The 225,517-nt window shown below is 64.0% G+C and carries 201 protein-coding genes, 1 other RNA gene and 10 pseudogenes (2 of these 212 running past the window's edge); 110 read left to right on the top strand and 102 right to left on the bottom strand.

Annotated features, from left to right (window positions below; genetic code table 11):
* Nucleotides 1-1,621: the 3' portion of a cation:proton antiporter gene (locus KI242_RS31285; protein WP_011064331.1), read on the top strand. It extends 143 nt beyond the left edge of the window; 1,621 of the gene's 1,764 nt are visible here — the last part of the coding sequence; its start codon lies off the left edge, out of view; the stop codon is at nt 1,619-1,621.
* Between the two features lie 71 nt (nt 1,622-1,692).
* Here KI242_RS31285 and KI242_RS31280 read toward each other — a convergent pair whose 3' ends face one another.
* The 4 genes from KI242_RS31280 to uvrD form a co-directional block, all read right to left on the bottom strand.
* Nucleotides 1,693-2,100 (bottom strand): SMI1/KNR4 family protein, encoded by a 408-nt coding sequence (locus tag KI242_RS31280; protein WP_011064330.1) that lies wholly within the window; start codon nt 2,098-2,100, stop codon nt 1,693-1,695.
* Nucleotides 2,101-2,236: 136 nt separating this feature from the next.
* Nucleotides 2,237-3,112 carry a Tim44 domain-containing protein gene (locus KI242_RS31275; protein ID WP_011064329.1) on the bottom strand — a complete coding sequence of 292 codons (876 nt, stop codon included), beginning with the start codon at nt 3,110-3,112 and terminating at the stop codon, nt 2,237-2,239.
* Nucleotides 3,113-3,292: 180 nt separating this feature from the next.
* On the bottom strand, nt 3,293-3,733 hold the full coding sequence (locus KI242_RS31270; RefSeq protein WP_011064328.1) for an EamA family transporter: 441 nt from the start codon (nt 3,731-3,733) through the stop codon (nt 3,293-3,295).
* A 106-nt stretch (nt 3,734-3,839) separates the two neighbouring features.
* A complete protein-coding gene (gene uvrD / locus KI242_RS31265) occupies nt 3,840-6,023 on the bottom strand; it encodes a DNA helicase II (protein WP_011064327.1) in 2,184 nt (727 codons plus the stop codon).
* A 247-nt stretch (nt 6,024-6,270) separates the two neighbouring features.
* On the opposite strand from uvrD, the gene KI242_RS31260 reads away from it, so the two are divergent.
* The 3 genes from KI242_RS31260 (at nt 6,271) to KI242_RS31250 (ending at nt 10,567) form a co-directional block, all read left to right on the top strand.
* A complete protein-coding gene (locus tag KI242_RS31260) occupies nt 6,271-9,135 on the top strand; it encodes a GGDEF domain-containing phosphodiesterase (RefSeq protein ID WP_212805802.1) in 2,865 nt (954 codons plus the stop codon).
* A gap of 167 nt (nt 9,136-9,302) precedes the next feature.
* On the top strand, nt 9,303-10,169 hold the full coding sequence (gene hexR / locus KI242_RS31255; protein WP_011064325.1) for a transcriptional regulator HexR: 867 nt from the start codon (nt 9,303-9,305) through the stop codon (nt 10,167-10,169).
* A 185-nt stretch (nt 10,170-10,354) separates the two neighbouring features.
* Nucleotides 10,355-10,567, top strand: coding sequence for a hypothetical protein (locus KI242_RS31250; protein WP_072451902.1), 213 nt, complete (start codon nt 10,355-10,357; stop codon nt 10,565-10,567).
* Here KI242_RS31250 and KI242_RS31245 read toward each other — a convergent pair.
* Nucleotides 10,509-11,471, bottom strand: coding sequence for a LysR family transcriptional regulator (locus KI242_RS31245; protein ID WP_015637535.1), 963 nt, complete (start codon nt 11,469-11,471; stop codon nt 10,509-10,511). The two genes, KI242_RS31250 and KI242_RS31245, sit on opposite strands and share 59 nt — an antisense overlap.
* A gap of 190 nt (nt 11,472-11,661) precedes the next feature.
* Here KI242_RS31245 and KI242_RS31240 point away from each other — a divergent pair, with 190 nt between their 5' ends.
* The 4 genes from KI242_RS31240 to KI242_RS31225 all read left to right on the top strand — a co-directional run bounded on the left by KI242_RS31240 (nt 11,662) and on the right by KI242_RS31225 (nt 16,670).
* Nucleotides 11,662-13,077: an acetyl-CoA carboxylase biotin carboxylase subunit gene (locus tag KI242_RS31240; protein WP_015637534.1), complete on the top strand. Its 1,416-nt coding sequence runs from the start codon at nt 11,662-11,664 to the stop codon at nt 13,075-13,077.
* An 11-nt stretch (nt 13,078-13,088) separates the two neighbouring features.
* Complete coding sequence (oadA, locus tag KI242_RS31235; protein WP_015637533.1) at nt 13,089-14,897, top strand: sodium-extruding oxaloacetate decarboxylase subunit alpha; 1,809 nt, start codon at nt 13,089-13,091, stop codon at nt 14,895-14,897.
* 232 nt (nt 14,898-15,129) lie between these two features.
* Nucleotides 15,130-16,404 (top strand): HipA domain-containing protein, encoded by a 1,275-nt coding sequence (locus tag KI242_RS31230; protein ID WP_041752701.1) that lies wholly within the window; start codon nt 15,130-15,132, stop codon nt 16,402-16,404.
* Nucleotides 16,401-16,670 carry a helix-turn-helix transcriptional regulator gene (locus tag KI242_RS31225; RefSeq protein WP_011064320.1) on the top strand — a complete coding sequence of 90 codons (270 nt, stop codon included), beginning with the start codon at nt 16,401-16,403 and terminating at the stop codon, nt 16,668-16,670. Before KI242_RS31230 ends, KI242_RS31225 begins: the two co-directional genes overlap by 4 nt.
* Nucleotides 16,671-16,673: 3 nt before the next feature.
* Here the strand turns inward: KI242_RS31225 and KI242_RS31220 are convergent, their stop codons facing one another.
* Both KI242_RS31220 and KI242_RS31215 read right to left on the bottom strand, forming a co-directional pair.
* On the bottom strand, nt 16,674-17,510 hold the full coding sequence (locus tag KI242_RS31220; RefSeq protein WP_015637531.1) for an amino acid ABC transporter permease: 837 nt from the start codon (nt 17,508-17,510) through the stop codon (nt 16,674-16,676).
* Nucleotides 17,507-18,328, bottom strand: coding sequence for an ABC transporter substrate-binding protein (locus KI242_RS31215; RefSeq protein WP_015637530.1), 822 nt, complete (start codon nt 18,326-18,328; stop codon nt 17,507-17,509). The genes KI242_RS31220 and KI242_RS31215 overlap by 4 nt, the downstream gene beginning before the upstream one ends.
* A 110-nt stretch (nt 18,329-18,438) precedes the next feature.
* Between KI242_RS31215 and KI242_RS31210 the strand changes: the two genes are divergently transcribed.
* Nucleotides 18,439-19,338: a homocysteine S-methyltransferase family protein gene (locus KI242_RS31210; RefSeq protein ID WP_041752699.1), complete on the top strand. Its 900-nt coding sequence runs from the start codon at nt 18,439-18,441 to the stop codon at nt 19,336-19,338.
* Nucleotides 19,339-19,404: 66 nt separating this feature from the next.
* On the opposite strand, the gene KI242_RS31205 is transcribed toward KI242_RS31210, so the two are convergent.
* From KI242_RS31205 to KI242_RS31195, 3 genes are read right to left on the bottom strand one after another with little or no spacing between them, the layout of a single operon-like run.
* Nucleotides 19,405-20,076, bottom strand: coding sequence for a GNAT family protein (locus KI242_RS31205; protein ID WP_053160498.1), 672 nt, complete (start codon nt 20,074-20,076; stop codon nt 19,405-19,407).
* A 19-nt stretch (nt 20,077-20,095) separates the two neighbouring features.
* The gene (locus KI242_RS31200) at nt 20,096-20,542 is read right to left on the bottom strand and encodes a GNAT family N-acetyltransferase (protein WP_053160496.1); all 447 of its coding nucleotides are present in this window, start codon (nt 20,540-20,542) and stop codon (nt 20,096-20,098) included.
* A gap of 42 nt (nt 20,543-20,584) precedes the next feature.
* The gene (locus KI242_RS31195) at nt 20,585-21,208 is read right to left on the bottom strand and encodes an FMN-binding negative transcriptional regulator (protein ID WP_053154662.1); all 624 of its coding nucleotides are present in this window, start codon (nt 21,206-21,208) and stop codon (nt 20,585-20,587) included.
* Between the two features lie 104 nt (nt 21,209-21,312).
* Between KI242_RS31195 and KI242_RS31190 the strand changes: the two genes are divergently transcribed.
* Nucleotides 21,313-22,863 carry a PLP-dependent aminotransferase family protein gene (locus tag KI242_RS31190; protein ID WP_053160492.1) on the top strand — a complete coding sequence of 517 codons (1,551 nt, stop codon included), beginning with the start codon at nt 21,313-21,315 and terminating at the stop codon, nt 22,861-22,863.
* Between the two features lie 39 nt (nt 22,864-22,902).
* Nucleotides 22,903-24,114 (top strand): YeeE/YedE family protein, encoded by a 1,212-nt coding sequence (locus tag KI242_RS31185; protein ID WP_072443406.1) that lies wholly within the window; start codon nt 22,903-22,905, stop codon nt 24,112-24,114.
* Nucleotides 24,115-24,227: 113 nt separating this feature from the next.
* Here KI242_RS31185 and KI242_RS31180 read toward each other — a convergent pair whose 3' ends face one another.
* The 5 genes from KI242_RS31180 to KI242_RS31160 form a co-directional block, all read right to left on the bottom strand.
* A complete protein-coding gene (locus KI242_RS31180) occupies nt 24,228-25,328 on the bottom strand; it encodes a polyamine ABC transporter substrate-binding protein (protein ID WP_047290070.1) in 1,101 nt (366 codons plus the stop codon).
* A gap of 12 nt (nt 25,329-25,340) precedes the next feature.
* A complete protein-coding gene (locus KI242_RS31175) occupies nt 25,341-26,372 on the bottom strand; it encodes a histone deacetylase family protein (protein ID WP_123472595.1) in 1,032 nt (343 codons plus the stop codon).
* 164 nt (nt 26,373-26,536) lie between these two features.
* Entirely contained in the window at nt 26,537-28,462 is a 1,926-nt protein-coding gene (locus KI242_RS31170) for an ankyrin repeat domain-containing protein (protein ID WP_212805800.1), read from the bottom strand.
* 100 nt (nt 28,463-28,562) lie between these two features.
* On the bottom strand, nt 28,563-30,359 hold the full coding sequence (locus tag KI242_RS31165) for an ankyrin repeat domain-containing protein (RefSeq protein ID WP_212806406.1): 1,797 nt from the start codon (nt 30,357-30,359) through the stop codon (nt 28,563-28,565).
* Nucleotides 30,360-30,543: 184 nt separating this feature from the next.
* On the bottom strand, nt 30,544-31,536 hold the full coding sequence (locus KI242_RS31160; RefSeq protein ID WP_015637519.1) for an AraC family transcriptional regulator: 993 nt from the start codon (nt 31,534-31,536) through the stop codon (nt 30,544-30,546).
* Nucleotides 31,537-31,734: 198 nt separating this feature from the next.
* On the opposite strand from KI242_RS31160, the gene KI242_RS31155 reads away from it, so the two are divergent.
* On the top strand, nt 31,735-32,280 hold the full coding sequence (locus tag KI242_RS31155; protein WP_026020147.1) for a hypothetical protein: 546 nt from the start codon (nt 31,735-31,737) through the stop codon (nt 32,278-32,280).
* A 64-nt stretch (nt 32,281-32,344) separates the two neighbouring features.
* On the opposite strand, the pseudogene KI242_RS31150 reads toward KI242_RS31155, so the two are convergent.
* The 13 genes and pseudogenes from KI242_RS31150 to aspA all read right to left on the bottom strand — a co-directional run bounded on the left by KI242_RS31150 (nt 32,345) and on the right by aspA (nt 47,071).
* A pseudogene (locus tag KI242_RS31150) lies at nt 32,345-33,345 on the bottom strand (asparaginase).
* Between the two features lie 104 nt (nt 33,346-33,449).
* A complete protein-coding gene (locus KI242_RS31145) occupies nt 33,450-34,889 on the bottom strand; it encodes an alanine/glycine:cation symporter family protein (protein WP_011064304.1) in 1,440 nt (479 codons plus the stop codon).
* Between the two features lie 441 nt (nt 34,890-35,330).
* Nucleotides 35,331-36,347, bottom strand: coding sequence for an aromatic ring-hydroxylating dioxygenase subunit alpha (locus KI242_RS31140; protein ID WP_212805799.1), 1,017 nt, complete (start codon nt 36,345-36,347; stop codon nt 35,331-35,333).
* A complete protein-coding gene (locus KI242_RS31135) occupies nt 36,344-37,483 on the bottom strand; it encodes a hypothetical protein (RefSeq protein WP_212805798.1) in 1,140 nt (379 codons plus the stop codon). Before KI242_RS31135 ends, KI242_RS31140 begins: the two co-directional genes overlap by 4 nt.
* Entirely contained in the window at nt 37,480-38,634 is a 1,155-nt protein-coding gene (locus KI242_RS31130; protein ID WP_212805797.1) for an ATP-grasp domain-containing protein, read from the bottom strand. Before KI242_RS31130 ends, KI242_RS31135 begins: the two co-directional genes overlap by 4 nt.
* Nucleotides 38,622-39,980 carry a F390 synthetase-related protein gene (locus KI242_RS31125; RefSeq protein ID WP_212805796.1) on the bottom strand — a complete coding sequence of 453 codons (1,359 nt, stop codon included), beginning with the start codon at nt 39,978-39,980 and terminating at the stop codon, nt 38,622-38,624. Before KI242_RS31125 ends, KI242_RS31130 begins: the two co-directional genes overlap by 13 nt.
* Entirely contained in the window at nt 39,970-40,824 is an 855-nt protein-coding gene (locus KI242_RS31120) for an MBL fold metallo-hydrolase (protein WP_212805795.1), read from the bottom strand. Before KI242_RS31120 ends, KI242_RS31125 begins: the two co-directional genes overlap by 11 nt.
* On the bottom strand, nt 40,821-41,828 hold the full coding sequence (locus KI242_RS31115; RefSeq protein ID WP_072451887.1) for an NAD(P)-dependent oxidoreductase: 1,008 nt from the start codon (nt 41,826-41,828) through the stop codon (nt 40,821-40,823). Before KI242_RS31115 ends, KI242_RS31120 begins: the two co-directional genes overlap by 4 nt.
* The gene (locus KI242_RS31110; protein ID WP_212805794.1) at nt 41,828-42,847 is read right to left on the bottom strand and encodes a beta-ketoacyl-ACP synthase 3; all 1,020 of its coding nucleotides are present in this window, start codon (nt 42,845-42,847) and stop codon (nt 41,828-41,830) included. Before KI242_RS31110 ends, KI242_RS31115 begins: the two co-directional genes overlap by 1 nt.
* A 47-nt stretch (nt 42,848-42,894) precedes the next feature.
* Nucleotides 42,895-43,542, bottom strand: coding sequence for a YcxB family protein (locus KI242_RS31105; protein WP_212805793.1), 648 nt, complete (start codon nt 43,540-43,542; stop codon nt 42,895-42,897).
* A 98-nt stretch (nt 43,543-43,640) separates the two neighbouring features.
* Nucleotides 43,641-44,366, bottom strand: a complete 726-nt coding sequence (locus tag KI242_RS31100) for a hypothetical protein (protein WP_212805792.1) — start codon at nt 44,364-44,366, stop codon at nt 43,641-43,643.
* Nucleotides 44,367-44,592: 226 nt separating this feature from the next.
* Nucleotides 44,593-44,949, bottom strand: coding sequence for a DUF3077 domain-containing protein (locus KI242_RS31095; protein ID WP_053154616.1), 357 nt, complete (start codon nt 44,947-44,949; stop codon nt 44,593-44,595).
* A 697-nt stretch (nt 44,950-45,646) separates the two neighbouring features.
* Nucleotides 45,647-47,071, bottom strand: a complete 1,425-nt coding sequence (gene aspA, locus KI242_RS31090) for an aspartate ammonia-lyase (protein WP_041120431.1) — start codon at nt 47,069-47,071, stop codon at nt 45,647-45,649.
* Nucleotides 47,072-47,252: 181 nt separating this feature from the next.
* On the opposite strand from aspA, the gene KI242_RS31085 reads away from it, so the two are divergent.
* From KI242_RS31085 to KI242_RS31065, 5 genes are all read left to right on the top strand, one after another.
* Nucleotides 47,253-48,167: a LysR substrate-binding domain-containing protein gene (locus KI242_RS31085; protein ID WP_011064292.1), complete on the top strand. Its 915-nt coding sequence runs from the start codon at nt 47,253-47,255 to the stop codon at nt 48,165-48,167.
* Nucleotides 48,168-48,691: 524 nt separating this feature from the next.
* Complete coding sequence (gene purE, locus KI242_RS31080) at nt 48,692-49,183, top strand: 5-(carboxyamino)imidazole ribonucleotide mutase (protein WP_011064291.1); 492 nt, start codon at nt 48,692-48,694, stop codon at nt 49,181-49,183.
* 11 nt (nt 49,184-49,194) lie between these two features.
* On the top strand, nt 49,195-50,277 hold the full coding sequence (locus KI242_RS31075; protein WP_169892387.1) for a 5-(carboxyamino)imidazole ribonucleotide synthase: 1,083 nt from the start codon (nt 49,195-49,197) through the stop codon (nt 50,275-50,277).
* A gap of 107 nt (nt 50,278-50,384) precedes the next feature.
* Entirely contained in the window at nt 50,385-50,630 is a 246-nt protein-coding gene (locus tag KI242_RS31070; protein ID WP_011064289.1) for a GlsB/YeaQ/YmgE family stress response membrane protein, read from the top strand.
* Nucleotides 50,631-50,767: 137 nt separating this feature from the next.
* A complete protein-coding gene (locus tag KI242_RS31065; RefSeq protein WP_011064288.1) occupies nt 50,768-51,304 on the top strand; it encodes a DUF3299 domain-containing protein in 537 nt (178 codons plus the stop codon).
* Nucleotides 51,305-51,479: 175 nt separating this feature from the next.
* Here the strand turns inward: KI242_RS31065 and KI242_RS31060 are convergent, their stop codons facing one another.
* Both KI242_RS31060 and KI242_RS31055 read right to left on the bottom strand, forming a co-directional pair.
* On the bottom strand, nt 51,480-52,379 hold the full coding sequence (locus tag KI242_RS31060; protein ID WP_194237629.1) for a D-hexose-6-phosphate mutarotase: 900 nt from the start codon (nt 52,377-52,379) through the stop codon (nt 51,480-51,482).
* Between the two features lie 58 nt (nt 52,380-52,437).
* A complete protein-coding gene (locus tag KI242_RS31055; protein ID WP_003229628.1) occupies nt 52,438-52,842 on the bottom strand; it encodes an acyl-CoA thioesterase in 405 nt (134 codons plus the stop codon).
* A 403-nt stretch (nt 52,843-53,245) separates the two neighbouring features.
* Here KI242_RS31055 and KI242_RS31050 point away from each other — a divergent pair, with 403 nt between their 5' ends.
* The 10 genes from KI242_RS31050 to KI242_RS31005 all read left to right on the top strand — a co-directional run bounded on the left by KI242_RS31050 (nt 53,246) and on the right by KI242_RS31005 (nt 65,158).
* On the top strand, nt 53,246-54,535 hold the full coding sequence (locus KI242_RS31050) for an MFS transporter (RefSeq protein WP_169892549.1): 1,290 nt from the start codon (nt 53,246-53,248) through the stop codon (nt 54,533-54,535).
* Between the two features lie 241 nt (nt 54,536-54,776).
* Nucleotides 54,777-55,760 (top strand): phosphate ABC transporter substrate-binding protein PstS, encoded by a 984-nt coding sequence (locus tag KI242_RS31045; RefSeq protein WP_011064285.1) that lies wholly within the window; start codon nt 54,777-54,779, stop codon nt 55,758-55,760.
* 488 nt (nt 55,761-56,248) lie between these two features.
* Nucleotides 56,249-58,282, top strand: coding sequence for an ABC transporter permease subunit (locus tag KI242_RS31040; protein ID WP_212806405.1), 2,034 nt, complete (start codon nt 56,249-56,251; stop codon nt 58,280-58,282).
* A gap of 15 nt (nt 58,283-58,297) precedes the next feature.
* Nucleotides 58,298-59,968, top strand: coding sequence for a phosphate ABC transporter permease PstA (gene pstA / locus KI242_RS31035; RefSeq protein WP_011064283.1), 1,671 nt, complete (start codon nt 58,298-58,300; stop codon nt 59,966-59,968).
* A 186-nt stretch (nt 59,969-60,154) separates the two neighbouring features.
* Nucleotides 60,155-60,988 (top strand): phosphate ABC transporter ATP-binding protein PstB, encoded by an 834-nt coding sequence (gene pstB / locus KI242_RS31030; protein ID WP_011064282.1) that lies wholly within the window; start codon nt 60,155-60,157, stop codon nt 60,986-60,988.
* 121 nt (nt 60,989-61,109) lie between these two features.
* Entirely contained in the window at nt 61,110-61,871 is a 762-nt protein-coding gene (phoU, locus tag KI242_RS31025) for a phosphate signaling complex protein PhoU (RefSeq protein ID WP_011064281.1), read from the top strand.
* Between the two features lie 166 nt (nt 61,872-62,037).
* Nucleotides 62,038-62,997, top strand: a complete 960-nt coding sequence (locus KI242_RS31020; protein ID WP_019093932.1) for a response regulator — start codon at nt 62,038-62,040, stop codon at nt 62,995-62,997.
* Nucleotides 62,998-63,557: 560 nt separating this feature from the next.
* Nucleotides 63,558-63,893, top strand: a complete 336-nt coding sequence (locus KI242_RS31015; RefSeq protein WP_011064279.1) for a type II toxin-antitoxin system RelE/ParE family toxin — start codon at nt 63,558-63,560, stop codon at nt 63,891-63,893.
* Nucleotides 63,886-64,200 carry an XRE family transcriptional regulator gene (locus KI242_RS31010; protein WP_011064278.1) on the top strand — a complete coding sequence of 105 codons (315 nt, stop codon included), beginning with the start codon at nt 63,886-63,888 and terminating at the stop codon, nt 64,198-64,200. Before KI242_RS31015 ends, KI242_RS31010 begins: the two co-directional genes overlap by 8 nt.
* A gap of 61 nt (nt 64,201-64,261) precedes the next feature.
* Nucleotides 64,262-65,158, top strand: a complete 897-nt coding sequence (locus KI242_RS31005) for a M23 family metallopeptidase (RefSeq protein WP_212805791.1) — start codon at nt 64,262-64,264, stop codon at nt 65,156-65,158.
* Nucleotides 65,159-65,195: 37 nt separating this feature from the next.
* Here KI242_RS31005 and KI242_RS31000 read toward each other — a convergent pair whose 3' ends face one another.
* From KI242_RS31000 to phoB, 3 genes and pseudogenes are all read right to left on the bottom strand, one after another.
* Complete coding sequence (locus tag KI242_RS31000; protein ID WP_011064276.1) at nt 65,196-66,536, bottom strand: hemolysin family protein; 1,341 nt, start codon at nt 66,534-66,536, stop codon at nt 65,196-65,198.
* 117 nt (nt 66,537-66,653) lie between these two features.
* Entirely contained in the window at nt 66,654-67,946 is a 1,293-nt protein-coding gene (phoR, locus tag KI242_RS30995; protein WP_186355251.1) for a phosphate regulon sensor histidine kinase PhoR, read from the bottom strand.
* Between the two features lie 128 nt (nt 67,947-68,074).
* Nucleotides 68,075-68,763, bottom strand: a pseudogene (gene phoB / locus KI242_RS30990) (phosphate regulon transcriptional regulator PhoB).
* Between the two features lie 151 nt (nt 68,764-68,914).
* On the opposite strand from phoB, the gene KI242_RS30985 reads away from it, so the two are divergent.
* The gene (locus tag KI242_RS30985) at nt 68,915-69,298 is read left to right on the top strand and encodes a hypothetical protein (RefSeq protein ID WP_011064274.1); all 384 of its coding nucleotides are present in this window, start codon (nt 68,915-68,917) and stop codon (nt 69,296-69,298) included.
* Nucleotides 69,299-69,414: 116 nt separating this feature from the next.
* On the opposite strand, the gene ubiA is transcribed toward KI242_RS30985, so the two are convergent.
* Both ubiA and KI242_RS30975 read right to left on the bottom strand, forming a co-directional pair.
* On the bottom strand, nt 69,415-70,305 hold the full coding sequence (gene ubiA, locus KI242_RS30980) for a 4-hydroxybenzoate octaprenyltransferase (RefSeq protein ID WP_011064273.1): 891 nt from the start codon (nt 70,303-70,305) through the stop codon (nt 69,415-69,417).
* A complete protein-coding gene (locus tag KI242_RS30975; protein WP_212805790.1) occupies nt 70,305-70,910 on the bottom strand; it encodes a chorismate lyase in 606 nt (201 codons plus the stop codon). The genes ubiA and KI242_RS30975 overlap by 1 nt, the downstream gene beginning before the upstream one ends.
* Nucleotides 70,911-71,082: 172 nt before the next feature.
* Between KI242_RS30975 and KI242_RS30970 the strand changes: the two genes are divergently transcribed.
* The 7 genes from KI242_RS30970 to KI242_RS30940 all read left to right on the top strand — a co-directional run bounded on the left by KI242_RS30970 (nt 71,083) and on the right by KI242_RS30940 (nt 74,818).
* A complete protein-coding gene (locus KI242_RS30970; RefSeq protein WP_011064271.1) occupies nt 71,083-71,250 on the top strand; it encodes a rubredoxin in 168 nt (55 codons plus the stop codon).
* Between the two features lie 42 nt (nt 71,251-71,292).
* Nucleotides 71,293-72,441 carry an FAD-dependent oxidoreductase gene (locus KI242_RS30965; RefSeq protein WP_011064270.1) on the top strand — a complete coding sequence of 383 codons (1,149 nt, stop codon included), beginning with the start codon at nt 71,293-71,295 and terminating at the stop codon, nt 72,439-72,441.
* Between the two features lie 189 nt (nt 72,442-72,630).
* Nucleotides 72,631-72,906, top strand: a complete 276-nt coding sequence (locus KI242_RS30960; RefSeq protein WP_011064269.1) for an HU family DNA-binding protein — start codon at nt 72,631-72,633, stop codon at nt 72,904-72,906.
* A 164-nt stretch (nt 72,907-73,070) separates the two neighbouring features.
* A complete protein-coding gene (locus KI242_RS30955) occupies nt 73,071-73,595 on the top strand; it encodes a hypothetical protein (RefSeq protein WP_053154599.1) in 525 nt (174 codons plus the stop codon).
* Nucleotides 73,583-73,954, top strand: coding sequence for a hypothetical protein (locus KI242_RS30950; protein WP_041120416.1), 372 nt, complete (start codon nt 73,583-73,585; stop codon nt 73,952-73,954). Before KI242_RS30955 ends, KI242_RS30950 begins: the two co-directional genes overlap by 13 nt.
* A 111-nt stretch (nt 73,955-74,065) precedes the next feature.
* Nucleotides 74,066-74,500, top strand: coding sequence for a DcrB-related protein (locus KI242_RS30945; RefSeq protein ID WP_011064267.1), 435 nt, complete (start codon nt 74,066-74,068; stop codon nt 74,498-74,500).
* A 54-nt stretch (nt 74,501-74,554) separates the two neighbouring features.
* On the top strand, nt 74,555-74,818 hold the full coding sequence (locus KI242_RS30940; protein ID WP_210672387.1) for a hypothetical protein: 264 nt from the start codon (nt 74,555-74,557) through the stop codon (nt 74,816-74,818).
* 19 nt (nt 74,819-74,837) lie between these two features.
* Here KI242_RS30940 and KI242_RS30935 read toward each other — a convergent pair whose 3' ends face one another.
* From KI242_RS30935 to tssA, 13 genes are all read right to left on the bottom strand, one after another.
* Nucleotides 74,838-75,209 carry a hypothetical protein gene (locus KI242_RS30935; RefSeq protein WP_210457867.1) on the bottom strand — a complete coding sequence of 124 codons (372 nt, stop codon included), beginning with the start codon at nt 75,207-75,209 and terminating at the stop codon, nt 74,838-74,840.
* Nucleotides 75,210-75,255: 46 nt separating this feature from the next.
* On the bottom strand, nt 75,256-75,900 hold the full coding sequence (locus KI242_RS30930) for a hypothetical protein (RefSeq protein ID WP_210457868.1): 645 nt from the start codon (nt 75,898-75,900) through the stop codon (nt 75,256-75,258).
* 4 nt (nt 75,901-75,904) lie between these two features.
* On the bottom strand, nt 75,905-80,362 hold the full coding sequence (locus tag KI242_RS30925; RefSeq protein WP_212805789.1) for an RHS repeat-associated core domain-containing protein: 4,458 nt from the start codon (nt 80,360-80,362) through the stop codon (nt 75,905-75,907).
* A 9-nt stretch (nt 80,363-80,371) separates the two neighbouring features.
* Nucleotides 80,372-80,797, bottom strand: a complete 426-nt coding sequence (locus KI242_RS30920; protein WP_210457870.1) for a DcrB-related protein — start codon at nt 80,795-80,797, stop codon at nt 80,372-80,374.
* Nucleotides 80,798-80,815: 18 nt separating this feature from the next.
* Entirely contained in the window at nt 80,816-82,753 is a 1,938-nt protein-coding gene (locus KI242_RS30915) for a type VI secretion system tip protein VgrG (RefSeq protein ID WP_123472613.1), read from the bottom strand.
* Nucleotides 82,754-82,883: 130 nt separating this feature from the next.
* Nucleotides 82,884-85,559: a type VI secretion system ATPase TssH gene (gene tssH, locus KI242_RS30910; RefSeq protein ID WP_011064261.1), complete on the bottom strand. Its 2,676-nt coding sequence runs from the start codon at nt 85,557-85,559 to the stop codon at nt 82,884-82,886.
* Nucleotides 85,552-86,604, bottom strand: a complete 1,053-nt coding sequence (tssG, locus tag KI242_RS30905; protein WP_011064260.1) for a type VI secretion system baseplate subunit TssG — start codon at nt 86,602-86,604, stop codon at nt 85,552-85,554. Before tssG ends, tssH begins: the two co-directional genes overlap by 8 nt.
* Nucleotides 86,568-88,427 carry a type VI secretion system baseplate subunit TssF gene (gene tssF / locus KI242_RS30900; RefSeq protein WP_011064259.1) on the bottom strand — a complete coding sequence of 620 codons (1,860 nt, stop codon included), beginning with the start codon at nt 88,425-88,427 and terminating at the stop codon, nt 86,568-86,570. The genes tssG and tssF overlap by 37 nt, the downstream gene beginning before the upstream one ends.
* A complete protein-coding gene (gene tssE, locus KI242_RS30895) occupies nt 88,424-88,939 on the bottom strand; it encodes a type VI secretion system baseplate subunit TssE (protein WP_011064258.1) in 516 nt (171 codons plus the stop codon). Before tssE ends, tssF begins: the two co-directional genes overlap by 4 nt.
* Before the next feature lie 160 nt (nt 88,940-89,099).
* On the bottom strand, nt 89,100-89,588 hold the full coding sequence (locus KI242_RS30890; RefSeq protein WP_011064257.1) for a type VI secretion system tube protein Hcp: 489 nt from the start codon (nt 89,586-89,588) through the stop codon (nt 89,100-89,102).
* Between the two features lie 118 nt (nt 89,589-89,706).
* Nucleotides 89,707-91,200 (bottom strand): type VI secretion system contractile sheath large subunit, encoded by a 1,494-nt coding sequence (gene tssC, locus KI242_RS30885; protein ID WP_011064256.1) that lies wholly within the window; start codon nt 91,198-91,200, stop codon nt 89,707-89,709.
* A 16-nt stretch (nt 91,201-91,216) separates the two neighbouring features.
* Nucleotides 91,217-91,732, bottom strand: coding sequence for a type VI secretion system contractile sheath small subunit (tssB, locus tag KI242_RS30880; RefSeq protein WP_011064255.1), 516 nt, complete (start codon nt 91,730-91,732; stop codon nt 91,217-91,219).
* An 81-nt stretch (nt 91,733-91,813) separates the two neighbouring features.
* Nucleotides 91,814-92,833: a type VI secretion system protein TssA gene (gene tssA / locus KI242_RS30875; RefSeq protein ID WP_041752688.1), complete on the bottom strand. Its 1,020-nt coding sequence runs from the start codon at nt 92,831-92,833 to the stop codon at nt 91,814-91,816.
* A 392-nt stretch (nt 92,834-93,225) separates the two neighbouring features.
* Between tssA and tagH the strand changes: the two genes are divergently transcribed.
* The 13 genes from tagH to KI242_RS30810 all read left to right on the top strand — a co-directional run bounded on the left by tagH (nt 93,226) and on the right by KI242_RS30810 (nt 111,085).
* Nucleotides 93,226-94,698 carry a type VI secretion system-associated FHA domain protein TagH gene (tagH, locus tag KI242_RS30870; protein ID WP_103290834.1) on the top strand — a complete coding sequence of 491 codons (1,473 nt, stop codon included), beginning with the start codon at nt 93,226-93,228 and terminating at the stop codon, nt 94,696-94,698.
* Between the two features lie 64 nt (nt 94,699-94,762).
* Nucleotides 94,763-95,269, top strand: coding sequence for a type VI secretion system lipoprotein TssJ (gene tssJ, locus KI242_RS30865; protein WP_011064252.1), 507 nt, complete (start codon nt 94,763-94,765; stop codon nt 95,267-95,269).
* 15 nt (nt 95,270-95,284) lie between these two features.
* Nucleotides 95,285-96,619 carry a type VI secretion system baseplate subunit TssK gene (gene tssK / locus KI242_RS30860; protein ID WP_011064251.1) on the top strand — a complete coding sequence of 445 codons (1,335 nt, stop codon included), beginning with the start codon at nt 95,285-95,287 and terminating at the stop codon, nt 96,617-96,619.
* A gap of 6 nt (nt 96,620-96,625) precedes the next feature.
* Complete coding sequence (locus KI242_RS30855; RefSeq protein WP_212805788.1) at nt 96,626-97,951, top strand: DotU family type VI secretion system protein; 1,326 nt, start codon at nt 96,626-96,628, stop codon at nt 97,949-97,951.
* A complete protein-coding gene (gene tssM / locus KI242_RS30850) occupies nt 97,948-101,454 on the top strand; it encodes a type VI secretion system membrane subunit TssM (RefSeq protein WP_053160448.1) in 3,507 nt (1,168 codons plus the stop codon). The genes KI242_RS30855 and tssM overlap by 4 nt, the downstream gene beginning before the upstream one ends.
* Nucleotides 101,451-102,104, top strand: a complete 654-nt coding sequence (gene tagF, locus KI242_RS30845) for a type VI secretion system-associated protein TagF (protein ID WP_053160446.1) — start codon at nt 101,451-101,453, stop codon at nt 102,102-102,104. The genes tssM and tagF overlap by 4 nt, the downstream gene beginning before the upstream one ends.
* Nucleotides 102,105-102,839, top strand: a complete 735-nt coding sequence (locus tag KI242_RS30840) for a protein phosphatase 2C domain-containing protein (protein WP_053160444.1) — start codon at nt 102,105-102,107, stop codon at nt 102,837-102,839.
* Nucleotides 102,840-102,841: 2 nt separating this feature from the next.
* Nucleotides 102,842-105,925 (top strand): serine/threonine-protein kinase, encoded by a 3,084-nt coding sequence (locus KI242_RS30835; protein ID WP_212805787.1) that lies wholly within the window; start codon nt 102,842-102,844, stop codon nt 105,923-105,925.
* Complete coding sequence (locus KI242_RS30830) at nt 105,925-106,641, top strand: ABC transporter ATP-binding protein (RefSeq protein ID WP_011064245.1); 717 nt, start codon at nt 105,925-105,927, stop codon at nt 106,639-106,641. Before KI242_RS30835 ends, KI242_RS30830 begins: the two co-directional genes overlap by 1 nt.
* Nucleotides 106,641-107,843, top strand: coding sequence for an ABC transporter permease (locus KI242_RS30825; RefSeq protein ID WP_015637478.1), 1,203 nt, complete (start codon nt 106,641-106,643; stop codon nt 107,841-107,843). Before KI242_RS30830 ends, KI242_RS30825 begins: the two co-directional genes overlap by 1 nt.
* 22 nt (nt 107,844-107,865) lie before the next feature.
* Nucleotides 107,866-109,548: an SUMF1/EgtB/PvdO family nonheme iron enzyme gene (locus KI242_RS30820; protein WP_230493612.1), complete on the top strand. Its 1,683-nt coding sequence runs from the start codon at nt 107,866-107,868 to the stop codon at nt 109,546-109,548.
* 83 nt (nt 109,549-109,631) lie between these two features.
* Nucleotides 109,632-110,561 (top strand): type VI secretion system-associated lipoprotein TagQ, encoded by a 930-nt coding sequence (tagQ, locus tag KI242_RS30815; protein WP_011064242.1) that lies wholly within the window; start codon nt 109,632-109,634, stop codon nt 110,559-110,561.
* A 140-nt stretch (nt 110,562-110,701) separates the two neighbouring features.
* Complete coding sequence (locus KI242_RS30810; RefSeq protein WP_015637475.1) at nt 110,702-111,085, top strand: hypothetical protein; 384 nt, start codon at nt 110,702-110,704, stop codon at nt 111,083-111,085.
* 58 nt (nt 111,086-111,143) lie between these two features.
* On the opposite strand, the gene KI242_RS30805 is transcribed toward KI242_RS30810, so the two are convergent.
* The 6 genes and pseudogenes from KI242_RS30805 to exbB form a co-directional block, all read right to left on the bottom strand.
* Nucleotides 111,144-112,544: an aminoacyl-tRNA deacylase and HDOD domain-containing protein gene (locus KI242_RS30805; RefSeq protein WP_011064240.1), complete on the bottom strand. Its 1,401-nt coding sequence runs from the start codon at nt 112,542-112,544 to the stop codon at nt 111,144-111,146.
* Nucleotides 112,545-112,623: 79 nt separating this feature from the next.
* On the bottom strand, nt 112,624-114,699 hold the full coding sequence (recG, locus tag KI242_RS30800) for an ATP-dependent DNA helicase RecG (RefSeq protein WP_015637474.1): 2,076 nt from the start codon (nt 114,697-114,699) through the stop codon (nt 112,624-112,626).
* 9 nt (nt 114,700-114,708) lie between these two features.
* Nucleotides 114,709-115,629 carry a hydrogen peroxide-inducible genes activator gene (locus tag KI242_RS30795; RefSeq protein WP_011064238.1) on the bottom strand — a complete coding sequence of 307 codons (921 nt, stop codon included), beginning with the start codon at nt 115,627-115,629 and terminating at the stop codon, nt 114,709-114,711.
* Nucleotides 115,630-115,777: 148 nt separating this feature from the next.
* Nucleotides 115,778-116,529 (bottom strand): annotated as a pseudogene (locus KI242_RS30790) (energy transducer TonB).
* Nucleotides 116,526-116,954, bottom strand: coding sequence for a TonB system transport protein ExbD (gene exbD / locus KI242_RS30785; protein ID WP_011064236.1), 429 nt, complete (start codon nt 116,952-116,954; stop codon nt 116,526-116,528). Before exbD ends, KI242_RS30790 begins: the two are co-directional and overlap by 4 nt.
* 6 nt (nt 116,955-116,960) lie before the next feature.
* Entirely contained in the window at nt 116,961-117,965 is a 1,005-nt protein-coding gene (gene exbB, locus KI242_RS30780) for a tonB-system energizer ExbB (RefSeq protein ID WP_011064235.1), read from the bottom strand.
* Between the two features lie 190 nt (nt 117,966-118,155).
* On the opposite strand from exbB, the gene KI242_RS30775 reads away from it, so the two are divergent.
* Nucleotides 118,156-119,013: an SDR family oxidoreductase gene (locus KI242_RS30775; RefSeq protein WP_212805786.1), complete on the top strand. Its 858-nt coding sequence runs from the start codon at nt 118,156-118,158 to the stop codon at nt 119,011-119,013.
* Between the two features lie 121 nt (nt 119,014-119,134).
* Here KI242_RS30775 and KI242_RS30770 read toward each other — a convergent pair whose 3' ends face one another.
* From KI242_RS30770 to KI242_RS30745, 6 genes are all read right to left on the bottom strand, one after another.
* On the bottom strand, nt 119,135-119,875 hold the full coding sequence (locus KI242_RS30770; protein WP_041120389.1) for a hypothetical protein: 741 nt from the start codon (nt 119,873-119,875) through the stop codon (nt 119,135-119,137).
* Between the two features lie 55 nt (nt 119,876-119,930).
* Nucleotides 119,931-120,311 carry a RidA family protein gene (locus tag KI242_RS30765; RefSeq protein WP_125063455.1) on the bottom strand — a complete coding sequence of 127 codons (381 nt, stop codon included), beginning with the start codon at nt 120,309-120,311 and terminating at the stop codon, nt 119,931-119,933.
* A 24-nt stretch (nt 120,312-120,335) separates the two neighbouring features.
* Nucleotides 120,336-122,441: a bifunctional GTP diphosphokinase/guanosine-3',5'-bis pyrophosphate 3'-pyrophosphohydrolase gene (spoT, locus tag KI242_RS30760; protein WP_011064232.1), complete on the bottom strand. Its 2,106-nt coding sequence runs from the start codon at nt 122,439-122,441 to the stop codon at nt 120,336-120,338.
* Between the two features lie 57 nt (nt 122,442-122,498).
* Nucleotides 122,499-122,762: a DNA-directed RNA polymerase subunit omega gene (gene rpoZ, locus KI242_RS30755; protein WP_007921129.1), complete on the bottom strand. Its 264-nt coding sequence runs from the start codon at nt 122,760-122,762 to the stop codon at nt 122,499-122,501.
* 168 nt (nt 122,763-122,930) lie between these two features.
* Complete coding sequence (gmk, locus tag KI242_RS30750) at nt 122,931-123,551, bottom strand: guanylate kinase (protein ID WP_011064231.1); 621 nt, start codon at nt 123,549-123,551, stop codon at nt 122,931-122,933.
* A gap of 10 nt (nt 123,552-123,561) precedes the next feature.
* Nucleotides 123,562-124,425: a YicC/YloC family endoribonuclease gene (locus KI242_RS30745; protein ID WP_011064230.1), complete on the bottom strand. Its 864-nt coding sequence runs from the start codon at nt 124,423-124,425 to the stop codon at nt 123,562-123,564.
* A 273-nt stretch (nt 124,426-124,698) separates the two neighbouring features.
* Here KI242_RS30745 and rph point away from each other — a divergent pair, with 273 nt between their 5' ends.
* The gene (gene rph, locus KI242_RS30740) at nt 124,699-125,421 is read left to right on the top strand and encodes a ribonuclease PH (RefSeq protein WP_011064229.1); all 723 of its coding nucleotides are present in this window, start codon (nt 124,699-124,701) and stop codon (nt 125,419-125,421) included.
* Between the two features lie 30 nt (nt 125,422-125,451).
* Nucleotides 125,452-125,820 carry a DUF4870 domain-containing protein gene (locus KI242_RS30735; RefSeq protein WP_011064228.1) on the top strand — a complete coding sequence of 123 codons (369 nt, stop codon included), beginning with the start codon at nt 125,452-125,454 and terminating at the stop codon, nt 125,818-125,820.
* A 61-nt stretch (nt 125,821-125,881) separates the two neighbouring features.
* Here KI242_RS30735 and KI242_RS30730 read toward each other — a convergent pair whose 3' ends face one another.
* Nucleotides 125,882-126,661, bottom strand: a complete 780-nt coding sequence (locus tag KI242_RS30730) for an exodeoxyribonuclease III (protein WP_011064227.1) — start codon at nt 126,659-126,661, stop codon at nt 125,882-125,884.
* 81 nt (nt 126,662-126,742) lie between these two features.
* Here KI242_RS30730 and pyrE point away from each other — a divergent pair, with 81 nt between their 5' ends.
* Nucleotides 126,743-127,387 carry an orotate phosphoribosyltransferase gene (pyrE, locus tag KI242_RS30725; protein WP_011064226.1) on the top strand — a complete coding sequence of 215 codons (645 nt, stop codon included), beginning with the start codon at nt 126,743-126,745 and terminating at the stop codon, nt 127,385-127,387.
* Nucleotides 127,388-127,538: 151 nt separating this feature from the next.
* Here pyrE and argB read toward each other — a convergent pair whose 3' ends face one another.
* The 4 genes and pseudogenes from argB to coaBC form a co-directional block, all read right to left on the bottom strand.
* A complete protein-coding gene (gene argB, locus KI242_RS30720; RefSeq protein WP_011064225.1) occupies nt 127,539-128,444 on the bottom strand; it encodes an acetylglutamate kinase in 906 nt (301 codons plus the stop codon).
* 24 nt (nt 128,445-128,468) lie between these two features.
* A pseudogene (locus KI242_RS30715) lies at nt 128,469-129,827 on the bottom strand (phosphomannomutase/phosphoglucomutase); the annotation flags it as partial.
* Between the two features lie 300 nt (nt 129,828-130,127).
* Complete coding sequence (gene dut / locus KI242_RS30710) at nt 130,128-130,583, bottom strand: dUTP diphosphatase (RefSeq protein WP_152686529.1); 456 nt, start codon at nt 130,581-130,583, stop codon at nt 130,128-130,130.
* A gap of 5 nt (nt 130,584-130,588) precedes the next feature.
* The gene (coaBC, locus tag KI242_RS30705; RefSeq protein WP_161466776.1) at nt 130,589-131,797 is read right to left on the bottom strand and encodes a bifunctional phosphopantothenoylcysteine decarboxylase/phosphopantothenate--cysteine ligase CoaBC; all 1,209 of its coding nucleotides are present in this window, start codon (nt 131,795-131,797) and stop codon (nt 130,589-130,591) included.
* Between the two features lie 132 nt (nt 131,798-131,929).
* Here coaBC and radC point away from each other — a divergent pair, with 132 nt between their 5' ends.
* Entirely contained in the window at nt 131,930-132,604 is a 675-nt protein-coding gene (radC, locus tag KI242_RS30700; RefSeq protein ID WP_011064221.1) for a DNA repair protein RadC, read from the top strand.
* Nucleotides 132,605-132,652: 48 nt separating this feature from the next.
* Here the strand turns inward: radC and KI242_RS30695 are convergent, their stop codons facing one another.
* Nucleotides 132,653-134,236: an ABC transporter substrate-binding protein gene (locus KI242_RS30695; protein ID WP_015637469.1), complete on the bottom strand. Its 1,584-nt coding sequence runs from the start codon at nt 134,234-134,236 to the stop codon at nt 132,653-132,655.
* Between the two features lie 475 nt (nt 134,237-134,711).
* On the opposite strand from KI242_RS30695, the gene rpmB reads away from it, so the two are divergent.
* Together rpmB and rpmG are read left to right on the top strand one after the other, a co-directional pair.
* Nucleotides 134,712-134,948: a 50S ribosomal protein L28 gene (rpmB, locus tag KI242_RS30690; RefSeq protein ID WP_011064219.1), complete on the top strand. Its 237-nt coding sequence runs from the start codon at nt 134,712-134,714 to the stop codon at nt 134,946-134,948.
* An 11-nt stretch (nt 134,949-134,959) separates the two neighbouring features.
* Nucleotides 134,960-135,115: a 50S ribosomal protein L33 gene (rpmG, locus tag KI242_RS30685; protein ID WP_003177274.1), complete on the top strand. Its 156-nt coding sequence runs from the start codon at nt 134,960-134,962 to the stop codon at nt 135,113-135,115.
* Between the two features lie 58 nt (nt 135,116-135,173).
* On the opposite strand, the gene KI242_RS30680 is transcribed toward rpmG, so the two are convergent.
* Nucleotides 135,174-135,536 carry a cupin domain-containing protein gene (locus KI242_RS30680; RefSeq protein WP_015637468.1) on the bottom strand — a complete coding sequence of 121 codons (363 nt, stop codon included), beginning with the start codon at nt 135,534-135,536 and terminating at the stop codon, nt 135,174-135,176.
* Between the two features lie 238 nt (nt 135,537-135,774).
* On the opposite strand from KI242_RS30680, the gene KI242_RS30675 reads away from it, so the two are divergent.
* Together KI242_RS30675 and KI242_RS30670 are read left to right on the top strand one after the other, a co-directional pair.
* Nucleotides 135,775-137,268: an aldehyde dehydrogenase gene (locus tag KI242_RS30675; protein WP_011064217.1), complete on the top strand. Its 1,494-nt coding sequence runs from the start codon at nt 135,775-135,777 to the stop codon at nt 137,266-137,268.
* A gap of 127 nt (nt 137,269-137,395) precedes the next feature.
* Nucleotides 137,396-138,541, top strand: coding sequence for an MFS transporter (locus tag KI242_RS30670; RefSeq protein WP_011064216.1), 1,146 nt, complete (start codon nt 137,396-137,398; stop codon nt 138,539-138,541).
* Between the two features lie 4 nt (nt 138,542-138,545).
* On the opposite strand, the gene KI242_RS30665 is transcribed toward KI242_RS30670, so the two are convergent.
* The gene (locus tag KI242_RS30665) at nt 138,546-140,114 is read right to left on the bottom strand and encodes a phospholipase D family protein (RefSeq protein WP_015637466.1); all 1,569 of its coding nucleotides are present in this window, start codon (nt 140,112-140,114) and stop codon (nt 138,546-138,548) included.
* A gap of 66 nt (nt 140,115-140,180) precedes the next feature.
* Complete coding sequence (locus KI242_RS30660) at nt 140,181-141,605, bottom strand: PLP-dependent aminotransferase family protein (RefSeq protein WP_011064214.1); 1,425 nt, start codon at nt 141,603-141,605, stop codon at nt 140,181-140,183.
* Nucleotides 141,606-141,784: 179 nt separating this feature from the next.
* On the opposite strand from KI242_RS30660, the gene KI242_RS30655 reads away from it, so the two are divergent.
* Nucleotides 141,785-142,030 (top strand): DUF1127 domain-containing protein, encoded by a 246-nt coding sequence (locus KI242_RS30655; protein ID WP_011064213.1) that lies wholly within the window; start codon nt 141,785-141,787, stop codon nt 142,028-142,030.
* Between the two features lie 27 nt (nt 142,031-142,057).
* On the opposite strand, the pseudogene KI242_RS30650 reads toward KI242_RS30655, so the two are convergent.
* Nucleotides 142,058-143,349, bottom strand: a pseudogene (locus KI242_RS30650) (FAD-binding oxidoreductase).
* 148 nt (nt 143,350-143,497) lie between these two features.
* Here KI242_RS30650 and KI242_RS30645 point away from each other — a divergent pair.
* Nucleotides 143,498-143,851: a YkgJ family cysteine cluster protein gene (locus KI242_RS30645; RefSeq protein ID WP_011064211.1), complete on the top strand. Its 354-nt coding sequence runs from the start codon at nt 143,498-143,500 to the stop codon at nt 143,849-143,851.
* A gap of 44 nt (nt 143,852-143,895) precedes the next feature.
* On the opposite strand, the gene KI242_RS30640 is transcribed toward KI242_RS30645, so the two are convergent.
* Complete coding sequence (locus KI242_RS30640) at nt 143,896-144,384, bottom strand: Lrp/AsnC ligand binding domain-containing protein (protein ID WP_011064210.1); 489 nt, start codon at nt 144,382-144,384, stop codon at nt 143,896-143,898.
* Nucleotides 144,385-144,539: 155 nt separating this feature from the next.
* Between KI242_RS30640 and dadA the strand changes: the two genes are divergently transcribed.
* The 6 genes and pseudogenes from dadA (at nt 144,540) to KI242_RS30610 (ending at nt 150,676) form a co-directional block, all read left to right on the top strand.
* Nucleotides 144,540-145,841, top strand: coding sequence for a D-amino acid dehydrogenase (gene dadA, locus KI242_RS30635; RefSeq protein ID WP_011064209.1), 1,302 nt, complete (start codon nt 144,540-144,542; stop codon nt 145,839-145,841).
* Nucleotides 145,813-146,166 (top strand): RidA family protein, encoded by a 354-nt coding sequence (locus tag KI242_RS30630; RefSeq protein WP_011064208.1) that lies wholly within the window; start codon nt 145,813-145,815, stop codon nt 146,164-146,166. The genes dadA and KI242_RS30630 overlap by 29 nt, the downstream gene beginning before the upstream one ends.
* A gap of 91 nt (nt 146,167-146,257) precedes the next feature.
* Nucleotides 146,258-147,331 carry an alanine racemase gene (alr, locus tag KI242_RS30625; protein ID WP_212805785.1) on the top strand — a complete coding sequence of 358 codons (1,074 nt, stop codon included), beginning with the start codon at nt 146,258-146,260 and terminating at the stop codon, nt 147,329-147,331.
* Nucleotides 147,332-147,461: 130 nt separating this feature from the next.
* Nucleotides 147,462-148,010 (top strand): cupin domain-containing protein, encoded by a 549-nt coding sequence (locus KI242_RS30620; RefSeq protein WP_015637462.1) that lies wholly within the window; start codon nt 147,462-147,464, stop codon nt 148,008-148,010.
* Between the two features lie 182 nt (nt 148,011-148,192).
* Nucleotides 148,193-148,609 carry a c-type cytochrome gene (locus KI242_RS30615; protein WP_011064205.1) on the top strand — a complete coding sequence of 139 codons (417 nt, stop codon included), beginning with the start codon at nt 148,193-148,195 and terminating at the stop codon, nt 148,607-148,609.
* A 136-nt stretch (nt 148,610-148,745) separates the two neighbouring features.
* Nucleotides 148,746-150,676 (top strand): annotated as a pseudogene (locus tag KI242_RS30610) (acetyl-CoA hydrolase/transferase C-terminal domain-containing protein).
* 105 nt (nt 150,677-150,781) lie between these two features.
* Here KI242_RS30610 and KI242_RS30605 read toward each other — a convergent pair.
* On the bottom strand, nt 150,782-151,354 hold the full coding sequence (locus tag KI242_RS30605; protein WP_011064203.1) for a xanthine phosphoribosyltransferase: 573 nt from the start codon (nt 151,352-151,354) through the stop codon (nt 150,782-150,784).
* Nucleotides 151,355-151,410: 56 nt separating this feature from the next.
* Entirely contained in the window at nt 151,411-153,420 is a 2,010-nt protein-coding gene (gene rep / locus KI242_RS30600; protein WP_011064202.1) for a DNA helicase Rep, read from the bottom strand.
* Nucleotides 153,421-153,688: 268 nt separating this feature from the next.
* Between rep and KI242_RS30595 the strand changes: the two genes are divergently transcribed.
* Nucleotides 153,689-155,362, top strand: coding sequence for a bifunctional diguanylate cyclase/phosphodiesterase (locus KI242_RS30595; protein WP_011064201.1), 1,674 nt, complete (start codon nt 153,689-153,691; stop codon nt 155,360-155,362).
* An 18-nt stretch (nt 155,363-155,380) separates the two neighbouring features.
* Here the strand turns inward: KI242_RS30595 and KI242_RS30590 are convergent, their stop codons facing one another.
* The gene (locus KI242_RS30590; RefSeq protein ID WP_011064200.1) at nt 155,381-156,787 is read right to left on the bottom strand and encodes a NorM family multidrug efflux MATE transporter; all 1,407 of its coding nucleotides are present in this window, start codon (nt 156,785-156,787) and stop codon (nt 155,381-155,383) included.
* 150 nt (nt 156,788-156,937) lie between these two features.
* Here KI242_RS30590 and KI242_RS30585 point away from each other — a divergent pair, with 150 nt between their 5' ends.
* From KI242_RS30585 to KI242_RS30575, 3 genes are all read left to right on the top strand, one after another.
* Nucleotides 156,938-157,858, top strand: coding sequence for a LysR substrate-binding domain-containing protein (locus KI242_RS30585; RefSeq protein WP_011064199.1), 921 nt, complete (start codon nt 156,938-156,940; stop codon nt 157,856-157,858).
* Between the two features lie 192 nt (nt 157,859-158,050).
* Nucleotides 158,051-160,027, top strand: coding sequence for a methyl-accepting chemotaxis protein (locus tag KI242_RS30580; RefSeq protein ID WP_072443471.1), 1,977 nt, complete (start codon nt 158,051-158,053; stop codon nt 160,025-160,027).
* A gap of 119 nt (nt 160,028-160,146) precedes the next feature.
* A complete protein-coding gene (locus KI242_RS30575) occupies nt 160,147-161,115 on the top strand; it encodes a phosphatidylinositol-specific phospholipase C domain-containing protein (RefSeq protein WP_053160431.1) in 969 nt (322 codons plus the stop codon).
* Nucleotides 161,116-161,118: 3 nt separating this feature from the next.
* Here the strand turns inward: KI242_RS30575 and KI242_RS30570 are convergent, their stop codons facing one another.
* Nucleotides 161,119-162,045 (bottom strand): ABC transporter six-transmembrane domain-containing protein, encoded by a 927-nt coding sequence (locus tag KI242_RS30570; RefSeq protein WP_170866332.1) that lies wholly within the window; start codon nt 162,043-162,045, stop codon nt 161,119-161,121.
* A gap of 135 nt (nt 162,046-162,180) precedes the next feature.
* On the opposite strand from KI242_RS30570, the gene KI242_RS30565 reads away from it, so the two are divergent.
* Both KI242_RS30565 and KI242_RS30560 read left to right on the top strand, forming a co-directional pair.
* A complete protein-coding gene (locus KI242_RS30565) occupies nt 162,181-162,759 on the top strand; it encodes a TetR family transcriptional regulator C-terminal domain-containing protein (protein WP_011064195.1) in 579 nt (192 codons plus the stop codon).
* Nucleotides 162,760-162,871: 112 nt separating this feature from the next.
* Nucleotides 162,872-164,086 (top strand): aldose 1-epimerase family protein, encoded by a 1,215-nt coding sequence (locus tag KI242_RS30560; protein WP_161466780.1) that lies wholly within the window; start codon nt 162,872-162,874, stop codon nt 164,084-164,086.
* A 4-nt stretch (nt 164,087-164,090) separates the two neighbouring features.
* Here KI242_RS30560 and KI242_RS30555 read toward each other — a convergent pair whose 3' ends face one another.
* Together KI242_RS30555 and KI242_RS30550 are read right to left on the bottom strand one after the other, a co-directional pair.
* The gene (locus KI242_RS30555) at nt 164,091-165,584 is read right to left on the bottom strand and encodes a YifB family Mg chelatase-like AAA ATPase (RefSeq protein WP_011064193.1); all 1,494 of its coding nucleotides are present in this window, start codon (nt 165,582-165,584) and stop codon (nt 164,091-164,093) included.
* Between the two features lie 186 nt (nt 165,585-165,770).
* Complete coding sequence (locus tag KI242_RS30550) at nt 165,771-166,031, bottom strand: accessory factor UbiK family protein (RefSeq protein ID WP_011064192.1); 261 nt, start codon at nt 166,029-166,031, stop codon at nt 165,771-165,773.
* Between the two features lie 416 nt (nt 166,032-166,447).
* Between KI242_RS30550 and glnK the strand changes: the two genes are divergently transcribed.
* The 4 genes from glnK to sutA all read left to right on the top strand — a co-directional run bounded on the left by glnK (nt 166,448) and on the right by sutA (nt 169,218).
* The gene (gene glnK / locus KI242_RS30545; protein WP_002555808.1) at nt 166,448-166,786 is read left to right on the top strand and encodes a P-II family nitrogen regulator; all 339 of its coding nucleotides are present in this window, start codon (nt 166,448-166,450) and stop codon (nt 166,784-166,786) included.
* 33 nt (nt 166,787-166,819) lie between these two features.
* The gene (locus tag KI242_RS30540) at nt 166,820-168,157 is read left to right on the top strand and encodes an ammonium transporter (protein ID WP_011064191.1); all 1,338 of its coding nucleotides are present in this window, start codon (nt 166,820-166,822) and stop codon (nt 168,155-168,157) included.
* Between the two features lie 209 nt (nt 168,158-168,366).
* Nucleotides 168,367-168,792, top strand: coding sequence for a secondary thiamine-phosphate synthase enzyme YjbQ (locus tag KI242_RS30535; protein ID WP_011064190.1), 426 nt, complete (start codon nt 168,367-168,369; stop codon nt 168,790-168,792).
* Between the two features lie 102 nt (nt 168,793-168,894).
* A complete protein-coding gene (gene sutA, locus KI242_RS30530) occupies nt 168,895-169,218 on the top strand; it encodes a transcriptional regulator SutA (protein WP_007926654.1) in 324 nt (107 codons plus the stop codon).
* 126 nt (nt 169,219-169,344) lie between these two features.
* On the opposite strand, the gene KI242_RS30525 is transcribed toward sutA, so the two are convergent.
* Genes KI242_RS30525 through KI242_RS30500 form a run of 6 tightly spaced genes read right to left on the bottom strand, consistent with a single transcriptional unit; the run spans nt 169,345 to nt 173,937 of the window.
* Nucleotides 169,345-170,049: an HAD family hydrolase gene (locus tag KI242_RS30525; protein WP_015637455.1), complete on the bottom strand. Its 705-nt coding sequence runs from the start codon at nt 170,047-170,049 to the stop codon at nt 169,345-169,347.
* The gene (gene xerC / locus KI242_RS30520; protein ID WP_212805784.1) at nt 170,049-170,945 is read right to left on the bottom strand and encodes a tyrosine recombinase XerC; all 897 of its coding nucleotides are present in this window, start codon (nt 170,943-170,945) and stop codon (nt 170,049-170,051) included. The genes KI242_RS30525 and xerC overlap by 1 nt, the downstream gene beginning before the upstream one ends.
* 2 nt (nt 170,946-170,947) lie before the next feature.
* Nucleotides 170,948-171,673: a DUF484 family protein gene (locus tag KI242_RS30515; protein ID WP_011064187.1), complete on the bottom strand. Its 726-nt coding sequence runs from the start codon at nt 171,671-171,673 to the stop codon at nt 170,948-170,950.
* Between the two features lie 13 nt (nt 171,674-171,686).
* Nucleotides 171,687-172,517 carry a diaminopimelate epimerase gene (gene dapF, locus KI242_RS30510; RefSeq protein WP_011064186.1) on the bottom strand — a complete coding sequence of 277 codons (831 nt, stop codon included), beginning with the start codon at nt 172,515-172,517 and terminating at the stop codon, nt 171,687-171,689.
* A 4-nt stretch (nt 172,518-172,521) separates the two neighbouring features.
* Entirely contained in the window at nt 172,522-173,769 is a 1,248-nt protein-coding gene (gene lysA / locus KI242_RS30505) for a diaminopimelate decarboxylase (protein ID WP_212805783.1), read from the bottom strand.
* A 9-nt stretch (nt 173,770-173,778) separates the two neighbouring features.
* On the bottom strand, nt 173,779-173,937 hold the full coding sequence (locus KI242_RS30500; RefSeq protein ID WP_011064184.1) for a lipoprotein: 159 nt from the start codon (nt 173,935-173,937) through the stop codon (nt 173,779-173,781).
* Between the two features lie 239 nt (nt 173,938-174,176).
* Between KI242_RS30500 and cyaY the strand changes: the two genes are divergently transcribed.
* From cyaY to rnk, 3 genes are all read left to right on the top strand, one after another.
* A complete protein-coding gene (gene cyaY / locus KI242_RS30495) occupies nt 174,177-174,509 on the top strand; it encodes an iron donor protein CyaY (RefSeq protein WP_011064183.1) in 333 nt (110 codons plus the stop codon).
* 4 nt (nt 174,510-174,513) lie between these two features.
* The gene (locus tag KI242_RS30490) at nt 174,514-174,747 is read left to right on the top strand and encodes a DUF1289 domain-containing protein (protein ID WP_015637452.1); all 234 of its coding nucleotides are present in this window, start codon (nt 174,514-174,516) and stop codon (nt 174,745-174,747) included.
* 142 nt (nt 174,748-174,889) lie between these two features.
* Nucleotides 174,890-175,303, top strand: coding sequence for a nucleoside diphosphate kinase regulator (gene rnk, locus KI242_RS30485; RefSeq protein WP_011064182.1), 414 nt, complete (start codon nt 174,890-174,892; stop codon nt 175,301-175,303).
* A 7-nt stretch (nt 175,304-175,310) separates the two neighbouring features.
* Here the strand turns inward: rnk and KI242_RS30480 are convergent, their stop codons facing one another.
* From KI242_RS30480 to KI242_RS30470, 3 genes are all read right to left on the bottom strand, one after another.
* Nucleotides 175,311-178,157, bottom strand: coding sequence for a class I adenylate cyclase (locus tag KI242_RS30480; RefSeq protein WP_212805782.1), 2,847 nt, complete (start codon nt 178,155-178,157; stop codon nt 175,311-175,313).
* Between the two features lie 169 nt (nt 178,158-178,326).
* Nucleotides 178,327-178,572: a TIGR02647 family protein gene (locus KI242_RS30475; protein ID WP_011064180.1), complete on the bottom strand. Its 246-nt coding sequence runs from the start codon at nt 178,570-178,572 to the stop codon at nt 178,327-178,329.
* Between the two features lie 194 nt (nt 178,573-178,766).
* A complete protein-coding gene (locus KI242_RS30470; protein ID WP_011064179.1) occupies nt 178,767-179,051 on the bottom strand; it encodes a hypothetical protein in 285 nt (94 codons plus the stop codon).
* 125 nt (nt 179,052-179,176) lie between these two features.
* Here KI242_RS30470 and KI242_RS30465 point away from each other — a divergent pair, with 125 nt between their 5' ends.
* Entirely contained in the window at nt 179,177-179,824 is a 648-nt protein-coding gene (locus tag KI242_RS30465; RefSeq protein ID WP_011064178.1) for a glutathione S-transferase, read from the top strand.
* 51 nt (nt 179,825-179,875) lie between these two features.
* Here the strand turns inward: KI242_RS30465 and argH are convergent, their stop codons facing one another.
* The gene (gene argH / locus KI242_RS30460; RefSeq protein WP_041120368.1) at nt 179,876-181,270 is read right to left on the bottom strand and encodes an argininosuccinate lyase; all 1,395 of its coding nucleotides are present in this window, start codon (nt 181,268-181,270) and stop codon (nt 179,876-179,878) included.
* Between the two features lie 413 nt (nt 181,271-181,683).
* Between argH and KI242_RS30455 the strand changes: the two are divergent.
* The 8 genes and pseudogenes from KI242_RS30455 to KI242_RS30420 all read left to right on the top strand — a co-directional run.
* Nucleotides 181,684-181,899: pseudogene (locus tag KI242_RS30455) on the top strand (sensor histidine kinase); the annotation flags it as partial.
* Nucleotides 181,896-182,642, top strand: coding sequence for a LytTR family DNA-binding domain-containing protein (locus KI242_RS30450; protein WP_011064176.1), 747 nt, complete (start codon nt 181,896-181,898; stop codon nt 182,640-182,642). The pseudogene KI242_RS30455 and the gene KI242_RS30450, both read left to right, overlap by 4 nt.
* A 126-nt stretch (nt 182,643-182,768) precedes the next feature.
* Nucleotides 182,769-183,709, top strand: a pseudogene (gene hemC / locus KI242_RS30445) (hydroxymethylbilane synthase).
* Complete coding sequence (locus KI242_RS30440; RefSeq protein WP_011064174.1) at nt 183,706-184,473, top strand: uroporphyrinogen-III synthase; 768 nt, start codon at nt 183,706-183,708, stop codon at nt 184,471-184,473. The pseudogene hemC and the gene KI242_RS30440 overlap by 4 nt, the downstream one beginning before the upstream one ends.
* Nucleotides 184,474-184,490: 17 nt before the next feature.
* Nucleotides 184,491-185,630: a uroporphyrinogen-III C-methyltransferase gene (locus KI242_RS30435; RefSeq protein ID WP_011064173.1), complete on the top strand. Its 1,140-nt coding sequence runs from the start codon at nt 184,491-184,493 to the stop codon at nt 185,628-185,630.
* On the top strand, nt 185,627-186,865 hold the full coding sequence (locus KI242_RS30430) for a heme biosynthesis protein HemY (protein ID WP_011064172.1): 1,239 nt from the start codon (nt 185,627-185,629) through the stop codon (nt 186,863-186,865). The genes KI242_RS30435 and KI242_RS30430 overlap by 4 nt, the downstream gene beginning before the upstream one ends.
* 153 nt (nt 186,866-187,018) lie before the next feature.
* A complete protein-coding gene (locus KI242_RS30425; RefSeq protein ID WP_053160388.1) occupies nt 187,019-187,540 on the top strand; it encodes a disulfide bond formation protein B in 522 nt (173 codons plus the stop codon).
* A gap of 207 nt (nt 187,541-187,747) precedes the next feature.
* Complete coding sequence (locus KI242_RS30420) at nt 187,748-188,206, top strand: Rsd/AlgQ family anti-sigma factor (protein WP_011064170.1); 459 nt, start codon at nt 187,748-187,750, stop codon at nt 188,204-188,206.
* Nucleotides 188,207-188,266: 60 nt separating this feature from the next.
* On the opposite strand, the gene KI242_RS30415 is transcribed toward KI242_RS30420, so the two are convergent.
* A complete protein-coding gene (locus tag KI242_RS30415; protein ID WP_015637447.1) occupies nt 188,267-188,932 on the bottom strand; it encodes an FKBP-type peptidyl-prolyl cis-trans isomerase in 666 nt (221 codons plus the stop codon).
* 193 nt (nt 188,933-189,125) lie between these two features.
* Here KI242_RS30415 and KI242_RS30410 point away from each other — a divergent pair, with 193 nt between their 5' ends.
* Nucleotides 189,126-190,238 carry an AlgP family protein gene (locus KI242_RS30410; RefSeq protein WP_081002131.1) on the top strand — a complete coding sequence of 371 codons (1,113 nt, stop codon included), beginning with the start codon at nt 189,126-189,128 and terminating at the stop codon, nt 190,236-190,238.
* On the opposite strand, the gene KI242_RS30405 is transcribed toward KI242_RS30410, so the two are convergent.
* Nucleotides 190,235-190,699: a TIGR02444 family protein gene (locus KI242_RS30405; protein ID WP_011064167.1), complete on the bottom strand. Its 465-nt coding sequence runs from the start codon at nt 190,697-190,699 to the stop codon at nt 190,235-190,237. The genes KI242_RS30410 and KI242_RS30405 overlap by 4 nt on opposite strands.
* A 50-nt stretch (nt 190,700-190,749) precedes the next feature.
* Between KI242_RS30405 and KI242_RS30400 the strand changes: the two genes are divergently transcribed.
* From KI242_RS30400 to KI242_RS30390, 3 genes are all read left to right on the top strand, one after another.
* Complete coding sequence (locus KI242_RS30400; protein ID WP_011064166.1) at nt 190,750-192,660, top strand: ATP-binding cassette domain-containing protein; 1,911 nt, start codon at nt 190,750-190,752, stop codon at nt 192,658-192,660.
* The gene (locus KI242_RS30395; protein WP_011064165.1) at nt 192,660-193,241 is read left to right on the top strand and encodes a mechanosensitive ion channel family protein; all 582 of its coding nucleotides are present in this window, start codon (nt 192,660-192,662) and stop codon (nt 193,239-193,241) included. Before KI242_RS30400 ends, KI242_RS30395 begins: the two co-directional genes overlap by 1 nt.
* Nucleotides 193,242-193,349: 108 nt before the next feature.
* Nucleotides 193,350-193,982: a LysE family transporter gene (locus KI242_RS30390; protein ID WP_011064164.1), complete on the top strand. Its 633-nt coding sequence runs from the start codon at nt 193,350-193,352 to the stop codon at nt 193,980-193,982.
* Nucleotides 193,983-194,039: 57 nt separating this feature from the next.
* On the opposite strand, the pseudogene KI242_RS30385 reads toward KI242_RS30390, so the two are convergent.
* Nucleotides 194,040-194,162, bottom strand: a pseudogene (locus tag KI242_RS30385) (penicillin-binding protein activator LpoB); the annotation flags it as partial.
* A gap of 147 nt (nt 194,163-194,309) precedes the next feature.
* On the opposite strand from KI242_RS30385, the gene KI242_RS30380 reads away from it, so the two are divergent.
* Both KI242_RS30380 and KI242_RS30375 read left to right on the top strand, forming a co-directional pair.
* A complete protein-coding gene (locus tag KI242_RS30380; RefSeq protein ID WP_053154464.1) occupies nt 194,310-196,208 on the top strand; it encodes a cytochrome c/FTR1 family iron permease in 1,899 nt (632 codons plus the stop codon).
* A 79-nt stretch (nt 196,209-196,287) separates the two neighbouring features.
* A complete protein-coding gene (locus tag KI242_RS30375; RefSeq protein WP_015637443.1) occupies nt 196,288-196,743 on the top strand; it encodes a YaiI/YqxD family protein in 456 nt (151 codons plus the stop codon).
* Between the two features lie 18 nt (nt 196,744-196,761).
* Here KI242_RS30375 and elbB read toward each other — a convergent pair whose 3' ends face one another.
* A complete protein-coding gene (gene elbB / locus KI242_RS30370; RefSeq protein WP_015637442.1) occupies nt 196,762-197,430 on the bottom strand; it encodes an isoprenoid biosynthesis glyoxalase ElbB in 669 nt (222 codons plus the stop codon).
* Nucleotides 197,431-197,543: 113 nt separating this feature from the next.
* Here elbB and KI242_RS30365 point away from each other — a divergent pair, with 113 nt between their 5' ends.
* Nucleotides 197,544-198,779, top strand: coding sequence for a sterol desaturase family protein (locus KI242_RS30365; protein ID WP_053160382.1), 1,236 nt, complete (start codon nt 197,544-197,546; stop codon nt 198,777-198,779).
* On the opposite strand, the gene KI242_RS30360 is transcribed toward KI242_RS30365, so the two are convergent.
* Nucleotides 198,760-199,374, bottom strand: coding sequence for a DedA family protein (locus KI242_RS30360; RefSeq protein WP_011064160.1), 615 nt, complete (start codon nt 199,372-199,374; stop codon nt 198,760-198,762). The genes KI242_RS30365 and KI242_RS30360 overlap by 20 nt on opposite strands.
* 207 nt (nt 199,375-199,581) lie before the next feature.
* Between KI242_RS30360 and hemB the strand changes: the two genes are divergently transcribed.
* Nucleotides 199,582-200,595 carry a porphobilinogen synthase gene (hemB, locus tag KI242_RS30355; RefSeq protein WP_011064159.1) on the top strand — a complete coding sequence of 338 codons (1,014 nt, stop codon included), beginning with the start codon at nt 199,582-199,584 and terminating at the stop codon, nt 200,593-200,595.
* 18 nt (nt 200,596-200,613) lie between these two features.
* Complete coding sequence (gene ppk1, locus KI242_RS30350; protein ID WP_015637439.1) at nt 200,614-202,833, top strand: polyphosphate kinase 1; 2,220 nt, start codon at nt 200,614-200,616, stop codon at nt 202,831-202,833.
* A gap of 174 nt (nt 202,834-203,007) precedes the next feature.
* Here ppk1 and ppx read toward each other — a convergent pair whose 3' ends face one another.
* The gene (gene ppx, locus KI242_RS30345; protein WP_011064157.1) at nt 203,008-204,510 is read right to left on the bottom strand and encodes an exopolyphosphatase; all 1,503 of its coding nucleotides are present in this window, start codon (nt 204,508-204,510) and stop codon (nt 203,008-203,010) included.
* A gap of 374 nt (nt 204,511-204,884) precedes the next feature.
* Here ppx and trxA point away from each other — a divergent pair, with 374 nt between their 5' ends.
* The 5 genes from trxA (at nt 204,885) to KI242_RS30320 (ending at nt 210,146) form a co-directional block, all read left to right on the top strand.
* On the top strand, nt 204,885-205,214 hold the full coding sequence (gene trxA, locus KI242_RS30340; protein WP_003206727.1) for a thioredoxin TrxA: 330 nt from the start codon (nt 204,885-204,887) through the stop codon (nt 205,212-205,214).
* A 247-nt stretch (nt 205,215-205,461) separates the two neighbouring features.
* Nucleotides 205,462-206,721 (top strand): transcription termination factor Rho, encoded by a 1,260-nt coding sequence (gene rho / locus KI242_RS30335; RefSeq protein ID WP_011064156.1) that lies wholly within the window; start codon nt 205,462-205,464, stop codon nt 206,719-206,721.
* 125 nt (nt 206,722-206,846) lie between these two features.
* The gene (gene ubiD, locus KI242_RS30330; RefSeq protein ID WP_011064155.1) at nt 206,847-208,313 is read left to right on the top strand and encodes a 4-hydroxy-3-polyprenylbenzoate decarboxylase; all 1,467 of its coding nucleotides are present in this window, start codon (nt 206,847-206,849) and stop codon (nt 208,311-208,313) included.
* Entirely contained in the window at nt 208,313-209,281 is a 969-nt protein-coding gene (locus KI242_RS30325) for a CDP-6-deoxy-delta-3,4-glucoseen reductase (RefSeq protein WP_011064154.1), read from the top strand. The genes ubiD and KI242_RS30325 overlap by 1 nt, the downstream gene beginning before the upstream one ends.
* Before the next feature lie 214 nt (nt 209,282-209,495).
* Nucleotides 209,496-210,146, top strand: coding sequence for a gamma-glutamylcyclotransferase (locus KI242_RS30320; protein ID WP_053160380.1), 651 nt, complete (start codon nt 209,496-209,498; stop codon nt 210,144-210,146).
* Nucleotides 210,147-210,162: 16 nt separating this feature from the next.
* Here KI242_RS30320 and KI242_RS30315 read toward each other — a convergent pair whose 3' ends face one another.
* Complete coding sequence (locus tag KI242_RS30315) at nt 210,163-211,140, bottom strand: NADPH:quinone oxidoreductase family protein (protein WP_053160378.1); 978 nt, start codon at nt 211,138-211,140, stop codon at nt 210,163-210,165.
* A 176-nt stretch (nt 211,141-211,316) separates the two neighbouring features.
* On the opposite strand from KI242_RS30315, the gene KI242_RS30310 reads away from it, so the two are divergent.
* Complete coding sequence (locus tag KI242_RS30310; RefSeq protein ID WP_011064151.1) at nt 211,317-211,724, top strand: flagellar basal body-associated protein FliL; 408 nt, start codon at nt 211,317-211,319, stop codon at nt 211,722-211,724.
* A 91-nt stretch (nt 211,725-211,815) separates the two neighbouring features.
* On the opposite strand, the gene KI242_RS30305 is transcribed toward KI242_RS30310, so the two are convergent.
* From KI242_RS30305 to KI242_RS30290, 4 genes are all read right to left on the bottom strand, one after another.
* Entirely contained in the window at nt 211,816-212,934 is a 1,119-nt protein-coding gene (locus tag KI242_RS30305; protein WP_015637435.1) for an ABC transporter permease, read from the bottom strand.
* Nucleotides 212,934-215,660, bottom strand: coding sequence for a ribosome-associated ATPase/putative transporter RbbA (rbbA, locus tag KI242_RS30300; protein ID WP_041120353.1), 2,727 nt, complete (start codon nt 215,658-215,660; stop codon nt 212,934-212,936). The genes KI242_RS30305 and rbbA overlap by 1 nt, the downstream gene beginning before the upstream one ends.
* Entirely contained in the window at nt 215,657-216,622 is a 966-nt protein-coding gene (locus KI242_RS30295) for an HlyD family efflux transporter periplasmic adaptor subunit (RefSeq protein ID WP_015637433.1), read from the bottom strand. The genes rbbA and KI242_RS30295 overlap by 4 nt, the downstream gene beginning before the upstream one ends.
* Nucleotides 216,623-216,810: 188 nt before the next feature.
* Entirely contained in the window at nt 216,811-217,260 is a 450-nt protein-coding gene (locus tag KI242_RS30290) for an EVE domain-containing protein (RefSeq protein WP_015637432.1), read from the bottom strand.
* A gap of 196 nt (nt 217,261-217,456) precedes the next feature.
* On the opposite strand from KI242_RS30290, the gene KI242_RS30285 reads away from it, so the two are divergent.
* Nucleotides 217,457-217,606 carry a hypothetical protein gene (locus tag KI242_RS30285; RefSeq protein ID WP_015637431.1) on the top strand — a complete coding sequence of 50 codons (150 nt, stop codon included), beginning with the start codon at nt 217,457-217,459 and terminating at the stop codon, nt 217,604-217,606.
* A 33-nt stretch (nt 217,607-217,639) separates the two neighbouring features.
* Here KI242_RS30285 and KI242_RS30280 read toward each other — a convergent pair whose 3' ends face one another.
* From KI242_RS30280 to KI242_RS30265, 4 genes are all read right to left on the bottom strand, one after another.
* Nucleotides 217,640-218,245: a 5-formyltetrahydrofolate cyclo-ligase gene (locus KI242_RS30280; RefSeq protein ID WP_053160376.1), complete on the bottom strand. Its 606-nt coding sequence runs from the start codon at nt 218,243-218,245 to the stop codon at nt 217,640-217,642.
* Nucleotides 218,246-218,335: 90 nt separating this feature from the next.
* Nucleotides 218,336-218,514, bottom strand: a non-coding RNA gene (ssrS, locus tag KI242_RS30275) — 6S RNA.
* Nucleotides 218,515-218,537: 23 nt separating this feature from the next.
* The gene (locus tag KI242_RS30270; RefSeq protein WP_011064145.1) at nt 218,538-218,861 is read right to left on the bottom strand and encodes a cell division protein ZapA; all 324 of its coding nucleotides are present in this window, start codon (nt 218,859-218,861) and stop codon (nt 218,538-218,540) included.
* Nucleotides 218,858-219,067, bottom strand: coding sequence for a TIGR02449 family protein (locus tag KI242_RS30265; RefSeq protein ID WP_011064144.1), 210 nt, complete (start codon nt 219,065-219,067; stop codon nt 218,858-218,860). The genes KI242_RS30270 and KI242_RS30265 overlap by 4 nt, the downstream gene beginning before the upstream one ends.
* A 235-nt stretch (nt 219,068-219,302) precedes the next feature.
* Between KI242_RS30265 and KI242_RS30260 the strand changes: the two genes are divergently transcribed.
* The 7 genes and pseudogenes from KI242_RS30260 to KI242_RS30230 form a co-directional block, all read left to right on the top strand.
* Nucleotides 219,303-219,860: a YecA family protein gene (locus KI242_RS30260; RefSeq protein ID WP_011064143.1), complete on the top strand. Its 558-nt coding sequence runs from the start codon at nt 219,303-219,305 to the stop codon at nt 219,858-219,860.
* 23 nt (nt 219,861-219,883) lie between these two features.
* Nucleotides 219,884-221,218, top strand: a complete 1,335-nt coding sequence (gene pepP / locus KI242_RS30255) for a Xaa-Pro aminopeptidase (RefSeq protein ID WP_015637430.1) — start codon at nt 219,884-219,886, stop codon at nt 221,216-221,218.
* Nucleotides 221,215-222,401 (top strand): annotated as a pseudogene (gene ubiH, locus KI242_RS30250) (2-octaprenyl-6-methoxyphenyl hydroxylase). The gene pepP and the pseudogene ubiH overlap by 4 nt, the downstream one beginning before the upstream one ends.
* Nucleotides 222,394-222,879, top strand: a complete 486-nt coding sequence (locus KI242_RS30245; protein ID WP_011064140.1) for a DUF4442 domain-containing protein — start codon at nt 222,394-222,396, stop codon at nt 222,877-222,879. The pseudogene ubiH and the gene KI242_RS30245 overlap by 8 nt, the downstream one beginning before the upstream one ends.
* Nucleotides 222,880-222,888: 9 nt before the next feature.
* Nucleotides 222,889-224,106, top strand: a complete 1,218-nt coding sequence (locus KI242_RS30240; protein ID WP_019095409.1) for a 2-octaprenyl-3-methyl-6-methoxy-1,4-benzoquinol hydroxylase — start codon at nt 222,889-222,891, stop codon at nt 224,104-224,106.
* A 136-nt stretch (nt 224,107-224,242) separates the two neighbouring features.
* Complete coding sequence (locus KI242_RS30235; protein ID WP_011064138.1) at nt 224,243-225,244, top strand: extracellular solute-binding protein; 1,002 nt, start codon at nt 224,243-224,245, stop codon at nt 225,242-225,244.
* A 240-nt stretch (nt 225,245-225,484) separates the two neighbouring features.
* On the top strand, nt 225,485-225,517 hold the 5' portion of the coding sequence (locus KI242_RS30230; RefSeq protein ID WP_019095408.1) for an iron ABC transporter permease. 1,584 nt of this gene lie beyond the right edge of the window; only the first 33 of its 1,617 coding nucleotides appear in the window; it begins with the start codon at nt 225,485-225,487; its stop codon lies beyond the right edge, outside the window.

The raw sequence follows: 225,517 nt of genomic DNA, 5'->3' as shown, positions 1-225,517 counted from the left end.
TTTCGGGCTGATCCACGACGAACAGACCATCAAGACCCTGGCCGAGCTGGGGGTGATTTTCCTGATGTTCTGCCTGGGGCTGGAATTCAGCCTGCGCAAGCTGTTCAAGGTCGGGGCCACGGCCTTTATCGCGGCGTTCCTGGAAATCGTCCTGATGATCTGGATCGGCTACGAGATCGGCCGCTGGTTCGGCTGGAGCACCATGGATTCGCTGTTCCTCGGGGCGATCCTGGCCATTTCCTCCACCACCATCATCGTCAAGGCGCTCAATGACCTGAAGATGAAGAACGAGCGCTTCGCCCAGCTGATCTTCGGCGTACTGATCGTCGAGGACATCCTCGGCATCGGCATCATCGCCTTGCTGTCGAGCATCGCGGTCAGCGGTACGGTGAGTTCCGGCGAGGTGTTCTCCACCGTCGGCAAGCTTTCGCTGTTCATGATCGTGGCGCTGGTGATCGGCATCCTGCTGGTGCCGCGCCTGCTGGCCTACGTGGCCAGGTTCGACAGCAACGAGATGCTGCTGATCACCGTGCTGGGGCTGTGTTTCGGCTTCTGCCTGCTGGTGGTCAAACTGGAGTACAGCATGGTCCTGGGGGCCTTCCTGATCGGTGCGATCATGGCCGAGTCTCGCCAGCTGCTGAAGATCGAGCGGCTGATCGAACCGGTTCGCGACCTGTTCAGCGCAATCTTCTTCGTCGCCATCGGCCTGATGATCGACCCGCAGATCCTCCTGCAATACGCCTGGCCGATTGCCGTGATCACGGTGGCGGTGGTGCTGGGCAAGATGCTGTCCTGCGGCATGGGGGCCTTTATCGCCGGCAATGATGGACGCACCTCACTGCGGGTAGGCATGGGCCTGTCACAGATTGGCGAATTTTCCTTCATCATCGCCGCACTGGGCATGACCCTGCAGGTCACCAGCGACTTCCTCTACCCGGTAGCGGTGGCGGTGTCCGCCATCACCACCTTGCTCACGCCCTACCTGATCCGTGCCGCGGACCCGCTATCGCTGAAGCTGGCAGGGGTCCTGCCCAAGCGCCTGAGCCGGGTACTGGGCATGTATGGCGAGTGGTTGCGCAGCATCCAGCCCCAGGGCGAGGGTGCGCTGCTGGCGACGATGATCCGCAAGATCCTGCTGCAAGTGGGGGTGAACCTGGCGCTGGTGGTGGCGATCTTCTTTTCCGGTGGCTATTTCGCCAAGCGCATTGGCACCTACCTGGAAGATTGGGTCAGTGAGCCGAGCTGGCAGAAAGCCTTGATCTGGGGCGGGGCGCTGCTGCTTTCGCTGCCGTTCCTGATTGCTGCCTATCGCAAGCTCAAGGCACTGTCGATGTTGCTGGCGGAGATGGGGGTCAAGCCGGAAATGGCCGGGCGCCATACCCAGCGAGTGCGTCGGGTGATCGCCGAGGTGATCCCGATCCTGTCGCTGCTGGTGATTTTCCTGCTGCTGGCGGCGCTCTCGTCGAGCATCCTGCCGACCCTGGAACTGCTGGTGTTGATCGCCGTAGTGGCGGCGGCGGTGGCCGCAGTCCTGTGGCGCTGGTTCATCCGTGTGCATACGCGGATGCAGGTGGCGCTGATCGAAACCTTCGACCACAGCAAGGACAACAGTGGGCATTGACCTTGCCGCTCGCCGGCAGGGTGCCGGCGAGCTGTTTCAGTCGCCGCGGTGCACGCGGCCGCGGCGGCGTCTCAGCTTTCCAGCCAGACGTCCCGCGCCCAGTGCCACACCGATTCCCAGGATTCTTCGGTGATCAGCTCTTCTTCGCCGGACCACAGCACCACGGTGCCGTCTTCCTCGACGCAGTAGTAATCGTCGCCGTCCTGGCAGATCGGGATCAGCTCGCGCGGCACGCCCATGTCCCAGGCGGTCGCAGCCACTTCCGGCAGGTAGGTATGGGATTGCGGATCGGTGACGGTCACAGGTTCCAGGCTGCCGTAAACCACGTCGCTGACCGTCAACAGGAACTCCTTGAAGACGAACGGGATATTGATGAACAGCTGTTCTTCAATTTCCACCAGTTGGTCTTCGTCCGGCAGTTCCAGGGGGACGGGTACCGGTTCGTTGGCTTCCCGGAGTTGTTCGATGACTTCTTCCACGGCCTGGGTCCTCTTAGCTCTATGGCGCGGTTGTTTGACGGCGGTTTATACAGTAGCTCGCTATAAGTGCAATCGTGAAATGCAAAACCCCGACCTGAGTCGGGGTTTTGCCTTACAGCTGTGACAGCAGAATGAATCAGCCGTTCTGGCGGATACCTGCTACCAGCCATGGCTGGTTGTCGCCCTGGGCGCGTTCCATGTTCCAGCTTTCGCTGAACACTTCGCCCTGGTCGAAGCGCGAGGTCTTCGACACACCGCTGAAGGTCAGGGTGGCGATGGTCTTGTCGGCACGGTCATCCACGCCTTCGAGCTGCACTTGCAGGTTGTCGATGTAGGTCGACTGGAAGCCGTCGCCCAGATCGGCACGTTCCTGTTTCAGGAACTGCAGCATCTGTGGGGTCACGAACTCGGCGATCTTGTCCATTTCGTTGGCGTCCCAGTGTTGCTGCAGGGACTGGAAGTGGCTGCGCGCCGCTTCAATGAAGCGCTCTTCATTGAACCAGGCCGGTGCGTTGATTACCGGACGCGCGGCAGGTGCTGGCGAGCCACCGAAGATCGAACCGCCGGCAGGCTGCTGGGGCTCGAAGGCTTCGCGCTGCATCGGCGCGTGGCCGGCTGGAGCGTATTGCTCCTGCTGCTTGCGGCGACGAGCGGCGATGAAGCGGAAGATCACGAAGGCGATGACCGCCATGATCAGGATGTCGAAGATCTGCATGCCCTGGAAGCCGCCGCCCATGAACATGGAGGCCAGCAGGCCACCGGCAGCGATGCCGGCCAGAGGGCCGAGCCAGCGCGAAGCACCACCGGCCTTGGCCGCGGCACCTGCAGCACCGGCTGCGCCAGCGGTGGCTGCAGCGGCAGGAGCGCCCGGAGCGGTTGGCGCCGCCTGGCGGGTTTGGTGGGTCGGGGCAGCGCCGACGCTTTTGCCGCCACCAAAGCGCTTGGCGTTGGCGTCGAGGCTCATCGTCAGGCCGATGCACAGCGCCATGGCGATGCTAAGAAAACGTTTCATAAAGGGGGTTCCCATTTGTGGATGGCACGCGCGCCATATTGCACAGGTGAAGTGTCAGTGGCGAGCGGCATAATGTTTCGGGCTTTTGCCTGACAGCCTCGGTTCAGCTTCGCCAGGCGTCATGCTCGCCGATAGGTTTTTGGTCCCCGCAGACCTGGCTCTGGTTCAACCCGAAAGCCGTTAGCGGCGTAGTGCCAGTAGCACCACACCTGCGGTGATCAAGCCGATTCCGCTCCACTGCCGCAGGTCGAGCTTCTCTCCCAGCAGGCACACGCCGATGATCGCGACGAACACCACGCTGAGCTTGTCCACCGGTGCCACCAATGAAGCGGGGCCGAGTTTCAAGGCGCGGAAATAGCACAGCCAGGATGCGCCCGTGGCCAGCCCGGACAGCAGCAGGAACAGGTAGCTTTTGGGAGAAATCGATCCCAGGGACTGATATTGGCCCGTTGCATACAAAATCAAGGCCAGGCTGACCAGTACCACCACGGTGCGCAGCAGGGTGGCGAAGTCTGAATTGACGTTTTCTATCCCCACTTTGGCGAAGATCGCCGTCAAGGCAGCGAAAATTGCCGACAACAGGGCCCAGAATGTCCACGAGGAAAAAAAGCCTGTGCCCATGTTCACGCTGCCTTTTCTGCACCGACCTGTAGGAGCCGGCTTGCCGGCGAAGCGGTGCTTCGCCAGTGAGATTCGCCGGCACGCCGGCTCCTACGGTCGGGTGGGGTTAGATGGCTTCCAGCTTGGCGTAGCCCAGCATCAGCCACTTGCTGCCTTCGCTGAAGTTGACCTGGACCCGGGCCTGGGCGCCGGCGCCCTCGAAATTGAGGATCACCCCATCGCCGAACACCGAGTGCCGTACCGCCTGGCCGAGGCTCAGGCCGGTGTCCGGGATTTCGCTGCCGCCGAACAGGCTGCTGGTACTTTGTGACTGGCCGCCGCCGAAAGGCCGGCTGACGCTGTTGGACAGCCGCACTTCCTGAATCAGCCCCTTGGGCACCTCGCGCACGAAACGCGACACCTTGTTGTAGGTTTCGCTGCCGTACAGGCGTCGGGTTTCCGCGTAGGTCATCACCAGGTTTTGCATGGCCCGGGTAATGCCCACATACGCCAGCCGGCGTTCTTCCTCAAGGCGGCCGGGTTCTTCCAGGCTCATCTTGTGGGGGAACAGGCCTTCTTCCATGCCCACCAGGAACACGTAGGGGAACTCCAGACCCTTGGCGCTGTGCAGGGTCATCAGTTGCACGCTGTCTTCATGCTCGTCGGCCTGGGTATCGCCGGCTTCCAGGGAAGCGTGGCCGAGGAATGCCGCCAGGGGCGTCAGGTCTTCATCCTCTTCGGTGTTCTCGAAGTTGCGCGCGGCGCTCACCAGTTCCTCGAGGTTTTCCACCCGGGCCTGGCCTTTTTCGCCTTTTTCCGCTTCGTGGTAGGCAATCAGCCCCGACTGCTCGATGACGGTCTGGGTCATCAGGTGCAGGGGCATTTCCAGGGTCTTGGCAGCGAGGTTTTCGATCAGTTCGATAAAGGCCCCCAGCGCACCTGCAGCGCGCCCGGTCAGGCCTTTATTGGCCACCAGCTGGCGCATGGCTTCCCACATCGATACATCGCTGTGGCGCGCATGCTCGCGGATGGCTTCGACGGTCTTCTCGCCGATGCCCCGGGCTGGCACGTTGATCACCCGCTCCAGGGCTGCGTCGTTGCCACGGCCTTCCAGGAGGCGCAGGTAAGCCATGGCGTTCTTGATTTCCGCCCGCTCGAAGAAGCGCTGGCCGCCATAGATGCGGTACGGAATGCGTTCGCGCAGCAAGGCTTCTTCCAGCACCCGGGACTGGGCGTTGGAGCGGTAGAGAATGGCGATATCGCTGCGGGCCAGGCCGGTCTTCAGCGCGCTCTCGATGGTTTCCACTACATAGCGGGCTTCATCGTGCTCGTTGAAGGCGGCATACAGGTTGATGGCTTCACCGTCGCCGCCGTCGGTCCACAGCTCCTTGCCCAGGCGCCCGGTGTTGTTGGCGATCAGGGCGTTGGCAGCCTTGAGGATGCCGGCAGTAGAGCGGTAGTTCTGCTCCAGGCGGATCACTTCGGTGTCCGGGAAGTCGGCGGAGTACTGGTGGATGTTCTCGATTTTCGCGCCGCGCCAGCCATAGATCGACTGGTCGTCGTCGCCCACCACCATCAGGCTGTCGCCACCCTGGGCCAGCAACCGCAGCCAGGCATATTGCACGGCGTTGGTGTCCTGGAACTCGTCCACCAGCACGTGGCGGAAACGCTTCTGGTAGTGCGCCAGCAAACCCGGGTGGTCGCGCCACAGGTCCAGGGCGCGCAGCAGCAGTTCGGAGAAGTCGATGACCCCGGCACGCTGGCAAGCGGCCTCGTAGGCCTCATAGATGCCGCGCATGGTGGCCAGGAACAGGTCGCCGCTGGCCTGGATATGTTGCGGGCGCAGGCCTTCGTCCTTCTGCCCGTTGATGAACCACTGGGCCTGGCGGGCCGGCCAGCGCTGTTCGTCCAGGCCCAGCTCGCGGATTACCCGCTTGACCAGGCGTTGCTGGTCGTCGCTGTCGAGGATCTGGAAGGTCTGGCTCAGCCCCGCTTCCTGCCAGTGGGCCCGCAGCAGGCGGTGGGCCAGGCCGTGGAAGGTGCCGACCCACATGCCTGCCGGGTTGATGCCCAGCAGTTGTTCGATGCGGTGGCGCATCTCGGCTGCGGCCTTGTTGGTGAAGGTCACCGACAGGATCGAGTGGGGTGAGGCGTTCTCGACCTGGATCAACCAGGCGATACGGTGCACCAGCACACGGGTTTTGCCGGAGCCAGCACCGGCCAGGACCAACTGACGACCCACGGAGGCGGCTACGGCCTGGCGTTGGGCGTCGTTGAGGGAGTTCAACAGGAGGGAGAGATCATCGCGCATCGGGGCATTCTAGGGGGCGGCGCCACCCCGGGCAAACCCGGCTTTGCATTAGCCGATAAAACAGCCGCCGATGACGACCGGTTGGTCACAGGCCCCAGCCATTGGCGCTTCTCGCCCGGACGCTTTCAGGGTGCAAGCCGGGCCATCCGGTTTTATCGATTTTATGACCTGGGGCAGTTTGGCTCGGGGCTTTGCTTGTGTATGCTCCGGCGACGTTTCGGGCTCAACCATTATAAGAACACTGCCTATGACACCTAACCCCGACCTGTCCGGGCCCTTTGTGGAGCCCCGGGTCATCCGCCAGCACTACGCCGTGGAGATGGCAGTGGAGCGTACGCGCCTGCTGTACCAGGGCTCGTTGCTGCCTACCTTGTTCATGTTGCTCAACGGCCTGGTGTGCACCTGGCTGCTATGGAGCCCGGCGCGCTATCTGTTGCTCAGTGTGTGGATGGTCTGGCTGCTGGCCCTGGTGGCCTTGCGGGTGATCCAGGTGGCGGCCTTCGATTCGGCGATTCCCAGCCGCCAGGCACAGCCGGTGTGGCAACGCATGTTTCTCCTGGGCTCGGCGGTCAGTGGCCTGACCCTGGCCTGCGCCGGCATCGCCCTGGTGCCCACCGACAATTTCCTGCAGCAGGCCTGGGTCTTCGGCCTCATCGGTGCGGCCATCCTCTCCGCCAGCGTAGCCTACGCGGTGAGCCTGCAGGCCTTCCTTTCATTCACCTTGCCATGTCTGTTGCCGGCCATCGCCTACCTGTTCTGGGGCGGCGACGACCAGCAGCGTGGCTGGGGCTGGCTCGGGCTGATCCTGCTGGTGTCCCTGAGTGTGGTGGCCTGGCAGGTCAACCGCCTGATGCAGCGCGGCCTGCTGCGGCGCTTTCAGAACCAGGCCCTGATCGAGCACCTGCAGAATGCCCAGGGCCGCAGCGATCAGCTCAACCGCGAGCTGGCCCGGGAAGTGGAGCAGCGCCGCCGTGCCGAGGAGCAACTGCGCGAAGCCCAGACCGGGCTGGAACAGCGGGTGGCCCAGCGCAGCCTGGAGCTGGACGCCGCCAACCAGGCCCTGAGCAAGAGCGAGGCGCGCCTGGCCCTGGCCCTGAACGCCAGCGAGCTGGGGCTGTGGGACTGGAACCTGCAGACCGACGAGGTCCATCACACCCAGATCAAGGAGCTGTTCGGCCTGGAGCCGGAAGATGTCACGGCCATGCTCAGCCATCTCAAGCCACGCCTGCATCCGGAAGACCTGCCCCTGCTCAAGCGCGCCCTGGTGGAGCACCTCAAGGGCCGCAGCGACGATTACCAGGTGGAGTACCGGGTACGCCACGGCGCCGGCCACTGGGTGTGGATCGAGGACCGTGGCCGGGCCGTGGAGCGCAGCCCCAGTGGCCGGGTGCTGCGCATGGCCGGCACCCGTCGCGACATCAGTGCCGACAAGGAGCTGGAGGTCCAGCGCAACCTGGCGGCCACGGTGTTCGAGGCGGCCAGCGAAGGCATCGTCATCCTCGACCCCGATTACGCCTTGATCGCCGCCAATCAGGCCTTCAGCCAGGTCACCGGCTACCAGATCGAAGACATGCTCGGGCGCAATGTAGTGGAGCTGTCGTGCAGCCGCGATGCGCGCCGGCACTACCCGTTGATCCACCAGGCCCTGGAACAGTACGGCAGCTGGCAGGGCGAGTTGGTGGAGACACGCAAGAACGGCGAGCTCTACCCGCAATGGCTGCAATTGAATGTAGTGCGTGATAAACGAGGAAAAGTCCGGCATATCGTGGGCTTCTTCGCCGATCTTTCGGCACGGCGCGAATCCGAGGAGCGCATGCGCTACCTCACCCATTACGACGAACTCACGGGGCTGGCCAACCGTTCGCTGTTCCGCGAGCGCCTGCGCGAGGCCCATCAGCGGGTGCGCCAGGGCGGCCGCAGCCTGGCCTTGCTGCACATCAACCTGGACCGTTTCAAGCTGCTCAACGACAGCCTTGGCCATGAAGTGGCCGACCAGCTGCTGCAAAAGATGGCCCGGCGGCTGGTCAATGCCTTGCCGGAAGCCGACACCATCGCCCGGCTTTCCGGGGACGAATTCGCCGTGCTGTTCGACGCTTACGGCAGCCTGTCGAGCCTGACCCGGGTCGCTACCCGGCTGCTGAGCAAGCTGCGCCTGCCGATCACCGTCGAGGGCCATGAACTGGTGGTCAGCGCTTCCATGGGCATCAGCATGCTGCCCGACAGCGCCCGGGAGATCGCAGCCCTGATCAGCCAGGCGAACATGGCCATGGCTCATGCCAAGCACCTGGGCGGCAACAATTTCCAGTTCTATACCGAGAGCCTGCAAGCCAGCACCCTGGAGCGCCTGCAGCTGGAAAACCAGCTGCGCAAGGCCATTGAGGAGGGCCAGTTGACGGTCTTCTACCAACCCAAGCTGTGCCTGGCCAGCGGCCGTCTGAATGCTGCCGAGGCCCTGGTGCGCTGGGATCACCCCGTCATGGGCCGGGTGCCCCCGGGGGATTTCATCGGCCTGGCGGAAGAGACCGGATTGATCGGCCCCATTGGTGAGTTCGTGTTGCGCCAGGCGTGCCGCCAAGCCTGCGAATGGCAACGCCAGGGCCTGGAGCCGATTCGCGTGTCGGTCAACCTGTCGGTGTATCAGTTGCGCCAGGGCAAGCTGGTGAGCCTGGTGCGCCAGGTGCTGGAAGAAACCGGCCTGGAGCCGCATTTTCTCGAACTGGAACTGACCGAAAGCCAACTGCTGGACAGCGTCGAGCACATCATCGCGACCTTCCAGCAACTGCGGGGCCTGGGGGTCAAGCTGGCCATCGACGACTTCGGCACTGGCTATTCGTCCCTGAGTTACCTGAAACGGATCCCGGTGGATTACGTGAAGATCGATCAGGCCTTCATTCGCGGCCTGGCCGAGGGCGGTGAGGACGCGGCGATCACCCGGGCGATCATCGCCATGGCTCATGGGCTGTCGTTGAAAGTGGTGGCCGAAGGGGTGGAAGACCCGGCGCAACTGGCCTTCCTCAAGGCGGAACACTGCGACGAGGTGCAGGGCTACCTGATCAGCCGCCCGGTGGCCGCCGAAGGCCTCGCGCTGCTGTTGCAGGCCCAGAGCCGGTAGCCGCCAGGGCTGCCTGCCACAACGGCTACATAAGTCGTACCCGGCTGAAAATGGGGGGCAGGCAGGCAACTTCGTGATGCATTGGGCGGGCAAAAAGCCGATTCCTGTAGTATAACTACAAGCTTGCTACATCCCCGGCGTCAGCCAATAACAATGAGTCCAGCCCTTTGAACCTGTTGCAGCACATCGCCCAGTCACGTCATTTGTTACGCAAATCGGAACTCAAGGTCGCCGATCACGTGCTCCTTGATCCTGCGGCCGTGATGCACAGTTCCATGGCGGACCTGGCCCACAGCGTGGGCATCAGTGAACCGACCATCGTGCGCTTCTGCCGGGCCATCGGCTGCTCCGGCTTCCAGGACCTCAAGCTCAAGCTGGCGCAGAGCCTTGCCGCCGGGGCCAGCTTCGGCCAGTTCGCGATCCATGAAGACGATTCGGTCGCCGACTACAGCCTGAAGATCTTCGACACCACCCTGCATACCCTGATGGAGGTCCGCGAGAAGCTCGACCCGGTGGCCCTGCAGCAGGCGGTGACCGCCATGTCCCAGGCCCAGCGCGTGGAGTTCTACGGCTTTGGTGCCTCGGGCGCGGTAGCGGCGGATGCCCAGCACAAGTTCTTCCGCTTGCTGCTGACCGCAGCGGCCTATTCCGACCCGCACATGCAGGCGATGTCGGCGGTGACCTTGAAGCCGACCGATGTCGCCATCTGCATTTCCCAGTCCGGTCGTTCCAAGGACCTGCTGATCACCGCCAACCTGGTACGTGAAAGCGGCGCCTCGCTGATCACCCTGTGCCCGAGCCAGACGCCGTTGGCCGAACTGTCCACGGTCAACCTGGCGATCGACGTGCACGAAGACACCGAGATCTACACCCCACTGACCTCGCGTATCGCCCACCTGGTGGTGATCGACGTGCTGGCGATGGGCGTGGCCATGGCTCGCGGGCCGAGCCTGGTGAACCACCTCAAGAGCGTCAAGCGCAGCTTGCGCAGCCTGCGCCTGTCGCCCAAGTCGGTGAAAGCCCTGGACGACTGAGTCTCTCTGGCCGGTGATGAGGCCTCGGGGTTGTGCATCGCGCTGACGGATGCCTTCGCTGGCAAGCCAGCTCCTACAGAAAGGTAGGCGCTGTGAATGTTCATCGTCCTGTAACCGACCCGCCGCCAAACCGTAACCGCCGACGTCCATCGTGAAGCTTCCGTACTCGCATTGGGAGACTCGAAATGGCCCGGCCTTACGAAGAGAGCAACAGCGCAGTCAAGACCCGTCGTCAGCAGGAAGACCAGCGCCGCATGGAATTTCGTCGTGCGATCGAACACCGCTTCGAGCTGCGTCAGTTACAGCAGCAAATCAACGATTACCCCGAGCTGGACGCCGTCAATTACTGGCAGGCGGCGCCCGCAGCTTCCCGTCGAAGCGTTCAACCAAGCCGCTGATCTGCACCCGTTCGCTGCGGATGAATCCCAGGAACGCATGCGCTACCGGTGACAGGCGCTTGGCTTTGGCCTGCACCAGGCACCAGCTGCGCAGCAATGGCAGCTCTTCGACCGGCAACTCGACCAACCCGCCGGTCGCCAACTCAAGGTTCAGGGCGTGGCGCGTCAACAAGGCCACGCCCAGACCTGCCCGCACGCACTCGCGCTGAGCCTCGGCCGACGATACTTCGAGGATCTGGGTGAAGTGCACGCGCTTCTCCTTGAAATACTCCTCGCACGCCAGGCGTGTGCCTGAACCCTGTTCGCGCAGTACCAGCGTGTAGGGCTCCAGGTCCTGCAGGCGCAGCGGGCCCATGTGGCTCAGGGGGTGCTCCGGCGGGGCCACCGCGACGATCGGGTTGTTGAGGAAGGGCAGGAACTCCAGCTCCATGTCCTGGGGCACCATGGACATGATCACCAGGTCGTCGCGATTGTCCGAGAGCCGGCGGATCACCTGGGAGCGGTTGACCACCGTCAGTTGCAGGTGCACTTCCGGGTGCTGGCGCTTGAAGGCGGCGAACAGGTGCGGCACGAAGTACTTGGCGCTGGATTCGATGGCCAGCTTGAGCTGGCCCTGCAGCGAACCCTGCATGTCGGAGAGCTGCATGTCGAGGTTCTCCAGGCGCCCGAAGATGTCCCGGCTGGCCCGTTGCAGCGCTTCGGCGGCTTCGGTCATGTAGAGCTTCTTGCCCACATAGTCGAACAGCGGCTGGCCGATCAGCTCCTCCAACTGGCGAATCTGCAGGCTGACCGCGGGCTGGGTGAGGGACATTTCATCAGCGGCGCGGCTGTAGGAGCGTAGATCGCAGACTTCATTGAAAATCTGCAACTGACGCAATGTCAGTCTCATCAAGGACTTGCGCATTTCTTGAGGCCTCGCGCCAAGGGCTGGTGGCATGACTATAAGTCTTTACTTATGCCCAACCCAATAATTATTGATTTTTGTTAATCCCTCTGCAGAGCTAGTGTGTCGCTGCGACTGACTTGAAACATTTGGTCACGCGCCGACTCGGTCTAGCGGGTCGTCTGTTTCAACGGCTCAAGGGAACCTCCAAGTGATAAAAAAGATCCTGATCGCCAACCGTGGTGAGATTGCCGTACGAATCGTGCGTGCCTGCGCGGAAATGGGCATCCGTTCGGTAGCGATCTTCTCCGACGCCGATCGCCATGCCTTGCATGTAAAGCGCGCGGATGAGGCCCACAGCATTGGCGCCGAGCCGCTGGCCGGCTACCTGAACCCACGCAAACTGGTGAACCTGGCGGTGGAAACCGGCTGTGATGCGCTGCATCCCGGCTATGGGTTTCTCTCGGAAAACGCCGAACTGGCGGACATCTGCGCCGAACGTGGAATCAAGTTCATTGGCCCGTCGGCGGAAGTGATCCGCCGCATGGGCGACAAGACCGAAGCCCGCCGCAGCATGATCAAGGCGGGCGTGCCGGTGACTCCGGGCACCGAAGGCAACGTGGCCGATATCCACGAAGCCCTGTCCGAAGGCGACCGCATCGGCTACCCGGTGATGCTCAAGGCCACCTCCGGTGGTGGCGGGCGCGGCATCCGTCGTTGCAACAGCCGTGAAGAGCTGGAGCAGGCTTTCCCCCGGGTCATTTCCGAAGCCACCAAGGCCTTCGGTTCGGCGGAAGTGTTCCTGGAAAAGTGCATCGTCAATCCCAAGCACATCGAAGCGCAGATCCTCGGTGACAGCTTTGGCAACGTGGTGCACCTGTTCGAGCGCGACTGCTCGATCCAGCGCCGCAACCAGAAGCTCATCGAGATCGCCCCGAGCCCGCAGCTGACCCCGGAACAGCGCGCCTACATCGGCGACCTGTCGGTGCGCGCGGCCAAGGCCGTGGGCTACGAGAACGCCGGCACCGTGGAGTTCCTGCTCGCCGAGGGCGAGGTGTACTTCATGGAGATGAACACCCGGGTGCAGGTGGAACACACCATCACCGAAGAAATCACCGGCATCGATATCGTCCGCGAGCAGATCCGCATTGCTTCCGGCCTGCCGCTCTCGGTGAAACAGGAAGACATCCAGCACCGCGGCTTTGCCCTGCAGTTCCGGATCAATGCCGAGGACCCGAAGAACAACTTCCTGCCCAGCTTCGGCAAGATCACCCGCTACTACGCCCCCGGCGGCCCGGGCGTGCGCACCGACACGGCGATCTACACCGGCTACACCATTCCGCCGTTCTACGACTCCATGTGCCTGAAACTCGTGGTCTGGGCCTTGACCTGGGAAGAAGCGATGGACCGTGGCCTGCGCGCCCTGGACGACATGCGCCTGCAAGGGGTCAAGACCACCGCCGCCTATTACCAGGAAATCCTGCGTAACCCGGAATTCCGCAGCGGTCAGTTCAACACCAGCTTCGTTGAGAGCCACCCGGAACTGACCAACTACTCGATCAAGCGCAAACCCGAAGAGCTGGCCCTGGCCATCGCCGCCGCCATTGCCGCCCACGCAGGCCTGTGAGGAATAAAACAATGTCCAAGAAGATTCATGTAACCGACACCATCCTGCGCGACGCCCACCAATCGCTGCTGGCGACCCGCATGCGCACCGACGACATGCTGCCGATCTGCGACAAGCTCGACAAAGTCGGTTACTGGTCCCTGGAAGTCTGGGGCGGCGCCACCTTCGATGCCTGCGTGCGCTTTCTCAAGGAAGACCCCTGGGAGCGCCTGCGCAAACTGCGCGCCGCGCTGCCCAACACCCGCCTGCAGATGCTCCTGCGCGGCCAGAACCTGCTGGGCTACCGCCATTACAGCGATGACGTGGTCCGGGCCTTCGTGGCCAAGGCGGCGGTCAATGGCATCGACGTGTTCCGCATCTTCGACGCCATGAACGACGTGCGTAACCTGCGGGTCGCCATCGAAGCGGTGAAAGCCGCCGGCAAGCACGCCCAGGGCACCATCGCCTACACCACCAGCCCGGTGCACACCATCGAGGCCTTCGTGGCCCAGGGCAAGCAGATGGAAGCCATGGGCTGCGACTCCATCGCGATCAAGGACATGGCCGGCCTGTTGACCCCTTACGCCACCGGCGAGCTGGTCAAGGCGCTGAAGGCCGAGCTGTCGCTGCCGGTGTTCATCCACTCCCACGACACCGCCGGCCTGGCTGCGATGTGCCAACTCAAGGCCATCGAGAACGGCGCCGACCATATCGACACCGCCATCTCCAGCTTCGCCTGGGGCACCAGCCACCCGGGTACCGAGTCCATGGTCGCAGCCCTCAAAGGCAGCGAGTTCGACACCGGCCTGGACCTGGAACTGCTGCAGGAAATCGGCCTGTACTTCTACGCCGTGCGCAAGAAGTACCACCAGTTCGAAAGCGAATTCACCGCCGTGGACACCCGGGTGCAGGTCAACCAGGTGCCGGGCGGGATGATTTCCAACCTGGCCAACCAGCTCAAAGAGCAGGGCGCCCTGAACCGCATGAACGAAGTGCTGGCCGAGATTCCACGGGTCCGTCACGACCTGGGCTACCCGCCGCTGGTGACCCCGACTTCGCAGATCGTCGGTACCCAGGCGTTCTTCAACGTCCTGGCTGGCGAGCGCTACAAGACCATCACCAACGAAGTGAAGCTCTACCTGCAAGGCGGCTACGGCAAGGCTCCGGGGGAAGTCGACGAGAAACTGCGGCGCCAGGCCATCGGCAGCGAAGACGTGATTGACGTGCGTCCCGCCGACCTGCTGAAGCCGGAAATGACCAAGCTGCGTGGCGAAATCGGCGCCCTGGCGCATTCCGAAGAAGACGTGCTGACCTACGCCATGTTCCCGGACATCGGGCGCAAGTTCCTCGAAGAGCGTGAGGCCGGCACCCTGGTTCCGGAAGTGCTGCTGCCGATTCCTGAAGCGGGCGGCGTGAGCAAGCCGGGCGGTGAAGGCGTGCCCACCGAGTTCGTCATCGACGTCCACGGCGAGACCTACCGCGTCGACATCACCGGCGTCGGGGTCAAGGCCGAAGGCAAGCGCCACTTCTACCTGTCCATCGACGGCATGCCGGAAGAGGTGGTGTTCGAACCTCTCAACGAATTCGTCGGCGGTGGTGGCAGCAAGCGCAAGCAGGCGAGCGCCCCGGGCCATGTCAGCACCACCATGCCGGGCAACATCGTCGATGTGCTGGTCAAGGAAGGCGACACGGTCAAGGCCGGCCAGGCGGTATTGATCACCGAAGCCATGAAGATGGAGACCGAAGTCCAGGCAGCCATCGCCGGCAAGGTCGTGGCGATCCACGTGGCCAAGGGCGACCGGGTCAACCCGGGCGAGATCCTGATCGAGATCGAAGGCTGAGTTCAGGCCTTCATCTGCAACGCTTTACCTCGGGGAGGCTACGGCCTCCCTTTTTTTGTCCACGATTTGCCTGAGTGCATTTTAGTGCACTTATTGTCTGCAAAAATTGGCTGTATCTGCATTACAATGCATTTCGCAGAGGTAATGACGCACCAAAAGTGCATTAAATTGCAGGTAATGAATGCTACAGCTGACTTTACAGGTCCATCGCGCCGGGACGTGGAGCGATGCGATGACCCTGATTTTCGAGCATCCCGAGCAGGGCTTCACCAGCCCTTGCCGTCTGGGTTATGAGCAGTCGTACCTGGCAGGCAATCTGGAAGCCTTTGCCACGCCGCTGGCGGGATCGGTGAGTGTGCGTCTGCCGCTGACCTGGGAACTGCTGCGCAGTCCGGGCGCCCCGGCGTTCCTGTATGACATTGCGCCGACGCTCACCATGCAGCGTTTTTTGGCCGAGCGCTCGGTGGACGCGCGCCCCGCCGGCATTGCCCCCGACTTGTTCCTGCTGGCCCGATCCAGCGCGGCCCCCATGGGCAATCTGCGGATCAAGGAGTCCCTTGCCGCCATGAATGAATGGCCGCTGCTGGGGTTCTCCCGGGCCGAGGTCAGCGCCCGCGACAACCGCTTTCTTGAATACGCCCATGAACAGGGAGCGGCAATGAGCGGTGCCACCGGTGCCGTTGGCGAGGCGACGAAGCTGCTGCTGACCCAGGGGCGAGACGGGTTGCTGTACCCCGATGCGCTGTTGGAAGACAGGTTGGCGGCGTGCCACTGGCTGGTGAAATGCCCGCCAGAGCAGGCGACGCCAAATGACTGCGACATGCTCAGAAGCGAGTTCCACTACTACCGGGCGCTGCAGCAGCTGGGCATCGATACGGTTCCCGCCCAAGGCCTGGCCCTGGAAGAGGAGCGGCAGCCGAGCCTGTGGATGCGACGCTTTGATCGTCGCCTGCACGGGCAGGGTGTGGAACGGCTGGCGCTGGAGTCCATCTATTCCCTGGCGGGGTTGCCCGGCCAGAGCCTGGGCATGCGGCACACCAAGGTCCTGGGGCTGCTGGCCGAACTCTGGCGAACCGCCGGGCAGGCCTCGGCGATCCCGGAGCTGGTGGCCGACTACCTGCGTCGGGACCTGCTCAACAAGATCCTTGGCAACTCGGCCAACCATGGGCGCAATACCTGGATCATCCGTCACGAGGGCCAGGTGCAGTTGGCGCCGATCCACGATCTGGCGCCGCGAGTGATGGATGACAAGGGCATTACCCGCAGCACCAAATGGCCCGGCCGGATGGAAGTGGCGGGTGATATCGACTGGCGCCAGGTGTGTGCCAGCCTCAAGCCGCTGATCGATCCCGATGCTGCGCTGACGCGCCTGCGCGAAGATGCCGAACGGCTACGGGCCCTGCCGGACCTGCTGAGTGCCGGGGGCTTGCCCGAGGCCACCCTGAATCACCCGCGCATTTACCTGCGTGACCTGGATCGACGCCTGCAGGAGTGGGGTTTGCGATGACTACGACCCTGGAACAGCGCGGCCTGCTGATCGATAACATCCGCCAGGAACTGGCCGCTGGGCGTTTGTCGGTTGGTGATGCGGTCAAGCGCCTGCGCACTGAAGTCACCGGGTTGCATCAGAGCCAGTTCGCCAGGATGTGCCGGATTTCCCTGCGTACCCTGATCCATATCGAACACGGCGACGGCAACCCGACCCTCAAGTCGCTCAACGCGGTGTTCAAGCCTTTCGGCCTGCAGATGGGAGTGGTTTCCCTGCGCCCTTGAGCTTCACCCGCGCTGAACGTAACCCTTGCCGTAATGCCTTTCCATCCGCGCCTGGATCAGTTCCAGGCCGATGGACAGCAGCCAGTAGATCAGCGCCGCGGTGCTGAGCATTTCGATATAGCGGTAGCTGGAACGGCCGTAGGACTGGGCCAGGAACATCACTTCCCAGACCCCCATTACCGAGATCAGCGACGAGTCCTTGAGCATCGAGATGAACTGGTTGGTGGCCGGCGGAATGATGGTGCGCATGGCCTGGGGCAGGGTCACCTGCCAGAAGATCGCGCTGTCGCTCATGCCCAGGGCCAGGGCGGCCTGGCGCTGGCCTTGGGGCACGCCGAGGATGCCGGCGCGGAAGATCTCGCTGAGGTAGGCGCCGTAGTTCAGCGACAGGGCGATGATCCCGGCGGTAATGGCGCCCGGCACCACCCCCAGTTGCGGCAGGCCGAGGTAGATCAGCAGGATCTGGATCAGCAGCGGCGTGCCGCGAAAGAACGAGGCGTAGAAGCTGGCAATCCCGAAAGCCACGGCGCTTGAAGACAGGCGTGCCAGGGCGGTGATGAAGCCCAGCAGCGACGAAGCGACGATGGAGCAGGCGCAAAGGAACAGGGTCAGCGCCGCGCCCTGGAGGAAACCACTGGGGGACAGGTGCAGGCCCAGCAGGTTCGGCAGCTTGTCGAGGATGATCGAGAACTTCAGGTCGAAGCTCAGGAAGAAGCTGGCGAACAGCACCAGCAACGCGGCCCAGGTCAGGTACAGGCGGGTGCGAAAGCCCAGCAGGCGCTTGAGCAGCGGTGCAGCCACCGATTGTGGTGGCTGCGGCGGTGGCGTGTAGGCGGTCATTGGCTGATGTCGGCGCCGATCCATTTCTGCGACAGCTTGCTCAGGGTGCCGTCCTGCTTCAGCTGGGCGAAGACTTCACGCACCTTGGCATTCCACTGGGCATCGCCTTTCTCGATGGCCACCGAGTTGGGCTCGGCGTACAGCGGCTCGCCGGCCAGCTTGAAGCGCGAGTCCTGGGTCAGGCGCGGCTGGGCGGTGACCAGGTTGGTGAGGATCGCATCCAGGCGCACGCCCGGGCCCAGGCCGAGGTCCTGGAAGGCCACGTTGTCGGTGTCGTAGGGAGCGATCTGCACATTCTCGAAGGGGTATTGCAGGTGGGTGTCCTCGGCGCCTTCGATCACCAGGTTCTTGTTCAGGTAGCCCTCGTAGCTGGAGGCGGCGGTGAGGCCGACCTTCTTGTCGCTCAGGTCCTGGGCGCCGTGGATCCGTTCATCCTTGGCGTTGACCACGATTACCGCCGGCGAGGCGTAGTACTGCACCGGGAAGTCGAAGACCTCGGCGCGGGCCTTGCTCGGGGTCATGGAGCAGATGCAGATGTCGTAGCGCCCGCTCCAGCGTCCGGCGGCGATCACATCCCAGGACGGGGTTTCCAGGCGCAGCTTGACGCCGAGCTTGTCGGCCACGGCCTTGGCCACGTCGACGTCGAAGCCGTCCAGCTGGTTCTGGTCATTGAGGAACGAGAAGGGCGGATAGCTTTCCATCAGCACTCCGACCAGCTCCTTTTTCTGCTCGATACGTTCCAGGGTGGCGCCGGCGAAGGCTTGGGAAGAGGCGGCGAGAAGGGTCAGGCCGAGGGCCAGCAGCGGTTTGAAATTCATCGGAATCCTGACTGAAAAAGAGTTGTTATTAACCGAATGGTGCGTATTTAATAGTTATAAGAACGACTCCGGTAGTGAGTTATTTTCATAAGCATATGAGTAAAAAGCATATGGGCGCAGGCAATACGGTAATTCTCGATGGCGGTATGGGGCGTGAACTGCAGCGTCGCGGGGCGCCGTTCCGGCAGCCTGAATGGTCGGCCCTGGCGCTGAGCGAGGCGCCCCAGGCGGTTGAGGCGGTGCACGCGGCCTATATCGACAGCGGTGCCAACGTGATCACCAGCAACAGCTACGCGGTGGTGCCGTTTCATATCGGCGAGGAACGTTTTGCCGCTGAAGGCCAAGCCCTGGCGGCTCTGGCCGGTGAGCTGGCGCGCCGCGCAGTAGAGGCCTCCGGCAAGCCGGTGCGGGTCGCGGGTTCGTTGCCGCCGCTGTTCGGTTCCTATCGCCCGGACCTGTTCGATGCGTCCCGGGTCGAGGAAGTGCTGAGCCCGCTGGTCAAGGGCCTGTCGCCTTTCGTGGACCTGTGGCTCGCAGAAACCCAAAGCTCCATCGCCGAGGCGCGGGCTATCCACGCCGGCCTGCCCAAGGACGGCAAGCCGTTCTGGCTGTCCTTCACCCTGAAGGACGAAGAGGTCGACGAAGTGCCGCGCCTGCGTTCCGGCGAACCGGTGGCAGAAGCGGCGGCAGCGGCGGCGCAGTTGGGCGTGCAGACCCTGCTGTTCAACTGCAGCCAGCCGGAAGTGATTGGTGCGGCAGTGGATGCGGCTCGTGAAACCTTCGAGCGCTTGGGGGTGCAGATCCATATCGGCGTGTACGCCAATGCCTTCCCGCCGCAGCCCGAGGATGCCACCGCCAACGATGGCCTGTGCCCGCTGCGTGAAGACCTGGACCCGCCGGGTTATCTGCAATGGGTGGCGGACTGGCACCAGCGCGGTGCCAGCCATGTGGGCGGTTGCTGCGGCATTGGGCCGGAGCATATTGCGGTGTTGGCGCAGAAGCTCGGTTGAGTCCTTCGCCGGCAAGCCGGCTCCTACACAGGCCTGTAGGAGCCGGCTTGCCGGCGAAAATCCCGCTTACCCGCGACACTCCGCCAGCGACTTGAGCTGCCCCGAGCCGCTCTGGTTCTCATCGCTGAGCCATTGCTCGAAACCCTTGGCAATCACCGGCCATTCCCCATCCAGGATCGAGAACCACGCGGTATCGCGGTTCTGCCCCTTGGCCACCATGTGCTGGCGAAACACACCCTCGAAGCTGAAACCCAAACGTTCCGCGGCGTAGCGCGAGCGGGCATTGGCGTTGTTGCACTTCCATTCCAGGCGCCGGTAACCCAGGGCGAAGGCTTCCTTGGCCAGCAGGTACACCGCTTCAGTGCTCTTTGGCGAACGTTGCATCGGTGCACCGAAGGTTACATGGCCGATCTCGATACGCCCCTGGGCCGGGACGATGGACATCAGGCTGATGAGGCCCTGGGCCTGGCCGCTGGCGCGGTCGATCACGGTAAAGAAGTACGGGTCGCTGGCGACGGCGTGGTTAGCGAGCCAGGCATCGAACGCCGCACGCTCGGGGAAGGGGCCATAAGGCAGGTAGTTCCACAGCACGGGGTCGGCGCCAGGGCCTTGCAGCACCTGGAACAGATCGTCGCCATGGCGCGCCGGGTCGAGCCTTTCCAAACGGATGAAGCGCCCTTCAAGCAGGGTGGCCGAAGGGGCGGGAACGCCTTTCCAATCGGCGAGTGAAATCGACATGCAGTGGCTCCTTGGCAACTCAGAGGGGTTTGCGGAACTGGATGAAACCTGGGCGCTCGGCAATACGCTCATACAGCTGGATGGCTGTGGCATTGGTTTCGTGGGTCAGCCAGTGCACCTTGGCGCAGCCGTCCTGTTTCGCCTGGGTGTAGACGAACTCGATCAGTTGGCGGCCGACGCCGGTGCCGCGCTGGTCCGGGGTCACCAGCAGGTCCTGCAGGTAGCAGGAATTCTCGATGCTCCAGTTGGAGCGGTGGTAGATGAAATGCACCAGGCCCACGGCGCGCTCGCCGTCCCAGGCCAGGGCCGCGTGGGTCGGCTCGCCGGCATCGAGAAAACGCTGCCAGGTGCTTTGGGTCACGGCGTCCGGCAGTTCGGTTTCGTAGAAGCTCAGGTAGGCCTGCCATAACGGCAGCCAGGCGGCATGGTCGGCAGCGGTGACGGGGCGGATCTGGATCTGGCTCATGAAGGCTCCTTTGTTGTTCTGTACGAAAAATGTTCTGTACGCCTAACCCATCAGCCGGGACAGTTGTTGGTCGCCCAGGTCGGCGCTGGCCGCCAGCCCTTCGCGTACCCCGGCAATATCTTCGACATTGCGGTTCTGGCTGAGCTTGCGCTTGCCTTCCAGGCGCTGGATCGGCAGGGCAAAACCGACAATCGCCCGCAGCATGCTGTCGAGGTAGTCGGCCGGGGCATCGGCCACCTTCCACGGTTGTGGGCGACCGGCTTCGTGACGCTCGGTCAGGCCCTCCACCACCTTCAGCAGCCGCTGCGGGTCGGTGAATACCTCGGGTTGGCCGTAGGCGTGCACCGCCACGTAGTTCCAGGTCGGCACCACTTTGCCGTGTTCGGCCTTGCTCGGATAGAACGACGGGCTGACGTAGGCGTCTTCGCCGGTGAAAATCACCAGAGCTTCGGCACCACTGGCCAGCTCGGCGCACTGCGGATTGGCCTTGGCCAAGTGCCCGTAGAGGGTGCCATTGGCGCCCTGTTCGGGGCTCAGCAACAGTGGCAGATGACTGGCCTGCAGGCCCAGGGCACCCCAGGTCACCAGGGTCGCCAGACGGCTGTGCTGCATCACCCCGTGCAGGCGGGTGAGGTCTTCATCGACGAAAGCGCGAGGTAGGTACATAGAAAAAATCCTTGGCGAGTGGCTGCATCCTAGGCAGGCTAATGGTTCGTTGTAAGAGCCATCTCTGGTCTATTTTGTAGGTCCAATTGCCCGGGTGAACCTCGATGAACAGTGCCGTACCCCCGTTGTCCTTCAACCCTGCCGGCATCGAGCTGGACCGCCGCCAGGGCCTCAGTCGCCAGCTGTACCAGGCCTTGCGACAGCGGGTACTGGACGGGCGCCTGGCCAGTGGTACGCGCCTGCCTGCCAGCCGCGACCTGGCCGCCGCCCTGGGGATTTCCCGCAACAGCGTGGTGCGGGCCTATGACCAGCTGTACGCCGAGGGTTTTATCGAAGGGCGGGTCGGTGACGGCACCTATGTGGCGCAATTGCCGGAAACCCGATTGCCGATCAAAAAACTATCCACAAAAGTATCCACAGGGTTTTCAACAGGCTTACCCACAGGTTTATCCACAAAACAGGCAGAAATGGCTGGTGATTTATCCAGTAAAGTTATCCACAGCAGTGGCTGGCAGCGCCTGCAAACCCATCATTTGAGTACCCCGCCCAAGGGGCCGCCACGGGCTTTTCGGGTTGGCGTGCCAGCCTTCGATCTGTTCCCGTTCGAGGTCTGGGCCAAGCTGAATGCGGCTTTCTGGCGCAGGCCCGACCTCGGGCAATTGTGCTACGGCGACTCGGCGGGCGATCCGCGGCTGCGCAGCCTGATCGCCGCCTACCTGCGCAGCGCTCGGGGCCTGAACTGCACGGCTGAACAAATTGTGATCACCAGTGGCGCGCAGCAGGGCATCAGCCTTTGTGCACAGCTGCTGGTGGAGCCCGGCGACAAGGTGGCTGTGGAAAACCCCGGCTACCGCGCCGCGGGGCATGCCTTCGCCCTGGCGGGTGCGCAGTTGCAGGGCGTGGCGGTGGACCAGGAGGGCATCGACTGCCGCCAGCTGGAGCAACTGGACAGCTGCCGCCTGGCCTATGTCACGCCGTCCCACCAGTACCCCACCGGGGTGATCATGAGCCTGGCCCGGCGCCTGGAGCTGCTGGCCTGGGCCGAACGCAGCCAGGGCTGGATCATCGAGGACGACTACGACGGCGAGTACCGCTACAGCGGTGCGCCCCTGGCCCCCCTGGCGGCGTTGGACCGCCAGGGCCGGGTGATCTACGTCGGGACCTTCGGCAAGGTCGCCTTTCCGGCCCTGCGCCTGGGCTACCTGGTGCTGCCGCCGACCCTGGTCCAGGCCTTCGCCCAGCGCCGGGCGGTGGACGTGCGCCATTCCGAGGTCAGTACCCAGGCGGTGATGGCCGAGTTCATGGCCGCCGGGCACTTCCAGCGGCATATCCGGCGCATGCGCCGGGCGGCCCTGAGCCGGCGCAACACCTTGCTGGCGGCCTGGCCGCAGGCGATCGGCGGCGTCGGGCCACTGCCCGGCGTGGCGGCGGGGCTGCACCTGACGGTGCGGGTCGACAGCCTGGCGCGGGAACAGGAACTGCTGGCCCAGGCCGCCAGTGTGGAGGTCGAGGTCGCCGGCCTGAGCAGCTACTGGCTGCCGCAAACCACCTTGCCCGAGGACCAGCGGGCCGGGCTGGTGCTGGGCTTCGCGGCTGTGCCGGAAGCCGATATACAGGCTGCGGTAAGCCGTTTGCGCCAGGCCTGGCGGGCCTGACGCGGTATACTCGCGAGCATTTCCCGCGCGAGAACCCCCATGAGCCAGACCCTCTCCCTGGCGCCTGAACGCAAGTTCGGCGCCCCGCTGTTCGCCTTGCTGCTGCTGGTGGCCGGTGCTCTGTTCCTGCAAGCCCAGGTGGGTGCCCGCCAGGTGCTGCTGTTGCTGCTGGGCGCTGCCCTGGGGCTGACTCTGTACCACGCGGCCTTCGGCTTCACCTCGGCCTGGCGGGTGTTCATCCGCGACCGGCGTGGCGCCGGCCTGCGAGCGCAGATGGTCATGCTGGCCCTGGCGGTACTGCTGTTCTTCCCCGCGCTGGGGGCGGGCAGCCTGTTCGGCCAGCCGGTGGTGGGGCTGGTGGCGCCGGCCGGCGTCTCGGTGATCTTCGGTGCCTTCATCTTCGGCATCGGCATGCAGTTGGGCGGCGGTTGCGCCTCGGGCACCCTGTTCACCGTTGGCGGCGGCAATGCGCGGATGCTGGTGACCCTGGCGTTCTTCATTTGCGGTTCGCTGATCGCCACCCATCACGTCGACTGGTGGTTTGCGCTGCCGTCGCTGCCGCCAATCTCTATCGTCCAGAGTTTTGGTGTAGGCCCGGCGCTGGGCCTGAGCCTGTGCCTGTTCGCGCTGATCGCGGTGCTCACCCTGACCCTGGAAAAGCGCCGTCATGGCAGCCTTGAAGCTCCGGTCCCCAGCGAGCACCAGGGCTGGCGCCGGCTGCTGCGCGGCCCCTGGCCGCTGGTCTGGGGCGCGGTAGCCCTGGCTCTGCTGAACTTTGCCACCCTGGCCCTGGCGGGGCGCCCATGGGGCATTACCTCGGCGTTCGCCCTGTGGGGCGCCAAGGTCGCCAGCGGGCTGGGGGTGGACGTAGGCAGCTGGGTGTTCTGGCAGGGCGCGGCGAATGCCAAGGCGCTGGCGGCACCGGTGTGGCAGGACATCACCAGCGTCATGGACATCGGCATCGTCCTGGGTGCGTTGCTGGCGGCAGGATTGGCGGGACGTTTTGCCCCCAACCTGAGAATCCCCACCCGTTCCCTGGTAGCGGCGGTAATCGGCGGCCTGCTGCTGGGCTACGGTTCGCGCCTGGCCTATGGCTGCAACATCGGCGCCTACTTCAGCGGCATCGCCTCCGGCAGCCTGCATGGCTGGCTGTGGCTGGTGGCGGCCTTCATCGGCAACGGCGTGGGCGTGCGCCTGCGGCCCTGGTTCTTCGCCGAAGAGCGCACCCCCCAAGGCCTCACCGGCTGCTAAACGCCACTGTGTAGGAGCCGGCTTGCCGGCGAACAGCGGCGACGCGGTCTATCACCCACCGCGTCCTCGTCGTTCGCCGCCCACCAGAACACCGCCCGTGTGCTTGCGCCGGATCAGGTCCCGGACTTGATCTTGGTCCAGGCCCGGGTCCGCGCCCGCTCTGCATCACGGGGCAACGGCTGCAGCGTGTACAGGGTGCTCATGGCCGCTTCTGTCGGATACAGGTTGGGGTTGTTGCGGATCGAAGGGTCTACCAGTCCGGTCGCGTCCTTGTTCGGGTTGGGATAACCGACAAAGTCGCTGACCGGGGCAATCACCTGGGGTTGCAGCAGGTAGTTGATGAAGGTGTAGGCATCTTCCGGGTTCTTCGCGCCCTTGGGGACCGCCAGCATGTCGAACCAGATCGGCGCGCCTTCCTTGGGCAGGCGCATGTCCACGGTCACGCCGTTCTTGGCTTCTTTGGCGCGGTTGGCGGCCTGGGAGAAGCTCCCCGAATAGCCCACGGCCACGCAGATATCGCCATTGGCGATGTCGGCCATGTACTTGGACGAGTGGAAGTAGGTGATGTACGGCCGGATCTTCATCAGCAGCGCTTCAGCCTTCTCGTAGTCCGCCGGTTTCTTGCTGTTGGGGTCCAGGCCCAGGTGCTGCAAGGCCAGGGGCAGGATTTCCGACGGCGAATCCAGCAGGGCCACGCCGCACTGCTTGAGCTTGCTGATGTTCTCTTCCTTGAAGATCAGGTCCCAGCTGTCCACCGGCGCCTTGTCCCCCAGGGCGGCCTTGATCTTGTCCGGGTTGAAGCCGATCAGGATGGTGCCGTACATGTAGGGCACGGCGAACTTGTTGCCCGGGTCGTTGGCCTCGATCAGCTTCATCAGCTTGGGGTCCAGGTGGTTCCAGTTGGGCAGCTTGCTGCGGTCCAGGGGCTGGAACACCCCGGCCTCGATCTGCTTGGCCAGGAACACGTTGGACGGCACCACCACGTCATACCCGGAGTTGCCGGTCAGCAGCTTGGCCTCCAGGGCTTCGTTGGTGTCGAAGATGTCGTAGACCAGCTTCACCTGGCTGTTCTGGGCCTTGAAGTCTTCCAGGGCCTTGGGGGTGATGTAGTCGAACCAGTTGTACACCCGCAGGGTGCGTTCTTCGGCGTGGGCGGCGGTCCCCAGCAGGCTGGCGCACAGGGCGGGGATCATTAAGCGTTTGAGTCTTTGCATGATGCGAATCCCTCACTGGGCGCTTTGGAAGCCTTCGAGAACGTTGACGGCGTTGATGCCGATTTCCTCTACCGCATAACCGCCTTCCATGACGAACAGCGTCGGCTTGCCGAGGGCGGCGATGCGCTTGCCCATGGCCAGGTAGTCCGGGCTGTCGAGTTTGAATTGCGAGATCGGGTCGTCCTTGAAAGTGTCCACGCCCAGGGACACCACGATGATGTCGGCGCCATAGCGCTGGATTTCGTTGCAGGCCTGCTCCAGGGCTGCGCTCCACGCATCCCAGCCGCTACCGGCGGCCAGCGGGTAGTTGAAGTTGAAGCCTTCCCCGGCGCCTTCGCCGCATTCGTCGGCATAGCCCAGGAAGAACGGGAACTCGGCTTCCGGGTGGCCGTGGATCGAGGTGAAGAGCACGTCGCTGCGCTCATAGAAGATCGACTGGGTGCCGTTGCCGTGGTGGTAGTCGACGTCGAGGATCGCGACCCTCCTGTGGCCCTGATCGAGGAACGCCTGGGCAGCAATGGCGGCGTTGTTCAGGTAGCAGTAGCCGCCCATCAGGTCGCCGGCGGCGTGGTGTCCCGGTGGCCGGCACAGGGCGAAGGCACTGTGGGCGCCATTCTGGATATGGGCCTGGGCGGTCAGCGCCACCTGCGCCGCGCTATAGGCCGCCTGCCAGGTGCCGGCGGTGATCGGCGCGCCGCCGTCGAAGCTGTAGTAGCCGAGCTGGCCGTGGAGGCTGGTGGGAATCACGCTGCGCAAGGTACGCGCCGGCCAGGTGTAGGGCAGCAGGTCGCCGTCGATGCCCTGTGCCGCCCAGCGCGCCCAGGCGCCCTTGAAGAAGTCCAGGTAGGACCGGCTGTGGATGCGCTCGATGGGCTCCAGGCCGAAGTCCTTGGGTGCCTCTACCGGCCCCAGGTTTTGATGTTTCACCCGATCCAGCACGTGGTCGGCCCGGGAAGGCATTTCGAAGCAGGGCATCAGTTGCCCGTCGATGAGTTCGCAACGGCCGTGGTGCAGGTGGTGATCGTCCGAGTAGATCGTCAGCATTTTCTTGTTCTCCGCAGGCTGATTCGGTGGAGCACAGTCTTGCGGGGCGCGGGGTTTGGGAGAACGGCAGGAGCGGCCAAAAGGGGATTGATGTGGCCAAAGTGTTTGACCGAAATTCGCCCCTTAAAGAGGCATGGCGCCCCGTTGCGGGGCGCCATCCGGTTTCAGCTGGCAGGCGGGGTAGGGGCGTAGCGCTGCAGGACCTTGAGCATGTCCTCGCGTTTTTTCCGGGCAATGGCTTCCAGCAATATTGCGTAGCCCTTTTTCTCGCAGTGCTGGCCGACATTCGGGTCGGCGCCTTTCTCCAGCAGCAGGGTGAACATCTCCAGGGTGTCCTGCTGGCTGACGGAGGGCGACTGGGCGTCGGCGGAGGTCTTGTCGGCGACCAGGGTCAGCAGGCTTTCGCCGACGGGCTGGTTGTTGCAAACGGCACGGCCGTAGCTCAGGTTGAGGTTGGCGCCGGCCGCTATCAACTGCTTCATGGCCACGTAGTTGTTGCCCGAGAAGGCCCGGTACAGTGCGGTTTCGCCGTCATTCTTGTTGCGCAGGTCGAGGTTCTGCGGGTACTGCAGCAGCCAGCTGAAGCCTTGCAGGCTGCGCTTGTTCTCGGCCATCTGCATCAGTGGCGTCACGCCCTGGCTGTCGGGTTCGTCGATGGCCACGCCAGCCTCGATGAGGAACTTCAGGCGCCCGCCCTGGCTCAGGTCGGGGCTGTCGCCCAGGTCGCGGCGCATGGCCAGGGTCGCCAGGGTGGTCCAGTTGTACAGGCCGCTGGTGTGGGCGCCGTGCTCCAGCAGCAGCCGGGCGATGTCCAGGTGCGGTGCGTCCAGGGCGTGCAACAAGGCGCTGCGGCCATCGTCGGCCATGACCTCGCCGCTGATGCCACTGGCCAGCAGGCGCTGCACTTCGCTCAGGTCGCCGGCATCCACCGCGTCCACCAGCGGCCAGAAGGCCTGGCAGTCCCGGGGGTTGGCGGCGTTCAGGCCCAAGCGCTGCAGCACCCGGGGCGGGATGCTCATCTGGCGCTTCAGGCGCAGGCCGCAATACACCCGGTAACCCTCGATGGCCCGGCCCTGGTGGATGTTGTCCTGCGTGCGTTGTTGGTAGATCGCCCAGTCCAGGTCCGCCAGGTTGAGGTAGGTCGGCATGCGCCCCGGGTCGCGGCGCAGCACTTCCTTGAGCCAGGGGCGGGCGGTTTGCAGCTGCCCGGCTTCGCTGGTCCAGTAGGCGATGTCGTTGAGCAGGCCGGCGTATTCACGGCGCTCGGTGGCGATGCTGCGAAAGTCATGGGTGACGAAGAAGTCTTCCACTTCGCGGATGCCCGGCAGTTTGTCCTTGGCCGTGCGCAGTTGTTCGTGCAGCGCGCGGAACTCTTTCCACAGGCTGTCCGGGGTCGAGGCTGGCGCAGGCACAAAGGCATTGACGGTGATCGGCCCGCTGCCTTGGGTGAAGGGGCGGAACCACGGCGGGAATGTCTCCAGGGCCTGCAACCACTGCCGCCCGGTTTCCTCGCTGATGGGTTGCAACGGGGTGAATTCCATCTGGCCAAGGTCCTGGCGGTGACTGATGGCCAGCAACGGGTGTTGCGGATCGCGTTGGTCGATCAGCAGGTAGCGCCCGCTAAGTTGCCATTCGGATGGCTCCTTGCACTGGAAGCTCAGGGGCGTCAGGGTGATGCCGGGGACCAGGCTGTTGCTTGTGGGCCAGATGTCGTTGACCTGGATGTCATCGCCCGGGGTCACACAGGCCCGCAGCTCTTCAGGGCTGAACAGGGCCATCGGCGGCGACTTGTAGACCCGCTGCCGGTACTGCAGGTCCTGATAGGCATTGAAGTAGAACAGCCCGCGGTACTGGCTCAGGACAATCCGCAGCGGCATCCGCGCCAGGCCCGGCAGGGGGAACGGCTTGAGCTCCAGGGTGGCGGTTTCCGGGTAGTCGAGGACGAAGTTGCGGCGCATTCCCGACCATTTGAACCAGGCCAGGTCCAGGTCGAAAGCCTGGGCCACGGGGGTGGCAGCCAGCAGTGCCAGCGCCAGGCCAAGCCCGCGAATGCCGATGCGCCGGGCGATGGCGCCTGAGAATAGCTTCAACGTTGCAGTCCCTTGCCGATAGAAAGCTCGGCAATGTAATGCAATCGGCACTGTTGTGCCGGGCTTTGTTTCAGAGGCGCAGCGGGTTCGGCGCCACGCCTCAAAGACGAAACGTCGTCGCCGGCGGTGGCGGCGCAAAGCCTTGCAGCACCTTGAGCATGTCGTCGCGCTTGCGCCGGGCCATGATCTCCAGCAGCCAGGTGTAGCCGTTGTTCTTGCAGTAGCGGCCGACGTTGGGGTCGGCGCCACGTTGTAGCAGCAGGGTGAACATGTCCAGGCTCTCTTGCTGGCTGACCCAGGGATTGATGACTTCGGGCGAGCCCTGTTCGGCGACGATCATCAGCAGGCTTTCGCGAATCGGCTGCTGTGCGCAGAAATCGCGGCCGTAGCTCAGGTTGAGGTTGGCACCGGCCGCCACCAGTTGCCGGGCAGCAGCGTAGTTGCCTCCCTTGAGCGCCAGGAATAGCGCGGTTACGCCGTCTGGCCCGCTGCGTTTGTCGAGGTCCTGGGGGTGCAGCAGCAGCCAGTTGAAGCGCTCGATGTCCTCGCGGTTTTTCGCCATTTCCTGCAGCGCGGTGCCACCCTGGGCGTCCTGCTCATCGATGGCGGCGCCGGCCTGCAACAGGAACCCAAGGCGCTTGGCCCGGTTCAGGTCGGGGTTGTCCTTGAGGTCGCGGCGCATGGCCAGGACCACCTGGGTTCGGCCGTTGTACTGGCCGTCGGGGCGGGCGCCATGGGCCAGCAACAGCCGGGCGATGTCCAGGTCTGGCTTGTCCAGCGCGTGCAACAGCACCGGGCGCCCGTCGGCGGCGATGACGTCGCCGCTCAGGCCGTTCTCCAGCAGGCGCCGGACTTCGCCCGCGTCACCCTGGTCCACCGCCGTCACCAGCGGCCAGGCGCTTTGGCAGGCCGGTTCGCTGGGTGCCTCAAGGCCCAGGCGTTGGGTGACCCTGGCGGGGACCCCAAGTTGGCGTTGCAGGCGCAGCCCGCAATACAGCCGATAGTTCTCCATGGCCCGGCCCCGGTGCCGGGTGTCCGCGGGCTGCTGTTCGTACAGGCGCCAATCCAGGTCCGCCAGATTGAGGTAGGTCGGCATGCGCCCCGGGTCGCGACGCAGCACGTACGCCAGCCAGGGGCGGGCGCTCTGCAACTGGCCGGCCTCGGTGGCCCAATAGGCGATGTCGTTGAGCAGGCCCGGGTAGGTACTGCGCTCGGGGGCGATCGCGCGAAAGTCTTGACGGCTGAAGAACTCTTCCACCCGAGCGATGCCCGGGGCCTTGTCTTTGGCATCGCGCAATTGCGTGTGCAGCTGGCGAAATTCTGTCCAGACCTGCTCCGCGCTGGGCGGCGGCGCATAGGGCTTGACGCTGAGCTGGCCGCTGCTGGCGTCAAAGGGTTCCAGCAGCTTCGGGTACTTCTGCAGGGCTTGCAGCCATTGCTGCTGCAGTTCGGGGCTGGTCGGTTGCTGCGGGGTGAAGTCGATCCGTGCCTCGCCCTGGCGCTGACCGATGGCCAGCAACGGCCGCTGGGGATCGCGGCTGTCCACCAGCAAGTAGCGATTGCTCAACTCCCAGCCTGGGCTCTGGCAGTCGAAACTCAGCTTGGTCAGGCTCAGGGCGGCTTCCAGTTGCTTGCTCGGCGGCCAGTTGTCGGTGGCCTCAACGGGTCGCTGCTCGGGCACGCAGACCTGTAGCGCCTGGGCATCGAACAGCGGCAAGGGCGGCGACTTGTAGACTCGCTGCCGGTACTGCCCATCCGCATAGCCATTGAGATAGAACAACCCTTGGTATTGGCTGAGGATCACTCGGGCCGGCGCCTGGGCCAGCCCGGGCAGGGGAAAGGGTTCGAGTTGCAGCGTGGCGGTTTCCGGGTCGTCCAGGAGGATGTCGCTCTGCATCTCCCACCATTTGATCTTGGACAGGTCGAACGCCTGGGCGACAGGGACGCCAGCCAGCAGCACCAGTGCCAGGCAAAGCCTGCGAATGCCGATGGCGTGTGTGAATAGGTTCAAGCGTGCAGTCCCTTGCCGGTAGAAAGGTCGGCAATGTAATGCAATCGCCAGCGTTGTGCCGGGGTTTTTGTCAGGGCCGGAACTGGCTCGGCGCCACGCCGCTCCAGCGGATGAAAGCATGGCGAAAGCTCGCGGTTTCGCTGAAGCCCAGGGCCTCGGCGATGCGGTAGATGGGCATCTGGTCTTCGCAGAGCATCTGCTTGGCGCGCTCGAAGCGCAGCTCGTCCAGCAGTTCCTGATAGCTGCACCCCAGGTCCCGCAGGTGGCGGCGCAGGGTCCGGGCCGAGCAGTTCATCTGTTCCGCCAGCCCCTCCAGGCCCGGTGCGGCGTCCAGCTGCGCCGCCAGCAACTGGCGGATGCGCCCCAGCCAGGCCTGGCGCCCGGTGAACTCGGTGTTCTGCTTGCGGCAGCGTTCGGCCATGGCCTGGTGGGTGATCACGTCCGCCAGGGGCAGGGGCTGGTCCAGCCAGCGCTGGTCGAAGGCGAAGGCGTTGCTGCTGGCGTTGAATTGCAGCGGGCAGTCGAAAGGTTCGCGGTAGCGTTGCTGATAGTCCGGGGCCGGGTAGTCGAAGCGCGCGCCCAGTAGCGGCAGGGCGTGGCCCAGCAGGTCGTCGCAGATGACCTTCAGCGACACCAGGCAGAACTCGGTATTGAACGCGGCCAGGGCCGGGCTTTCGCGGTAGTCGGCGGCGGTCAGCCAGATGCGCGAACCGTCGGTTTCCAGGCTCAGTTCGAAAAGTGTTCCCATCAGCGCCGGATAGCGCAGCGCCAGGCGCAAAGCGTCACCTAAGGTGGCACTGGTGAGCAGGGCATAGCCGAGCATGCCGTAGGAGGAAACGTGCATGCGCCGGCCCAGTTCCAGGCCGATGTCCCGTTGCAAGGCCACGGCGTTGGCGCACACCAGCATTTCCTGGTTGGTGGTGATGCGAGTGTCGGCGCGGCTCAGGTCGGCGGGGTTTATACCGCTGCCGGCCAACAGCGCGCCGCCGGCCTGGCCCTGGTCCTTGAAGGTGTTGAGGATCAGGGAAACCGCATTGAGGGTGGTGAGGTGCGAGTGCAGCATGCGCAGATTCCAGCCTGGGAAAGACCCTTAACCGGAGCAAGTTGCATGCCGCCCGCGATCAGGCCTGCGGTTTGCCGGCCAGCGACATGCGGCATTCCCGGCGTTGTGTGGCTAGTGACTTGGCGCATTGATTGGTGCAACCTGCCTGCCATTCACCGCCTGAGGTGGCGGTGCAGCAACCCCGATAAAGGACTATGTATGACCCTCATTCCTGCGCGTTCCCTGCTTCTGGTGTCCGGCTTGCTCCTGAGTTCGCTGTGCCTGGCCGAGGCTGAGCCAGGCAGCGAAAGCACCATCAAGGACTCTGCCAAGTCAGCCGTCTCGTCAGCCATCTCGGCAGGCAAGAACCTCTTGGGCGGCGTCAGCGAAGGTGTGCTCGATGGTCGCCAATCGGCGCAAGGCGTCGACGGTGCGTCGATCATTTCCTCCCGTGAGCAAATGAAAGGCCGCGTCGAGGTCCAGGTATTGAAGACCGAAGCCGTCGGCGACAGCTTCAACGTCACCCTGGGTTTCAAGAACAGCAGCGACAGCCAGTTGCGGCTGATCAACCTCAAGCAGACCGGCGCCCTGCTGGCGATCGACCAGGACGGTTACGCCAACAACCTGACTGTCAGCCTCGACAACCCGGACGAAGTCACCATCCCGGCCAAGGCGGCAGTGCGGCAGAAGTTCGTGTTTGAGGGGCCGATCGAGAGTTCGAGTTCGGTGCGGGTCTGGGGCCAGGATTATTCGGTCAAGAAGTAACCTGACAGCCCCCGCTGTTTGTCGTCGAGCCGGCGGCTACTGCATAGCTACCGGCTCCCGAGCTTCAGCCCAACTCGCCACACAGGTCGAGTTCCACCAGGCGCCGCACTTCGGCGGTTTCCAGCCCGGCGCCGAGCAGCGCATTGAGCTTGCCGAACGCCGCTTCGCGGGTCATGCCGCCACCGGACAGCACGCCCACGCCGCGCAGGCGGCTGCCGGCTTCGTAGATGTCCAGCTCGACACCGCCTTCATGGCACTGGGTCACGGCCAGCACCACGATGCCTTGCTGCTGTGCGCGCTTGAGGCTGGCGAGGAACGCCGGGTTGTCGCTGGGGCCGGTGCCGCTGCCGAAGCATTCCAGCACCAGGGCCTGGATGCCGCTGTCGAGCACGCCGTCCAGCAGATCGGCGCCGATGCCGGGGAACAGCGGCAGTACGCCGACCTTGGCCAGTTGCCTGGCTTGGCGGTAATCCAGCCCGGCGGGAATCGCCTCGGCCCTGGCGCCGCCGCCATTGCGCTTCAGGGCGGCGAACGGGTGACGGCCGAAGCTGCGGATTTTCGCGCAGCGGGTCGGTGCCAGCAGCTCGCCGTGGAAGTACAGGTGCACCCCGGGGCCAGGCCCTGGCCCAGGGCCGACAGGGCGCCGCTGAGGTTTTCCCAGGCATCGCTGTCGGGCACACCCGCTGGCAGCATCGAGCCGGTGAACACCACGGGCGCCGGCAGGCCCAGCAACTGGAAGCTCATGGCGGCGGCGCTGTAGGCCAGGGTATCGGTGCCATGGAGGATCAGCACGCTGTCGCAGCCCTGGTCCACGGCTTCGACCACCGCTTCACGCAGGCGCTGCCAGTAGTCGGGGGTCATGTTGGCGCTGTCGATCAGCGGCGCCATCTCGCGAAAGCGCCAGGCCGGCAGCACCAGCCCGGGCTGGCTGTCGAGGTAGGCGCGCATGCGCACGTCGAAACCCGAGGCCGGGGCCAGGCCGTCGGCGCTGGCCTGCATGCCGATGGTGCCGCCGGTGTAGAGCACCATGACGTGCTGGGCGCCAGGGTAGGTCGAAGGGGTCATGGGATTCTCCGAAACGGTGAGTACCTGTGGGAGCGGGCAAGCCCGCTCGCACATTTATCGCACTGTAACCGACGGGTGCAGAGGATGCGCCCGTCGTTCACCCGTCAGCGTTGCGCTGCGGGCACGCCTTGCGGCTCGGCCTCGGCGGTGGCCGAGGGTTCGGCGGGCCAGGCCTTCAGGTCCAGGTCCAGATCGGCGAACTTGCGCGAGTCGAACACCGGCTGGGCGACGCCGGCGCGGCGCTGCTCGTCGTAGTCGCGCATCACCCGCAGGCCGACCTTGAACAGCATGGCCAGGGCCACCAGGTTGACGAAGGCCAGGCAGGTCATGGTGATGTCGGCGAAGGCGAACACGGTCGAAAGGTCCTGCATCGAACCCCATACCACCAGCGCCAGCACCAGGCCGCGGAACAGCATCAGCACGGTGCGGTTGCGGGTGAGGAACTGCAGGCTGTTCTCGCCCAGGTAGTAGTTGTAGAGGATGCAGGTGAAGACGAACAGCGACAGCGCGACGCTGACGAACAGGCGACCCCAGTCACCGACCACGGCGGCCAGCGAGTTCTGGGTCAGGACAATGCCGTCGCCTTCGAAGCCCGGGGTGTAGAAGCCCGACAGCAGGATCAGCAGCGCGGTGCAGGTGCAGATCACGAAGGTGTCGAGGAACACGCTGAAGGCCTGGACCACGCCCTGGGCGCCCGGGTGCTTCACGGCGGCCACGGCAGCGACGTTGGGCGCACTGCCCAGGCCCGCTTCGTTGGCGAACACGCCACGCTTCACGCCCATGACGATGGCGCTGCCGAGCAGGCCGCCGAAGGCCGGGTCGAGGCCGAAGGCGCTCTTGATGATGGTCTCCAGCATGGCCGGCACTTGTTCGATCTGGGTGCCGATCACGTACAGGGTCACGGCGATGTAGGCCAGGGTCTTGATCGGGACCAGCAGGTCGGACACTGCGGCGATGCGCTTGATGCCGCCGATGAAGGTAATGGCCAGCAGCACCGCCAGGACGATGCCGGTGTGGCTTGGGTCGAAGGCAAAGGCGTCCTGCAGCGAGTGCGTCACGGTGTAGGACTGCAGGCCGATGAAGGCGAAGCCGTAGGTGACCAGCAGCAGGATGGAGAACACCACCGCCATGCCTTTGCGCTTCAGGCCGTGCTCGATGTAGTAGGCCGGGCCGCCGCGGTACAGGCCGTCGCCGTCGGCGCGTTTGTAGACCTGGGCCAGGGTGCACTCGAAGAAGCTGCTGGACATGCCGACCAGTGCGGTCACCCACATCCAGAACACCGCGCCAGGGCCGCCCAGGGTCACGGCGATACCGACACCGGCGATGTTGCCTGCGCCCACCCGGCCGGCGAGGCTGAGCATCAGCGCCTGGAACGAGCTGAGCTGGCCGCCGCTGCTTTTCAGGCTGTCGCGGAACACCGCGAACATGTGGAGGAAGTGGCGCAATTGAACGAAACGCGAGCGGATCGTGAAGTAGCTGCCGAGCCCGACAATGAGCACGATCAGCACTTTCCCTGAGAGGAAGTCGTTGATGACTTCGAGCATGGATTATTCCTCGCTGTTTTTTGTGTAGGCAAAAGCAGAGCGGACGGAAACATTCTGTTACACCGCTGATTGCACGCACGGCAAAGCGGTGGGGCGATTGTTCGTCCCGGTTCTCTATTCGCGGGTTGTTATTAGTTCGGGTTTCCCGTGGGTTTGAGCCTCGTTACCGACGGCTGACCACGTGAAGAGGGGGCGCACTATACCGGTGCGCGGGCTCGCCGTCTGCATGTTGCGCGTCGAGCCGAGGAACGGCAGGCTGTACGGGGGGCTGAATCGGTTCTTGTCGCGCCCCTCAAAACCCCGCGAACAGGGGCCTCAAGGGGCCCGCATCATCCCCGCGATACCGTTGCCAACCGTAGGAGCTGGCTTGCCAGCGAAGGGGCCCGTTTGAGCGGCGCCCGTCTTGAAGGCTTGTTCGCCGGCAAGCCGGCTCCTACGGGATTACAGCCAGAATTCCTCTCGGCGTTCTTGGAAGTCCTTCAGTTCACCTTGTTCCAGTAATTGGCGAATCCACGGCCCCAGCAGATCCAGCGAGCTGTCCAGAGGGGTGGGCCGGTGCCAGCGCAGCGGCACCTGGGCAAAGCGCTGCTGGTTGGCGCTGACTTTTTCCAGGATCTGCCGGTCCTGCTTGAGGATCACCTTGAACAAGGGTTGCAACACAGCGCGCTTGAGCCAGCCCGGCAAGCGGCCGCGGGCCGTGGCGATGCGCGCGAACAGGCGCAGTTCGCCCTCGGCGGCCGGGCTGAGCCAGGCGCTGACCAGCAGGTTGAGCCGTCCCTGGCGGTCGCGGTATTCGATTTCCGCCAGCCCCGGCAGGCGAAAGCGCCCCATGCTGAGGCCGCGTTCGCCTTCGAACAGTCGGGAGATCAGTCCGGATTGGGTGCCTTCTTCGCTGTATTGGGCTTCGACCCCGTCTTCCAACTGATGCACCCAGGCACGAATGCGCTGGCGCTGGCGGTCGTGGCGAATCCATCCGGCATGCACGAAGTGGGTGTGGAAGCCGTCGAGGAAGTTCTCCGCGGCGTCCTGCAAGCTGCACTGCACTCGGTCGCTGATCCAGAACACATCCAGGGCCTGGGCCTGCTCGGCGGCGGCCACCGGCGGGGCATTCGGCCGTTCGCTGGCGAGGCTGGCCCAGACCAGCCCCTGGGTTTCGCAGCTGTGCAGCGGCTGCAACAAGGGCTGGCTGCACCGCTGCTGCTCCTGGCCGGGCAGCTGAGTACAACGGCCCTGGGGGTCGAAGCGCCAGCCGTGGTACGGGCACTGGAGCTGCCCGTCGCGCACCCGCCCGGCGCTCAGTGGCGCAAAGCGGTGGGGGCAGCGGTCCGGCAGCACGGCGGCGGCGCCGTCGGCATCGCGAAACAGCACCAGCGGTACGCCGTGCAGGGTGCAGGCCAGGGGCTGCTTGTGCAGCTGCCGGCTCAGGGCGACGGGCCACCAGCCCGCGTGACTGTTCACAGTTTGAGCTTCCTCATCAGCGGTACGCCGATTCGTTGCAGCAGCAGGCTCATCAGTTGCAACACCAGGCGCCGCGGCCAGGGCAGGTGGGCGACGTGGATCAGGCTGTATTCGATCTCTGGCTCACCGCCGCGCAGGCGCTTGAAGGCGGCGGCGCCGGAACTGAAGTTGAGCACCTGACGGCGGTTCACCGCCTCTTGCAGGCACAGCCTAGTCAGCTGCCGGTACAGGCCGGCGCGCTGGGGCAGGGCGGTGTCGTAGCCGACGATGGGGGTGCTGATCAGCGCGCTGTTGGCGAACCAGCCCAGGGCGCCGTCAATGCGCCCTTCGGCGTTGCGCAGGGCGCGCACATCCAGCCAGCCTTCGGCCTGCCCGCGTTGCAGCCAGTGGGCGCTGTAGTGGGGGTTGAGGCGGCTGTATTTGTCCAGGTAGAGCAGGTTGTACAGCTGCTCGATGCGCTGGAAGTCAGCCTCGTTCAACTCGCTGCCGGGCACCACCGTATACGGGCTGCGGCGCAGCAGGGTGGCATCCAGGCGAGTGTTGTGGTGGCGCAGGAAGGCTGAATGTTCGCCCTCGCGGCCGTCGAACAGGTACACCTGACGGCTGGGAATCGCCAGGTAGCCCAGGGCTTGCAGGCGCTTGCGCAGTTCGCGGTTGTTGAAGTCGTTGAGCGAGCGAAAGCCAAAGCCGTGGTCGGGAAACTGCCGGCGCAGCAGTTCGGTGATCGCCGGCAAATCCGAACCATCCCAATCGGCGGGGTAGAGGTTGGTCGACAACAGCCAGTTATTGACCTGCACCAGGCGGTCGACCTTGGCCGCGCTCAGTAGTCGGTCCACGCCCTGGGTCAGCAGCTTCAAGGGCCAGGCCAGCCAGGGCCGTTTCAGGCGCTGCAGTTCTTCCCGGGCGTAGCCGCTGTAGGCGGTTTGCGGCGAGACCACGTAACAGTTATCCACAGGGTCGTGGCCGTGGTTGATGCTCACCGGGAACTGATGATGGCCGGTGTCCAGCAGGGCCAGGGCGGTGCTGACGTTGCCGATCAGCGCGCCGCCGGCGCAGGTGCGCACGTATTGCCGGGCGTGGCTGTCGCCGGTGCTCGGGGGCTCAAGGGCCAGTTGCTCGGGCAGCAACAGTTTCATCGGCGCGGCGCTCCCAGGGGTTGGCCGTTCCACTCGATATCGGCGGTGGAGGCGGCCAGCAGCCCGCAGCGGCGGGTCAGGGCGCGGCCGATGATCTCGCTCAGGCTCAGCAGCTGGGCGGTCAGCGGGCCGCGATCGCCGTCCTGGACGATCACGTCCCGGGCTTGTTGGTAGTCGTGCCAGAACGTGCGGCTCAAGGCCCGTTGCGGCGCCGCCAGAAGCAGCATGGCCAGGGCGATCATCCGCGGTTCCAGGGTCGCCTCCAGTGCTGCGTCGGCTTCGCTGCCCAGCGCCGCTACCAACTGCACGCGCTGGTCGTCGAACAGGTGCACGCCGCTGGTGGCTCTGGGGTTGCACTCCAGGACATGGAAGCGGCCCTGCTGGTCTTCGATGAAGTCGAAACCCACCTGCCCGGTGTAGCCGGTGGCCTGGCCGAACTGCTCAAGAAAGGCGCGGATCGGCGCCGGGGCGCAGCTGTGAAAGTAGATCCCCGAGCCGCGCCCGACCCGGTAGCACGGCTGGTAGCTGCTGTGGGCGCGCAACTGGCCATCCACCAGCACGCTGAAGCTGCAGTACTCCTGGCCGGGGACAAAGCGCTGGGCCACCCAGGGCGCATCGCTACTGGGCCGGACTTTCGCCAGTTGCGCCGGGCTCGGGCGGATCAGGGTCTGGGAGGCGAAGCGCGAATAGGCCGGCTTGAATACCAGGGTGTCGTGCTCCGCCGCCAGCGCTTGCAACGCGGCCGGGTCATGCAGCACCCGGGTCGGCGGCGCGGCCACGTCCCAGCCCTGGGTCATGGCAGCAAAATCGCCCTTGTGATGCAGGCGGTGCAGCAGCTCGAAATCACTGGTGAACACCCGGCACAAAGGCCGCAGGCGCTCCAGGCCGTGGGCCAGGTAGAACACCTCTTCGCAGGTGGGCAGCAGCAGGTCGATGGCCTGTTGGCGGATGACCCCCGCCAGGGCTTCGATCCAGGCCTCGGGGTCGTGGCGGGGTTCCGGCAGGCGCACGAAGTGCTCGGCGGCGCGGCTGAAGCGGCTCAGGGGTTGGGCCAGGGAATCGGCCACGGTCACTGTCCAGCCGGCTTGGCTAAAGGCCCGGGCCCACTCCAGGCAGGCCGGGGCCCGGGCGCCGAGAATCAATACACGCATGGCAGTCCCTCGGGAAGTTGCAGCATCAGCAGGCGGCGTCTTTTCGCTTGTGGCGGTGGTGCCTGCCAGTGGCCGAAGCTCAGCTGCGGCGCCTGCAGCCCTTGTTGCGCGCAGAGTTCGGCCAGGGCTTCGCTCAAGCGCTGGCACAGCCCGTGGTAGTCGCCCGAGGTACGCAGGTTGGCCTGCCAGAGCAGCCCGCGCTGGTGAATCTGGTATTCCTCCAGTTCCGCCCCCAGCATCAGCAGGGCCCGGCGCAATACGTCAGGGTAGAGCGGTGCCAGTTGCTGGCCTTCGAGCCGGGGCAGCCAGAGGATCTCGTCGGCCCGGCCTTCCACGGCGGCAATCGCCCGCTCCGCACGGCCACAGGGGCAGGGCGCGCTGGCCACCCGCAGGATGTCGTTGAGGCGATAACGCGCGATCAGCTGCGTACGCCGGGAAAAGTCGGTGATGATCGGCTGGAAGCGCGTGCGCTCAGGGTCCAGCCATTGCGGCTCGATGTGCAGGTGGCTTTCATTCAGGTGCAGGGTGCCGGCCTCGCAGGTGTAGCCGAGGAAGCCTTCGCTGGCCTGATAGATCTGCTGCGGCTTGCGCCCGAAGGCTTGCTGCACCAGCTCGGCGTCGGTGCTTTCCAGCACTTCGGCTACCGACAGGATGTGCCGTGGGCGGATCGTCAGCTGCCCGGCCAGGGCCGCCTGGGCCAGCCCCCGCAGCACTGTGGCCGGGGCCACCAGCACGTCCGGGTTCTGTTGGTTGAGGCGTTCCAGGGAGGCGGCCAGGCCCAGGGTCAGGTCATGAAAGGCGAAGTCGATGCGGCGGCTGGCCAGGGTGGTGTACAGGCGGCTGTTGGCTCGCAGGAAGAAGGCGATCCGCAGCGGCGCCAGCCAGGGGCACAGCAGCCGGGGCAGCAGGGCCCGGGGCAGAGTGCGCGCCAGCAGGATGCCGGCCCAGCGCTGGCGTTCCACGCTGCTGACCAGGAACACCCCCTGGGCCCCCGAGGTGCCGCTGGACAGGCCCACGGTGATGTCCCCCAGGGTCGGGCTGAAGTCCCGGGAACGTTCCGCCTGCAGGGCCACCGGCAACACCTGTTCCAGGCTCAGGGCGCGGGTGTTGAAGGCGGCGAAGTCGCTCATCAGGGCGGCTTTGTCCATGAGCGGCAAGTTGTGCAGGCCGTCTTGGGTCAGCCCGTTGAAGCGCTGGCCACGGGGCAGGACTTTGGCCATGAAGTGCCGCAGGCGCCGGGCCTGCCAGGCTTCCAGCCGCTCGCGACGGCGAAAGCGCAGGGCGTAGCGGCTGAACACGAAGGCGCCGATGCTGCGCAGGGTGCCCACAAGACGCTCACTGTTCATGGGCGAACGCCTCCCAGGCCTGGGTGCAATGGGACGGCAGCACCGCCACCGCCGGTTCGCGGCGGATCAACTGGCCCAGGCCGTGGTAGGTGCGCACGTACTGCTGACGGTCGGCGCTGGCAAACCACAGCGCCGGGGCGGCGGGCAGGCGTTCGGCGCGGCAGGCCGGCACCGACCAGCAGGCGTCGGCCACCAGGAACACCGGCCGGCCCTGGGCGTCGGGGATGAACAGGCCCAGCTGGCCTTTGCTGTGCCCCGGTAGCGGCACGCCGATCAGGCTGCCATCGCCGAACAGGTCCAGGCCTTGCTCGAAGGGCGCCATCCAGCTTGGCAGCGCACAGCTGGGGCTGGCTTCGGCCAGGCGCAGGCGGGCGCTGAAGTCGTCCGGCAGCAAGCTCGGCAGATGGCCGCCAAGGGTGGCGCGCCAACGCTGGCCGCGCAGGCTGTCGATATGCCGGTAATCGGCTTCCAGGGCGATAAAGCGCGCATTGGCAAAATCCCGCAGCCCGGCGATATGGTCGGCGTGGAAGTGGGAAATGATCACGTAGCGGATATCCCCCGGGCCGATGCCCAGCTCATGCAGCTGCGCCCCCAACTGCTCGACCACCGGCAACTGCACCGGCACTGCGCTGCGGTACAGGCGCTCGGGCAGGGCGCGGGTGGCCTGGAAGAAGTGCTCGGCGTAGCCGGTGTCGTACAAAATCCAGCCGTGCTCCGGGTGCTGGATCAGCCCGCACAGTGCCGGAAATTGCACCGGCGCCAGGCGCCCGCCGCGGTCGGCCATGCATTCCAGGTGCTGGCACCAGCCGGCCCGCAGGATCTTCAAGCTGACGCTGCGGCTCATGGTTTTTGTCTCTGTTGGGCCAGCCACCATTGGGCGTGCTGGGCAATGCCCTGGTCCTGGCTGATCACCGGGCGATAGCCCAGCTCGCGCTGGATGGCGCTGATGTCCAGGGTCTGACTGAAGGCCAGGACGCCTGCGCCGTAGCGGGTGATCAGGGGTTCGGCGCCGTTGCCCAGCCGTGCCTTGAGCTCCAGCAGGCGCGCCACGCCATGCACCAGAGGCCAGGGCAGGCGACGGGTGCGCAGCGGCAGGCGGAAGTGCTCGGCCATCTGTTGCAGCAGGTCCTTGAAGGCCAGGGGCGTGCCGTTGCTCAGGTTGTAGACGCACAGCGGGCGCGGCAGGGGCCGGGTCAGGGCCAGCCACACCGCGTGCACCAGATTGTCGACGCAGGTCAGGTCCAGCTGTGCCTGGCCGCCGCGCATCAGTGGAATCGCCCCCCGTTGCATCACCCGCAGCAGGCGCGGCATCAGGGTTGCGTCCCAGGGGCCGAACACCGCCCGGGGGCGCAGGATCACGCATTCGGGCAGCTTGGCGTCTGCCAGCAGGGTTTCGGCCTGGGCCTTGCTGCGGGCGTAGTCATTCACCGGTGGTGGCAGCGGCTGGTCTTCGCGGATGCCCAGGCGATCACTGAAGTTGAAATACAGGCTGGGGGTGGAGATATGCACCAGCCGCGGGATGCGGTTCTTGCCGCAGGCGTGGATCACCTCGGCGGTGGAGTCGAGGTTGGCCCGGGCAAACGCTTGGGGCGAACCCCAGGGTGAAGACAAGGCGGCGCAATGCACGATGGCGTCATGCTCGCGGCTGGCATCGGCCAGCAGGCGTTTGGCCAACGGGCTGCCGTGCTCCAGGGGCAGCCAGCGCACGGGCGCCGGGCTGTGGGCAATGACTTGCGCCGCCGCCTCGGGGTTGCGCCCGCTGAACTGCACCTCGCAGCCTTCGGCGGCCAGCTTCCAGACCAGATGCCGTCCGATAAAACCGGTGCCGCCGGTGACCAGGATCTTCATCAGTACTCCAGGATCATGCCGCCGAGGGACAGGCCCGCGCCGGTGCCGATCAGCATCAGGGTTTGTCCGCGTTGAATGCGCCCGTCGCGCACCGCGATATCCAGAGCGGTGGGCAGGGACGCCGCCACCTGATTGCCATGCCGGGCAAAGATATCGATGACTTTCTCCGGCCCCAGGCTCAGGCGTTTGGCCGCATGCTGCATGGCCTGTTGGCTGGCTTGATGGGGGATGATCCAGTCGATCTGCGCAAGGGACAGTGCGGCTTGCTGCAGCAAATCGTCCATCAGTTCGGGCAGGTGCTTGGCCGCGAGGCGGAACACGCCTTTGCCCTGCATGGTGAAACTGGTCAGGGGCTCGAACGGCACTTGGATGCGCCGCGGATGAAAGCGCGAACCGCCGGCGGGGATCTGGCACAGCGCGGCGCCTTCGGCGTAGGTCTTGAGGCGCGAGGCGAGGATCTTCGGGCCGCCGTCGCCCGCTTCCAGCACCACCGCTGCCGCGCCGTCGCCGAAGATGCCGCAGACTTCCACCTGCTGCCAGTCCAGGCCGCAGGAGGCGATGTCGGCGCACACCAGCAGCACGCGCCGGTAATGCCCGGCCTGGATCGGCCAGGACAGGGTGTCCAGGGCGGCAATAAAGCCCAGGCAGCTGGCGTTGATGTCCATGGCCGCAATGCCCGACTGACCCAGGCCCAGCTCCCGTTGCAGCAGCGCCGCATTGCAGGGCATGCCCTGATCCATGGTGCCGCTGGCGCAGACGATCAGGTCCAGCTGTTCAAGCGCCAGGCCCGCCGCGTGCAGGGCCTGGAGCGCGGCGCTGGCGCCGAGGCTGGCGGCGGTGTCCGCAGGATCGGCGACGTGGCGCTGCTGCACTCCGCTGATGCGCGCCACGCTGCCGGTTTCCAGGCCGAGCTGGCGGTCCAGCTCGGCACTGGTGACCACCCGCTGCGGCAGGGCGTGGCCGGTGCCGAGGATGGCCAGGGCGCGGGCCGGGCGAGGGGAGGACGCTGATGTGTGCATGCAAATTCCGTGTGTGTGGGCGTCGGGGCTGGCGTTGAGAGAGGCGGTTAGTGCGCTGGCAGTGCCGCCGGGCATTGGCTCAGGAAGGCTTGCAGCCCCTGCTGGTAGGCCTCGGTGGGCATCAGGTCAGTGTGTTTGGCGATGAAGCAGGCCACGCCTTGACGCTCCATATCGGCGTCCGCCACGAGGTAGAAGTCGGGAATTTCCTGCACGCTTGCGATCTGCTTCCAGGCCAGGCTGCTCTGACCTCCGCGGGTGTTGAGCAGGGTGAAGCCCTGGTCGTCGAAGTTCAGGCAATAGGTGCCTTCGACGGCCCGCAACCGGGTTTCGATCAGGCGCTGACTCAACCCGCGCAGCGGCGCTTGGGGCTTGATCGGGGTGGCGGCAATACGGGCTTGCAGGTGCTTGATCCAGCGTCCGGAAAAGCGCCACCACAGGGGGATGAAGATCAAGGCGAACGCCACCATGGCGATGACCTTCTCCGCGGTGAAGTTGCGCTCGGGGAAATAGATCGACAGGCAGCCGCCGATCAGGCACAGGGTGAACATCACGGGACCGATAAAGCGGCTTTGCCACCGGGCAAATGTGCTCATGGCCCGGACATGCTGCTGATCATCCTTGAGCAATTCCTGCTTCAGCGGTTCGGCAATCCAGGCTTCGGTGTGGGCGGGGGTGATGCGGTAGTGCAATTCCATGGGGGCTGAATCCGAGGTCCGTGTTCGGTGAGGGCGGCAGTCTACCGGCTTCTGGGGTGTGTTGAGCAGCGGCGTGTGCGTCAACGCCAAGCGGCTGTTCAGGCTGGAAACTGCTCCAGATGTTGCTCCACCCACTGGTACAGGCGCTCGTCCAGCTGCGGCCGCTGCTGGTTGAAGTGGTCCTGGCAGAGGTTGAAGAACGGGTCCTGGTTGATGCGCATGGCCAGCTCGACGGGGCCTTCGCTCCCGGCGTGGGCGGCTCGTAGCTGCTGCTGGCGCTGATCGGCCTGCTCCAGGGTGTCCGCCAGGGCGTCCAGATGCAGGAGCCTGAACTGAGCGATGGCCTGGGGCAGATGAAAGTGCAGGGCGCTATCGAAGCCTTCCCAGTCCTCGAAGGCCAGCCATTCGTGCAGGACCATGAAGCAGCGCAGTGCCGGGGCCAGCGCCTCCAGTCGTTGCAAATCCAGCCAGTACTGACGCGGCAGCTGCTCGGCGGTTTCGATGGCCTGGGCGATCAGGTCCAGGGCCTGGCCCGGGTCCCGGTGGTGCTTGCGCAGGATGCGCTGGGTCAGGGTGAAGCGCGCTTCTTCTATAGCGTGCAGGGCGCAGTTCAGGTCGTAACCGGCGTTGAGCAAGTGTTCTCGTGCTTGCTCGGGGGGCAGGTCGGATTTGTCTACCAGCACCTGCAACAGCTCGGCTTTGTAGAGCTCGGCGGCTTGCTGCGGATTATTGGCGCAGCGGGCGAGCAGGGTCTGGGCATGGCGCAGGCCGATGGGGATCAGTTTGCGCAGTTGTTGCAGAGCTTGGGTGTGCGTCGGGTCCATCGACTGCGGTGCCTCGGGGATGGCGGATGTTTGAGAGAGGCGATTATCCACTGCGGGCGATGGATTGTGCTGGTTTAAAACAAGGGACCATAACGCTGGCAAGCCAGCTCCTACGGGGGGATACGCGGTGTGTAGGAGCCGACTTGCCGGCGAAGGCGTCGGCCGGGATGCCGCTGAAGGCAGGGCAGGCCTCTTCGCTGGCAAGCCAGCTCCTACGGGGCGGTGTTTAGGCGGGGCCGGGGCGGGCGCCGTCGAGCAGGGCGTCCACCACGGCGCGGGCCATTTCCACGGAATGCACCATGGACCAGATCAGCCCGCGTTCGATGCCGCTGGCCCGTTCGGTGATTTCATCGGACACCTCTTCGGCGCATTTGAGCAGCAAGGAAACGTGCATCAGGGCGTCTTCGGCATTCACCTGGGGCTGTACGGCGAACAGCGGGTGGCCCTGGGCGTCGCGCAGGCCGAAGGGGCGATGGCGGGTGCCGTGCAAGGCGGCCAGCAGGTTGGCGTTGGCGCGGTCCAGCTCCGGGTCGCGGCGCGGATGATCGGTGGGCAAGGGTGGATCGGGGACGAGCTTTTTCATGACGGTCACTCACTCAGTAGTTAACGGACTGCCGAGCTCACTTCCACATGAGGGGTGGCAGTTGTGCGAGGGTGTGGAAGACCGGGACTGAGTAACCCAGCACACCCGAAGGTGTCCCGCGCACAACCGCCATAAAGCGATGCCGACGACAATGCGTCGAGCCATGCTCATGAGCGCTCATGCTTACTCAGGTCCGAACTTCCACATCCGGGCCGCTGATTTGGCAGCGGCACCGGGAGACTGCCTGATCGTTCGAAGGGGTACAAGGCGCTCAAAGGCGTGGGGGATTCTCTCGGATTTGCCCTACAAAACAAAGCGAAACGGCTCCAGCGCTGGGCGGCATTCCCTGATCAATCGGCTAATGGGCAGGGGGTGATAGGGGCTTTGTTGAGTGTACGAGTGGGGTAGGCCAGCCAGAGTGTGCTGGCAGGTTTTGCGGCCCCTGCGGTGCCGTTCGCAGCCTCGCGGGCTTGGCAGCGGCTACAAATGAGGTCGCGGGCGCAGTTCAGGTGGGGTGGTGTAGCCGCTGTCGCAGGCTGCGATCGGCCGCGAAGCGGGCGCGGCGATTTCAACGGCAGGAGAAAAAAACGCAGGCAAAAAAAAGGGCCTGGAGACGAAGCTCCAAGCCCTCAAAAGGTGAGAGGTGTCTAGTCCCTCAACCTGGTGAGCGGTGTTGCATGTTTCGGGGTCGCGGCGGTCAGGCTTTCAGCGGAACCAGACGCGGGGCAATCATGTTTTCCGGACGCAGGATGTCGTCGAGCATGGCGTCGTCCAGCAGGCCTTCTTCGCGCACCAGTTCCAGTACGCCACGGCCACTTTCCAGGGCGATGCGGGCGATACGGGTGGCGTTTTCATAGCCGATGTACGGGTTCAGCGCGGTGACCAGGCCGATGGAGTGCTCCACCAGTTCGCGGCAACGGGTTTCGTTGGCGGTGATGCCGGTGATGCAGTGCTCGCGCAGCATGTCCATGGCGCGTTGCAGCAGGCGGATCGAGTCGAAGATCTTGAAGGCGATCAGCGGCTCCATCACGTTCAGTTGCAGCTGGCCGCCTTCGGCCGCGATGGTCAGGGCCAGGTCGTTGCCGATGATCTGGAACGCCACTTGGTTGACCGCTTCCGGGATGACCGGGTTGACCTTGCCGGGCATGATCGAGCTGCCGGGCTGACGCGCTGGCAGGTTGATTTCGTTGATGCCGGTGCGTGGGCCGCTGGACAGCAGGCGCAGGTCGTTGCAGATCTTCGACAGCTTGACCGCGGTGCGCTTGAGCATGCCGGAGAACAGCACGAAGGCGCCCATGTCGGAGGTGGCTTCGATCAGGTCGGCAGCCGGTACCAGCGGCTGGCCGCTGATGGTGGCCAGGCGTTGTACGGCCAGGTGCTGGTAGCGCGGGTCGGCGTTGATGCCGGTGCCGATGGCGGTGCCGCCCAGGTTGACTTCGGTCAGCACTTCCGGCGCCAGGGTCTTCAGGCGAGCCAGGTCTTCACCCAGGGTGGTGGCGAAGGCGTGGAATTCCTGGCCGAGGGTCATCGGCACGGCGTCTTGCAGCTGGGTACGGCCCATCTTCAGGACGTGGCTGAATTCCTGGCCCTTGGCGGCGAACGCCTGGATCAGGCTGTCGAGGCTGGCCAGCAGCGCGTCGTGACCCAGCAGCAGACCCAGGCGGATCGCGGTCGGGTAGGCGTCGTTGGTGGACTGCGCCATGTTCACGTCGTTGTTCGGGTGCAGGTACTGGTATTCGCCCTTGCTGTGGCCCATGGCCTCCAGCGCGATGTTGGCGATGACTTCGTTGGCATTCATGTTGGTCGAAGTGCCAGCGCCGCCTTGAATCATGTCCACCACGAACTCTTCGTGGAAGTCGCCGCGGATCAGGCGGGCACAGGCCTCGCTGATGGCTGCATGCTTGGCTTCGCTCAGATGACCCAGTTCGCGGTTGGCGTCAGCAGCTGCCTGCTTGACCATTGCCAGGGCCACGACCAGTTTTGGGTAGTGCGAAATCGGAACGCCGGAGAGGCGGAAGTTGTTCACCGCTCGCAGGGTCTGGATGCCGTAATACGCTTGAGCCGGTACTTCGAGTACGCCAAGCAGGTCTTTTTCTGTGCGGAAAGATGCAGCGGAGGACATGACGGAGATCATCTCGGTAGGGACCCGGTCTGTGCCGGGAACGCTGCGAATCCTAGGCCGAAGGGATTTTTTGGGCCAATGCTGTTAAACACTGGGCTATGCATATTCGGCATAATGCCGGTGTGACGCCGGGTTGCCGGCGAGCGTGTGACCTAAAATGGTGCGTGTCCGGGAGGACGTGATGAATCTGGAAAGCAAATGGCTCGAGGACTTCAGTGCCCTGGCCGCCACCCGCAGCTTTTCCCAGGCTGCCGAGCGACGTTTCGTGACCCAGCCGGCCTTCAGCCGGCGGATCCGCAGCCTGGAAGCGGCCCTGGGCCTGACCCTGGTCAACCGCTCGCGTACGCCGGTGGAGCTGACGGCAGCGGGGCAGTTGTTCCTGGTGACCGCGCGCACCGTGGTCGAACAGCTCGGCGAGGTGGTGCGTCACCTGCACCACCTGGAAGGCGGGCAGGGCGAGGTGATGCAGGTGGCGGCGGCCCACTCCCTGGCGCTGGGTTTCTTCCCGCGCTGGATCGCCCAACTGCGCAACGAAGGGCTGAACATCGCCACGCGGCTGGTGGCCACCAACGTCGGTGATGCGGTGCACGCCCTGCGCGAAGGCGGTTGCGACCTGATGCTGGCCTTCTATGACCCGGACGCAGCCTTGCAGATGGACTCGGAAATCTTCCCCTCGCTGCACCTGGGGCACACCGAGATGCTCCCGGTGTGCGCCGCCGATGCCCAGGGCAAGCCGCTGTTCGACCTGGAAGGCGAGGCCAGCGTGCCGTTGCTGGCGTACAGCGCCGGGGCTTTCCTCGGGCGTTCGGTGAACCTGCTGCTGCGCCAGCGCAACCTGCGTTTCACCACCGTCTATGAAACCGCCATGGCCGACAGCCTCAAGAGCATGGCCCTGGAAGGCCTGGGCATTGCCTGGGTGCCGCAACTGAGCGTGCGCGCCGAGCTGGCCCGGGGCGAGCTGGTGGTGTGCGGCGGGGCGCAATGGCATGTGCCGCTGGAGATTCGCCTGTACCGCTGCGCCCTGGTGCGCAAGGCCAACGTACGCTTGCTGTGGCGCAAGCTGGAAGGCGCTGCCGCGCAAGCTGCGGCCACGTAGGAGCCGGCTTGCCGGCGAAAGCGTCGGCCGGGAGGGCGGTGATCGCAGGGCTGGCCTCTTCGCTGGCAAGCCAGCTCCTACGGGAGATAGGCGCAGGTTTTTTTGTAGGAGCCGGCTTGCCGGCGAAAGCGTCGGCCGGGAGGGTGGTGATTGTAGGGTGGGCCTCTTCGCTGGCAAGCCAGCTCCTACGGGAGATAGGCGCAGGTTTTTTTGTAGGAGCCGGCTTGCCGGCGAAGGCGTCGGCCGGGAGGGTGGTGATTGCAGGGTGGGCCTCTTCGCTGGCAAGCCAGCGCCTGCGAGGGGGGGCTGGATTGACCTGGGAGTCAATAAAACCGGGGTTTTGCGCCGGAAATACTTTGTTTTGCAGATGGTCGGCGAAAGTGCGTTTAACGCGCCTTTTTCGGTATACTGCGCGGCCTTCGGCCGGTTCGCCTGGCCATAATTCGTACAATTTAAGCCACGCATTTCGCGTGGCTTGTTGTTTTTGACGCGCCTGCGGGCGCCCAGAGAGAAGAGGCACGACGATGAGTGCACTGGTTGGCGTGATCATGGGCTCCAAGTCCGATTGGTCCACCCTTAGCCACACCGCCGATATGCTGGAAAAGCTCGGCATCCCTTACGAGGTGAAGGTGGTTTCCGCACACCGCACCCCGGACCTGCTGTTCCAGTACGCCGATGAGGCTGAGGCGCGAGGCATCGAGGTGATCATCGCCGGTGCCGGCGGCGCGGCGCACCTGCCGGGCATGTGCGCGGCCAAGACCCACCTGCCGGTGCTGGGCGTGCCGGTGCAGTCGTCGATGCTCTCGGGCGTGGATTCGCTGCTGTCCATCGTGCAGATGCCGGCCGGCATCCCCGTGGCCACCCTGGCCATCGGCAAGGCGGGCGCGATCAACGCGGCGCTGCTCTCGGCGAGCATCCTGGGCGCCAAGCACCCGCAGTTCCACGCGGTGCTGAAAAAATTCCGTGCTGAACAGACAGACAGCGTTCTGGACAATCCAGACCCGCGCGTCGCCTGAGGTTGTTGACGATGAAGATCGGTGTAATCGGTGGCGGCCAGCTGGGCCGCATGTTGGCCCTGGCGGGGACTCCGCTGGGAATGAACTTCGCTTTCCTCGACCCGGCGCCGGATGCCTGTGCCGCCCCTCTGGGCGAACATCTGCGGGCCGACTACGGCGACCAGGACCACCTGCGCCAGCTGGCCGATGAAGTGGACCTGGTGACCTTCGAATTCGAGAGCGTACCGGCGGAAACCGTGGCCTTCCTCTCGCAGTTCGTGCCGGTCTACCCGAGCGCCGAAGCCCTGCGCATCGCCCGCGATCGCTGGTTCGAGAAGAGTATGTTCAAGGACCTGGGGATTCCTACTCCGGAGTTCGCCGACATCCAGTCCCAGGCGGATCTCGACGCCGCCGTGGCGCGCATCGGCCTGCCGGCCGTGCTCAAGACCCGCACCCTGGGTTACGACGGCAAGGGCCAGAAGGTCCTGCGCAGTGCCGCCGACGTCGAAGGCACCTTCGCCGAACTGGGCAGCGTGCCTTGCCTGCTGGAAGGCTTCGTGCCCTTCACCGGTGAAGTCTCGCTGATCGCCGTGCGCGCCCGTGACGGTGAAACCCGTTTCTACCCGCTGGTGCACAACACCCACGACAGCGGCATCCTGCGCCTGTCGGTGGCCAGCAGTGACCACCCGTTGCAGGCCCTGGCCGAGGACTACTCCAGCCGCGTGCTCAAGCAGTTGGATTACGTCGGCGTAATGGCTTTCGAGTTCTTCGAAGTGGACGGCGGCCTCAAGGCCAACGAGATTGCTCCGCGGGTGCACAACTCCGGGCACTGGACCACCGAAGGCGCCGAGTGCAGCCAGTTCGAAAACCACCTGCGGGCGGTGGCCGGCCTGCCCCTGGGCTCCACGGCCAAGGTCGGTGAGAGCGCCATGATCAACTTCATCGGCGAAGTGCCGCCGGTGGACAAGGTCATCGCTATCGACGACTGCCACCTGCATCACTACGGCAAGGCCTTCAAGGTCGGGCGCAAGGTCGGCCACGCCAACCTGCGCTGCACCGATCAGGCGACCCTGCAAGCGCAGATCCTCAAGGTGCAAGCGCTGATCGCCGAGTAACAAATCCTCCGGCTGGCGGGAACCTTCGTTTCCCGCCGTTCTCTGATAGCAGGATGCCAAAGTGCTGGCTAGGCTTTGGCTTGAACCCCCCTTACAGAGGAACAGCCATGGGCATTATTGGAACCATTTTCATCGGCTTGATCGTTGGTCTGCTGGCGCGCTTCCTCAAACCGGGAGACGACAGCATGGGCTGGATCATGACCATCCTGCTGGGTATCGGCGGTTCGCTGGCGGCCACTTATGGCGGCCAGGCGCTGGGTATCTACCAGGCTGGCCAGGGCGCCGGTTTCATCGGTGCGCTGGTGGGCGCGATCGTCCTGCTGGTGATCTACGGCTTCGTCAAGAAGAGCTGAACCACGCTACAAGCCCCCTCTGCCGTCCGCGCGGAGGGGAGCCTTTTTCTTCATCTGAAACTTCAACGCATCTGACGGTCTGGGCACTAGAATGCCCGGGTTTTCCCGTCCTTCCCTTTTGACCGAGCCACCCTCACATGCGCCGTCTTCTATTGACCTTTGTTCTGCTGGGCTGCGGCCTGGCCCAGGCTGGCGAACTGCCGGAAACCGATTGGCTGGAGCTGATGCCCAAGTCGGACCAGAAGGCCCTGGAGCAGATGCCGGAAATCGACCACAACTCCCCGGAAGCCAATGGCACCTTCACCGAAAAGGGCGGCCTGAAGCAGAGCAAGGGGTTGCCGGCGGTGATGTATTCCACCAAGACCGTGCCGGCCATGAATGACAAGCAGATCCGCATCGGCGGTTATCCGGTGCCGCTGGAAGCCGATGCCAAGGGGCGCAGCACGCTGTTCTTCCTGGTGCCGTACCCGGGCGCCTGCATCCACGTGCCGCCACCGCCGCCCAACCAGCTGGTGCTGGTGCGTTTTCCCAAGGGCTTGAAGCTGGACGACATCTACACGCCGCTGTGGGTGACCGGCACCCTGAAGATCGAGAAAGTCAGCAACGACCTGGCCGATGCCGCCTACGCCCTGGATGCGGCGAAGGTGCGGGTGGTCAAGGAATCGGATCTCTGAAGCCGCAGCTCTGAATGTGCTTCTGAACGGTACTTCCAAACGGCTCTGTTGAACTAGACCGCTGAAGGTATTTCTGAACGGTAGGAGCCGGCTTGCCGGCGAAAGCGGCCGCAAGAACGCTGACGGTCCTGAGGGCCTCTTCGCTGGCAAGCCAGCTCCTACGGGGCAGGTGGGGTCAGAGCGGGGTGCCGCTGATGCTGACGCTCAGGGTGTGGCGGGCGCCGGGGGCCAGGGTGATGATGTCGTCCATCACGTTGGCGGTCTCGATGCACAGCATGCGCTGCCAGCCGTCGTCGGCCATGTCGCTGAATTGGGCGGCGCGGTCGATCCAGGGGTTCCAGATCACCGCGGTGCGCGAGCCTTCGCTGCGCAGGCGGATCCGCCGTTGCCAGTCCGGGTCGACGATCTCCAGCTGCGTCGGGGCGTTCAGGTAGATGCGGTCGGTCTCGCCGGTAAAGTGCAGGCTGCCGCTCTGGACCTTGGTCTTCCAGTCTTCCAGGGTCTCGATGTAGCTCAGCCCGTCCACGCCTTCGACCTGCACCTGGCGCACATCGCTGACCGCGAAGTAGCTGTGCAGCGCCTGGCTGATGCTCACGCTTTCAGTGCCCAGGTTGTGGCTGCTGAGGCTGATGTGCAGTTGCTGGTCGAGGCGGATGCTCAGGCGTGGTTCCACTTGATGGGGCCAGCCGGGAAAACCACCCGCGGGGCAGGGCAGGTGCAGCTCAACCAGCAGGCTGTCGCCCTGGCTTTCGATGCCCAGCAGTTCCCAGTCGGTGGCCCGCACCAGGCCGTGGGCCGGCGCCGGGTCAGTGCCTTGGCGCATGGCCTGCACCGCCTGCGGGTTGCGGGCAAAGTTGCCGAACCAGGGCCAGCACACCGGCACCCCGGCGCGGATGCTCTTGCCGCGCTTGAACACGGCCTCGTCGTTGAGCCAGATCAGCGGCTGTTGCCCGGCCACTTGATAACTGAGGATGTGCGCGCCCTGCTGGGCCACCAGCAGTTCGGCGTCACCGTGGCGGATGCGCCAGCAGTTCAGTTCATCCAGTTTTACCGTTTCGACCTGGGGCGTAGGCATGCTGCTGTTCTCGTTCGCAAGGTGTGGGCTGCTATGGACCGCAGAACGGTCATCAGGTTTAGCGCGCGCGCGGCGGAACCGAGCGGGTGCGGCCACTGCCATCGATGGCGACGAATACGAACACCGCCTCGGTGACCTTGCGCCATTCGCTGGACAGCGGGTCGTCGCTCCACACTTCCACCATCATCTGGATCGAGCTGCGGCCGATCTCCAGGGTCTGGGTGTAGAAGGACAGCTGCGCGCCCACCGCCACCGGCACCAGGAACGCCATGCGGTCGATGGCCACCGTGGCCACCCGGCCGCCGGCCACGCGGCTGGCCATGGCGGTGCCCGCCAGGTCCATCTGCGCGACCAGCCAGCCGCCGAAAATATCGCCAAAGCCGTTGGTTTCACGGGGCAGTGCGGTGATTTGCAAGGCCAGGTCGCCTTGCGGGATTGGATCTTCTTGTTCGAGTTCTATCATGCCGGGGGGCCTCTGACCCGTGACGCTTCATGGGTACTTCAGGTGAATAGCCGTCTTCAGGAAAAACGATTCAGCCCGAACATACTACGTTCGTCACGTTCTTTCTAAGGCGTGCTAAAGGGAAACTCTGCGAAATCGACTGGCGCTGGCCAGGGCCAGGGGCGCGCAGCAGCGTTTTCGCACAGCAACCCTTGCCAGAAGCGGCTTTGCGCTTCGAGGTCTGCGAGTATATCGGTCGATAGACTCCGCGACGACCCGTCCAGTTCGCAAATTTGTGAGTCATTTGTGCGCCGCTGTGTACGCATTCGAACAATTTGCTATCGTGCCGAACCTGCCAGGCCCCAACCAGCGCTGTTGCGGCTTCCAGAACCGACTAATAAGAGAAGCCCTTGCCATGACCACTGTGCCCTCGAGCGCCGCGCAGCCTGCGCAACCCGCCCGTCCGCTGACCCGTAGTGACTACAAGACATTGTCCCTGTCTGCCCTGGGCGGGGCGCTGGAGTTCTACGACTTCATCATCTTCGTGTTCTTTGCCACCGTGGTCGGCAAGCTGTTCTTCCCGGCGGACATGCCCGAGTGGCTGCGCCTGATGCAGACCTTCGGGATCTTCGCGGCCGGTTACCTGGCGCGGCCCCTGGGCGGGATCGTCATGGCTCACTTTGGCGACCTGCTGGGGCGCAAGAAGATGTTCACCCTGAGCATCTTCATGATGGCGGTGCCCACCCTGATCATGGGCCTGTTGCCGACCTACGCGCAGATCGGCATGTGGGCGCCGATCCTGCTGTTGCTGATGCGGGTGATCCAGGGGGCGGCCATCGGTGGTGAGGTGCCCGGGGCCTGGGTGTTCGTTTCCGAACACGTGCCCCAGCGGCATATCGGCTATGCCTGCGGCACCCTGACCTCGGGTCTGACTGCCGGGATTCTCCTGGGGTCGCTGGTGGCCACTGCGATCAACAGCATCTATACCCCGGTGGAAGTGGCGGATTACGCCTGGCGGATCCCGTTCCTGCTGGGTGGGGTGTTCGGCCTGTTCTCGGTGTACCTGCGCCGCCTGCTCCACGAAACCCCGGTGTTCGCCGAACTGCAACTGCGCAAGGCCCTGGCCGAGGAACTGCCGCTGCGCACGGTGCTGCGTGATCACCGCGGGGCGATCGTGATTTCCATGCTGCTGACCTGGCTGCTGTCCGCCGGGATCATCGTGGTGATCCTGATGACCCCCACCGTGCTGCAGACCGTCTATAAATTCCCGGCCATCACCGCCCTGGAAGCCAACAGCCTGGCCATTATCTTCCTGAGCCTGGGCTGCGTGGCCTCGGGTGCCCTGGCGGACCGATTCGGTGCGGGCAAGGTATTCGTGTTCGGCAGCGCCTTGTTGCTGGTCACTTCCTGGACCTTTTATCACGGCCTGCTGGACAACCCGCAGTGGCTGTTTCCGCTGTATGCCCTGACCGGCCTGTTCGTCGGCACCATCGGTGCGGTGCCTTATGTGATGGTCAAGGCGTTCCCGGCAGTGGTGCGCTTCAGCGGCCTGTCGTTTTCCTACAACCTGGCGTACGCGATCTTCGGTGGCCTGACGCCGATGGTGGTGACCTGGCTGCTCAAGGAAAGCCCCATGGGCCCGGCCTATTATGTTGCAATTATTTGCGGCATCGGCCTGCTGGTGGGGTTGTACCTGTGGGCCAAGGGCCGCTGACCACCACCCTGTAGCCGCTGCGCAGGCCCTGCTGATGAGCTGAAGGGCGCCGCGACCCTGCGGGTCGATCGCAGCCTGTGGCAGCGGCTACAGAGGTTTTTATCGCCGAACAAAGAAAGGCCAGCTTCCGTTCAGGAATGCTGGCCTTTCATCTAATTGTCATATTCCGGACATAGAGTGTTCACACGGCCTACAGATACTTGGCCCCGACTTAACACACCCTATCTGCTAGGAGTAAGGCATGAAACTGAAGCGTTTGATGGCGGCAATGACCTTTGTCGCCGCTGGCGTTGCGACTGCCCACGCGGTTGCCGCTGTTGACCCTGCTATCCCGAGCTACACCAAGACCACTGGTGTGTCGGGCAACCTGTCCAGCGTCGGTTCCGATACCTTGGCGAACCTGATGACCCTGTGGGCCGAGAACTACAAAAAGGAATACCCGAACGTCAACATTCAGATTCAGGCCGCCGGCTCCGCCACCGCGCCACCCGCGCTGACCGAAGGCACCTCCAACCTGGGCCCGATGAGCCGCAAGATGAAGGACACCGAACTGGCGGCCTTCGAGCAGAAGTACGGCTACAAGCCAACCGCTATCCCGGTGGCCGTGGACGCCCTGGCGGTGTTCGTGCACAAGGACAACCCGATCCAGCACCTGACCATGGAACAGGTCGACGCGATCTTCTCCTCGACTCGTCTGTGCGGCGCCAAGGAAGAAGTGAAGACCTGGGGCGACCTGGGCGTGAAGGGCGACCTGGCCAACAAGCCGGTTCAGCTGTTCGGTCGCAACTCGGTATCCGGCACCTACGGCTACTTCAAGGAAGAAGCCCTGTGCAAAGGCGACTACAAGCCTAACGTCAACGAACAGCCTGGTTCGGCGTCGGTGGTGCAATCCATCAGCTCCTCGCTGAACGGCATCGGCTACTCGGGCATCGGCTACAAGACCGCCAGCGTGAAGACCGTGGCCCTGGCCAAGAAAGGCAGCACCGACTTCATCGAAGACACCGAAGAAAACGCCCTGAACGGCAAGTACCCGCTGTCGCGCTTCCTCTACGTCTACGTCAACAAGGCCCCGAACAAGCCTCTGGCCCCGCTGGAAGCCGAGTTCGTGAAACTGGTCCTGTCCAAACAAGGCCAGGAAGTGGTCGTCAAAGACGGCTACATCCCACTGCCAGCCAAGGTGGCCGCCAAGGCACTGGCTGACCTGGGCCTGAAAGAAGGCGCATAAGCCGCCTCCGAAGGTCCGGGCTCCCCGGACCCTCTCGTTTTCGTAGGAGCTGGCCGGGCGGCGTTCCGCTTGCCAGGGAAAGCGCCTGAAATGGCGACCCAGGCTCAAGGCTGGTTCGTCGGCCTGCCGGCTCCTGCAACCTCATTTTCTGTCCGCTGCCGGCCCTGCCATGCGGCGGATTTGTTGCGTCACTGCATTGTCATCTTTCTGTCATACAGGATCGCTAGGGTGTGCGCATGAATGATCTGGCCAACTCCACCATGACTACGACTTCTCCCCCCAAGCGCATTGACTTCAATACGCCTGAACTGCAACGCAAGCGTCGCATCCGCGCGCTCAAAGACCGCCTGACCCGCTGGTACGTCCTTGTCGGCGGCCTCGCGGTACTGGGTGCTATCACCCTGATCTTCTTCTTCCTCGCCTATGTCGTCGCGCCGCTGTTCCAGGGTGCCGAACTGACCGCCAAGGACCCTCTGACTCCCGCCTGGATGCAGGACGCCGGCAAGCCGCTGATGTTCTCCCTGGAAGAGCAGAACCAGGTTGGCATGCGTGTCTCCGACAAGGGCCAGGCGCTGTTCTTCGACATCGACAGTGGCGCCGAGCTGCGCAAGGTCGACCTGCCGATCCCGGCGGGCGCCAGCGTCACCTCCATCGGCAAGGACCAGCCCGGCAACCCGCTGGTGGTGGTCGGCCTGTCCAACGGCCAGGCCCTGGTGTTCCGTCATACCTACAAGGTCAGCTACCCGGACGGCAAGAAGACTATCTCGCCGGCCATCGAGTACCCCTACGGCGAAACCCCCATCACCCTGAACGAGCAGGGCGGTGCGCTGGAGCACGTCAACCTCAATGCCACCGATTCGTCGCTGATCGTTGCCGGTTCTACCGCTTCGCAGTTGCAAGTGCTGAAGCTGACCCGCGAAGAAAACATGATGACCGGCGAGGTCACCAGCGAGCAGAGCCGCATCGAGCTGCCGCAGATGACCGAGCCGGTCAAGGCCATGTACATCGACCCGCGCCAGCAGTGGCTGTACGTGATCAACGGGCGCGCCCAGGCCGACGTCTTCAGCCTGCGGGACAAGAGCCTCAACGGTCGCTACAAACTGCTGGAAGACGCCGATACCGAAGTCACCGCCAGCACCCAGCTGGTGGGCGGCATCTCGCTGATCATCGGGACCTCCAAGGGCGGCCTGGCCCAGTGGTTCATGGCCCGCGACCCGGACGGCGAGCTGCGCCTGAAGCAGATCCGCACCTTCCAGATGGGCTCTGCGCCCATTGTTGAAATCACCGCCGAAGAGCGTCGCAAGGGCTTCGTGGCCCTAGACGCCGCCGGCAAGCTCGGGGTGTTCCACAGCACCGCCCACCGCACCCTGCTGGTGGACCAGGTGGTAGACGGCCAGGGCCTGTTCGGCCTGTCGCCACGGGCCAACCGGGTAATCGTCGAGGCCGGCGACAAGCTGCAGCCCCTGGTGCTCGACAACCCGCACCCGGAAGTGTCCTGGAGTGCGCTGTGGAGCAAGGTCTGGTACGAGAACTACGACGAGCCTAAATACGTCTGGCAATCCACCGCGGCCAACACCGATTTCGAACCCAAGCTGAGCCTCTCGCCCCTGACCTTCGGCACCCTGAAGGCGGCGTTCTACGCCATGCTGCTGGCGGCGCCATTGGCGGTGGCGGCGGCGATCTACACCGCCTACTTCATGGCCCCGGGCATGCGCCGCAAGGTCAAGCCGGTGATCGAGCTGATGGAGGCGATGCCGACGGTGATCCTCGGTTTCTTCGCCGGCCTGTTCCTCGCGCCCTATGTCGAAGGCCACTTGCCGGGCATCTTCAGCCTGCTGCTCCTGCTGCCGATCGGCATCCTGGTGGCCGGTTTCGCCTGGAGTCGTTTGCCCGAGTCGCTGCGCCTGAAAGTGCCGGACGGCTGGGAGAGCGCGATCCTGATCCCGGTGATCATCTTCGTCGGCTTCCTCTCGCTGTACATGAGCCCGTTCATGGAAAACTGGTTCTTCGGTGGTGACATGCGCATGTGGATCTCCCACGACCTGGGGATCACCTACGACCAGCGCAACGCCTTGGTAGTGGGCCTGGCCATGGGCTTTGCGGTGATCCCGAATATCTACTCGATCGCCGAAGACGCCGTGTTCAGCGTGCCGCGGGGCCTGACCCTGGGCTCCCTGGCCCTGGGCGCCACGCCGTGGCAGACCATGACGCGGGTGGTGATCCTCACCGCCAGCCCGGGGATCTTCTCGGCGCTGATGATCGGCATGGGCCGCGCCGTGGGCGAGACCATGATCGTGCTGATGGCCACCGGCAACACCCCGGTCATGGAAATGAACCTGTTCGAAGGCCTGCGCACCCTGGCCGCCAACGTCGCGGTGGAAATGCCCGAATCGGAAGTCGGCGGCAGCCACTACCGCGTGCTGTTCCTCTCGGCGCTGGTGCTGCTGCTGTTCACCTTCGTCATGAACACCCTCGCCGAGCTGATCCGTCAGCGTCTGCGCAAGAAATACTCGTCGCTTTAAGAAAGGTAGAAGTCTGTGAAACAGAACTCCCTAAAAGACTGGTTCAAGAGCGGCGCCCCCGGCGTCTGGATCAGCGGTGGCGCGGTGTCCATCGCGGTCATCATGACCATCGGCCTGCTGGCGGTGATCGCCGTGCGTGGCCTCGGCCACTTCTGGCCAGCCGACCTGGTGCACGCCAACTACGACGTTCCGGGCCAGGCCAACCACCTGGTTATCGGTGAAGTGGTGCAGAAGGAAGAAGTGCCCCGGGCGCGTCTGAAGAGTGCCGGCCTGCCGGTGCCCGACCAGGGCCCGGAGTTCATGACCCGCGAGCTGATCAAGGTCGGCAACCGTGACCTGAACGGCAACGACTTCACCTGGATCGTCGGCGAGTGGCTGACCAACCAGAGCTACCCCAAAGAGCTGATGGCCATCGAGCGCCGTGAGTGGGGCAACTTCTACGGCTACCTGGTCAACGTCAAGGAAAGCGGCAAGGTGATCGCCGAAGGCGAAGCCGCCTGGCCCGAGCTGCAAGCGCGGATCGACCGGGTGAACAAGCTGGCCGCCCAGCTCAAGACCCTGGAGAAATCCGACATCGGCGCCATCAACGCCGGCCTGGAACGCATCCGCCTGCACGGCCGCAAGCTGGAGCTGGACGGCAAGCTGGATGCCGCGGCCCAGGCCGACATGGATGCCGAGCGCGCCGAACTCAATGCCCGCTACCAGGACATCGAGGCGCGCCTGAGCGACCTGCACGCCCAGTTCAACCGCGACAGCCTGACCGCCCGTGATGCCAACGGCAAGGAAGTGGAGATCGGCCTGGGCAAGGTGGTACACGCCTACCAGCCGAACGCCATGGGCACTTTTACCAAGATCGGTTTCTACTTCAGCAAGGTCTGGGAGTTCCTCAGCGATGACCCGCGCGAAGCCAACACCGAGGGCGGTATTTTCCCGGCCATTTTCGGCACCGTGATGATGACCCTGATCATGGCCATGATCGTCACCCCGTTCGGCGTGCTGGCAGCGGTCTACCTGCGTGAATATGCCAAGCAGAACACCCTGACCCGGGTGATCCGCATTGCGGTGAACAACCTGGCGGGGGTTCCGGCCATCGTCTACGGTGTGTTCGGCCTGGGCTTCTTCGTCTACGTGCTGGGCGGCTCCGTGGACCGTCTGTTCTTCCCCGAAGCGCTGCCGGCGCCGACCTTCGGCACCCCGGGCCTGCTCTGGGCTTCCCTGACCCTGGCGCTGCTGGCGGTGCCGGTGGTGATCGTGGCCACCGAAGAAGGCCTGGCGCGGATTCCCCGCACCGTGCGCGAAGGTTCCCTGGCGCTGGGTGCGACCAAGGCCGAGACCCTGTGGAAGATCGTTCTGCCCATGGCCAGCCCGGCGATGATGACCGGGATGATCCTCGCGGTCGCCCGCGCTGCCGGTGAAGTGGCGCCGCTGATGCTGGTGGGTGTGGTGAAGCTGGCGCCGTCGCTGCCGCTGGACGGCAACTACCCGTACCTGCACCTGGACCAGAAGATCATGCACCTGGGCTTCCACATCTACGACGTCGGCTTCCAGAGCCCCAACGTCGAGGCGGCGCGGCCGCTGGTGTACGCCACCGCGCTGCTGCTGGTGCTGGTGATCGCCACCCTGAACCTGTCGGCGGTGTGGATCCGTAACCACCTGCGTGAAAAATACAAGGCACTGGACAGCTGATCGGCTGGCTTGTGTGGACGCTGGCTTGCGTAGGAGCTGGCTTGCCAGCGAAGGCGCCCACAAGGGCGACGCAGGGCTTCAAGGCCTCTTCGCCGGCAAGCCGGCTCCTACGGAACAGAATGATGTCGCCGCTGGCCTGATGCCTGCGGTTCACGACAAACGAATTGGTAGCACAGGGAGCATCCCATGCAACACGAAGCACACACTCATGGCATCAACATGTCCGCCCTGGGCCGCGACAAGCAGAGCCTGAGCCTGGAACAGGAAACCGTGGCCATCGAAGTGCCCGGCCTGAGCCTGTACTACGGCGAGAAACAGGCGTTGTTCGACGTCAGCATGAACATCCCCAAGCAGCGCGTGACCGCCTTTATCGGCCCGTCCGGTTGCGGCAAGTCGACCCTGCTGCGGACCTTCAACCGCATGAACGACCTGGTGGACGGCTGCCGCGTAGAGGGTGCGATCAACCTCTACGGCAACAACATCTACCGCAAGGGCGAAGACGTGGCCGAGCTGCGTCGCCGGGTCGGCATGGTGTTCCAGAAGCCCAACCCGTTCCCCAAGACCATCTATGAAAACGTGGTCTACGGCCTGCGCATCCAGGGCATCAACAAGAAGCGCGTGCTCGACGAAGCCGTGGAATGGGCGCTCAAGGGCGCGGCGCTGTGGGACGAGGTCAAGGACCGCCTGCATGATTCGGCCCTGGGCCTGTCCGGCGGCCAGCAGCAACGTCTGGTGATCGCCCGGACCATCGCCGTGGAGCCGGAAGTGCTGCTGCTGGACGAACCCTGCTCGGCCCTGGACCCGATCTCGACCCTGAAGGTCGAGGAGCTGATCTATGAGCTCAAGTCCAAGTTCACCATCGTCATCGTGACCCACAACATGCAGCAGGCGGCGCGGGTTTCCGACTACACCGCCTTCATGTACATGGGCAAACTGGTGGAGTTCGGCGATACCGACACGCTGTTCACCAACCCGGCGAAGAAGCAGACCGAAGACTACATTACCGGGCGCTATGGCTAGAAAGCAGCTGCCAGCCGCAGGTTTCACGCGGCGCAACAGAGGCGGTGCGCGACATCCGGATCACTATTTAACTGCTTGAAGCTTGCGGCTTGAAGCTTGCAACTTTCGCGGAGCGAACACGATGATTTCGAAGGAAGGCTTAACCCATCACATCTCCCAGCAGTTCAATGCCGAGCTGGAAGAAGTACGCAGCCACCTCCTGGCCATGGGCGGGCTGGTGGAGAAGCAAGTCAATGACGCGGTCACAGCGCTGATCGAGGCCGACTCCGGCCTGGCCCAGCAGGTGCGCGAGATCGACGACCAGATCAACCAGATGGAGCGCAATATCGACGAGGAATGCCTGCGCATTCTCGCCCGTCGCCAGCCGGCGGCCTCCGACTTGCGTTTGATCATCAGCATCTCCAAGTCGGTGATCGACCTGGAGCGCATCGGCGACGAAGCCACCAAGATCGCCCGCCGGGCCATCCAGCTCTGCGAAGAGGGCGAGGCCCCGCGTGGCTACGTGGAAGTGCGGCATATCGGCGACCAGGTGCGCAACATGGTGCGCGATGCCCTGGACGCCTTTGCCCGCTTCGATGCCGACCTGGCACTTTCGGTGGCCCAGTACGACAAGATCATCGACCGCGAATACAAGACCGCGCTGCGTGAGCTGGCCACCTACATGATGGAAGACCCACGCTCTATCTCGCGGGTTCTGAGCATTATCTGGGTGCTGCGCTCGCTGGAGCGGATCGGCGACCACGCGCGCAACATTTCCGAGCTGGTGATTTATCTGGTGCGCGGCACCGATGTTCGTCACCTTGGGCTCAAGCGCATGAAGCAGGAAGTTGAAGGTACCAGTGGCGAATCCGCTAATGTTCCGGATGAAACTGACGATAAGTAAGAGTGCCCGAGAAGAGCGCCCGGCCTTTTGGCCGGGCGTTTTTGTTTGTGCTCCTGGAAATTGAAAAGCAGCACCCGCGAACGAAAAGTCCCGGCGTGACTGAAGAGTTTTGGCAAAGTGCCATCAGCCAGCGTTATGCTTGCCGGGATTTTTAAAGGGGTGGTCGATGAGTAAGGTAAGTGTGTTGGTGGTGGATGACGCTTCGTTCATTCGTGACCTGGTGAAGAAGTGCCTGCGCAACTACTTCCCTGGCATCAAGATCGAAGACGCGATCAATGGCAAGAAGGCCCAGGCGATGCTCGCCCGTGAAGCCTTCGACCTGGTCCTTTGCGACTGGGAAATGCCGGAAATGTCCGGCCTTGAGCTGCTGACCTGGTGCCGCGAGCAAGATGCGCTGAAGGCCATGCCGTTCATCATGGTCACCAGCCGGGGCGACAAGGAAAACGTGGTGCAGGCGATCCAGGCCGGGGTTTCCGGTTATGTGAGCAAGCCTTTTACCAACGAACAGCTGCTGACCAAGGTCAAGCAGGCGCTGAACAAGGTCGGCAAGCTCGACACCTTGATGAACAGCGCGCCGACCAAGATGAACTCGGCCTTTGGCAACGACTCCCTGAGCGCCCTGACTGGCGGCAAGCCGGCGGTGGTGGGGGCGGCTTCGGCTCCGGTCAATCCGTTCGCCAAACCGGCGGCTGCCGCCCCGGCTCCAGCTCCAGCGGCAGCAGCGCCGGCCCGCGGTTTGCTCAACAGCCCTCCGGTCAAGGCCCCGGCGCCTGCGGCAGCGGCCGGTGGTGGTCGTGGCCAGGGCCAGCTGCGGCTGTCCAGCGGCAACCAGCAGTGTGTGATCAAGGCCCTGAGCATCAAGGAAGCCTTGCTGGTGGTGAAGCGCACCGACAGCCTGCCCCAGGTGCTGGAGAGCGCGGTGCTGGACCTGGAGCAGGGCGACAACGCCGAAGTGGCGCGGCTCAATGGCTACCTGCATGCGGTGGTGGCCTTTGAACCCAAGCCGGACAGCGAGTGGCTGCAGCTGACTTTCCGCTTCGTGGACCAGGATGCCCAGAAGCTCGACTACATCTCCCGCCTGATCGCCCGCGGCACCGCCCAGAAGCACTTCGTTCCCGGCGCCTGATCCTTGCCGGCCGCCTCGCTGTAGGAGCTGGCTTGCCAGCGAGTGCGCCCGCAAGGGCAGCACAAGGCTTGAAGGCCTCTTCGCCGGCAAGCCGGCTCCTACGGCGGCAGGTGCGTAAGCCGCGAGAACACCCTCTTGCTGTGTAGGAGCTGGCTTGCCAGCGAAGGCGCCCACAAGGGCAGCACAAGGCTTGAAGGCCTCTTTGCCGGCAAGCCGGTTCCTGCGGTGATGGGAGGCAGTGGAAATCTGCTGAAAACACTTTCCCACTGCGGGCTTTTGCCGGCCGCCGAGGCGGGCTGCTGCGTCATCCCGCTATCGAGCGAGCAACTCGCAACATAGGCTGTAACCCTCAAGCCACAAGGCGTGCTCCGCCCCCCTCGGTACTTTCCGCCGTACGTCAGATTAATTTCTTTGCGCTTGATTTATATCTGTTTGGATATAGATTTCAGGTGGCGCGCTCTGTTGTTCACCCCTTGCGGCCATGCCTTGAAACAACCCGGCGCGACCGGTCCTGGCCGTGTTGATTAGCCTTGTTCCTGGTTATTAACAGGAGAGGTTCGATGCCCAGGCACAAGGATGTGGTGTTTGTCGGGAGCGCGCTGCGGGATCTCAGGGCGTTCCCTGAAGATGCCCGTCGGGCCGCCGGTTTCCAGCTGGATCTGCTGCAGCAGGGTGAACAGCCCTACGATTGCAGGTCGGTGAAAACCATTGGCCCGGGCGTTTTCGAGATCAGGATCCATGAGGATTCAGGGGCGTTTCGGTTGTTCTATGTGGTCCGGCGGGCCGCGGCCATTTATGTGTTGCACGCGGTGCGCAAGACCACCCGCAAGACCGAGGCGCGGGATATAGAGCTGGCTCGTGCCAGATATCAGGAAACAGGTTCACGCCATGACTGACCAACCGATCAACCAGCGCTTTGCCAGTGTCTGGGATGCCCTTGAAGCCACTCCCCAGGAGGCCGCCAACATGCGCCTGCGGGCCAAGCTGATGCTGGAACTGGGCAAGACCGTGCAGGCCTGGGGGGTGTCGCAGAAGGAGGCGGCCAGGCGCCTCAATATCACCCAGCCCCGGCTCAACGATGTGCTCAGCGGCAAGATCAACAAGTTCTCCCTCGATGCGCTGGTCAACCTCTGCGAGGCGGCGCAACTGGGGGTGGACATCCACTTCGACGCTGGCGGCATTGAACCCCTGGCGCCCGCCTGATTCATACAAGCTCCATATCAGGCTGCTAGCGTGATTCCACCCTCTGCCAAGAAGCTGCCGAATGTTTGTGCGCCTGCTGTTTTTCTGTGGATTGTCTTTAGCCGCCACGTCGCTGGCGGCGATGACTGTGTACAAGTCCATCGACGCCAATGGCGTGGTCTCCTACAGCGACCGGCCTTCGCCGGGGGCCCAGGAGTTCGTGTTCCGCGACCGCATGGTGGAGCACCTTGAGCGCCAGGTGCGCCTGGATATCCAGAAGCACAGGGGGGTGGATGCGGTGTATGTGCGCAATGACCTGTATGCCCCGGTGGAAGTGGAGTTGAGCTTTGCCGGGTTGAACAATGTCAGCGGCGCTCCGGGGCAGCCGATCCGCCAGGTGCTGCCGGCCCGCAGCAGGCAGCGCCTGGCGCTGCTCACGGCGATTCGCGCCGACCAGCCTCTGAGCTATGCCCCCAGGTTCCGTTATTCCCTGGGGGATCCGGCAGGCGCCACCCAGGCCTATCGCTACCCGCTGCCCTGGCGTGGCGGGCCGTTTCGCCTGACCCAGGGCGCCAATGGCCAATACAGCCATTTCAGCCCCAAGAGCCGCTATGCGATGGATATCGCCATGCCGGTGGGGACGCCGATCATTGCCGCCCGGGGCGGGGTGGTGGTGAAGACCGAGAACGCCCAGAACGGGCGGGGCAATAACCCGGCGGGCAATTTCGTCCGGGTGCTGCACGACGACGGCACCATGGGCGTGTACCTGCACCTCAAGCAGGGTTCGGTCAGCGTGCGGGAGGGCCAGCGAGTGGCGGTGGGCAGCCCCCTGGGGCTGTCGGGCAACACCGGCAACAGCAGTGGGCCGCACCTGCATTTCGTGGTGCAGCGCAATACCGGGTTGGGGCTGGTGTCGATTCCCTATCAGTTCAACCAGCCCCTGGGGGATTTGCCGAATTTTGCCCTGGGCAACCAATAACCTGCCCGTAGGAGCCGGCTTGGCGGCGAAAGGGCCGTCAATCCAGCATCAGCACCTTGGCCAGGATGATCTTCGGTCCCTTCATCTTCTTGATGATGATGCGCAGGCCTTCGACCTCCAGTACTTCTTCCTCTTCCGGCACCCGTTTCAGGGTTTCGTACACCAGGCCGGCGAGGGTTTCGGCCTCGATATGGTCCAGGTCGATGCCCAGCAGGCGTTCCACCTTGAACAGCGGGGTGTCACCGCGCACCAGCAGCTTGCCCGGCTGGTAGGCCAGGATGCCGCGCTCAGTCTTGCGGTGTTCGTCCTGGATATCGCCCACCAGCACTTCAAGCACGTCTTCCATGGTCAGGTAGCCAATGACCTTGCCGTCGGCTTCTTCCACCAGGGCGAAGTGCGAGCCGCCCTTGCGGAACTGCTCCAGCAACTGCGACAGCGGCATGTGCCGGGATACACGCTCCAGCGGGCGGGTCAGCTCGGCCAGGTTGAACGACTCGGGAATGTGGTCCAGGGCCGCCAGTTCCAGCAGCAGGTCCTTGATGTGCAGCAGGCCGACGAATTCGTTGCGCTCGCTGTCGTAGACCGGGTAGCGGCTGAACTTGTGGCGGCGGAACAGGGCGAGGATTTCCTTGAGCGGCGCGTTGAACTCGACGCTGATCAGGTCTTCCCGGGAATTGGCCCAGTCCACCACTTCCAGTTCGCCCATTTCCACCGCCGAGGCCAGTACGCGCATGCCCTGGTCGCTGGGGTCCTGGCCGCGGCTGGAGTGCAGGATCAGCTTGAGTTCTTCTCGGCTGTAGTGGTGTTCGTGGTGCGGGCCGGGCTCGCCCTGCCCGGCGATGCGCAAGATGGTGTTGGCGCTGGCGTTGAGCAGGTAGATGGCCGGGTACATCAGCCAGTAGAACAGGTACAGCGGCACCGCCGTCCACAGCGACAGCAGCTCCGGCTTGCGGATCGCCCAGGATTTGGGCGCCAGCTCGCCGACCACGATGTGCAGGTAGGAAATGATGAAGAACGCGGTGAAGAACGACACGCCGCGGATCACTTCCGGAGAGCTCACGCCCAGGGCGCCCAGCAGCGGCTCCAGCAGATGGGCGAAGGCCGGCTCACCGACCCAGCCCAGGCCCAGGGAGGCCAGGGTGATGCCCAGTTGGCAGGCCGAGAGGTAGGCGTCGAGCTGGCTGTGCACGGTGCGCAGGATCTGCCCGCGCCAGCCGTTCTTGTGGGCAATGGCCTCGACCCGGGTCGAGCGCAGCTTGACCATGGCGAACTCCGCCGCAACGAAGAAGCCGTTGAGCAGGACCAGGATCAGAGCAAAAAGAATCATGCCGAAGTCGGCGAAAAGAGACGCGAGGGTAAAACCAGGGGAAGGGTCCATGATGGAGTTTTGCGGGTTCCGTGTATTCGAAAAGGAAGGAAATGCGGTGCCTGAAAGGCAGGCACAAGTTACGCAATGTAGCGGCTGACAGGGCAATTGCCTAGGGGCGAGTGGCTGTCAGCGCTGGTCGGTCAGGCTCTGGGTGCGGTTTTTCTTCACTTGGGCCGGAACGAAATGGCAGGTGAAGGTGCTGCCGTGGCCCAGCACGCTGCTGATCTCCAGGCGCGCACGGTGGCGCAGCAGCACATGCTTGACGATGGCCAGGCCCAGGCCGGTGCCGCCGGTGTTGGAGTTGCGGCTCGAATCCACCCGGTAGAAGCGCTCGGTGAGGCGCGGCAGGTGCTTGTTGTCGATGCCGATCCCCGAGTCCTGCACGCTCAGGTGCGCGCCCTGTTCGTCGCCCCACCAGCGAATGCGAATATTGCCTTCGGCCGGGGTGTATTTCACCGCGTTGAACACCAGGTTGGAGAAGGCGCTGCGCAGCTCCGCTTCGCTGCCCTTGAGTTGTACCGACGCGTCGGCTTCCAGGGTGATGCGCTGGTTGCGCTCCCCGGACAGCGCCTGGGCGTCGCTCTTGATCGATTGCAGCAGCACGTCGATGGGCACCGGCTGGTTGTCCGACGGGTAGTCCGTGGCCTCCAGCTTGGCCAGCAACAGCAGGTCGTTGAGCAGGGTCTGCATGCGCCCGCCTTGCTGCTGCATCTGCTGCAGGGCGCGGCTCCAGCGCGGGTTCACTTCCTCGACGTTGTCCAGCAGGGTCTCCAGGTAGCCGCAGATCACCGTCAGCGGCGTGCGCAGCTCGTGGGAGACGTTGGCGATGAAGTCCTTGCGCATCTGTTCCAGCTGGTGGATGCGGGTCACGTCGCGCACCAGCATCAGGTGCTCGTTGTTGCCGTAGCGGGTGATGTAGAGCTGGATGCGTACCCGGTCGTTGGCCGGGGAGGGGATTTCTAGCGGCTCGGCGTAGCTGTCCTGCTCGAAGTATTCCTTGAAGCGCGGATGGCGCACCAGGTTGGTCACCGGCTGGCCGCTGTCCTGGGGCGTCTTGAGCCCCAGCAGGGTCTCGGCGGCGCGGTTCCACCATTCCAGGTTGCCGTCGCTGTCGAGCATGATCACCGCGTCCTTAAGGGCCGCGGTGGACTCCTGGACCCGGTCGATCACCGCCTGCAGGCGCCCGCGCACCCGCTGATCGCGGCGTTGCAGGTGGTAGATGCTGTCGAACACCTCGCCCCACAGGCCATAACCGTCGGGGGGCGCTTCGTCGGGTTGATGCAGGCGCAGCCATTCGTGCAGGCGCAGCAACTGCTTGAGGGTCCAGGCCAGGTAGATGCCCAGGCCGGCGGCCAGGCTCCAGCCGTAGTAGCCGCTGATCAGGCCCACCAGCAGGCAGCCGGTGATCAACAGCAACATGTGGCGAATCAGGGTGCCATGCCAGTTTTGATTCACTTGAAACACGTCCGTGGAGGGTGGCGCAGCTCCAAGCTGCAAGTGTTGAAGCGGTCACTCATCGGCGTGCCGCTTGTCGCTTGCCGCTGCCGTCAGGCCTTGGTGGAAAAACGATAGCCGGTGCCGCGCACGGTTTGTACCAGATTCTCGTAGGCATCGCCCAGGGCCTTGCGCAGCCGGCGGATATGCACGTCCACGGTGCGTTCCTCGACGTACACATTGCCGCCCCAGACCTGGTCCAGCAGCTGGCCACGGGTGTAGGCACGCTCCTGGTGGGTCATGAAGAACTGCAGCAGGCGGTATTCGGTAGGGCCCATTTCCGCGGGCTTGCCGTCGATGGTCACCCGGTGGCTGATGGGGTCCAGCAGCAGGCCGCCGACTTCGATTGGCGCTTCGCCATCGGTAGGGCCGGCACGGCGCAGCACGGCCTTGAGGCGGGCCACCAGTTCGCGGGGGAGAACGGCTTGGTGATGTAGTCGTCGGCGCCGACTTCCAGGCCCTGGATCTTGTTGTCCTCTTCACCCTTGGCGGTGAGCATGATGATCGGGATGTCCCCGGTCAGCTCGTCGCGCTTGAGGCGCCGCGCCAACTCGATGCCGGAAGTGCCGGGTAGCATCCAGTCCAGCAGGATCAGGTCCGGCTTGCGGTCGACGATGATGGCATGGGCCTGCTGAGAGTTCTCTGCCTCCATGCAGTCATAGCCGGCCATTTCCAACGCAACGGCGATCATTTCGCGAATAGGCGCTTCGTCGTCAACGATCAGAATGCTTCTGCCAACCATGCTTGAACCTCTTGTCATTTAACTGTCTTGCGCCGCATTAGATAACGGAATTATTGCAGTCGTGTGACAGTATTTCAGGTCGCGGGGCGGGGTGCTGCTTCGTGGACTAAGCTTTGAGTCCGATTCCTGACAACCACAAAAGAAGGTTTCCATGACTCTGTTCAAGCAATCGTTGAAAGTCCTGCTGGTAGGCGCTGTCCTGGCCCTGCCGACATTCGCCATGGCCGCCGACCCGGCAATGAGCAAGGACGGCGTGCTGGTGGACCACAAGGGCATGACCCTCTACACCTTTGCCAAGGATGCCGACGGCAAGTCCATGTGCAATGACAAATGCGCTGCCAACTGGCCGCCGCTGATGGCCGAGGGCAGTGACAAGGCCATGGGCAAGTGGACGGTGATCAAGCGTGACGACGGCAAGATGCAGTGGGCCTACGACGGCAAGCCGCTGTATGGCTTCGTGATGGACAAGAAGGCCGGTGACATGACCGGCGAAGGCAAGATGGACGGCGCCTGGAAGGTCGCGAAATCCGACTGACATCCCGCCGCCCTCCGGGCCATTGGCAGCTTGCGGCAGCGGCTACACCGATCTCTGTAGCCGCTGCCGAGCCCTGGCAAAGCTGCGAAAAGGCCCATAGGGCCTTGCTTGACGGTCTAGCGCAACGCGTAATCCAGCACCACCCCGACAAAGATCGCCAGGCCCGCCCAGTGGTTATGCAGGAAGGCCTTGAAGCACTTCATCCGGTCGCGATCCCGGGTATACCAGAACTCCCAGGCGAAACACGCCGCCGCTACCGCCAGCCCCAGGTGGAACCAGCCCCCCAGATTGAACCGTGCCCCGGCCAGCAGCAGGCAGCCCAGGGACAAGCCCTGCAGGGTGAGAATGATCACCCGGTCGGCATCGCCGAACAGGATCGCCGTGGACTTGACCCCGATTTTCAGGTCATCGTCACGATCGGTCATGGCGTAGTAAGTGTCGTAGCCCACGGTCCACAGCAGGTTGGCGATGTACAGCAGCCACGCGGTGGCCGGCAGTTCGCCGTTCTGCGCGGTGAAGGTCATCAGGATGCCCCAGGAATACGCCGCCCCCAGTACCACCTGCGGGTAATAGGTGTAGCGCTTCATGAAGGGGTAGCAGGCGGCCAGGGCCAGGGCGCCGAACGACAGCCAGACCGTGGTGGCGTTGGTGCACAGCACCAGCAGGAAGGCGGCGCCCATCAGCACCGCGAACAGTATCAGGGCCTCCTTGGCGCTGACTTTGCCGGTGGCCAGGGGCCGCTGGTCGGTGCGCTTGACCTGGCCGTCCACCTTGCGGTCGGCGAAGTCGTTGATGGCGCAGCCGCCGGCGCGGGTCAGCACCACCCCGAAGGTGAAGATCAGCACATGGCTCAGGGACGGCTGGCCCTCGGCGGCGATCCACAGCGCCACCAGGGTTGGCCATAGCAGCAGATAGATGCCGATGGGCTTGTCCATGCGCGCCAGTTGCAGGAAGTCCCAGGCCCGCGGGTGCAGGCGATTGAGGGATTTGAGCAGGCTCAGGTACATCAGCAGGCCTCCGGTCGGGCGTCTATGGCGGTCCACAGGCTGGGCAGGAAGATTTCCGCCACCAGCAGGCTCAGGGGGCCGCGGTCAAAGCGTGAGCGACGGCCCCACAGGCCGTTGTCGGCAACGGCAGCGGGCAGCCAGTGCCGGGGGTAGCGGCAGACTTCGATGGGCTGGCGGGTAAAGGCCTGGTCGCAGAACAGCAACTCGCCCAGGGAGCGGCTGCCCAGTTCGTCGATATTCAGGCCGCCTTCGAGCAGGGCGCTGCGGGCGGCGACGCTACGGGCGAACACCCAGGCCTGGCCGTGCCCGCGCAAGTACACCTCGCGCACCCAGCCTTCGCTCTGTTCGGGCAGGCCCAGGGCGGCGCATTCGTCGTTGCGCAGGGTTTGCCACTCTTGCACCAGCGGGGTGACGCTGAAGGCGTTGTGGGACAGCCGGGTCAGGCGCCGGGTCAGCGACCCTTCATCGAACAGCCAGTTGGCAACGGCTGTGCCGGGGAAGGGGGACAAACGGCTTTGCACCAGCCAGGTGGGGGCCGGGGCGGGGGCATTGAGTGCGGCACAGTGGGTCAGTATTGGCAGCAAATGAGGCGGCGAGCTTAGCATGGCGATCGCCGGTTTTGATTGATCCAGGACGCCCGGCGGCACGAACGTGCTTGCATCTGCCGGTAGTGATCAGTAAAAAACCCCAGTGCCGGACGCTGATCAGCGTGGCCTTCTAGAGTCGATCCATCGACCGACCCACCGGCGAAGCCTGAACCCTTGAGGAAATGCATCAATGAAAAAGTGGCAATGTGTGGTCTGCGGCCTGATTTACAACGAAGCGGAAGGCTGGCCGGACGACGGTATTTTGCCGGGTACCCGTTGGGAAGATGTACCCGCGGACTGGCTCTGCCCGGACTGCGGCGTGGGCAAGATGGATTTCGAAATGATCGAGATCGCTTGATCGACTTTTGTGGCTTGAACAACCAATAACAAGGAGCAGGGAATGAGCGCACCGGTAGTGATCGTGGGGACGGGCCTGGCGGGTTACAACCTGGCCCGGGAGTTTCGCAAGCTCGACAGCGAGACGCCGCTGCTGTTGATCACTGCCGACGATGGCCGTTCCTACTCCAAGCCGATGCTGTCCACCGGCTTCGGCAAGAACAAGGACGCCGACGGCCTGAGCATGGCCGAGCCCGGCGCCATGGCCGAGCAGCTCAAGGCCGAGGTCCGCACCCACACCCGCATCAGCGGCATCGACCCGGGCCACAAGCGTCTGTGGATCGGCGAGGAAGCGGTGGCCTATCGCGACCTGATCCTGGCCTGGGGCGCGGAAACCGTGCGGGTGCCGGTGCAGGGCGACGCATCCGAACTGATTTTCCCCATCAATGACCTGGAAGACTACGCGCGCTTTCGCAGCGCCGCGGCCGGCAAGCGTCGGGTGCTGCTGCTGGGCGCCGGGCTGATCGGCTGCGAGTTCGCCAATGACCTGATCCTCGGCGGCTACAGCGTGGACCTGGTGGCACCTTGCGAGCAGGTGATGCCGACCCTGCTGCACCCGGCCGCAGCGGCGGCGGTCCAGGCCGGGCTGGAGAGCCTGGGCGCACGCTTCCACCTGGGCCCGGTGCTCAACCGCCTGCAGCGCAGCGCCGACGGTCTGGAAGCCCACCTGTCCGATGGCCAGGTGATCGCCTGCGACCTGGTGGTCTCGGCCATCGGCCTGCGCCCGCGCATCGACCTGGCGGCTGCCGCCGGGCTGGTGGTCAATCGCGGAGTGGTGGTGGACCGCGAGCTGAAAACCTCCCACGCCAATATCTATGCCCTGGGCGATTGCGCCGAGGTCGACGGTCTCAACCTGCTGTACGTGATGCCGCTGATGAGCTGCGCCCGGGCGCTGGCGCAGACCCTGGCGGGCAAGCCGACAGCGGTCAGCTACGGGCCGATGCCGATCACCGTCAAGACTCCGGTCTGCCCCCTGGTGGTGTCGCCGCCGCCCCGTGGCGCCGAAGGCGTATGGACCGCAGAAGGGCAGGGGGCCGACATCAAGGTCCTGTGCCGCAACGCCGATGGCCAGTTGCTGGGCTACGCCCTGACCGGGGCCGCGGTGATGGAAAAACTGGCCCTGAACAAGGAACTTCCTGCGCTGCTGGCTTAAATACCGGTCGTTCTGTCGGAATAACCCGGTTCTTGCCCTCACAAAGGTCGCGGGGAGACTGGCGCCACTCTCAAGCGCGTGCCATCCTCACACCCGTCTGCCGCAGCGTAGAGCCTGCGGCGCCTTGGGCGCTGTTCCCGTGAACAGCACGGACATAACAACAAAAAACCGTCAAAGAGGCTTCACACTATGCGTAAACCAGAACTCGCCGCAGCCATTGCTGAAAAAGCGGACCTGACCAAAGAGCAGGCCAATCGCGTGCTCAACGCCATTCTTGAAGAGATCACCGGGGCTCTGCACCGCAAAGACAGCGTCACCCTGGTTGGTTTTGGCACCTTCCTGCAACGCCACCGTGGCGCCCGCACCGGCAAGAACCCGCAGACCGGCGAGCCGGTAAAGATCAAGGCCAGCAACACCGTGGCATTCAAACCGGGCAAGTCGCTGAAAGACAGCGTCAACCCATAAGCATTGAGCGGGCTCCCGGCAGCGGGAGCACGCAGGGGAAATAGGCACGCCGAGCGCATCGGGTGCCTATTTTTTTGCCTGCCGTTTGCCCGCAGATGTTCTTGCGAAGCCGCTTTGGCGTGGCTAGGATGCGCGATCGTTCGATTTTTGATCTAAGGCCAAGGATGACCCGCCCCACTGACAGCCCCCTTTCATGGGCCGCCCTGCTGCACGGCCTGGCAAGCCCCGGTTTAGTTGCCCTGGTCGTGGGCTGCCTGTTCAGCCTTGGCCTGTCATCGGCCGCTGCCGGCAACGACTCGCGACTGGAGCAGATCGGCTATCGCGAGGCCCTCAGCTGGTTCCACAGCCAGAAATACGACAGTTCCGGCGCCTGGCTCTGCGGCTATTCCCTGGCCCGCGAGGACTACAGCGTAGCGCCCAAGGCTCCGCGCCTGCTGGTGGAAGTGGACCAGCGCTTTCTTTACCTCAAGACCGCCGGCCAGCTGGTGGAGCTCACCGGCGCCGCTCAGGGCCTGGAACGCAGCGAGTACCAGAACACCGGCGCTCATATCCGGGTCACCCTGAACATCCTCAAGCGCAACAATTTCAGCGAGTACCAGGAGTCTCACGACCGCCAGGTGCTGGCGCGCATCGAGATGAACGACCAGGTCGAAACCCTCACCCTCAAGGGGCAATCATGCGGTACCTGAACCTGGCAGGCCTGGGCCTGCTGATCGCCTGCGCGGCCACGCCCGCCCTGGCGGATGAATCGAACCCGGGCAAGGGTTGCTACGGCTACCTCACCGAACTGGTGCGCAGCAGCGATTTTCCCTACCGCGACTTCACCACCCCGGAGCACCTCAAGCTGCTGATCGACCGCGACGATGGCGACCAGCTGAGCTTGCAGCTGTTCTACGAAACCTCCGGCAGCGGGATCATCGGCTGGGTCCGCTACGACGTGCCGCAGCAGGCCCTGTGGAACGTCAGCATCGACCCCGAAGAGCCCCAGGCCCTCAAGTTCGATCAAGGCTTCGCCCGTGCCTACGCGTCCTGCCTGGAAGCGCGTTGAGGGGCCACGGCCGCTGCGCAGAGTTGCCGAGTGGTTCCTTGATTGTTGCCGGCCGTTGCCTGAATATTTGCCACTCTCCGAATCACCCTTTCAGCATGGAACGCCAAACTCTTGTCCACCTACCGCATTCAAGAAGCCGATCTCGATATTCCTGACGCCTGGCAGGACCAGAGCATCAATATCTTCAAGCTGCCAGCCGTTGGCGGTGCCCAGGAAGCCAGCTTCGTCATCAGCCGCGACCCGAGCCAGGGCGACGCCGCCTTTGCCGATTATGTCGCCGCGCAGCTGAATGCTGCCGAGCAGCAACTGCCAGGTTTCAACCTGATCAAGCGCTGGGACTTCGACATGCAAGGCCATGCCGCCGTGCTGCTGGACTACAGCTGGAAACGCGAAGGGCGCGAGCTGATGCTGCGCCAGGTCTTCATCGAGCGTAAGCCGGCCGTGCTGATCACCACCCTGACCACCACGGTCAACGACCTGGTGCATCATGAGCCAGCCTGGAAACAGGCCATGCAGAGCCTCAAGCCGCAGCCTTCGAAAGCCTGATCGGTCAACCCGCCCTGAGACGCATTGCCCGGTAGCCGAACTCTAGGAACCGACATGAAGTTCAACGATCTGTTCGTCAGTCGCGAGGAGATGTTCTCGATGGGCATCGAGGAATCCACCGGCCAGTACTACCTGACCTTTCCGGTGAGCCTTGGGGTGGTCGACTACGAGGAGTACTACGCCATCGAGCGCGCGACCTTCGAACTGTTCGAACAGGATCTGCAGGCCGCGCTGGCGTTCATCAGCCGCGCCAGAAAGCGCGAGCTGGACGCGTTGCTGATCATCAAGCCGGGCAAGAATCGCGGCTCGGCGATTTGATCGGATTGCCCGCATGGGCTCAGGCATTGTTCCGATAAGGCCCGAAACGCCGTTCGGCGCTGTACAGCCCTAGCCCCTTGTCACCCTTGAAGCCCGCGTCGATCAAGCGGTCGGCCAGCGTTGCGCTGATCAACAAGTCCCCGGACTCCGGTTCCCGGGTGATCTGGCCCATGCCCGGGGCGTTCTCAAGAAACCAGGTCCTGTTGAAATAGAGCAGGGTGCCGTCATCGTCGCGCTCCGCTTCGGAACGCGCGTGGTCGATGGCGCTGACGGCTTGAATGGCGTTGACGATGTAGTACGGCTGGTTGATCTCCTGCTGGTCGGCCACCAGGCGCAAGGGCCGGATCAGCTTCGGGTTGGATTGGATCGGGGGCTTCCAGCTCAAGATCATCATCTGTTCCTACTGGTAATAGACTCCCGGCCAGCCTTGAACCCTGTCAGCTGCCGCGCTGCCAATGCAGGTGCTCACCGATCATGACCGTCGACAGGGTCTGATCTGGGTCATAGGCGAGGTCATAGTCGAGCTGCTTGAACCAACTGGTGGCGAAGGACGAGGCCCTGGCGACGCGCCCGGCTTGCAACTGGTCGACGCGGACGTACCAGTTACTGGGTGGCGTGACGGACAGGTAGTAGTTCAGGTTGTCGGCGCTATAGGTCCAGCACAGGGACATCAGGCGCGACTCCTCCGGTCGTGCTTCATAAATGTGCGCGTTGACGATCAGGGCCTTGCCATCGAACAGATGGCGATAGCGGATGTTTTCACCGTAGGTGGTCACGTCCTTGTCAAAGCGGCTGATGCTCAGGATCAGTTGTCCGTCGGCATCGAAACCATAGGCCTGCAGATTCTTCGACTCACGGTTGGCCTTGCTCAGCGACGCCAGGGGCTTTCCCTCCTTGCTGACGCTGGGGATCAAGCGTTCAAAGGGGATGAACTCCAGGGTCGGGCCTAGGGAATACTCCCAGCGGACCACGGCTTGCCTGATCGCCTGATAGTGCTGGTGAACTTGCGGTCCATAACGCTTGAACAGCTCGCCGAGGGTGTTGCGCCGGCTTTCAAGCTCCGGGTTGTGCATGACATTCATTGGGTTATTTCCCCCCGCAGGCGTTGAAGGATTTTTTCCACGAGCCGTTTTCCATTCTTCCCGTGATGTTGGCAAGCACGTTTCTCATGTTCAGATTCTTGCGCTTGGCGGATTTTAGGATCTTGTACAGCAGCTTGTCGTTTTCCTTGCCGTGAATATGAGTTCCACCGTGATAGTTGCCTGCCGCCTTCGCCGCGTCCTTGCCTGGGTGCCCAGGCTGGGCCAGTTGGTTGGGGTGCGTGCCCCAGAGTCTTGCACCGTTCTCTGGGATATCCGGGTGCAGCTTGGCGTCTTCGAGGATCTTGCGTGAGTTCTTGGCGTAGATATTGGTCGCATTCTCCTTGATCGCATGGTGCGGGGTTTGTCCCGGTGCCAGCGGTCGCCCGGCATTGGCCATGTTCTTGCCGAGTTCCTCGGCGGTCAGGCCCAGGGGATCGATCCAGATGGCCGTGCTGGGCCCATAGAGATAGAGGTTGAAACCACCTTCCAGTCCAATCGGGTCAGGTGTGGTAAAGCGGCCTATATCCGGGTCATAGAAACGCAAGGTGTTGTAGTGCAACCCGGTTTCCCGATCCAGGTACTGTCCCTGGAATCTCAGGTTCTGCTCTTCGAGGAAATGGGCTTCGCGCTGTTCTTCGAGACAGTTGCCCCAGACCTGATAGCGAGCCTGCCACAGCACATGCCCATCGGCTTCCGTCAACTGCTCGGGCAGGCCGTTGAGGTCATTGTGGTAATAGCGGATCTTTTGTTGTGCGCCGATACCATCGACTCGCGCCAGCACTTCATAGCCCTCGTCGGCATACAGATAGAGGCTGCTCAGGCCGTTTTTCTGCTCCTGCAGCAGTCGTAAGCCGTTCCAGGTGAAGCGGGTTTCGTTCAGTACCTGACCCTGAAGGTCGAGTTCGATCTTTTCGGTCCGCCGCCCCAGTGGGTCATAGCCCATGCGCACCAGGGTTTCCCGGGCTCCATCCTGGGTACGTACTTCCACCAGTCGATGTTCCGCGTCATAGCGCAGGTGCTGGATGCGTCGGCTGCCGCTGCGCTTTTCCACCACCCGGCCAAAGGCGTCGTAGCGATAGCGTTTGTCCTGGTAGGTCAGCAGCTTGTTATGGACCACCAGCCCGGCCCCGGCTTGCGGTCCGTCCAGCAGGTTGGCCGCGGCATCGTAGGCAAAGGTTTCGCTGGTGCCTTGAGGGCTGTCCTGGCTGGCCATGATCCGGCCAGTGGCATCGTAGTGCAGCAACTGCCGGTGCTCGCCCTGGGGTAGGCGATCGACGCGCCCCACCAGCTGATTGGCGGGATCGTAGGCGAACTGCCGTTCCCGGGAGGCCGACAACCGTGGCTGCTGGCCCGTGGGGCGCCGCATACGCGAGCGCAAGCGGCCGGTGCGGTCATATTCGCTGTGGGTGCTGATCCGCCCCTGGGTGCGCAGGACTTCGCGGTGTAGGCGATCACGCTCGAAGTCGCTGATGAGCTGGCCGTCGAGGTTGATCTGATGCAGATGACCGCTGCCGTAATACAGCCGGTTGATCCAGCGCCCATCGGCCAGTTGGGTCTGGGTCAAGTTGCCGAGTTCGTCGTAATGGTGGCGCAACTCACCTGCCGCGCTTTGCTCCGTCAGAAGCTGGCCCAGGGCATCGTAGGTAAAGCCCAATGCGCGGCTCTGGCCATGCTGGTCGGTAAAGGTGGCGCCGAGCAGTTGATTCAGCGGGTCGTAGAGGTACTCGCTGCGGCCATCGTCGGTGACCTTGGCGACCATGCGCCCCACCGCATCCCGCTCGAACAGGTGGACGATAGAGGGGCTGGGGGGCGAGGCTGAATTGCCGTCCTGGGGCGCCGGGGTGAACTCCATCCTGACGGCGTTATCCATCGGGTCGTAGGCAAAACGCCGGGCACTGCCGTCGAGGTCGCGCTGCTCCAGCAGTCGATCGGCGGCGTCCCAGGTGAAGCGGTAGCTCTCGGCGTTCTCGTTGGTCAGCGTCTGCAGGCGCCCGTAAGTGTCGTAGTTGAAGTGGACACGCCGGCCATGGGCATCGATGCGCACCTGGAGCTTGCCGCGCCGATCGTATTCGTAGCGGCTGCTGTGTCCCGCCGGATCGGTGTAGCAAAGCAATTGACCGGCGGTGTTGCGCTGGTACTGCTCGATGCGGCCGTCGGCCAGTTGAATGCTCAGCAGACGCCCCTGTGGGTCGTGCTCGAAGGTCTGGCGCTCACCGAGGGCATCGGTCGCCACCTGAAGATAGCCGTGGCGGTCATAACTGAAGCGGGTGGGGTAGCCCGAGCAGTCGACGTATTTGAGCAACTGGCCCAGGTCATTCCAGGTCAGTTGCTTACGCTTGCCACCGGCATCGATGATTTCCACCACCCGACCATGATGGTCGTAGCGATAGCGGGTGCTATTACCCAGTGGGTCGGTTTCGCCAATGCAATTGCCACGCTTGTCGTACTGGTAGCTCCAGCTGTTGCCGGCGGCATCGGTTTCTGTCAGAGGCAGCGACCAATGCTCAAGCCACAGGGTCGATTCGTTGCGGCCCAGGGGATCGACATGGCTACACAGGTTGCCGGTTTCGTCGTAGCTGTACTGATACTGGCCGCCCTGCGGGTCCGTGGCGCCGAGTAACTGACGCTCTTCGTTCCACTGGAACCGCCAGACTTGGCCAAGCTTGTCCTGGTATTCGGTGATCTGGTGCTGAGGGTTCCACTTGCGCAGGCTCTGACGCTGCAAACCATCGGTGACGCGGGTAATACCGGCTTGCAGGTCGTAGTCGAAATGGTACTCGTCACCGGCGTCGGTCCAGTGCCGGACCACGCGCCATTCGCGCTCATCGACCCGGGCCCAGGCGTAAAAACAACGCAAGCCGGTGGGCAGTTGATGCTCCACCATGCGCTGCTGCGGGTCATAGGCAAAGCGTCGGCTGACTTGGCCACTGGCATCGCGCACCTGGGCGAGATTGCCCTGGGTATCGTAGTCATAACTGGCCAGGACCTCGCGCTGCTGGTCGGCGTGCAGCCGCTCGATCCGCGCCAGCCGTCCTGGCCATTGGTTGCTGGGAATCAGCTCCACCTGGAGCAGGTCGAAGCTGTCCCGCAGGCGGGTGATGCGTCCACTCGGGTCGTAGTCGAGATGGATCCGGTTGTCGTTGCGATCCCCCAGCAGGCTCAGGCGCAGTCGCAGCGGGTTGCCGGGGCTGGGCTCGAACAGCCGATACACACCATCGCTGCTTTCGATCAGCAAGCGGCCATCGGTATTGCGCCTTACGCTCAGGCCGGTTCCGGGGCTGAACGTGGCGCCACCCGGAGCAATCGAGCCCATGTCGATCTGGCGTCCCTGCTCATCGGTGTAAAGCAGCCGTTCGCCTCCTTCGGGATGCGTCTCGATCTGCACGCTGACTTCGAAGTGCACGCTCCATCCGGTCCCGAACAGGCCGTCCTGGCGTTCATCGCGACTGTTGTAGAAGCGCTGCCAGGCGATCGGCAGCATGCCAGGGAGGACGAAGTCCAGGTCATCCTCGCCACCCAGCACCTTGGCCCCAGTCGCGGCATGCACCGGATTGGGCGAGCCGGCGATGGCCTGGGTCAGGGCCCCCGAAGCCTGGCTGACAACAAACGAATTGACCCCGGCCATCAGCATGCACGGCAGGTTGGCCTTGAACTTGCCCTTGCCGCCCTTGAGCATCATCAGCACGGTCACCGCCAGGCCCACCCCCGGGGTCTTGCCGCTGCGGATCTCGCGCACCACCACCGAGCCGCCGCCGATGGTCACGTCGGGGGAGATCGGCCCGGCGGATACCACCTTGGCGTCGCAGGTGCTGCGGTCGCCGCTGCGCACTGCCGGCTGGCCGTCGATGCTGACCTTCTCCGAGCCTTCGGCCAGGTACTGTACGGGCATCGGCGGGTGCTTGGTGCAGGTCACCAGGTCCAGTTCCTTGGTTTGCGAGCCGGGCGCCGGGGAGGCCACGGTGGGTCGCCACATCTGCGAGAAGAACTCCTTGGCCATGTCGAGAAAGCCCGGGCCTTCTTCCGGAGTAGCCGAAGGGGTGTCGGTGGCTTCGCCTTCTTCGGCGCCGTCGCCGTTGATCTGCGACGGCGGGGCGATACCGGCCGCGCGGGCCGCCGGTTTGTTGTTGGTCAGGACCTTTTTCGAGCCACTGGCGATGGAGGCCTGGATCGAGGGCGGGAACAGGGCATTGGCGATACCCTCGCATAAATTGCTCAGGCCCTTGTCGGCGCCGGTCTTGCTCATGACCACGCCGACCACCACGCCCACCACCAGCCCCAGCACGCAGGCACCGAGGCCGCCGGTGGCCACGGTGATGCCCGCTGCTGCAGCCACTGCCATGGTCGCCAGGGTGCCGATGGCGACGTTGGCCGCCACCTCCAGCACACCGCCGAGGATGTCGGCCATCATCGAGGTGTGTTCCAGCCCGTCGCCCAGTCGTGCGGCCCACAGCGCGTCAGACACGTCCCGGCCTCAGCCCAGCACCAGGCTGTTCTTGATCTGCGCCCAGTGCGTGGCTTCGGCGTCGCCGAGTTTCTGCGCCTTGACGTAGCTCATGGCGAGCATCTGCCGGGTGTCGGGCAGCACCAGGGCCAGCTGGAACTGGAACACCTGCTCGCTGCCCTTGCTGAACTGGCTGCGCAGCTCCAGGCCCTGGATGTCCTGGGCCGGGCCCAGCAGCACCGGCTGCGGCCCCTTGACCCGCAGTTCCTGCACTTGCTGTTCCAGCCGCTGCAGCTGACTGGCCAGGCTGCTCTCCAGGGTTTCGCCGTCCCCCAGCAGGCTGCGGCTGACGATCAGCGAAGTGCCCAGGGCCGGGAACTTGAGGATGTTGATCGAGGCGTCCTGCAGTTCGCCGGCAGGCAGCTGGAACTGCAATTCATTGAGGCGATAGGTCATGGCATGGGCGTCCGTTCATTAGCCTTTGGGGGCGGAAAAGGGGGCTTTGGCCTTGGCGCTGATAGCGCCCTGCACACCCTGGCCCTCGGTGGTGGTGCCCGGGCCGCCGCCATTGTTCAGGTGCAGCACGCCACCGGTATTGATCTCGGCATCGGCCGAGGCATGCACGCTGATGTTGACCCCGCACAGGTTGATCTGGCCGCTGGCGTTGAGCTCCAGGATGCTGGCCCCGCATACCAGGCGCAGGCGCTCGCCGACCTCGATCACATAGCTCTGGCCGACGCTGTCGAGCTTCTTCTCGCCGACCCGCAGCTCATCCACGTGCTGGACGATGCGCGTGCGCTTGTTGCCGATGGTCACGTACTCGTCGTGGCCGATGCTCTTGTTGCGGTTGTTGCCCACCGAATGGCTTTCGTTGACCTCGACCACGATGTCCTGGTTGCGCTCGGCGTGGATGTACAGCTGCTCCGCGCCCTTTTTGTCTTCCATGCGGATTTCATTGAAGTTGGCCGGGCTGCCGCCCTTGCTCGAACGGCTCTTCATGCCGCTCTGGGTGGCGTTGGCGGGCAGGTCGTAGGGCACGGTCTGTTCGGCGTTGTAGACCCGGCCGGTGATGATCGGGCGGTCGGGATCGCCTTCCAGGAAGCTGACGATGACTTCCTGGCCGATGCGCGGGATCTGCATCGAGCCCCAGTTCTTCCCGGCCCAGGCCTGGGACACGCGAATCCAGCACGAGCTGTTTTCGTTGGACTGGTCGTGGCGGTCCCAGTGGAAGTGCACCTTGACCCGGCCGTACTGGTCGGTCCAGATCTCTTCCCCGGCCGGGCCCACCACTCGCGCGGTCTGCGGGCCCTGGACCATGGGCTTGTGGGTGGTGGCCAGGGGGCGGAAGCTCTGCTGGGCGTCGATGCAGGTCAGGTGGCTCTCGAACTGCGCCGAACCGCCGCCAGCGCCGCTCTCCAGGCTTTCCTGGACCAGGTAGTAGCGGATGCTGACGATCAGGTATTCGCGGTTCTGGTCCTGGCGGCTGAAGCCGGTGAGGCTGAACAGGTTGCCCACCCCCAACCCCCGGGCGTTGCCGCTGAGCTCGATGCGCTCATGCAGGCTTTGCAGGGCCTCGATACGGGTCTGGGCATAGTGCTCGCCGTCGCTGCTCTGCACGTAGGTGCCGGGGTAGTCGTAGAGCGGGTAGTCGCCGGCGCTGTGGGGCCGCGGCATGGCCGAGCGCACGTCGATCCGGGCGCTGGGGCGCTGGAAATCATAGTCGTTGAGCTCCAGCGAGCCGGGCTGCACCTCCTGGGCCAGGTGCCAGTCGAACATGTGGTCGCGCTCGCGCTGCTGCTCGTCTCGCGGGTAGTAGGGCACCGAGGCGTAGCCGGGCACGCTGCTGTGAGCGCCATAGGCGTCGGCCAGCACCACCACGTGGCGGTCCTTCTCGTGGCGGAAGAAGTAGTAGATACCTTCCTGTTCCATCAGCCGGCTGACGAAATCGAAGCTGGTCTCGCGGTACTGCACGCAGTACTCCCACTCCCGGTAGGGGCGGCTCAGGGCGTCTTCGAAATCGGAAAAGCCCAGGTCGCGGAACACCTGCTTGATGATCTGCGGGATGCTCAGGTTCTGGAAAATCCGGCAGTCGGAGGTGCGACTCAGCAGCCACAGCCAGGGGCGCAGCGTCACCTCGTAGCTGGCGAACTGGCCGGTGTCGATGTTCTGGCTGCAGCGCGCGACGATGCCGTGGAAGTACCGCTGGCCGCCGCCGTCCAGCTGTACGCTGAGGCCCATGGGCTTGCCCAGCAACTGGTTGAGGTCGATGTTGGCGTCACTGGAGGCCAGTTGCAGCTGGTAGTCGAACAGCCGCCCCAGCTCCTCGCCGCCGCCCAGGCTCTTGAGCAGCAGGACGTCCGGGCCCAGGGGGCAGTTGACCTGTGCCAGTCGTGTGGATTGCTGAAATAACATCGTCAGTCTCGTTGAATGCGTGGTGTGCCAGGTCAGCCCCCTGCAGGAGCGAGCGTGCTCGCGAAGGCGCCAGGTCCATCACCGTGGCGGTCGCTTCGCTGGCAAGCCGGCTCCTGCGCAGGGCGTGGGGTCAGGCCGGCTCGCTGAAGTCGTAGTGCAGTTCGTTGTCGCGCTGGCTGATGCGCACCCCGGCCAGGGCGCGGCCTTCGAGCATGCGGTTGAGGAACTCGCGGCTCATGTCCGGCAGCAGGCTGTTGGTCAGGATGGCGTCGATCATCCGCCCGCCGCTTTCGGTCTCGGTGCAGCGCGAGACGATCAGGTCGATGACCTCGTCGTCGAAATCGAAATCCACCTTGTGGGTGCTTTCCACGCGCTTCTTGATCCGCCCCAGTTGCAGGCGGGTGATGGCCTTGAGCATCTCGTCGCTCAGCGGGTAGTAGGGAATGGTCACCAGGCGCCCCAGCAGTGCCGGCGGGAAGATCTCCAGCAGTGGCTGGCGCAGGGCCTTGGCGATTTCCTCCGGCTCGGGCACCGCCTGCGGGTTCTTGCAGACGTTGGCGATCAGCTCGGTGCCGGCGTTGGTGGTGAGCAGGATCAGGGTGTTCTTGAAGTCGATCATGCGGCCTTCGCCGTCTTCCATGACGCCCTTGTCGAATACCTGGAAGAAGATCTCGTGCACGTCCGGGTGGGCCTTTTCCACTTCGTCCAGCAGCACCACGCTGTAGGGCTTGCGCCGTACCGCTTCGGTGAGCACGCCACCTTCGCCGTAGCCGACATAGCCCGGCGGGGCGCCCTTGAGGGTGGACACGGTATGGGCTTCCTGGAACTCGCTCATGTTGATGGTGATGACGTTCTGCTCACCGCCATACATGGCTTCGGCCAGGGCCAGGGCGGTTTCGGTCTTGCCCACCCCGGAAGTGCCGGCCAGCATGAACACGCCGATCGGCTTGTTGGGGTTGTCGAGGCCGGCGCGGGAGGTCTGGATGCGCTTGGCGATCATCTGCAGGGCGTGGTCCTGGCCGATGATGCGTTTCTTCAGGTGCTGGTCCAGGTTGAGCACGGTTTCCAGCTCGTTGCGGGCCATGCGCCCCACTGGAATGCCGGTCCAGTCGGCGACCACCGAGGCCACGGCCTGGTAGTCCACGGTCGGCAGGATCAGCGGGGTCTCGCCTTGCAGAGTGCTGAGGCGCTGTTGCAGGTCCACCAGTTTTTCCCGCAGGCCGTGGCTGTCGTCGCCGACGTCGCTGTCCACTAGGCCGACGTTTTCCCGCAATTGGGCGCGGGTTGCCAGCAGTTCGTCCACCAGGGTCTTCTCTTGTGCCCAGCGACTTTCCAGCTCGGCCAGGCGCTCGCGCTCGGCAGTCAGGAGGTTCTCGCTGTTGACCTGGCGGTTGCCAATGGCAACGCCGATCGCCTGTTCCCGAGCGATGATCTGCAGCTCGGTTTCCAGGGCCTCGATGCGCCGGCGGCTATCGTCCACCTCGGCCGGCACGGCGTGCAGGCTGATGGCGACGCGGGCGCAAGCGGTATCCAGCAGGCTGACGGATTTGTCCGGCAACTGGCGCGCGGGAATGTAGCGATGGGACAGTTTGACCGAGGCCTCCAGGGCTTCGTCGAGGATCTGCACCTGATGGTGCTGTTCCATGGTCGAGGCCACGCCGCGCATCATCAGCAGCGCCTTGTCTTCCGAAGGTTCGGCTACTTGCACCACCTGGAAGCGCCGGGTCAGGGCCGGGTCTTTCTCGATGTGCTTCTTGTACTCGGCCCAGGTGGTGGCGGCCACGGTGCGCAGGGTGCCACGGGCCAGGGCCGGCTTGAGCAGGTTGGCCGCGTCGCCGGTGCCGGCGGCGCCACCGGCGCCCACCAGCGTGTGGGCTTCGTCGATGAACAGGATGATCGGCTTGGGCGAGGCCTGGACGTCCTCGATGACCTGGCGCAGGCGCTGTTCGAACTCGCCCTTCATGCTGGCGCCGGCCTGCAGCAGGCCGACGTCGAGGCTGCGCAGTTCAACGTCCTTGAGCGCCGGCGGCACGTCGCCGGCGACGATGCGCAGGGCGAAACCTTCCACCACCGCGGTCTTGCCCACCCCGGCTTCACCGGTGAGGATCGGGTTGTTCTGCCGGCGGCGCATGAGGATGTCCACCAGTTGGCGGATCTCTTCGTCACGGCCGACAATGGGGTCGAGCTTGCCGCTGCGGGCCTGTTCGGTGAGGTCGACGGTGAAGCGCTTGAGGGCTTCCTGCTTGCCCAGGGCGCTGGGGGCCATGGCGCCGCTGGCTTCGCCGGGCACCGCACCGGCACTGAAGCCGTCGCTGGCGCTCAGGGCGTTTTCCGGCGAGTCGCCGATGTATTCGTCAAAGCGCTCGCACAGGGTCTCGACCTTGATCTTGTCGAACTCGCGGGACAGCCCCAGCAACGCATGGCGCAGGCTCGGGGTCTTGAGGATGCCGATCACCAGGTAGCCGGTGCGCACCTGGCTTTCGCCGAACATCAGGCTGCCGTAGACCCAACCGCGCTCCACCGCCTCCTCGACGTGGGACGACAGGTCGGTGATCGAGGTCGAGCCCCGGGGCAGGCGGTCCAGGGCCTCGGTTAGGTCCTTGGCCAGGCGCGCCGGCTCCAGGTTGAACTGGCGGATGATGCGGTGCAGGTCCGAGTCCGTAAGTTGCAGCAACTGGTGAAACCAGTGGGCCAGTTCCACATAGGGGTTGCCCCGCAATTTGCAGAAGACCGTGGCGGCTTCGATGGCTTTGTAGGCAACGCTGTTGAGTTTGCCGAACAGCGCCGCGCGACTGATTTCACCCATGCTCTGTGCTCCTTGGTGTACGTGAGGTAGTGGCCAGGTCGGCGTAGTGCCGGGCCAGTATTAGATCCTTGGCATCGCTGCCGGGTTGGCCGAGCCAGGTGTTGAAACCCAGGCGCTGGCGGCCGTTGAGTTGCAGCTTGGGCACTTCGTCCTTGAGCAGGACCAGGTTCAGGTCCCAGTCCAGCTCGAAGCCCAGGTATTCGGCGGCCCAGGCCACCAGTTCCTGGAATTGCTGGCCGTCGGGCAGCATCCCCAGGTAGTCGTCCAGTTTCATCGGGCCGAGGCGGATGCGGAACTTGTGCTGGCGGTCCCAGACGTGGCTGCCCAGGCAGAAATCCACCCCCAGCTGATGGGATTGCACCCCGACCCGGCTGCGTTCGGGCAACTCCAGCCACTGGCCGACATATTCCTCGATCTGCACCGGCAGGCCGAAATACTCGCTGATGATCGCCCGCAAGCCGTCCGGGTAGCGGGTCTGGGCCGCCAGGTGGCCGCTGTAATGCAGCTTGGCGGTGTCGGCTATCAGACCCTGCTTGAGCAGGCTGGGCATGCCCCGGCCCGACAGCGCCGCCAGCCGCGCCGACCAGTAGTCGTCGTCCGGGCGATCGTGGCTCACCGTCGGTCGGGCTTCGGCCCAGGCCCGATAGAACAGGCTCAGCAGGCGGTGGTGGAACACATCGAGAAAGCGCTTGCTGGTGCTGTCGGCGTTGTTGCGCTGGCGCTCGCGCACGTATTCGGTGATGTGCAGCGGCAACGGCCCGTTGGGCCCGCCGAGGCCGAAGAAGAACTGCTCCAGGCGGGTCGCGGCGCCGTCGCTGCCGGGGGTGACCGAGGCCAGGGTGGCCGGGGCGAAGCTGCAGTCGGCCTGCTGTCCCAGGCGCAGCGGATCGTCCGCCAGGCGCACGGAGTGACCGAAGCGCGGCAGTTGCGGCGACAGGCATTCGATACGCCGCAGGGCCTGGAAGAAGTCGTACTCCCAAGGCTCGGCGTGCATCGCCGTCAGCGTATTCAAAGAGTCGGACGACGTCCGGGCTTGGCTTTCCATCGCATGATCTCGCCGCGTTCGGTGGTACGGATCACCGTCTCGGTAAAACTGTTGATCGACACATAACGTGCCAGGAAGCGCTCGAATACCGCGCCGAGCAGAAACACCCCGGTGCCGCGGAACGCGTTTTCATCGAACTCCAGGGTGATCTCCAGGCCCCGGCCGAAGACGATCGGCCCGGGCATCGGCAGGCGCCGGGTCACCGCCTTGCTGCTGACTTCCCGCAGGCCCTCGATCTGCAACTGCAGGGCCGCGTCGTTGCTGTCGCCGTACAACCGCAGCAGTTCGCGCAGGGCCGCCGCGCCCTGGCCCTGTTCGCTCAGGGACAGGTAGTTCAGCGATAGCTGGCTGATCAGGCGCCAGGCCTTGCCGTCGTGGGCATGGCTGGGGCGCGGCCGGCTCGGGCCCGCCAGGCAGCGGATGGCCTGTACCGGGGCGCTGTCGGCCAGGGTGAAGTCGGTCTTGCCGTTGCCGGTGTTCATGAACAGTGGCAGGTCGCGGTTGGTGCACAGCGCGCTGACCCCGAGCTGGCGCAGGTCGTGGCGATAGGGCGCCTGCTGGCTGTCCACCAGGCTGACGAAGGATTCGCTGCCGATGTAGGTGGAGCGCGGGCCGTTGCGACGCTGGTCGCTGGACAGCACCCGCGGCTCGCGCCGGACGATGTAGTAGGACTGGTCGCGGCCGTAGCGGGATGGATCGCGCACGGCGTAGAACGGCAGGAACGGCTGTTCCGGGCCGGTGCCGTGGCCGCTGATGGCGGTCAGCGAGTGGACCTCGAAATCCATCGGTCGGGTGCGGTCGGCGATCACATGGTGCTCGTTGACCCGGTCGGACAGGTGGATACGGTCCAGGCGCTTGGGAAACAGGTTGATCGCCGGGGTGCAGAAGGGCACGAACTGAGCGGTGCCGACGCTGCCTTCCAGGCTCTGGTCGAAGCGCTCGAAGAGCACGATCAGCTCCAGCTCCTGGCCGGCGCAGCGCTGGACCGCGCGCCCCAGCTGGGCGAATTCGACGAACAGGAAGCGGTTGGGCAGGGCGAAGTATTCCTGCAGCAGGCGGTAGCCCTGGAAGGCCTGGGGCACCACCGGCAGCGCCGCGTCGCGGTCGTCGAAACCGCGCGAGCGCAGGGCGTCCGGGGGCAGGCGCTCGACCCAGTCGCCGCCCGGGGCCCGGGCGAACACCGCGCAGACGTTGCCCAGCAGTTGTTCGTAGAGGCGGAACGGCTGTTCGTCATTGCCGTTCAGGTACAGCGGCAACTCGTCCAGGGCCAGGCTGTTGAACGGCAGTTCGGCGCCGGTGCGCAGGGTCAGGCGCAGCCCGGCCTTGGCCCTGGGCTCGCTGGCGGCCAGGCGCCCGAGCACTGCCGACGGGTTGCCGAAGTATTCGGCCTGGGCCACTTGCAGTGGCCACAGGGTCACCGAGTGCGCGGTGCGGTATTCGCAGCAGGTCTGGGTATCGCGGCCCAGGGCGGCGCGCAGGCTGGTGTCGCGCTCCAGGGTGAAGCCGCTGCTCAGCGAACCTTCGTCGGGATCGGCCTGCAACTGCACCACGGTCATCGACGGGGTCGGTGCCAGGTAGTGCGGGTAGGCGATCTCCAGCAGGTTGTGGGTGAAGGTTGGGTACTCGGCGTCGAGCTTGAGCTGCACCCGGGCAGTCAGGTAGGCGAAGCCCTCCAGCAGGCGCTCGACATAGGGGTCGGCGCAGTCCATGCCCGACAGGGTCAGGCGGCTGGCGATCTTCGGGAATTCCTTGGCGAACTCCGCGGCGCTTTCGCGCACGTGGTGCAGTTCCTGGTTGTACAGCTCCAGCAGGCGCGGGTTCATGAGCGCCTCCGGGAGTCGGCGTGCACCACTCGTACGTGGCCCGATTCCAGGTCCATGTCGGTTTGCAGCAGCAGACGCAGGGGCATCGGCTGAGCCCAGAGGTCGCCTTCGATCTCGAAGCTCAGGGCGTTGTGGTTCATTTCCCCGGGAGCGGTGCGTGCGCGTACCCGCAGGGTGCTGCGCAGGATGCGCGGCTCAAAGGTGGCGATGGCCTGGTGGATCAGCGCCTCCAGGGCCGGGATATCGATGCTCGAAGCGCTGTACCCGGCCAGGGCCGGCAGGCCGTAGTTGACCACCGAAGTACCGGCGGGGGTGTGCAGGGTGGCGTCGGCTTCCAGCAGGGAAGTGGTGTTGAGCAGCCAGGCCAGGTCGCGCAGTACCGAGGCCTTGAGCTGGCTCAGGGACAGCACGCGTTTGTCCGGGCTTTCTTTCAGGTTGCCGGGTTCATCGTCGGTCAGACGATCCAGCAGGGAGGGTTGCAAGCGATCGCGGGCGGCGATGTCGGTTACCAAGGGGTTCGCTCCAGGATCGGATTGCGCAGGCATGACGTCACGAAAAGGGGCATAACCAAAGACTCACGAGGACGCGGTCCTGGCCAACCGTCCTCGCGTTGCGCCAGGCGCAACGCGAGGGCCGGGCCGGTCGCCGCCACGGGGCGGCGACCGAAGCGGATCAGCGCTTGGTGTTGGAGCGGATGTTCCAGCCGTACTTGATCGGGCCGCCGTCCTTGGTGCCGTCGGCTTTCTGCGGCTGGTACTCGACCATCACCTGAGCGAAGTTCAGGGTGATGTTTTCGGTCAGGCGGTCATCGCTGCCCGAACCGCCGGTGCTCAGCGAAGTGATCAGCACTTCTTCCAGGTCGATGATCATGTACTCGACCTGGCTTTCGCCGCCGGCCTTGCGCACGGTCAGGCGCACCTTGTCGATGTGCTTGCCGCTGGAGCAATGCATCATCAGGTTCGGCGATGCCTTGTCCACGTACTTGGTCAGCGATAGGTCCTGGATGTTCACCTTGCCCGCGCCGCCGCCACCGCCAACGTGCATGTTGCCGGACTGGGACATGCCCCAGCTCCAGTTCAACACGTCGATTTCGTCCTTGTGGGCTTTGTCCATGGACTCGCCCTTGATGTCACCGATCTTGATGAAAATATCAACAGCCATGTTTTCTCCCTGTGTGGCACTTGCCACGATGTTGATTCAGCTTCTGTCGCCGCTGCGCGAGGCCCTGTGGACCTCGCGCGGCCTGTGGCTGCGGCCGCAGGTTTGAGTCGGTTATGGGTTAGGCGCCCTTGGCGGACGGCAGTTTGGATACCAGGCGCAACGACACGGTCAGCCCTTCGAGCTGGTAGTGCGGGCGCAGGAAGAACTTCGAGTTGTAGTAGCCGGGGTTGCCTTCGACTTCCTCGACCACCACTTCCGCCGCGGCCAGTGGGTGCTGGGCCTTGGTGGTTTCGGTGGAGTGCGCCGGATCACCGTCGACGTAGTTGAGGATCCAGTCCTGCAACCAGCGCTGCATCTCGTCCTTCTCTTTGAAGGAGCCGATCTTGTCGCGCACGATGCACTTCAAGTAGTGAGCGAAGCGGCAAGTGGCGAACAGGTACGGCAGGCGCGCGGCCAGGTTGGCGTTGGCGGTGGCGTCCGGGTCGTCGTATTCGGCCGGCTTCTGCAGCGACTGGGCGCCGATGAAGGCGGCGAAGTCGGTGTTCTTCTTGTGCAGCAGTGGCATGAAGCCGTTCTTCGCCAGTTCCGCTTCACGACGGTCGGAGATGGCGATCTCGGTCGGGCACTTCATGTCCACGCCACCGTCGTCGGTGGGGAAGGTGTGGGCCGGGAGGTTTTCCACCTCGCCGCCGGACTCCACGCCGCGGATCCGCGAGCACCAGCCGAAATGCTTGAACGAACGGTTGATGTTCACGGCCATGGCGTAGGCGGCGTTGGCCCAGGTGTACTTGGAGCTGTCGGCGCCGTCGGTGTTTTCCTCGAAGGCGAAGGCTTCCACCGGGTCGGTCTTGGCACCGTATGGCAGGCGCGCCAGGAAGCGCGGCATGGTCAGGCCGATGTAGCGCGAGTCTTCCGATTCACGCAGCGAGCGCCAGCCGGCGTATTCCGGGGTGGTGAAGATCTTGGTCAGGTCGCGCGGGTTCGACAGTTCCTGCCACGAGCCCATGCCCATCACGGTCGGCGAAGCCGCGGCGATGAACGGCGAGTGCATGGCGGCGCAAACCTTGGACAGCTCGCCCAGCAGCTCGACATCCGGTGGCGACTGGTCGAAGTAGTAGTCGCCCACCAGGCAGCCGTAAGGCTCGCCGCCGAACTGGCCGTATTCCTCTTCGTACATCTTCTTGAAGAGCGGGCTCTGGTCCCAGGCCGTGCCCTTGAATTTCTTCAGGGTCTTGTGCAGCTCCGGCTTGGAGATGTTGAGCACGCGGATCTTGAGCTGCTCGTCGGTCTCGGTGTTGTTCACCAGGTAGTGCAGGCCGCGCCAGGCGCTTTCCAGCTTCTGGAATTCCGGGTGATGGATCACCTGGTTGACCTGGGCGGTGAGCTTGGCGTCGATGGCGGCGATGATCGACTCGATCGACTTGATGGCGTCGTTGGACACCAGGTCGGTCTGCGCCAGGGCCTGTTCGGCCAGGGTCCGCACCGCGGTTTCCACGGCTTCGCGAGCACGCTCGGTCTTGGGCTTGAATTCCTGCAGCAGCAGCGATGCGAATTCGCTGGCCTGCTCGGTGGCGCCGGGTTGCGCCTGATTGTCACGCATCAATTCGGTCATGATCGTTGGTCCTGATTTACGCGTTCGGCTCGGAGTCAGCAGGCTTTGGCGCACTGGCCAGGGCCTGGAGCAACGCCGGATCCTTGATGGCTTTCATGATGATTTCTTCGGCGCCGGTCTTGCCGTCCATGTAGGTCAGCAGGTTGGCCAGCTGGGTGCGGGCTTCCAGCAACTGGTTCAACGAATCGACCTTGCGCGCCACGGCCGCCGGGCTGAAGTCGTCCATGCTCTCGAAGGTGATGTCCAGGCTCAGGTTGCCTTCGCCGGTCAGTTCGTTGGGCACGTGGAAGGCCACCCGAGGCTGCATGGCCTTGAGGCGCGAGTCGAAGTTATCGACGTCGATTTCCAGGAACTTGCGATCGGCCACGGCCGCCAGGGGCTCCACGGGCTTGCCGGCGAGGTCGGCCATCACGCCCATGACGAAGGGCAGCTGGACCTTTTTCTCGGCGCCGTAGAGTTCGACGTCGTACTCGATCTGCACCCGGGGCGCGCGGTTGCGCGCGATGAACTTTTGAGAACTTTGCTTCGCCACGTTGTGCTCCTGGTCGCTGCTGCGACGGTGTTGGCGTCGGTCGGTGGTTGCCGCTGACGATACTGCTCGGTTGTTCCGGGGTTAGTCGGATTCAGGGCCGCGCAGGTTTTCAAATTGGGACATGCCGTCGGGAATCAGATTGCGCACGATGGCCGCGAAGTCGGCGTTGACCAGGTTCTTGGCCCGGTTGAGCAGCACCGGCAACGGGCTCGAAGGCTCGTGGCGGCTGTAGTAGGCCAGCAGCCGGTCAAGGCTGCGCAGCACGTCTTCGCGGCTGCTGATCTCGCCGGAAATCCGTACCGGGGCTGGCGCTGCGGGCGCACCGGGCTCTTCGGTGGACGGCCCATCGGCGTGTTCCTCGACCGCGTTCTGCGCGCCTTGCGGGGCGTGCTGGCCCAGCACCTGCAGCGCCAGGCGCAGGGGTTGCTTGAGGGCCGTGAGGTCTACACCGCTGGCCGAGCCTACTTGTTCGCTGACCTGTTTCTCGATGCTTTCGGCCGCCGAGCGGGCTGCGTTCAAGGCGCTGCGAATCGCATCCAGGTGCTCGGGGTCGCTGTCTTGCAGGGCGCCGGCCAGGTGGTCGGAGCCCAGGCTCTCGCCGGAAAAGTGCTGCAGGCCGGCGGCGTTCAGCGCGGCTCGCAGGCTCACCGGGCCGAAGGTCCGGGAACGGGTCAGGATGGCTTCGCGGAGCAGGCCGATGGTGGTGTCGGACGCCAGGCCGGCCAGGGCGTTGATACGCACCGTGGGGTCGTTGTCGTCGTCGGCGTCCAGGCGCGGATGCAGGTCCGCCCAGTAATCCCGGAGCAGGCCGTCGATCAGTTCGAGGCTGGTGGCCAGGCCCGGCAGGCCTTCGAGGGCCAGGGTGCTCTGCAGGAGGAAGTGGGTGATGCGCAGGTCTTTGCTGCGCGCCAGCAGGTCCAGGCTCTGTTGCTGGATGCTGCGCCAGTCCGGCGGCTCGGCCGGCAGGATCGAGTCGCCCATGCTGCGCTCGGGCTGGCCCTGTGCGGCCCGCTCCAAGTGCAAGAAATCCGCGTCATATTCCAGGTCTTCGCCACAAGGCGAAGTTGCTGAAACCGCGGCGAGCAACATCGGTACATCCACCTGGTTTGATCTCCCTATCAGCCTGCAGGACAGTCAGGCAATTAATGCACTAGTTTGTTTGTGAACTCGCGCACATTTCTTGGTTTATATGGACTCGTTGATACTAGTGAGCCATCATCCGTGTTCAAGAAGTTGTGCATTTTTGGTGTAGTAGTTGTGCCTTGTCAAGGTAAGCTATTCGCCCCGCATGACAGTGTTATGTCGCCTTATAGCTCCTTGACCGGCGAGTCAGATCGGGGCGGTACGAAAAGCTTTTGTCATGCGTGTAGTTTAAGTTAAGCGATCATGCTGTGAACGGCGCTGTTTAAAGGATTTTTTGCGGACTTTTCATTTTTTCACGGAACTTTTTTCCCTTCGCCGGTTCGCACGCGGAAGTACAGCAAGGAGGCGCGATGTCGCTGTGTTTGACTATCACTAGTTATCACAAGATTACCCCTGGTCAATGCCCTGAAAAACTAATGGACCAGGGAATGATGGCAATTGGCCGCAGTTCCGATAATGACTGGGTACTTCCTGATCCCGAACGCTTAGTTTCCGCGCGGCACTGTGTCATCCAATACAAGGATGGCCGTTATTATTTGACCGATAACAGTACTAATGGTGTGGAGTTAGTCCGTGCCGGTATTCGTATGCGCCGGGGTAGCAGCGAGCCTCTGGAAGATGGCGAGGTTATTCGCATTGGCGATTATGAAATCAGTGCGCGCATCGATTTCAGTCTGAACCGCCCGGGGGCTGAACCCTTTTCCGGGGACAGCTCCAATAGTTTCGAGGCGCTGATGGGGCGTCAGGCGGCTTCGCCGACCCCCATCGAACCGATTTCCATGGCCCCGGTGGCGCACTTCCAGGGTGCCTCGGCCCAGGACACCTTTCCCGATCTGTTCGACTTTCTCGCCCCCAGCGCGACCCCGCCGGCCACCCAGCCGGACCACGTGCCGGCCGAGCAGCACGATTTTCGCCCGCCGACCCCCACCGCGGTGCCCCAGCCCGTGGCACCGCCTGAGCCATCGGCGCCCCAGGGCGGGGCGGTGATTCCGGAGGACTGGGACCTGTTCGGCTCGACGCCCGCAAGCCCTGCGCCAGTGCCCAGTGCGCCGCCCGTGGTTGCCCCGCCGGTGGTTGCTGCCGCGCCGATTGCCCACCAGGCCTCGTTCGCGGCAGAACCCGCGCAGCCGCAGCCGCAGCCACAGCCGATCGCCCAGGCGCCCGTGGCACCGGTGGTTTCCGAAGTGGAGCTGGCTCCTGTTGTCACGCCCGCGCCGGCCCCGGTCGCCCCCCAGGGGGATCTGCTCCAGGCCTTCCTGCGCGGGGCCGGGCTCGATCAACTGCGTATCGAGCCGCAGCAGGCCCAGGCCCAGATGGAAAGCCTGGGTCGCAGCTACCGGTTGATGGTCGAGGGCCTGATCGATGTGTTGCGTGCCCGCAGCAGCCTCAAGGGCGAGTTCCGCATGCAGCAGACGATGATCCGCCCGGTGGAAAACAACCCGCTGAAGTTCGCCCCCAATGTGGACGAGGCGATGCTCCTGCTGCTGCGTCACAGCAACCAGGCATTCATGGCTCCGGATCAGGCCGTGCAGGACAGTTTCGATGACCTGCGGGCGCACCAGCTGGCGGTCATGGCCGGTGTGGAAGCGGCCATCAAGCACCTGCTGGGGCGCTTCGAGCCCACTGAACTGGAAGCCCGCATGGCTCGCCCCGGCGGCCTGGGCAACCTGTTCAGCGGCTCGCGCCAGGCGCAGAACTGGCAGCAGTTCACTGCACTCTACAAACAGATTTCCCAAGAGGCCCAGGACGATTTCCAGGACCTCTTCGGTCGTGAGTTCAGCCGCGCCTATGAAGAACACACCCACCGGCTGCGCCGTTCCTGAGCGCGCCTGGAACACCCGAAAAACACGGATACACGGACAGCTGATACGTCATTGAGGACGCAGGATGATTCAACGATTGCTGACATTGGTTGCCATGCTGGTACTGGCGGCCTGTGCCAAGGACACACCACCTCCCGGCGAACCGGCCAAGGAAGCGCCCGGCGCCACGACTGTGGAGCTGCATTTCCAGGCGGTCAGCGGGCTCAACCCCGGGCCTGATGGCCAGAGCACGCCGGTGCGGGTACGGATCTTCGAGCTGAAGAATCCGGCCACCTTCATGCGCGCCGACTACTTCGCCCTGGCGGAGCGGGCGCCGGCTACCCTCGGCCCGGACCTGATCGACCAGGATGAAGTGCTGGTCAAGCCCGGCGACCAGTTCACCCTCAAGCGCACCCTGGACCCGGCCACCCGTCAGGTCGGCCTGCTGGTGGGCTATCGCGAAGTGGACCAGGCCCTGTGGCGGGTCGGGGTCAACACCGCGCAGCGCCTGAGCAATCAATATCAGATCGTCCTCGACGTCCGCGCGGTCAGCGCCGAGCTCGTGGCATCCCCATCCAGCCCTGCCCAATAGGCAATCGGAGCAACCATGTCCTGGAACAATCGCGTGGTCTGGTCGGAAGGCATGTTCATTGGAACCCAGCACTTCCAGCAGCATGACCGTTACCTGGAAAACCTCATCGACGCCCGCAGCCGCCCGCTGTCGACGGGAGCCTGGGGGTTCTCCGAGCTGCGTATCGATCAGGGCCTGCTGGCCCAGGGCAAGCTGGCCATCGTCAGCGCCCGTGGCCTGCTGCCCGACGGTACCCCGTTCAACATTCCCCATGACGACCTGGCGCCCAGCCCGCTGTGCATCGACGACAACCTGCGTGACGGCCTGGTGTACCTGGCGCTGCCCCTCAAGCGCGCCGGCGCCCGGGACACCGTGGACGAGGGCGAAGAGCTGGGCGGTGCCCGCTACCTGAGCCAGGTGCGCGAGGTGCGTGACGACAACGCACCGTTCGAGAACCGCGCACCGGTGGCCGTGGGCTCTCGGGCCCTGCGCCTGCTCACCGCCCAGGACGGCCTCAGCGACTACGCCGCCATTGGCGTGGTGCGGGTCAAGGAGAAACGCGCCGACCGTGCTCTGGTGCTGGACGACAGCTACATTCCGCCAGTGCTGGACGTGGCCGCGTCCAAGCCGTTGAGCGCCTTTCGCAGCGAGCTGCTGGGCCTGCTGCACCAGCGCGGCGAAGCCCTGGCCGGGCGCGTGGTGGCATCGGGCGCGGGGGGCGCTTCGGAAATCGCCGACTTCATGCTCCTGCAACTGGTGAACCGCGCCCAGCCCCTGGTCAACCACCTGAGCCAGATCAGCCCGCTGCACCCCGAGCGCCTGTTTAGCGAGCTGGTGAGCCTGGCCGGCGAGTTCTCGACCTTCACCCACAGCGCCCGGCGCCCTGAGCAATACCCGCAGTACCAGCACGATGAGCTGGCCATGAGTTTCGCCCCGGTGATGCAGGCCCTGCGTGAAGCGCTGTCGATGCTGATCGACAGCAAGGCAACGCCGATCCCCATCGTCGAGAAAGCCTACGGCGTACACGTGGCGATGCTGGCCGACCGCACCCTGCTGGAGAACGCCAGCTTCATCCTGGTGGTGCGTGCCGACGTGCCGGGCGAAACCCTGCGCGGGCGCTTCGCCCAGCAGAGCAAGGTGGGTTCGGTGGAGCACATCCGCGACCTGGTCAACCTGCAGCTGCCGGGCATCGGCCTGCTGCCGCTGCCGGTGGCGCCGCGGCAACTGCCGTACCACGCAGGCTCGACCTACTACGAGCTGGACCGTGGCAGCGAGCACTGGAAACAACTGGTTCACTCCGGCGGCTTCGCGTTCCACGTCGCGGGAGAATTCCCGGGCTTGAACCTGGCCTTCTGGGCCATTCGAGGATAAGTCGCGATGCATCCTTTCGACGATTCGCCAGGGCAGCCGTCCCCGCCCAACGACCGTACCCAATTCATGCCGCGCCCCGGTGGCCGTGCTCCCGAGCCCGGGCGCCCAGCTGTTGCGCCCGCGCCGTCGCTGGCCATGCCGGCGGCGCCGCTGCCGGCCGGCCAGGCCCGTGGCCTGAACCCCCTGGAAAGCGCCGCGGGCCCACTGCTGGCCTTGCTCACAAGGCTGCGCAGCACCCTGGCGCACCCGGCGCCGGCCAGCCTGCGGGCGCAACTGCTGGCCTACCTGCGCCAGTTCGAGGAGCGCGCGGAAGCGGCCGGCGTGCCGCGCAACGACGTGCTGCTGGCGCGCTATGCGCTCTGTACTGCCCTGGATGAAGCCGTGCTGAGCACGCCCTGGGGCAGCACCAGCGACTGGGGCAAGCAGAGCCTGCTGATCACCGTGCACAACGAGGCCTGGGGCGGCGAGAAGGTCTTCCAGCTGCTGGAGCACTGCCTGCAAAGCCCGCGCGAGCGCCTGTACCTGCTGGAGCTGTTGTACCTGTGCATGTGCCTGGGTTTCGAAGGCCGCTACCGGGTGATGATCGATGGTCGCAGCCAGCTCGAGGCCCTGCGCGAGCGCACCGCGGCCACCATCCGCAGCGCCCGTGGCGAGCACGAGCGCGAGCTGTCGCCACACTGGCGCGGGGTCACCGTGGCCCGTGACCGGCTGGCCCAGTTCATGCCGCCCTGGGTCGGCATCGCCATCGGCGTGGCCCTGCTCCTGGCGCTGCTGTTCGGCCTGCGCCTGAAACTGGCGGCGGACGCCGAGCCGGTGTTCAAGAACATCCATGCCCTGGGCGAGATCCCGGTGCAGACCCTGGACCGCCCGGTGATCCAGCCGAAGATTGTCGAGCGTCCGCGCCTGGCGGGCTTCCTCGCCGAGGACATCAAGGCCGGGCGGGTGGCGGTGGAAGATGCCGTCGACCGTTCGGTGGTGACCATCCGTGGCGACGAGCTGTTCGCCTCGGCCAGCGCCAGCATCCTCGACGACTACCAGCCGCTGATGCTGCGCATCGCCGACGCCGTGCGCAAGGTCAAGGGCCAGGTACGGATCACCGGCCACAGCGACAACCGACCGATCGCCACCTTGCGCTTCCCGTCCAACTGGAAGCTGTCCCAGGCGCGGGCCGAATCGGTGTTGCAGATCCTCGCGGCGAAGACCGGGCAGCCGGAGCGCTTCAGCGCCGAAGGCCGCAGCGACACCGAGCCACTGGCAACCAATGCCACCGCCGAAGGGCGGGCACGTAATCGTCGGGTAGAAATCAGCGTATTGGCGGAGGGGGTCGAGTGAAGGCGTTTTTCAGTTTTGTGATTCGCTGGGTGATCCCGCTGCTGGGGCTGATCGCCCTGAGCCTGATCATCTGGTTCATTGGCCCGTTGCTGGAGTTCCTGGTACCGGAAGGCCGGCGTTGGGCGCTGATCATTTTCATCTTCGCGCTATGGATCGGCTACCGGGTGTTTTGCATCATCCAGGCCCGTCGGAATGCGGCCAAGGTCTTGCAGAGCCTGGCCGCCGACACCCCGCCGGACCCGGACAGCGTGGCCACTGCCGAGGAACTGGCCGCCCTGCGCCAGCGCATGGACGAAGCCCTGGCGCTGCTGAAGAAGGCCAAGCTCGGCGGTGACGAGCGACGCAATCTCTACGAGCTGCCGTGGTACGTGATCATCGGTCCGCCGGGTTCCGGCAAGACCACCGCACTGGTCAATTCCGGCCTGCATTTCCCCCTGGCCGCCCAGTTGGGCGCCGGTGCCGTACGCGGCGTGGGCGGCACCCGCAACTGCGACTGGTGGTTCACCGACCAGGCCGTGCTGCTCGATACCGCCGGCCGCTACACCACTCAGGACAGCCACGCCACGGTGGACAAGGCGGCCTGGCTGGGCTTTCTCGACCTGCTGAAAACCCAGCGCTCGCGGCGGCCGATCGATGGCGCCTTCGTTGCCATCAGCCTCTCCGACCTGCTGCTCGGCAGCGAAGCGGAGCGCGCTGCCCACGCCGCAGCGATCCGCCTGCGGATCCAGGAGCTGTACACCCAGTTGGGAGTGCGCTTCCCGATCTACCTGATGCTCACCAAGCTCGATCTGGTGCCGGGTTTCATGGAGTTCTTCGACTCCCTGAGCAAGGAAGAGCGAGCCCAGGTCTGGGGCATGACCTTCGCCCTGGACGACGGCAAGAGCGGTGACAGCCCCCTGGCCCACCTGCCGGCGGAACTGGCGGCCCTGGAGCAGCGGCTCAACGAGCGCCTGGTGGAACGCCTGCAGCAGGAACGCGACCCGGCGCGGCGCGACCTGATCTACGGCTTTCCGCAGCAGTTCGCAGCGCTCAAGGAATCCTTGCAGAGCTTCCTGGAAGGGGTGTTCAAGCCCAATGCCTTCGAAGAGCGGGTACTGCTGCGCGGGGTGTACTTCACCAGCGGCACCCAGGAAGGCAGCCCGATCGACCGCCTGATCGGCGCCATGGCCCAGAGCATGAACCTGGACCGCCAGCACCTGGCGCGGCAGACCGGCACCGGGCGCAGCTACTTCATCGAGAAGCTGTTCAGTGCCGTGGCCTTTGCCGAGCGCGGACTGGTGGGGGTCAACCCCAAGGTCGAGCGCCGGCGCAAATGGATCGCCCGTGGCGCCCTGGCTGGCACCGTAGCCCTGGTGCTGGTGGTCAGCACCTTGTGGATCATCAGCTACAGGGCCAACCAGGCCTACATTGCCCAGGTCGACCAGCGCGTCGGCCCGGTGCGCCAGGACGTGCAGAACCTCAGCCCGGCCCAGCGCGATGTGCTGGCGGTGCTGCCGCTGCTCAACGCCACCCGCCACCTGGCCGGCGACGCCCCGGGCTGGGCCGAAGGCCTGGGCCTGTACCAGGGCGACATGCTCGAAGCCGAGTCCGCCAGCGTCTATCGCAAGCTGCTGGTGGCGGTGTTCGCCCCACGGTTGATGACCCGCATCGAAGAGCAACTGCACAGCGGCGGCAACTCGGACTTCCTCTACGAGGGGCTCAAGGCCTACCTGATGCTGGCGGACAGCGAGCACTACGACCCGGACTTCATCAAGGCCTGGATCACCCTGGACTGGGATCACACCCTGGCCCGCGACCTGCCGCCCGAGCAACGCCAGGCCCTGACCGGCCACCTGCAGGCGCTGTTCGAGAAGCATCCGCCCAACGCACGCCTGGACCAGCGCCTGATCGACGACCTGCGCCGCCAGCTGCAGCAGCTGCCGGTGGCCCAGCGGGTGTATGACCGGGTCAAGCGCGCCAAGCTGCCGGACGGCGTGCCGGACTTTCGCCTCAGCGAGGCCGGTGGCCGTGACGCCGCGCTGGTGTTCACCCGCAAGAGCGGCAAGCCGTTGAGCGAGCCCCTGAGCGGGCTGTTCACCGCCAAGGGCTACCGCCAGGGCTTCCTCCTGGCCAGCCTCAACCAGGCAGGCACCCTGGCGGAAGAACAGTGGGTGCTGGGTCGCGATCAGGCCGACCAGCAGAACGTCGCCAGCCTTGCCGCCGACGTGCGCCGCCTGTACTTCCAGGATTACCTGCGCCAGTGGGACGCCTTGCTGGCGGACATCGACTTCGTGCCGATCACCAGCGTGGCCCAGGCCGCCGACGTGCTGCGGATTCTGTCCGGGCCCACTTCGCCGCTGAAGAAGCTGCTGGTGGCCGTGGCCAAGGAAACCGACCTGCAACAGGAAGAACGCCTGCTGGCGGCCCAGGGCCAGAAGGTCGAGGGCGGTGTGGACCAGCTCAAGCAACGCCTGGGTACCCTGCTGGGCCAGGAACAGTCGGCCAACCCGGCTGCCGTGGCCAGCAGCGAAGACCCGGTGAGCGCGCACTTCGCCGAACTCAACAGCCTGGTGAGCAAGGGCGAGGGCGAGCCGGCGGCCATCGACGGCCTGCTGGCGGACATGAACGCCCTGTACGTGCAGGTCAGCGCCATGGTCGGGGCCAGCGGCGACGCGCTGCTGGGCGAGGCCAAGAACCAAGCCAGCGCCGCTGCGGCGCGGGTCAGCCTGACCGCCGAGCGCCAGCCTCCGGTGGTCCAGGGGCTGGTCAAGTCGGTGGTGGGCTCCACCACCAACACCATGATGGGCGGGGTGCGCAACCAGCTGAACGCGGCCTGGGTCAGCGAAGTGGTGAACGTCTATCGCCAGTCCCTGAGCGGCCGTTACCCGATGTCGCCGGGCAGCTCCCGGGACGCGACCCTGGAAGATTTCGGCCAGTTCTTCGGCACCGGCGGGGTGATGGACAACTACTTCCGCAAGTACCTGCAGCCCTACGTCAACACCTCGACCACCACCTGGAGCTGGCAGCCAGGCGCGGCGCAGAAGCTGGGGATTTCCCCTGGCGTGCTGCAGACCTTCCAGCGCGCTTCGAACATTCGCGACGCCTTCTTCCGCTCCAGTGGCGGTACCCAGCCGGCCGTGCGTTTCGAACTCAAGCCGGTGGCGATGGACGCCAATATCAGCCAGTTCCTCCTCGACCTGGACGGCCAGCAACTGAGCTACGACCACGGCCCGAGCCGGCCGGTGGCCATGCAATGGCCCAACCCGGGGAGCATCGGCGTGGTGCGCCTGTCGATCATGCCGCCTTCGGCCACCGGGCGTTCCGGGATCACCCTGGATGGCCCCTGGGCCTGGTTCCGCCTGCTGGAGCAGTCGGACCTGACCGCCACCAATTCGCCGGACCGCTTCAACCTGCGGCTACGGGTGGACGGTGCGAGCATTTCCTACGAGCTGCGGGCCAGCAGCGCCTTCAACCCGTTCAAGAGCCGGGTGCTCAGTGGCTTCAGCCTGCCGGAGCGGCTATGACGGCGCCGGGCCTGTACGGCAAGTTGGCCAGCCGCGGCGATTTTGTCAGCCGTGGCCTGCCGCAGAGTTTCATCGGCCCCTGGGACAGTTGGCTGGCGGCGGGGCTGCTGGCCAGCCAGAACGCCCTGGGCGAGCAGTGGCTGAACGCCTACCTGATCAGCCCGTTGTGGCGCTTCGCCCTGGCCCCTGGGGTCTGCGGGCCCCAGGCGGCGGTCGGGGTGGTGATGCCGAGCATCGACCGGGTGGGGCGCTATTTCCCCCTGACCGTGGCTGCGCTGCTGGAGCCCGAGGCTGACCTGGCTTCGTTGGTCGGCGGCCCGGAGCAGTGGTTCGAACAGGTGGAAGAGCTGTTGCTGGCGACCCTGGAAGAGGGCGCCAGTTTCGAAGCCCTGGAAGAGGGCTTGCAGGCCCTGGGCGCGCCAAGCCCGGCCAGCCGGATCGAAGGCAGCCACTACGCCGGCCTGCAGCGGTTTTACGTCAGCGATCCACAGGCCCGGGGCGCGGTACTTGCAGCCCAGGCCTGCGCGGGATCGAGTGCCTGGTGGGGGCGCGGTTCGCAGCACATCAGCCCAATGCTGTTGCGCTGCCAGGGCTTGCCGCCGGCCAGTGAATTTGCGCAATTTTTGCTCGGACAAGAGGGTGCCGTCTAAATGCGTTCAGCGCCGCAACTGTCCTACCAGTCCGCCAGCTACAGCCATGTCGGCATGGTGCGGAAAATCAATGAAGACGCCTGGCTCGAAGCCCCGGAGACCGGCCTGTGGCTGGTGGCCGACGGTATGGGCGGGCACGCCGCCGGGGACTATGTCAGCAGCCTGATCGTCGACAGCCTGCGGGCGGTTCCGGCCGCCGACAGCCTGGACGACTATGTCGCCGCGCTGCGCAACGGCCTGGCCGCGGTCAACGCCGCGGTGCGCGAGGAAACCGCCAACCGTGGGGTGACCATGATGGGCAGCACCGTGGTGCTGCTGGCGGTACGCGGGGCCCGGGCCGTGTGCCTGTGGGCCGGCGACAGCCGCCTGTACCGGTTGCGGGACGAACAGCTGGAAGGCATTTCCCGGGACCACAGCTACGTCCAGGACCTGCAGGACAGCGGCCTGCTCAGCGAGGCCGAGGCGCGGGTGCACCCGCGGGCCAACATCGTGACCCGGGCGATTGGCGTCGAGGCCCAGCTGGAGCTGTCCCAGGTCGACCTGCAGGTGCAGGACGGCGACACCTTCCTGCTGTGCAGCGACGGCCTGAACAAGACCGCCGAGGACTTTGAGCTGCGTGACGTGCTCAGCCACAGCGAGCCCAATGACGTGGTGCGCAGCCTGATCCACCTGGGCCTGACCCGGGGCGCTCCGGACAACATCACCGCCATCGTGATCAAGGCCGCAGGACACTGACCATGGACATTCTGATTCCCGGCTTTGACATCCAGGGCGAAATTGGCGAAGGCGCCATGGCCAGCGTGTACCTGGCGACCCAGCGTTCCCTGGAACGCAAGGTGGCACTCAAGGTGATGGCCGCGGCGCTGGCCGCCGACCCGAGCTTCTGCGAGCGCTTCCTGCGCGAGGGCAAGACCCTGGCGCGGCTGTCGCACCCGCACACCGTGACCATCCACGACATCGGCAATGTCGGCGAGCTGTACTACATGGCCATGGAGTACCTGCCCAACGGCACGCTGAAAGAGCGCATCGCCGCCGGGCTGACCCCGGAGCAGGGCCTGACCTATATCCGCCAGATCGCCTCGGCCCTGGGCTATGCCCATGCCCAGGGGCTGGTACACCGCGATGTGAAGCCGGCCAACATCCTGTTCCGCGCCGACGGCACCGCGGTGCTCTCGGACTTCGGCATCGCCAAGTCCCTGGACGACCGCACCCAGTTCACCCAGGCCGGTTTTGCCGTGGGCACCCCGAGCTACATGAGCCCCGAACAGGCTCGTGGCCAGGACATCGACGGCCGCGCCGACCTCTATGCCCTGGGGGTGGTGCTGTATGAAATCCTGGTGGGCGAGCTGCCTTACAACGGCACCGACGCGCTGTCCACGGCCCTGGCCCACCTGACCGAGCCGCTGCCGGAGCTGCCGCTGCACCACGGTCGCTACCAGCACATCCTGCGCAAGCTGCTGGCCAAGGACCCGGCCGAGCGCTACCCGGATGCCGCCGCCTTGCTGGCGGCCCTGGACAACCTGCCGGCCGCCACCGCCGAGGTGGAAGCGACGCTGATCCAGCCCTTGCCGCTGCCACCCCAGGCTGCGTCGCAGCCTGTACCTCAGGGCAACGACCTGGCCGGGCTGACCCCGGTGTCCATCGAGATCCCGCAGCAGGCGCCCCGACCGGCGCCGCGCCGCGAGCCGCCCGAGGAGCCGCCTGCGCCGCCGCGCACGGCCAATCTGCCGCCAGCCGGCAGCGGGCCTTCCGAACAGCGGCGCGGCCCGGTGCTGGCCCTGGCCGGCGTCGCTGTGGCGGTGGCCCTGGCAGTGGCGGGCGCCGGTTACTGGTGGCTGTCGGGCGACAGCCCGGCGCCAGAACCCAAGACCGCCTCGACAGCCGGCACCACGCCTGCGGTGGTGGCGCCCCCGGCCAGTCAGCCGGTGGCCGCGGATGTCGACGGCGGCCAGCGACCGCTGCTGATGCCGGGCAAGAAAACCCTGTTCCAGCGGGTGCTGAGCAAGCCAGGGGCGAGTTTCTCCAGTGAGCCTGGGGCTGCGCCGGGCCAGGCGGTGCCGGCGTTCTCGGTGCTCTACGTGTATCAGCGCAAGAACCTCGACGGCCACTCCTGGCTGCGCCTGGGGGCCGCCAGTGACGGTCGCAGCGCCGGCTGGTTGCCGGCCGAACAGGTCAGCGACTGGAAGCAGAGTCTGGTGCTGAAATTCACCGAGCGTTCCGGTCGTGCACCGGTGATGTTCGTGCGTCAGGCCAGCGAGCTGGAGCGTTTGTTGGCGGACCCTGCGGCGGCCAAGAACCTGCTGCTCAAGGCACAGAAGAATCCCCAGGACGAACAGCAGGTGCTGGCCCTGGAACCCAACGCCAGCGCGGTGCCACAGGACCAGTTCTACCTGCTGCCGATCTTCGATTCCAAGGAGAGTTTCGACGAGAACGGCCAGCCGGTGCAGTTGCTCAATGTGGCTTCCATCGACCCGGGCAACAGCCCGCAGAGCATCAGTGACAGTAGCGGCAAGCGCCTGCCGGCCAATACTCCTCCGGCGGCCGGCGATGCCTTCCGCACTGCGGTGGTGCTGGTGGTGGACACCTCGGTGTCGATGCAGCCCTACATCGACCAGGTGCGCGATGTGGTGCACGAGCTGCAAAGCAAGATCGCCCAGCGCGGCGAGCTGGACAGCGTCAGCTTCGGCCTGGTGGGCTTTCGCAACAACACCAGCAAGACCCCGGGCCTGGAGTACGTGGCCAAGACCCTGGTGACCCTGGACCAGGGTCGCGATCCCCAGCGCTTCCAGGAGCTGGTGAGCCAGGTCAAGGCCACCAGCGTCTCCAGCCATTCGTTCAACGAAGACGCCTTTGCCGGCGTGATGCAGGCCGTGGAGGGCATGGACTGGAAGGGCTATGGCGGCCGCCTGATCCTGCTGGTCAGCGATGCCGGGGCGCTGCGCAAGAACGACCCTTACAGCCGCACCCAGATGAACGAGGCGGAAGTGCGCCAGGCAGCCCTGGGCAAGCAGATCAAGATCTACGCCCTGCACCTGCGTACCGATGCCGGCAAGAAGAACCACGCCCAGGCGGAAACCCAGTACCGGGTGCTGACCGCCGACGCCAACCCGAAGATCGGCGACCTGTACATTCCGGTGCCCGGCGGCGATGTGGGCAAGTTCGGCGAGCGGGTCGACGAGATCGGCACGGTGTTCGCCGACCTGGTGCATCAGGTGCGCAGCAACCAGAGCCAGGAAGTCCCGGTGCTGGCGGCGGCGCCGAGCATCGCGCAGAAGTCGGCGGCCATCGGCTACGCCATGCACATGGACTTCCTCGGCCGCAAGTCCGCCAGCCAGGCGCCCCAGCTGGTCAGCGCCTGGACCGCCGACCGCGACCTGACCAACCCGGCGCTGCCGGCGTTCCAGGTCTGTGTGATGCTCACCAAGCTGCAACTCAACGACTTGCAGCAGTCGCTGAAACTGATCGTCGACGCGGCGCGCAAGACCCAGACCTCGCCCAAGGATTTCTTCCAGGAAATCGCCAGCGCCAGTGCCTACATGAGCCGCGACCCGTCGGCCCTGCGCAAGGGCGGCAACCTGGCCGACGGCGGCGTGCTGGGGGAATACCTGGAAGGCCTGCCGTACCGCAGCAAGTCGCTGAACATGACCCAGGACCTGTGGCTGTCCCTGAGCGTGGCCGAGCAGGAAGACTTCATCGACGAGCTGGATTCGAAGATCCGCCTCTACGAAACCTTCCATAACGATCTGGCCAACTGGGTGCGCTTCGGTGATGCCGAGCCGGGTGATGCCCTGTACCGCGTTCCGTTGTCGACCCTGCCGTGATGCTCAATCTGGCGCAGGTGCACAAGAGCCGCGGCGAGGGTCGCCAACGCTACAGCCTGGTGATCCCCAGGCTGCAACTGCGTGCCGGTGATCAACTGGCGGTGGTCGGCCCCAGCGGTTGCGGCAAGAGCACGCTGCTGGACCTGCTGGCGCTGGTGCTGGCCCCGGATTCGGCGGCGCGCTTCGAGTTCTCCCCGGCCAGGGATGCCATCGACATTGCCGGGATCTGGCGCGGCGACGGCCACAGCGCGCTGGCGCAGTTGCGCAGCCGGCACCTGGGTTATGTGCTGCAGACCGGCGGCCTGCTGGGCTTTCTCGACGTGCGCGCGAATATCAGCCTGCCCCGGCAGTTGCTGGGGCTGGCGGACGAGGGCATTCCCCGGCGCCTGGCCGAGCGCCTGGAGATCGCCGACCAGTTGCACAAGAAACCCGCCGCGCTGTCGGTGGGCCAGCGCCAGCGGGTCAGCTGCGCCCGGGCCCTGGCCCACAACCCTCAGGTATTGCTGGCGGACGAGCCGACAGCGGCCCTGGACCCCTTGAACGCTCAGCGGGTGATGCAACTGCTGGTGCAGCAGTCGCGGGACCAGGGGGTGTGCTGTGTGATCGCCACCCACGACGAACCCCTGGCCCGGGCCAACGGCTTGCAGGTACGACGCATCGCCTGCCAGCGCGACGCCGATGGCGGAGTCACTGCCACGCTTGGGGAGGCCTGCTGATGCGCGCCTCCCTGACCGCGGCACTGGCCTGGCAGGACTACCGGGCCGACAGCTGGCTGTCGGCCTGTTCGGTGCTGGCCCTGGTGGCGGTGATCGCCCCCTTGCTGGTGCTGTTCGGGCTCAAGTTCGGGCTGGTGAGCAGCCTCACCGAGCGCCTGGAAAAGGACCCGGCGGTGCGCGAGATCATTCCCCTGGGCGGCGGGCGCTTCAGCGCCGACTTCATCGCCCAGTTGGGGCAGCGTCCGGACGTGGCCTTTGCCTTGCCGCGTACCCGGCAGATCGCCGCCACCGCGGACCTGTCCCGGGGCACGGGGGATATCGGCCTGACCGTGGAGATGCTCCCCACCGCGGCCGGCGACCCCTTGCTCGGGCGCTTGCCGGCGCCCCGGGGCATGAGTGGCGTGCTGCTCAGCCGCACCGCCGCCGAGAAGCTTGGGGTGCAGCCGGGGGACTGGTTGCAGGCGACCTTTGGCCGGCAGGTGGCGGGGCGCAGCGAGGTACAGCGGACCCGGGTCCAGGTGGAGGGCGTTCTGCCGCTGGAGGCCTTTGCCCGGGACGCGCTGTTCGCCCCGCTGGCGCTGCTGGAGGCCGCCGAGGATTACCGCGACGGACGCGCTGTGGCGGCCCTGGGCTGGCTCGGCGATGCCCAGGCAACTGCCGGGCAGCGGGTTTACCCGGCGTTTCGCCTGTATGCCCGCGACCTGGGGGATGTCGAGCCATTGCGTCTGTATTTCGCCGAGCGCGGCCTGCTGGTGTCGACCCAGGCCCAGACCATAGCCCAGGTGCAGTCCTTGAGCCGCAACCTGGCCATCGTCTTCTGGGTGATCGCCGGGCTGGCCCTGGCGGGTGCCTTCGCGGCGATCTTCGCCGGGGCCCTGGCGGCGGTGGAGCGCAAGCGCCGGGAGCTGTCGGTGTTGCGCCTGCTGGGGTTTTCCACCGGTGCGCTGCTGCTGTTCGTGGTGGCCCAGGCGCTGTACAGCGCCGGTTTTGCCGCGCTGTTGAGCGGCGCCCTGTATGGCCTGGCCCAGGCCGGGCTGAATCATTTGTTCATGCAGGCGCCCGGCGAATACGCCAGCCACCTGCTGCCGGCCCATTACGGGCTGGCCCTGTTGGCGACGCTGGGCGTCAGTACCCTGGCCGCCGCGCTGGGCGGCTGGCGGGTGTCGCGCATAGAAGCCTGTGAAGGAATTCGCGATGTATAAGTTGATCAGCACCGTGCTGGCCATGACCCTGGCCGGGGCCGTGTGGGCCGAAGAACCGGCGAACAAGATGGACAACCCCAAGCCGTTGCCGGACGACGTCAGCCTGCCGCTGCCCTGCGACGGCGAGATGGTGTTCCGCTACGTCTACGTGCTGGCCCAGGGCACCCTGGACGACCGTGAGGTGAACCTCGGCTACCCCTTCAGCGAGGGTGAGAGCGGTTACCAGCAGTCGTTCATTTCCGGCTATCGGCGGGACTACATCAACGGCCAGTTCACCCTCAAGGACCTGCCTGGCGCCTGGGGCAAGACCATTGGCCCGGCGCTGCCGAAAAGTGGCGCCGGGGTGCCCCTCAAGCCAATGCTGTATTTCATCGGCAAGTACGAGGTCACTGCCCGCCAGTACGCCCAGGTCATGGCCCAGGCCCAGTCCCTGGCCAGCGGTGATCCGGCCCCGGCCTGTGAGGCGCCGGAGGGCCTGCAGGGGCGCCTGCCCAAGGTCAAGCTGTCGCGCTTCGAGGCCGAGCGCTTTGCCGCGGTGTACAGCGCCTGGCTGATGAAGAACCACCGCGACCTGCTGCCGGTCAGCGGCCGTGGCAGTTCCTCGGAAGACGGTGGCCTGGGCTTTGTGCGCCTGCCCACCGAGGTGGAGTGGGAATACGCCGCCCGCGGCGGCCAGGCGGTCAGCCGCCAGGAGCTGGAAGGCCGCCTGTTCCCGCGGCGCGTGGAGGGCAGCGAAGACGACGGCCCGCTGGCGGACTGGGCGGTGTTCAACCAGGTGGCCGGCGGCACCGGCCAGGCCGCGCGCCTGATGCCCATCGGCACCAAGCTGCCCAACCCCATCGGCATGTTCGACGTGATCGGCAACGCCGCCGAGATGGTCCAGGAGTCCTTCCAGCTGGTGCGCGCCGGGCGCCGCCAGGGCACCTACGGCGGTTTCGTGGTCAAGGGCGGCAACTACCTGGAAGGCGAAGGCACGCTGTTCACCGGGATGCGCCGCGAGTACCCGCTGTTTGGCGCCGACGGCACTGAGCAGAGCAACGAAACCACCGGTTTCCGGGTGGCCATCGGCGCGCTGTCGGCGCCCCGTTCGCGCTACAAGGAGCTGTTTGCCCAGTGGCAGAAGGAGGGCCGCCTGGCGTCCCTGACCGATGCCATCGACGACGCCCAGGACCCCACCAAGCGCCTGGACGCCATCATCGCCGCCAGCGTCGACCCGCGCCTGCAGGCGGAGCTGGGGCTGGTCAACGAAGAGCTCAAGCGCAACGTCTCGCTGATCGCTCAGCAGCGCGAGGAAGCGGCCGGCAACCTGATCCAGTCGTCGGCCCTGGTGGCCGAGACCATCAACAACTACAACATCCGCCTGACCAACCTGAAGAAGAGCCAGCAGCAGGCCATCGATGCCAAGGACGAGCCCAGCGCCAAGCTGTTCGCCGAAGCCATCGACAACGGCCGCAGCGCGCTGGACGGGGCGGTGGCGATCTACATCGACAACCTGGCCACGGGCACCCGTTACACCGACGCGGTGATCCAGGCGCAATTTCAACGAATCAAGGAAGAGCTCAATCGCAAGCCGGTGCTCGGCAAGAGCCTGGTGACGCGCGCTACGTTATTCGTTCGCCATGTCGGGAATTATCGCCAACAACGGCGAGCCGACCCGGCGACGATTTTGAAGGAACTGCTCGCATCGACCGGTCAGAAGTCATGACCGGCCGCTGTCTGTCGAGCCTGGAGGATCTCGGACGACATTGCGTCGCGCCGAGTTGGTCAAACTTAATCGAGATCACGAACATGCTTTTTTCCCGCAACCCATTTGCTTCAACGTCCAAGCGTCACCTGCTGTTGGTTGCCGCCGGGTTCAGCACCGTATTGACCGGTTGCGCGACCTCTCCGGTGTCCAAGGTCGCCTCGACCACCAAGGTCGAGTACTACCCGAGCTGCTACGAGCCGGTGCAGCACCTGCGCGCCACGGATTCGGACATGACCAAGTCGGTGGTCACCGGTGCTGCCCTGGGCGCTGCCGGCGGCGCTTTGCTCGGTGCCCTGACCGGTGACGGCGACCACCGTGGCCGCAACGCCGCCATCGGTGCCGCAGGCGGTGCCCTGGCCGGTGGCGCAGCCGGTTACTACACCGAGCGCCAGAAGCAGATCGCCGACGACAACCAGCGCATCGCTTCCTACGCTGCCGACGTCAACAAGAGCGCGGCCGACATCGACCGCAGCACGGCCTATGCCCGCGCTTCCCAGACCTGCTACCAGCGCGCCTTCGACAGCCTGATCAGCTCCCGCAAGGCCAACACCATCAATGACGTGGAAGGGCGCAAGCGCCTGGCGGAAATCGTCAGCGGCCTGAAGGAGTCCAACGACCTGATCACCGCGGTGAACGGCCGTGCCAGCGAAGACCTGAGCAAGTACAACCAGGCCTACGAGCAGGATCTGCAGCAAGTGGGCGTGCAGCGTACCGACGTGGTGAAAGTCGCCACCGCCGATACCACCACGGTGACCACCGGTGGCAAGAGAAAACAGCCACAGAAGGTCAAGCAGCCCAAGCTGCCGACCGTGCCTCAGGAAGCGGTGAGCACCGAGAGGTCGATCCAGGATGCCAAGATCAAGCAGGCCGAGAGCAACAAGGTCGCGACCACCGGCCAGACCCAGGTCAACAGCATGTGCAAGAACCCGGACCTGGGTGACTGGGCACCGGTGCCTTGCCCTAACGTCTGAGTTGGCGATTGTCTGACAAGATGTCGCGATAAGCGTTGAACGCCAGCCGATCTCCGAGCAATCGAACAGATCGGCTGGCGCTCTTCGAGTTACAGGTTAAACTGCGCCGGCCATCCAATAATTCCACTGAGGCGCCGTGCATGAAATTCCGTTTTCTTCTCTGGGTGCTTGGCCTGTTGATGGGCAAAGCCAGCCGCAACAATCCTGCTTTCCAGCAACAGTTGGGTGACAAGGAGCTGGTGTTCCAGCTGCAGACGCTCGACGGCAAGGTTGCTCGGCATTTTTTCGTCAAGGACCAGCGCGTCACCAGCCGTTCGGGGTTCTATCCCGAGCCGGCATTCGCCATCGCCTTCAAGGATGCCGCCTACGGCTTCGCCACCCTGCAGGCGAAGAACAAGCAGTTGGCATTCATGACCGGTATTCAGGACAAGTCGATCCAGATCAAGGGCAACCCGGCCCTGGTGATCTGGTTCCAGGGGCTGACCAAGTACCTGAAACCGAAAAAGGCCAAGCCCAAGGCTTGACCGGGAAACTTCGCCGGCAAGCCGCCTCCTGCAGGAGTGGGCGGGCCGGCGAATGGACTCAGGCCTGGCTGAACTGCGAAGCCAGTTCCCGCAGCAGTACTTCGGCTTCCAGCACCTTGCTCACCACGTCGTCCGCCTTGTCCCGGGTCAGGCCCAGGCGTTCCAGCAGGGCGTCGGGGATATCCTCGTGGGGCCCGGAGCCGATGCCCCGGCTGCGCAGCAGGCGCACGGCCAGGCACACCAGGTTCGGGTACTCGGCATAGGCGCCGTCGTAGCTCGGGTCGTGCTGGAAGCGCAGGGCGGTGCACAGCTCTTCCGGCATGTCCCAGTAGCGCATCAGCCAGGCGCCGATCTGTTCGCGGCTGATACCCAGCAGGTGCTGTTCGACATAGCTGTGGCACAGGTGCGGGTTGACCTCCAAATGCCGGCAGATCAGCGAGAAGTGCGGCGGGAACACGTGGGCCAGCAGCAGGTAGCCGAAGTTGTGCAGCAGGCCGGCCAGGTAGGTCAGGCCGGCTTCCGGGCGCTGGGCACGGGGCATGGCGCGGGTCAGGCCCTCGATCACCGCGGCGGTGTAGATCGACTGCTGCCAGTAAGGCGTGGCGTGCTGCGGCTGGTCCTTGGGCAGGCTCAGGGTCTTGCCCAGGGCCAGGCCCAGTGCCAGGTTGATCACCAGGTCGAAGCCCAGCACGCGGACGATGGCGTCTTCCACCGAGCGGATCTTGCCGGGCGAGGCGTAGTAGGGCGAGGCGGCCCAGCTGACCACCTGGGCGGCCAGGGCCGGGTCGGTTTCCACCACACCGGTGATGTCGTCGATGGTGGCGTTGGGGTCGACCCGCAGCTTGATGATCTTCTGCGCGGTTTCCGCCAGGGGCGGGATCTCGATGGTGGCTTCCAGGCGCTGCTGGATGCGCCGCGCGGTGAAGGCCTGCATCGCCTGGGAGATCTCCTCGCGGTCATCGTCCGGGCGGTCGAGGTTGGGGCGAATGCTGCTCAGGGGCTCGCCGAAGTTGCCGGCGCTGGCTTTGCTGAGCATGCTCTTGAAGGCTTCGCTGGTGATCTCCAGCAGTACCCCGGGCTCGCCGGAGTTGATCAGCAGGCAGGGCTCGCGCAGCAGGCTTTCTTCGTACAGGCACGGTGAGCTGGTGAGCGCCGGCAGGCCGGGCAGCAGGCTCAGGCTGTGCTTGCCGAGCATGCGCTCCAGGCGTTCGGTGGAAACGGCGGTCAGGCGGCGGCCGGTGAGTTCGGCCAGGCGGTTGAGGTCCAGTAACTGGCTCTGCGGGAACAGCACCATCAGCGCGCCGACGGCGTCGTCCAGCAGTACCGCCTGGACCTTGCGCGCAGCCGGCAGGCCCGGCTGGTCGATCACTTCGTTGTAGCTGATGGCCAGCTTGCCGAGCAGCAACCGGATAACAGACGGAGCGTGTGGGGTTGCAATGTCGAGGGCAACTTCTGTCATGGTCTGGTATCCGTTTTTCTACAATTTGACGAGTATAACCAGCTTGGTTATGGCGAGGGTTCACTAACTGAGTGTTGGTTCACACTTGGCCGTATTGCTGTCCGTGGCGCAGCCAGCGCTCCAGCAACGGGCTGACATGGTCCGGCCAGCGCTCCAGCAGGGCCTGGGCGGCATCGCGTACCGCCGGCAGCAGGTCGGCGTCGCGCATCAGGTCGGCGACCTTGAATTGCAGGAGGCCGGTCTGCCGGGTGCCGAGCATTTCCCCGGGGCCGCGCAGCTCCAGGTCCTTTTCGGCGATGACGAAACCGTCGTTGGTTTCACGCATGATGCCCAGGCGCTGGCGACCGATCTGTGAAAGCGGTGGGTGGTAGAGCAGCACGCAGTGGCTGGCGGCGCTGCCGCGCCCGACCCGGCCGCGCAGCTGGTGCAACTGGGCCAGGCCCAGGCGTTCGGGGTTTTCGATGATCATCAGGCTGGCATTGGGTACGTCGACCCCGACCTCGATCACCGTGGTGGCCACCAGCAGTTGCAGGTTGCCGGCCTTGAACTCGGCCATCACCGCGGCTTTCTCGGGGGCCTTCATGCGGCCGTGGATCAGCCCTACGCGCAATTCGCCCAGGGCGCTGGAAAGGTCTTCGAAGGTGGTTTCCGCGGCCTGGCAGGTCAGTTCCTCGGACTCTTCGATCAGGGTGCAGACCCAGTAGGCCTGGCGCCCTTCCGCGCAGGCGGCGCGTACCCGCTCGATGACTTCGATGCGCCGGCTGTCGGTCACCAGCACGGTGTTCACCGGGGTGCGACCGGGAGGCAGTTCGTCGAGGATCGAGGTGTCCAGGTCGGCGTAGGCGCTCATGGCCAGCGTTCGTGGGATCGGCGTGGCGGTCATGATCAACTGGTGCGGGCACAGGCGGCCGCCCACGCCTTTCTGGCGCAGGGCCAGGCGCTGCTGCACGCCGAAGCGGTGCTGTTCGTCGATGATCACCAGGGCCAGGTTCTTGAACTGCACTTCGTCCTGGAACAGCGCGTGGGTGCCCACCACCATCGGTGCGCCACCGGCAATCTGTTCCAGGGCTGCGCTGCGGGCCTTGCCCTTGAGCTTGCCTGCCAGCCAGGCGACTTCCAGGCCCAGGGGCTCGAGCCAGCGCTTGAAGGTGATGAAGTGCTGCTCGGCGAGGATTTCCGTCGGCGCCATCAGTGCCACCTGGTAGCCGGCCTCCAGTGCTTGCAGGGCGGCCAGGGCGGCGACCACGGTCTTGCCGGCGCCCACGTCGCCCTGGATCAGTCGCAGCATGGGCTCGGGCTGGCTCAGGTCGTAGGCGATCTCGTTGCCCACGCGCTGTTGCGCGCCGGTGGGAGCGAAGCCCAGGTTCTTCAGGTACTTGACCGGCAGTTTCCTGGCCAATGGCAGCACCGGGGCGCGCTGGGAGCGCAGGCTGTCGCGCAGACGCTGCTGGGACAGCTGGTGGGTCAGCAATTCCTCGAACGCCAGGCGGTGCTGGGCCCAGTGGTGCCCCAGGGCCAGTTCGTCGACATCGGCGTCCGCCGGCGGGTGATGCAGGTAGCGGATCGCATCGTCCAGGGGCGCCAGCTGATAGTCCCGGGCCAGCTCTTCCGGCAGCCAGTCGGGCAGGCTGCGCGGGCCCAGCAGGGCCAGGCTCTGTTGGCACAGCAGGCGCAGGCGCTGCTGGGTCAGGCCTTCGGTCAGGGGGTAGATCGGTGTCAGGGTCTGGTCCACCGGCGGCGGCTCGTCGCCGCTGATGGCACGGTATTCCGGGTGGTAGATCTCCAGGCCCGAGGCGCCGGGCCGGGCTTCGCCATAGCAGCGCACACGGGTGCCGCGCTTCAGGCCGTCCTTCTGCGCATTGCTGAAATGGTAGAAGCGCAGGCTCAGGCCGCCGGTACCGTCCTGCAGGCGCACCAGCAGGCTGCGGCGCTTGCCCATGACCACATCGGCGCCACTGACGGTGCCTTCGATCACAGCATCCTGGCCAGGGCGCAGGGCGCCGATCGGCACCACGCGGGTGCGGTCCTGGTAGCGCAGGGGCAGGTGGAACAGCACGTCCTGAAGGTTTTCCAGGCCGACCTTGGCCAGCTTCTCGGCCATGGCTTCGCCGACGCCCTTGAGTGCCGTGACCGGCACTTTCGACAGCTCAGTCATTGCGAGCGCTTAACTCGCGGCGGGCGGCTTGGCCACCGAGCACAGGCGGATCGAGTCGGCGAGGATCTCGATGGCCTTGGGCCGCGGGAAGCTGGCGCGCCAGGCGATGGCCACGGTGCGGAACGGCACGGGCGGGGTCAGGGGGCGGACTTCGATCACCCCGGGGGCGTAGTGATGGCTGTCCACGGCCGACAGCGGCAGGATCGAGATGCCCAGGCCGGAGGCGACCATGTGGCGGATGGTTTCCAGGGAACTGGATTCCACGGTGGTGTGCTTGGCGCCGTCGTTGCCCTTGGTCAGGGTCGGGCAGGCCTCCAGGACCTGGTCGCGGAAGCAGTGGCCTTCGCCCAGCAGCAACAGGCTCTTGTCGTTGAGCAGGTTGGCGTCGATGGTTTCCTTCTTGGTCCAGGGGTGGCCGCTGGGCATCAGCACATAGAAGGGTTCGTCGTACAGCGGCAGGGTCAGGACATCGGCCTCGTTGAACGGCAGGGCGATGATGATCGCGTCGAGCTCGCCGTTGCGCAGTTTGTCGCGCAGTACGTGGGTGAAGTTCTCTTCTATATACAGCGGCATCTGCGGAGCGACCCGGTGCAACTGGGGAATCAGGTGCGGGAACAGGTAGGGGCCGACGGTGTAGATCGCCCCGACCTTGAGCGGTGCGGTCAGCTGGTTCTTGCCGGCCTGGGCCAGCTCACGGATACCCTGGGCCTGCTCCAGGACCTTTTGCGCCTGGGCGACGATGGTCTCGCCCACCGGGGTCAGGCGCACGGCGCTCTTGCTGCGCTCGAAAATCAGCACGCCGAGTTCGTCTTCAAGCTTTTTCACGCCGACCGACAGGGTGGGCTGGCTGACATGGCAGCGCTCGGCGGCATGGCCGAAGTGCTGCTCTTGGGCGAGGGTAACGATGTAGCGCAATTCTGTAAGAGTCATAGCGGGCGTCCGTGAGGTTGCGGCCAAGCATAACGGCTGCAATCGATAGACGCACGTTATCAGACCGAGGGTGGAATGCGACACCCGCCAATGCCTGCTTCAGGCGGCACAAACGCGAAGGGCACCTTGAAGGTGCCCTTGCGGTGGATCAGCGGCGGCCGCGGCTGCGGTCGATCTCGTAGTTGTACGAGGCGGTGATTTCCACGCTGCCGTTGTTGAGCATGTCTGCCGGTGGCTTGGGCAGCGGCTGGGCACGACGGATCATGTCCAGGGTGGCCCGGTCCAGATCGGCATTGCCCGATCTGCCTACCAGCTCATAGGACAGCACCTTGCCTTCGGCATCGACGACGAAGCGCAGGGAGTTGGTGCCTTCCTTGCCTCGACGCTGAGCCTCGCTCGGATAGCGCTTGTACTTGGCCAGGTGCGCCTGCAATTCCCCCTGCCAGTTAGCCTTGGCGGCGGCCTGGGCCGGTGACGGGCCAGGGGTCGCAGGAGCGGGCTGCTTGGACGGAGCCGGTGTGACCGGGGCGTCGCTGGGCTTTTCCTCGGAAGGCTTTTCCTTGGGCGGCTCAGGCTTGACCACCGGCTTTGGCGGTTGCGGCTTGGGCTTCTGCTTCACCGGCTTGGGTACCGAGATGGTCGGCTTCGGCGCTTCGGCCAGTTTCGGCAACGGCAGTTCTTCCACGGGGGCCGGCGGTTGTGGTGGGGTCACCACTTTCGGCGGCGCCGGTGGAGGCGGCACAGGGGCAGGTGCCAATTCCACCACCATGGCTTGGGGGGGATGGGCATGGGCTGTGGCTTGGACCAGTTGAGGGCGAGCAGGATCGCCAACCCATGGACGCCCAACACCACCGCCAGGCTACCGCTGTAACGCGTCAGTCTTTGGCGCGTCGTGATCATTTCTTGGCTGCCGTCTCAAGTCCGACCAGGCCGACTTTCAGGTATCCGGCCGCGCGCAGGGTGTCCATCACACTCATCAGGTCGCCGTAATCCACACCTTTGTCGGCCTGGAAGAAGATGGTCGTGTCTTTCTTGCCCTGGGTCCGGGCGTCGAGGATGGCGCCAAGGGTTTCAGCCTTGACTTCGTCTTCGCCGAGGAACAGGCGCTTGTCGGCCTTGACGCTGAGGAACACCGGTTTTTCCGGCCGCGGCGCCGGTTTGGCGCTGGAGGCGGGCAGGTCGACCTTGATGTCCACGGTGGCCAGCGGTGCGGCCACCATGAAGATGATCAGCAGCACCAGCATCACGTCGATGAACGGCGTGACGTTGATCTCGTGGTTTTCGGCCAGGTCGTCGCCTGCGCCTTCTTTCAAATGCAAGCCCATGGCTGATTACCCCACTTTCACCATGTGCGGTTGTGCGGAACGCTCGTTCGGCTGGTGATCCAGGTCGCGGCTGACCAGCAGCAGGACCTCGGCCGAGGCGTCGGTGACCTGGGCCTTGTAGCCGGTGATGGAGCGAGCGAAGACGTTGTAGATCACCACCGCGGGAATCGCGGCAACCAGGCCCAGGGCGGTGGCCAGCAGGGCTTCGGCGATACCGGGGGCAACCACGGCAAGGTTGGTGGTCTGGGTTTTGGCGATGCCGATGAAGCTGTTCATGATGCCCCACACGGTGCCGAACAGGCCGACGAACGGCGCGGTGGAACCGATGGTAGCCAGCACGCCGGTGCCGCTGCTCATGTTGCGGCCGCAGGCAGCCACCAGGCGCTCCAGGCGGAAGCTGACGCGCTCCTTGATGCCTTCCTTCTCGCGGCTGTTGGCCGAAAGGCGCATCTCTTCCAGGGCATCGTGCACCAGCAGGTTGGCCAGGGTGCCCTCCTTGGTGGCGGTGGCGCTGGCTTCCTTGAGGGTGGTGGCCTTTTTCAGTGCGGCGATTTCACTGCGCAGGCGGCGCTTGGCACCCATCAGCTCGAAGCCTTTGGCGATCCAGATGGTCCAGGTGATGATCGAGGCGATGGCCAGGCCGATCATCACCAGTTTCACGATGATGTCGGCGTTCTGGTACATGCCCCACGGCGACAGGTCATGGGCCATGCCCAGGGTGTTGTCGGCCTCCAGGACTTCAGGAGCGTCTTCGCCGATAGCGGGCTGGCCTTCGGCCTGGACTGGCTCGCCGGCCACTGGGGCTGCGGCTGGAGCGGTCGGGTCGGTGGCCGTATGTTCAGCGGCTGGAGCGGTCGCGGCAGGGGCTGCGGCGGTGGCTGGGGCGTGCTGGTCGGCAAAGGCTGCGGTCGGTGCCAGCAGCAGGCTGCACAACAGCGCTGCAACCGCGCTCATGGCGCGCAGCGGGCTTGGGCGTTTGGTTGGCGAGACGGAGAGTTGGTTGCTTGTCATGCTGGCCGGACCTGAGAGGAGAAAAGGGTGAAATGTCCTTCTAGGCCTCGCAGGGCCGAGAACAAAATGGGCGGTTATTATTGCAAGTAATTCTTGTTAACAGAAGTAATAGAGTATCTTTTTTTCCTTGATTGCTAGCCGTTCGTCCAGTGCGAGGGCTAGTCTTGACCTTTCCCAAAGGAGTTTTCTGATGTCCTCCCCCTCTGTATTGATCGCCGGTTGCGGTGATGTCGGGAGTCGCCTGGCGACTCAACTGCTGGCCGAGCAATGGCAGGTTTACGGCCTGCGTCGCAACGTATCGCGCTTGCCACAGGGGGTGGTGGGCATTGCAGGTGACCTGTTCAGCGAGCAATGCCCCGGGCAATGGCCGCAGAAGTCGGCGGACTATCTGGTGTATTGCGCGGCGGCCACCGAGCATGACGAAGCCGGATATCGCGCGGCTTATGTCGATGGTCTGAAGCATGTACTGGGCTGGCTCAAGCAGCGCGGCCAGGCGCCCAAGCGTTTGCTGTTTGTCTCCAGCAGCAGCGTTTATGAGCAGAAGGACGGTGAGTGGGTCGACGAGACTTCCGTGGCCGAGGCCCAGGCCTACTCCGGACGCATGATGCTGGAAGCCGAGCAGGTGGCTCTGGGCAGCGGTATTCCCGCCACTGTGGTGCGCTTGACCGGCATCTATGGCCCGGGTCGCGAGTGGCTGCTGACCCAGGTGCGCCGGGGTTATCGCGTGGCGATCGAGCCGCCGTTGTACGGCAACCGTATTCACGCGGACGATGCCGCGGGCCTGCTGGCGTTCCTGATCAAGGCGGACCGCAGTGGCACGGCGCTGGATGATTGCTATATCGGCGTGGACGATGCGCCCGCGCCCCTGGCGGAGGTCGTCGACTGGCTGCGCGATTACCTGGGCGTCACCGAATGGGCGGACGATGCCAGCGTGCGTCGTACCGGCAGCAAGCGTTGCAGCAATGCCCGGGCCAGGGCGCTGGGCTGGGTGCCGCGCTATCCGAGTTATCGCGAAGGTTATGCTGCGATTCTGACGACGCAGGGCTAAGTTGCCCGAGCAGCTTGAGGTCGCGGTCGAAGGCTGCGACCGGCTTCCCGAGGGCGTCGCTGCCGACAGGCCGAAGGTCCTGTGGACCTTGTCGCAGCCTGCGGCAGCGGCTACAGGGTAGTTACTGCTTTTCCAGCAACCACTGCTGGCTGCCCGGCGTCAGCGAGGGCACTTCATCCGCCAGGGCGGCATTCACCGCCTGGAAGATCTCCAGCTGTTGATCCTTGCGCACGAAGATCCAGGAGTTGCCCTGGCCGTTGAGCTGCAGCCAGATGCTATCGTTGCCGCCGCTCATCGAGGCGCAGTCGCCAGCCAGGCACAAGGCGTAGCGATCGGCGCCCGGCAGGCCCTGGACGGCGCCGTTTGCCTGGAACTGCACTTCGTTGCCCAGGCCCGGCCCGTTGACGATCTTCCACTTGCCACCCAGGTACGCCGAGTACAAGGCGCGCTCGAAGTTGGCGCCTAGTGGCGCGCCTTCGGGGGCGGGGTCTTTGGGGCGGTCGAAGACCTGCTCGGGCTCATTGTCGTTGGCCACTTGCAGCAGTTGCTTGCCGTTGCGCTTCAAGTCGGTGGCGGCGCTGCCATAGAACTCGACTTTTGCAGTGCTGGAACCGTCGCCGATGATCTTGCCTTCGACGGTTTCGAAACCGTTGGTGTAGCGGGCCTGGCCAGCCTTGGTATTGAGCTCCCATTCCAGGTTCGGGCCGTAGGCCTGGAGGGCTTCACGCAAAGGGCCGCCCTTGGAGGCTGCGTCGATCGCTACCTGATTGATCCAGATGCCGCCCACATCGTTTTTGGCGGGGTCGCTGGCACAACCGCCGAGCAGTACGGCGAGCAGCGAAACAGCTAGCGCTTGGCGCATGACGAAATCCTTTCAGAACGAAAACGGCGCAGCCTTGAGGGCTGCGCCGCGGGTGTTACTCGATGACCAGAATGGCATCCATTTCAACCTGTGCACCCTTTGGCAGGGCGGCCACGCCAATGGCGGCGCGGGCTGGGTAAGGCTGTTGGAAATACTTGCCCATGATCTCGTTGACCTTGGCGAAGTGGCCCAGGTCGGTGAGGAAGATGTTCAGCTTGACGATGTCCTTGAACGAACCGCCAGCGGCCTCGGCTACCGACTTGAGGTTTTCGAACACCTGGACGGTCTGGGCTTCGAAGCCTTCCACCAGCTCCATGGTCTTGGGGTCCAGAGGGATCTGGCCGGACATGTAGACGGTGTTGCCAGCCTTGATCGCCTGGGAGTAGGTGCCGATGGCAGCAGGTGCCTTGTCGCTGGTGATAACAGTCTTGGTCATGAATGACTCCTTGTAATGGACGGGCTACGCACGCATGCGGGTGATGCGGATGACCCCGGTCAGGGCGCGCAGTTTCTTGATCACGCGGGCCAGGTGTACGCGGTCGTGCACGCTGACCACCAGTTGGACCACGCTGATGCGACCATCGCGTTCGTCCATGCTGATTTTCTCGATGTTGCCGTCGGCGGCGTTGACGCTGCTGGCCAGCAGCGCGATCAGGCCGCGTTGGTGTTCCAGTTCGACGCGCAGTTCGACATTGAATTCGCCGGTGACATCCTTGGCCCAGGAGAGCTGGATGCACTTTTCCGGGTTATGGCGGATTTCGCTGATATTGCGGCAGTTGTCCAGGTGCACCACCATCCCCTTGCCAGCGGACAGGTGGCCGACGATCGGATCGCCCGGGATCGGCGTGCAGCACTTGGCGTAGCTCAGCACCAGGCCTTCGGTGCCGCGGATTGCCAGCGGGCCTTCCGGGCTTGGCAGCTGTTCGCCTTCGCCCAGCAGGCGGCGCGCCACAACGTAGGCCATGCGGTTGCCCAGGCCGATGTCTTCCAGCAGGTCTTCGATCAGTTCCAGGCGGTATTCCTGGAGAATCGCCTGAATGCGTTCGGCCGGGACCTTTTCCAGGGAGCTGTCGAAGCCGTTGAGCACCTTGTTCAGCAAGCGTTCGCCGAGGCTGATGGACTCGGAGCGGCGCTGCAGCTTGAGAGCATGGCGGATATGAGTGCGGGCCTTGCCGGTGACCACGAAATTCAGCCAGGCCGGGTTCGGGCGCGCGCCCGGGGCGCTGACGATTTCCACTGTGGAACCGCTTTGCAGGGGTTCGGACAGCGGCGCCAGGCGACGATTGATCCGGCAGGCGATGCAGCTGTTGCCGACGTCGGTGTGTACCGCGTAGGCGAAGTCCACCGCGGTGGAGCCTTTGGGCAGCTCCATGATCCGGCCTTTGGGCGTGAACACGTAGACCTCGTCCGGGAACAGGTCGATCTTCACGCTCTCGATGAATTCCAGGGAGTTGCCGGCGCGTTGCTGCATTTCCAGCACGCCCTTGACCCATTGGCGGGCGCGGGCGTGAGTGCCTTTGGGCTGTTCGTCGCCACTGGATTTGTACAGCCAGTGGGCGGCGATGCCGTTATTGGCCATTTCTTCCATTTCCCGGGTACGAATCTGGATCTCGATGGGTACTCCGTGCATGCCGAACAGCGTGGTATGCAGCGACTGATAGCCGTTGGCCTTGGGAATGGCGATGTAGTCCTTGAAGCGTCCCGGCAGCGGCTTGTACAAATTATGTACAGCGCCGAGTACGCGATAGCAGGTGTCTACCTTGTCGACGATGATGCGGAACGCATAGACGTCCATGATCTCGTTGAAGGCCCGACGCTTGCCGCGCATCTTCTTGTAGATGCCGTACAGGTGCTTCTGGCGACCGCTGACCTCGCCCTGGATGCCGTCGATGGCCAGGCAGTGGCTGAGGGATTCCTCGATCTTGTTGACGATTTCCTTGCGGTTGCCCCGGGCGCGCTTGACCGCCTGGTAGATCCGCGCGGAACGCATCGGGTGCATCGCCTTGAAGCCCAGGTCTTCGAATTCGATGCGGATGGCATGCATGCCCAGGCGGTTGGCGATGGGGGCGTAGATCTCCAGGGTTTCCTTGGCGATCCGCCGACGCTTCTCGCCGGAAAGTACTTCCAGGGTGCGCATGTTGTGCAGGCGGTCGGCCAGCTTGACCAGGATCACGCGAATGTCGCGGGCCATGGCCATGGCCATCTTCTGGAAGTTTTCCGCTTGGGCTTCGGCCTTGGTTTCGAAGTTCATCTGGGTCAGTTTGCTGACCCCATCCACCAATTCGGCCACGGTTTCGCCGAACTGCGCGCTGAGCGCTTCCTTGGCGATGCCGGTGTCTTCGATGACGTCATGCAGCATCGCGGCCATCAGGCTCTGATGGTCCATGTGCATGTCGGCAAGAATGTTCGCTACCGCGAGTGGGTGCGTGACGTACGCCTCGCCGCTGCGACGGCGTTGACCGTCATGGGCTTGTTCGGCGTAGAAATACGCTCGGCGGACCAGATTGACCTGGTCCGTGCCGAGATAGGTCGATAAGCGATCGGCGAGGGCGTCTATGCTCGGCATGATGTCTCCTGCCGTAAGCTGTGATCCCGCGCCGTGCTACGTCGACCAGGCATAGGCTCAGACGGCCTCGTTGGACTCGTCCTCGAAAGCAGCGAAAAGCGGCTCATCTTCAACGATTTCGGCTTCGGCGATGGCTGCGTAGTCGATCAGGCCTTCAGCGATTTCGCGCAGGGCGACAACGGTAGGCTTGTCGTTTTCCCATGCTACTTTCGGCTCTTTGCCGCCGGTGGCCAGTTGACGGGCACGCTTGGTAGAGAGCATGACCAGCTCAAAGCGGTTATCCACGTGTTCTAGGCAGTCTTCAACGGTTACGCGGGCCATGGTCTTCCTCGTAGCAAATGCAATATGCGCGCTGCCCGGATGGGCGAGCGGACTCAACAGTTTAAAAAATCACCAGCGTTAAGGGAAGCGCTGATTTTTTAACCAAGCCCTTCAACGCGCTGCAAGTGCCAATGTAAAGCGCTTGCAGCGGTTTTGGGAAGTGCTGTTTTAACCCAGGAGTTCAGCCAGCAATTTGCCGAAACGCTGCTGCTGGCGTTTCTGTTGCAGCTGATTGGCGCGGAAAATCGCCTTCAGGTCGCCCAGCGCGTGGGCGAAATCGTCGTTGATGATCAGATAGTCGTAGTCGACGTAGTGGCTCATTTCGCTGACGGCTTCGCGCATCCGCCCGTCGATGACCTCGTCACTGTCCTGCCCACGGTTGGTCAGGCGCTGGTGCAGGGCTTGCAAGGACGGTGGCAGGATGAAGATCGAACGGGCCTGGGGCATCAGCTTGCGTACTTGTTCCGCGCCTTGCCAGTCGATTTCCAGAATCAGGTCGTGACCTGCGTCCAGGGTTTGCTGCAAGTGGCTTTGCGAGGTTCCGTAGAGGTTGCCGAACACTTCGGCGCGCTCCAGGAAGTCCCCGTGCTCACCCATCTTCACGAACGTCTCGCGGGAGACGAAGTGATAGTTCACGCCGTCTACCTCGCCGGGGCGCATGGCACGGGTGGTGTGGGAGACCGAGACACGAATCTCCGGTTTGGCGTCGGTCAGGGCCTTGACCAGGCTGCTCTTGCCCGCGCCCGACGGCGCGGAAATGATGTACAGGGTGCCGGTGCTGTGGGTCATGTCAGTTGCCTTACTCAATGTTCTGCACTTGTTCGCGCATTTGCTCGATCAACACCTTGAGGTTGACCGCAGCTTGGGTGCTGCGCGGGTCGAAGGCCTTGGAGCCCAGTGTGTTGGCTTCGCGGTTGAGTTCCTGCATCAGGAAGTCCAGGCGCCGCCCGGCCGCGCCGCCGGACTTGAGCACGCGACGTACTTCAATGATGTGGGTGCTCAGGCGGTCCAGTTCTTCGGCGACGTCGCTTTTCTGTGCCAGCAGCACCATCTCCTGTTCGAGACGGGTCGGATCCAGCTCAGCCTGCATGTCGGCGAAGCGGTCGAGGATCTTCTGGCGCTGGGTCGCGAGCATCTGCGGGACCAGTTCACGCAGGGTCGCCACGTCTTCCTCGATGGAGGACAGGCGTTCGTCGATCAGCCTGGCCAGTTCGGCGCCTTCCCGTTCGCGGCCATTCTTCAGTTCCTTCAAGCCCTGGTTGAACAGGGCCAGGGCGTCACTGTTCAAGGCTTGCGGGTCAGTGGCGTCGGCCACCAGTACGCCCGGCCAGGCCAGGACTTCCAGCGGGTTGAGCGCGGCCGGCTGCTTGATCAGGCTGGCGACGGACTCGGCGGCAGCGACCAGTTGCGCGGCGCGCTCGCGATCCACCTGCAGCGGTTTGCCGGCGGTTTCCTCGATGAAGCGCAAGGTGCACTCGACCTTGCCGCGGGACAGGCCCTGGCGCAGGGCTTCGCGGACCGCGCCTTCAAGGTCGCGAAAGGCTTCCGGCAAACGCAGGTGCGGCTCCAGGTAACGGCTGTTGACCGAGCGCAGTTCCCAGCTCAGGGTGCCCTGAGTGCCTGCCCGTTCTGCCCGGGCGAAGGCGGTCATGCTGTGCACCATGGAGGTACCTCCGATTCAGCGCCGGCACCAACCGTGAGGGGGGGTGGGCGGGCCTGATAAAGATGAATTGAAGCCGACAGGCTGCGAAGGCGCAGGATTGTAGCGCAGTGCGGTCGGAGCCCCCAAACCCTGGCGCTGCCAATGCATTGCAGCTCGTCGCAACAGGACTCATCCGCGGTGTAAATGCTCCTTTGACCTTTTTAGGCGTGCCCTGGCGCGGTTGCGGGCTTTATAATGCTCGGCAGTTTTCCGTCCCCGTACAGGTGTTCCCCTATGAAACGTCCAAGTGGTCGCGCCGCCGATCAGCTCCGCTCGATCCGCATCACCCGCAACTACACCAAACACGCCGAGGGATCTGTACTGGTCGAGTTCGGTGATACCAAAGTGATCTGCACGGTCAGCGTCGAGAACGGTGTGCCGCGCTTCCTCAAGGGCCAGGGCCAGGGTTGGCTGACTGCCGAGTACGGCATGCTGCCGCGGGCTACCGGCGAGCGTAACCAGCGCGAAGCCAGCCGTGGCAAGCAGGGCGGTCGGACCCTGGAGATCCAGCGCCTGATCGGCCGTTCGCTGCGCGCCGCACTGGACATGTCCAAGCTGGGCGACGTCACCCTGTATGTCGATTGCGACGTGATCCAGGCCGACGGCGGTACTCGTACCGCATCGATCACTGGCGCCATGGTGGCCCTGGTCGACGCCTTGAAAGTGATCAAGAAGCGCGGTGGCCTGAAAGGCGGCGATCCGCTGAAGCAGATGATCGCCGCGGTATCCGTTGGCATGTACCAGGGCGAACCGGTCCTGGACCTGGATTATCTGGAGGACTCGGCTGCCGAAACCGACCTCAACGTTGTGATGACCAGCACCGGTGGTTTCATCGAAGTGCAGGGCACTGCCGAAGGTGCGCCGTTCCAGCCGGCTGAACTGAATGCGATGCTGGCCCTGGCCCAGCAAGGCATGAACGAGATTTTCCAACTGCAGCAAGCCGCGCTCGCCGATTGATGGGCGCAGGTCTTCAGCAAGGAGAGCACCATGAGTGATGAACAACTGCCGCTGCCTACGCCGAGCCACGAAGTCCGGCAATGGGCGATGTTTTGTCACCTGTCCGCCTTACTGGGGATCTGGGTTCCTTTCGGCACACTGATCGGACCGTTGATTCTCTGGCAGATGAAGCGCGAAACCGATCCCTTTATCGATGCCCAGGGCAAGGAAGCACTGAACTTCCAGCTAACCGTCGCCATTGCGTCGGCGGTGTGCTTCCTGTTGATGATCGTGGTGATCGGGTTCTTCATGTTCGGCCTGCTGGCGATCGGAGCCCTGGTGCTGACCATCATCGGCGGAGTCAAGGCTGGCGAAGGGGTGCCTTATCGCTACCCCTTCACCTGGCGCCTGATCAAGTAGCTCGAGCAAGCACAAAAAAGCCGACAGCGATGTCGGCTTTTTTGTGGCGGTGAAAGGACGCTTAGATGGTCAGCGTCCAGTCATAGTCCACGATCAGCGGTGCGTGCTGCGAGAAGCGTGGCTGGCGCGGCAGGCGAGCGCTGCGGACAAAGCGACGCAGGCCGGGAGTCAGCAACTGGTAGTCGAAACGCCAGCCCAGGTTCAGCATCTCGGCCTGTTCGTTGTCCGGCCACCAGCTGTACTGGTCGCCTTCACGGCTGACTTCACGCAATGCGTCGACATAACCCATGTTGCCAATGATCTCGTCCATCCAGGCACGTTCAGGTGCCAGGAAGCCCGGAGATTGCTGGCTGTCGCGCCAGTTCTTGATATCCAGCTTCTGTTGCGCCACGTACAGCGAGCCACAATAAATGTACTCGCGACGTTTGCGCCGCTGTTTATCCAGATAACGGGCGAAATCGTCCATTAGCTTGAACTTCTGGTTCAAGTCTTCATCGCCGTTCTGCCCTGATGGAAGCAGCAAGGTCGCGATGCTGACCTTGTCGAAATCGGCTTGCAGGTAGCGCCCGTAACGATCGGCTGTCTCGAAGCCGAGGCCGCTGATGACCGCCTTCGGCTGCAACCGCGAATACAAAGCCACACCGCCTTGGGCAGGGACTTCGGCATCGCAGGCATAAAGGAAGTAGCCATCCAGTTGGAAGGCTGGGTCGTCCAGTTCAAAGGCAGAGGCGCGGGTGTCCTGCAGGCAGATGACGTCGGCATTCTGTGCCTGCAGCCAACTGAGCAAACCACGCTCCACTGCAGCCTGAATACCATTGACGTTCACACTGATGATCCGCATAAATGGCCCCAAAAATCACGTGCGTGTATGATACCCGAGCTCTACCTAATTAGCTAAATCCGTGGTATCTGGGGTTTTTTCATGCAGGCGTATCAGCGCGATTTCATTCGTTTTGCCATCGATCGCGGGGTTTTGCGCTTCGGTGAGTTCACCCTGAAGTCCGGGCGCACCAGCCCTTACTTCTTCAATGCCGGCCTGTTCAACAGCGGTTCGGCGCTGGCCCAGCTGGGGCGTTTCTACGCCGCTGCGATCGTCGAAAGCGGCATTCCCTTCGATGTGCTGTTTGGCCCGGCCTATAAAGGCATTCCTCTGGCGGCGGCCACTGCGGTGGCGCTTGCCGAGCATCACCAGCGCGATCTGCCCTGGTGCTTCAACCGCAAGGAAGCCAAGGCTCACGGCGAAGGCGGCAGCCTGGTGGGGGCTCCCTTGACCGGCGATGTGCTGATCATCGACGACGTGATCACCGCCGGCACGGCGATCCGCGAAGTGATGCAGATCATCGAGTCCCAGGACGGCGCCAAGGCGGCCGGGGTGCTGATCGCCCTGAACCGTCAGGAACGCGGCAACGGCGAGTTGTCGGCGATCCAGGAGGTCGAGCGTGACTTCGGCATTCCGGTGGTGAGCATTGTCTCCCTGACCCAGGTCCTGCAGTTCCTGGCGGATGATCCGGCGCTCAAGCAGCATCTGCCGGCGGTGGAAGCCTACCGCGCGCAGTACGGAATCTGACCTGTAGGAGCCGGCTTGCCGGTGAAGAGGCCTTTGGGCCTTGAGTTGCCCGCGTGAGTGCCTTCGCCGGCAAGCCCGCTCCCACAAAGATTGCGTCGATAAAAAAGCCCCCGCCCGGGATCCCGGGCGGGGGCTTTTTTGTGCCTGGTGCTTAAGGACGCTTGCGGTTGCTGATCAGGGTGCCGACACCCGTATCGGTGAAGATCTCCAGCAGGATCGCGTTGGGCACGCGACCGTCGATGATCAGCGAACTGCCGACCCCGCCTTGCACGGCTTCCAGCGCGCAGCGGATTTTCGGCAGCATGCCGCCGTAGATGGTGCCGTCGGCGATCAGTTCGTCGACCTGCTGGGTGCTCAGGCCGGTGAGGACCTTGCCCGACTTGTCCATCAGGCCGGCGATGTTGGTCAGCAGCATCAGCTTTTCGGCTTTCAATGCTTCGGCCACCTTGCCAGCCACCAGATCGGCGTTGATGTTGTAGGACTCGCCGTTGGCGCCGACCCCGATCGGTGCGATCACCGGGATGAAATCACCCTTGACCAGCAGGTTCAGCAGGTCGGTGTTGATCCCGACCACTTCGCCCACATGGCCGATATCGATGATTTCCGGGGTGGTCATTTCCGGCGTCTGGCGGGTCACGGTGAGTTTTTTCGCCCGGATCAGCTCGGCATCCTTGCCGGTCAGGCCGATGGCGCTGCCGCCGTGACGGTTGATCAGGTTGACGATGTCCTTGTTGACCTGGCCACCGAGGACCATCTCCACCACGTCCATGGTTTGCGCATCGGTCACGCGCATGCCATCGACGAAGTGGCTTTCAATGGAAAGGCGCTTGAGCAGGTCACCGATCTGCGGGCCGCCACCGTGCACCACCACCGGGTTGATCCCGACAGCCTTCATCAGCACGATGTCGCGGGCGAAGCCGGTTTTCAGCTCCTCGCTTTCCATAGCGTTGCCGCCGTACTTGATCACCAGGGTCTTGCCGACATAGCGGCGAATATAAGGCAGCGCTTCGGATAGGACCTTGGCGGTATTGGCGGCGGCATCGCGTTCGATGGTCATTCAGGGCTCCGGTGCTTCAAACAATCAAAACGGTAGTTGGAGATCAGGTGCAACACGTTTCAGCTGGGTGTGGAACACATCCTTGATGCGCTGCAGTTCGGCTGCATCATCAGCCTCGAAGCGCAGCACCAGCACAGGGGTGGTGTTGGAGGCGCGAACCAGGCCCCAGCCCTTGGCATAGTCGACCCGCACCCCGTCAATGGTGGTCAGGTCGGCGCCTGCACCCCACTGCGCGTCGTGCAGGGCGTCAATGATGCTGAATTTGCTCTCTTCGGTCACATGGATATTGATTTCCGGCGTAGAAATATCGTTCGGGAAGGTGGCGAACAACTCTTCCGCGGTGGATTTTTCCTTGCTGAGGATCTCCAGCAACCGTGCGGCGCTATAAATGCCGTCGTCGAAGCCGAACCAGCGTTCCTTGAAAAACACATGGCCGCTCATTTCGCCGGCCAGTAGAGCGCCGGTCTGTTTCATTTTCTTTTTGATCAACGAGTGACCGGTCTTCCACATTAGCGGGCGACCGCCATATTCCTTGATCAGCGGAATCAGGCGTCGGGTGCATTTGACGTCGAAGATGATCTCCGCATCCGGGTTGCGCGCCACCACGTCCTTGGCGAACAGCATCAACAGGCGGTCGGGGAAGACGATGCTGCCGGTGTTGGTCACCACGCCGACACGATCGCCGTCGCCGTCGAAGGCCAGGCCCAGGTCGGCGCCGGTTTCCTTGACCTTGGCAATCAGGTCCTCGAGGTTCTCGGGCTTGCCCGGATCCGGGTGGTGGTTGGGGAAGTTGCCGTCCACTTCGCAGAACAGCGGGATCACTTCGCAGTTCAGGGCTTCGATCAACTGTGGGGCAATCACCCCGGCGGCGCCGTTGCCGCAATCCACCACGACTTTCAGGCGGCGGGCCAGCTTGACGTCACGGATGATCTCCTCGGCGTAGCGCGGCAGGATGTCGACCTGGGTGACGCTGCCCTGGGCGCTGCTCAGGTTGTTGCTCTTGAGGCGCTCGTGCAGGGCCTGGATCTGTTCATTGGCCAGGGTGTCGCCGGCGATGACGATCTTGAAACCGTTGTAGTTCGAGGGGTTGTGGCTGCCGGTGAGCATTACGCCGGACTTGCCGGCCAGTACGTTGGCCGCGTAATACAGGGCCGGGGTCGGCACCAGGCCGACGTCGCTGACGTGGCAGCCGCTGTCGTGCAGGCCCTGGATCAGTTGCGCCACCAGTTCCGGCCCGGACAGGCGGCCATCGCGGCCCACGGAGACGTTCGGTTCACCCTGGGCCAGGCTCTGGGAGCCGATGGCGCGGCCGATCCAGTAGGCGGTTTCAGCAGTCAGGGTTTGCGGTACAACGCCGCGGATGTCGTAGGCGCGGAAGATGCTGTCGGGGAATTTCGGGGCGACTTTAGCTGCGTTGCTCATCACTGAGGGTGCTCCATCTGAAGGGGTGCAGTACGGCCGTGAGAGGACAGGCCGGCAGGCTCAAACTGAAGGGTATGACGGCGTTTTCAGCATAGAGTTCGTACTGCGAAAGTGCCATCTGACGGGCTCCGTCCCCTCCGGAACCGGTCAGCAGCCCGGCCTGGCGGGGGCCAGGCACCCTGCAAAAAAATGCTGGTCCTCGGTCCTTGATTGCTCTCGCAAGGGGGCGGAGCAGGCAGGCTGCCCACTCCGAGAGGCAGATCAGTGGCTGCCGGAGTGGCCGAAGCCACCTGCGCCGCGCTGGCTTTCATCAAAGGCTTCGACCACTTCGAAATGCGCCTGGACCACAGGCACCAGCACCAGTTGGGCGATGCGCTCGCCGACGGCGATGTTGAAGGCGCTCTGGCCACGGTTCCAGCAGGACACCATCAGTTCGCCCTGGTAGTCCGAGTCGATCAGGCCCACCAGGTTGCCCAGCACGATGCCGTGCTTATGGCCCAGGCCGGAGCGCGGCAGGATCAGCGCTGCCAGGCCCGGATCGCCAATGTAGACCGACAGCCCGGTAGGGATCAGCAGCGTCTGGCCTGGCTCCAGAAGGGTGTCTTCCTTGAGCATGGCTCGCAGGTCGAGGCCGGCGGAGCCCGGCGTGGCGTACTGCGGCAGAGGGAATTCGTTGCCGATGCGTGGGTCGAGGATCTTGGCTTGTAAAGCGTGCATGCGAGTTAAACCTGGTTCAGCCGTTCGGCGATAAAAGAGATCAGCTGGCGGGCAATCTTGCCCTTGCTGGTCTGGGCGAAGAGAGTTGCGTGCAACTCCCGGTCAATCACGCTGCAGGCGTTTTCCTCGCTGTTGAAGCCAATGCTCGGGTTGGCAACGTCGTTGGCGACGATCAGATCGAGGTTCTTGTCCTTCAATTTGCGTGCAGCGTAGTCGAGCAAGTTTTCGGTTTCTGCGGCGAAACCGACACTGAAAGGCCGATCCGGACGGCTGGCAATGGTGGCCAGGATGTCCGGGTTGCGCACCATCTGCAGCAACAGGCCGTCACCTTTCGTAGGGTCTTTCTTTAATTTTTGTGGGGCGACGACTTCCGGTCGGTAGTCCGCGACCGCCGCAGAGGCGATGAAAACGTCGCATGGGATCGCCGACTCACAGGCTGCGAGCATGTCCCGGGCGCTGACAACGTCGATCCGCGTGACTCTATCGGGGGTTGGCAGGTGTACCGGCCCGGTGATCAGGGTCACCCGGGCACCGGCTTCAACCGCAGCCTCGGCCAGGGCGAAGCCCATTTTTCCTGAGCTATGGTTGGTGATGTAGCGCACCGGATCGATGTTTTCCTGGGTCGGCCCGGCGGTAATCAGCAGGTGCTTGCCGGTCAGCGCCAGATGCTGGAAGCAATCGGCGGCGCTCTGGGCCAGGTCGTTGGCCTCCAGCATGCGGCCCAGGCCGACATCGCCACAGGCCTGGCTGCCGGAAGCCGGGCCGAAGACCTTCAGGCCACGGCTTTGCAGCAGTTGGGTATTGGCTTGGGTGGCAGGGTCGCGCCACATGGCCTGATTCATCGCCGGGGCGATGGCGACGATGGCATCGGTGGCCAGCACCAGGGTGGTCAGCAGATCGTCGGCAATGCCCTGGGCCAGGCGGGCAATCAGGTCCGCGGTGGCCGGCGCGATCAGCACCAGGTCGGCCCACTTGGCCAGCTCGATATGGCCCATGGCGGCTTCGGCAGCCGGGTCCAGCAGGTCGAGGTGGACCGGGTGCCCGGAGAGCGCTTGCATGGTCAGCGGGGTAATGAATTCACTGCCGCCCCGGGTCATGACCACGCGCACTTCGGCGCCCTGGTCGAGGAGTCGGCGAACCAGCTCCGCGCTCTTGTAGGCGGCAATGCCGCCGCCGACGCCGAGCACGATGCGTTTCCGATACAGCCGCTGCATAGGCCTGTCTTTCCGTTCAGTGATTGCTGCGTGGCATGCCCCCTCCCCAGGTGAAATACCACGCAAAAAAGAGGGGGCTAAGATAGCACAGCGCCCGCTGTCGAACAGCGGCGCCATGCACAGGGAGGTGTGATGAGTATTCGTGACTGGCCCGCGGCGGAGCGTCCGCGGGAACGGCTTCTGGAGCAGGGCGCCATCAGCCTTTCCGACGCCGAGCTACTGGCTATTTTCCTGCGCACCGGGGTGGCCGGTAAAAGCGCGGTGGACCTGGCGCGGCATCTGTTGCGGCGCTTTGGCAGCCTGCGCAGGCTGCTGGAGGCCGATCAACTGACCTTCACCCGCCAACTGGGGCTGGGCCCGGCCAAGTACGCCTTGTTGCAGGCGGTGCTGGAAATGGCCCGCCGGCATCTGGCGGAGAAACTGCATCGCCAGTCCGCGTTGGAGAACCCGCTGGTGGTGCGCGATTACCTGAAGTCGATGCTGCGCCACGAGCCCCATGAAGTGTTCGGTTGCCTGTTTCTCGACACGCGGCATCGTGTACTGACCTTCGAAGTGCTGTTTCAGGGCTCCATCGACAGCACCACGGTGTACCCGCGGCAGGTGATCAAGCGCGCCTTGGCGCACAATGCAGCGGCGGTGATCCTCTGCCACAACCATCCGTCAGGCATTTGCGAGCCCAGCCCGGCCGACCGGGTAGTGACCCGACGTTTGCAGGAGGCACTGGAGTTGATCGATGTGCGGGTGCTGGACCACTTCATCGTGGGGGAGGGCGACCCGCTGTCGATGGCCGAGTACGGCTGGATCTGAATGCAGCCGGCTTCAAGGCCTGGGTGGGCCTTGAAGCCGGCCGGCAGTTCACTTGATGCTGACTTTCGAATAGTCCTGGCGCCCGAAGGGGCTCACCTGGTAGCCCTCGACCTGCTTGCGAGTCAGGGCGAATGCGGTCGGGTGTGCCAGGGGCAGCCACAGCGCCTGCTGCTGGATCTGGGTCTGGGCCTGTTGGTACAGCTTGCTGCGCACACCCTGTTCGCTGGTGGTCTTGCCGGCCGTGATCAGCTTGTCCAGGTTCTGGTCGCAGTAGCGGGCGAAGTTGGTGCCGGACTTGACGGCGGCGCAGGTGAACTGTGGCGAGAGGAAGTTATCCGGGTCGCCGTTGTCGCCAGCCCAGCCCATGAACAGCAGGTCGTGCTCGCCGGCCTTGGCGCGGCGGATCAGTTCACCCCATTCGATCACGCGGATTTCCGCCTGGATCCCTACTTGGGCCAGGTCCGATTGCAGCAACTGCGCGCCCAGGCTGGGGTTGGGGTTGAGCAGGCTGCCAGAGGGGCGGGTCCAGAGGGTGGTCTGGAAGCCGTTCTTCAGGCCAGCCTTGGCCAGCAGTTGGCGAGCCTTTTCCGGGTCGTGGGCGTACCCGGGCAGGTCCTTGGCGTAGCTCCAGGTATTGGGCGGGTAAGGGCCGTTGGCGGCTTCGGCGGTGCCTTCAAAGACCGCCTTGAGGTAGCTGCCCTTGTCGAAGGCCAGGTTGATTGCCTGGCGTACCTCGGGTTTGTCCAGGGGTGGGTGCTGGCTGTTGATGGCGACGAAGGCGGTCATGAAGGCTGCGGTGTGCTCGACCTTCAGTGCCGGATCCTCGCTGGCGGCCTGGACATCCAGGGGCTTGGGCGACAGCGCGATCTGGCACTCGTTGCGGCGCAGCTTCTGCAGGCGCACGTTGGCGTCCGGGGTGATGGCAAAGATCAGCGAATCGACCGCAGGCTTGCCGGCAAAGTAGTCGCGGTTGGCCTTGTAGCGGATCGAGGCGTCTTTCTGGAAGCGCCCGAAGATGAACGGGCCGCTGCCGATCGGCTGGCTGTTGAGCTTCTCCGGGGTGCCGGCCTTGAGCAGTTGCTCGGCGTACTCCGCCGAGTAGATCGAGGCGAAGCCCATGCTCAGGGTGGCGAGGAAGGTCGAATCGGCGTGGTCCAGGGTAAAGCGTACGGTCAGCGGGTCCAGGGCATCGATCTTCTTGATCAGGCTGGGCAACTGCAGGGATTGGGCGTGGGGAAAGCCGCTCTGGGCGATCTTGTGCCACGGATGGGCCGGATCGAGCATGCGCTCGAAGCTGAACTTGACGTCTTCGGCGGTCAGCTCGCGGCTGGGGTTGAAATACTCGGTGCGGTGGAACTTGACCTTGGGGTGCAGCTTGAACACGTAGGTCAGGCCGTCGGCAGAGACCTCCCAGCTGTCGGCAAGGCTGGGGACTACCTTGCCGCTATCGGCGTCGAACTCCACCAGGCGGTTCATCAGCACGTCGGCGGATGCGTTGGTGGTGGTCAGTGAGTTGTACTGCACCACGTCGAAGCCCTCCGGGCTGGCTTCGGTGCAGACGCTCAGCGCGGCAGCCTGGGCCAGGGGGCTCAGGAGAGGGGCGAGCAGGAGCGGGAGGGCGGCAAGACGCATGGTCGGGTTCCTTGTGCAGATCGAAAGCCCATCTGCGAGTGCAGTCTGGAAATGCCTTACCCTAGTGGGCTCTTTGTAAAATGACTATCCCTTTTGTATCGAGTGACGAAACCTCGGGCTCGGCCGGGGTTCCAGGCGTGATTTTCCGCAGGCATGACCGCGCCCAATGGCGGTTTTGTGCCTGGGGTTTCGGGAGAAATATATTCTGCGACGAGCGGTAGATTTCTGCGGTAGCCTTTGCCGCAGGCGTCCGGCGCAAGAAAATCAGGACTTTTCGTCATCCTGGGCACAGCGGTTGTTGTTGCTCTGGGGTCTTTCTGGTATAAAGCAGCGCTCTTTTCTAGGGGCCCGGTTCCTTCGCTTGTAGGTGTAGCCGGTAAGACCCTAAAGAAACGCGGCGCCTGGCGCCAAATGACTGAGAGATTAAGCGGCCAACCCATGCCGGGTTGGGCATGTGGTTTTAGAGGGCTGAGGCATGTCTAGAGTCTGTCAAGTTACCGGTAAGGGTCCGGTGACTGGGAATAACATTTCCCACGCAAACAACAAAACCCGTCGTCGTTTCCTGCCGAACCTGCAGCATCACCGCTTCTGGGTTGAGTCCGAGAAACGTTTTGTGCGTCTGCGCGTATCTGCCAAAGGCATGCGTATCATCGACAAGCGCGGCATTGATGTCGTGCTGGCCGAAATCCGTCGCGATGGCGGCAAGGTTTAAGGGAGCTAATCATGCGTGAATTGATTCGTTTGATCTCGAGCGCCGGTACTGGTCACTTCTACACTACCGACAAGAACAAGCGTACTACTCCGGACAAAATCGAGATCAAGAAATATGATCCGGTTGTTCGCAAGCACGTGATCTACAAGGAAGGCAAAATCAAGTAATTGATTTTTCTTCTGACAAAAAAACCCGCCTTCAAGCGGGTTTTTTTGTGCCCGGGATTCAGGCTTTCTGTTCGAAGGCCACATAGACCTTGCGGCAGGGCTCCAGCACTTCCCAGGTGCCCTTGAAGCCGGCCGGGATCACGAAGCGGTCGCCGACTCGCAGAGTCTTGGCATTGCCGTCGTGATCACGCAGTACCGATACGCCCTGGAGGATCTCGCAGTATTCGTGCTCGGTGAAGTTCACCGTCCACTGGCCTACGGCGCCTTCCCAGATCCCGGCATTGAGCTGGCCGCACGGGCTGGCGTAATGGTTGAACACCGCTTGCTCGGGGTCGCCCTTGAGGATTTTTTCCGCAGCGGGGCGGTAGCGTTCGCCCTCGGTGGTGGCCTGGCTGAAGTCGACGACGTTGTGGATGCTCATTGTTGTATTCCCCCGTGATTGCGGCGCGAGTGGCTATGAAGGCCAAAGTCTATGTTTATTAAAATGCACATAGCAATGGCGTTTGCCCGGGCTTTGTCAAATATATTGAAAGTACAGGTGTCGCTGGTTTAGGGTGGCGGGTGCCTTTGGCCGAAAACAGGCTGGCCGGGCAGAATTCTTCAGCAGTGCCGGCGTAGTTCGCATGGCGCTTGTATACAAATAAGAGGAGGACACTCGTATGACCACCCTGACTCGTGCCGACTGGGAACAACGTGCCCGCGACCTGAAAATCGAAGGTCGTGCCTACATCAACGGCGAATACACCGCATCGGCTTCCAGCGACACCTTCGAATGCATCAGCCCGGTAGACGGTCGCGTACTGGCGACCATCGCCAGCTGTGATGCCGCCGATGCCCAGCGCGCCGTGGAAAACGCCCGCGCCACCTTCAACTCCGGCGCCTGGTCGCGCTTGGCGCCGGCTAAGCGCAAGTCGGTGATGATCCGCTTTGCCGGCCTGTTGAAGCAGCACGCTGAAGAACTCGCGCTCCTGGAAACCCTGGACATGGGCAAGCCCATCAGCGACTCCCTGGATATCGACGTTCCCGGCGCCGCCCAGGCCCTGAGCTGGAGCGGCGAGGCCATCGACAAGATCTACGATGAAGTCGCTGCCACCCCTCACGACCAGTTGGGCCTGGTCACCCGTGAGCCGGTAGGCGTGGTCGCGGCCATCGTGCCGTGGAACTTCCCCCTGATGATGGCTTGCTGGAAACTGGGCCCGGCGCTGTCCACCGGTAACTCGGTGATCCTCAAGCCTTCGGAAAAATCCCCGCTGACCGCCATCCGCATCGCTGCCCTGGCAGTGGAAGCCGGGATTCCGGCGGGCGTGTTCAACGTACTGCCAGGCTACGGCCACACTGTCGGCAAGGCCCTGGCCCTGCACATGGACGTGGACACCCTGGTGTTCACCGGCTCCACCAAGATCGCCAAGCAGTTGCTGGTCTACTCCGGCGAATCCAACATGAAGCGCGTGTGGCTGGAAGCCGGCGGCAAGAGCCCGAACATCGTGTTCGCCGATGCTCCGGACCTGCAGGCCGCCGCCGAATCCGCCGCCAGCGCCATTGCCTTCAACCAGGGCGAAGTCTGCACCGCCGGCTCGCGCCTGCTGGTGGAGCGCTCCATCAAGGACAAATTCCTGCCGCTGGTGATCGAGGCCCTCAAGGGCTGGAAGCCGGGCAACCCGCTGGACCCGGCCACCAATGTCGGTGCCCTGGTGGACACCCAGCAGATGAACACCGTGCTGTCCTACATCGAAGCCGGGCATGCCGATGGCGCCAAGCTGGTGGCCGGTGGCAAGCGCACCCTGGAAGAAACCGGTGGCACCTACGTCGAGCCGACCATTTTCGATGGTGTCAGCAACGCGATGAAAATCGCCCAGGAAGAGATCTTCGGCCCTGTACTGTCGGTGATCGCCTTCGACAGCGTGGAAGAGGCGATCCAGATTGCCAACGACACGCCTTACGGCCTGGCAGCTGCGGTGTGGACCGCCAACATCTCCAAGGCCCACCAGACCGCCAAGGCCCTGCGTGCCGGCAGCGTCTGGGTCAACCAATACGACGGCGGCGACATGACCGCGCCGTTCGGCGGCTTCAAGCAGTCGGGCAACGGTCGCGACAAGTCGCTGCATGCGTTCGACAAGTACACCGAGCTGAAAGCCACCTGGATCAAGCTCTGAGTCTTGTCGTTTGAGGCGGGGCAGTGCCCCGCCTGATGTCGATCCATAGCGCAGCCGGACTTTCCGCAAGGGGAGTCCGGCTGTGTTGTCTGTGCCTTGCGAAACAATGATCCACAGGAGCGTGGAAATGCGTTGGGCGACCTATTTCGCCGTTTTGGCCGCAGTCTTGAGTGTCGGCCTGGCCCTGGGCGTGACCATGCCCCTGGTGTCATTTCGTCTCGAAAGCTGGGGCTACGGGCCTTTTGCAATTGGCGTGGTGGCGGCGATGCCGGCCATTGGCGTGTTGCTCGGGGCGAAGATCTCCAGCCGCCTGGCGGCGCGCTTCGGCACCGCCAGCCTGATGCGCCTGTGCCTGTGGGGTGGGGCGATCTCCATTGCCTTGCTGGCGCTGCTGCCCAGCTATCCGTTGTGGTTGGTGCTGCGCCTGATACTGGGAGTGGTCCTGACCATCATCTTCATTCTGGGGGAAAGCTGGATCAATCAGCTGGTGGTGGAGCAGTGGCGTGGCCGGCTGGTGGCGCTGTATGGCGCAAGCTATGCCTTGAGCCAGCTGGCCGGGCCCCTGCTGTTGGGCGTGCTGGGTACTGAGCATGATTACGGCTTCTGGACCGCGGTGGGTTTGCTGGTGGTATCACCGCTCCTGCTGTTGGGGCGCAGCGGGGCGCCGAGCACCGAGTCGTGCAGCGTGACCCTGTTTGACCTGTGGCACTTCTGTCAGAAGTTGCCGGCGATTGCCTGGGCAGTTGCATTGTTCGCTACTTTCGAGGCGCTGATTCTGACCCTGCTGCCGGTGTATTGCCTGAGCCAGGGGTTCACCGAAGACATTGCCCTGGCCATGGTCAGCACCGTGGTGGTGGGGGATGCACTTTTGCAACTGCCGATTGGCGCCCTGGCGGATCGGATTTCCCGGCGCGGCCTGTTCACCGGCTGCGCGGTGATCCTGCTGTGTTCCAGCCTGGCCATTCCGCTGTTGCTGGGCACCGTGCTGATCTGGCCACTGTGGGTGTTGTTCGGGGCCAGCGCCGGGGGCTTGTTCACCTTGTCGCTGATCCTGATCGGGGAGCGTTACCGCGATGATGCACTGGTGCGGGCCAATGCCCATGTGGCGCAGCTCTGGGGCATTGGCTGCCTGATCGGGCCGCTGGTGGCAGGGGCCGGCAGCCAGTGGGTGAGCGGCCACGCCATGTTGCTGCTGGTGGCGGCCGGGGCTTTTGGCTTGCTTGTCCTGCTGCTGCGCCAGGGGGCCTTTGGCGAAGCCCAGGCTGCGTTGTAGCCACTCAGAGCATGCGTTCCAGGCCGATGCGGGTGCTCAGCCAGGCATTGAAGCGGCGCCACCAGTTGCCGGGTTCATGGCCCAGGCTGTGCAACTGGCCCTGGTCCTCGGTCACCCAGACCAGCTTGCCGTCCAGCAGCTTGACCTGGTAGCTCAGGGCCGGCGCCATCCCCTGCAGGGCCAGGGCGCGGACATGTTCAGCCAGCTCGGGGCTGTCCACCAGCACCCCGACCTCGGTGTTCCACAGCACCGAACGGGGGTCGAAGTTGAACGAGCCGATGAAGCTCTTTCGTCGGTCGAAGATCATCGCCTTGCTGTGCAGGCTGGAGTCGGAGCCCTTGTAGGAGCCGCTGTGGAACAGGTGCGGCCCGCTGCCACCGCGCTCGCCCGGTTGTCGGCGCAGTTCGTAGAGCTTCACTCCATGTTCCAGCAATGCCTTGCGATAGGGCGCATAGCCGCCATGCACCACTGGCACGTCGGTGGCTTCCAGGGAGTTGGTCAACAGGCTCACCGAGACCCCGGCGTCCGCGCGCCCGGTCAGGTACACCAGCCCGGGCTGCCCCGGAACGAAGTAGGCCGAGATCATGATCAGCTCCTTGCCGACCCCGCTCAGTTCCGGTGCCAGCTGGGTGGTGAGCAGCAGGTGCGGGTCGGGGTCACCCTTGGCCAGGACCTTGGCCGGAGCGTCCCACAGGGCCTGGTTCCAGGCCCAGATCAGTTCCTTGCGCCAGATGTCCATGCGCGGCTGGGTCTGGTAGGTCATCAGTTGCCGGTACAGCGCCTGGTTCTGCCGGCGGCTGTCCTGCAAGGATTCCTCGAGGCGCAGCCGGGTGTTGTCCAGCGCCTTGGTGGAAGGTGTGCTGGACAGGAACTCGCCGATGGGGCGGCTCAGGGCGCTGTTCCAGTACTGGTCGAAGCTGTGGCCCAGTTGCTCGGCCACCGGACCCACGCTGAACATGTCGATGTCGGTGAAGTTCAGGTTGGGCTGGGCGTCGAAGTATTCATCCCCCAGGTTGCGCCCACCGACGATGGCCACGCTGTTGTCTGCCAGCCAGAGCTTGTTGTGCATCCGCCGATGCTGCTGCGACAGGTTGAACAGGCGGCCCATGGCCCGGGTCAGGCCGGTGCTGCGGCCCAGGTGCAGAGGGTTGAACAGGCGGATCTGGATCTGCGGATGGGCGGCCAGGGTGGCGATGATCTGGTCCAGGCCGTCGCTGGTGGTGTCGTCCAGCAGGATGCGTACCCGCACGCCACGATCGGCAGCCTTGAGCAGCTCGTCCACCAGCATGCGGGTGCTGATGCCGTCGTGGACGATGTAGTACTGCAGGTCGAGGCTGCTTTGCGCGTTGCGGATCAGCTCGGCGCGGGCCATGAACGCTTCGGTGCTGTTGGGTAGCAGGCGAAAGCCGGAACGCCCCTGGTAGGGCGCGGCCTGGGCCCGGATCGACTGGGCAAAGCCCGAATCACGGGCGGGCAGGGCCTGGCTGGGTTGGTACGGCACCTCGCGGGTAGCGCAGCCGCCCAGCCCGAGGCTCAGCAGCAGAAGCCAGGTGAAGGCCTGTATAGGGTTCAAGTCAGGTCATCTCGCATCACGGCACGGGTTGGCATGGGACGGCTGGCTTCCTGCTTCGGGTCGGGGTCAGTCCGAGGTTTCACTGAGCAGCTTGATGGCTGCAGCGCCGACCTTGCGTACCGCGTCTTCGATCTGCGCGGTTGGCTTGGCAGCGTAGTTCATCCGCAGGCAATTGCGGTACTTGCCCGAGGCGGAAAAGATGCTGCCCACGGCAATCTGCACCCCTTGCTCGAGCAGCACTCGGTTGAGCTTCAGAGCATCAAAGCCCTCGGGGAGTTCGATCCACAGCATGAAACTGCCCTGTGGCCGGCTGGCGCGAGTGCCGGCGGGGAAGTAGCGGCTGACCCAATCGAGCATCAGGTCACGATTGCGCTGGTACTGGGTGCGCATCTTGCGCAGATGTGGCTCGAAGTGGCCGCTCTTGAGAAACTCGGCGATGGCTACCTGGGGCTGCGGGGCCGTGGAGCCGGTGCTGATGTATTTCATGTGCAGTACACGTTCCAGGTAGCGGCCGGGCGCCACCCAGCCGATGCGCAGGCCTGGGGCCAGGGTTTTCGAGAACGAGCTGCACAGCAGCACCCGGCCATCATCGTCGAAGGACTTGATGGTGCGCGGGCGCGGGTAGGTGTAGGCCAGTTCGCCATACACATCGTCTTCGATGATCGCCACGTCGAAGCGCTGGGCCAGGGTCAGCAGTGCCCGCTTGCGCGGCTCTGGCATGATGTAGCCCAGGGGGTTGTTGCAGTTGGGCGTCAACTGTATGGCCTTGATCGGCCACTGTTCCAAAGCCAGTTCCAGAGCTTCCAGGCTGATTCCGGTAATGGGGTCGGTGGGGATCTCCAGGGCCTTCATGCCCAGGCCCTTGAGGGTCTGCATGGCGCCGTGGAAGCTCGGCGAGTCCACGGCGACGATATCCCCCGGCTCGCAGATGGCGCGAATGCTGGTGGACAGCGCCTCGTGGCAGCCGGTGGTGATCACCAGGTCGCCGGCCCCCAGCTGGCAGCCGGAATCCAGCATCAGTCGCGCGACCTGTTCGCGCAGCTCCAGCACGCCGTAAATGTTGTCGTAGTGCAGGCCTGGCATGTCCTGGCGCCGGCTGAGGCGGGCCAGGGCCCGAAGCAGAGGCTTGAGGGTGGGGGTGGTGATGTCCGGCATGCCGCGGCCCAGTTGCACCACGTCCTTGCGCGGCACGGCGCGAATCAGTTCCAGCACCTGGTCCCACTGCGAGATCTCTACCGGTCGCTGGGCCGGGCGGCCAACGGCGGGCAGGGCGGGCAGTTCGCGGCTGGGCGGCACGAAGTAGCCGGACTTGGGCTTGGGCATCGCCAGGCCGTTGTCTTCCAGCAGGCGGTAGGCCTGCTGCACGGTGCTCAGGCTGACCCCGTGCTCGACGCTCAGGGCGCGCACTGAGGGCAGTCGATCGCCGGGGCGGTAGAAGCCCTGCTCAATGCGGGTGCCCAGGAGTTCGGCGAGGTTGACGTAGAGGGTCATGGCATTGGCTCGTAGTGGGGGCGCGAGGACCGGTACAGATGGGGCAAAAATACAGGATTCAGCAGGATTTTTGGTAAAACTGTATGGAGTTAATACCGCTGTATTGAGTCTGTAATGGTTTTTGCGCACCAAGCATCCTATTGGCTCATGGCAACTTTGAGCAAACAGGAGCAATACAGATGAACGGCTTGAGCGATGTGCGTCTGTCGTTACGGAGTCAGGAGCTGCAGGCAGAGCAGGAGCAGGCACTGGCGGCACGCCTGCCACGCTCCGCACCGCCTGGGCTGAGCCCGCTGGGTCTGTACTGGCATCGGCTGCGCACGCGCAAGGCGTTGCTGGAGCTGACTGCCGAGCAGTTGCGCGATGTCGGCCTGAGCCGGGAAGAGGCGCGGGCCGAAGGTCTCAAGCCGTTCTGGCGGCTGTAGGCCGACGCCGCGCAGCCACGGGGAGGGTCAGAGCAGTTCCTTCAAGCGGTGCCAGAGCATGCCCAGGGCCAGCAGCGGCGAGCGCAGATGCTTGCCGCCCGGGAAAGTGATGTGCGGCACCTTGGCGAAGAGGTCGAAACCGCCGCCGTGCTGGCCGCTGATGGCCTCGCCCAGCAGCTTGCCCGCCAGGTGCGTGGCATTCAGGCCGTGGCCCGAATAGGCCTGGGCGTAATACACATTGGGCTGGTCCTTGAGCCGGCCGATCTGCGGCAGGCGGTTGGCGCCGATGCCGATCATGCCGCCCCATTGGTAGTCGATCTTCACTGCGGCCAGTTGCGGGAACACTTCCAGCATCTTCGGCCGCATGTAGGCGGCGATGTCCTTGGGATCACGCCCCGAATAATGACAGGCCCCCCGAACAGCAGGCGCCGGTCAGCCGAAAGGCGGTAGTAGTCCAGGGCCACGCGCTGGTCGCAGACCGCCATGTTCTGCGGCAGCAGTTCCTGGGCCAGGGCCGGGCTCAAGGGTTCGGTGGCGATGATGTAGCTGCCGGCCGGAAGCACCTTGCCCCCCAATTCCGGATTGAGATCGTTGAGGTAGGCGTTGCAGCCCAGCACCAGGGTCTTGGCCCGGACGGTGCCGCGACTGCTGTGGACCTTGACCTCGGGGCCGTAGTCGATGCGGGTCACCGCAGAGTGTTCGAACAGTTGCACCCCCAGTTGCTGCGCCGCCCGGGCTTCGCCCAGGGCCAGGTTCAGCGGGTGCAGGTGGCCCGAACCCATGTCGATCAAGCCGCCAACATAGCGCTTGGAACCCACCACGCTGTGCATTTCATCGGCCTGCAGCAGCCGGGTCTGGTGGCGATAGCCGAGGCTGCGCAGTTCCTCGGCGTCTTCGGCGAAGCCGGCAAGGTCGGCCGGCTTGTTGGCCAGGTCGCAGTAGCCCCAGGTCAGGTCGCAAGGGATCTGGAAACGCTCGATGCGTTGGCGGACGATCTCCACCGCCTCCAGCCCCATGAGCTTCATCTGCCGCACTCCGTCCTTGCCTATCACCTTGGTGAACTGGTCGAGGCCGTGGCCGACGCCGCGAATCAACTGCCCGCCATTGCGCCCGCTGGCGCCCCAGCCGATCTTGTGCGCCTCCAGCAGGACCACGCTGAGGCCACGCTCGGCCAGTTCCAGCGCGGTGTTGAGCCCGGAAAAACCGCCCCCGACCACGCACACATCGGCTGTCAGATCGCCCGCCAACGCTGGGTAGTCAGGTTGCGGCAGGCTGCTGGCGGCATAGTAGGAAGCGGCGTGCTGAAGGCTGGCGGGCATGGGATGCGTCCTGATGATGGTGTCGGTAAAAATGCGCGGAGCATAAGTCGGGCCTTTGCGCCGGGGCAACCGCAGGACGCCCGGTCCTGTCTGCCGCCAGGCATTTAGGGCAGAATTCACGGCTATTCATGCCCCGGTAGTCTTTTTCATGAGCTGTAACCGTCAAATCGTCCGCAGCCTGCGTCAGCAGATTCCCTCTTTCGAGTGCGTTCCCGGCTGCCACGACTGCTGCGGCCCGGTGACCACCTCGCCGGAGGAAATGTCCCGCCTGCCGCGCAAGACCGCTGCCGAGCAGGAAGCTGCCATGGACGAGCTCAACTGCGTGCACCTGGGACCCAACGGTTGCACCGTGTATGACGAGCGTCCGCTGATCTGCCGCCTGTTCGGCACCACGCCGAGCCTGCCTTGCCCCAACGGCCGGCGCCCGGTGGAGATGATCCACCCTCGGGTCGAAAAACAGATCCACGACTACATGGCCAGCACTCGCCAGGTCCTGGTCTAGCCCCGAGCACCCCGGCTTGCCGGCGAAGGCTGCACCCTCTCGCTTCAATCCGGAATCGGCAGGCTCAGGCTCTCCTTCACTTCTTCCATGACTATGTAGCTCTTGGACTCGCGCACGTGGGGCAGCTTGAGCAGGATGTCCCCCAGCAACTTGCGGTAGGACGCCATTTCCGAGATCCGCGCCTTGACCAGATAGTCGAAGTCGCCGGACACCAGGTGGCACTCCAGTACGTGGGGCAGCTTCAGCACCGCCCGGCGAAACTCCTCGAAGGTATCGCCGGACTTGTAGTCCAGGCTGATCTCGACGAACACCAGCAGGCTGCCCTTGAGGTGCTGCGGATTGAGCCGCGCGTTGTAGCCCATGATGATCCCTTCGCGCTCCAGGCGGCGCACGCGCTCGGTGCAGGGGGTGGTGGAGAGGCCCACTCGCTCCCCCAGCTCGGTGAAGGAAATGCGTCCGTCGGCCTGGAGTATCCGCAAGATATTGCGATCGATCTTGTCCAGGGCCCGACGGGTCTGATGGTTGGTGCGCATAGGGGATGCCCCTCCGTGAAAAGCAATATTGCCGAGAATTCTCGCCAAATATAGGCGGTTATATAGTGAAAATCACTGCTCAATGTTTCTTACACTGCGCCCATCTTTGCTCTGAATAACAAACGTCAGCGGTCAGCCGCGATGAGGATATGAAAATGCGCGTTCTGGTCTTGGGCAGTGGCGTTATCGGAACCACCAGTGCCTATTATCTGGCTCGAGCCGGATTTGAAGTGACCGTAGTGGACCGTCAGCCGGCCGCCGCCATGGAAACCAGCTTCGCCAACGCCGGCCAGGTCTCGCCTGGCTATGCGTCGCCCTGGGCCGCTCCGGGTGTACCGCTCAAAGCCATCAAATGGCTGCTGCAGCGCCACGCGCCACTGGCGATCAAGGCCACGGCCGACATCGACCAGTACCTGTGGATGGCGCAGATGCTGCGCAACTGCACCGCCAGCCGCTATGCGGTGAACAAGGAGCGCATGGTGCGCCTGTCCGAATACAGCCGTGACTGCCTCGACGAGTTGCGAGCGGAAACCGGCATTGCCTACGAAGGCCGCAGCCTGGGTACTACCCAGCTGTTCCGCACCCAGGCGCAGCTGGACGGTGCGGCGAAAGACATCGCCGTGCTCAAGGAGTCCGGCGTGCCGTTCGAACTGCTGGACCGCGAAGGCATCGCCCGGGTCGAGCCGGCCCTGGCCAACGTCACTGACATCCTCGCCGGTGCCCTGCGCCTGCCCAACGACCAGACTGGCGACTGCCAGATCTTCACCACGCGCCTGGCGGAAATGGCCAGCAAGCTGGGTGTGGAATTCCGCTTCGGCCAGGACATCCAGCGCATCGACTTTGCCGGTGACCGGATCAACGGCGTGTGGATCGACGGCAAGCTGGAAACCGCCGACCGCTATGTGCTGGCCCTGGGCAGCTACTCGCCGCAATTGCTCAAGCCGCTGGGCATCAAGGCGCCGGTGTACCCGCTCAAGGGTTACTCCCTGACCGTGCCGATCACCAACCCGGCCATGGCCCCCACTTCCACCATCCTCGACGAAACCTACAAGGTCGCGATCACCCGTTTCGACAACCGGATCCGGGTCGGCGGAATGGCTGAGATAGCCGGTTTTGACCTCTCGCTCAATCCGCGCCGGCGTGAAACGCTGGAGATGATCGTCAACGATCTCTATCCTCAGGGCGGCGACCTGTCCCAGGCCAGTTTCTGGACCGGGCTGCGTCCCACTACCCCGGATGGCACGCCGATTGTGGGCGCCACGCCGTTCCGCAACCTGTTCTTGAACACTGGCCACGGTACGCTCGGCTGGACCATGGCTTGCGGTTCCGGTCGCCTGCTGGCGGACCTGATGGCCAAGAAAAAGCCGCAGATCAGCGCCGAAGGCCTCGATATTTCCCGTTACGGTAACCCTCAGGAGTCAGCTAAACATGTCAATCCAGCGCCAGCTCACCAATGAGCGCATGAGCCAGATTGTTGTCCACGGCGGTACGGTGTATCTGTCCGGGCAAGTCGGCGATGACATGCAGGCCGGGATCGAACAGCAGACCCGCGAGACCCTGGCCAACATCGAACGCCTGCTGGACCTGGCCGGTACCGACAAGAGCAAGCTGCTGTCGGTGACCATCTACCTGAAGGATATCGATGCCCACTTCGCTGGCATGAACAGTGTCTGGGACCAGTGGCTGCCAAAAGGCGTGGCGCCGGCCCGGGCCACGGTCGAAGCCAAGCTGTGCGAACCGGAAATCCTGGTCGAGCTGTCCGTAGTGGCCGCTCTGCCTTAAGCGACAAGATCCCTCTCCCGGTGCCGGTGGCGGCTCGCCGTTATCCAGCACCGGTTTTTTATTCCCCATGACCGCCTAGAAGTCTGCCGCCATGCGCCCTGCCCGTGCCCTGATCGATCTCCAAGCCCTGCGTCACAACTACCAACTGGCCCGTGAAACCTCGGGAGTTCGTGCTCTCGCGGTGATCAAGGCCGATGCCTACGGCCATGGCGCGGTGCGCTGCGCCCAGGCACTGGAAGGCGAGGCCGACGGTTTCGCCGTGGCCTGCATCGAAGAAGCCCTGGAGCTGCGCGCCGCGGGCATTCGTGCGCCGGTGCTGCTGCTGGAAGGTTTTTTCGAAGCATCCGAGCTGGCGCTGATCGTCGAGCATGATTTCTGGTGCGTGGTGCATTCGCTGTGGCAACTCGAAGCCATCGAGCAGGCGGCCGTGGCCAAGCCACTGACGGTCTGGCTCAAGCTGGACTCGGGCATGCACCGGGTCGGCCTGCATCCCAAGGATTACCAGGCGGCGTATCAGCGCCTGCAGGCCAGCGGCAAGGTCGAGAAGATCGTGCTGATGAGCCACTTTGCCCGCGCCGATGAACTGGACTGCCCGCGTAGCAGCGAGCAGGTGGCGGTATTCGAAGCGGCTCGCCAGGGCCTCGGAGCGGAAATCAGCCTGCGCAATTCGCCGGCGGTCATGGGCTGGCCCAGCGTACCCAGCGATTGGGTGCGCCCGGGCATCATGCTCTACGGTTCGACGCCGTTCGAAGAAAACAACTCAGTGGCCGCGCGCTTGCAGCCGGTAATGACCCTGGAGTCCAAGGTGATCTGCGTGCGTGAACTGCCGGCCGGCGAGCCGGTGGGCTACGGCGCCAGGTTCATCACCGACAGGCCAATGCGCATTGGCGTGGTGGCCATGGGGTATGCCGACGGTTATCCGCGCCATGCGCCTACTGGTACGCCGGTACTGGTGGCCGGCCAGCGCAGCCGCCTGCTGGGCCGGGTGTCCATGGACATGCTGTGTGTCGACCTGACGGACGTGCCCCAGGTCGGTCTTGGTTCGACCGTGGAGTTGTGGGGCAAGAACATCCTCGCCAGCGATGTTGCGCAGGCCGCCGATACCATCCCTTATCAGCTGTTCTGCAACCTGCGCCGGGTGCCGTTGGTGTACTGCGAAGGCTGAGATTCCGTGGGCTGTACCGAAAGTCGCCTTCCCGGGGGAATCGGGAGCAAGTGTTGTAAATACTGAACGCTGTCGCCATGATAACGCTCAATTACAACAACGCCTGATTCCCGCCTAGGAGGCTGCCGCATTGGACGTCGGTGAACGACTGCAATCCATCCGTAAACTGAAAGGTCTTTCCCAGCGTGAACTCGCCAAGCGTGCGGGCGTCACCAATAGCACCATTTCAATGATCGAAAAGAACAGCGTCAGCCCCTCGATCAGCTCGCTGCGCAAGGTGCTGGGCGGCATTCCCATGTCCATGGTGGAGTTCTTTTCCGAGGAAATTCTCCAGGAAACGCCTTCTCAGATCGTCTACAAGGCCCACGAACTGATCGATATCTCCGATGGTGCGGTGACCATGAAGCTGGTGGGCCGGGCTCATCCGAGCCGCGCCATTGCCTTCCTCAACGAGATCTACCCGCCGGGTGCCGATACCGGTGAAGAGATGCTCACCCATGACGGCGAGGAAACCGGGATTCTCCTCGAGGGGCGCCTGGAACTGGTGGTAGGGCTTGAAACATTTGTCCTCGAAGCCGGCGATAGCTACTACTTTGAGAGTACGAAGCCGCACCGTTTCCGTAATCCGTTCGATGTTCCGGCGCGGCTAATCAGCGCAGCCACTCCAGCGAACTTCTAGATCAAGAGGCGTCCTGCAAGGCTTGCAGAGAGGCCCCCAGCGACATTTTGCCGCGAATAAGACCCCTTCGACTTTGGGGTTGTTTCAGTGTGGCGGGCTAACCGTTATACTTTCGCCCGCCTGCGAAACCGTGGCCGCAGGCGTGACTAGCCACCATTGAGGGTGTACGCGTGAACCTAATTATGAAAATGCTGGCCGCACCAGCAACCGTATTGGCCCTTTGGGCAGTCAGCGCTCAAGCTGCGACTAATGATGATATTGCCAAGCGTCTTGAGCCTGTCGGCCAGGTCTGCGTCCAGGGGCAGGAATGCAAGGGTATGGAAGTGGCCGCCTCTGCGGGCGGTGGCGGTGGCGCGAAATCCCCGGATGACGTGATCGCCAAGCACTGCAACGCTTGCCACGGCACCGGCCTGTTGGGCGCACCGAAAATCGGTGACACCGCAGCCTGGAAAGAGCGCGCCGATCACCAGGGCGGCCTCGACGGCATCCTGGCCAAGGCCATCACCGGGATCAATGCAATGCCGCCTAAAGGCACTTGCGCCGATTGCTCCGATGACGAGCTCAAAGGTGCAATCCAGAAGATGTCCGGCCTGAAATAAGCCGCCATCTTCAGCGAAAAAGCCGCTTACGAGCGGCTTTTTTGTGGGCGTAATTTGCCCTGTGTACTGGTCAATGCAGCAAACTCCCGGCAAGCTCGGTCCAACCTCAATTCATGGACGGTCCCCGGAGGGTCAGATGCTGCAATCCTGTTCTATCGAGCATGCGGTGGATGAAGTGCTCGCGCGTTTGCCGCAACACATTCACATGGGCATGCCCCTGGGGCTGGGTAAACCCAATCGTTTCGCCAATGCCCTGTACCGGCGCATCGCCGGGATGCCGGAACGCCAGCTGACCATCTACACCGCTTTGAGCCTGGGCCGGCCGGCCCTGGGCGACGGTTTGCAGAAGCGCTTTCTCGAACCCTTCGTCGAACGGGTATTCGGTGACTACCCGGAGCTGGATTTTCTCGCTGACCTGCATCGCGACAGCCTGCCGGCGAACATTCGCGTCGAGCAGTTCTTCATGCAGCCCGGCAGCCTCCTGCACAGTGCCCCGGCGCAGCAGGACTACGTCAGCAGCAACTACAGCCATGCCGCCCGGGACATCAACGCAGCCGGTCTGAACCTGGTGGCGCAACTGCTGGCCAGGGACCCGCAAGACGCGGGACGCCTGAGCCTGAGCTGCAACCCGGACATCACCCTCGACATGTTGCCGATGATTGCCAAGCGCCGGGCGCAGGGGGAAACCATCCTGATCCTCGGCCAGGTCCACAGCGACCTGCCCTATATGCCGGGGGACTCGGAAATCGATGCCGCGGACCTCGACCTGCTGATCGACGAGGAGGAGCGCAGTACGTTGTTCTCCACGCCGAACATGCCCGTGGGTATCCAGGACCATTGCATAGGCCTGCACGCCAGCACCTTGGTGCGCGACGGCGGCACCCTGCAGATCGGCATTGGCTCCATGGGCGATGCGCTGACCGCGGCCTTGCTCGCACGGCAGGCGGACAACGAGGGCTACCGCGCACTGCTGGCAGACCTGCAGGTGGATTACTGGCAGCCGCTGATCGATCGCGAAGGGGGTGTCGAGCCCTTTGCCCAAGGGCTCTACGGCTGCAGCGAAATGTTCGTCAACGGCCTGCTGGCCCTGGCCGACGCGGGCATCGTGCGGCGCAAGGTGTACCCGACCGTGGCGCTGCAAGAGCAAGCCAATGCCGGCACCCTGGATCCGGATTCGGCTGTCGGCGGGGTCTCGATCCATGGCGGTTTCTTCCTTGGCCCGCGCAGCTTCTATCAGCGCCTGCGGGAGCTGCCCAAGAGCAGGCTGGCGCAGTTCAACATGACCGCCATCAGCTACATCAACGAGCTGTATGGCCATGAGGAGCTCAAGCGTCTGCAACGCCGAGATGCGCGCTTTATCAACAGCGCCTTCACCATGACCCTGATGGGTGCGGCGGTGTCCGACCAGTTGCAGGGCGGGCGCGTGCTGAGCGGGGTGGGCGGGCAATACAACTTCGTCGCCCAGGGCCATGCCCTGGCGGATGCCCGCTCGGTGCTAATCCTGCGCAGCTGGCGCGAGTCGGCGGGGAAGTGAGCTCCAACATTGTCTGGGAATACGGCCACTGCACCATCCCCCGTCACCTGCGGGACATCGTGATCACCGAGTACGGCATCGCCGATCTGCGGGGCAAGACGGACGCCAAGGTGATCGAGGCGTTGCTCAATATCAGCGATTCACGCTTCCAGGCCGGATTGATCGAGCAGGCACAGAAAGCCGGCAAGCTGGCGAAGGACTTTCGTCTGGAGCCGCGTTTTGCCGACAACAGCCCACAGCGTTTGCAGAACATTCAGGCGCGTCATCGCCACCTGTTCCCGGAGTATCCGCTGGGCAGTGATTTCAGCGCCCAGGAGCGCGATCTGCTGCGGGCGCTGAACTGGCTCAAGAGCAAGTTCAAGCTCAGCGAGATCCTCGAGCTGGGCAAGGCGGCACTCGACGCACCGGAGCCCGCGGCGTTTGCCGAGCACTTGGAACGCATGGGGCTGGAGAAACCCGAAGGCCTGCGTGAAGACCTGTACCAGCGGTTCCTGCTGGCGGGTCTGCAGGCCACGGCCCCCAACTTGTCGTAGGAGACGGCTTGCCGGCGAATGGGCCTTGAAGTCTTGCGCTGCTCTCAAGGGCGTCTTCGCTGGCAAGCCAGTTCCTACACAAATCTGTTGCTCTGGCGGGCGGGGTTACTCGATGAAGGTGACCACGCCGCCGGCCAGGGATTTGACCCGGGCCAGGGATTCCACGCGGTAGCCCTGGGAGTCCAGTTCGGCACGACCGCCCTGGAACGACTTCTCGATGACGATGCCCAGGCCGGCCACGGTGGCGCCGGCCTGCTTGATGATCGAGATCAGTGCCTGGGACGCCTTACCGTTGGCCAGGAAGTCGTCGATGATCAGCACGCGGTCGCTGCTGGTCAGGTGCCGCGGGGAAATGGCGACGGTGCTTTCCACCTGCTTGGTGAAGGAGTACACGGTGGCCGACAGCAGGTTCTCGGTCAGGGTCAGGGACTGGTGCTTGCGGGCGAAGATCACCGGCACGCCCAGGTTCAGACCGGTCATGATCGCCGGGGCTATCCCTGAGGCTTCGATGGTGACGATCTTGGTGATGCCCGAATCCTTGAACAGCGTGGCGAATTCGTCGCCGATCAACTTCATCAACTGCGGGTCGATCTGATGGTTCAGAAAGGCGTCGACCTTCAGTACTTGATCGGAAAGCACGATGCCTTCTTCGCGAATTTTCTTGTGCAGTGCTTCCACGGAGCTTCCTCTACTGGCCACGTCTGGGCCAAAGGTCTGTTAAAAAATAGTCGATTTTAACGCTTTAACATCGCGCGTATATCCGCCAAGGCGCTATTGCCGCGAACGGCCTTCACTTCGGTCGGGGTGTCGTCGTTGCCTTCCCAGGCCAGATCGTCCGGGGGCAGCTCATCGAGGAAGCGGCTTGGCGCGCAGTCGATGATTTCACCGTACTGCTTGCGCTTGGCCGCAAAGGTAAAGGCCAGGGTCTGACGCGCGCGGGTAATGCCCACATAGGCCAGGCGCCGTTCTTCCTCGATGGTATCGGCTTCGATACTGGAGCGGTGCGGGAGGATTTCCTCTTCCATGCCCATGATGAACACGTAGGGAAATTCCAGACCCTTGGAGGCATGCAAGGTCATCATCTGCACGCCCTCGGCGCCGTCTTCCTCCTCCTGCTGACGTTCCAGCATGTCGCGCAGGACCAGCTTGCCGATGGCGTCTTCGACGGTCATCTCGCCGTCTTCGTCTTTTTCCAGGGTGTTCTTCAAGGCCTCGATCAGGAACCAGACGTTGCCCATCCGGTAGTCCGCCGCCTTGTCGCTGGAGCTGTTGGTGCGCAGCCAGTTCTCGTAGTCGATGTCCATGACCATGCTGCGCAGGGCGGAAATCGGGTCTTCGCCGGCGCACTGTTCGCGGACCCGGTCCATGAAGCGCTTGAAGCGCGCCAGGCGGTCGGTGAAACGGCTGTCCAGATGTTCGCCCAGGCCGATCTCGTCGGTGGCGGCGTACATCGAGATCTTGCGTTCGGTGGCGTAGTTGCCGAGTTTTTCCAGGGTCGTGGAGCCGATTTCCCGGCGCGGCACGTTGATCACCCGGAGGAAGGCGTTGTCGTCATCCGGGTTCACGATCAGGCGGAAGTAGGCCATCAGATCCTTTACTTCCTGGCGTCCGAAGAAGCTGTTACCGCCGGACAGGCGATAGGGCACCTGGTGGTGCTGCAGCTTCAGTTCGATCAGCTTGGCCTGGTAGTTACCCCGGTAAAGAATGGCGAAGTCGCTGTAGGGGCGGTCGGTGCGCAGGTGCAGGCTGAGGATTTCCATGGCCACCCGTTCGGCCTCGGCATCTTCGTTGCGGCAGCGGATCACGCGGATCTCGTCGCCGTGGCCCATCTCGCTCCACAGCTGCTTTTCGAATTCGTGGGGGTTGTTGGAGATCAGCACGTTGGCGCAGCGCAGGATACGGCTGGTGGAGCGGTAGTTCTGCTCCAGCATCACCACTTTCAGGGACGGGTAGTCGTCCTTGAGCAGCATCAGGTTTTCCGGGCGTGCGCCGCGCCAGGCGTAGATCGACTGGTCATCGTCGCCCACCACGGTGAACTGGTTGCGCTTGCCGATCAGCATCTTCACCAGCAGGTACTGGCTGGCGTTGGTGTCCTGGTATTCGTCCACCAGCAGGTAGCGCACCTTGTTCTGCCATTTCTCCAGGATGTCGGCGTGCTCTTCGAACAGCTTCACCGGCAGCAGGATCAGGTCGTCGAAGTCCACTGCGTTGAACGCCTTGAGCGTGCGCTGGTAGTGGGTGTAGACGATGGCGGCGGTCTGTTCCTTGGGGTTGCGGGCGTTTTCCAGGGCCTCGGCGGGCAGGATCAGGTCATTCTTCCACGAGCCGATCATGTTCTTGATCTCGTCGACGCCGTCGTCCCCGGAATACTCCTTCTGCATGATGTCGGTCATCAGGGCCTTGACGTCAGTCTCGTCAAAGATCGAGAAGCCCGGCTTGTAGCCCAGCCGCACATGCTCCTTGCGGATGATGTTCAGGCCCAGGTTGTGGAAGGTCGAGACCGTCAGGCCACGGCCTTCGCCGCTGCGCAGCAGGGTGCCGACCCGCTCCTTCATTTCCCGCGCGGCCTTGTTGGTAAAGGTCATGGCGACAATGTACTGGGCGCGGATGCCGCAATTCTGGATCAGGTGCGCGATCTTGCGGGTGATCACGCTGGTCTTGCCGGAGCCTGCGCCGGCGAGCACCAAAAGAGGGCCGCCGACATAGTTCACGGCTTCTTGCTGCCGGGGATTGAGTCGGGACATGACGGTAAAAAGGGATCGGTTACGAAAAGGGCGGGCATTTTAACAGGCTGGACGGATTCTGCTGCCTCTGTCCGACTTGTGACGCACAACGCGATCTAAATTTGCCGGTTTTGATACTTTCCCTCAGGATGCGCGCTGAATATGCGTCTAATGTTCGAGTTAGAGCGGTACAAGAAATTGCGTATGATAATCAATATCAATTGTTATTGTTTATTTGCGCGCCATAATGCCCGCCGCCAACTTAATTTGCAGAGTCTAGGGAGCTAGCTTGTCTAAGCCTGTCGAACCCTTGCGTTTGCTGCTACTGGCTGAAGAGCCGGTGTGGACAGCGTTGTTGCGCGAGTGTGTCGCTCCGTTGGGAGACTCGGTGGTATTGATCAGTGCTCCCAGCTGGGAGTCTGTCAGCCGTTTGTTTGAAGACGACCGCAACGCGGTCCTGTTGACCCTTCCTCATTTGCAGCCCGGCCCCGGGCGTTGCAGCCTGCCCACCGTGTTGCTGCTGGACCAGGAACCGCCCGTAGCCCCTGTAGGCGTCAGCGACTGGCTGGTGAGTTCCTGCCTGAGTACCGATGCCCTGCGCCGTTGCCTGCGCCATGTACGTGAGCGCGGCCTGCTGGAAAACACCCTGCAGCGCCTGGCAGAGCAGGACCCCCTGACCGGCATCGCCAACCGCCAGGGGTTCCAGACCTTGCTGGCCGCGCGCCTGGCGGAAAACGAAGGCCGTGGCCTGGCCCTGGGCCATCTCGACCTGGACAATTTCCGCCACGCCAACGACGCCCTGGGCCACCAGGCCGGCGACCGGCTGATCCTGCAGGTGGTCTCGCGCCTGAAAAGCCAGCTTGAGGCCGGCGATCAACTGGCCCGCCTGGGCAGTGATGAGTTTGCCTTGCTCATCGACACCCGCCGCGCTCCACAGCGGGCCGAGTGGATGGCCGAGCGCATCACCGAAGCCATGGCCGAGCCCTATTGGGTCGATGGCGAAAGCCTGCTGATCGGCTGCAGCCTGGGGATTGCCCATGCCCGGGCCAATGCCGGCGCCGACCCGCTGATGTGGCATGCACACATCGCCATGCAACAGGCCAAGAGCACCCAGGGCTGCACCTTTCATATCTTCAACGAGCGGATCAATCGCAACGCTCGCAGCCTGGCCGACCTGGAAAGCGAACTGCGCCGGGCCCTGCGCCGCGACGAACTGGAGCTGCACTACCAGCCCCGGCTGAACCTGCATGACGGCAAGATCGTGGGCCTCGAAGCCCTGGTGCGCTGGCGCCATGGCGAGCGCGGCCTGTTGCCGCCCAGCGAGTTCGTGCCCCTGGCCGAGCAGAGCGGGCTGATCGTGCCTCTGGGCTACTGGGTGATTTCCCGTGCGCTGCGGGACATGCAGGCCCTGCGTGAACGCGGCCTGCCGCCGTTGCACATGGCGGTGAACCTGTCGTTCCGCCAGTTCCAGGACAGCCAACTGCTCTCGACCCTGAGCCGCCTGATTGCCGAGCGCGGAGTCGAGGCCCAGTGGCTGGAATTCGAATTGACCGAGACCGCAGTGATGCGCCGCAGTGACCTGGTGAAGCAGACCATGGATGCCCTGGGGCGCCTGGGAGTGCGTTTCTCCCTGGACGATTTCGGTACCGGCTTCTCTTCCTTCGTCCACCTCAACAGCCTGCCCATTACCCTGCTCAAGGTGGACAAGAGCTTTGTCGGCGGCATGGAGCAGCGCGAAGAGAACCGCAAGCTGGTCCACGCCATGATCAACCTGGCCCATAACCTGAACCTGAATGTGGTGGCCGAAGGCGTGGAGACGGCGGAACAGCTGGCCTTGCTGCGGGGCTTTGGTTGCGACCAGGCCCAGGGCTATCTGATCAGCAAGCCGCTGCCCCTGGCGGAACTGATGGACTATCTGACCTTCGGCAGCAGCCAGCAGGCGCTGCAGGAAGGGACGGTTTAAACCGGCGCCGGTTCGGGCTCAATCCGCCTGGCCGGCCTGGAGAGTCATGGCCGGCACGGGCGGCTCACGCCGGATCATGCGGCGCATCCGCCACTCGAATGCCAGGGTCAGGCTGATGGCCGCACACGCCAGCCCCAGGGCCAGGCCCCACCAGACACCGGTCGGCCCCCAGCCCAGGGTGAAGGCCATCAGCCAGGCCGAAGGTGCGCCAATCAGCCAGTAGCAGCCCAGGCCCACCAGGAAGGTGGTCTTGGCATCCTTGAGGCCACGGATCGCGCCCATGGCAATGGTCTGGGTGCCGTCGAACAGCTCGAACCAGGCGGCCACCGCCAGCAGGCTCACGGCCAGCCGGATCACCTCGGCGAAGGCCGGGTCGTTGTGGTCGAGGAACAGCCCGATCAGTTGGTTCGGCAGCAGCCAGAAGATCATGGCGAACCCCAGCATCGCCACCGCGCCAAAGGCGATGCCCACGCGCCCGGCCAATCGTGCATCGAGCAATTGCCCGGCGCCGTAATGCTGGCCGATGCGCATGGTGATGGCGTAGGAAATCCCCGCCGGCACCATGAACGCCACCGAGACGATCTGCAGGGCGATCTGGTGCGCTGCCAGTTGCGTGCTGCCCATGGTGCCCATGCACAGGGCGGCGAAGGCAAACAGCCCGACTTCCACCGCGTAGGTGCCGCCGATGGGCAGGCCCAGGCGCCACAGCTCCCGCAGGTAATGGGTGTTCAGCCGGGATAGGCCCTGGCGCAGCGGGTAGGCGGCGTAGGCCGGGTGGCGCTTGATGTGCCAGGCCAGGGCCACGGCCATGCAGTTGGCGACGATGGCGGTCACCAGGCCAATGCCCACCAGGCCGAGCTTGGGCAGGCCGAACATGCCGGTGATCAGCGCGTAGTTGAGGAGGAAGTTGGCCACGGTGCCGCCCAGGCTGATGACCATCACCGGCGTGGCCCGGCCGATGGCGCTGGTGAAGCCGCGCAGGGCCATGAAACTCAGGTAGCCGGGCAGGGCGAACGGCAGGATCAGCAGGAACTGGCCGGCGGCGTGGACGTTGCTTTCGGTCTGGCCGAACAGCAACAGCAGCGGCTTGAGGTTCCACAGCAGCAGGCCGGCCACCAGGGCCATCAGCCAGGCCAGCCAGAGCCCGGCCTGGGTCAGGCGCGCTGCGCCCTCGATGTCGCCAGCGCCCTGGCGGATTGCTACCAGTGTGCCCACCGCGGCAATCACGCCGATGCAGAAGATTGATACGAAGGAGTAGCTGGCCGCACCCAGGCCGCCGCCGGCCAGGGCCTCGGGGCTCAGGCGGGCCATCATCAGGGTGTCGGTGAGGACCATCAGCATGTGCGCCAGCTGCGAGGCGATCAGCGGCCCCGCCAGCCGCAGGATGGCCCAGAGTTCGGTACGTGCTGGATGCTGCATGGTCATCAGGCTCGATCAGGAGAAAGTCCGGGAGAGCGCTGATTCTCGGCGCTCTTGGCCCATAGCACAAAGGGATAAAAACGATTGCTGGCATGATTAAAACTCATGCGAAGCACTTTCTGGTAGCGTGGCCCTGTCCCGTCCTGGAGTGCCTGCATGTCCCGTCGTCTTCCTCCGCTGTATGCCCTGCGCGCCTTCGAGGCAGCGGCCCGGCACAGCTCGTTCACCCGGGCAGCCGAAGAGCTGTCGATCACCCAGAGTGCGGTCAGCCGGCATATCCGGACCCTGGAGGATCACTTCGCTTGCCGGCTGTTCCAGCGCAGCGGGCGCAACTTGCAACTGACCGAGGCGGCGCGCTTGCTGCTGCCGGGGATACGCGAGGGCTTCGGTGCCCTGGAACGGGCCTGCAATACCCTGCGTGCCGAAGATGACATCTTGCGCATGAAGGCGCCCTCGACCCTGACCATGCGCTGGCTGTTGGCGCGACTCAGCCGCTTCCGCCATTTGCAGCCGGGCAATGAGGTGCAGCTCACCAGTGCCTGGATGGACGTGGACTCGGTGGACTTCAACCAGGAGCCCTTCGACTGCGCGGTGCTGCTGAGCAATGGCCACTTCCCCCCGGACTGGGAGGCCAGCTACCTGTTTCCCGAACTGCTGATTCCGGTGGGCGCGCCGAACCTGCTCAATGATCAGCCCTGGGACGTGGCGCGCCTGGCCGCCACCGAGCTGTTGCACCCGACCCCGGACCGCCGCGACTGGCGCAGTTGGCTGGAGCACATGGGCCTGACCGACCAGGTGTCCCTCAAGGGCGGGCAGGTGTTCGACACCCTGGAGCTGGGGATGATTGCCGCTGCGCGGGGTTATGGCGTGTCCATGGGGGACTTGCTGATGGTGGCCGAGGATGTGGCCCAGGGTCGCTTGAGCCTGCCCTGGCCGACAGCGGTGGCCAGTGGCCTGAACTACTATCTGGTGTGGCCCAGGACCCGGCCCGGAGGCGAGCGTTTGCGGCGCCTCAGCGACTTCCTTCAGGGCGAGGTCCAGGCCATGCAACTGCCCGCCGTAGAGCGCCTGGGCTGAAACGTTGCAGTACCCGGCTGGCGGGGCGTGCAAATATCCCTGCAAAGCGCTCAAGTATTGGCTTGTGCCGCCGAATCCATGGGTTATGGAACCAGCGTTCAGGAAGGTCCTAACTGATTAAAAATCTTAGAATTATGACTGCCGAGGGTGCTGACCGATCAGGATGATCCGCCTTCTCGGCAAGGAGCCATCATGTCCCAACCCCGTGCCCGCATAGCCTCTCAGCTAGGGCTCGCCCTTGCCTTGATACTCGCCCTGGTGATCAGCGGCAGCACCCTGTTCGCCTTGCGTTCGCTGGACTCGGCGAACCTCGACACCCGAGAGGAACACCTGGCCAGTGAAGCCCGCCTGCTGGCCGATCAGCTCAACACGTTCCACGGCAGCCTGCGCGAGAGCACCCAGCGCCTCAGCGGCCTGTTCGAAAACCGCTTCAGCAGCGGCCTGAGCCTGCATCCGGAACAACCGGTGAGCGTGGCCGGGGTGCAGACCCCGGGATTGCACCTGGGGGATGTGGTGCTGAACAACAACTTCGCCGAAGTCGACCAGTTCAAGCAGATGACCGCCGGTGTGGCGACCTTGTTCGTGCGCAGTGGCGATGACTTCGTGCGGGTCAGTACCTCCCTGAGCAAGCAGGATGGCAGCCGCGCCATCGGCACCTTGCTCGACCATGCCCACCCGGCCTATCAGAAACTCATGGCGGGCCAGGGTTATGTGGGCCGGGCCTTGCTCTTCGAACGCTTCTACATGACCCAGTACACCCCGGTGCTGGACCGCAGCGGCAAGGTCATCGCGGTGCTGTTTGTCGGCTTCGATTACACCGATGCGCAAAATGCCCAGTTCGCCAACCTCAAGCGCTTCCGCATCGGCCAGAGCGGCTCCCTGGCCCTGCTCGACGAGCAGAACAAGTGGCTGGTGCCACCGGCCGGCGTGCAGGCGCCGGAGCAGGCGGCGCAGGTCATGGCGCAAGCGGCCAAGGAGCCGGGCAAGGGGCGTTTCTGGAGTGATCAGGGCGAAGACTTCTACAGCCTGGCAGTGCCGTTCGAGGGGGGCCCCTGGTCGGTGGTGGCGAGCATGCCCAAGGCAGAGATCCGCGCGGTGACCTGGAGCGTTGGTATTCGGCTGGTGATCGGCAGCCTGCTGGCCATGCTGCTGGCGGTGGGCGCTACGGTCTGGCTGCTGCGCAGCAAGCTGGCACCGCTGAGCGACCTGGTGCGCCAGGCCCAGGCCCTGGGCGGCGGTGACCTGAGCGCACGGCTGAACGTTGCCAGCCATGACGAAATCGGCCAGTTGGCCCGCAGCTTCAACCAGATGGGCGAAGCCCTGTCGACCATGGTCGAGCACATCCGCCGCTCTGCCGCCGAGGTCAATGGCCGGGCCCAGGTGCTGTCCGGCTTGTCCAGCGGTGCATATGAAGGCATGGAGCAGCAGTCCGGCGAGATCACCAGCATGGCCGGGGCGGTGGAGGAGTTCAGCGCCACCTCGCTGAACATCGCCGACAACATGGGCAGTACCCAGCGCCTGGCCCAGGAAAACGCCCAGCAGACCCATATTGGCCGCACCTCCATGCAAGAGGCCTCGTCTTCCCTGGAACAGATCGCCGGAGCCCTCAACAGCACGGCCACGGTGATCAACACCCTGGGCCAGCGCTCCCAGGAGATCGGAGGAATTGTCGGAGTGATCACCGCGATTGCCGACCAGACCAACCTGCTGGCCCTGAATGCCGCTATCGAGGCCGCCCGGGCCGGTGAGCAGGGCCGCGGTTTTGCCGTGGTGGCGGATGAGGTACGCAACCTGGCCTCGCGTACCCGTGAAGCCACGGATGAAATCTCCCAGATGATCAACAGCATCCAGCAGGAAACCGGCCACGCCATCCAGACCATGGAGCAGGGCAACCGCCTGATGCAGGAAGGCCTGTCGCGCAACGCCGACGTGGCCTCGGCCCTGGCCCTGATCGACGAGCAGAGCCGCAGCGCCGGCGAGCAGTTTGCCGCCATCACTACCGCGACCCAGGAGCAGAGCAGCACCGCCACGGTACTCAGCAGCAATCTGCAGAGCATTGCCCAGGCCAACAGCGAGCAGCGTGAAGTGGTGTCCAACCTGGCGGTCACTGCCCGTGAGCTGGAAACCCTGGCCGCGGACCTGCGCCAGGAAGTCGATCGCTTCCGCTGACGGCTGCCGCCTCGCCCCTCAATCCGGGTTGGGGGGCGAAAGTTGCAATGAGGCTTGATTCGACTAAAACAGATGAGCAGTGGTTTGCCCCAAGGACCTCCCTTTCAGCAGGAGCTGGCATGACTCATCTTTCCCGTTTCGTCCCCCGCGCCCTGGCGCTGTCGGCACTCTTGCTCAGCCCGGCGGCGTTCAGCCAGGAAAGCCCGGCGTTCATCGCCCCGGCTACCTGGAATACCCCGTTCAACGGCATCGCCCAGGTGGCCTGTCACAACTGCTACGAGAAGCAATACGCAAGCACCTTCAGCAGCGTGCTCGACAGTGTGCGCACCCTGGAACTGGACTTCTGGGACCAGCGCGATGCGGTGACCGGCGGCTCGCCCCGGCACTGGTTCGTGCGGCACAACCCCGGCACCCTGTTCCAGTCCGGCAACGACAACAATTGCACGGGCGATGGCACCGGCAAGAACGATCTCGAAGCCTGCCTCAACGACGTCAAGAACTGGAGCGACAACCACCCCGGGCACTTTCCCATCACGGTGATCCTCGACAAGAAGCAGGGCTGGTCGAAGGAAAGCTCGGGGCGCACGCCCAAGGATTTCGATGAGCTGGTGACCCGGGTCTTCCAGGGCAAGCTCTATACCCCCCAGGACCTGGCCACGCACATCGGCAGCAGCGCAAGCGCCTTGCAGGGCAACCTCAAGGGCAAGTCCTGGCCCACCGCCAGCCAGCTTCAGGGCAAGGTCCTGCTGGTGCTCAACCACTCGGAAAACCAGAAGCTCTCGCAGTACGCCGAGGCCCGGACTTCCAGCGCCAAGGTGTTCATCTCGCCGGTGACCAATGGCCAGAACGATGTCAGCGGCAAGGTCAGTGGCATGTCCGGCCAGTCGTCCGGCTACGTGGCCATGAACAACATGTCCAAGGGCGACAAGAAGTGGGCGGCCCAGGCCTTTGCCTACAGCCATGTGGGCCGGGTCTGGGGCGATGACGGGGTGTCGTTCGCCCAGCACATCAGCGAGAAGGTCAACCTCTCGGCCTACTACAAGTTCGCCGAGCAGAACTCCGGCGGCTATCGCATCCGGCCGTTCTGAGCTTCACCGGGGTTCGGTCGGTTCACCGAGCCCCGGGTCCACGCGCTTGCCGATGTCCCGCAGGCGCGCCAGTTGATCGACCATGGTCGGTGCTTCATCGACGCTGCTGACAAAGGTCCACAGGTAGGTCATCACCGCATACACATGGCCGGCCTTGATCTCGGGCGACAGCGCCAACTGGCTGATGGCAATGACGAACAGCACCGCTGCCACAGCGCCAAGGAACAGATAGGCCGCGGCTTCCCGATCCGAGAGCCCGATGCGCAGCCGCGACAGCAGGCGATAGTGACGCTGCAGCGAGACCGCGCCGACCCTGGCCACCAGGCCGATTTCCTTTTCCAGCCGGTTATTCAGGCGTTCGTGCAGTTGCTGGTTGCGCCGGGCAAAACGTGGCAGCAGGGTCATGCACAGCAACAGCGCCGTGAGGCAGGCGAGGCCGATCCAGGGTTCGATCACCAGCAGCATCACTGCCGCCCCGACGATCGACACCAGGGCCGTGGCGATGGTCGGCACGTGCTTTTCGAAGAAGTCGACGAACTCCCGGGCCAGCACCACCCGCGCCGCGGCGGTGGAGGTGTCCTGCTGTTGCAGGCGCTGGTTGAGAATCACCGGCACCGCCAGGTCCGCGTAGATGCGGGTGAAGGTACGGGTGTCCACCGCGCGCCGCGCCGCGCCCACTACCCAGAAGCCCAGCACCACCAGGGCATAGATCAGCGCATGGGCAGCGTCGCCCCGCAGGATCGAATCCACGGCGAAGCCGGCGAACAGCGGGTAGGCCAGCAGCAGGGCGTTTTCCAGGGCCACCAGGGACAAGGTGACGAATAGCTTGCCCGGATAGGCCCGAGCAATGGCCTTGAGGGTCTGGCTGGCGGTCTGCTGGCCGATTTTCTGGGTTGGATCCACGACGATGAGTGGGGTGACGGCGGACATGAGTGCACCACAAGAGTGATAACGGTTAATATTGAGCGACTGCTCAATTATCTTTGAGCGACTGCTCAATTATCTTTGAGCGAACGCTCAAAATGCAAGCGCCGTCCATCCTGGCGCCAAGAGGCCTGATTGCACATGTCGCGTAACGACCGTAAAGACCAGATCATCCAGGCGGCCCTGGAATTATTCCGCAGCAAGGGTTTCGCCGAGGTTTCCACCCGGGACCTGGCCGAGCATGCGGGGCTGTCTCGCAGCCACGTCTATCACTACTTCAGTGACTGGAAGGGGCTGCGCCGCGAAGCCTTCGTGCGGTTTGCCGATGACCAGTTGGAGGCGGTGGGCCAGCCCCTGCGCGGTGCCGCGCCCATGGACGCCTTGCTGGGGTTTCTCCGTGACTGCCTGCCCGATTCCGCCGAAGCCGGCTGGGCGCTGTGGCTCGATGCCTGGGACGAAGCCATGCATGACGCCGAGCTGGCGCAGGCCTACCTGAGGATCAACGGCCAGTGGCGGGACATGCTGGCGGCGATCATTGCCGATGGGGTCCGCACGGGGGTATTCCGCTGCGCCAGCCCCGAGCGCGCGGCAAGGCAACTGTTCGCCCAGACCATGGGTTACGCCGATGACCTGTTGCTGCGGGCTTCCCCCGAAGCTGCCCAGTCGGCGTTGCAGGAAGTCATGGAAGTGGCTGGCCTGCTGCTGGGATTCGAGGGCTGACAGGAAACGGCCAGCGGAGTGGAGTTTGTCCGGCTAGTTGGGGTTTTTGGCCTTGCTGAAACGATTCTTCAGGGCTATAAAAACCGCACAACTCCAAAAAAGGCACTCCTGCATGACTCCGCTGAAACTGCTGGTCACCCTTGGCGCGCTGGCCGCCACCTCCCACGCCATGGCCTGGGACTATGTATTGCTCGATACCGACAAGGCTCCCCGCAACCTGCACCTGACCAGTGAACAGTTGGGGGTCAAGACCGAGCGGCCGTTTTCCGTGACCCTGCGCACCCTGCATGGCGGACGCCAGGAGGGGGTGAGCATCGTCGACATCGACAACGGCGTGATGCAGCTCTCGGTGGTGCCGACCCGGGGCATGAACGTGCTGCAGGCTTCGGTGGGCGATGTGCGCCTGGGCTGGGATTCGCCGGTCAAGGAGGTGGTCAACCCGGCCTTCATCGAGCTTAACGGCCGCGGCGGCCTGGGCTGGCTGGAGGGCTTCAACGAACTGGTGGCCCGCTGTGGCTATGAGTGGGTCGGGCACCCGGGCCTGGACAATGGCGAGCTGCTGACCCTGCACGGCCGCGCTGCCAACATCCCGGCGAGCAAGGTCACGCTGCATATCGACGAGCAACCGCCGTATGCCATTCACCTGCGGGGCGAGCTCAAGGAGCAGGCGTTCAAGAAGGTCGATTTCAGTGTCGCCACCGAACTGGTGACCGAACCCGGCAGCACCCGGTTTGCGCTCAACGACACCCTGACCAACAACGGCGACTACCCCAAGGAATACCAGGCGCTCTACCACAGTAACTTCAGCACGCCGTTCCTGGAGCAGGGGGCGAAGTTCGCCGCGCCGGTGAAGCAGGTTTCGCCGTTCAATGACAAGGCCCGGGCCGACCTGGCGGACTGGCAGACCTATCGCGGCCCGACCCGCGACTACGACGAAACCGTGTACAACCTCGTGCCCTTCGCCGACGCCCAGGGCGAGACCCTGACGGTGTTGCACAACAAGGCCGGGAGCCTGGGTGTTTCCCTGGGCTTCAACACTCGACAACTGCCGGTGTTTTCCCTGTGGAAAAACACCGACACCCAGGGCCAGGGTTATGTGACGGGTTTGGAACCGGGCACCAGCTTTTCCTACAACCGCCGTTACCAGCGCCCGTTGCATCTAGTGCCGAGCATTGGCGCCAAGGAGCAGCGGCAATTCCAGATTCGCTACAGCCTGTTGGCCGATAAAGCCGCGGTGGATAAAGCCCTGAGCCGTGTCAGCCAGATCCAGGATGGGCGTCAGACCGAAGTGCGGTCAACACCCTTGGTAGACCTGCCCCGGGAATGAACCTTCAATCGGCGCTGGGCCGGTAATGCAGGGCTTCGGCCAGGTGCTCGCGGCTGATTCGCGCGGCCTGTTCCAGGTCCGCCAGGGTACGCGCCACCTTGAGCAAACGGTGAGCGGCCCGCAACGACAGGCCCAGGCGTTCGCAGGCCGCTTCCAGCCAGCGCTCGTCGGTGGTGGATAATTTGCAGTGGCGACGCAGGCCGGGCAGGTCGAGAAAGGCGTTGGCGCAGCCCTGGCGCTCGCGTTGCAGCTCGCGAGCCCCGGCGACCCTGGTGGCGGCTGCGGCGCTGTCATTGCCCGGTTGCGGCTCGGGGTTGAGGGCGGTGGCTTCGCGGGCCACGGTCAGGTGCAGGTCGATGCGATCCAGCAGCGGCCCGGATAACTTGTTGCGATAGCGCTGGATCTGCTCCGGTGTGCAACGGCAGCGTCCGCTGGGCTCGCCAAGATATCCACAGGGGCAGGGGTTCATCGCTGCCACCAATTGGAAGCGTGCCGGGAACTGCACCCGGTCCCGGGCTCGGGCAATGACGATCTGCCCGGACTCCATGGGCTCGCGCAGCACTTCCAGGACCTTGCGGTCGAACTCCGGCAGTTCATCGAGAAACAGCACGCCGTGATGGGCCAGGGTGATTTCCCCGGGCTGGGGTTTCGAGCCGCCTCCGACCAGTGCCGCACCTGAAGCCGAATGGTGGGGCTGGCGAAACGGCCGCTGTGGCCAGTAGCGCAGGGGCTTGTGGCTGGCCACCGACTGGATCGCCGCGACTTCCAGGGCTTCATCTTCCTGCAGCGGTGGCAGCAGGCCGGGCAAGCGGCTGGCCAACAGGGTCTTGCCGGTGCCTGGCGGGCCGCTGAACAACAGGTTGTGGGCGCCCGCCGCGGCGATCAGCAGGGCGCGCTTGGCGGCGAGCTGGCCTTGCACTTCGCTGAGATCGGGGTAGGGGAAGTGGCTCTGCACCAGGCCGTCGCTGACATAGGGCGCAATCGGCGCGTGGCCGTTGAAATGGGCAACGGCCTCCAGCAGATGATCCACAGCGATCACCTTTAGGCCGCTGGCCAGGCAGGCTTCTTCGGCATTGGCCCGGGGCACCAGCAGGGTATGCCCGGCGTCGCGTGCCGCCAGTGCGGCGGGCAGTACGCCGCGTACCGGGCGCACCGCGCCGGAGAGTGCCAGCTCCCCCAGGCATTCGATGTTGTCCAGGGCCAGGGCCGGTACCTGCACGCTGGCGGCAAGGATGCCCAGGGCGATGGCCAGATCGAAGCGCCCGCCGTCCTTGGGCAGGTCCGCCGGCGCCAGGTTGAGGGTGATGCGCCGGGCCGGAAAGTTGAACCCGGCATTGAGGATGGCGCTGCGCACCCGGTCCTTGCTTTCCTTGACCGCGGCTTCCGGCAGGCCCACCAGGGTCAGGCTCGGCAAGCCGTTGGCCAGGTGCACTTCAACACTGACAGCCGGAGCCTGGACGCCGACCTGGGCACGGCTGTGGATGATTGCCAGGGACATGGGGAGAGCTTCCTTGCGACAGCGGGAACCGCGTCCTGCGGTGCTGCAAGGATAGATGAGGGGGCTGGCCAGAGGAGCGCCCGAATGGGCACAGGATATGTCGTCGGTGCACGAGCCTTCGCCGGCAAGCCAGTTCCTACAGGACAGGTCTGTAGGAGCCGGCCTGCCGGCGAACCCGGATTCAGATCATTGCGCTGCCGGGTTCAGCCGGGCTTCCAGCTCCGCCACCTTGGCTTCGAGGCTTTCCAGGCGCGCGCGAGTGCGGGCCAGGACCACCATCTGGCTGTCGAATTCTTCCCGGCTGACCAGGTCCAGCTTGCTGAAGCCGCTTTGTAGCAGGGCCTTGAGCTGGCTTTCGATTTCATTGCGGGGCAGGGGTGTTTCACCGCTGAGCAACCGCGAGGCGTGGCCGCTCAGGGCGTCGAGAAGGTCTTTGGGCGCGAGCATGGGAGATTCCTGAATTGCAGTCGGCCCGCAGTGTATCACGCAGCAACGACGCTCCAGGTGGCCCCGGGTTGCACGTTTTTCGCGCATCTGGCCGGGCGCCAGCGCACCGTTTTTGTGCGTATCCCGGGTGCCGTTTTCCCGCATTCCCTGCCGGCTCGGGGCAAGGGACTGAAATCACTGATTTTTCCCGAGCTGGCAAGCTTTCTGCTTAGACCCTGGTGACCCATGCACTGATGCAGTCGCTGTGACGAATGCAGTGCGGCAGGCGGAGCGGGGAGTGTTTCGTCAGACAGCGGTTAGCTGGCGTCGGTCGGGCTGAGGAAGGCCGACGGTGCGTTACAAAGCCAGGCACTGCGCTTAGACTTGAGTCGGGTTTGTTTTCCTGGGGCAAGTCCACCAATTCGGGAGAGAGTTTCATGAAGCTAGTCACTGCCATCATCAAGCCGTTCAAGTTGGACGACGTGCGCGAGTCGCTGTCCGAGATCGGCGTGCAGGGCATTACCGTCACTGAAGTCAAAGGCTTCGGCCGGCAGAAGGGTCACACCGAGCTGTATCGCGGTGCGGAGTACGTGGTGGATTTCCTGCCCAAGGTGAAGATCGATGTCGCCATTGACGACAAGGATCTTGACCGGGTTATCGAGGCGATAACCAAGGCCGCCAACACCGGCAAGATCGGTGACGGCAAGATCTTCGTGGTCAATCTGGAACAGGCTATTCGCATCCGTACCGGCGAAACCGATACCGACGCAATCTAAGCCGCCAAACCCAACGCCCCAGGAGAAAACAATATGACTCTGCGTAAATTCGCAGGGCTAGGAGCCCTTTTGTCCCTCGTAATGCCAGGCCTGGCCATGGCGGCAGACGAAGCGGCGGCTCCAGTCCTCAACTCCGGCGATACCGCCTGGATGCTGACTTCCACAGCCCTGGTGCTGTTCATGACCATTCCTGGCCTTGCGCTGTTCTACGGCGGCATGGTGCGGTCGAAAAACATTCTTTCGGTAATGATGCAGTGCTTCGCCATTACCGGCCTGATCACTGTCCTGTGGTTCATCTACGGCTACAGCATGGCGTTCGACACCACCGGGATGGAAGCCGGCGTGGTCAACCTCAATTCCTTTGTGGGCGGTTTCTCCAAGGCCTTCCTGGCGGGCATCACCCCGGCCAGCCTGACCGGCCCGGCTGCGCTGTTCCCTGAAGCGGTGTTCGTCACCTTCCAGATGACCTTCGCCATCATCACTCCAGCGCTGATCGTCGGTGCCTTCGCCGAGCGGATGAAATTCTCCGCCATGCTGATCTTCATGGGCGTGTGGTTCACCCTGGTGTATGCGCCGATCGCCCATATGGTCTGGAGCGGTCCGGGCTCGCTGCTGGGCGACTGGGGCGTGCTGGACTTTGCCGGCGGCACCGTAGTGCACATCAACGCCGGTATCGCGGGCCTGGTGGCCTGCCTGGTGCTGGGCAAGCGCAAGGGTTTCCCGACCACGCCGATGGCGCCACACAACCTGGGTTACACCCTGATGGGCGCAGCCATGCTGTGGATCGGCTGGTTCGGCTTCAACGCCGGTTCCGCCGCTGCCGCCAACGGCACCGCCGGCATGGCCATGCTGGTAACGCAGATCGCGACGGCTGCCGCCGCCCTGGGCTGGATGTTTGCCGAGTGGATCACCCACGGCAAGCCTAGCGCGCTGGGCATCGCTTCGGGTGTGGTCGCAGGCCTGGTGGCAATCACTCCGGCTGCCGGTACCGTTGGCCCGATGGGCGCCCTGATCATCGGTCTGGCGGCCGGTGTGGTGTGCTTCTTCTGCGCCACCAGCCTCAAGCGCAAGCTGGGATATGACGATTCCCTGGACGCCTTTGGCGTGCACGGCATCGGCGGCATTCTCGGTGCGATCCTCACCGGTGTGTTCGCTGCTCCGTCCCTGGGTGGCTTCGGCACCGTGACCGATGTGGCCGCTCAGGTCTGGATCCAGGCCAAGGGCGTGGGTTTCACGGTGATTTACACCGCGATCGTCACCTTCATCATCCTCAAGGTTCTGGACGCGGTCATGGGGCTGCGGGTGAGCGAGGAAGAAGAAGCGGTCGGCCTCGATCTGGCACAACACAACGAGCGTGGTTACAACCTGTAATCGCGCAAGAAAAAAAGCCCGGCTCCGGCCGGGCATTTTTTTGCCTGATGTTTGTCATTGAGAAAGGCTGAAAGGATTTTCTGACAAGCATTGGCGTGTTTGCCGTGACGATTTCCGGCAGGGCAAATGCTTACACTAAAGCAGGATTATTCGGCGCTTTGTTTTTTCCCTGAGCGCGCTAGAATGCGCGCCGAAGCGTGGAGATCGGTATGTGGCAACAGACCCTGATTACCCTGCGGGCCAGGCCCCGGGGCTTTCATCTGGTGACGGACGAGTTGCTCGCCGGCCTGCCTGAGTTGAAGGCATGTCGGGTTGGTCTGCTGCATCTGTGGCTGCAACATACCTCGGCCTCGTTGACCATCAACGAGAACGCCGATCCGGCGGTACGGCGTGACTTCGAGCGTTACTTCAACACCCTGGTGCCTCAAGGCATGGCCGGGTACGAACATAACGACGAAGGCGCGGATGACCTGCCGGCGCACTTCAAGGCCAGTTTGCTAGGCTGTCAGCTGACTTTGCCGGTAGCGGCGGGGCGTCTGGCGTTGGGCATCTGGCAAGGCGTTTATCTGGGCGAGCATCGCGATCATGGCGGTGCTCGCAAAGTCCTTGCCACCTTGCACGGTGATAAGGCATAAGCCGCTGAGTATCAGTGGACGTTGATTTTTTTCCAGCGGCCTTCGACAGTCGGCACAGCTGGGCTATAACTAATCTGCTTTTCGCAAGTCATGAGGTAGAACATGAGCGACGATGATCTGGAAAACGACGACCTCGAAGTAGGTGACGAAGACGAAACCGAAGAAGGTCTTGAAGCGGCTGCCGACGATGTGGCGGAAGACGATGGCAGTGATGTTCCTGCTCCAACCGCCAAAGGCAAGGCCAAGGCTGCCGTCTCGGTAGACGAGCTGCCGAGTGTAGAAGCCAAGAACAAGGAGCGTGATGCACTGGCGCGTGCCATGGAAGAGTTCCTGGCCCGTGGCGGCAAAGTGCAGGAAGTCGAGGCCAACGTGGTCGCCGATCCGCCCAAGAAGCCTGATAACAAGTACGGCAGCCGGCCTATCTGAGCCTTGCACCTTGCTTGCTGAAAAAGCCCGCCGTCGCTGCGGGCTTTTTCATGGGCACCCTTCTCGGAAACGGCCCCGAGCGCCGGCGCTTGCTGTAGGAGCGAGCTTGCTCGCGAAAGCGCCGGTTCAGGCGCCGCGATGCCAGCGGGCAAGCAGCCCGGGTAGTTCAATCAGGCTGCGGATCTCGGCGTCTGGCGCGCGTTCGGCTTCCCAGGTCTTGCCGTTGGGATTGAACCAGATCGCACGCAGCCCTGCCTGCTGTGCGCCGGCAATGTCATCCCCCGGGTGGTCGCCGATATGCACGGCGGTGTCGGCAGTCGCTTCGCCACGCTGCAAGGCTTCGTGGAACAGCCGGGCGTCGGGCTTGGCGATGCCGATGTCCTCGGCGCACAGCGCGAACTTGAAATAGTCCGCCAGGCCCAGGCGGCGCACGTCGGCGTTGCCGTTGGTGACCACGCCAAGGGCGAAGTGATTGGCCAGGGCTTCCAGGGTCGGCTGGACTTCTGGAAAGATCTCCAGCTGATGCCGGGCATGCAGGAAAACTTCAAAACTCTGGTCGGCCAACTGGTTGGCCTGGGCATGGTCATACCCGGCTTCTTCCAGGGCATGAAACAGCACCTGGCGGCGCAGGGCGCTGATCCTGTGCTTGAGGTTCGGCTGGGCGAGCAGCACCCGCTCGCGAATGGCCCACAGATGCTCCACCGGCACGCCTCCGAGATTGGGTGCGTGTTCGGTCAGCCACTGGCGCAGGGTGGCTTCGGCACTGACGATGACCGGGGCGGTATCCCACAGGGTGTCGTCGAGGTCGAAGGTGATCAGCTTGATGGTCATTACTCACCGCCTTTGTTGCGTTTGGCCCGTGGGTGGGCGCTGTCATAGACCGCCGCCAGGTGCTGGAAGTCCAGGTGGGTGTAGATCTGCGTGGTCTTGATGTCCGAATGCCCCAGCAGCTCCTGCACGGCGCGCAGGTCCTGGGAGGATTCCAGCAAATGGCTGGCAAAGGAATGGCGCAGCATGTGCGGGTGCAGGTTCTGCCCCAGTTCGCGCTCGCCGGCGGCCTTGACCCGCAGCTGGATGGCCCGCGGCCCCAGGCGCCGGCCCTTCTGGCTGACGAACAGGGCAGCATCAGGCGGGTTGCTCAGGGCGCGCAGGGGGAGCCATTGCTCCAGGGCTGACCGAGCCTTCTTGCCCACCGGCAGGACCCGGGTCTTGCTGCCCTTGCCATGGACCTGCACCAGGCCGTCCGCCAGGTCCAGCTGATCGAGGTTGAGGCTGGTCAGTTCGGAAAGGCGCAGGCCGCAGGAGTAGAAAAGTTCGAGAATCGCCTGGTCGCGGTGGGCCAGGAAGTCGTCTTCCACGGCGCCATCGAGCAACTGCAGGGTGCGGTCGGTGTCCAGGGTCTTGGGCAGGCGTCGTTCGCCCTTGGGCGGCGCCAGGCCGTTGGCCGGGTCGTGAGTGCACAAGCCTTCGCGGTTCAGGTAGTGGTAGAGCCCGCGTACCGCTGACAGCAGGCGCGCCAGGCTGCGGGACGACTGGCCCTGCTGGTGCAGGCGGGCAATCAGGCTGCGCAGGCCCTGGATGTCCAGGTCGGTCCAGCTGCGCACCTGCATTTTCTCGCAGAACTCCAGCACCTTCTCGAGGTCGCGCCGGTAGGCTTGCAGGGTGTGGGGCGACACCTGGCGCTCACTGCGCAGATGCGCGCAGTAGGCGTCCAGCTGTTGTTGCATGGTCAGCGTACCGAGCGCAGCGAGTGGGTGAAGCGCGGCAGAACGCGGCCGGTGACTTCGGCGATGTAGTTGAGGAACAGGGTGCCCACCGAGCTCTTGTAGTGCTGCGGATCACGGCTGGCTATCGCGAGTACGCCATGCATGCCCTGATGTGCCAGGGCCACCACAGCGGTAGAACCGATCTGCTTGCGCTGCTCTTCGCCGAAAAGGAAATCCAGCTCGTGTTCGCGCAGGCTGCCGCTGACGCTCTTGCCTTCGGACAACAGGCCGCCGATGGCGCCCTGGGCTTCGGCGGCGGAGACCCAGCGCCCCACCGGCATGGCGCTGTCGCTGAACAGGATCAGGCTGACGAAGGGCACCTGGAAATCCTGGCGCAGGCTGTCTTCGACGCTCATCACCACTTCTTCCAGGCTGGTGGCGTCCATCAGCGCGAGGATCAGGCGGCGGGTCTTGTCGAACAGCCGGTCGTTGTCCCGGGCCACGTCCATCAGCTGCGAAAGGCGATGGCGCATCTCGATGTTGCGCTCGCGCAGGATCTTCATCTGCCGCTCCACCAGCGATACGGTGTCGCCGCGCTGATGGGGAATGCGCAAGGCCGGGAGCAGTTCATCGTGGTCGACGAAGAAGTCCGGATGGGCCTCCAGGTAGGCGGCGACGGCTGCCGCCTCCAGGTTTTCGGACGGTGATTGGTCGGGCGTTTCGGCAGGAACCTGCGGCTGATCAGTCATGGATTTCGCTCACTTAAAGACGCACCTGTCCTTCGTATACGCGCACTGCCGGGCCGGTCATCATCACCGGTTGGCCAGGGCCTGCCCATTCAATGGACAGGCGCCCGCCCGGCAGGTCGATCAATAGGGGCGAATCCATCCACCCCTGGCTGATCGCGGCCACAGCAGCAGCGCAGGCACCGGTGCCGCAGGCCTGGGTTTCCCCGGCGCCGCGTTCCCAGACCCGCAGTTGCGCGCGCTGGCGGTCCAGGACCTGGAGAAAACCGACGTTGACCCGCGCCGGGAAGCGCGGGTGGTGTTCGATCTTCGGACCCAGCTCGTGCACCGGCGCGCTGTTGATGTCATCCACCCGCAACACGGCGTGGGGGTTGCCCATGGACACCGCGGCCAACTGCACCTGGCGGCCATCGACGTCCAGGGTGTAGCTGTCGGCCTGGGCCGGCGCCTGGAACGGAATGTCCGCCGGTACCAGGCGCGGCGCGCCCATGTTGACGCTGATCTGGCCGTCGTTGCGGATATCCAGCTCGATCACGCCGCTCTTGGTCTCGACGCGGATCTGGCGCTTGGTGGTCAGGCGCTTGTCCAGCACGAAGCGGGCAAAGCAGCGTGCACCATTGCCGCACTGTTCCACTTCGGAGCCGTCGGAGTTGAAGATCCGGTAGCGGAAATCCACATCCGGGTTGCTCGGGGCCTCGACGATCAGCAACTGATCGAAGCCAATCCCGGTATTGCGATCACCCCATTGTTTGGCGTGCTTGGGCAGAATATGCGCGTGCTGGCTGACCAGGTCGAGAACCATGAAGTCATTGCCCAGGCCGTGCATCTTGGTAAAACGCAGCAGCATGGTCTTACTCCGGCAGCAGGCTTTCGCCAGCGAATAACTCGGTTACCGTCTCGCGGCGACGTACTTCAACAGCCTGGTCACCATCGACCAGTACTTCTGCGGCACGGCCGCGGGTGTTGTAGTTCGAGCTCATGACGAAACCATAGGCACCAGCGGAATGCACCGCCAGCAGGTCACCCTCGGCCAAGGCCAGGGTGCGTTCCTTGGCGAGGAAGTCGCCAGTTTCACAGATCGGGCCGACGATGTCGTAGGTACGGGGTTCGGTATCTCGCGGGCGCACGGCGCTGACATCCATCCAGGCCTGGTACAGCGCCGGGCGGATCAGGTCGTTCATGGCGCCGTCGACGATGGCGAAATCCTTGTGTTCGGTGTGCTTGAGGTATTCGACCCGGGTCAGCAGGACGCCGGCGTTGGCCACGATGAAGCGGCCCGGTTCGAATACCAGGGCCAGGTCGCGACCGTCCAGGCGCTCGCGCACGGCCTTGACGTAGTCGGCGGCCAGCGGTGGCTCTTCGTCACGATAGCGCACGCCCAGGCCGCCACCCAGATCGATGTGGCGCAGGTAGATGCCGCATTCACCGAGGCGGTCCACCAGGTCCAGCAGGCGGTCGAGGGCGTCGATAAAGGGTTCCAAGGTGGTCAGTTGCGAGCCGATATGGCAGTCGACACCGACGATTTCCAGGTTCGGCAGCTGCGCGGCGCGGATGTACACATCCTCGGCGGTGGCAATGTCGATGCCGAACTTGTTTTCCTTGAGCCCGGTGGAGATATAGGGGTGAGTGCCGGCATCCACGTCCGGATTGACCCGCAGCGAGACCGGTGCACGAACGCCCAGCTCGGCCGCTACCAGCTGCAGGCGCTCCAGCTCTTCGGCGGACTCGACGTTGAAGCAGTGGACGCCGACTTCCAGGGCACGACGCATGTCGTCACGGGTCTTGCCAACACCGGAGAAGACAATCTTGTCGGCTTGCCCGCCCGCAGCCAGGACCCGCTCCAGCTCGCCCCGGGAGACGATGTCGAAACCGGCGCCCAGGCGCGCCAGGACATTCAGTACGCCCAGGTTGGAGTTGGCTTTTACCGCGAAGCAGACCAGGTGCGGCATGCCGGCCAGGGCCTGGGCATAGGCCTGGTACTGGGCTTCGATGTGCGCACGGGAATAGACGTAGGTGGGCGTACCGAAACGTTCGGCAATGGCGGACAGGGCTACGCCTTCCGCGAACAGCTCCCCGTCGCGGTAGTTAAAAGCGTCCATGGTTTGCCCTTAGTAGGTGTCGTGCTTGTGCGACTGCGATTGCGACTTCGCCTGCTCTTCAGGGGATTTGCTGTCATCAGGCAGGTACAGCGGGCCTTTCTGGCCGCAGGCGGTAACGAGGCAAGCAACCGCGACGAGCGCAGCAAGGGAAGAGATCAGGCGCTTCATGGCGAAATCCTTGAGAATGCGTAAATTGCGCCCGAGTATACCGGCCACCCGGCAGCTTGCCTATGCAGCGTAACTCCCGTCCAGCGGGCCTTTGCCAAGGCCCGGCCGGTGGCTTTGGTCGGGCGCTCGTGCAATGGGCGTCGCATTTATTTCCTCGTTCGGTATCCTTTGCATTCGCCGGGGAGCGCCCGTATCTTGCGGCGCTTGAGCGTGAGTAGACATTTTTCGAGGTTCCCGCAATGAGTTTGACCGAAGCCCGTTTTCACGACCTGGTGGATGCCACCCAGCAGACGCTGGAGGATATTTTCGATGAGAGCGACCTGGACATCGACCTGGAAAGCTCGGCCGGGGTGCTCACCGTCAAGTTCGACAACGGCAGCCAGGTGATCTTCAGTCGCCAGGAGCCTTTGCGCCAACTCTGGCTGGCCGCGCGTTCGGGTGGTTTCCACTTCGACTACGACGAGGAAAGCGAGCGCTGGATGTGCGACAAGAGCGAAGAGCAGTTGGGGGAAATGCTGGAACGCATTGTCCTGGAGCAGGCCGACATCAAGCTTGAGTTCGAAGGGCTCTGATACCGTGACCCAGCCCGCCCCGGCCCGACCGCCCAAGCCGCTCTACAGCAACGTCAGCCCGGCGGTGAGTTCACCGTGCATCAGCCTTTGTCGCCTCGATGAGGAGAAGGTCTGTCGCGGCTGTTTTCGCCATGTGGAGGACATCCGTGAATGGCGTTCGGCCGATGATCAGCGCCGGCGAGTGATCTGCGCCCAGGCGCTGCAGCGCAAACAGAGTGCGGCGGCAGGCGAGATTTAGCTTCGTACTCGTACGGTTTGTTTATTCAGTGTGCTGTGATAGTGTCCAGCTTCGCCTCGCTACATCGAGGCCGGTGAGAACCCCGTCTTATTTGGCGGGGTTTTGCTTTTTTGTGCAGAAAAAATAGGAGTCAGCCAGGATCATGAGTACTGCACCATCCATCATCCTTACCCGCCTTGACGTGCAACGTCTGGAGCGCCTGATCGACAGTCTGGACGACTCGCTGCCAGGTGTCATTGCACTGCAAACCGAGTTGGATCGTGCCGAAACGCTGGTGGGTCACGATGAAGTACCGGCCGGTGTCGTAACCATGAATTCGCGTGTGCATTGCCGTGAAGAAAGCAGCGGCAAGGACTACCACCTGACCCTGGTGTATCCACAGGACGCCAACGCCGACGAAGGCAAGATTTCCATCCTGGCACCGGTGGGCAGCGCTCTGCTGGGCCTGCAGGTAGGCCAGTACATCGACTGGCCGGCTCCGGGTGGCAAGACCTTGAAGCTGACCCTGCTGGAAGTTGAATACCAGCCGGAAGCCGCAGGCGACTACCACCTCTGATCCTTGGCTAGACCTGCTCGAGCGCGTCGTTCAGTGCGCGCTCCAGGCTGGCCTTGTAGCGCAGATACAGGATGCTCGGGCTTTGCACGTCACCGAGCAGCCCTGAAAGATCCAGGTCAGTGATGTAGCAGCGATAGCGCTCTGTTTCATGGCGCTGCCCGACGATTTCCTGGGCCACCGCGGCGAACAGTTGATCGCCATATTCCAGATCGGAAAACTCCCGTTGATTGCAGTACAGCGAGACCTGCACCTGGCCCGGTGCGGCCTTGCCGATGATCGCCTGTACGTCATAGAAGGCTTTGTCCACCGGCGTCGGTGGGGCTGGCCGCGGCTCTACCCGACGTGCGCGGCCCGTGCCTGAGGGCAGAATCTGCAAGTAGAGTGTGTCCAAAGGTTTCTCGGGCTGGTTGCTGTCCATCGGCAGCAGCGCCTCGCGGCGGTAGAGAATCGACTGCAGGAAGCGCTGCAGGGGCACCAACAGGCTGTGTTCGTCGTGATAGGGCAGGGTCTGCTGCCACAGCGCATTGTACTCATCGAGCACGTAAAGCTCCGCGTACTCGTCGATGATCCGATAGAACACCTGGATGCAGTCCGGCTGGCCCATGGGCAGGATCAGCGCCAGGTCGTGGTCTTCCAGGGCCATCGGGTCAAGGTGCAGTGGGCTGTAGCGGCTCTGCTCCTGCCCCAGGTACTCCAGCAATGCGGCAGGGGTTGCCATGGCCCGGTGCCGAACCTGCCCGGGCACCAGTTCAAGCACGTGGTAGTGCTGCTGCACCTGGATCAGGTAGCGGTAGTTGAGCTGGCTGAGCAAAAGGTTGTGCGCGGTTTCGAACAGTTCTTCCACCCGGCGGGCAATGAATTGCGCGCGGTTGTGACAGAAGCAGCGTACCCGCAGCCGCGGCTGCGTGCCGCCCGGCAGATTGTTCAGGTAGTCCCGCAGGCAGTCGAGCAGCGCATGCTCGGCGTCGTAGCGGCCGACCATTACCTCGTTCCAGCTATTGAGGGTGACCTGATCCAGGGTCAGCACCAGATTCTCGCGTACCCCGGCATAGCTCAGGGAGTCGGTGCGCTCGGTGGTCATCAGAATGTTCAGGTCGCGGTGGTGCTTGAGGGGGTCGACCCCGACGTTCACCAGGATCAGCACTTCGCAGGGCACGGCGGCGTGCAGCAATTGTTCCTCGCTGACCGTCGTCAAAGGCAGTGGCACGGTCTGCTGCAGGCTGCCCAGCAGGTTGAACAGTTCGAATTCGCTCAGGTCGCTGCTGCCCGGGTGCAGGGCCAGGCGGGTACTGCTGTCGATCACGCCGTTGCGATGGCACCAGGTAAGCAGCTCCAGCAGCTCGCGACTGCGCTTGATCGGGGCGAAATGCTCCCACTCCAGGGCGGTCAGGCTGCCGTTGTACAGCCCCCAATGGTTCTGTCCGGGTTCCTTCTTGTTCGGCGACTGCACCAGGGTCAGGGTGTCTTCAGCCAGGTCCGGGGCAATGCCGGGGTTGATGAACTCGATCTTCCCGGCCTTGCGCTCGAAGGCCGCGTACAGGCGCCGGCCCAGGACATTCAGGTCACGCTTGTTGATCAGGCTGGCGGCCTGCTCGGTGCGGGCGAACTGGGTCAGGAAGCGATAGCTGTAGTTGAGCTCGTTGACCAGGGCCCGGCGCTCGCTGCTGACCTGGCGCACCTTCCACTGGCTGCGGCTGTCCAGCAAGGCCAGTTGGCGTTGGTCCCAGCCCCATTCACTGGCCAGGCGCTCCAGTAGAGCGCGCTGCCAGTTCGGGCTGCGGGTGGCGTTGCCGACGGTAAGCTTGCGGTTGACCTTGAGGTACAGGCTGCGCCGTACCAGCTCCAGGCGCTCCGGCTCGCCGCGAGCCTTGAGGTATTCCTCGATGCGCCGGTAGACCACGATGTAGGGGTCCAGCTCATCCAGGTCCAGGCGGTTGGCAAACACCGCCTGCTTGAAGCGCAGGCTCAGGCACTGGACCTTGGGATGCTCGCTGGCATAGACCTCTATCAGCAGCAGCTTGAGTACGGACTTGTAGGGCGACTCGATGCCCTTGAACAGTTGCCACAGCCCGGCGCCGATGAACTCGCCGGGCGGAATGCGTGCCATGTGGCCCAGGTCGAGGTTTTCCTCGGCGGGGACAAAGCGCTTGGACAACAGGGTGTCGATGTACTGTTCGTAACGGCGTTCTTCGTACACCGGTACCAGCCACCACAACGGCGTGCGCCCGGCCAGCCAGATTGCGGTGCGGTAGAACTCGTCCAGCAGCAGGTAGTGCTGGGTGGTGCCGCAGTCGTCCGAACTCAGCTGAGTGTCCCGCTCCCCGCGGACAAAGCGGTTGGGGTCGATCAGGAAAAAATGAGCTTCAGCACCCTGGCCGGCCGCCCAGGTCTCCAGCAATTGGCACTTCTTCTGCAACTCGGCCAGCTCGTTTTCGCCCAGATCCGGCGCATGGCACACCCACACGTCCATGTCGCTCTGGTCTGCCTGGGCCAGGGTACCCAGGCTGCCCATGAGAAACAGGCCATGAATCGGCCGTGGCGGGTTGCCGTGGCGCGGCTTGTAGGAAAACGATCGGGTCAGGCGCTGGGCTTCGGCCAGGGCCTGGGGGTCGGGTTCGTAGCAGGAAAGCCCCGCCGGGGTGGCTCCGGATACATAGCCGGGCAACAACGGGTGATTGACGTGAAAGAACAGCGGCAACAGGTTGAGGACCAACTGCTGGCGTGTCGACAGCCCTTCCATTGCCCGGGCCATGCGCCCTTCATTGAGCTTCAGGAAACGCGCGCGCAGTTGGCTGAGAACCTTGCGATCGATTCCTTCATCCAGATCGGGACGGATTTCATGGGTATGGGGCATTTCAAGCGGAGCTCGAACGTGGCGGTATTGAAGACGGCGAGCAGTTTACCGTCAGACAGGGCTCAGCCTTAAACTGATTTTATTTTTTGACGCCAGATTTCTAGCGTATTCAGAAGGAGGCGCCTACGGAATCCGACAGACGGGAACCCCGCAGGCCGATGCAGGTTGTTCAGGCGACTTCTTTGACGTTCAGGATGGTCAGCAGGCCCTGGGCATGTTCAGCGGCGTCCCGCCCGAGGCTGGTCAGATAGCCTCCATCGGGTTGGGTGATCAGTTCCTTGTCAAACAGGCGTTGGGCGGCGGCGATGGCAGAAGGGGCGGCGGTCTGATGGATTTTCAGGCCTTCCTGGGAGTTGTCCAGGTTGAAGAGTGCAAGGATTTCCAGTTCGGCAACCAACTCAGGGGTATACGACATAGGGACTCCAGACTTTCTAGGAATTAGAGGTCAGCGTTCTTAAGGTGAACGCAGAAAGGCGGCGTGTCCAGCGTTCGCTGAGGAGTTTTATCCCCGGGTGCAGCGGTATTTGGCCGCAGGGTGGTGGCAGTGTAGTCGGGGCGCGAGGCACGGGCGGGAAAGAGTGCCGGAGCCTGCGCTCCGGCAGCGCGGTGTCACTGCTTTTCGGGAGGCAGTTCCGGCAGGGCGCGAAGGGCGGCTTCGTACCATTGGGTGTCGAAGGCGCGGTCCTGTTCGAGGATCGCGTCGATCTCGATCGCCAGTACATGGGCCATCAGATTGAGGATTTCCTCGCGCTCGTAGCCCACCAGGGTGAGCTTGTTGAACGTGGCCTTGGCCGCTGGTGGGTTGTCGCTTTCGATCTGGTTCTCGATCGCTTCGATCAGGGTATTTTCGGCGAACTCTTCTTCGTCGGTGTCGATATCGGTTGGCTCGCTCATGGCAGGCTCCTCAAGGAAAGGTCGCCAGTTTACTCGTATTCAGCGGCTCGATGCTGCTGGCCAGAGTGGGATTAACCTTCTATAAAAAAACCCTGCCAACCCCTGCACGGCCTGGAGGCTACGGGATGTTCAAGCTCTATGGGTTCGCCATCAGCAACTACTACAACATGGTCAAGCTGGCCTTGCTGGAGAAGGGGCTGCCTTTCGAAGAGGTGCTGTTCTACGCCGGCCAGAGCCCAGAGGCGCTGGCTATCAGCCCTCGGGGCAAGGTTCCGGTACTGGAGGTGGAGCAGGGCTTCATCAGCGAAACCAGTGCGATTCTCGATTACCTGGAGCAAGTGCGGCCGGCGCCGGCGCTGTTGCCGAAGGACGCGTTCGAACGTGCCCAGGTGCTGGCACTGGCCAAGGAGATCGAACTGTACATAGAGCTGCCGGCCCGGGCCTGTTTCCCCGAAGCGTTCTTCGGCGCGACCCTGCCCGAGGCGATCAAGGAGAAGGCCGGGATCGAATTGCTACAAGGCTTTGCCGCATTGCGCCGGCATGCCCGGTTCGCCCCCTATGTAGCGGGCGCCAGCTTGAGTGTGGCGGACCTGTATTTTCAGTACAGCGTGAACCTTGCCCTGATAGTCGGGGACAAGTTGTTCGGAATCGATTTTTTGGCCGAGATGCCCGAAGCCCGGGCCTTGCTCGAGCGCCTGGAGCAGACCCCCAACGCTCGGCGCATCGCCGCTGACAAGGCGGCACTGATGGCCGCCAGAAGGTCAGGGCGCTAGGAACCTGCTCGCACCGGCAGAGGATGCCGGTGTGGGCAGGCTCGCAAGGGCTTAGCGGCTGGCCAGCAGGGCCTGGCCGCGGGCCACTGCCGCCCGGACCTGGGCCGGTGCGGTGCCGCCGATGTGGTTACGGGCATTCACCGAGCCTTCCAGGGTCAGCACGGCGAACACGTCCTGTTCGATCTGGTCGCTGAACTTGCGCAGCTCTTCCAGGCTCATTTCCGCCAGGTCCTTGCCGGTTTCCACGCCGTACTTCACCGCATGGCCGACGATTTCGTGACAGTCGCGGAACGGCAGGCCACGGCGTACCAGGTAGTCCGCCAGGTCGGTGGCGGTGGAAAAACCGCGCAGGGCCGCCTCGCGCATGATGGCGTGCTTGGGCTTGATGGCCGGGATCATGTCGGCGAAGGCCCGCAGCGAATCGCGCAGGGTATCGGCGGCGTCGAACAGTGGTTCCTTGTCTTCCTGGTTGTCCTTGTTGTAGGCCAGGGGCTGGCCTTTCATCAGGGTCAATAGGCCCATCAGCGCGCCGAATACCCGGCCGCTCTTGCCCCGTACCAGTTCCGGCACGTCGGGGTTTTTCTTTTGCGGCATGATCGAGCTGCCGGTGCAGAAACGGTCCGGCAGGTCGATGAACTGGAATTGCGCGCTGGTCCACAGCACCAGCTCTTCGGAAAACCGCGACAGGTGCATCATCGCTACGCTGGCAGCGGCGCAGAATTCAATGGCGAAGTCCCGGTCCGAAACGCTGTCCAGGGAGTTGCCGCCCACGGCTTCGAAGCCCAGCAACTGGCAGGTCAGCTCGCGGTCGATCGGGTAGGTGGTGCCGGCCAGCGCGGCGCTGCCCAAGGGCATGCGGTTGGTGCGCTTGCGGCAGTCCACCAGGCGCTCGTAGTCACGGCTGAGCATCTCGAACCAGGCCAGCATGTGGTGGCCGAAGGTCACCGGTTGGGCGGTCTGCAAGTGGGTGAAGCCCGGCATGATGCTCTCGGCTTCACGCTCGGCCAGCTCCAGCAGGCCTTTTTGCAGGCGGGTGATTTCACCGAGGATCAGGTCGATCTCGTCCCGCAGCCACAGGCGGATGTCGGTGGCCACCTGGTCGTTGCGGCTGCGGCCGGTGTGCAGTTTCTTGCCGGTGATGCCGATGCGGTCGGTCAGGCGCGCTTCGATGTTCATGTGCACGTCTTCGAGGTCCACGCGCCAGTCGAAATGGCCGGCCTCGATCTCGCCCTGGATGGTCTTCAGGCCGTCGATGATGCTGTCGCGCTCGGCATCGGTGAGCACGCCGACCTTGGCCAGCATGGTGGCGTGGGCGATGGAGCCCATGATGTCATGGCGATACAGGCGCTGGTCGAAAGTGACAGAGGCGGTGAAGCGGGCGACGAAGGCGTCGACGGGTTCACTGAAGCGGCCGCCCCAGGACTGATTGGTCTTGTCAGTGCTCATGAATTCGCTCGTGATCTGCTGAAGGAAGATGGCGTGAAAAACAGGCGCCGATAATAACAGGGTTGCCCGGGCTGTCGCTGGCGCTGGTCGGCAGCTTTTTTCTGCGCCGGACACCTGGGTGGCTTGTCGCCGGCCTCGGGGGCGCAGAGACTGAGGTCGGCGCAGTCGTAGGTGCTTCCTGCGAGGTGAGCGCCTTGAGTGCGGAAGGTGATATCGGTCAAACGATATTTATCGATTGAGCAATATCGTCTTGGCAACCGTCTACAGTTGGACAGGAGGACCGGCACAATTGCGTAACACCCCTCGCGTGTTCGCAGTGGGCCCCTCCAGCAAGTTCACACCGCACAGGGCCAGGCAATCCGTCCACCAAACGAGACGGGTGCGGGCAGGGTGGGCGGCGACCACAATCACGAGGGGGCTTTGTGTTGAATACCAGCATTCCCTGCGACGTCGTCGCGCATCAGCCGACCTTGAGCGGTATCGGGCAGGCACGGGCAAATATTGGTGCCCGACTTGCGGCACTTTTTGGCCTTCGCACTAGTCTTAGCGTGGATCGCGGTGACGGACGTCACTCCACCTGTCTACGCTATCCTTGTGCGAGACTCACGCAGGAATCCAGCGCAATATGAATGTCCTGATCGTTGATGACGAACCCCTAGCCCGCGAGCGCCTGAGCCGGATGGTCAGTGAGCTCGAGGGATACAGTGTCCTGGAGCCTAGCGCCACCAATGGCGAAGAGGCGTTGAGCCTGATCGACAGCCTGAAGCCGGATATCGTCTTGCTCGACGTCCGCATGCCAGGGCTGGACGGTCTGCAGGTCGCCGGCAAGCTGTGCGAGCGCGAGACGCCTCCGGCGCTGGTGTTCTGCGCTGCGCCGGACGAATTCGCCCTGGAGGCCTTCGATGCCAGCGGCGTCGTCCACCTGGTCAAGCCAGTGCGCTCCGAGCTGTTGCTGGAGGCCTTGAAAAAGGCCGAGAAGCCCAACCGTGTACAACTGGCGGCACTGACCCGGCCCGCGGCCGAAAGCGGTAACGGCCCGCGCAGCCATATCAGCGCCCGTACGCGCAAAGGCATCGAGCTCATCCCCCTGGCCCAGGTGGTGTATTTCATCGCCGACCATAAATACGTGACCCTGCGCCACGAGGGCGGCGAGGTGCTTCTGGATGAGCCCCTGAAGGCTCTGGAAGATGAATTCGGCGACCGCTTTGTGCGTATCCACCGCAATGCGCTGGTGGCCCGCGAGCGTATCGAGCGTCTGCAGCGCACACCGTTGGGGCACTTCCAGTTGTACCTCAAGGGCCTCAATGGCGATGCGCTGATTGTCAGCCGGCGGCATGTGGCGGGCGTGCGCAAGATGATGCAACAGCTCTAGGCCAGGGTTTGACCCCTGCAATGGGTGAAGCCTGGCGTCGGGAGGAGGCTAGGTTTCTGATACAAGTCAAAGCTGATTTGGTTGAGCTGTTATTATCTGCCGTATCTATTCAGTACGGATTGATCCATGTCCTCTCGCGAAATCCGCATCGCTACCCGCAAAAGTGCTCTGGCCTTGTGGCAGGCCGAATACGTCAAAGCCCGTCTGCAAGAGGCCCATCCGGGTCTTGTCGTGACCCTGGTGCCCATGGTCAGCCGCGGCGACAAACTATTGGACTCGCCCTTGTCGAAAATCGGTGGCAAGGGCCTGTTCGTCAAGGAACTGGAAACCGCGCTGCTGGAAAACCAGGCCGATATCGCCGTGCACTCGATGAAAGACGTGCCCATGGACTTCCCGGAAGGCCTGGGTCTGTTCTGCATCTGCGAGCGCGAAGACCCGCGTGATGCCTTTGTTTCCAACACCTACGCCAGCCTCGACGAGTTGCCTGAAGGCAGCGTGGTGGGTACCTCCAGCCTGCGCCGTCAGGCTCAGTTACTGACCCGTCGCCCCGACCTGCAGATCCGTTTTCTGCGGGGCAACGTCAATACCCGTCTGGCCAAGCTGGATGCCGGCGAATACGACGCCATCATCCTTGCGGCCGCCGGCCTGATCCGCCTCGGATTCGAGGATCGCATCAGTTCCTCCATCAGTGTCGACGACAGCCTGCCCGCCGGTGGCCAGGGCGCCGTCGGCATCGAGTGCCGCAGTGCCGATATTGAAATCCACGCTTTGCTGGCCCCCTGCATCACGCCGACACGGCCAGCCGGGTAACCGCCGAGCGCGCACTGAACAAGCACCTCAACGGTGGTTGCCAGGTGCCGATTGCCTGCTATGCGGTGCTGGAAGGCGAGCAGATCTGGCTGCGCGGCCTGGTGGGCGAGCCTAGCGGCGGCCTGCTGCTCAGCGCCGAAGCTCGTGGCCCTCGCGCATCGGCCGCCGAGCTGGGTGTGCAAGTGGCGGATGCCCTGCTGGCCCAGGGCGCCGATGACATTCTGCGCGCGGTCTACGGCGAGGCGGGCGAGGAGTGACTGGCTGGCGCCTGCTGCTGACCCGGCCGGCCGAGGACTGCGCCGCGCTGGCGGCGATCCTGGCGCAGTCCGAGATCTTGAGCAGCAGCCTGCCATTGCTGGAAATCCAGGCGTTGCCGGTCAGTGACTCGCAGCGGGCTACCCTGCTGGCATTCGACCAGTACTGTGCGGTGATTGTGGTCAGCAAGCCGGCGGCGCATCTTGGCCTGGAGCTGTTGCGCCAGTATTGGCCGCAACCACCAGACCAGGCCTGGTTCACCGTAGGCGCCGCTACCGCGCAGATCCTTGCGGATGCCGGCTTGCCAGTGGCCTATCCCCAGCAGGGCGATGACAGTGAAGCCTTGCTTGAACTTCCCCAATTGCGCGAGGCTATCCGCCGGCCTGATCCACGGGTGTTGATCGTGCGCGGGGAGGGTGGGCGCGAGCTGCTCTCTGAGCGCTTGCGCGCCCTAGGTGCTAGTGTCGATTATCTGGAACTCTACCGCCGCTGCCTGCCGCACTACGCCGAAGGCGCGTTGCTCCAGCGGATTGAAGTGGAACGCTTGAACGGGCTGGTGGTCAGCAGTGGACAAGGTTTCAGCCACTTGCGGCAGCTGGCGGGGCCCGCCTGGCCGCAACTGGCGAAGATGCCGTTGTTTGTTCCAAGCCCCCGGGTCGCCGACATGGCGCACGCCGCAGGGGCGGAAAAAGTTGTGGATTGTCGCGGCGCCAGTGCCGCGGCTTTGCTAACGGCGTTACGGGAGCAACCCGTGCCCGTTCTCTAAACGCAAAGGATGGATACGTGAGCGAAACAGCCTTGCCTAAAGATGAAGCCCAGCCGGTGCCCGAGACACCTGCTGAACCCACGAAACCAACCGTTGAGCGTCGTGGCAACGGGTTGGCAATTCTGGCCCTGCTGCTGGGGGCGGCGGGCGTCGCCGTTGGTGGCTGGGGGATCTGGCAGGTGCGCCACCTGCAAGCCAATAACCAGCAGCAGTTCAGTCAGTTGCAGGCCCTGGGGGATCAGGCCCAGAGTCTCAAGCTCAGCGAACAGCGCTTGAGCGAACGCCTGGAACAACTGCCCGCGGCCGATGAGCTGGAAGACCGGCGGCGTCTGGTGGCCCAGTTGCAGGGTGACCAGCAGCGCCTGAACCAGCGCCTGGAAACCGTACTGGGCGCCAGCCGCAAGGACTGGCGCTTGGCGGAAGCCGAGCACCTGTTGCGCCTGGCCAGCCTGCGTCTTTCGGCGCTGCAGGACATCAGCAGCGCTAGGGCCCTGGTCCAGGGCGCCGACGATATCCTGCGGGAACAAAACGATCCGGGAGCCTTCGCAGCCCGCGAGCAGTTGGCCAAGAGCCTGGCGGCCCTGCGCAGCACCGAGCAGCCGGACCGCACCGGGCTGTTCCTGCAACTGGGGGCTTTGCGTGACCAGGTGCTGGAACTGAGCGCCGTGGCTCCGGAGTACAAGGACCGCGGTGAATCGCTGCTCGGCCTGACAGCCGATGGTGACGGCGCCAGCCGCTGGGCCCAGTGGTGGGATCAGATCTCGCGCTATTTCCGCATTGACTTCAACGCCGACAAGAACATCCGCCCCTTGCTGGCCGGTCAGGGCCTGACCCAAGTGCGCCTGGCCCTGAGCCTGGCGCTGGAGCAGGCGCAGTGGGCTGCCCTGAACGGCCAGGCCGCGGTCTATACCCAGGCGTTGACCGAAGCCCGCGACGTGCTCACCGGCAACTTCAATCAGGACAACCCGCAAAGCAAGATCATGCTCGAGCGCCTGGCCGAGCTGAGCAAGCAGCCGGTGACGGTCGTCACCCCGGACCTGGCCAAGACCCTGAGTACGGTCCAGGCCTACCTGGAGCGGCGTAACCTGAATGTCGAAGAGTCGGTCAAGCCTCTGGCCAAACCTGCGGCGAACAACGCCCAGGAGACGAGCCCATGAAGCGTACCTATGTGATCGTCCTGCTGGTCATTGCGGCCATCGGCTTGCTGGGTCTGGCCATTGCCGAGCATCCCGGGTACGTACTGATTGCCTACAGCAACTTCCGTTACGAATCGAGCCTGTGGGCAACCCTGGCCCTGGTGGCGCTGGTCTGGCTGGTGGTCTGGGGCATCAAGCTGCTGATCGAGCTGGTGATGGTGTCCGGTGGTGTAGTCAATCCCTGGTCACGGCGCAATCGCAGCCGCCGGGTGCAGATCGCCATCGAGCAGGGCCAGATGGACCTCGCCGAAGGGCGCTGGGCCAGCGCGCAAAAGCACCTGCAGCGTGCCGCCGAGGCCGAGCGCCAGCCGCTGCTCTACTACCTCGGCGCTGCCCGGGCGGCCAACGAGCAGGGCCACTATGAAGAATGCGACCGGTTGCTGGAGCGGGCGCTGACCCGCCAGCCCCAGGCAGAGCTGGCCGTGGCCCTGAGCCACGCCCAACTGCAGACGGATCGCGGCGATACCGAGGGAGCCCTGAGCACCCTGCAGGCCATGCATGAGCGCCATCCCCATAGCGTTCAGGTGTTGCGCCAGTTGCAGCGCCTGCATCAGCAGCGCGGCGACTGGTCGGCCCTGATCCGTCTGTTGCCCGAGTTGCGCAAGGACAAGGCGCTGCCGGCCAGCGAATTGCAGGAACTGGAGCGTCGGGCCTGGGGTGAAAACCTGTCCCTGGCCGCGCGTCGTGAAGAAGATGAGGTTGCCGGCCTGCAATCTCTCAATCGTGCCTGGCAACAGTTGACCTCGGCACAGCGCCAGGAGCCGCAGTTGGTGCTGGCCTATGCCGAACAACTGCGTCAACTGGGCGCGGGGGCCGAGGCGGAAGAGGCCCTGCGCACGGCAATCAAGCGCAAGTACGAAAGCCACCTGGCACGGCTCTATGGCCTGGTGCGTGGCAGCGATCCGTCGCGTCAGTTGCAGACCGCTGAGCACTGGCTGAAAGAGCATGCGGATGATCCGAGCCTGCTGCTGACCCTGGGCCGCCTGTGCCTGCAGAACAGCCTGTGGGGCAAGGCCCGGGACTATCTGGAAAGCAGCCTGCGCTTGCAACGCAACCCCGAAGCCTGTGCGGAGCTGGCACGCCTGCTGGCTCAGCTGGGGGATACCGAGCGCAGTAACCAACTGTTCCAGGAAGGTCTGGGCATGCTCGATGAGCGCCTGCTGGCCTCACCGCTGCCGGTCCCGGTGCGGGCCTGAGGTGTCCCGGGGCCGGTTGCCTGTTTCAGGCAACCGGCCCTTTTGCTGTTGTACCTGCGGCGCTGTTGTCGATCAGTTGCGACATAGCGCTTCTTGAAAGCAGCGAGCGCTTTCTCTACCGTGGCTGCCTGTTTCTCCCGTTACGGATATCTCATGTCGCTGGCCGGCTCCCGCTTGCTGTTCTCCCTGGTGTTCCTGGTGGGGGCCTTGGCCTCGTGGGCGGCGTTCAACCTGCAAACGGGTGGCGGCCTCGAGTCCTGTTCGCTGTGGGGCGTGCAACGCCTGCTGTTGCTGGCATTGGGTGGGGTCAATCTGCTGGCCGTGATCCAGGGGCCTGGGCGCGTGGGGCGGGCGGTCTACTGGGGGCTCAACCTGCTGTTGGGCCTGCTGGGGGTGGTCACCGCGGGACGCCATGTGCTGTTGCAGAACATTCCTTCCGAACAGTTGCTGGCCTGCCTGCCGGACATGTCCTTCATGCTCCGCCAGTTGTCCTGGTGGCAGGCGTTGAAGCTGACTTTCATGGGCACCTCCGATTGCGCTGAGGTCACCTGGACCCTGCTGGACATGAGCTTGCCGGAGTGGAGCCTGCTGTTTTTCGTGATCATGCTGATCTTTAGCGGCTACCGCCTGTGGCGTCAGCTACGGGGCGCGCGCAAGGCCGTGGCGTTGCCCTGAGTCAGTGTTTGGCAGGAGGGCGGGGATTAAACGCTTGTATGAACTTTATCTCCTGCGTACCTTGATGCTGTAGTCGAGCGGGCATAATCTGGCCCGCACCTGTCACTGGAATTATGTTGCTCGATGCTGTTGTGCCTGACCGGATCCAGAGTCTCCAGAAAGGAGCGGCGGGCAAGCGGCATGACCCATAAGGGAAGAGAGATCACCATGCTCGAAAGTTGTCAGAATGCTCAGGAACGCTGGGGTGGAGTGCATCTGCTGATCGACCGCTGGTTGCAGGAGCGTCACGAACTGGTTCGAGCCTATGATGCGCTGGGCGCGGAGCCCGAGGCACTGAGTGAGAGCAAGAAGCCGCTGCAGGAATTCTGCGGGATCCTGGTGGACTACGTCTCCGCCGGCCATTTTGAAATCTACGAACAGCTGACCAGCGAAGCCAAGGCGTTTGGCGACAAGCGCGGGCTGGAGTTGGCCGACACCCTCTACCCACGCATCGACGTGATCACCGAAAAGCTCCTGGCGTTCAATGACCTGTGCGACGCCGGCCAGTGCGTGGCGCAGAAGTTCAAGGAACTCGGTGGCCTGCTGCACGAACGCTTCGAGCTGGAAGACTGCCTGATCGAAGTGCTGCACAACGCCCACAAGCAGGAAGCTGTGGCTCAGGCCTGAGCACAGGAACCTACCAGGAAAAACGGCACGCCTCGGCGTGCCGTTTTTCGTTGTGGCGCTTCAGCCAGCGACACCGAGCAATTCGATGTCGAACACCAGTGGGGTGTAGGGCGCGATCAGGTCCCCGGCGCCTTCGGTGCCATAGGCCTGGTTCGACGGGATTACCAGGCGCCACCGGGCTCCGGTGGGCATCTGCGACAGTGCGCTACGCCAGCCGGCGATCACGCTGTCGAGGCGGAACCATTGCGGCTGCTGGGTCTGATCGAACACGGTGCCGTCTGGCAGGCGCCCGGTGTAGCGCACCTGGACCGAGCCGTTGGGGCTGGCCTTGTTGCCGCTGCCAGGGCTCAACTCGGTCAGCAGGATGCCGTCTGCCAGTTGGCGGACCCCGGGCTTGGCCTTTTCTTCATCGAGAAAGCGCTGTTCGTTTTTCAGCGCGATCTCTGTCTGAGACTTGGCCGACTGTTCGCTGATCTGTGCGTCGTGCTCGGCAAGGATCTGTTCGATGCGTTCGCTTTTCAGCGCCAGAGGCTTGCCTTGATAGGCGGCCCTCAAGCCTTCGACCAGGGCCTGGATCTGCAGGTCGGGCACCTCATCGCGCAGGCGTTCACCGAGGCTTGCCCCCAGGCTGTAGGCAAGATCGTGAGCGTTGTTGGATGGTGCTTCGGCAGCCGCCTGAGCCAGTGGCAAGAACAGGCTCAAGGATAAAAACAGGTAACGCGACATGGGCACTCTCCGGCCTGAGTTGCGGTGGATTATGCCAGCGACAAAGCGCTCGTTGGTGAGCAACTTCGATGGGGGCGAAGAACATTTTCGTTCGGCTGCAACGCCAGGCTTTCGATACTGTCAACATGCCCTAGCGGCGGTAGCAGCAGAGGTCTAGTATGAGCCGCAACTCACGTCAGCCAGGAGGTAAACCATGTCGGCCAATAAGAAGCCTGTAAATACTCCGTTGCATTTGCTCCAACAGCTGTCGGGCAGCTTGCTCGAACATTTGGAAAACGCTTGTTCCCAAGCCTTGGCTGATGCTGAAAAACTGCTCGCCAAGCTGGAAAAACAACGGGGCAAGGCGCAGGAAAAACTGCACAAATCGCGCACCAAACTGCAGGACGCTGCGGCGGCCGGCAAGGCCAAGGCACAAGCCAAGGCGAAGACCGCGGTCAAGGAACTCGAAGACTTGCTGGACGCCCTGAAAGAGCGTCAGGCACAAACCCGCAGCTACATTCTGCAACTCAAGCGCGATGCCCAGGAGAGCCTGAAACTGGCTCAAGGCGTGGGTCGTGTGAAGGAAGCGGTAGGCAAGGCATTGAGCTCTCGTGATGCCAAGCCGGCAGCGGTAGCAGCTAAAAAACCAGCGGCCAAGCCTGCTGCCAAGGCACCGGCCAAACCTGTTGCCAAGCCGGCGGCGAAAAGACCTGTTGCTGCCAGTGCAGCCAAGCCCGTCGCGGCCAAAACCGCAGCCGCCAAGCCTGCTGCCAAACCAGCGGCCAAGCCTGTTGCCGGCAAAGCGGCGGCTGCCAAACCGGTAGCTGCCAAGCCAGCCGCCAAGCCCGCTGCGAAGCCTGCGACCAAAGCCGCTGCGGCCAAGCCAGCTGCTAAACCTGCCGCCAAGCCAGTAGCCGCCAAGCCAGCAGCGAAACCTGCTGCCACCAAGACCGCTGCGGCTAAACCGGCTGCCGCCAAACCGGCCGCTAAACCAGCAGCGAAACCCGCCGCTACAAAAGCTCCGGCCAAACCCGCGAGCAAACCTGCAGCTGCCAAGCCAGCCGCGGCATCGGCGGCCAAGCCTGCCGCCGCCAAACCCGCAGCAAAACCCGCTGCCAAGCCGGCCGCGAAAAAGCCTGCTGCCAAGCCCGCAGCCGCCAAGCCTGCTGTAGCCAAGCCAACTGCTCCAGTTGCCAAACCTGCAGCTCCCGCGCCCGCAGCGGCCAAGCCTGCAACTCCTGCTCCGGCTGCCTCGCCGGCACCAGCTGCAAGTGCACCCGCTGTTCCTGCGTCGGCTCCAGCCAGCAACCCTTCCAGCGCTTCCTAAGCGCCGGCCACCGCGATGCGCAGTACCTGCAGCGCATTGCGGTTCCGGACGGCGGCTTCGGCCGCCAGTCCTTCCAGCCAGTCATTCAGGCTCCGGGCCTGAGCTTCGGGCCACTTTCGTGCCCCTTCCTGCAGACGCAGCAGCAACTGCCGTTCGGCATCCAGTTCCAGGGCCTTGAGTTGTTCGCGCAAGGTGCTCAGTTGCACGTCGCTGGCCGCGGCGGCTCGCCACTCAATCCGCAGTTTGCGCAGGGGTTCGACCACCTCCTGATACCAGGGCGCAGCCAACTCTTCGAGCGCTTGCAGGCGCTGCTTATCGCAGTCGACCCCCCTTTGGCCAAGCCAGGCGCCACAGAGCAACAGACAGACATTGGCCCCGCCATCCTGCAGTTGCAGGCAGGCCTCCTGCACACCGGGCAGGGCATAGGTCTTCAGGGCAAAGCTCCACAGGTCAGGGGACATATTGCTACTCGCGCCAGTTGCTAACGAAGCTGGTAGACTCCGCCGCCATTATGATTCGACTTCAGAACCTGACTTTACAGCGTGGCCCGCAACGTCTGCTAGAAGACGCCGAGCTAACCCTGCACGCCGGCCAGAAAGCCGGCCTGATCGGTGCCAACGGCGCCGGCAAATCCAGCCTCTTTGCCTTGCTGCGCGGTGAGCTGCACCCGGACTCGGGTGACTGCTTCCTGCCGGCCGACTGGCGCATCGCCCACATGCGCCAGGAGGTCGATACCCTCGAGCGCCTGGCGGTGGACTATGTGCTCGACGGCGACTTGCGCCTGCGCCAGGTGCAGCGTGACCTGGCCGCTGCAGAAGCGGCCCAGGACGGCGCCGCGCAAGCGCGCTTGCACGCCGAGCTGGACAGCGCCGACGGTTACACCGCCGATGCGCGGGCGCGCAAGCTGCTGGCTGGCCTGGGTTTCACCAACGAGCAGATGGACCGTCAGGTCGGCGACTTCTCCGGGGGCTGGCGGATGCGCCTGAACCTGGCGCAGGCGCTGATGTGTCCCTCGGACCTGCTGCTGCTCGACGAACCTACCAACCACTTGGATCTCGACGCCATCATCTGGCTCGAAGAGTGGCTCAAGGGTTACCCCGGCACCTTGCTCCTGATCTCCCACGACCGGGACTTCCTCGATGCCGTGGTCGATCACGTGGCCCACGTCGACCAGCGCAAGATCACCCTCTATCGCGGTGGCTACAGCGCCTTCGAACGCGCCCGTGCCGAGCGTCTGGCCCAGCAGCAGCAAGCCTACGAGAAGCAGCAGGCGCAGCGCGCGCACATGGAAAGCTATATCGCCCGCTTCAAGGCCCAGGCCACCAAGGCCCGGCAGGCACAGAGCCGGATCAAGGCCCTGGAGCGCATGGAGGAGCTGTCGGCGGCACACGTCGATTCGCCCTTCGATTTCACCTTCCGTGAGTCGACGAAGATCTCCAGCCCGCTGATCGACCTCTCCGATGCCCGCCTGGGCTATGGCGAGCGTGCGGTCCTGGAGAAGGTCAAGCTGCAGCTGACTCCGGGCGCGCGGATCGGCCTACTGGGGCCCAACGGCGCCGGCAAGTCGACCCTGATCAAGAACCTCTCCGGCGAACTCCAGCCGCTGTCCGGGCGCCTGACCCGGGGCGAGAACACCGTTGTCGGTTACTTCGCCCAGCATCAGCTCGATTCCCTGGACTCCAAGGCCAGCCCCTTGCTGCATCTGCAGCGCCTGGCGCCCACCGAGCGCGAGCAGACCCTGCGCGACTTCCTCGGCGGCTTCGACTTCCGCGGCGCACGGATCGACGAGCCGGTGCTGAACTTCTCCGGCGGTGAAAAAGCCCGTTTGGCCTTGGCTCTGATTGCCTGGGAGCGGCCCAACCTGCTGCTGCTCGACGAACCCACCAACCACCTGGACCTGGAGATGCGCCTGGCCCTGACCATGGCCCTGCAAGAGTTCAGTGGTGCGGTGCTGGTGGTCTCCCACGATCGCCATCTGCTCAAGAGCACCACCGACAACTTCTTCCTGGTGGCCGACGGCAAGGTCGAAGAGTTCGACGGCGACCTGGACGACTACACCCGTTGGCTGGTGGATTACCGCCAGCGCAATGCCCCGGTCAGCAACACGCCGGTGAACCCGGACAAGACCGACAAGAAGGCCCAGCGCCAGGCCGCCGCGGCGTTGCGTCAGCAACTGGCACCGCACAAGCGCGAGGCCGACAAGCTGGAAGCCGAGTTGGGCAAGGTGCATGAGCGCCTGGCCAAGATCGAGGCCAGCCTGGGCGACAGCGGTTTGTACGAGGCTGCGCGCAAGGATGAGTTGCGGGATCTGCTGGCCGAGCAGGCCAAGCTCAAGACCCGTGAGTCCGAGCTGGAAGAAGCCTGGATGGAGGCCCTGGAACTGCTGGAAAGCATGCAGGCCGAGCTGGAGGCGCTGTCCTGATGGAGGCGCTGCAATTACCGTTGCCGGCCCAGTGGATCGGCCCGTTGTGGATTGGCGTGCAGATCCTGCTGATCCTCCTGGCGGGCTACCTGGCCCAGCGCTTCGTGGCTCGTGGCCTGACCCGCCTGGGCGAGCGCTACCCGTTCCCGCCGCAGTTGCTGATGCCCCTGCGGGGCGGCCTGCGCTGGCTGATCATGGGCAGCGCGGTGATCTTCGTGCTGGAGCGCCTGGGGGTTTCCGCCACGGTGCTGTGGACCGCCCTTTCAGGCTTCGTCGCCGTGGCGGCGGTGGCCTTCTTCGCCATGTGGAGCGTGCTCTCCAACCTGCTCTGCGCGATCCTGATCTTCACGGTTGGCCCGTTCCGCCTGGGTGACGTGGTGGAGCTGGTGGACACCGTCGACAAGCCTGGGGTCAAGGGCCGGGTCGTGGCGATCAACCTGCTGTACACCACCCTGATCGAAGCCGAGGAAGCCGGCACCGGCAGCGCCATGGTCCAGGTGCCCAACAGCCTGTTCTTCCAGCGCTCGGTGCGCCGCTGGCGTGGCACTGATGTGCTGCCCGTGGGCAGCGGCGAGAAGTAACCCCTTCCTCTGTAGCCGCTGCATCACCTTTGGGCGAAAAAAATATGGTCAGCCGCCAAGCGGAGGATTAGCTTAGGCAGTCACGACCAATTCGATCCGAGGTGTGCGATGGTGCTTGAGACATGGCTGGCGTTCTTTGCCGCCAGTTGGGTAATCAGTCTTTCCCCGGGCGCCGGCGCCATTGCGTCGATGTCCTGCGGCCTGCAATACGGTTTCTGGCGCGGCTACTGGAACGCCCTGGGGCTGCAACTGGGCCTGGCCATGCAGATTGCCATTGTCGCGGCCGGTGTCGGGGCCATTCTCGCGGCCTCTGCCACTGCCTTCTATGCCATCAAGTGGTTCGGTGTCGCCTACCTGGTGTACCTGGCGGTCAAGCAGTGGCGTGCGCTGCCCAGCGACCTCAGTGATGACGCCGCCATTCGCCCCATCGGCAAACCCCTGGCCCTGGTGTTTCGCGGTTTCCTGGTAAACATCAGCAACCCCAAGGCGCTGGTGTTCATGCTGGCGGTGTTGCCGCAGTTCATCGACCCCCATGCCCCCCTGGTCAAGCAGTACCTGATTCTCGGCGCCACCATGATCGTGGTCGACCTGATCGTCATGGCCGGCTATACGGGGCTGGCGTCCAAGGTCCTGCGCCTGTTGCGCACCCCGGTCCAGCAGCGGCGGATGAACCGCACCTTCGCCGGCCTGTTCCTCGGCGCTGCGGGTTTTCTGGCAACTATCCGCAAAGCGGCGGCCTAGGTTTGCAGGAACAAGAAAAGGCGACCCACCGGGTCGCCTTTTTCGTTTGCGTGCGGTTTAGCGCAGGATCACTGGCGCCGTGTCCGGCGGCTGGTTGTTGTGCATCGGCGCTTGGCGCGGTTGCTCGCAGCTGTCACGACCCAACTGCCGGGTGACGTCTTCGCCCAGGGGCTTGGACACTTTGCACAAGCAAGGAGAGCGGGTGCTAGCTGGGCGTGGGGCTGGTGGCCTGTGAGCGAAGATGTTTCAGCGGGGCTGATAAGCCTTGAGTGAAACTCGTTGGGAGGGAACAATATGTTACTTCTTATTTCCCTTTGAGATTTATTCATGATTGCCCCTTCCCGTTTACTGGCGTTGCTAGTGTTGCCGGTGCTGGCGCTTTTCAGCTTCAACCTGCTGGCCGATACCGTCGACGGCGCGCCCAAGGCCCTGCATTTGCTGGATTACATTGGCGCGGACTATCCCGCCACGGTCGAGGGGGGCAAGGTCATTGACGAGTCCGAGTACCGTGAGCAGGTGGAGTTTCTCGGCGTCCTGCAGGGGTTGATCGCCGATCTGCCGGCCAAACCGGAAAAGGCTGAACTGGAGCAAGGCGTTGTCAGCCTGCGCAAAGCGGTGGATGACCGCGTCGATGGCAATCAGGTAGCTCGCCAGGCGCGGCAGATGGGGGCTCGGCTGGCGGTAGCCTATGAGGTCAGCCAGGCGCCGATCATCACCCCGGATCCGACCCGTGGCGCGCCGTTGTACGCCCAGCACTGCTCGGTATGCCATGGCGAGCAGGGCGCCGGCGATGGTCCGGCGGGCGTGGGCATGACCCCACCACCGGCCAACCTGCGGGATGTCGAACGTCTCGACCGCCTGAGCCTGTATGCCATCTACAACACCCTGGGGTTGGGCGTGGAAGGCACCGACATGCCGTCCTTCGCTGATCAACTGGATGATCGCCAGCGTTGGGACTTGGCCACCTACATCGCCAGTTTCAGCGCCGACCCTGCGGCCGCCAAGGGCGAGCAGAGCTTCAATCTGGCCGACCTGGCCCGGCAGACACCGGGTGAAGTACTGGCCGCCCAGGGCCCTCAGGCAGCCGCGACTTTCCGCGCCCAGCGGGCCCAGCCGCCTCAGGTCAAGCGGGGGCCGGCGCAGTTGCTGGACTACACCGCATCGACCCTGGACAAGAGCCTGGCGGCCTATCGCAGCGGTGATCGCGAACAGGCCTACGATCTGTCGGTAGCGGCGTACCTGGAAGGTTTCGAGCTGGTAGAAAGCTCCCTGGACAACGTCGATGCCAACGTCCGCAAAGACACCGAAAAGGCCCTGATGGCCTACCGGCAGTCGTTGCAGGACGGTTTGCCGGTGGCCCAGGCCGAACAGCGTCTGGACGCGGCCAAGGCCAAGCTCAAGGAGTCCGCCGAGCTTCTGGGCGGCGACAGCCTGAGCTGGTCTCTGAGTTTTATTTCCGGCCTGCTGATCCTGCTGCGCGAAGGCCTGGAAGCGATCCTGGTGCTGGCGGCCATCCTCGCCTTCCTGCGTAACACCGGCCAGCAATCGGCGGTGCGCAGTGTCAACGTCGGCTGGGGACTGGCCTTGCTGGCCGGCCTGGGTACCTGGGCCTTGGCGGCCTACGTGATCGATGTCAGCGGTTCCCAGCGTGAACTGCTCGAAGGCGCCACCGCGCTGTTCGCCAGTGTCATGGTGCTGTGGCTCGGGGTGTGGATGCATGACCGCCGGCATGCGGCGGCCTGGCAGGACTACATCAAGAGCAGCCTGGTGGGCGGCGGCGGGCGTTTCGGCTTTGCTGTGCTGGCGTTCTTCTCGGTCTATCGCGAGCTGTTCGAAGTGATCCTGTTCTACGAAACCCTGTGGCTGCAGGCCGGCCCTGCCGGGCACAACGCGGTACTGGCCGGTGGCGCCACCGCCCTGGTGCTGCTGGTGGGGCTGGCCTGGGTGATCCTGCGGGGCTCGGCCAAGCTGCCCCTGGCGCTGTTCTTCGGCATCAACGCGGCACTGCTCTGCGCCTTGTCGGTGGTGTTCGCCGGGCACGGCGTCAAGGCGTTGCAGGAAGCGGGTATCTTCGGTACGCGGCCAGTGCCGTTCTTCGACTTCGACTGGCTGGGTATTCATGCCGACGCCTACTCGCTGGGTGCCCAGGCGGTGGCGATCCTGGCGATCGTGGTGCTCTACAGCCGCAGTCGCATGAGTGAGAAGCGCCGCGTGCAGGCTTCCTGAGCCGGCGTAGTTGATTGCGGGCAAGCCCGCTCCTGAAGGGGCGGCTTGCCCGTTCTGCATTCTGGAGGGAGAACATTCAATGCGTGTCTGGATCGATGCCGATGCCTGCCCCAAGGCGGCCAAGGATCAAGTAGTGCGCTTCGCCCTGAAGCGCCAGTTCGAAGTGGTGCTGGTGGCCGGACAGGCGCAGATCAAGCCGGCCTTCGCCTGCGTCAGGCTGATCGTGGTGCCCAGCGGCCCGGATGCCGCCGACGATTACCTGGTGGAGCACGCAGTGCCCGGTGAACTGGTGATCTGCAGTGACGTGCCGCTGGCCGACCGCCTGGTGAAAAAGGGCGTGGCGGCCCTGGACCCGCGGGGCAAGGAGTTCGACGCACAGAACATGGGCGAGCGCCTGGCGGTGCGCAACCTGTTTACCGACCTGCGTGAACAGGGGCAGGTCAGTGGTGGGCAAGCGCCCTATGGCGACCGGGAAAAACAGGCCTTCGCCAACGCCCTGGACCGCATCCTGACGCGCTTGGCGCGCCAGGCCTGAGGGGCGCTCGCTAGAGGCTCACTTGTCGCCTTCGTGGGTCAGCTCCAGCACCCGGTCCACCAGTTTGTTGATGCCCGAGGCCGCTTCGCTGATGGATTTCGCCAGCATGTAGGCGGGGGTGCTCACCAGTTTGCGCGCCTTGTCTTCGATGATCTCGCCCACTGCGCATTCGGCGTGGGTGGCGCCCATCTTGCCCAGGGCGGCTGCGGTGTCGGCATCGTTGCCGATGGTGCAGGTCACGCCGGGGCCGTAGATCTTCGCGGCCATGGCCGGGGCGATGCACATCAGGCCCACCGGCTTGCCGGCTTCGGCAAAGGCTTCGGCCAGGGCCAGGACGTCGGCCTGGACTGTGCAGGCAGCGCCTTCGGTGGCGAAGCTGGAGAGGTTCTTGGCTGCCCCGAAGCCACCGGGAATGATCAGCGCATCGAAGTCTTCGACGCGGGCTTCGCGCAGGTCCTTGACCTCACCCCGGGCGATGCGCGCCGATTCCACCAGCACGTTGCGGGTCTCGGCCATGGTTTCGCCGGTCAGGTGGTTGAGCACATGCATCTGGGGGATGTTCGGGGCGAAGCACTGCACCTGGGCGCCGCGTTGGTCGAGGCGCAGCAGGGTGATCACGCTTTCGTGGATTTCGGCGCCGTCGAACACGCCGCAACCGGAAAGGATCACTGCAACTTTTTTGCTCATGGGTTTTTCTCCAGATTCATGGCGCTAAATGTCCGCCTGTTTGTCACACCTGGCCATAGGGGGATGGAGTCGTCGGACCTAATCTTGGTTATCGATTTCGATCGGGTCGCGCCATGAACCTCATCCTCTATGCGGTGCCGTTTTTCTTTGTGTTGATTGTTGCTGAATTGTTGGCCGATCGCTGGCGGGGAGTGAATAACTACCGGGTTGCCGATGCGGTCAATAGCATCAGCACCGGCGTGTTGTCCACCACCACGGGCCTGCTGACCAAGGGGCTGGGCCTGGTCACTTATACCTTCGCCCTCCAGCACTGGGGGCTGTTCGAGCTGCCGGCGCACAGCCTCTGGGTGTGGATCGGGGCCTTTGTCCTGTACGACTTCTGCTACTACTGGCTGCATCGCTGCGGTCATGAACGCAATATCCTCTGGGCCGCTCACTCGGTGCACCACCAGAGCGAGGACTACAACCTCTCCACGGCTCTGCGCCAGACCAGCACCGGCTTCCTGTTGAGCTGGATCTTCTACCTGCCCCTGGCGGTACTCGGGGTGCCGCTGGTGGTGTTCGTCACGGTGGCAGCCCTCAATCTGCTGTATCAGTTCTGGGTACATACCCGGCACATCGGCAAGCTGGGCTGGTACGAATGGTTCTTCGTGACCCCCTCCAATCACCGGGCCCATCACGCGCAGAACGCTCTTTATATGGATCGCAACTACGGCGGGGTGTTCATTCTCTGGGACCGGCTGTTCGGCACCTACCAGGAAGAGGACGACAACGAGCCCGTGGTGTTCGGCGTGACGACTCCGCTGGCCAGTTGGAACCCGCTGTGGGCCAATCTGCAGTTCTATGCCCAGCTCTGGAATGATGCCCGGCGCACCGAGCATGTGCGGGACAAGCTGCGGATCTGGTTCATGCGCACCGGCTGGCGCCCGGCGGATGTGCAGGACCGTTATCCCCTGGCCAAGCCGGAGCTGAGCCAGTTTCGCAAATTCGAGGTGGCCCTGGATGTGCGGCGTCAGGTGTACGTGGTGCTGCAGTTCGCGGTGTATGTAGCCCTGGGCAGCTACCTGATGAATGCCCAGAGCAGCCTGTCGGTCCAGGCACTGCTGCTGGGCTGGGGCGCTATGGCCTTGGGGCTGTTCGTACTGGGCGCGGCTCTGGAGGATCGGCCCTGGAGCCTGAAACTGGAAGGGGCGCGGCTGCTGCTGAATCTGCCCCTGGTATGGCTGGCGCCGCTGGTCGGTCTGTGGCCGGCCAGCCCCTTGGCCTGGGTAGCGCTGGGCAGCTACAGCCTGCTGAGTGTCTGCGGGCTGTATGGCTGCGGCTCGCGTGTTACTCGGCTGGCGTCTTAGGTTCCCGGGCGGAGGCCTGTTCGGCTTCGTAGATCTGCTTGGCCAGGCGTGCGTTCTTGAAGCGCCGGCGCAGCCACAGGCCGAAGCCCAGGACCAGCAGGGCGCCCAGCACCCACAGCTCGTACTTCTTGATGCTGCCGAGCATGCCTTCCATGACTGCGCCGAAATGGTAGGCCGCCTGGGCCAGGGCTATGGCCCAGATCGCTGCGCCGATACCGTTGAGCAGCAGGTAGCGGCCCGGCGGATAGCCGGACAGGCCGATGGCCACCGGCATCACGGTGCGCAGCCCGTAGACGAAGCGAAAGCTCAGTACCCAGATATCCGGGTGCTTGCGGATATGCTCCAGCGCCCGGTCACCCATCATTTGCCAGCGCGGTTTGCGCGCCAGCAGCTTGCGGCCATGCTTGCGCCCCAGGAAGTACCACAGCTGGTCACCGGCGTAGCTGCCGAAGAAGGCAACCACCATCACCAGGTTGATATCCATGTATCCGCGGAACGCGAGAAATCCGGCAAGAACCAGAATGGTTTCGCCTTCGAAAAACGTGCCGAGAAAGAGGGCGAAGTAGCCGAAATCCTGAAGAAATTGTTGGAGCATTGTCTGGATGCTGGCGAAATGAACGCGCAGCCTACCCCTTCGACGACGTTCGGGAAAGTATCGAAATGTGTCTCGACGTGAACAATCCGGCCAATGACAATGAGTGTTGCTGCCGGTCAACAGCTTGAGCACAACTGTCATCTGTTCGTCATAATGCCCGCTTATAACTGTCCCGCTCGTCCGCCAGCGCGAGCCCTGGAGTCCGCCGTGAGCTTTACCCCCGCCAACCGTCTGTTTCCAGCCACTCGTCTGCGGCGCAACCGTCGCGATGACTTTTCCCGCCGTCTGGTGCGGGAAAACCGCCTGAGCGTGGATGACCTGATCCTGCCGGTGTTCGTGCTCGAGGGTGAGAATCGCCGCGAAGCGGTGGCTTCGATGCCCGGGGTCGAGCGCCTGACCATCGACCTGCTGCTGGAAGAGGCGGCGAACTGGGTCGAACTGGGAATTCCGGCACTGGCACTGTTTCCGGTGACGCCCGGGGCGCTCAAGTCCCTGGATGCGGCCGAGGCCTGGAACCCCGACGGCATCGCCCAGCGTGCCACCCGCGCCCTGCGCGAACGCTTTCCGGCCCTGGGGGTGATCACCGACGTTGCCCTTGACCCGTTCACTACCCATGGCCAGGACGGCATCCTCGACGAACAGGGTTATGTGCAGAACGACATCACCGTCGACGCCCTGGTGCGCCAGGCCCTGTCCCATGCCGAGGCCGGCGCCCAGGTGGTGGCACCGTCGGACATGATGGACGGGCGGGTCCAGGCGATCCGCGAGGCCCTGGAACTGGCCGGGCATGCCAACGTGCGCATCATGGCTTACTCGGCCAAGTACGCCAGCGCCTACTACGGCCCCTTCCGCGATGCGGTGGGCTCGGCGCTGAACCTGGGCAAGGCCGACAAGGCCTCGTACCAGATGGACCCGGCCAACGGCCAGGAAGCCCTGCATGAAGTGGCGGCGGACCTCGCCGAAGGCGCGGACATGGTCATGGTCAAGCCGGGCATGCCGTACCTGGACATCCTCTGGCGGGTCAAAGATGAATTCAAGGTGCCGACCTTTGTCTATCAGGTCAGCGGCGAATACGCCATGCACATGGCAGCAATCCAGAATGGTTGGTTGGGTGAGGGGGTTATTCTTGAATCCCTGACCGCTTTTAAACGTGCAGGTGCCGATGGCATCCTGACTTACTTTGCCGTTCGTGCTGCTCAATTGTTACGAGAGCAAAAATAGCCCTCCCAGGAACACGCGATGAATACTGAAGGACTCTCAGAAGTTGCCGTAAAAGAAGCTCAGCCGGTGGTCGAGCAAGTGGTGGAGACCCCGCCGGAGCTGGAGCCAGTGGCCCCGGCCGCGGTGGCCGAGACGCAACCGGCACCGGCCATCGTCATTCCCAACCTGGATGACAGCAGCCTGTACATCCACCGCGAGCTGTCGCAGCTGCAATTCAACATCCGCGTGCTGGAGCAGGCACTGGATGAGTCCTATCCGTTGCTGGAGCGCCTGAAGTTCCTGCTGATCTTCTCCAGCAACCTGGACGAGTTCTTCGAGATCCGCGTGGCGGGCCTGAAAAAGCAGATCACCTTCGCTCGCGAACAGGCCGGTGCCGACGGTCTGCAGCCGCACCAGGCGCTGGCGCGCATCAGTGAACTGGTGCACGGGCATGTCGACCGCCAGTACGCGATCCTCAACGACATCCTGTTGCCGGAACTGGAAAAACATCAGATCCGTTTCATCCGTCGCCGCTACTGGACCACCAAGCTCAAGACCTGGGTTCGCCGCTATTTCCGCGACGAGATCGCGCCGATCATCACCCCTATCGGCCTGGACCCGACGCACCCTTTCCCATTGCTGGTGAACAAGAGCCTGAACTTCATCGTCGAGCTGGAAGGCATCGACGCCTTCGGTCGCGATTCGGGCCTGGCGATCATCCCCGCGCCGCGCCTGCTGCCGCGGATCATCAAGGTGCCGGAAGAAGTCGGCGGTCCTGGTGACAACTATGTATTCCTCTCGTCGATGATCCACGCCCACGCCGATGACCTGTTCCAGGGCATGAAGGTAAAAGGCTGCTATCAGTTCCGCCTGACCCGAAACGCCGACCTGGCAGTGGACACCGAGGACGTCGAAGACCTGGCCCGTGCGCTGCGAGGCGAGCTGTTCTCCCGTCGCTACGGTGACGCGGTGCGCCTGGAGGTGGCCGACACCTGCCCCAAGCACCTGTCGGACTACCTGCTCAAGCAGTTCAACCTGCACGAGACCGAGCTGTACCAGGTCAACGGCCCGGTGAACCTGACGCGGCTGTTCAGCATCACCGGCCTGGACAGCCACCCGGAGCTGCAATACACCCCGTTCACTCCGCAGATCCCCAAGCTGCTGCAGAACAGCGAGAACATCTTCAGCGTCATCAGCAAGCAGGACATCCTGCTGCTGCACCCGTTCGAATCCTTCACCCCGGTGGTCGACCTGCTGCGCCAGGCTGCCAAGGATCCGCATGTGCTGGCAGTGCGCCAGACCCTGTACCGCAGCGGCGCCAACTCTGAGATCGTCGACGCCCTGGTGGACGCGGCGCGCAACGGCAAGGAGGTCACCGCGGTGATCGAATTGCGTGCGCGGTTTGACGAAGAGTCCAACCTGCAGATGGCCAGCCGTCTGCAGGCGGCCGGTGCGGTGGTGATCTACGGCGTGGTGGGGTTCAAGACCCACGCCAAGATGATGCTGATCCTGCGTCGCGAAGCCGGCGAGATCGTGCGTTATGCGCACCTGGGCACCGGCAACTACCACGCGGCCAACGCCCGTCTGTACACCGACTACAGTCTGCTGACCTCCGACGATGCCTTGTGCGAGGACGTGGGCAAGCTGTTCAGCCAGCTGATCGGCATGGGCAAGACCCTGCGCATGAAGAAGTTGCTGCATGCGCCGTTCACCCTGAAGAAGGGCATGCTCGACATGATCGCCCGGGAGACTCAGTTCGCCCTGGACGGCAAACCGGCGCACATCATCGCCAAGTTCAACTCATTGACCGATCCGAAGATCATTCGCGCGCTGTACAAGGCCAGCCAGTCGGGCGTGCGCATCGACCTGGTGGTGCGTGGCATGTGCTGCCTGCGTCCGGGCATTGCCGGGGTCTCGCACAACATCCACGTGCGCTCGATCATCGGCCGCTTCCTGGAGCACACCCGGGTGTTCTACTTCCTCAATGGCGGCGAGGAACAGATGTTCCTTTCCAGCGCCGACTGGATGGAGCGCAACCTCGACAAGCGGGTCGAAACCTGCTTCCCGGTGGAGGGCAAGAAGCTGATTCTGCGGGTCAAGAAAGAGTTGGAGAGCTATCTCACCGACAACACCCACAGCTGGAGCCTGCAGTCCGACGGCCGCTATATCCGCAACACGCCGACCGGCAACCAGAACCCGCGCAGTGCCCAGGCAACCCTGCTGGAGCGCCTTGGCAGCCCGGTGCTGCCGGTGCGCTAAGCGCGTCAGGCGTCGCCGATAATAAAAAGGCCAGCCCGATCACCGGGCTGGCCTTTTTTGTGCGGCTTGCAAGAACTGTGGGAGCTGGCTTGCCAGCGAAGGCGCCCCTGAGGGCGATGCAAGGGTTCGCGGCCTTTTCGCCGGCAAGCCGGCTCCTGCAGCTCCGTGGCAGGGTCAGTTGACGTTGAGCACGATGCCCACCCGGGTCAGCCATTCGGCCTCCAGGGCGAAGTCGGCCTGGGTCAGCTGGTTTTCATCCAGCCAGTTTTCCGGGAACTCCACGTCCAGCTGATCGCCCAGGGCGCTGAGGCTCACCTGAGGCATCTGCTGGGTGCCACGGATGTGATGGAAGAGGATGGCGAAACGCAGCAGCACGCACAGCCGGATCAGCTTGATGCCGTCGTCGCCGAACTCGGCGAATTTTTCCTTGGGGATGTTGCGGCGGTGGCCGCGCACCAGGAGAGCCAGCATCTGCTGGTCTTCCCGGGAGAAACCCGCCAGGTCCGAGTGCTCGATCAGGTAGGCACCGTGCTTGTGGTAGTGATAGTGGGCGATGTCCAGCCCCACTTCATGGACCTTGGCCGCCCAGCCCAGCAGTTCGCGCCAGATGCCGTCTTCCAGGTCCCAGTCCGCGGCAACCTGGTCGAAGGCGCGCAGGGCCTTGCCTTCTACGCGCGAGGCTTGTTCCAGGTCGACGTGGTAGCGCTCCATCAGCGAGCTGAGGGTGCGTTCACGGACGTCTTCGTGATGATGGCGGCCCAGCAGATCGTAGAGCACGCCTTCACGCAGGGCGCCTTCGCAGTGGTCCATGCGTTGCAGTTCCAGGGCATCGAAGATCGCTTCGAGAATTGCCAGGCCGGCGGGGAAGATCGCCCGGCGGTCGGGCTTGATACCTTCGAAGTCGATCTTCTCGGCGTCGCCGAGCTTGAACAGCTTGCGCTTGAGCCAGGCCAGCCCTTCGGCGTTGACCTCGCCGCTGCCCTGGCCGCCAGCCTTGAGGGCCAGGCCAATGGCGCGAATGGTTCCGGACGAGCCGATGGCTTCGTCCCAGGTCAGGCGATGCAGGGCATGTTCGATGCTCATGATCTCCAGGCGTGCGGCGGTGTAGGCCTGGGCATAGCGGGCAGGGGTGATCTTGCCGTCGCGGAAATAGCGCTGGGTGAAGCTTACGCAGCCCATCTGCAGGCTCTCGCGCAGCAGGGGTTCGAAGCGCTGGCCGATGATGAATTCGGTACTGCCGCCGCCGATGTCGGCCACCAGGCGCTTGCCCGGGGTGTCGGCGAGGGTGTGGGACACCCCGAGGTAGATCAGGCGGGCTTCTTCACGGCCGGAGATGACTTCCACCGGGTGGCCGAGGATTTCCTCGGCACGGCGAATGAACTCGCCGCGGTTGCGGGCTTCGCGCAGGGCGTTGGTGCCGACGATGCGCACCGTGCCCTGGGGCATGCCGTTGATCAGTTGGGCGAAGCGCTTGAGGCAGTCGAGACCGCGCTGCATGGATTCTTCGTTGAGCTGGCGTTCTTCGTCGATGCCGGCGGCCAGTTGAACCTTTTCTCCGAGCCGCTCGAGAATGCGGATTTCACCGTTCCGGGCCTTGGCCACGACCATGTGAAAGCTGTTGGAGCCCAGATCGATCGCGGCGATCAGGGACAGATTCTTGGCTTGGGATTGGGGCATGGTGGGGGGTCTCGGTCGATAACCTCGCCATCCTGCCACGATCAACGGCTCGCGCCAACGCGCAGTGTCCAATGCGTTGATTCAACGCATAAAAGCCTGCGCCGGGGCGGTGGGCCGGCGGTTCCCTGGCCAGTAAAGATCCCGTTCAATCGGGCGAGCCGCTCCTTGGCAGCCAGGCAAAGACCCAGCTGCAACAGGTGCGTGGTGCCGGCCGGGGTTGCCGAATGGCCTGTGCAACCCGCGTAACGTCCCCAGCTGAGCTATACCCAAACTCGTGGGGCACCATAGTTAGAGTCAATCATCTCCGGCTTCCTGAACGCGGGAAGGGCAGATATGATGGGCCACGTTTTTTTGCTTACAACCTGGAGAATTCCATGAGCAGCGATCTTATCAAACACGTCAGCGACGCCAGCTTCGAGGCCGACGTACTCAAAGCCGAAGGCGCTGTACTGGTCGACTACTGGGCCGAGTGGTGTGGCCCATGCAAAATGATCGCTCCGGTTCTGGACGAAATTGCTGAAACCTACAAGGGCAAGCTGACCGTTGCCAAGCTGAACATCGACGAGAACCAGGAAACCCCGGCCAAGCATGGCGTGCGTGGTATCCCGACCTTGATGCTGTTCAAGAACGGCAACGTCGAAGCTACCAAGGTTGGCGCACTGTCGAAGTCGCAACTGGCTGCCTTCCTCGACGCCAACATCTAAGCGTCGATTTTCAGTGCCCTGGAAAAGCCCCGCAAAATGCGGGGCTTTTTCGTAATTGAGGGCTAGACGCTCCGAAACTCAGGTGTTACATTCGGCCCCGCACTGGTTTCTCCATTGCCCCCTGCAAGCCGTCGCCGACGCTCTCCTTTTCGAATTAGTACGCGATCCTGTCGCCTTCTCTGCGGCGCGGCCTCATTAAGCCAAAAGCTTAATTTCCCCCCTCTATAAATGATTACGTCATTCCTATATGAATCTGACTGAACTCAAGCAAAAGCCGATTACCGAACTGCTCGAATTGGCCGAACAGATGGGCATAGAAAATATGGCCCGTTCGCGCAAGCAGGACGTGATTTTCTCCCTGCTGAAAAAGCACGCGAAAAGCGGTGAGGAAATCTCCGGTGATGGCGTGCTGGAGATCCTCCAGGACGGCTTCGGCTTCCTTCGCTCTGCTGACGCCTCCTATCTCGCTGGCCCGGACGATATCTACGTCTCGCCAAGCCAGATCCGTCGCTTCAACTTGCGCACCGGTGACACCATCGTTGGCAAGATCCGCCCTCCCAAGGAAGGCGAGCGTTACTTCGCGCTGCTCAAGGTCGATACCATCAACTACGACCGCCCAGAGAACGCCAAGAACAAGATTCTGTTCGAAAACCTGACGCCGCTGTTCCCGACCGTGCGCATGAAGATGGAAGCCGGCAACGGTTCCACCGAAGACCTGACCGGTCGTGTGATCGATCTGTGCGCCCCGATCGGTAAAGGCCAGCGTGGTCTGATCGTTGCTCCGCCAAAGGCGGGCAAGACCATCATGCTGCAGAACATCGCGTCGAACATCACGCGCAACAACCCTGAAGTTCATCTGATCGTGCTGCTGATCGACGAGCGTCCGGAAGAAGTGACCGAAATGCAGCGCACCGTGCGCGGCGAAGTGGTCGCCTCCACCTTCGACGAGCCGCCAACCCGCCACGTGCAAGTGGCCGAGATGGTGATCGAGAAGGCCAAGCGCCTGGTCGAACACAAGAAGGACGTGGTGATCCTGCTGGACTCCATCACCCGTCTGGCCCGTGCCTACAACACCGTGATCCCGAGCTCCGGCAAGGTCCTGACCGGTGGTGTCGATGCCCACGCCCTGGAGAAACCGAAGCGTTTCTTCGGCGCCGCGCGGAACATCGAGGAAGGCGGCTCGCTGACCATCATCGCTACCGCGCTGGTTGAAACCGGCTCGAAGATGGATGAAGTGATCTACGAAGAGTTCAAGGGTACCGGCAACATGGAACTGCCCCTGGACCGCAAGATCGCTGAAAAGCGCGTCTTCCCGGCCATTAACATCAACCGTTCCGGCACTCGCCGCGAAGAGTTGCTGACCGCCGACGACGAGCTGCAGCGCATGTGGATCCTGCGCAAGCTGCTGCATCCCATGGATGAAGTCGCTGCCATCGAATTCCTGGTCGACAAGTTGAAACAGACCAAGACCAACGATGAGTTCTTCCTGTCGATGAAACGCAAGTAAATCGATCAGGCCAGCAAGAGCCGGGGAAACCCGGCTTTTTGCTATCTGACATTCTCTATTCTGAACCTGTGGGTTCGGCGCTAAACTGCCTGCCCCGAATGCCACGGCGAAAACGAGGCTCACGCATGCAGTATCGCGACTTGCGCGACTTTATCAGCGGCCTGGAACAGCGCTCGGAACTCAAGCGCATCCAGGTTCCGGTGTCCCCAGTGCTGGAAATGACCGAGGTCTGCGATCGCACCTTGCGTGCCAAAGGCCCGGCCCTGCTGTTTGAAAACCCCACCGGTTATGACATCCCCGTGCTCGGCAACCTGTTCGGCACCCCCGAGCGCGTGGCCCTGGGCATGGGCGCCGAGGCGGTCAGCGAACTGCGCGAGATCGGCAAGCTGCTGGCGTTCCTCAAGGAGCCGGAGCCGCCCAAGGGGCTCAAGGACGCCTGGTCCAAGCTGCCGATCTTCCGCAAGATCATTTCCATGGCGCCCAAGGTGGTCAAGGATGCGGTGTGCCAGGAAGTGGTGATCGAAGGCGACGACGTCGACCTTGGCATGCTGCCGGTGCAGACCTGCTGGCCGGGCGATGTCGGCCCGCTGATCACTTGGGGCCTGACCGTGACCAAGGGCCCGAACAAGGACCGGCAGAACCTGGGTATCTATCGTCAGCAGGTGATCGGCCGCAACAAGGTGATCATGCGCTGGCTGAGCCACCGCGGCGGCGCGCTGGATTACCGCGAGTGGTGCGAGAAGCACCCGGGCCAGCCGTTCCCGGTGTCGGTGGCGCTGGGCGCGGACCCGGCGACCATTCTCGGCGCCGTGACCCCGGTGCCGGACAGCCTTTCCGAATACGCCTTTGCCGGCCTGCTGCGGGGCAACCGCACTGAGCTGGTGAAGTGCCGCGGTAACGACCTGCAGGTTCCGGCCACGGCTGAAATCATCCTTGAAGGGGTGATCCATCCCGGCGAGATGGCCGATGAAGGCCCGTACGGCGACCACACTGGCTACTACAACGAGGTCGACAGCTTTCCGGTGTTCACCGTGGAGCGCATCACCCACCGCATCAAGCCGATCTACCACAGCACCTACACCGGCCGGCCGCCCGATGAGCCGGCGATCCTCGGCGTCGCGCTGAACGAGGTCTTCGTGCCGATCCTGCAGAAGCAGTTTCCGGAAATCACCGACTTCTACCTGCCGCCCGAAGGCTGTTCCTACCGCATGGCGGTGGTGACCATGAAGAAGCAGTACCCGGGCCACGCCAAGCGGGTCATGCTGGGTGTCTGGTCGTTTTTGCGACAGTTCATGTACACCAAGTTCGTTATCGTCACCGACGACGATATCAATGCCCGGGACTGGAACGATGTGATCTGGGCCATCACCACGCGCATGGACCCCAAGCGCGACACGGTGATGATCGACAACACCCCGATCGACTACCTCGACTTCGCCTCGCCGGTGTCTGGCCTGGGTTCGAAGATGGGGCTCGATGCGACTCACAAGTGGCCTGGAGAAACCACCCGAGAGTGGGGCCGGGTCATCGTCAAGGATGAGGCGGTCACCCGCCGGATCGATGCCATCTGGAATCAGTTAGGAATAGATTGATGCGTGTAACCTTGCAGCCCTCCGGAGCCGTGCTTGAGACGCTGCCCGGCGAGCGGATTCTCGATGCGGCGCGGCGCCTGGGCTATGAATGCCCGCAGAGCTGCCGCAATGGCAACTGTCATGTCTGTGCGGCGCTGCTGGTGGAGGGCAGCGTGCAGCAAGCTGGCGACGTGCGTGATCACGGCGAGTTCTACACTTGCATTGCAGAGCCGCTGGAAGACTGCATCGTGCTGTGGGATGGCGTCCTTGCGCTGGGAGAATTGCCGGTGCGCAGCCTGTCGTGTCAGCTTACTGAATGCCTGGAGGTCGGCGGCGATGTCTGGCGGGTCAGGCTGCGGGCACCGGCCGGCAAGCCGCCGCGCTATCACGCCGGGCAGTACCTGATGCTGGAGCGGGATAACGGTGAGAAGTCGGCCTTTTCCCTGGCATCGGCGCCTCACAGCGGGCGAGATCTGGAACTGCATGTGCTGGTGCGCGAGAACAGTGCGCAAAGCCTGATGGAGCAACTGCAGCGCAACCGCATGGCTCGGGTGCAGTTGCCTTTTGGCGACACCCACCTGGCCGAGTTGCCGGATGGGCCGCTGGTGCTGATCGCCGCCGGTACCGGCATGGCGCAGATGCACAGCCTGATCGAGCATTGTCGGGCCGCCGGCTTCAAGCATCCGGTGCACCTGTACTGGGGCGTGCGCCGGCCGGAAGATTTCTACCAGCTGGAACACTGGGACGAGTGGCAGCAACTGCCCAACCTCTACCTGCACAAAGTGGTCAGCGACCTGTGTGGCTGGGAGGGGCGCTGCGGCATGCTGCATGAAGCGGTGTGCGAGGACATTACCGACCTGTCGGCGGTACACGTTTACGCCAGCGGCTCGCCGGCGATGATCTACGCCACCCTGGATGCGCTGGTGAGTGCCGGGATGGATGCCCACCAAATGCGCGCCGACGTGTTTGCCTACGCCCCGCGGCCCTGACTGCATCGGGCCTGCGCGGCGCGTTATAACTCTGTATATAGCCTATCGGTATTTATCTAATTAAATAAATGCCGGTAGGTTATATATAAGCCTCCAACTTAAGTGCCACTGCTTAGTGGCACTTAACTTGCCTTGAAACTCATGTGTCTTGCAGTTACTGCCAAGCGTTCTATTAAGTAACTTCTTTTACGCGGGGAGCCGAACGCTATTCGCCATGACAGCCCTTGAATCCAGTTTTCTGAATCTGGCTTACCCTCCACGGCTCGATCTGGGCCCGCAGCTGACGCACGACCAACTTCGCAGTTCCATGCAATCCACCATGGCCCGGCACAAGGGTGGGCCGGTGTGGCTGTTCGCCTACGGTTCACTGATCTGGCGGCCGGAATGCTCGGCGGTCGAACGCAAGCGGGGCAGGGTGCATGGTTATCATCGCGGCCTGTACCTGTGGTCCCACGAGCATCGCGGCACGCCGGAGCTGCCGGGGCTGGTGTTCGGCCTGGATCGTGGCGGCTCCTGCAGCGGCTTCGCCTATCGGCTGCCGGAAGAGCAACTGGACGCCTCGCTGTACGCCCTGTGGCAGCGTGAAATGCCTTATCCATCCTATCGCCCGCACTGGCTCAACTGCCGCCTTGAGGATGGCAGCCAGGTTCAGGCCCTGGGCTTTGTGCTGGAGCGACACCTGCCCAGCTATGCCGGCAATCTGCCGGACGATGTCCTGAACCAGGTGTTCGAAAGCGCTTGCGGGCGGTATGGCACCACCCGCGATTATGTCGAACAGACGGTCCAGGCCCTGCGCAGCCACGCCATGCCAGATCGCAACCTGGAGGCGCGGCTCAAGCGCTGCAAGGGGGCGGACGCCCATTGAGGCCCTGTTGCCGGTCTTAGCGCACCTGCACCACGACCTTGCCCACCGCTCTGCGCTGGCCGAGATCATCGATGGCTCGCGCAGCCTCCGTCAGCGGATAGACCTGGGAGACCAGCGGCTTGAGCTTGCCCTCGGCGAACCAGCCGAACAGTTGCTGGAAGTTCGCCGCATTGTCCTGGGGCTGGCGCTGGGCGAAGGAGCCCCAGAACACACCCACCACCGCTGCACCCTTGAGCAGGGCCAGGTTCACCGGTAGCTCGGGGATGCGCCCGCTGGCGAACCCCACCACCAGCAGCCGGCCGTTCCAGGCGATGGAGCGGATGGCCTGGTCGAACAGGTCGCCGCCCACCGGGTCGTAGATCACATCCGCGCCATTGCCGCCGGTCAGGCGCTTGATCTCGTCCTTCAGGCTGCTTTCGCTGTAGTTGATCAGCTCATCGGCACCGGCAGCCTTGGCCACGGCGAGCTTTTCCGCGCTGCTGGCAGCGGCAATCACCCGGGCGCCCATGGCCTTGCCGATTTCCACGGCGGCCAGCCCGACCCCGCCCGAGGCACCAAGCACCAGCAAGGTTTCACCGGGCTGCAGGTTGCCGCGCTGCTTGAGGGCGTGCATCGAGGTGCCGTAGGTCATGCTGAAGGCGGCGGCTGTATTGAAGTCCATGGCGGCGGGAATCGGCAGCACGTTGTAACCGGGGACGGCCACCTGCTCGGCGAAGCTGCCCCAGCCGGTCAGGGCCATGACCCGGTCACCGGCCTTGAGGTGGCCGACCTTCTCATCCACTGCGCTGACTACGCCGGCCGCTTCGCCCCCCGGGGAGAAGGGGAATGGCGGCTTGAACTGGTACTTGCCCTCGATGATCAGGGTGTCCGGGAAGTTGACGCCTGCGGCATGCACTTCCAGCAGGATCTCGTTCTTCTTCGGCACGGGGCTTGCGACCTCTTCCAGCACCAGCGTTTCGGCAGGGCCGAAGGCTTTGCACAGCACGGCTTTCATCAGGGCTATTCCTTTGGGAGTGGTGGCCGATAAGTGTAGGAGTGTGAATCAGGCGGTCAACGAGCATGCCCGGTCCTGATGACCAGCCATAAGCTTGTGCTTGTGCTTGTGCTTGTGCTTGGGCTCAGGCGGGCGGGCCTTTATGCTAGGCCGCAAACCGGATTAAGGAGCGAATTGTGAAAGCGTGGATCATGTTGCTGCTGGCCCTCTCCCTGCCCATGGCAGCGATGGCCGAAGAGGCCAAAGAAGGTGAAGCACCGAAAGTCAGCTACATCAGCCTGAACCCACCCTTCGTGGGCAACTACGGCCTGGACGGCGGCCCTAAACTCAAGGTCTACAAGGCCGACGTGGCCCTGCGAGTAACCGGCGACGCCTCGGCCCAGGCGGTCAAGGCCAACGAGCCGCTGATCCGCAACCAGTTGGTGGCGCTGTTCGCCCAGCAGACCAGCGACACCATGAATAACGTCGAAGCCAAGGAAAAGCTGCGCCAGGAAGCCCTCAAGCAGGTGCAGCAAGTCATGAACGACGAAACCGGCAAGCCGGTGGTGGAAGACCTGCTGTTCAACAACCTGATCATTCAGTAAGCCTGCCCCCGCTACAGGCGTAGGAGCTGGCTTGCCAGCGAAGGCGTCCCTGCGGCCCTTCGCCGGCAAACCGGCCCCTACGCGGTGTGGGTCATGAAGCCAGGCTCTTGCGAAAGCGCGCCAGGGCGATGGCGAAGAACACCAGGCCGATGGTCGCCAGGGCCAGCAGGTCGGGCCAGACCACACTGACTCCCGCATCGCGGAACAGGATCGCCGCGCTGAGGCTGACGAAGTGCGTCGACGGCGAACCCTGCATCACCCACTGCAGCCACTGCGGCATGCTGTCCAGCGGCGTACTGCCGCCGGACAGCAGCAGCATCGGGATGATCACCGGAATCGCCAGCAGGCCGAACTGCGGGGTCGAGCGGGCCAGGGTGGCGAGGAAGATCCCCAGGGCGGTACTGGCGAACAGATAGAGCGCAGTAACCATCAGGAACAGCGCCATGGACCCCGCCAGCGGCACCCCCAGCACACCCTTGACTATCACCTCCAGCGATACCCAGGTGCACAGCACCACCACCAGCATGTTGCTCCAGACCTTGGCCAGCATGATCTCCAGCGCTGTCAGCGGCAGCACCAGCAGGTGATCGAGAGTGCCGTGCTCGCGTTCGCGCAGCAGCGCGGTGCCGGTGAGTACGATGGCCAGGATGGTGATGTTGTTGACGATCTGGATCACCGCCAGGAACCAGCCGCCCTCCAGGTTGGTGTTGAACAGGGCGCGGGTGGTCAGCAGTGCCGGGGCCTTGCTGGTGGCGTCCGCCTGGTTGGCGTAGGTGAGCAGCTCGCGCTGGAAGATCCGGCCGATGTAGCCGGCGCCCATGAAGGCCTGGCTCATGGCGGTGGCATCGACGTTGACCTGTACCGCAGGCTGGCGCCCGGCCAGCAAGTCGCTCTGGAAGTTGGCCGGGACGTTGATCACAAAGGTGTACTGGCCGCTGTCCATCACCGAGTCCAGCTGGTCATAGGGCAGCGGCACCGGAGCCTGGAACTCGGGGGGTTGCAGCGCTTCGGCCAGTTGCCGGGAGAGGGCGCTGTGATCTTCGTCCACCAGGGCCACGCTGGCGTTGTGCACGCCGATCACCGAGCCGGCGGCGGGCAGGTAGATGGCCACGGTGAAGGCATACATCAAGAACAGCAGCAGCACGCTGTCGTGGCGCAGGCTGGTGAGCTCCTTCAAGCCCAGGCGCAGGATATGGGCGAGACGATTCATCAGACCTCCTGCTTTTTCAGCATGACCAGGCTGAGCCCGGTGAAACCAAGGAAAAAGCCCACCAGGGCCAGGCACTGGGGCCAGAGTTCGCGCAGGTCCAGGGCCTTGGTGAAGGTGCCGACGGCGATGTCGAGGAAGTAACCGGCGGGAAACAGCTGGCCCATGACCGCCGCCGAGCCTTCCAGGGACGAGCGCGGCACGATCAGCCCGGAAAACTGGATGGTGGGCAGGCTGGTGATGATCATGGTGCCCAGAATCGCTGCGATCTGAGTGCGGGTGAATGCCGAGATCAGCAGCCCCATGCTGGTGGTGGCCAGCACATAGAGCACGCCGCCCAGGGCGAGGGTCAGGCCGCTGCCCTTGAAGGGCACGCCGAACAGCCAGCGGTTCATGGCCACCAGCAGGGCCAGGTTGATCAGACTGACGGCCAGGTAGGGCGCCTGTTTGCCAAGGAGGAACTCCAGGCGGGTCAGGGGCGTGGCGTAGAAGTTGGTGATCGAGCCCAGCTCCTTTTCGCGGACGATGCCCAGGGCCGTGAGCATCGCCGGAATGAACGCCAGGATCAGCGCCATGACCCCGGGGCCGATGGCATTCACGCTGACCACGTCCTGGTTGTAGCGAAAGCGCGTTTCCAGCTTGGCCGCCGGCCTGGTGCTGAGGGCCGGGCTGCTTTGTTCCGCCAGCAGCTCGAGGTTGGCCTGGTGCACGGCCTCGACATAGTTGCGGCTGGTTTCCGCACGAAACGGCATGCCGCCATCCAGCCAGGCCGCCACCGCGGGCTGGCGTCCGGCATAGAGGTCACGGCCAAAGCCGGGAGGAATCTCCAGGGCCAGCTTGATCTCCGAGCGTTGCAGGCGCCGATGCAGTTCGGCGGAGCTGCGGATGGTCGGTTTCTCCTCGAAGTAGCGTGAGCTGCGGAAGGCTTCCAGGTAGGCACGGCTCTGTGGCGTCTGATCCTGGTCGTAGACGGCGAAGGCCAGTTTCTCCACGTCCAGGGAAATGCCATAGCCGAAGATCACCATCATGAAGATTGCCCCCAGCAGGGCGAAGCCCAGGCGCACTTTGTCTCGCAGCAGTTCCTTGCCCTCGCGGCTGGCCACCGCCAGCAGGCGCGCCAGGCTCAGGCCCGAGCGCGGGGCGGCTAGGGTGCCGGCAGCGGTGGGTGTAGCCGCCTCCGGTGATGGCGCAGGTGTGTCCGGCGTGCCCTGGGCCTCTTCCAGGCAGCGGACGAAGGCGGCCTCCAGGGTGTCGCCGGCAAACTGTTGCTGCAGCGCCGCCGGGGTGTCGCAGGCCAGCACCTTGCCGGCGTGCATCAGCGAAATGCGGTCGCAGCGCTGGGCCTCGTTCATGAAGTGCGTGGACAGGAAGATGGTCACTCCCTGTTCCCGGGACAGCTCGATCAGCAGGCGCCAGAAGTCGTCTCGGGCCGCCGGGTCGACCCCGGAAGTGGGCTCGTCGAGGATCAGCACTTCCGGGCGGTGCAGCACTGCCACTGCCAGCGACAGGCGCTGGCGTAGGCCCAGAGGCAAGGCGCCGGACTGTTGCTCGGCAATCGCCCCGAGGTCGAAGCGCTGGATCAGTTCCTCAATGCGCGGGCCGCTTTCGGCTTTCGGCAGGTCGAACAGGCGGGCGTGCAGTTCCAGGTTCTGGCGCACGCTGAGCTCGCCATACAGGGAAAAGCTCTGGGACATGAAACCGACCCGTTTGCGGGTGGCCAGGTCCTTGGCGTCCACCGGGTTGCCCAACAGCTTGGCGCTGCCCTCGCTGGCGGGCATCAGCCCGGTGAGGACCTTCATGGTGGTGGTCTTGCCGCAGCCGTTGGAACCGAGGAAACCGAAGATCTCCCCGCGGCCGATGGCGAAGCTGACCTTGTTGACCGCGGTGAAGTCGCCGAAGCGCAGGGTCAGCTCATGGGCCTCGATGGCGATGTCCTGGTTGTCGCCGGAACGCGGCGGAATCACCAGGGGCTGGTTGTCATGACCGCTGTCGCCCTGGAAATGGGTGAAGGCGTCGTCCAGCTTGCCGCTGGCGGTGATCTGCGCCAGCTCCTGGCTCAAGCCCTGGGCGATCAACTTGCCCTGGTCGAGCATCAGGCAGTGCTCGAACTGTTCGGCCTCCTCCATGTAGGCGGTTGCCACCAGCAGGGTCAGTTGCGGGCGTTGCCGGCGTACGTCTTCGACCAATTCCCAGAAACGCCGGCGCGACAGGGGGTCGACCCCGGTGGTGGGCTCGTCGAGGATCAGCAGGTCCGGTTCGTGGATCAGCGCACAGCACAGGCCAAGCTTCTGCTTCATCCCGCCGGACAGCTTGCCCGCCGGGCGTTCGGCGAAGCGCAGCAGGTCGGTGGCCAGCAACAGGCTGTGCATGCGCTGTTCGCATTCATCCTTGGGCAGGCCGAACAGCGTGGCGAAGAAGCGGATGTTCTCGCTGATGGACAGCTCGGGATACAGGTTGCCCCCCAGGCCCTGGGGCATGAAGGCGATGCGCGGATAGAGGCTGCTGCGGTGGCGCCGTTGCGAGATCGGCCCGCCGAGTACGTCGAGCTCGCCCTGCTGAAGTTTCTTGACCCCGGCGATCAGCCCCAGAAGGCTCGACTTGCCGGCGCCGTCCGGGCCGATCAAGCCGCAGCGGGTGCCCGCTGGCAGGTTGAAACTGATGTCGCTCAGGGCCTGCTGTGAACCATAGCGATGGCTGATGCCGTTCGCTTGCAGCGCCAGGGCGCTCATTGCAGGTTGGCCGGCCAGTCCACGGGGGCGGTGCGCACATAACCGGCGCCGGGCATGCCCGGTTTGGCCTGGGGCACGGCGGCGGGTTGAGTCAGGCGCACCTTGACCCGGAACACCAGCTTCTGGCGCTCGTCCCGGGTTTCCACCTCTTTGGGGGTGAATTGGGACTTGGCCGCGACGAAGCTGATCTTCGCCGGCAGGGGCTGGTTGGGCAGGGCGTCGAGGAGGATCCGCGACTCGTCGCCAACGGTCAGGCGGCCGGTGACCGAAGCCGGCAGGTAGAGGTTCATGTACTGGTCATTGGGGTCGATCAGCAGCAGCACACGGCCGCCGGCGCCCAGCACTTCGCCGGGTTCGGCCAGGCGTAGTTGGATGATGCCGTCGATGGGCGCCCGCAGGCTGCTGTCGTCGATTTCGCTGGTGAGCTGAGCAACCTGGGCCTGGGCGGCGCCGATGGCGGCCTTCACCGCTGCGACCTGGGCCTGGGCCGCCAGGACTGCTGCGTTGCCGGTGTTCAGGCGGGCCTGCTGCTGGTCGATGATCTGCTGGCTGGCGAAGCCGCGCTTGAACAGCTCCTGAGAGCGCCTGAGTTCCTGATTGGCCAGCAGCAGTTCGCTCTGGCGCAACTGCACATTGGCTTCGGCTGCAGACAGGTTCTCTCGGGCGCGCAGCACTTCGGCCTCGGCCTGATTGCGCTGGGCTTCCAGGGTGCGGGTGTCCATGCGTGCCAGCAACTGGCCTTGAAGCACCTTGTCGCCTTCGTTGACCCGCACTTCCGCCAGGCGCCCCGGAATCTTGCTGGCGATCTGCACTTCGGTGGCTTCGAGCCGGCCGTTGCCCATGCTCAGGCCTTCGGGCAGGCGATCCTGGAGGGATTTCCAGTAGCCGAAAGCACCGGCGGCGAGTAACAGAATCAACAGGGAAACAGCAAAAAGGCGGGAGGAACGGTGGTTCGTCGACATGTGTTCTGCGTCCTGCGGCAATAGCGTCCAAGTCTGACGGCTCAAGGCTTTCTACGGCTTGATGCCCGTCAAATGAAAGGGCCAAGCCTAAACCTATTGTTTGCAGGCTGCATGATGATCGGGGCAAAAAAACGTTCGGGCTGGCGCCGTGGACAGATCCGACTCCCGGCGCCAGGGGGGCTGGGTGGTCAGCGCAGGGCGAGTACGGCAGCCCATTGTTCGGCGGTGACCGGCATGACCGACAGGCGGCTGCCTTTGTGCACCAGAGGCATTTCGGCGAGAGCTGCCTGCTGCTTGAGGTAATCCAGGCGCAGCACCTTGGTGAAGGTTTCCACATGGGCCACGTCGATGGCGCTCCAGGCATTCTTTTCGGCACTGGATTTTGGGTCGAAGTAGACGCTGTCCGGCTCCAGGGCGGTGGGGTCCGGGTAGGCGGCCTTGATGATCCGGCCGATGCCGGCGATACCCGGTTCCGGGCAGCTGGAGTGGTAGAAGAAGAACTCGTCGCCTACCGCCATGGCGCGGAGGAAGTTGCGCGCCTGGTAATTGCGCACCCCGTCCCAACGGGCTTGGCCGAGTTGCTGCAAACCCTGGATCGAGAGTTCGTCGGGCTCGGATTTCATCAGCCAATAGGCCATCTTTCTTACCCTCCAAAGGGTGATTGGGCAGGTTGTCGGGCAATTTTATGACAAACCGACGGTCGGTTGACGTCAGCATTTGCGTGTCGGTTCACGTTATCGCAGAATGCCGGGATTTTAAGCTTGACGCTGCTGCATGGCCTGTTATGGAAACCATGCCTGGAGCGTGTGTGATTTGCCTGAGGGGGGGCAATCGATGAAACGCCAACCGGATTTACTATGGATTTTGGTTATTTTGTTCGGTTTGGGCGTTGTGACCACCGGTTATGCGCAGAGCTTATGGGCCAGCAAGACCGATGCTCCCATCGAAATCGCACAACAGCAGCCGCAGCCTTTCAAGCGCTGAACCCGCTCGGGTGCCGCTGATCGACCGCGGCACCTATCGAGCGAAGTACCACCTCCGATCCGTCACCGTACCGTGCAAGGGTACATCCCAACTGGCCTGGTCCAGCTTTCCGACTTTCTGACATTCATGGGCCAGCCCCAGCAGCTTCGGCTTGCGCCAGTTCTGGCGCCGCGCAAGGTAGGCCAGGCTGCGGTCATAAAAGCCGCCACCCATCCCCAGGCGTCCACCTTCTTCATCAAAGCCAACCAGGGGCAGCAGCACCAGGTCCAGGGCCCAGATCTTGCGTTGCCGCGCGCAATTGACCCGGGGCTCGAGAATGCGAAAACGATTGGGCCGCAGCGTTTCTCCCGGGAGGACGCGCTGGAAAACCATCTTGGTCCGGGGCCAGGCGCTGAGCACCGGCAGGTAGGTGGCCTTGCCCCGGCGCTGGGCGGCACGCAGCAGCAGGCGCGGGTCGATTTCACCGTCGGTGGGCAGATACAGGGACAGGTGCCGTGCCCGACGAAACACCGGGTCCTGGGCCAGTTGGCGGTACAGGCCAAGGGCTGCCTGGCGTTGCTCGGCAGGGCTCAGGGCGCGACGGGCCTTGCGCAGCATGCGGCGAAGTTGCGGGCGGGAAAGCGGCGCAGGTTCGGTCATGAAAGAGGCTATGAGAAGGTCGGATTTGGCAGAACAGCCTACCCGGAAAAACCAATGCCAGCATGGATAACTGGCATTGGCTGACAATTCAGGCTCCCCAGGCGAACCGCTGTCGACTTAGCCCTTGAACCCGAAAGTTCAAGGCGGAAGATGCAGCAGGCTTTAAGGCTTTCCGTCTAGCGGACATGCACACCAGCCCAACGTGCAACTTCCAGGGTAGTGCGAATCGGCTCAGGGACATCGCCAACTGGCAAGCACCCCAGGGAGTGGCGGGAGTATACCGCAACCGCTGTCAGGAATCAGCTTTGCTTGTGTCCGAATCGGTGGCCAGAACCAGGTCAACACGCTCCAGCAGATCCCTCACCTGTTCCCGGGTGGTGGCGCTGGCCTGCACATCCGGACGCTCCTGGCGGTGCAGCAGGTCGTGGGTGATGTTCAGGGCGGCCATGACCGCGATGCGATCGGCGCCGATGACTTTGCCGCTGCTGCGGATCTCGCGCATCTTGCCGTCCAGGTAACGGGCGGCGCTCACCAGATTGCTGCGCTCTTCCTGGGGGCAGATGATCGAATACTCTTTGTCGAGGATCTGCACGGTAACGCTATTGCTTGAACTCATGAGTCTTGCTCCAGGGCCTTGAGGCGCGAAATCATCGATTCGACCTTACGCCGGGCGATTTCGTTTTTTTCAATGAGGTGCGCGCGTTCCTCGCGCCAGGTCTTTTCCTGAGCTAATAAGAGTGCGTTTTGACTCTTTAGTTGCTCGACCCGGGTAATAAGCAGTTCGAGTCTGGCCATCAGTGCGTGCAGGTCGGTGTCTTCCATTGTGTCCCACTGAAGTTGGTCTGATGAGTGGCAACTGGCTGGGCAGCGCCTCAATGGCCTGAGCAGTCGTGGCGCATCTGGCGTTGTCCGGTCGGCAATCTGTCTGTCGCCCGAGGCCCTGCGGGCCACTGTAACGGGGCGCAAAGCACAACGCGGCGCTGGCAATGAATGATGACACGCCCTACGATACAAGGCCTTCATTCTAGACATTGCGCCGCTTGGCGCCTAGCTGCCCATGCCCATTCAGAATTCCCCGTACAACGCCTTCGCCACCCTGCTCAGCAGCAGCGGTCATCCTGTTTCTCCTGCCGAGCTGCACGGCCTGTTGCTGGGTCGCAGCTGCGCCGGCGCCGGCTTCGAAGTCGACGGCTGGCTGGTGGACGCCGCCGAACTGCTCGAAGGCGAGCCGCAAGACAACGTGCGCAGCGCCTTGATCGGCCTGCAGGAGATGGTCAAGGGCGAGCTCACCAGCGATGACATGACCGTGGTCCTGCTGCTGCCCAGCGACGACGCCCCCCTGGCCGAGCGTGCCGCTGCCCTGGGCCAGTGGTGCCAGGGCTTCCTCGCCGGTTTCGGCCTCAACTCCCGCGACAGCAGTGCCCTTAGCGTCGAGGCCACGGAAGTGTTGCAGGACCTTGCAGCCATTGCTCAGGTCCAGGACGCGCTGGAGGAATCCGATGACGGTGAAAGCGACTACATGGAAGTGATGGAGTACCTGCGGGTTGCGCCTCTGCTGCTGTTCACCGAGACCAACAAGACCGTTGCGCCGGCTGCCAAGCCTTCTCTGCACTGACTGACAGGGAACTGCGTCCGCCCATGATTCATATCCCGAAAGCGGAATACAGCCGTCGCCGCAAGGCGCTCATGGCGCAGATGGAGCCCAACAGCATCGCGATTCTGCCGGCAGCGGCCGTGGCCATTCGCAATCGCGATGTGGAGCACGTCTATCGCCAGGACAGCGATTTCCAGTACCTCAGCGGGTTTCCCGAGCCCCAGGCGGTGATCGTGCTGATCCCCGGCCGGGAGCACGGCGAGTACGTGCTGTTCTGTCGCGAGCGCAACCCGGAGCGCGAACTCTGGGACGGATTGCGGGCCGGCCAGGAGGGCGCGATTCGCGACTACGGTGCCGATGACGCATTTCCCATCACCGATATCGACGACATCCTGCCGGGCTTGATCGAAGGCCGCGACCGGGTTTACTCGGCCATGGGCAGCAACCCCGAATTCGATCGTCACCTGATGGACTGGATCAACGTGATCCGCTCTAAAGCGCACCTCGGCGCCCAGCCGCCGAACGAATTCGTTGCCCTGGATCATCTGCTGCACGACATGCGCCTGTATAAATCGGCGGCAGAAGTGAAGGTGATGCGCGAGGCCGCACGGATCTCCGCCCAGGCCCATATCCGCGCAATGCAGGCCAGCCGTCCCGGGTTGCATGAGTTCAGCCTGGAAGCCGAGCTGGATTACGAATTCCGCAAGGGCGGGGCGAAGATGCCGGCCTATGGCTCGATCGTCGCGGCGGGCCGCAACAGCTGCATCCTGCATTACCAGCAGAATGACGCCGTGCTCAAGGACGGTGACCTGGTGCTGATCGACGCCGGTTGCGAGATCGACTGCTATGCCAGCGATATCACCCGCACCTGGCCGGTCAACGGCAAGTTTTCGCCGGAGCAGAAGGCGATCTACGAACTGGTGCTGGCTTCCCAGGAAGCGGCCTTTGCCCAGATCGCCCCGAACAAGCACTGGAACCAGGCTCATGAGGCGACGGTCCAGGTGATCACCGCCGGCCTGGTGCAACTGGGCCTGCTGGAAGGCGATGTGGACCAGCTGATTGCCAGCGAGGCCTACAAGACGTTCTACATGCACCGTGCCGGACACTGGCTGGGCATGGATGTACACGACGTCGGCGAGTACCGGGTCGGCGGCGAGTGGCGGGTGTTGGAGGTTGGCATGGCGCTGACCGTGGAGCCGGGCATCTACATATCCCCGGACAACCAGCAGGTAGCGAAGAAGTGGCGCGGCATCGGCGTGCGCATCGAGGACGACGTGGTAGTGACCAAGCAGGGCTGTGAAATTCTGACAGGTGGCGTGCCCAAGAGCGTGGCCGAGATCGAGGCCTTGATGGCCGCTGCGCGGACCCAGGCGTCATGAGCCGGGTCAATCTGGCCATCATCGGTGGCGGTCTGGTAGGCGCGAGCCTGGCCCTGGCGCTGCAGGCCGGGGCCAAGGCCCGGGGCTGGAAGATCGTGCTGATCGAGCCCTTCGCCCCGGGCGACAGTTTCCAGCCCAGCTACGACGCCCGCTCCTCGGCCCTGTCCTTTGGCGCCCGGCAGATCTACCAGCGCCTGGGGCTGTGGCAGGCGATCTCCCGGCGGGCCGAGCCGATCAAGCAGATTCACGTGTCCGACCGTGGGCGGTTCTCCACCGCGCGCCTGTCGGCCATGGAAGAAGGGGTGCCGGCCCTGGGCTATGTGGTGGAAAACGCCTGGCTCGGCCAATGCCTGTGGCAAGGGCTGGACAAGGACGTGATCAGCTGGCGCTGCCCGGCCGAAGTCACCCGTCTGGAGCCCCTGGCAGGCGGCTATCGCCTGACCCTGAACGACGAAACCGCCCTGGAATGCGATCTCGCCGTGCTGGCCGACGGCGGCCGCTCCGGCCTGCGCGAACAACTGGGCATCGGGGTCAAGAACCGCCCCTATAACCAGAGTGCGCTGATTGCCAACATCACCCCCAGCGAAGCCCACAACGGCATGGCCTTCGAGCGCTTCACCGACGATGGCCCAATGGCTTTGCTGCCGCTGCCGGATAATCGCTGTGCACTGATCTGGACCCGCCAGGGCATGGATGCACAGCGTCTGGCCGACCTGGACGAGCGCAGCTTCCTCAGTGAATTGCAGGGCGTGTTCGGTTACCGCCTGGGAACCCTGAAACAAGTCGGCGCCCGCCATCTCTACCCGCTGTCCCTGGTGGAAGCCGAGGAACAGGTGCGCCCGCACCTGGTGGTGCTGGGCAATGCGGCCCACAGCCTGCATCCGATCGCCGGCCAGGGCTTCAACCTTTCACTGCGCGATGCCCAGGCACTGGCGGACGCCTTGTTGGCCAGCGAAGCGCTGCCGGGGATTTTGCCGTGCTGCAGGCCTACCGCGAACGTCAGCGCCTGGACCAGAACCTGACCGTGGGCTTCTCCGATCAGGTCACCCGGCTGTTCGGCAGCAAACTGCCGCTGCTGTCCGTGGGGCGCAACCTGGGCCTGCTCGGCCTGGACCTGCTGCCACCGGCCAAACGCTGGTTCGCTCGCCAGGCCATGGGCCTGGGCACTCGCCCGGATGCGTGACTGGCTGACCCGGCGGTTCGGCAAGGCCCGCCTGTTGCGCTGGGTGTTGAACCTGTACCCGCCCTACCTCGGGGCTGGCGTGCGGGTTCGGCACATCAGCGCGGATTTCCGTGACGTCCAGGTCTGCATGGGCCTGGGCTGGTACAACCGCAACTATGTCGGCACCCAGTTCGGCGGCAGCCTGTATTCCATGGTGGACCCGTTCTTCATGCTGATGCTGATGGAGAACCTGGGCCCCGACTACATCGTCTGGGACAAGGCCGCGACCATCGATTTCATCGCCCCGGGCAGAGGGCCGGTGTTTGCCCGGCTCAGTATCGACCAGGCGCTGCTCGACGATGTTCGCCAGCAGACCGCAACGGGCGAGAAGTACCTGCCGCAGTGGCAGGTAGAGATTCATGACGGCTCCGGCACCCTGGTGGCGCGGGTCGATAAAACCCTTTATGTGCGGCTCAAGCCGCCAGTGAGACAGGCCTAAAGCATGGAAATGCGCGCAGATGTGCTGATTGTCGGAGCCGGAATGGTCGGCAGTGCCTTGGCGTTGGCGTTGCAGGGCAGCGGCCTGGAAGTGCTGCTGCTCGATGGCGGTTCCCTGAGTGTCAAACCCTTCGATGACCAGGCGCCGTTCGAGCCTCGGGTCAGTGCCTTGTCGGCGGCCAGCCAGCGCATCCTGGAGCGCCTGGGCGCCTGGGACGGCATTGCCCGGCGCCGTAGCAGCCCCTACTGCGACATGCAGGTCTGGGACGGCAGCGGCACCGGGCAGATCCACTTCTCGGCGTCCAGCGTGCATGCCGAGGTGCTGGGTCATATCGTCGAGAACCGGGTGGTTCAGGACGCCTTGCTCGAACGCCTGCATGAATGCGATATCGGCCTGCTGGCCAATGCCCGTCTGGAGCAGATGCGCCGCTCCGGCGACGACTGGCTGCTGACCCTGGCGGATGGCCGGCAATTGCGTGCGCCGCTGGTGATCGCTGCCGATGGCGCCAACTCGGCCGTGCGCCGGCTTACCGGTTGTACCACTCGCGAGTGGGATTACCTGCATCACGCCATCGTCACCAGCGTGCGCAGCAGCCAGCCTCACCAATTGACCGCCTGGCAGCGCTTCACCGATACCGGCCCGCTGGCCTTCCTGCCCCTGGTACGGGACGGGCAGCATGATTGGTGTTCGATCGTCTGGTCGACCACCCCGAGTGAGGCCGAGCGCCTGATGGCGCTGGACGACGAGAGCTTCTGCGCCGAACTGGAGCGTGCCTTCGAAGGCCGCCTGGGTTCGGTGATCAGCGCCGACCCGCGGCTCTGCGTGCCGTTGCGCCAACGCCATGCCAAGCGCTACGTGGCCGAAGGCCTGGCGCTGATCGGCGACGCGGCCCACACCATCCACCCGTTGGCGGGGCAGGGGGTCAACCTGGGTTTCCTCGATGCCGCCGTGCTGGCCGAAGTGCTGCTGCAAGCGGCCAGCCGCGGCGAGCGCCTGGCCGAGGTCAAGGTGCTGAGCCGCTTCGAGCGCCGGCGCATGCCCCACAACCTGGCGCTGATGGCGGCCATGGAGGGCTTCGAGCGGCTGTTCCAGGCCGACCCGCTGCCCATGCGCTGGCTGCGCAACACCGGCCTCAAGGTGATCGACCAGATGCCCGAGGCCAAGGCCCTGTTCGTGCGCCAGGCCCTGGGCCTGAGCGGCGACTTGCCGGAACTGGCCAGAGCCTAGGCGCCGGCTTGCTGGCCAAGCGTCGCGAGGACGAGCCTACGCAACATCTGGTAACTCCTCAGCGCCGGGTTCGGTTGAGATGGCAAATGGGAGTCCTTATCATTTCGCCTCACTTTGAAATCGAGAGACCGCTCCCATGTTGGCACCGAAGCGTCTACTGACCGCCCTGGCCCTAACACTCATCGGTGGCACCGCCTACGCCGCCGATGAAGTCGTGGTCTACTCCTCGCGTATCGATGAGCTGATCAAGCCGGTGTTCGATGCCTACACCCAGAAGACCGGGGTGAAGATCAAGTTCATCACCGACAAGGAAGCGCCGCTGATGCAGCGGATCAAGGCCGAGGGCGAGAACGCCACCGCCGACCTGCTGCTCACCGTGGATGCCGGCAACCTCTGGCAGGCCGAGCAGATGGGCATCCTGCAGCCGTTCACCTCCAAGGTCATCGACAGCAACATTCCCCTGCAATACCGCTCCTCCAACCACGCCTGGACCGGCCTGAGCCTGCGGGCGCGGACCCTGGCCTACTCCACCGACCGGGTCAAACCTTCAGAACTGACCACCTATGAAGCCCTGGCGGACAAGCAGTGGGAAGGCCGCCTGTGCCTGCGCACGGCGAAGAAGGTCTACAACCAGTCGCTGACCGCCACGCTGATCGAGACCCACGGTGCCGAGAAGACCGAAGAGATCATCAAGGGCTGGGTCAACAACCTGTCTACCGATGTGTTCTCCGACGACATCGCGGTGCTCGAGGCGATCAACGCCGGGCAATGCGACGTCGGCATCGTCAACACCTACTACTACGGCCGCCTGCACAAGCAGAAACCGAACCTGGCGGTGAAGCTGTTCTGGCCGAACCAGGGCGATCGCGGGGTGCACGTCAACCTGTCGGGCATCGGCCTGACCAAACACGCACCGCACCCGGAAGCGGCCAAGGCCCTGGTGGAGTGGATGACCACGCCTGAGGCGCAGAAGATCTTCGCCGACGTCAACCAGGAGTTCCCGGCCAACCCGGCGGTAGCGCCTTCCGCGGAAGTGGCCAGCTGGGGCAAGTTCGTAGCCGACACCCTGCCGGTTGAAATCGCCGGCAAGCGCCAGGCCGAAGCCATTCGCCTGATGGACCGCGCTGGTTGGAACTGAGCCTGCCGTTATACTGCGCCCCGCTTTTGCGGGGCGTTTTCTTTAGCGGCTGGGCTTTTGTGGCGAGGGAGCTGGCTCCCGTTCCACCGCGCAGCGGTGGCCAGCCCTGAATACGTGATTCAACTGGCGTAACGTGGTTGCAGCCGTTGGGGCGGCCATGGCGCCCAGCAGGTGCCGCTCCCTGGCCCCACGCGTTTTGCGCAAGTATTTTTGTCTGTTCCACCTGCCCGAGAGTTTTTTGTGGCCCATCCCGCTCAACGTCGCTGGTATCCC

The sequence above is a fragment of the Pseudomonas sp. Eqa60 genome (assembly GCF_018326405.1).
GTDB classification, from domain to species: Bacteria; Pseudomonadota; Gammaproteobacteria; order Pseudomonadales; family Pseudomonadaceae; genus Aquipseudomonas; species Aquipseudomonas protegens.
This window is presented reverse-complemented; position numbering and strand designations above follow the sequence as displayed.

What these genes read in the sequence shown, in the direction of transcription:
- KI242_RS30375 (WP_015637443.1), top strand. Translation starts at nt 196,288, where the DNA reads ATGCGTGTCTGGATCGATGCCGATGCCTGCCCCAAGGCGGCCAAGGAT.
- KI242_RS30535 (WP_011064190.1), top strand. Translation starts at nt 168,367, where the DNA reads ATGTGGCAACAGACCCTGATTACCCTGCGGGCCAGGCCCCGGGGCTTT.
- KI242_RS30855 (WP_212805788.1), top strand. Translation starts at nt 96,626, where the DNA reads ATGCATCCTTTCGACGATTCGCCAGGGCAGCCGTCCCCGCCCAACGAC.
- rpoZ (WP_007921129.1), bottom strand. Translation starts at nt 122,762, where the DNA reads ATGGCCCGCGTAACCGTTGAAGACTGCCTAGAACACGTGGATAACCGC.
- KI242_RS30320 (WP_053160380.1), top strand. Translation starts at nt 209,496, where the DNA reads ATGACAGCCCTTGAATCCAGTTTTCTGAATCTGGCTTACCCTCCACGG.
- KI242_RS31165 (WP_212806406.1), bottom strand. Translation starts at nt 30,359, where the DNA reads ATGCAGAGCGACATCCTCCTGGACGACCCGGAAACCGCCACGCTGCAA.
- KI242_RS30565 (WP_011064195.1), top strand. Translation starts at nt 162,181, where the DNA reads ATGTCGCGTAACGACCGTAAAGACCAGATCATCCAGGCGGCCCTGGAA.
- KI242_RS30965 (WP_011064270.1), top strand. Translation starts at nt 71,293, where the DNA reads ATGAGCGCACCGGTAGTGATCGTGGGGACGGGCCTGGCGGGTTACAAC.
- KI242_RS30615 (WP_011064205.1), top strand. Translation starts at nt 148,193, where the DNA reads ATGAAAATGCTGGCCGCACCAGCAACCGTATTGGCCCTTTGGGCAGTC.
- KI242_RS30940 (WP_210672387.1), top strand. Translation starts at nt 74,555, where the DNA reads ATGAAGTTCAACGATCTGTTCGTCAGTCGCGAGGAGATGTTCTCGATG.
- KI242_RS30240 (WP_019095409.1), top strand. Translation starts at nt 222,889, where the DNA reads ATGCGCGCAGATGTGCTGATTGTCGGAGCCGGAATGGTCGGCAGTGCC.
- KI242_RS31210 (WP_041752699.1), top strand. Translation starts at nt 18,439, where the DNA reads ATGGGCGCAGGCAATACGGTAATTCTCGATGGCGGTATGGGGCGTGAA.
- KI242_RS30805 (WP_011064240.1), bottom strand. Translation starts at nt 112,544, where the DNA reads ATGACAGAAGTTGCCCTCGACATTGCAACCCCACACGCTCCGTCTGTT.
- KI242_RS30810 (WP_015637475.1), top strand. Translation starts at nt 110,702, where the DNA reads ATGAAATTCCGTTTTCTTCTCTGGGTGCTTGGCCTGTTGATGGGCAAA.
- KI242_RS30585 (WP_011064199.1), top strand. Translation starts at nt 156,938, where the DNA reads ATGTCCCGTCGTCTTCCTCCGCTGTATGCCCTGCGCGCCTTCGAGGCA.
- KI242_RS30315 (WP_053160378.1), bottom strand. Translation starts at nt 211,140, where the DNA reads ATGAAAGCCGTGCTGTGCAAAGCCTTCGGCCCTGCCGAAACGCTGGTG.
- KI242_RS31220 (WP_015637531.1), bottom strand. Translation starts at nt 17,510, where the DNA reads ATGACCGCCTACACGCCACCGCCGCAGCCACCACAATCGGTGGCTGCA.
- uvrD (WP_011064327.1), bottom strand. Translation starts at nt 6,023, where the DNA reads ATGCGCGATGATCTCTCCCTCCTGTTGAACTCCCTCAACGACGCCCAA.
- KI242_RS30840 (WP_053160444.1), top strand. Translation starts at nt 102,105, where the DNA reads ATGCGTTCAGCGCCGCAACTGTCCTACCAGTCCGCCAGCTACAGCCAT.
- exbD (WP_011064236.1), bottom strand. Translation starts at nt 116,954, where the DNA reads ATGGGCTTGCATTTGAAAGAAGGCGCAGGCGACGACCTGGCCGAAAAC.
- KI242_RS30325 (WP_011064154.1), top strand. Translation starts at nt 208,313, where the DNA reads ATGCGTGTAACCTTGCAGCCCTCCGGAGCCGTGCTTGAGACGCTGCCC.
- KI242_RS30820 (WP_230493612.1), top strand. Translation starts at nt 107,866, where the DNA reads ATGACCCTGGCCGGGGCCGTGTGGGCCGAAGAACCGGCGAACAAGATG.
- KI242_RS30695 (WP_015637469.1), bottom strand. Translation starts at nt 134,236, where the DNA reads ATGCGTCTTGCCGCCCTCCCGCTCCTGCTCGCCCCTCTCCTGAGCCCC.
- KI242_RS30270 (WP_011064145.1), bottom strand. Translation starts at nt 218,861, where the DNA reads ATGAGTTCAAGCAATAGCGTTACCGTGCAGATCCTCGACAAAGAGTAT.
- KI242_RS31000 (WP_011064276.1), bottom strand. Translation starts at nt 66,536, where the DNA reads ATGGACCCTTCCCCTGGTTTTACCCTCGCGTCTCTTTTCGCCGACTTC.
- KI242_RS30550 (WP_011064192.1), bottom strand. Translation starts at nt 166,031, where the DNA reads ATGCTCGCGCCCAAAGACCTTCTCGACGCCCTGAGCGGCCACGCCTCG.
- KI242_RS31095 (WP_053154616.1), bottom strand. Translation starts at nt 44,949, where the DNA reads ATGAAAAAGCTCGTCCCCGATCCACCCTTGCCCACCGATCATCCGCGC.
- aspA (WP_041120431.1), bottom strand. Translation starts at nt 47,071, where the DNA reads ATGTCCTCCGCTGCATCTTTCCGCACAGAAAAAGACCTGCTTGGCGTA.
- oadA (WP_015637533.1), top strand. Translation starts at nt 13,089, where the DNA reads ATGTCCAAGAAGATTCATGTAACCGACACCATCCTGCGCGACGCCCAC.
- KI242_RS30795 (WP_011064238.1), bottom strand. Translation starts at nt 115,629, where the DNA reads ATGACTCTTACAGAATTGCGCTACATCGTTACCCTCGCCCAAGAGCAG.
- KI242_RS31175 (WP_123472595.1), bottom strand. Translation starts at nt 26,372, where the DNA reads ATGCTGACGATCTACTCGGACGATCACCACCTGCACCACGGCCGTTGC.
- rpmG (WP_003177274.1), top strand. Translation starts at nt 134,960, where the DNA reads ATGCGTGAATTGATTCGTTTGATCTCGAGCGCCGGTACTGGTCACTTC.
- KI242_RS31100 (WP_212805792.1), bottom strand. Translation starts at nt 44,366, where the DNA reads ATGGACCCGACGCACACCCAAGCTCTGCAACAACTGCGCAAACTGATC.
- KI242_RS30630 (WP_011064208.1), top strand. Translation starts at nt 145,813, where the DNA reads ATGTCAATCCAGCGCCAGCTCACCAATGAGCGCATGAGCCAGATTGTT.
- KI242_RS30645 (WP_011064211.1), top strand. Translation starts at nt 143,498, where the DNA reads ATGAGCTGTAACCGTCAAATCGTCCGCAGCCTGCGTCAGCAGATTCCC.
- KI242_RS31010 (WP_011064278.1), top strand. Translation starts at nt 63,886, where the DNA reads ATGACTGACCAACCGATCAACCAGCGCTTTGCCAGTGTCTGGGATGCC.
- KI242_RS30735 (WP_011064228.1), top strand. Translation starts at nt 125,452, where the DNA reads ATGAGTGATGAACAACTGCCGCTGCCTACGCCGAGCCACGAAGTCCGG.
- KI242_RS31250 (WP_072451902.1), top strand. Translation starts at nt 10,355, where the DNA reads ATGGCCCGGCCTTACGAAGAGAGCAACAGCGCAGTCAAGACCCGTCGT.
- KI242_RS30765 (WP_125063455.1), bottom strand. Translation starts at nt 120,311, where the DNA reads ATGACCAAGACTGTTATCACCAGCGACAAGGCACCTGCTGCCATCGGC.
- KI242_RS31040 (WP_212806405.1), top strand. Translation starts at nt 56,249, where the DNA reads ATGCAGGACGCCGGCAAGCCGCTGATGTTCTCCCTGGAAGAGCAGAAC.
- KI242_RS31045 (WP_011064285.1), top strand. Translation starts at nt 54,777, where the DNA reads ATGAAACTGAAGCGTTTGATGGCGGCAATGACCTTTGTCGCCGCTGGC.
- KI242_RS31005 (WP_212805791.1), top strand. Translation starts at nt 64,262, where the DNA reads ATGTTTGTGCGCCTGCTGTTTTTCTGTGGATTGTCTTTAGCCGCCACG.
- KI242_RS30775 (WP_212805786.1), top strand. Translation starts at nt 118,156, where the DNA reads ATGTCCTCCCCCTCTGTATTGATCGCCGGTTGCGGTGATGTCGGGAGT.
- cyaY (WP_011064183.1), top strand. Translation starts at nt 174,177, where the DNA reads ATGAGTTTGACCGAAGCCCGTTTTCACGACCTGGTGGATGCCACCCAG.
- KI242_RS30570 (WP_170866332.1), bottom strand. Translation starts at nt 162,045, where the DNA reads ATGTCCGCCGTCACCCCACTCATCGTCGTGGATCCAACCCAGAAAATC.
- phoR (WP_186355251.1), bottom strand. Translation starts at nt 67,946, where the DNA reads ATGTTGCTGTTGATCACCGGCTGCCTGCTGGTGGGCCTGATCAGCGGC.
- KI242_RS30985 (WP_011064274.1), top strand. Translation starts at nt 68,915, where the DNA reads ATGACTCTGTTCAAGCAATCGTTGAAAGTCCTGCTGGTAGGCGCTGTC.
- KI242_RS30295 (WP_015637433.1), bottom strand. Translation starts at nt 216,622, where the DNA reads ATGTCGACGAACCACCGTTCCTCCCGCCTTTTTGCTGTTTCCCTGTTG.
- KI242_RS30430 (WP_011064172.1), top strand. Translation starts at nt 185,627, where the DNA reads ATGAAGCGTACCTATGTGATCGTCCTGCTGGTCATTGCGGCCATCGGC.
- KI242_RS30525 (WP_015637455.1), bottom strand. Translation starts at nt 170,049, where the DNA reads ATGACCATCAAGCTGATCACCTTCGACCTCGACGACACCCTGTGGGAT.
- KI242_RS31105 (WP_212805793.1), bottom strand. Translation starts at nt 43,542, where the DNA reads ATGGAATTGCACTACCGCATCACCCCCGCCCACACCGAAGCCTGGATT.
- KI242_RS30890 (WP_011064257.1), bottom strand. Translation starts at nt 89,588, where the DNA reads ATGGCTGTTGATATTTTCATCAAGATCGGTGACATCAAGGGCGAGTCC.
- KI242_RS30955 (WP_053154599.1), top strand. Translation starts at nt 73,071, where the DNA reads ATGACCCGCCCCACTGACAGCCCCCTTTCATGGGCCGCCCTGCTGCAC.
- KI242_RS31275 (WP_011064329.1), bottom strand. Translation starts at nt 3,112, where the DNA reads ATGAAACGTTTTCTTAGCATCGCCATGGCGCTGTGCATCGGCCTGACG.
- recG (WP_015637474.1), bottom strand. Translation starts at nt 114,699, where the DNA reads ATGACTGAGCTGTCGAAAGTGCCGGTCACGGCACTCAAGGGCGTCGGC.
- alr (WP_212805785.1), top strand. Translation starts at nt 146,258, where the DNA reads ATGCGCCCTGCCCGTGCCCTGATCGATCTCCAAGCCCTGCGTCACAAC.
- tssF (WP_011064259.1), bottom strand. Translation starts at nt 88,427, where the DNA reads ATGAACCCGCGCCTGCTGGAGCTGTACAACCAGGAACTGCACCACGTG.
- KI242_RS30260 (WP_011064143.1), top strand. Translation starts at nt 219,303, where the DNA reads ATGCCCATTCAGAATTCCCCGTACAACGCCTTCGCCACCCTGCTCAGC.
- KI242_RS31060 (WP_194237629.1), bottom strand. Translation starts at nt 52,379, where the DNA reads ATGCCTACGCCCCAGGTCGAAACGGTAAAACTGGATGAACTGAACTGC.
- KI242_RS30575 (WP_053160431.1), top strand. Translation starts at nt 160,147, where the DNA reads ATGACTCATCTTTCCCGTTTCGTCCCCCGCGCCCTGGCGCTGTCGGCA.
- KI242_RS30290 (WP_015637432.1), bottom strand. Translation starts at nt 217,260, where the DNA reads ATGGCCTATTGGCTGATGAAATCCGAGCCCGACGAACTCTCGATCCAG.
- KI242_RS30390 (WP_011064164.1), top strand. Translation starts at nt 193,350, where the DNA reads ATGGTGCTTGAGACATGGCTGGCGTTCTTTGCCGCCAGTTGGGTAATC.
- purE (WP_011064291.1), top strand. Translation starts at nt 48,692, where the DNA reads ATGAGTGCACTGGTTGGCGTGATCATGGGCTCCAAGTCCGATTGGTCC.
- KI242_RS31245 (WP_015637535.1), bottom strand. Translation starts at nt 11,471, where the DNA reads ATGCGCAAGTCCTTGATGAGACTGACATTGCGTCAGTTGCAGATTTTC.
- radC (WP_011064221.1), top strand. Translation starts at nt 131,930, where the DNA reads ATGAGTATTCGTGACTGGCCCGCGGCGGAGCGTCCGCGGGAACGGCTT.
- KI242_RS31015 (WP_011064279.1), top strand. Translation starts at nt 63,558, where the DNA reads ATGCCCAGGCACAAGGATGTGGTGTTTGTCGGGAGCGCGCTGCGGGAT.
- KI242_RS30280 (WP_053160376.1), bottom strand. Translation starts at nt 218,245, where the DNA reads ATGACCGAACCTGCGCCGCTTTCCCGCCCGCAACTTCGCCGCATGCTG.
- KI242_RS30920 (WP_210457870.1), bottom strand. Translation starts at nt 80,797, where the DNA reads ATGACCTATCGCCTCAATGAATTGCAGTTCCAGCTGCCTGCCGGCGAA.
- KI242_RS31200 (WP_053160496.1), bottom strand. Translation starts at nt 20,542, where the DNA reads ATGAGCCAGATCCAGATCCGCCCCGTCACCGCTGCCGACCATGCCGCC.
- KI242_RS30380 (WP_053154464.1), top strand. Translation starts at nt 194,310, where the DNA reads ATGATTGCCCCTTCCCGTTTACTGGCGTTGCTAGTGTTGCCGGTGCTG.
- tssH (WP_011064261.1), bottom strand. Translation starts at nt 85,559, where the DNA reads ATGGGTGAAATCAGTCGCGCGGCGCTGTTCGGCAAACTCAACAGCGTT.
- KI242_RS30745 (WP_011064230.1), bottom strand. Translation starts at nt 124,425, where the DNA reads ATGGTGCACAGCATGACCGCCTTCGCCCGGGCAGAACGGGCAGGCACT.
- KI242_RS30970 (WP_011064271.1), top strand. Translation starts at nt 71,083, where the DNA reads ATGAAAAAGTGGCAATGTGTGGTCTGCGGCCTGATTTACAACGAAGCG.
- KI242_RS30830 (WP_011064245.1), top strand. Translation starts at nt 105,925, where the DNA reads ATGCTCAATCTGGCGCAGGTGCACAAGAGCCGCGGCGAGGGTCGCCAA.
- KI242_RS30515 (WP_011064187.1), bottom strand. Translation starts at nt 171,673, where the DNA reads ATGACTGATCAGCCGCAGGTTCCTGCCGAAACGCCCGACCAATCACCG.
- KI242_RS30975 (WP_212805790.1), bottom strand. Translation starts at nt 70,910, where the DNA reads ATGCTAAGCTCGCCGCCTCATTTGCTGCCAATACTGACCCACTGTGCC.
- KI242_RS30470 (WP_011064179.1), bottom strand. Translation starts at nt 179,051, where the DNA reads ATGAGCGAGCCAACCGATATCGACACCGACGAAGAAGAGTTCGCCGAA.
- ppx (WP_011064157.1), bottom strand. Translation starts at nt 204,510, where the DNA reads ATGCCCCAATCCCAAGCCAAGAATCTGTCCCTGATCGCCGCGATCGAT.
- KI242_RS30305 (WP_015637435.1), bottom strand. Translation starts at nt 212,934, where the DNA reads ATGAATCGTCTCGCCCATATCCTGCGCCTGGGCTTGAAGGAGCTCACC.
- ppk1 (WP_015637439.1), top strand. Translation starts at nt 200,614, where the DNA reads ATGAATACTGAAGGACTCTCAGAAGTTGCCGTAAAAGAAGCTCAGCCG.
- KI242_RS31180 (WP_047290070.1), bottom strand. Translation starts at nt 25,328, where the DNA reads ATGCAAAGACTCAAACGCTTAATGATCCCCGCCCTGTGCGCCAGCCTG.
- KI242_RS31160 (WP_015637519.1), bottom strand. Translation starts at nt 31,536, where the DNA reads ATGCTGCACTCGCACCTCACCACCCTCAATGCGGTTTCCCTGATCCTC.
- KI242_RS30590 (WP_011064200.1), bottom strand. Translation starts at nt 156,787, where the DNA reads ATGACCATGCAGCATCCAGCACGTACCGAACTCTGGGCCATCCTGCGG.
- KI242_RS30660 (WP_011064214.1), bottom strand. Translation starts at nt 141,605, where the DNA reads ATGACCCTCTACGTCAACCTCGCCGAACTCCTGGGCACCCGCATTGAG.
- ubiA (WP_011064273.1), bottom strand. Translation starts at nt 70,305, where the DNA reads ATGTACCTGAGCCTGCTCAAATCCCTCAATCGCCTGCACCCGCGGGCC.
- KI242_RS30475 (WP_011064180.1), bottom strand. Translation starts at nt 178,572, where the DNA reads ATGTCGTATACCCCTGAGTTGGTTGCCGAACTGGAAATCCTTGCACTC.
- KI242_RS30235 (WP_011064138.1), top strand. Translation starts at nt 224,243, where the DNA reads ATGTTGGCACCGAAGCGTCTACTGACCGCCCTGGCCCTAACACTCATC.
- KI242_RS30360 (WP_011064160.1), bottom strand. Translation starts at nt 199,374, where the DNA reads ATGCTCCAACAATTTCTTCAGGATTTCGGCTACTTCGCCCTCTTTCTC.
- rep (WP_011064202.1), bottom strand. Translation starts at nt 153,420, where the DNA reads ATGTCCCGACTCAATCCCCGGCAGCAAGAAGCCGTGAACTATGTCGGC.
- sutA (WP_007926654.1), top strand. Translation starts at nt 168,895, where the DNA reads ATGAGCGACGATGATCTGGAAAACGACGACCTCGAAGTAGGTGACGAA.
- KI242_RS30770 (WP_041120389.1), bottom strand. Translation starts at nt 119,875, where the DNA reads ATGCGCCAAGCGCTAGCTGTTTCGCTGCTCGCCGTACTGCTCGGCGGT.
- KI242_RS30675 (WP_011064217.1), top strand. Translation starts at nt 135,775, where the DNA reads ATGACCACCCTGACTCGTGCCGACTGGGAACAACGTGCCCGCGACCTG.
- phoU (WP_011064281.1), top strand. Translation starts at nt 61,110, where the DNA reads ATGATTTCGAAGGAAGGCTTAACCCATCACATCTCCCAGCAGTTCAAT.
- gmk (WP_011064231.1), bottom strand. Translation starts at nt 123,551, where the DNA reads ATGACCCACAGCACCGGCACCCTGTACATCATTTCCGCGCCGTCGGGC.
- tssC (WP_011064256.1), bottom strand. Translation starts at nt 91,200, where the DNA reads ATGACCGAATTGATGCGTGACAATCAGGCGCAACCCGGCGCCACCGAG.
- KI242_RS30935 (WP_210457867.1), bottom strand. Translation starts at nt 75,209, where the DNA reads ATGATCTTGAGCTGGAAGCCCCCGATCCAATCCAACCCGAAGCTGATC.
- KI242_RS30960 (WP_011064269.1), top strand. Translation starts at nt 72,631, where the DNA reads ATGCGTAAACCAGAACTCGCCGCAGCCATTGCTGAAAAAGCGGACCTG.
- pyrE (WP_011064226.1), top strand. Translation starts at nt 126,743, where the DNA reads ATGCAGGCGTATCAGCGCGATTTCATTCGTTTTGCCATCGATCGCGGG.
- dut (WP_152686529.1), bottom strand. Translation starts at nt 130,583, where the DNA reads ATGCACGCTTTACAAGCCAAGATCCTCGACCCACGCATCGGCAACGAA.
- KI242_RS30395 (WP_011064165.1), top strand. Translation starts at nt 192,660, where the DNA reads ATGGAGGCGCTGCAATTACCGTTGCCGGCCCAGTGGATCGGCCCGTTG.
- KI242_RS30265 (WP_011064144.1), bottom strand. Translation starts at nt 219,067, where the DNA reads ATGGAAGACACCGACCTGCACGCACTGATGGCCAGACTCGAACTGCTT.
- lysA (WP_212805783.1), bottom strand. Translation starts at nt 173,769, where the DNA reads ATGGACGCTTTTAACTACCGCGACGGGGAGCTGTTCGCGGAAGGCGTA.
- KI242_RS30640 (WP_011064210.1), bottom strand. Translation starts at nt 144,384, where the DNA reads ATGCGCACCAACCATCAGACCCGTCGGGCCCTGGACAAGATCGATCGC.
- pstB (WP_011064282.1), top strand. Translation starts at nt 60,155, where the DNA reads ATGCAACACGAAGCACACACTCATGGCATCAACATGTCCGCCCTGGGC.
- pepP (WP_015637430.1), top strand. Translation starts at nt 219,884, where the DNA reads ATGATTCATATCCCGAAAGCGGAATACAGCCGTCGCCGCAAGGCGCTC.
- coaBC (WP_161466776.1), bottom strand. Translation starts at nt 131,797, where the DNA reads ATGCAGCGGCTGTATCGGAAACGCATCGTGCTCGGCGTCGGCGGCGGC.
- KI242_RS30560 (WP_161466780.1), top strand. Translation starts at nt 162,872, where the DNA reads ATGACTCCGCTGAAACTGCTGGTCACCCTTGGCGCGCTGGCCGCCACC.
- rph (WP_011064229.1), top strand. Translation starts at nt 124,699, where the DNA reads ATGAAACGTCCAAGTGGTCGCGCCGCCGATCAGCTCCGCTCGATCCGC.
- rpmB (WP_011064219.1), top strand. Translation starts at nt 134,712, where the DNA reads ATGTCTAGAGTCTGTCAAGTTACCGGTAAGGGTCCGGTGACTGGGAAT.
- KI242_RS30930 (WP_210457868.1), bottom strand. Translation starts at nt 75,900, where the DNA reads ATGAATGTCATGCACAACCCGGAGCTTGAAAGCCGGCGCAACACCCTC.
- KI242_RS30400 (WP_011064166.1), top strand. Translation starts at nt 190,750, where the DNA reads ATGATTCGACTTCAGAACCTGACTTTACAGCGTGGCCCGCAACGTCTG.
- elbB (WP_015637442.1), bottom strand. Translation starts at nt 197,430, where the DNA reads ATGAGCAAAAAAGTTGCAGTGATCCTTTCCGGTTGCGGCGTGTTCGAC.
- KI242_RS31115 (WP_072451887.1), bottom strand. Translation starts at nt 41,828, where the DNA reads ATGAAGATCCTGGTCACCGGCGGCACCGGTTTTATCGGACGGCATCTG.
- KI242_RS30425 (WP_053160388.1), top strand. Translation starts at nt 187,019, where the DNA reads ATGTCGCTGGCCGGCTCCCGCTTGCTGTTCTCCCTGGTGTTCCTGGTG.
- KI242_RS31020 (WP_019093932.1), top strand. Translation starts at nt 62,038, where the DNA reads ATGAGTAAGGTAAGTGTGTTGGTGGTGGATGACGCTTCGTTCATTCGT.
- KI242_RS31270 (WP_011064328.1), bottom strand. Translation starts at nt 3,733, where the DNA reads ATGGGCACAGGCTTTTTTTCCTCGTGGACATTCTGGGCCCTGTTGTCG.
- KI242_RS30730 (WP_011064227.1), bottom strand. Translation starts at nt 126,661, where the DNA reads ATGCGGATCATCAGTGTGAACGTCAATGGTATTCAGGCTGCAGTGGAG.
- KI242_RS31110 (WP_212805794.1), bottom strand. Translation starts at nt 42,847, where the DNA reads ATGCACACATCAGCGTCCTCCCCTCGCCCGGCCCGCGCCCTGGCCATC.
- KI242_RS30480 (WP_212805782.1), bottom strand. Translation starts at nt 178,157, where the DNA reads ATGCCCCATACCCATGAAATCCGTCCCGATCTGGATGAAGGAATCGAT.
- tagH (WP_103290834.1), top strand. Translation starts at nt 93,226, where the DNA reads ATGTCGCTGTGTTTGACTATCACTAGTTATCACAAGATTACCCCTGGT.
- KI242_RS31065 (WP_011064288.1), top strand. Translation starts at nt 50,768, where the DNA reads ATGCGCCGTCTTCTATTGACCTTTGTTCTGCTGGGCTGCGGCCTGGCC.
- KI242_RS31120 (WP_212805795.1), bottom strand. Translation starts at nt 40,824, where the DNA reads ATGAGCCGCAGCGTCAGCTTGAAGATCCTGCGGGCCGGCTGGTGCCAG.
- tagQ (WP_011064242.1), top strand. Translation starts at nt 109,632, where the DNA reads ATGCTTTTTTCCCGCAACCCATTTGCTTCAACGTCCAAGCGTCACCTG.
- KI242_RS31135 (WP_212805798.1), bottom strand. Translation starts at nt 37,483, where the DNA reads ATGAAACTGTTGCTGCCCGAGCAACTGGCCCTTGAGCCCCCGAGCACC.
- KI242_RS30410 (WP_081002131.1), top strand. Translation starts at nt 189,126, where the DNA reads ATGTCGGCCAATAAGAAGCCTGTAAATACTCCGTTGCATTTGCTCCAA.
- trxA (WP_003206727.1), top strand. Translation starts at nt 204,885, where the DNA reads ATGAGCAGCGATCTTATCAAACACGTCAGCGACGCCAGCTTCGAGGCC.
- KI242_RS31230 (WP_041752701.1), top strand. Translation starts at nt 15,130, where the DNA reads ATGACCCTGATTTTCGAGCATCCCGAGCAGGGCTTCACCAGCCCTTGC.
- KI242_RS31205 (WP_053160498.1), bottom strand. Translation starts at nt 20,076, where the DNA reads ATGTCGATTTCACTCGCCGATTGGAAAGGCGTTCCCGCCCCTTCGGCC.
- KI242_RS31185 (WP_072443406.1), top strand. Translation starts at nt 22,903, where the DNA reads ATGAGCCAGACCCTCTCCCTGGCGCCTGAACGCAAGTTCGGCGCCCCG.
- tssK (WP_011064251.1), top strand. Translation starts at nt 95,285, where the DNA reads ATGTCCTGGAACAATCGCGTGGTCTGGTCGGAAGGCATGTTCATTGGA.
- KI242_RS30405 (WP_011064167.1), bottom strand. Translation starts at nt 190,699, where the DNA reads ATGTCCCCTGACCTGTGGAGCTTTGCCCTGAAGACCTATGCCCTGCCC.
- KI242_RS30580 (WP_072443471.1), top strand. Translation starts at nt 158,051, where the DNA reads ATGTCCCAACCCCGTGCCCGCATAGCCTCTCAGCTAGGGCTCGCCCTT.
- exbB (WP_011064235.1), bottom strand. Translation starts at nt 117,965, where the DNA reads ATGACAAGCAACCAACTCTCCGTCTCGCCAACCAAACGCCCAAGCCCG.
- KI242_RS30655 (WP_011064213.1), top strand. Translation starts at nt 141,785, where the DNA reads ATGAACGGCTTGAGCGATGTGCGTCTGTCGTTACGGAGTCAGGAGCTG.
- KI242_RS30835 (WP_212805787.1), top strand. Translation starts at nt 102,842, where the DNA reads ATGGACATTCTGATTCCCGGCTTTGACATCCAGGGCGAAATTGGCGAA.
- KI242_RS31085 (WP_011064292.1), top strand. Translation starts at nt 47,253, where the DNA reads ATGAATCTGGAAAGCAAATGGCTCGAGGACTTCAGTGCCCTGGCCGCC.
- KI242_RS30680 (WP_015637468.1), bottom strand. Translation starts at nt 135,536, where the DNA reads ATGAGCATCCACAACGTCGTCGACTTCAGCCAGGCCACCACCGAGGGC.
- rho (WP_011064156.1), top strand. Translation starts at nt 205,462, where the DNA reads ATGAATCTGACTGAACTCAAGCAAAAGCCGATTACCGAACTGCTCGAA.
- KI242_RS30450 (WP_011064176.1), top strand. Translation starts at nt 181,896, where the DNA reads ATGAATGTCCTGATCGTTGATGACGAACCCCTAGCCCGCGAGCGCCTG.
- rnk (WP_011064182.1), top strand. Translation starts at nt 174,890, where the DNA reads ATGAGTACTGCACCATCCATCATCCTTACCCGCCTTGACGTGCAACGT.
- rbbA (WP_041120353.1), bottom strand. Translation starts at nt 215,660, where the DNA reads ATGAGCGCCCTGGCGCTGCAAGCGAACGGCATCAGCCATCGCTATGGT.
- KI242_RS31260 (WP_212805802.1), top strand. Translation starts at nt 6,271, where the DNA reads ATGACACCTAACCCCGACCTGTCCGGGCCCTTTGTGGAGCCCCGGGTC.
- KI242_RS30915 (WP_123472613.1), bottom strand. Translation starts at nt 82,753, where the DNA reads ATGTTATTTCAGCAATCCACACGACTGGCACAGGTCAACTGCCCCCTG.
- KI242_RS31145 (WP_011064304.1), bottom strand. Translation starts at nt 34,889, where the DNA reads ATGCTCGAAGTCATCAACGACTTCCTCTCAGGGAAAGTGCTGATCGTG.
- tagF (WP_053160446.1), top strand. Translation starts at nt 101,451, where the DNA reads ATGACGGCGCCGGGCCTGTACGGCAAGTTGGCCAGCCGCGGCGATTTT.
- KI242_RS31125 (WP_212805796.1), bottom strand. Translation starts at nt 39,980, where the DNA reads ATGAACAGTGAGCGTCTTGTGGGCACCCTGCGCAGCATCGGCGCCTTC.
- argB (WP_011064225.1), bottom strand. Translation starts at nt 128,444, where the DNA reads ATGACCATCGAACGCGATGCCGCCGCCAATACCGCCAAGGTCCTATCC.
- ubiD (WP_011064155.1), top strand. Translation starts at nt 206,847, where the DNA reads ATGCAGTATCGCGACTTGCGCGACTTTATCAGCGGCCTGGAACAGCGC.
- KI242_RS30415 (WP_015637447.1), bottom strand. Translation starts at nt 188,932, where the DNA reads ATGTCGCGTTACCTGTTTTTATCCTTGAGCCTGTTCTTGCCACTGGCT.
- KI242_RS31195 (WP_053154662.1), bottom strand. Translation starts at nt 21,208, where the DNA reads ATGTACCTACCTCGCGCTTTCGTCGATGAAGACCTCACCCGCCTGCAC.
- argH (WP_041120368.1), bottom strand. Translation starts at nt 181,270, where the DNA reads ATGAGCACTGACAAGACCAATCAGTCCTGGGGCGGCCGCTTCAGTGAA.
- KI242_RS31190 (WP_053160492.1), top strand. Translation starts at nt 21,313, where the DNA reads ATGAACAGTGCCGTACCCCCGTTGTCCTTCAACCCTGCCGGCATCGAG.
- KI242_RS31055 (WP_003229628.1), bottom strand. Translation starts at nt 52,842, where the DNA reads ATGATAGAACTCGAACAAGAAGATCCAATCCCGCAAGGCGACCTGGCC.
- KI242_RS31130 (WP_212805797.1), bottom strand. Translation starts at nt 38,634, where the DNA reads ATGCGTGTATTGATTCTCGGCGCCCGGGCCCCGGCCTGCCTGGAGTGG.
- glnK (WP_002555808.1), top strand. Translation starts at nt 166,448, where the DNA reads ATGAAGCTAGTCACTGCCATCATCAAGCCGTTCAAGTTGGACGACGTG.
- tssG (WP_011064260.1), bottom strand. Translation starts at nt 86,604, where the DNA reads ATGGAAAGCCAAGCCCGGACGTCGTCCGACTCTTTGAATACGCTGACG.
- KI242_RS30245 (WP_011064140.1), top strand. Translation starts at nt 222,394, where the DNA reads ATGCGTGACTGGCTGACCCGGCGGTTCGGCAAGGCCCGCCTGTTGCGC.
- KI242_RS31155 (WP_026020147.1), top strand. Translation starts at nt 31,735, where the DNA reads ATGACCCTCATTCCTGCGCGTTCCCTGCTTCTGGTGTCCGGCTTGCTC.
- KI242_RS31215 (WP_015637530.1), bottom strand. Translation starts at nt 18,328, where the DNA reads ATGAATTTCAAACCGCTGCTGGCCCTCGGCCTGACCCTTCTCGCCGCC.
- KI242_RS30500 (WP_011064184.1), bottom strand. Translation starts at nt 173,937, where the DNA reads ATGAAGCGCCTGATCTCTTCCCTTGCTGCGCTCGTCGCGGTTGCTTGC.
- KI242_RS30555 (WP_011064193.1), bottom strand. Translation starts at nt 165,584, where the DNA reads ATGTCCCTGGCAATCATCCACAGCCGTGCCCAGGTCGGCGTCCAGGCT.
- KI242_RS30670 (WP_011064216.1), top strand. Translation starts at nt 137,396, where the DNA reads ATGCGTTGGGCGACCTATTTCGCCGTTTTGGCCGCAGTCTTGAGTGTC.
- KI242_RS30365 (WP_053160382.1), top strand. Translation starts at nt 197,544, where the DNA reads ATGAACCTCATCCTCTATGCGGTGCCGTTTTTCTTTGTGTTGATTGTT.
- spoT (WP_011064232.1), bottom strand. Translation starts at nt 122,441, where the DNA reads ATGCCGAGCATAGACGCCCTCGCCGATCGCTTATCGACCTATCTCGGC.
- KI242_RS31070 (WP_011064289.1), top strand. Translation starts at nt 50,385, where the DNA reads ATGGGCATTATTGGAACCATTTTCATCGGCTTGATCGTTGGTCTGCTG.
- xerC (WP_212805784.1), bottom strand. Translation starts at nt 170,945, where the DNA reads ATGCAACAACAGCTGGACGCCTACTGCGCGCATCTGCGCAGTGAGCGC.
- tssJ (WP_011064252.1), top strand. Translation starts at nt 94,763, where the DNA reads ATGATTCAACGATTGCTGACATTGGTTGCCATGCTGGTACTGGCGGCC.
- KI242_RS30420 (WP_011064170.1), top strand. Translation starts at nt 187,748, where the DNA reads ATGCTCGAAAGTTGTCAGAATGCTCAGGAACGCTGGGGTGGAGTGCAT.
- KI242_RS31075 (WP_169892387.1), top strand. Translation starts at nt 49,195, where the DNA reads ATGAAGATCGGTGTAATCGGTGGCGGCCAGCTGGGCCGCATGTTGGCC.
- KI242_RS30285 (WP_015637431.1), top strand. Translation starts at nt 217,457, where the DNA reads ATGAAACGCCAACCGGATTTACTATGGATTTTGGTTATTTTGTTCGGT.
- dapF (WP_011064186.1), bottom strand. Translation starts at nt 172,517, where the DNA reads ATGCTGCTGCGTTTTACCAAGATGCACGGCCTGGGCAATGACTTCATG.
- KI242_RS30825 (WP_015637478.1), top strand. Translation starts at nt 106,641, where the DNA reads ATGCGCGCCTCCCTGACCGCGGCACTGGCCTGGCAGGACTACCGGGCC.
- KI242_RS30950 (WP_041120416.1), top strand. Translation starts at nt 73,583, where the DNA reads ATGCGGTACCTGAACCTGGCAGGCCTGGGCCTGCTGATCGCCTGCGCG.
- KI242_RS31225 (WP_011064320.1), top strand. Translation starts at nt 16,401, where the DNA reads ATGACTACGACCCTGGAACAGCGCGGCCTGCTGATCGATAACATCCGC.
- KI242_RS30540 (WP_011064191.1), top strand. Translation starts at nt 166,820, where the DNA reads ATGACTCTGCGTAAATTCGCAGGGCTAGGAGCCCTTTTGTCCCTCGTA.
- KI242_RS30465 (WP_011064178.1), top strand. Translation starts at nt 179,177, where the DNA reads ATGTTCAAGCTCTATGGGTTCGCCATCAGCAACTACTACAACATGGTC.
- dadA (WP_011064209.1), top strand. Translation starts at nt 144,540, where the DNA reads ATGCGCGTTCTGGTCTTGGGCAGTGGCGTTATCGGAACCACCAGTGCC.